121 protein-coding genes and 1 pseudogene (1 of these 122 cut by a window edge) are annotated in these 230,686 nt (G+C 75.2%); 57 read left to right on the top strand and 65 right to left on the bottom strand.

The window, feature by feature from the left end; genetic code table 11:
• A protein-coding gene (locus tag D7294_RS16220; protein WP_120680257.1) for an ROK family transcriptional regulator crosses the window boundary here: on the bottom strand, positions 1-611 show its start. It extends 676 nt beyond the left edge of the window; only the first 611 of its 1,287 coding nucleotides appear in the window; it begins with the start codon at positions 609-611; its stop codon lies beyond the left edge, outside the window.
• A gap of 316 nt (positions 612-927) precedes the next feature.
• Here D7294_RS16220 and D7294_RS16215 point away from each other — a divergent pair, with 316 nt between their 5' ends.
• From D7294_RS16215 to D7294_RS16195, 5 genes are read left to right on the top strand one after another with little or no spacing between them, the layout of a single operon-like run.
• The gene (locus D7294_RS16215; protein ID WP_241562402.1) at positions 928-2,628 is read left to right on the top strand and encodes an ABC transporter substrate-binding protein; all 1,701 of its coding nucleotides are present in this window, start codon (positions 928-930) and stop codon (positions 2,626-2,628) included.
• A 10-nt stretch (positions 2,629-2,638) separates the two neighbouring features.
• Positions 2,639-3,628 (top strand): ABC transporter permease, encoded by a 990-nt coding sequence (locus D7294_RS16210; RefSeq protein ID WP_120680253.1) that lies wholly within the window; start codon positions 2,639-2,641, stop codon positions 3,626-3,628.
• A 16-nt stretch (positions 3,629-3,644) separates the two neighbouring features.
• Positions 3,645-5,585 carry a dipeptide/oligopeptide/nickel ABC transporter permease/ATP-binding protein gene (locus D7294_RS33220; RefSeq protein ID WP_241562401.1) on the top strand — a complete coding sequence of 647 codons (1,941 nt, stop codon included), beginning with the start codon at positions 3,645-3,647 and terminating at the stop codon, positions 5,583-5,585.
• Positions 5,582-6,511 (top strand): ABC transporter ATP-binding protein, encoded by a 930-nt coding sequence (locus D7294_RS16200; protein WP_120680251.1) that lies wholly within the window; start codon positions 5,582-5,584, stop codon positions 6,509-6,511. Before D7294_RS33220 ends, D7294_RS16200 begins: the two co-directional genes overlap by 4 nt.
• Positions 6,508-8,727, top strand: coding sequence for a glycoside hydrolase family 36 protein (locus D7294_RS16195; protein WP_120680249.1), 2,220 nt, complete (start codon positions 6,508-6,510; stop codon positions 8,725-8,727). Before D7294_RS16200 ends, D7294_RS16195 begins: the two co-directional genes overlap by 4 nt.
• A 44-nt stretch (positions 8,728-8,771) precedes the next feature.
• Here D7294_RS16195 and D7294_RS16190 read toward each other — a convergent pair whose 3' ends face one another.
• Complete coding sequence (locus D7294_RS16190; RefSeq protein ID WP_120680247.1) at positions 8,772-10,967, bottom strand: alpha-galactosidase; 2,196 nt, start codon at positions 10,965-10,967, stop codon at positions 8,772-8,774.
• Positions 10,968-11,167: 200 nt separating this feature from the next.
• On the opposite strand from D7294_RS16190, the gene D7294_RS16185 reads away from it, so the two are divergent.
• Complete coding sequence (locus D7294_RS16185; RefSeq protein WP_120680245.1) at positions 11,168-13,672, top strand: glycoside hydrolase family 2 protein; 2,505 nt, start codon at positions 11,168-11,170, stop codon at positions 13,670-13,672.
• A 3-nt stretch (positions 13,673-13,675) separates the two neighbouring features.
• A complete protein-coding gene (locus tag D7294_RS16180) occupies positions 13,676-14,605 on the top strand; it encodes a LacI family DNA-binding transcriptional regulator (protein ID WP_120680243.1) in 930 nt (309 codons plus the stop codon).
• A 57-nt stretch (positions 14,606-14,662) separates the two neighbouring features.
• Here D7294_RS16180 and D7294_RS16175 read toward each other — a convergent pair whose 3' ends face one another.
• Positions 14,663-16,075, bottom strand: a complete 1,413-nt coding sequence (locus tag D7294_RS16175) for an MFS transporter (RefSeq protein WP_120680241.1) — start codon at positions 16,073-16,075, stop codon at positions 14,663-14,665.
• 267 nt (positions 16,076-16,342) lie between these two features.
• Here D7294_RS16175 and D7294_RS16170 point away from each other — a divergent pair, with 267 nt between their 5' ends.
• Positions 16,343-16,711 (top strand): tetratricopeptide repeat protein, encoded by a 369-nt coding sequence (locus tag D7294_RS16170; protein ID WP_120680239.1) that lies wholly within the window; start codon positions 16,343-16,345, stop codon positions 16,709-16,711.
• 60 nt (positions 16,712-16,771) lie between these two features.
• Positions 16,772-17,818 carry a hypothetical protein gene (locus D7294_RS16165; protein WP_120680415.1) on the top strand — a complete coding sequence of 349 codons (1,047 nt, stop codon included), beginning with the start codon at positions 16,772-16,774 and terminating at the stop codon, positions 17,816-17,818.
• Positions 17,819-17,898: 80 nt separating this feature from the next.
• Here the strand turns inward: D7294_RS16165 and D7294_RS16160 are convergent, their stop codons facing one another.
• The 6 genes from D7294_RS16160 to D7294_RS16135 all read right to left on the bottom strand — a co-directional run bounded on the left by D7294_RS16160 (position 17,899) and on the right by D7294_RS16135 (position 25,434).
• Entirely contained in the window at positions 17,899-18,225 is a 327-nt protein-coding gene (locus D7294_RS16160; protein WP_120680237.1) for a Rossmann-fold NAD(P)-binding domain-containing protein, read from the bottom strand.
• Between the two features lie 238 nt (positions 18,226-18,463).
• Entirely contained in the window at positions 18,464-20,326 is a 1,863-nt protein-coding gene (locus D7294_RS16155; RefSeq protein ID WP_422070709.1) for a transketolase, read from the bottom strand.
• A 93-nt stretch (positions 20,327-20,419) separates the two neighbouring features.
• Entirely contained in the window at positions 20,420-21,592 is a 1,173-nt protein-coding gene (locus D7294_RS16150; RefSeq protein WP_120680235.1) for a baeRF2 domain-containing protein, read from the bottom strand.
• A gap of 28 nt (positions 21,593-21,620) precedes the next feature.
• The gene (locus D7294_RS16145) at positions 21,621-22,163 is read right to left on the bottom strand and encodes a type 1 glutamine amidotransferase domain-containing protein (protein ID WP_120680233.1); all 543 of its coding nucleotides are present in this window, start codon (positions 22,161-22,163) and stop codon (positions 21,621-21,623) included.
• A 268-nt stretch (positions 22,164-22,431) separates the two neighbouring features.
• Entirely contained in the window at positions 22,432-24,270 is a 1,839-nt protein-coding gene (locus D7294_RS16140) for an AfsR/SARP family transcriptional regulator (RefSeq protein ID WP_158674637.1), read from the bottom strand.
• A 183-nt stretch (positions 24,271-24,453) separates the two neighbouring features.
• On the bottom strand, positions 24,454-25,434 hold the full coding sequence (locus D7294_RS16135; protein ID WP_120680229.1) for a TIGR03557 family F420-dependent LLM class oxidoreductase: 981 nt from the start codon (positions 25,432-25,434) through the stop codon (positions 24,454-24,456).
• 237 nt (positions 25,435-25,671) lie between these two features.
• Between D7294_RS16135 and D7294_RS16130 the strand changes: the two genes are divergently transcribed.
• Entirely contained in the window at positions 25,672-26,673 is a 1,002-nt protein-coding gene (locus D7294_RS16130) for a LacI family DNA-binding transcriptional regulator (RefSeq protein ID WP_120680227.1), read from the top strand.
• 77 nt (positions 26,674-26,750) lie between these two features.
• On the opposite strand, the gene gndA is transcribed toward D7294_RS16130, so the two are convergent.
• Together gndA and D7294_RS16120 are read right to left on the bottom strand one after the other, a co-directional pair.
• Complete coding sequence (gndA, locus tag D7294_RS16125; protein ID WP_120680225.1) at positions 26,751-28,193, bottom strand: NADP-dependent phosphogluconate dehydrogenase; 1,443 nt, start codon at positions 28,191-28,193, stop codon at positions 26,751-26,753.
• A gap of 332 nt (positions 28,194-28,525) precedes the next feature.
• On the bottom strand, positions 28,526-29,314 hold the full coding sequence (locus D7294_RS16120; protein ID WP_241562417.1) for an aldo/keto reductase: 789 nt from the start codon (positions 29,312-29,314) through the stop codon (positions 28,526-28,528).
• A 340-nt stretch (positions 29,315-29,654) separates the two neighbouring features.
• Here D7294_RS16120 and D7294_RS16115 point away from each other — a divergent pair, with 340 nt between their 5' ends.
• Positions 29,655-30,038 (top strand): hypothetical protein, encoded by a 384-nt coding sequence (locus tag D7294_RS16115; RefSeq protein ID WP_120680221.1) that lies wholly within the window; start codon positions 29,655-29,657, stop codon positions 30,036-30,038.
• Between the two features lie 62 nt (positions 30,039-30,100).
• On the opposite strand, the gene D7294_RS16110 is transcribed toward D7294_RS16115, so the two are convergent.
• Positions 30,101-30,538 (bottom strand): hypothetical protein, encoded by a 438-nt coding sequence (locus D7294_RS16110; protein WP_147450844.1) that lies wholly within the window; start codon positions 30,536-30,538, stop codon positions 30,101-30,103.
• Positions 30,539-30,712: 174 nt separating this feature from the next.
• The gene (locus tag D7294_RS16105; protein ID WP_120680217.1) at positions 30,713-31,729 is read right to left on the bottom strand and encodes a LacI family DNA-binding transcriptional regulator; all 1,017 of its coding nucleotides are present in this window, start codon (positions 31,727-31,729) and stop codon (positions 30,713-30,715) included.
• Positions 31,730-31,997: 268 nt separating this feature from the next.
• Between D7294_RS16105 and D7294_RS16100 the strand changes: the two genes are divergently transcribed.
• From D7294_RS16100 to D7294_RS16090, 3 genes are all read left to right on the top strand, one after another.
• Positions 31,998-33,311 (top strand): ABC transporter substrate-binding protein, encoded by a 1,314-nt coding sequence (locus D7294_RS16100; protein ID WP_120680215.1) that lies wholly within the window; start codon positions 31,998-32,000, stop codon positions 33,309-33,311.
• 153 nt (positions 33,312-33,464) lie between these two features.
• Positions 33,465-34,460, top strand: coding sequence for a carbohydrate ABC transporter permease (locus D7294_RS16095; RefSeq protein WP_120680213.1), 996 nt, complete (start codon positions 33,465-33,467; stop codon positions 34,458-34,460).
• A gap of 3 nt (positions 34,461-34,463) precedes the next feature.
• Positions 34,464-35,390 (top strand): carbohydrate ABC transporter permease, encoded by a 927-nt coding sequence (locus D7294_RS16090; RefSeq protein WP_120680211.1) that lies wholly within the window; start codon positions 34,464-34,466, stop codon positions 35,388-35,390.
• Between the two features lie 82 nt (positions 35,391-35,472).
• On the opposite strand, the gene D7294_RS16085 is transcribed toward D7294_RS16090, so the two are convergent.
• Positions 35,473-36,117: a nucleoside/nucleotide kinase family protein gene (locus D7294_RS16085; protein WP_120680209.1), complete on the bottom strand. Its 645-nt coding sequence runs from the start codon at positions 36,115-36,117 to the stop codon at positions 35,473-35,475.
• Positions 36,118-36,193: 76 nt separating this feature from the next.
• A complete protein-coding gene (locus D7294_RS16080) occupies positions 36,194-36,820 on the bottom strand; it encodes an MFS transporter (RefSeq protein ID WP_120680207.1) in 627 nt (208 codons plus the stop codon).
• A 323-nt stretch (positions 36,821-37,143) separates the two neighbouring features.
• On the opposite strand from D7294_RS16080, the gene D7294_RS33730 reads away from it, so the two are divergent.
• The 4 genes from D7294_RS33730 to D7294_RS16065 all read left to right on the top strand — a co-directional run bounded on the left by D7294_RS33730 (position 37,144) and on the right by D7294_RS16065 (position 40,255).
• Entirely contained in the window at positions 37,144-37,275 is a 132-nt protein-coding gene (locus tag D7294_RS33730) for a hypothetical protein (protein WP_277751098.1), read from the top strand.
• Between the two features lie 208 nt (positions 37,276-37,483).
• The gene (locus D7294_RS16075; protein WP_120680205.1) at positions 37,484-38,200 is read left to right on the top strand and encodes a dienelactone hydrolase family protein; all 717 of its coding nucleotides are present in this window, start codon (positions 37,484-37,486) and stop codon (positions 38,198-38,200) included.
• 124 nt (positions 38,201-38,324) lie between these two features.
• Positions 38,325-39,422, top strand: coding sequence for an ATP-binding cassette domain-containing protein (locus tag D7294_RS16070; RefSeq protein ID WP_120680203.1), 1,098 nt, complete (start codon positions 38,325-38,327; stop codon positions 39,420-39,422).
• Positions 39,422-40,255 (top strand): ABC transporter permease, encoded by an 834-nt coding sequence (locus D7294_RS16065; protein ID WP_120680199.1) that lies wholly within the window; start codon positions 39,422-39,424, stop codon positions 40,253-40,255. The genes D7294_RS16070 and D7294_RS16065 overlap by 1 nt, the downstream gene beginning before the upstream one ends.
• 185 nt (positions 40,256-40,440) lie before the next feature.
• On the opposite strand, the gene D7294_RS16060 is transcribed toward D7294_RS16065, so the two are convergent.
• The 5 genes from D7294_RS16060 to D7294_RS16040 form a co-directional block, all read right to left on the bottom strand.
• A complete protein-coding gene (locus D7294_RS16060) occupies positions 40,441-41,283 on the bottom strand; it encodes a hypothetical protein (protein ID WP_147450843.1) in 843 nt (280 codons plus the stop codon).
• 319 nt (positions 41,284-41,602) lie between these two features.
• Complete coding sequence (rhaS, locus tag D7294_RS16055; protein WP_120680195.1) at positions 41,603-42,760, bottom strand: rhamnose ABC transporter substrate-binding protein; 1,158 nt, start codon at positions 42,758-42,760, stop codon at positions 41,603-41,605.
• Complete coding sequence (locus D7294_RS16050) at positions 42,747-43,856, bottom strand: ABC transporter permease (RefSeq protein WP_120680193.1); 1,110 nt, start codon at positions 43,854-43,856, stop codon at positions 42,747-42,749. The genes rhaS and D7294_RS16050 overlap by 14 nt, the downstream gene beginning before the upstream one ends.
• Positions 43,846-44,973: an ABC transporter permease gene (locus D7294_RS16045; protein WP_120680191.1), complete on the bottom strand. Its 1,128-nt coding sequence runs from the start codon at positions 44,971-44,973 to the stop codon at positions 43,846-43,848. Before D7294_RS16045 ends, D7294_RS16050 begins: the two co-directional genes overlap by 11 nt.
• Complete coding sequence (locus D7294_RS16040) at positions 44,970-46,496, bottom strand: sugar ABC transporter ATP-binding protein (protein WP_120680189.1); 1,527 nt, start codon at positions 46,494-46,496, stop codon at positions 44,970-44,972. The genes D7294_RS16045 and D7294_RS16040 overlap by 4 nt, the downstream gene beginning before the upstream one ends.
• Positions 46,497-46,769: 273 nt before the next feature.
• Here D7294_RS16040 and opcA point away from each other — a divergent pair, with 273 nt between their 5' ends.
• Both opcA and D7294_RS16030 read left to right on the top strand, forming a co-directional pair.
• Positions 46,770-47,903 carry a glucose-6-phosphate dehydrogenase assembly protein OpcA gene (gene opcA / locus D7294_RS16035; protein WP_120680187.1) on the top strand — a complete coding sequence of 378 codons (1,134 nt, stop codon included), beginning with the start codon at positions 46,770-46,772 and terminating at the stop codon, positions 47,901-47,903.
• 180 nt (positions 47,904-48,083) lie between these two features.
• Positions 48,084-48,425 carry a VOC family protein gene (locus tag D7294_RS16030; RefSeq protein WP_120680411.1) on the top strand — a complete coding sequence of 114 codons (342 nt, stop codon included), beginning with the start codon at positions 48,084-48,086 and terminating at the stop codon, positions 48,423-48,425.
• Positions 48,426-48,556: 131 nt separating this feature from the next.
• On the opposite strand, the gene D7294_RS16025 is transcribed toward D7294_RS16030, so the two are convergent.
• Complete coding sequence (locus D7294_RS16025; RefSeq protein ID WP_120680185.1) at positions 48,557-49,717, bottom strand: SGNH/GDSL hydrolase family protein; 1,161 nt, start codon at positions 49,715-49,717, stop codon at positions 48,557-48,559.
• Positions 49,718-49,882: 165 nt separating this feature from the next.
• On the opposite strand from D7294_RS16025, the gene D7294_RS16020 reads away from it, so the two are divergent.
• Positions 49,883-50,590 (top strand): TetR/AcrR family transcriptional regulator, encoded by a 708-nt coding sequence (locus D7294_RS16020; RefSeq protein WP_241562400.1) that lies wholly within the window; start codon positions 49,883-49,885, stop codon positions 50,588-50,590.
• 105 nt (positions 50,591-50,695) lie between these two features.
• Here the strand turns inward: D7294_RS16020 and D7294_RS16015 are convergent, their stop codons facing one another.
• Positions 50,696-51,742, bottom strand: coding sequence for an Lrp/AsnC family transcriptional regulator (locus D7294_RS16015; protein ID WP_120680183.1), 1,047 nt, complete (start codon positions 51,740-51,742; stop codon positions 50,696-50,698).
• Between the two features lie 148 nt (positions 51,743-51,890).
• Between D7294_RS16015 and D7294_RS16010 the strand changes: the two genes are divergently transcribed.
• On the top strand, positions 51,891-53,180 hold the full coding sequence (locus D7294_RS16010) for a metal-dependent hydrolase family protein (protein ID WP_241562415.1): 1,290 nt from the start codon (positions 51,891-51,893) through the stop codon (positions 53,178-53,180).
• A 26-nt stretch (positions 53,181-53,206) separates the two neighbouring features.
• Entirely contained in the window at positions 53,207-54,886 is a 1,680-nt protein-coding gene (locus tag D7294_RS16005) for an AbgT family transporter (RefSeq protein WP_120680181.1), read from the top strand.
• Positions 54,887-54,995: 109 nt separating this feature from the next.
• On the opposite strand, the gene D7294_RS16000 is transcribed toward D7294_RS16005, so the two are convergent.
• Positions 54,996-55,607: a hypothetical protein gene (locus tag D7294_RS16000; RefSeq protein WP_147450842.1), complete on the bottom strand. Its 612-nt coding sequence runs from the start codon at positions 55,605-55,607 to the stop codon at positions 54,996-54,998.
• A 243-nt stretch (positions 55,608-55,850) separates the two neighbouring features.
• The gene (locus tag D7294_RS15995) at positions 55,851-56,927 is read right to left on the bottom strand and encodes a terpene synthase family protein (protein ID WP_120680178.1); all 1,077 of its coding nucleotides are present in this window, start codon (positions 56,925-56,927) and stop codon (positions 55,851-55,853) included.
• Positions 56,928-57,212: 285 nt separating this feature from the next.
• On the opposite strand from D7294_RS15995, the gene D7294_RS15990 reads away from it, so the two are divergent.
• Complete coding sequence (locus tag D7294_RS15990) at positions 57,213-58,271, top strand: polyprenyl synthetase family protein (protein ID WP_120680176.1); 1,059 nt, start codon at positions 57,213-57,215, stop codon at positions 58,269-58,271.
• 83 nt (positions 58,272-58,354) lie between these two features.
• On the opposite strand, the gene D7294_RS33215 is transcribed toward D7294_RS15990, so the two are convergent.
• From D7294_RS33215 to D7294_RS32255, 3 genes are all read right to left on the bottom strand, one after another.
• Positions 58,355-58,549, bottom strand: coding sequence for a hypothetical protein (locus D7294_RS33215; RefSeq protein ID WP_241562399.1), 195 nt, complete (start codon positions 58,547-58,549; stop codon positions 58,355-58,357).
• Positions 58,550-58,641: 92 nt separating this feature from the next.
• On the bottom strand, positions 58,642-59,730 hold the full coding sequence (locus D7294_RS15985) for an ABC1 kinase family protein (RefSeq protein ID WP_241562398.1): 1,089 nt from the start codon (positions 59,728-59,730) through the stop codon (positions 58,642-58,644).
• A gap of 38 nt (positions 59,731-59,768) precedes the next feature.
• A complete protein-coding gene (locus D7294_RS32255) occupies positions 59,769-60,023 on the bottom strand; it encodes a hypothetical protein (protein WP_174248357.1) in 255 nt (84 codons plus the stop codon).
• Positions 60,024-60,414: 391 nt separating this feature from the next.
• Here D7294_RS32255 and D7294_RS15980 point away from each other — a divergent pair, with 391 nt between their 5' ends.
• Entirely contained in the window at positions 60,415-60,966 is a 552-nt protein-coding gene (locus tag D7294_RS15980; protein ID WP_206619512.1) for a TetR/AcrR family transcriptional regulator, read from the top strand.
• Between the two features lie 83 nt (positions 60,967-61,049).
• Here D7294_RS15980 and D7294_RS15975 read toward each other — a convergent pair whose 3' ends face one another.
• From D7294_RS15975 to D7294_RS15960, 4 genes are all read right to left on the bottom strand, one after another.
• Complete coding sequence (locus D7294_RS15975; protein WP_120680172.1) at positions 61,050-61,646, bottom strand: TetR/AcrR family transcriptional regulator; 597 nt, start codon at positions 61,644-61,646, stop codon at positions 61,050-61,052.
• Between the two features lie 144 nt (positions 61,647-61,790).
• On the bottom strand, positions 61,791-62,591 hold the full coding sequence (locus D7294_RS15970; RefSeq protein ID WP_120680405.1) for a DeoR/GlpR family DNA-binding transcription regulator: 801 nt from the start codon (positions 62,589-62,591) through the stop codon (positions 61,791-61,793).
• Between the two features lie 69 nt (positions 62,592-62,660).
• On the bottom strand, positions 62,661-64,016 hold the full coding sequence (locus D7294_RS15965) for a GntT/GntP/DsdX family permease (protein ID WP_120680170.1): 1,356 nt from the start codon (positions 64,014-64,016) through the stop codon (positions 62,661-62,663).
• Positions 64,013-65,407, bottom strand: coding sequence for a homoserine dehydrogenase (locus D7294_RS15960; RefSeq protein WP_120680168.1), 1,395 nt, complete (start codon positions 65,405-65,407; stop codon positions 64,013-64,015). The genes D7294_RS15965 and D7294_RS15960 overlap by 4 nt, the downstream gene beginning before the upstream one ends.
• A 259-nt stretch (positions 65,408-65,666) precedes the next feature.
• Here D7294_RS15960 and otnK point away from each other — a divergent pair, with 259 nt between their 5' ends.
• The 7 genes from otnK (at position 65,667) to D7294_RS15925 (ending at position 74,452) form a co-directional block, all read left to right on the top strand.
• On the top strand, positions 65,667-66,968 hold the full coding sequence (gene otnK / locus D7294_RS15955; RefSeq protein ID WP_120680166.1) for a 3-oxo-tetronate kinase: 1,302 nt from the start codon (positions 65,667-65,669) through the stop codon (positions 66,966-66,968).
• On the top strand, positions 66,965-67,612 hold the full coding sequence (locus tag D7294_RS15950) for a class II aldolase/adducin family protein (RefSeq protein WP_120680163.1): 648 nt from the start codon (positions 66,965-66,967) through the stop codon (positions 67,610-67,612). The genes otnK and D7294_RS15950 overlap by 4 nt, the downstream gene beginning before the upstream one ends.
• Before the next feature lie 305 nt (positions 67,613-67,917).
• Positions 67,918-68,535 carry an AAA family ATPase gene (locus D7294_RS15945; RefSeq protein ID WP_120680161.1) on the top strand — a complete coding sequence of 206 codons (618 nt, stop codon included), beginning with the start codon at positions 67,918-67,920 and terminating at the stop codon, positions 68,533-68,535.
• A gap of 297 nt (positions 68,536-68,832) precedes the next feature.
• Positions 68,833-70,611 carry a fatty acyl-AMP ligase gene (locus D7294_RS15940; protein ID WP_158674636.1) on the top strand — a complete coding sequence of 593 codons (1,779 nt, stop codon included), beginning with the start codon at positions 68,833-68,835 and terminating at the stop codon, positions 70,609-70,611.
• A complete protein-coding gene (locus D7294_RS33725; protein WP_120680158.1) occupies positions 70,608-72,404 on the top strand; it encodes an acyl-CoA dehydrogenase family protein in 1,797 nt (598 codons plus the stop codon). Before D7294_RS15940 ends, D7294_RS33725 begins: the two co-directional genes overlap by 4 nt.
• Positions 72,394-74,076, top strand: coding sequence for an acyl-CoA dehydrogenase family protein (locus D7294_RS15930; RefSeq protein ID WP_120680156.1), 1,683 nt, complete (start codon positions 72,394-72,396; stop codon positions 74,074-74,076). The genes D7294_RS33725 and D7294_RS15930 overlap by 11 nt, the downstream gene beginning before the upstream one ends.
• Before the next feature lie 94 nt (positions 74,077-74,170).
• Positions 74,171-74,452, top strand: a complete 282-nt coding sequence (locus D7294_RS15925; RefSeq protein WP_120680154.1) for an acyl carrier protein — start codon at positions 74,171-74,173, stop codon at positions 74,450-74,452.
• Between the two features lie 111 nt (positions 74,453-74,563).
• On the opposite strand, the gene D7294_RS15920 is transcribed toward D7294_RS15925, so the two are convergent.
• Entirely contained in the window at positions 74,564-75,649 is a 1,086-nt protein-coding gene (locus tag D7294_RS15920) for a Gfo/Idh/MocA family protein (RefSeq protein WP_120680152.1), read from the bottom strand.
• Positions 75,650-75,756: 107 nt separating this feature from the next.
• Here D7294_RS15920 and D7294_RS15915 point away from each other — a divergent pair, with 107 nt between their 5' ends.
• Entirely contained in the window at positions 75,757-76,680 is a 924-nt protein-coding gene (locus tag D7294_RS15915; RefSeq protein ID WP_120680150.1) for an acetamidase/formamidase family protein, read from the top strand.
• 153 nt (positions 76,681-76,833) lie between these two features.
• Here D7294_RS15915 and D7294_RS15910 read toward each other — a convergent pair whose 3' ends face one another.
• The 5 genes from D7294_RS15910 to D7294_RS15890 form a co-directional block, all read right to left on the bottom strand.
• On the bottom strand, positions 76,834-77,073 hold the full coding sequence (locus D7294_RS15910) for a DUF5988 family protein (RefSeq protein ID WP_120680148.1): 240 nt from the start codon (positions 77,071-77,073) through the stop codon (positions 76,834-76,836).
• A gap of 168 nt (positions 77,074-77,241) precedes the next feature.
• Positions 77,242-80,043 carry a helix-turn-helix transcriptional regulator gene (locus tag D7294_RS15905; protein ID WP_147450841.1) on the bottom strand — a complete coding sequence of 934 codons (2,802 nt, stop codon included), beginning with the start codon at positions 80,041-80,043 and terminating at the stop codon, positions 77,242-77,244.
• A 313-nt stretch (positions 80,044-80,356) separates the two neighbouring features.
• Positions 80,357-81,166, bottom strand: a complete 810-nt coding sequence (gene dpgD, locus D7294_RS15900; RefSeq protein ID WP_120680144.1) for an enoyl-CoA-hydratase DpgD — start codon at positions 81,164-81,166, stop codon at positions 80,357-80,359.
• 12 nt (positions 81,167-81,178) lie between these two features.
• Positions 81,179-82,639, bottom strand: a complete 1,461-nt coding sequence (locus D7294_RS15895) for an aldehyde dehydrogenase family protein (RefSeq protein WP_120680142.1) — start codon at positions 82,637-82,639, stop codon at positions 81,179-81,181.
• Between the two features lie 45 nt (positions 82,640-82,684).
• Positions 82,685-84,370, bottom strand: a complete 1,686-nt coding sequence (locus D7294_RS15890; protein ID WP_120680140.1) for a thiamine pyrophosphate-binding protein — start codon at positions 84,368-84,370, stop codon at positions 82,685-82,687.
• Between the two features lie 458 nt (positions 84,371-84,828).
• Here D7294_RS15890 and dpgA point away from each other — a divergent pair, with 458 nt between their 5' ends.
• The 5 genes from dpgA to D7294_RS15865 all read left to right on the top strand — a co-directional run bounded on the left by dpgA (position 84,829) and on the right by D7294_RS15865 (position 88,978).
• Entirely contained in the window at positions 84,829-85,938 is a 1,110-nt protein-coding gene (gene dpgA / locus D7294_RS15885) for a 3,5-dihydroxyphenylacetyl-CoA synthase DpgA (RefSeq protein ID WP_120680138.1), read from the top strand.
• 159 nt (positions 85,939-86,097) lie between these two features.
• On the top strand, positions 86,098-86,844 hold the full coding sequence (gene dpgB, locus D7294_RS15880) for an enoyl-CoA-hydratase DpgB (RefSeq protein ID WP_120680136.1): 747 nt from the start codon (positions 86,098-86,100) through the stop codon (positions 86,842-86,844).
• Positions 86,841-88,268 (top strand): (3,5-dihydroxyphenyl)acetyl-CoA 1,2-dioxygenase DpgC, encoded by a 1,428-nt coding sequence (dpgC, locus tag D7294_RS15875; RefSeq protein ID WP_120680134.1) that lies wholly within the window; start codon positions 86,841-86,843, stop codon positions 88,266-88,268. Before dpgB ends, dpgC begins: the two co-directional genes overlap by 4 nt.
• Positions 88,269-88,346: 78 nt before the next feature.
• Positions 88,347-88,577, top strand: a complete 231-nt coding sequence (locus D7294_RS15870) for a FitA-like ribbon-helix-helix domain-containing protein (RefSeq protein WP_120680132.1) — start codon at positions 88,347-88,349, stop codon at positions 88,575-88,577.
• Complete coding sequence (locus tag D7294_RS15865) at positions 88,574-88,978, top strand: type II toxin-antitoxin system VapC family toxin (protein WP_120680130.1); 405 nt, start codon at positions 88,574-88,576, stop codon at positions 88,976-88,978. The genes D7294_RS15870 and D7294_RS15865 overlap by 4 nt, the downstream gene beginning before the upstream one ends.
• A 180-nt stretch (positions 88,979-89,158) precedes the next feature.
• Here the strand turns inward: D7294_RS15865 and D7294_RS15860 are convergent, their stop codons facing one another.
• Positions 89,159-90,262, bottom strand: a complete 1,104-nt coding sequence (locus D7294_RS15860) for an NADH:flavin oxidoreductase/NADH oxidase (protein WP_120680128.1) — start codon at positions 90,260-90,262, stop codon at positions 89,159-89,161.
• Positions 90,263-90,573: 311 nt separating this feature from the next.
• Here D7294_RS15860 and D7294_RS15855 point away from each other — a divergent pair, with 311 nt between their 5' ends.
• From D7294_RS15855 to D7294_RS15845, 3 genes are all read left to right on the top strand, one after another.
• Positions 90,574-91,038, top strand: a complete 465-nt coding sequence (locus D7294_RS15855) for a MarR family winged helix-turn-helix transcriptional regulator (protein WP_120680126.1) — start codon at positions 90,574-90,576, stop codon at positions 91,036-91,038.
• A 31-nt stretch (positions 91,039-91,069) separates the two neighbouring features.
• Positions 91,070-91,561: an MSMEG_6728 family protein gene (locus D7294_RS15850; RefSeq protein WP_120680124.1), complete on the top strand. Its 492-nt coding sequence runs from the start codon at positions 91,070-91,072 to the stop codon at positions 91,559-91,561.
• A 173-nt stretch (positions 91,562-91,734) separates the two neighbouring features.
• A complete protein-coding gene (locus D7294_RS15845; protein ID WP_120680122.1) occupies positions 91,735-92,739 on the top strand; it encodes an aldo/keto reductase family protein in 1,005 nt (334 codons plus the stop codon).
• Positions 92,740-92,800: 61 nt separating this feature from the next.
• Here the strand turns inward: D7294_RS15845 and D7294_RS15840 are convergent, their stop codons facing one another.
• The 11 genes from D7294_RS15840 to D7294_RS15790 all read right to left on the bottom strand — a co-directional run bounded on the left by D7294_RS15840 (position 92,801) and on the right by D7294_RS15790 (position 107,328).
• On the bottom strand, positions 92,801-93,733 hold the full coding sequence (locus tag D7294_RS15840) for a UTP--glucose-1-phosphate uridylyltransferase (protein WP_174248359.1): 933 nt from the start codon (positions 93,731-93,733) through the stop codon (positions 92,801-92,803).
• Between the two features lie 298 nt (positions 93,734-94,031).
• Positions 94,032-96,185: a golvesin C-terminal-like domain-containing protein gene (locus D7294_RS15835; RefSeq protein ID WP_120680118.1), complete on the bottom strand. Its 2,154-nt coding sequence runs from the start codon at positions 96,183-96,185 to the stop codon at positions 94,032-94,034.
• Between the two features lie 15 nt (positions 96,186-96,200).
• Entirely contained in the window at positions 96,201-97,133 is a 933-nt protein-coding gene (locus tag D7294_RS15830) for a dihydrodipicolinate synthase family protein (protein WP_120680116.1), read from the bottom strand.
• 2 nt (positions 97,134-97,135) lie between these two features.
• Positions 97,136-98,737 (bottom strand): FAD-dependent oxidoreductase, encoded by a 1,602-nt coding sequence (locus D7294_RS15825; RefSeq protein WP_120680114.1) that lies wholly within the window; start codon positions 98,735-98,737, stop codon positions 97,136-97,138.
• Positions 98,738-98,745: 8 nt separating this feature from the next.
• Positions 98,746-100,983, bottom strand: coding sequence for an MGH1-like glycoside hydrolase domain-containing protein (locus D7294_RS15820; RefSeq protein ID WP_120680112.1), 2,238 nt, complete (start codon positions 100,981-100,983; stop codon positions 98,746-98,748).
• Positions 100,980-101,822 (bottom strand): ABC transporter ATP-binding protein, encoded by an 843-nt coding sequence (locus D7294_RS15815; protein ID WP_120680110.1) that lies wholly within the window; start codon positions 101,820-101,822, stop codon positions 100,980-100,982. The genes D7294_RS15820 and D7294_RS15815 overlap by 4 nt, the downstream gene beginning before the upstream one ends.
• Positions 101,819-102,844, bottom strand: coding sequence for an ABC transporter ATP-binding protein (locus D7294_RS15810; protein ID WP_120680108.1), 1,026 nt, complete (start codon positions 102,842-102,844; stop codon positions 101,819-101,821). The genes D7294_RS15815 and D7294_RS15810 overlap by 4 nt, the downstream gene beginning before the upstream one ends.
• Entirely contained in the window at positions 102,841-104,382 is a 1,542-nt protein-coding gene (locus D7294_RS15805; protein WP_158674635.1) for an ABC transporter substrate-binding protein, read from the bottom strand. Before D7294_RS15805 ends, D7294_RS15810 begins: the two co-directional genes overlap by 4 nt.
• Positions 104,379-105,329 (bottom strand): ABC transporter permease, encoded by a 951-nt coding sequence (locus D7294_RS15800; protein ID WP_120680104.1) that lies wholly within the window; start codon positions 105,327-105,329, stop codon positions 104,379-104,381. Before D7294_RS15800 ends, D7294_RS15805 begins: the two co-directional genes overlap by 4 nt.
• Positions 105,326-106,255 (bottom strand): ABC transporter permease, encoded by a 930-nt coding sequence (locus tag D7294_RS15795; protein ID WP_120680102.1) that lies wholly within the window; start codon positions 106,253-106,255, stop codon positions 105,326-105,328. Before D7294_RS15795 ends, D7294_RS15800 begins: the two co-directional genes overlap by 4 nt.
• Positions 106,243-107,328, bottom strand: a complete 1,086-nt coding sequence (locus D7294_RS15790) for a LacI family DNA-binding transcriptional regulator (RefSeq protein ID WP_120680100.1) — start codon at positions 107,326-107,328, stop codon at positions 106,243-106,245. The genes D7294_RS15795 and D7294_RS15790 overlap by 13 nt, the downstream gene beginning before the upstream one ends.
• Before the next feature lie 306 nt (positions 107,329-107,634).
• Between D7294_RS15790 and D7294_RS15785 the strand changes: the two genes are divergently transcribed.
• Positions 107,635-108,789 carry a CapA family protein gene (locus D7294_RS15785; RefSeq protein ID WP_120680098.1) on the top strand — a complete coding sequence of 385 codons (1,155 nt, stop codon included), beginning with the start codon at positions 107,635-107,637 and terminating at the stop codon, positions 108,787-108,789.
• A 92-nt stretch (positions 108,790-108,881) separates the two neighbouring features.
• Here the strand turns inward: D7294_RS15785 and D7294_RS15780 are convergent, their stop codons facing one another.
• The 3 genes from D7294_RS15780 to D7294_RS15770 form a co-directional block, all read right to left on the bottom strand.
• The gene (locus tag D7294_RS15780; RefSeq protein WP_120680096.1) at positions 108,882-109,103 is read right to left on the bottom strand and encodes a hypothetical protein; all 222 of its coding nucleotides are present in this window, start codon (positions 109,101-109,103) and stop codon (positions 108,882-108,884) included.
• A 123-nt stretch (positions 109,104-109,226) separates the two neighbouring features.
• A complete protein-coding gene (locus tag D7294_RS15775; RefSeq protein ID WP_120680094.1) occupies positions 109,227-109,583 on the bottom strand; it encodes a DUF190 domain-containing protein in 357 nt (118 codons plus the stop codon).
• A 189-nt stretch (positions 109,584-109,772) separates the two neighbouring features.
• The gene (locus tag D7294_RS15770; protein ID WP_120680092.1) at positions 109,773-111,602 is read right to left on the bottom strand and encodes a glycoside hydrolase family 15 protein; all 1,830 of its coding nucleotides are present in this window, start codon (positions 111,600-111,602) and stop codon (positions 109,773-109,775) included.
• Between the two features lie 338 nt (positions 111,603-111,940).
• Between D7294_RS15770 and D7294_RS15765 the strand changes: the two genes are divergently transcribed.
• The 5 genes from D7294_RS15765 to D7294_RS15745 all read left to right on the top strand — a co-directional run bounded on the left by D7294_RS15765 (position 111,941) and on the right by D7294_RS15745 (position 123,308).
• Positions 111,941-112,720: a thioesterase II family protein gene (locus D7294_RS15765; protein WP_120680090.1), complete on the top strand. Its 780-nt coding sequence runs from the start codon at positions 111,941-111,943 to the stop codon at positions 112,718-112,720.
• Positions 112,721-113,135: 415 nt separating this feature from the next.
• On the top strand, positions 113,136-115,994 hold the full coding sequence (locus tag D7294_RS15760; protein ID WP_147450840.1) for a helix-turn-helix transcriptional regulator: 2,859 nt from the start codon (positions 113,136-113,138) through the stop codon (positions 115,992-115,994).
• 13 nt (positions 115,995-116,007) lie between these two features.
• Complete coding sequence (locus D7294_RS15755) at positions 116,008-118,878, top strand: helix-turn-helix transcriptional regulator (protein ID WP_120680087.1); 2,871 nt, start codon at positions 116,008-116,010, stop codon at positions 118,876-118,878.
• 223 nt (positions 118,879-119,101) lie between these two features.
• Entirely contained in the window at positions 119,102-121,906 is a 2,805-nt protein-coding gene (locus D7294_RS15750; RefSeq protein ID WP_147450839.1) for an ATP-binding protein, read from the top strand.
• 715 nt (positions 121,907-122,621) lie between these two features.
• The gene (locus D7294_RS15745) at positions 122,622-123,308 is read left to right on the top strand and encodes a helix-turn-helix transcriptional regulator (RefSeq protein ID WP_120680083.1); all 687 of its coding nucleotides are present in this window, start codon (positions 122,622-122,624) and stop codon (positions 123,306-123,308) included.
• Positions 123,309-123,513: 205 nt separating this feature from the next.
• Here the strand turns inward: D7294_RS15745 and D7294_RS15740 are convergent, their stop codons facing one another.
• Together D7294_RS15740 and D7294_RS15735 are read right to left on the bottom strand one after the other, a co-directional pair.
• Positions 123,514-124,158, bottom strand: coding sequence for an NAD(P)-dependent oxidoreductase (locus D7294_RS15740; protein ID WP_120680081.1), 645 nt, complete (start codon positions 124,156-124,158; stop codon positions 123,514-123,516).
• A 427-nt stretch (positions 124,159-124,585) separates the two neighbouring features.
• Positions 124,586-125,656: an acetylserotonin O-methyltransferase gene (locus D7294_RS15735; protein WP_241562397.1), complete on the bottom strand. Its 1,071-nt coding sequence runs from the start codon at positions 125,654-125,656 to the stop codon at positions 124,586-124,588.
• Between the two features lie 411 nt (positions 125,657-126,067).
• On the opposite strand from D7294_RS15735, the gene D7294_RS15730 reads away from it, so the two are divergent.
• Positions 126,068-126,421 (top strand): DoxX family protein, encoded by a 354-nt coding sequence (locus D7294_RS15730; RefSeq protein ID WP_120680070.1) that lies wholly within the window; start codon positions 126,068-126,070, stop codon positions 126,419-126,421.
• Positions 126,422-126,504: 83 nt separating this feature from the next.
• Here D7294_RS15730 and D7294_RS15725 read toward each other — a convergent pair whose 3' ends face one another.
• On the bottom strand, positions 126,505-127,677 hold the full coding sequence (locus D7294_RS15725) for a cytochrome P450 (protein ID WP_120680068.1): 1,173 nt from the start codon (positions 127,675-127,677) through the stop codon (positions 126,505-126,507).
• 84 nt (positions 127,678-127,761) lie between these two features.
• Positions 127,762-129,105 carry a crotonyl-CoA carboxylase/reductase gene (gene ccrA / locus D7294_RS15720; protein ID WP_120680066.1) on the bottom strand — a complete coding sequence of 448 codons (1,344 nt, stop codon included), beginning with the start codon at positions 129,103-129,105 and terminating at the stop codon, positions 127,762-127,764.
• Positions 129,106-129,699: 594 nt separating this feature from the next.
• Between ccrA and D7294_RS15715 the strand changes: the two genes are divergently transcribed.
• The 3 genes from D7294_RS15715 to D7294_RS15705 are packed head-to-tail and all read left to right on the top strand — an operon-like array spanning position 129,700 to position 185,642.
• Positions 129,700-158,730 carry a type I polyketide synthase gene (locus D7294_RS15715; protein ID WP_120680064.1) on the top strand — a complete coding sequence of 9,677 codons (29,031 nt, stop codon included), beginning with the start codon at positions 129,700-129,702 and terminating at the stop codon, positions 158,728-158,730.
• 16 nt (positions 158,731-158,746) lie between these two features.
• Complete coding sequence (locus tag D7294_RS15710; protein WP_120680062.1) at positions 158,747-180,298, top strand: type I polyketide synthase; 21,552 nt, start codon at positions 158,747-158,749, stop codon at positions 180,296-180,298.
• A gap of 37 nt (positions 180,299-180,335) precedes the next feature.
• Positions 180,336-185,642 carry an SDR family NAD(P)-dependent oxidoreductase gene (locus tag D7294_RS15705; protein ID WP_120680060.1) on the top strand — a complete coding sequence of 1,769 codons (5,307 nt, stop codon included), beginning with the start codon at positions 180,336-180,338 and terminating at the stop codon, positions 185,640-185,642.
• Positions 185,643-185,913: 271 nt separating this feature from the next.
• Here D7294_RS15705 and D7294_RS15700 read toward each other — a convergent pair whose 3' ends face one another.
• Both D7294_RS15700 and D7294_RS15695 read right to left on the bottom strand, forming a co-directional pair.
• Entirely contained in the window at positions 185,914-186,111 is a 198-nt protein-coding gene (locus D7294_RS15700; protein WP_120680058.1) for a ferredoxin, read from the bottom strand.
• 48 nt (positions 186,112-186,159) lie between these two features.
• Complete coding sequence (locus tag D7294_RS15695; protein ID WP_120680056.1) at positions 186,160-187,344, bottom strand: cytochrome P450; 1,185 nt, start codon at positions 187,342-187,344, stop codon at positions 186,160-186,162.
• Between the two features lie 470 nt (positions 187,345-187,814).
• Here D7294_RS15695 and D7294_RS15690 point away from each other — a divergent pair, with 470 nt between their 5' ends.
• The 3 genes from D7294_RS15690 (at position 187,815) to D7294_RS15680 (ending at position 192,066) form a co-directional block, all read left to right on the top strand.
• Positions 187,815-190,718 carry a helix-turn-helix transcriptional regulator gene (locus tag D7294_RS15690; RefSeq protein WP_120680054.1) on the top strand — a complete coding sequence of 968 codons (2,904 nt, stop codon included), beginning with the start codon at positions 187,815-187,817 and terminating at the stop codon, positions 190,716-190,718.
• A 177-nt stretch (positions 190,719-190,895) separates the two neighbouring features.
• Positions 190,896-191,390 carry an RICIN domain-containing protein gene (locus D7294_RS15685; RefSeq protein WP_120680052.1) on the top strand — a complete coding sequence of 165 codons (495 nt, stop codon included), beginning with the start codon at positions 190,896-190,898 and terminating at the stop codon, positions 191,388-191,390.
• A gap of 139 nt (positions 191,391-191,529) precedes the next feature.
• A complete protein-coding gene (locus D7294_RS15680; RefSeq protein WP_120680050.1) occupies positions 191,530-192,066 on the top strand; it encodes a DUF4240 domain-containing protein in 537 nt (178 codons plus the stop codon).
• Positions 192,067-192,211: 145 nt separating this feature from the next.
• Here D7294_RS15680 and D7294_RS15675 read toward each other — a convergent pair whose 3' ends face one another.
• From D7294_RS15675 to D7294_RS31950, 5 genes and pseudogenes are all read right to left on the bottom strand, one after another.
• Positions 192,212-192,583, bottom strand: a complete 372-nt coding sequence (locus tag D7294_RS15675; protein WP_120680048.1) for a hypothetical protein — start codon at positions 192,581-192,583, stop codon at positions 192,212-192,214.
• Between the two features lie 78 nt (positions 192,584-192,661).
• A pseudogene (locus D7294_RS15670) lies at positions 192,662-193,257 on the bottom strand (response regulator).
• Positions 193,258-193,431: 174 nt separating this feature from the next.
• Positions 193,432-194,358, bottom strand: coding sequence for a hypothetical protein (locus D7294_RS15665; RefSeq protein ID WP_174248358.1), 927 nt, complete (start codon positions 194,356-194,358; stop codon positions 193,432-193,434).
• A 59-nt stretch (positions 194,359-194,417) separates the two neighbouring features.
• Entirely contained in the window at positions 194,418-194,873 is a 456-nt protein-coding gene (locus D7294_RS15660) for an NUDIX domain-containing protein (protein ID WP_120680046.1), read from the bottom strand.
• 443 nt (positions 194,874-195,316) lie between these two features.
• A complete protein-coding gene (locus D7294_RS31950) occupies positions 195,317-195,457 on the bottom strand; it encodes a hypothetical protein (RefSeq protein ID WP_158674634.1) in 141 nt (46 codons plus the stop codon).
• Between the two features lie 384 nt (positions 195,458-195,841).
• Here D7294_RS31950 and D7294_RS15650 point away from each other — a divergent pair, with 384 nt between their 5' ends.
• Positions 195,842-197,014 (top strand): helix-turn-helix domain-containing protein, encoded by a 1,173-nt coding sequence (locus tag D7294_RS15650; protein ID WP_120680042.1) that lies wholly within the window; start codon positions 195,842-195,844, stop codon positions 197,012-197,014.
• A gap of 227 nt (positions 197,015-197,241) precedes the next feature.
• On the opposite strand, the gene D7294_RS15645 is transcribed toward D7294_RS15650, so the two are convergent.
• Positions 197,242-197,898, bottom strand: a complete 657-nt coding sequence (locus tag D7294_RS15645; RefSeq protein ID WP_206619511.1) for an HAD hydrolase-like protein — start codon at positions 197,896-197,898, stop codon at positions 197,242-197,244.
• Between the two features lie 267 nt (positions 197,899-198,165).
• The gene (gene mhpA / locus D7294_RS15640) at positions 198,166-199,848 is read right to left on the bottom strand and encodes a bifunctional 3-(3-hydroxy-phenyl)propionate/3-hydroxycinnamic acid hydroxylase MhpA (protein WP_120680040.1); all 1,683 of its coding nucleotides are present in this window, start codon (positions 199,846-199,848) and stop codon (positions 198,166-198,168) included.
• A 297-nt stretch (positions 199,849-200,145) separates the two neighbouring features.
• Here mhpA and D7294_RS15635 point away from each other — a divergent pair, with 297 nt between their 5' ends.
• On the top strand, positions 200,146-208,227 hold the full coding sequence (locus tag D7294_RS15635) for a type I polyketide synthase (RefSeq protein WP_120680038.1): 8,082 nt from the start codon (positions 200,146-200,148) through the stop codon (positions 208,225-208,227).
• A gap of 30 nt (positions 208,228-208,257) precedes the next feature.
• Positions 208,258-230,686 (top strand): type I polyketide synthase (locus tag D7294_RS15630; protein ID WP_120680399.1); only part of this gene is annotated, 22,429 nt, incomplete at its 3' end.

The following is a 230,686-nucleotide window of genomic DNA, read 5'->3' as shown; positions in this document are numbered from 1 at the left end:
TCGCCCGACCAGTGCTCGCCGAGGGCCGCGGCGGTCGCGTCGTTGTCCAGCACGACGGGCAGGTGGGTGGCCGCCAACAGCTCGCGCTCCAGCGGGAAGTCCTCCCAGTGACGCATGGCGGGAGGCACGAGGCGCATGCTGCTGGTCTGATCCATGGGGCCGGGTGCGACCAGACCGAGGCCAAGTATCCTGCTGCGGTCAACGCCGGCCCCGTCGATCAACGCGTCGACCTCCGTGGCCATTCTCGCCACGATGACCGGAGGATCATCGGTGCCGACACCGGCGCGTGACATCCGGGCCACCACAGAACCACCGAGATTGGTGAGCACGTAGGTGATTCCCGCGTGGTCCAGATGCACGCCCACAGCGAACCGGGAGGACTGGTTGAGCTGGAGCAGTACCCGGCGTTTGCCACCCGTCGATTCGGCCCGGCCCGTCTCCAGCACGAGGCCGTCGTCGATCAGGCGCCGCACCACGGTCGAGATCGTCGCACCGGTGAACCCGGTGGCATGGACGAGGCCGACCCTGCTGATGGTTCCCGCGGCGCGGATGACATCCAGGATCGCCGCTCGACTGCTCGCGTGGGGGGTCGCTCCCGCCGGTCCGCTCACTGGTTCCTCCGCCTCCCTCGCGGGAGTTCGCGACTTCGTTGTGCGTTGCAAGGGTAACGCTACGCGTCACTTAGTTTATTTGGCTTATGAAGACCGCCGCCAGGGGCGTCGGGGAAAGGAGTGACAAAGTGCCCGATGTGACGCGCGGTGCCCCATTGTTCACGGATGGCAACCCGTCCGCGGGCAGGCGTGGCCGCCATGTGTGTGGGGGTCGTTGTCTGTTCGTGTCATTGGAGGGTTGACTTTGTTAATTCGGCGGCTTAACAATCACATACCCCTGGGCGACCTCGCCCATGCCCCAAAGGAGGGGCAGGCCATGAGAGGAACGAACATGTCCCTGCACGTAAGGTGGCGGCGCGCGCGCACCGCGGCGATCGGAGCGGTCGCGGTCGGGCTGCTCGCCGCCGGATGCGGCGATTCGGGCGGCGGCAGCTCGACCCCTGACGACACCCTGGTCGCCTATAACGGTCAGAGCGGCGACTACCAGGCGATATTCAACCCGTACTCGCCGAATCCGGTGGAGGGGGCGGGCTCGATCTTCGAGCCGCTGTTCTTCTACAACACCGTGCGTGCCGACGACCCGAAGCCGCTGCTCGGCACGGCCTACGAGTGGAACAACGACGGCACCGAGCTGTCCATCACCCTGCGCGACGGCGTCAAGTGGTCGGACGGCGAGCCCTTCTCGGCCGACGACGTCAAGTTCACGTTCGACATGATCGTGGCCAACGAGGCCATGAACGCGGTCGGCTTCGAGGGCGAGACGACGGTGGTGGACGACACCCACGTCACGATCACCTTCGACGCGCCCAGCTACATGGACGGCCCGCAGCTGCTCGGCAAGACCTGGATCGTGCCCAAGCACATCTGGGAGGGCATCGAGGACCCGGTGACCGACCAGATCAGCGAGCCGGTGGGCACCGGCCCGTACACCCTGGGCAGCTTCAAGCCGCAGGCGTTCACCCTCACGGCGAACGAGAACTACTGGGGCGACCAGCCCGAGCTGAAGAACATCCAGTACGTGGCGCTCTCCGGCAACCAGGCCTCCGCCGACGCCCTGTCGGCCGGCGAGATCGACTGGCAGACCGGACCGGTCCCCGACATCGCCAACGTCGAGCGCGACTACCCGGGTTACAAGGCCATCACGGTTCCGATGAACCAGATGGTGCTCGACACCTGCTCCAACCCGGACCTCGGCTGCGAGGGCCCGCAGACCGACCCGGCCGTGCGCCACGCCATCTACTACGCGATGGACCGCACCCAGCTGAACTCGCTTGCCTTCCAGAACACCGCGAGCGAGATGTCCCCCGGCTTCGCGCTGCCCGAGCGTGACGCGGCCTACCTCTCGGCCGACCTCAACGACCGGACCGCCCCGATGAGCCCGGACGTCGAGCAGGCGCAGTCCATCCTGGAGGAAGCCGGCTGGACCCGCGGCAGCGACGGCATCTACGCCAAGGACGGCCAGAAGCTGTCCCTCTCCGTCGTCGTCGTCGCCGGCTGGAACGACTACATCACCGCGCTCCAGACCATGACCGAGCAGCTGAAGGACGCCGGCATCGAGCTGAACGTCCAGCAGGTCGCCAACCAGGAGATGAGCGACGCCAGGTCGACCGGCAACTACCAGCTGCTGATCGACTCGCTGTGGCAGGGCCCCTCGCCCGACCCGTACTACCTGTACAGCTACTTCTTCAGCTCCAACACCACGGCCGAGGTCGGCGGCAACGCCAACCCGAACTGGTCGCGTTACTCCAACCCCGACGTGGACGCGGCCCTGGAGGCCATCGCGGGCATGGACCCGGCCGACACCGAGGCCAGGCAGCCCTACTACGACCAGATCCAGGCCCAGATCGAAGAGGACATGCCGTACATCCCGATCATGACGGGCGGCACGACCAGCGAGTTCAACGCCGACAAGTTCGACGGCTGGCCGACCGACGTCAACCTGTACGCCTTCCCCGCCGTCTGGAGCCGCCCGGACCAGGCTCAGATCTTCGCGAGCCTGTCCCCCAGGGGCGAGTGAAAGCACACGCATGAGGTACTACGCCCGGAAACTGGGGTTCTACGTCGTCGCCCTCTGGGCGGCACTGACGCTGAACTTCTTCATCCCTCGCATGATGCCGGGCAACCCTGTCGACGCGCTGCTGGCCAAGTTCCAGCAGCGCGGCGGCACGGTTGACCCCTCCGCCCGCAGGGCCTTCGAGCTGATGCTCGGCACCAACTCCGACGAGCCCTTGTGGGATCAGTACTACCACTACCTGGGCAATCTTATTCGTGGCGATCTCGGTGTTTCCGTGAGCGCCTTCCCCTCGAAGGTCAGTGACGTCATCCAGGAGTCGCTGACCTGGACGATCGTGCTGGTCGGCATCGCCACCCTGCTGTCGTTCCTGCTCGGCGTGGGCCTCGGCGCGCTCGTCGGCTGGCGCCGCGGGACGTGGCTGGACAACCTCATCCCCGTCACCACGCTGCTGTCCGCCGTGCCGTACTTCTGGCTGGCCCTGATCTTCGTGCTGCTCTTCTCCACGACCCTCGGCTGGTTCCCGCTGAACCGCGGCTACGACGTGACGCTGGACACCGGCTGGAACTACGACTTCATCAGCTCCGCCATCTACCACGGCACCCTGCCCGCCCTCACGATCGTGGTCTCCTCGGTCGGCGGCTGGCTGCTCGGCATGCGGAACATGATGGTCTCCACCATCTCCGAGGACTACGTCCTCACCGCGCGGGCCAAGGGCCTGCGCAACAGCCGGATCATGACCCGCTACGCGGCCAGGAACGCGGTCCTGCCCTCCGTGGCCGGCTTTGCGATCTCCCTCGGCTTCGTGGTCTCCGGCTCGATCATCACCGAGCAAGTGTTCTCCTACCCCGGCATCGGCTCCAAGCTGCTCGACGCCGTGCAGAACAACGACTACGCCCTGATGCAGGGGATCTTCCTCGTGATCACCGTCGCGGTGCTCGCGGCCAACCTGGTCGTCGACCTGCTCTACGGCTTCATCGATCCACGCACCCGCGTCGAGAACTGAGGAGGGAGCAGGCACCATGACCAATCTCAGCCCGCTCACCGAGAGCGCGGACGACGGGGCCGCCATGCCCGAGGAGGCCGCCCAGGCCACCGCGGGCGGCCGGCGCGGCGCCAGCGGCCTGCGCGCCCTGCTGCCGAGCTGGTCACCCAGGCTCGGCATCGGCCTCGTCATCGTCCTCGGCATCGCCCTGTTCGGCATTTTCGGGCCGATGTTCGTCACCGACCCGAACGCCATCGACAACATGGGCATGACCAAGCCCAGCGGCGACCACTGGCTCGGCACCACCCAGACCGGCCAGGACGTCTTCGCCCAACTCGCCCACGGCACCCGCGGATCGCTCCAGATCGGCCTGCTCGTCGGCATCCTGGCCACCCTCCTGTCCGCCTTCTTCGGCATCATCGGCGGCTACCTCGGCGGCTACGTGGACGAGGGCTTCTCCCTCTTCTCCAACGTGATGCTGGTGATCCCCGGCCTGCCCCTGGTCATCGTCATCGCGGGCTTCGTCCCCGTGGAGGACCGCGGCTGGTGGACGATCGCGATCGTCCTCGCCGTCACCGGGTGGGCCGCCTCGGCCCGCGTGCTGCGCGCCCAGACCCTCTCGCTGCGCAACCGCGACTACGTGGCGGCCGCCAGGGTCGCCGGCGAGAGGCCCTGGCGCATCGTCTCGGTGGAGATCCTGCCGAACCTGCTGCCGCTGCTCGCCTCGCAGTTCGTCTTCGCCATCATCGCGGCCATCCTCTCCGAGGCCGGCCTGTCCTTCCTCGGCCTGGGCGCCTCCGGCTCCCACACCCTGGGCACCATGCTGTACTACGCCCAGAACGGCTGGGCGCTGCAGAACGAGGCCTGGTGGTGGTTCGTGCCGCCCGGCCTGGTGATCGCCCTCTTCGGCTGCGGTCTCTCGCTGATCAACTTCAGCATCGACGAGATCATCAACCCGAAGCTGCGCATGCCCAAGACGCAGAAGGCGGACAAGGCGCCCGTCGCGCCGCCCGCCCCCGTGGAGCTGAAGGAAGGTGCCGCCGACGTGCCCCCGGCCACCGACACGGCGAGCGTCACCCGGCGGGACGCGGTCCTCACCGTCCGCGGGCTGAACGTGGTCTACCAGACCGACAACCCGGTGCACGCGGTCAAGGACGTGACGATCAGCCTCGGCCGCGGCGAGATCCTCGGCCTCGCGGGCGAGTCCGGCTGCGGCAAGACCACCCTGGCCTACGCCATCAACCGGCTGCACCGGCCCCCGGCCGAGGTGTCCTCGGGCACGGTCACCTTCCACGACAAGTCGGGGCAGGACATCGACCTGCTCGCCCTCGACCGCGAGGACCTGCGCAGGTTCCGCTGGGCCAAGCTCTCGATGGTGTTCCAGGGCGCGATGAACTCGCTCAACCCGGTGATCTCCATCCGCGAGCAGCTGGAGGACGTGCTCACCACCCACAAGCCGGAGATGAACTCCGCCCAGCGCAAGGCGCGTTGCGAGGAGGTGCTCAGGCTGGTCGGCGTCGACCCCAAGCGGCTGGACTCCTTCCCGCACGAGCTCTCCGGCGGCATGCGGCAGCGCGTCATGATCGCCATGGCGATGCTGCTCGACCCGCAGGTGATGATCATGGACGAGCCCACCACGGCGCTCGACGTGGTCGTCCAGCGCGGCATCCTGCGGGAGATCATCCGGCTGCGCGACGAGCTCGGCTTCGCGGTCATCTTCATCACCCACGACCTGCCGCTGCTGCTCGAACTCAGCGACCGCATCGCGGTGATGAGGGCCGGCGAGATCATCGAGTACGCGCCCGCCGGGGAGATCTACGAGCGCCCGCAGCACCCCTACACCCGGCAGCTGCTCGACTCCTTCCCGAGCCTCACCGGGGAGCGGGGGGCGTTCGTCCGCACCGGAGAGTCGAGCGCGCGCTCCCGCGGCGAACAGAACGAACCGAACGCGCAAGTGGACGAGGGAGCCCCGCGATGACCGCACTCGAGGTCCGCGACCTGGTGAAGGACTACCGCATCAGGTCCGGGCTGCGCAGCTCGACGCTGCGGGCCGTGGACCACGTGTCCTTCACCCTGACCCCGGGGCGCACCGTGGCGCTCGTGGGCGAGTCCGGCTCGGGCAAGTCCACGGTGGCCAAGATGATCGCCCGCCTGGAGAAGCCCACCGGCGGGCAGATCATCGCCACCAAGCCCGACGGGCGGCCGGTCGGCAACCGGGAGTACCGCGACCACGTGCAGATGGTCTTCCAGGACCCGTTCGCCTCGCTGAACCCGTTCCACACCATCGAGCACCACATCGCCAGGCCCCTGCGGCTGCACGGCGTGACCAGGGGCGGGGCCGAGACCAGGAAGCGCGTGGAGCAGCTGCTCGAACGCGTGAACCTCACCCCGGCCGGGACCATCGCGCCCCGCCGCCCGCACGAGCTGTCCGGCGGCCAGCGCCAGCGCGTGGCGATCGCCCGCGCGCTGGCGCCCGGCGCCAAGGTGGTGGTGGCGGACGAGCCGGTGTCGATGCTCGACGTCTCGATCCGGCTCGGCGTGCTCAACCTGCTGGCCCGCCTCCAGCGCGAGGACAACCTCGCCGTCCTCTACATCACGCACGACCTGGCCACCGCCAGGCACTTCTCCGACGAGATCCTCGTGATGTACCGCGGCCACGTGGTCGAGCGCGGCCCCGCGGACGACGTCATCCTCACCCCGCAGCACTCCTACACGAAGCTGCTGGCCGCCGCCGCGCCGAACCCGGAGGAACGCGGCCGCTCGCTGGCCGACAGCCCGGGCGCCATCGCGCCCGAGGACCTGACCAGGACCTTCGACCACCACACCAAGTCCTGGCAGACCTTCGAGAAGGCGCGGCCCATCGCCGCCGCGGTCGCCAACCCGGCGGGCGGGGACACCCGATGAGGGACCGGACCGCCCCGCACGACCCGGCGGCCCGTTCCCACCTGACGTGGACCGGGGGCGGCGTCCGCCTGGTGCTCGGCATCGGCGGCGACCGCCCCGCGGCCCTGCTCTCGCTGCGCCCGGCCGGCGCGCCCCCGCTCGCCGACCCGGCGGCCGCGGACGAGGCGGCCGCGCCGCTCGCCGAGCTCCAGGTCCTCGGGCACGGCAGGTTCCCCGGCAGCCACCGCTACGCCGACACCACCGTGGGCGCCGCGCTGCGCTACACCGGGCACACGGAAGCCACGGTCTCCCCGGCGGACCAGGAGGGCCCGCAGGGCCCGGCCGGCGCCGAGGGGGGCCGGGGCTGGGCGGAACTGCGCGTCGAGCAGGCCGAGGAGCGCACCGGACTGCGCGTCACCACCGTCTTCCGGGCCGCCGAGGGCGTGCCCGCGGTGCGGACCTGGACCGAGGTGCACGCCGCCGAGGGGCACCAGGCGCGCCTCCAGGCCGTCACCTCCGCGGTCACGGGGGCCTTCCTCGCCGACTCCGGCCGGCAGGTGGACGGCGTGGACGCCGTCTTCGGCGACAGCGACTGGGTGGCCGAGTCCCGGTGGCGGCGGGTGCCGTTGCGCGAGGCCGGGCTGGCGGAGATGGACCCCGACGTCCACCACCACGCCTCCCGCGGCCGCCTCGCGGTCACCTCGCGCAGTTCCTGGTCCACCGGCGAGCGCCTGCCCACCGGCGCCCTCGTCGCGGCCGACGACTCCTGGGCCCTGGCCTGGCAGATCGAGCACAACGGCGCCTGGCACTGGGAGGTGGGGGAGCGGCGCGTCGGCGCCTACCTGGCCCTGCTCGGCCCCACCGACGCCGAGCACCAGTGGAGCACCGTGGTCGCGCCCGGCCGGCCCTTCACCAGCGTGCCGGTGTCCCTTGCGGTCGCCGCGGGCGGCGTCGACGAGGCGTTCGGCGCCCTCACCCGGCAGCGCAGGGCGCTGCGCGCGGGCCGCGCCAGGGCACTGCCCGTGGTGTTCAACGACTACATGAACACCCTGATGGGCAACCCCACGACCGAGAAGCTGCTGCCGCTGATCGACGCCGCGGCCGAGGCGGGTGCCGACTACTTCTGCATCGACGCCGGCTGGTACGACGAGGACGGCAAGTGGTGGGACAGCGTGGGGGAGTGGCTGCCCTCGCGCACCAGGTTCCCCGGCGGCCTCGGCGAGGTGATCGACCGCATCACGGCCCGCGGGATGACCCCGGGCATCTGGCTGGAGCCCGAGGTGGTCGGCGTGCGCTCGCCCGTCGCGGGGCGGCTGCCCGAGGAGGCGTTCTTCCGGCGGCACGGCTCCCGCGTCGTCGAGCACGGCCGCTACCACCTGGACCTGCGCCACCCGGCCGCGCGGGCGCACGTGGACGAGGTCGTGGACCGGCTGATCGCCGAATTCGGCATCGGCTTCTTCAAGTTCGACTACAACATCATGCCGGGCCCGGGCACCGACCTGGGCGGGCTCGCCCCGGGCGAGGGCCTGCTCGGCCACAACCGGGCCCACCTCGCCTGGCTCGACGCCCTGCTGCGCCGCCACCCGGACCTGCTGATCGAGAACTGCGCCTCGGGCGCGATGCGCATGGACTACGCCATGCTCTCCCGGCTGCACCTGCAGTCGACCTCCGACCAGCAGAACCCGCTGCTCTACCCGCCGATCGCGGCCGCCGCGCCGGCCTCGGTGCTTCCCGAGCAGGCGGGCAACTGGGCCTACACGCAGCCGGAGATGACGGTGGAGGGCTCGGCCTTCACCCTGGCCACCGGCATCCTGGGCCGCCTGTACCTGTCCGGCTACCTGAACCGGATGACGCCCGGCCAACTGGCCCTGGTGCGCGAGGCGGTGGCGGTGCACAAGGCCCTGCGCCCGGAGATCGCCGCGGGCCTGCCCTGCTGGCCGCTCGGCCTGACCGGCACGCCGGGGCCTTGGGTGGCGATGGGCCTCACGCCGCAGGACCCGGCGGGCGACAGCCTGCTCACCCTGTGGCGCAGACCCGGCGCCGCCCCCGAGATCGAGGTGCCGATGCCGCACCTGCGGGGGGCGGACGTGGAACCCGAGGTGCTCTTCCCCGGTCCCGGGCACGGCGCCGCCGAGTGGTCGCTGACCTGGCGGCCCGAGTCCGGCGTCCTGCGCCTGGCCGTTCCCGGGGCGGGGCCGGAGGCCACCGCCAGGGTCGTCAGGCTGCGCCGGCGATGAGGCGGCGGCACCCCGGGGGACGCGCCCCGGGGTGCCGCCCGGTCTCAGCCCGCGTCCACGCGGGTGGCGCGCAGCAGGACCAGCCGCTCGGGGAAGAGCACCGGGGCCTGGACGCCGGCACTCTCCAGGGCGCGGCCGGTCAGCCGCACTCCCTCCTCGGTCCACCAGGGCAGCGGCACGCCCCAGCGGTGCGCATTGCCGTCGGGGTGGTCGCCCGGCGCCTGCGGGCGCACGTGGTACACGGCGCCGGGCAGCAGCCCGGGCAGCCGCACGGGCCCGGGCGGGTAGAGCGCGGAGGTCCCATGGGCGACGAGGGCGTAGACGGCCTCGGAGCCGTCCTGCGCCACCACGCCGCCCAGTTCGAGCGCGGGGTCGGGGTGGTCGGCGTGCACCGAGCGGCCGGTGTGCAGCAGCCCGCGCAGCTCCTTGTAGAGGTCGACCCACTCCCGCAGCCGCAGCAGGTCGAGCGGCTCGGCCTTGGTCAGGTCCCACTCGATGCCGAAGTGGCCGAAGAGCGCGGTGCCCGCCCTGAAGTCGAGCGGGTGGCGGCGGTCGGTGGTGTGGGCGAGGCCCGCGCCGACGTGCGTGCCCATGAGCTCCAGGGGAATCAGGGCGTTGGTCCAGCGCTGGATGCGCTGCCGCTCCAGGGCGTCGATGCAGTCGGACACCCACACCCGGTCGGTGCGCTCCAGGATCTCCAGGTCGACCCGGCCGCCGCCCGAGGAGCAGGACTCGATCTCCACCCCGGGGTGCCTGGCGCGCAATGCGTCGAGCAGGCGGTAGACGGCCAGCGTCTGGTCGTGCACCCCGGCCCGTCCCGCGGGCTGGTGCCCGGCCTCCACGAGGTCCCGGTTGTGGTCCCACTTGAGGTAGGAGATGGGGTAGGTGGTCAGCAGGTCGTCCAGGCGCTCCAGGATGTATGCGAACGCCTCGGGCCTGGCGAGGTCGAGGACCTGCTGCGAGCGGGCCCGGCCGGGCAGCCTGCCGCCGGTGGCCATGATCCAGTCGGGGTGGGCGCGGGCCAGGTCGGAGTCCTCGTTGATCATCTCGGGCTCCACCCAGAGCCCGAACTGCATGCCGAGCCCCGTGACGTGACGGATCAGCGGGCCGAGCCCCTCGGGCCACACCTCGTCGGAGACGTACCAGTCGCCCAGGGCCCTGCGGTCGTCGCGGCGCGCGCCGAACCAGCCGTCGTCCAGCACGAACCGCTCGGCGCCCACCTGGGCGGCGGCGTCGGCGAGCCGGCGCAGCCGCTCCAGGTCGTGGTCGAAGTAGACCGCCTCCCAGGTGTTGACGACGACGGGGCGCGGCGTCTTCGGGTGGTTCCCGCGGGCGCGCAGGTGGCGGTGGAAGCGCTCGGAGACCTCGTCGAGCCCGCGCCCCCAGGAGGCGTAGCTCCAGGGCGAGGTGTAGGAGGAGCCGGGTTCCAGGACGACCTCGCCGGAGAGCAGGAGTTCGCCGGACCCCAGCAGGGAGATCGAGTGGAAGGTGCGCTCGGCGAAGGTCCTGTGGTTGCCCGACCAGGCGGTGTGCAGGGCCCACACCTCGCCCGAGCGGTTGCCGAAGCCCTCGGTGCTCGCGGCGAGCAGGTAGGCCGCGTCGAACCCGGTGCGGCCGGTGCGGTTCTCCCGCACGCGCAGGCCCTGCGTGAACGCCGTGCGCTGCGGGGCCCGCTCCCGCAGGTGGTGGCCGGTGAAGTCGAGCAGTTCCGTGGCCTCGGCCGGCACCGGCAGGGTCAGGTGGAGCGCGTCGAGGGCGAAGGGGCTGTCCCCGGTGTTGGTAAGGGTGGCGCGCTGCCGCACCAGTCCGGCGGGGGTCAGCTCCACGGTCAGCGCGAGGCCGAGGGCGGCGGTGGGGTCGGCCGCCGTTATGGCGACCCGGCCCTCCCCGGTCTCGACGCGCTCGACGCGGAAGGCGGTGGAGAAGTCGGCACCGCCCCGGTTGCCCACCAGGCCCGGGGTGCCGAGCCAGCCGGCGGACTGCTCGGGCAGCACGGCGACCTCCACGGGGCCGTCCACGGAGAAGCCGATGGGCTGCGGGCGCTGGGCCAGCCGGAAGGCCGTCAGCTGCTCCTCGCCGAGGGCACCGAGGTCGGCGCCCCAGTGCACGACCCGGGGCAGCGTGCCTCCCGAGACGTCGAGGAGCAGGCTGACGCCGGCCCGGCGCAGGTGGATAAGGCCGGACCCGGCGGGGGCAGAAGGCTGGGGGGCGGGGGTGCCCGCCGAAGAAGGGGGTGTCACGGGGGGTCGATGTCCTTACGCGTTCGATGGTGCATTCGATGCCGCGGGGAGCCGCGGAGGTGGTGCCGTTCTCACTGTTCCGCATGCCGGCCGGGGCGGCCCCGCCGCCCTTCCGAGCATGTGTTGACTTACTTTATTCGGCTGCATAAGAATCTCTTCCCGGTCCGAGGCCGGAATTTTTCCCATGGGAGTGTTCAACGATGATCCGCCACGCCTTGCACGACGGTTGGCACCTGACGGCGGCCGACGGGCCGGTACCCGAGCACATCAAGGGCCGCACCGTGCCTGCCCAGGTGCCGGGCAGCGCGCATGTGGACCTGCTGGCGGCCGGGCTGATCCCCGACCCCTACCTCGACCGCGTCGAGGAGGAGCTGGTCTGGGCCCACCGCACCGACTGGCGCTACGCCACCACCGTCCAGGCCCCGGCCGCGGAGCCGGGCGAACGCGTCGACCTGGCCTTCGACGGCCTGGACACCGTGGCCACCGTCGAGCTGGCGGGCCGGGTGCTGGGCAGCACCGCCAACATGCACCGCTCCTACCGCTTCGACGTCCGCGACCTGCTGGACGGCAACCCGGCCGAACTGGTCGTCACCTTCAGGTCCGCGCTCGAGTACGCCGAGGAGATCAGGGACCGGCTCGGCCACCGCCCCGGCGCCTACTCCCACCCGCTGAACATGGTCCGCAAGATGGCCTGCAGCTTCGGCTGGGACTGGGGCCCCGACCTGCAGACCGCCGGCATCTGGAAGCCCGTCAGGCTGGAGCGCTGGCGCACCGCGCGCCTCGCGCAGGTCCGCCCCCTGGTCACGGTCGCCGAGGACGGCACCGGGCGCGCCGAGGTGCACGCCGAGGTGGAGCGCTCGGGACTCGAAGCCGCCACCGAACTGACCCTCACCGCCACCGTGGACGGCCACCGCGCCACCGCGGTCATCCCGGCGGACGCGACGAGCGGGGTCGTCACGGTCGAGGTGCCCGCCGCCCGCCTGTGGTGGCCCGCGGGCTACGGCGAGCAGCCGCTGTACGACCTGCGCGTCGAGCTGTCGGGCCCGGTCGGCGACCGGCCGGACGCCGTCCTCGACACGGCAGAGCGCCGCATCGGGTTCCGCACCGTCACCGTCGACACCACCCCGGACGAGATCGGCACCCCCTTCACCTTCGTCGTCAACGGCACCAGGATCTTCGCCAAGGGCGCCAACTGGATCCCCGACGACCACTTCCTCACCCGCATCACCCGCGAGCGCCTGGAGCGCCGGGTGGACCAGGCCGTCGCGGCCCACATGAACATGCTGCGGGTGTGGGGCGGCGGCATCTACGAGACCGAGGACTTCTACGACGTCTGCGACGAGCGCGGCATCCTCGTCTGGCAGGACTTCCTGCTGGCCTGCTCCGCCTACCCGGAGGAGGAGCCGCTGTGGAGCGAGTTCGAGGCCGAGGCCAGGGAGAACGTCGCGCGGCTGACCTCCCACCCCTCGCTTGCGCTGTGGAACGGCGGCAACGAGAACCTGTGGGGCTTCATGGACTGGGGCTGGCAGCAGCAGCTGGAGGGCCGCACCTGGGGCCTGCGCTACTACACCGAGCTCTTCCCCCGCATCGTCGCCGAACTCGACCCCACCCGCGCCTACGCGGACGGCAGCCCGTACAGCCCGCGGTTCTCGCCCCAGGACAAGCACCCCAACGACCAGGACCACGGCACCCGGCACGAGTGGGAGGTGTGGAACCGCCTCGACTACACGACCTACCGCAACCACGTGCCGCGGTTCTGCTCCGAGTTCGGCTTCCAGGGCCCGCCCACCTGGGCGACGCTCACCGACTGGGTGCACGACGAGCCGCTGACCCCCACCTCCCCGGCCTTCCTGCTGCACCAGAAGGCGGAGGACGGCAACGGCAAGCTCGACCGCGGCCTCGCCCCGCACCTGCCCGACCTGCCCGACCCGGCAGAGCCCGGGCACTTCGCCGAGTGGCACTGGGCGACCCAGCTCAACCAGGCCCGCGCGGTGGCCTACGGCATCGAGCACTTCCGCTCCTGGTGGCCGCGGACCGCCGGCACCCTGGTGTGGCAGCTCAACGACTGCTGGCCGGTGACCTCCTGGGCCGCGGTGGACGGCGAGGAGCGGCCCAAGCCGCTGTGGTACGGGCTGCGGCACGCCTACGCGCCGCGCCTGCTGACGGTGCAGCCGCGCGACGGGCGGCCCACCCTGATCGCCGTCAACGACACCGACGCCCCCTGGAACGGGCAGGTCGAGGTGCAGCGGGTGACCTTCGGCGGCGAGTGGCTGGAGAGCACCGCGCTGGCCCTGGAGGTGGCGCCGCGCTCGGTGGCCGGGCTCGACCTGACGGACTCGCTGCTCAAGCCGGGCGACCCGGCCCGGGAGTTCCTCGTCGCCACGGCCGGGGAGGTGCGCACCGTCCACCTGTTCGCCGAGGACCGCGAACTCGCCTACGACCGGGACGCGCTGAGCGCCCGCGCCCAGGCCGTGCCCGGCGGGTACCGGATCGACGTCACGGCGGCCTCCCTCGCCAGGGACGTGGCGGTGCTGGCCGACCGGGTGGCGCCCGACGCCACGGTGGACGAGATGCTGGTGACGCTGCTGCCGGGCGAGACCCGCTCCTTCACCGTGCGGACCGCGGCCGAGGTCGACCCCGCGGAGTTCACCGCGCCGCTGGTGCTCCGCAGCGTCAACTCGCTGACGCCACCGGTGCGAGCGTGAGGGGTGAGCCTTTCCGAAGCCGTCGGCCTGGTGCTCGCCAGGCCGGCCAGACTGCTCGGCGTCGAGCCCTTCTTCGCGGAGTTCATCGCCGGGATGGAGGAACGGCTGGCCGAGCGCGGCCTCTCCGTCCTCTTCCACGTGGTCACCACCCACGAGGAGGAGATCGCCACCTACCGGCGCTGGGCGGGCCGCGCCCTGGTGGACGCGGTCGTCGTGGTCAACCTGACCGCGGACGACCGCCGTCCCGCGGTGCTGCGCGAGCTGGGCCTGCCCACCGTCGTCGCCGGCGCCTGGCAGGGCGACCAGCCGGGCACCGCGGCGGTGCCGACCGACGACTACCAGCCGGTGCGTGAGGCCTTCTCGCGGCTGTACGCCCTCGGCCACCGCCGCATCGCCCGGGTCACCGGGCCCGCGGAGCTGGTGCACACCAGGACGAGGACCAAGGCGCTGCTCGACAGCTGCCGGGAGGCCGGGATCGAGCCGATGCTGGTGGAAGGCGACTACTCGGCCGAGTCGGGCGCGCGGGCGACCGCGGAACTGCTCGGCAGGACGCCGCGGCCCACGGCGATCGTCTACGACAACGACGTCATGGCCGTGGCCGGGCTCGGCACGGCCAAGGAGCTGCGGGTCGAGGTGCCGGGCGAGCTCTCGCTGCTCGCCTGGGACGACTCCACGATGTGCCAGCTGACCACCCCGGCGCTGTCCGCGATGCGCGGCGACACGTACCAGTACGGCATGTCGGTGGCCCAGTCGGCCCTCGAACTGATCGACGAGGGCGAGGCCGCGCGGCGCTGGTCGCCCGCCCTCGGCTTCGTCGGCCGCGGCACCACGGCCCCGCCGCCCGGCGAGCCCGCGGTGCCGGGCGCGCCGGAAGATCCGGCCGGGGCACGGGAGGAGGCCGGGCCGCAGGGTCCTGGCGAGCCCGTGGGCTGAGGCCCGCGGCCCGGGGCGCACAGGGGGAAGCGCGTTCCCGGGCCGCGGCCCGCCGGGTCAGCCGGGGGGCGCGTGCGAGGGTTCCGACATGCGGGCCGTGGCCCGCTGCGCGGTGCCGCGCGCCCAGGCGCCCGTGGTCAGCGCCCCCAGCGTCAGCACCAGGGCGCCGCACCCGGCGATCACCCACCAGGCCGCCGAGCGCGAGCCGGTGGACAGGACGGTGCCCACCACGGCCACGCCGAGCGCCGAGCCCACCTGCCGCCCGGTGGAGGCGACGGCCGCGGCCACCCCGGACTGGGAACGCGGCATGCCGGTCACCGCGGTGTTGGTGATGGGCGCGTTGACCAGGCCGACCCCGATGCCGAACAGGACGTAGGCGCCGAAGAGCAGCCACAGCGAGGAATCCACCCGAAGCCGGGTCAGCAGCATGCCGCTCGCCGTCACCGCGGCGCCCGCGACCAGCAGCGGCAGCCGCGCCCCCACCCGGCTCACCAGGTAGCCGGAGAGCGGCGAGCAGACCAGCGTGACCGCGGCCATGGGCAGCAGGTGCAGGCCCGCGTCGAAGGCAGAAAGACCCCGCTCGTCCTGCAGGTAGAGCGTGTTGAGGAACAGGAAACCGCCCAGGCAGGCAAAGGCGTTGATCGCGATGACGAACGCGCCGCTGAAGGGCGCGCTGCGGAAGAAGCGCAGTTCGAGCAGCGGCTGCCGGCGGCGCGGCTCGTACAGCAGCAGGCCGAGCAGCGCCAGCAGGGCGAGGGCGAAGCAGATCAGCAGGACGGGCGAGCCCCAGCCGTCCTTGCCGCCCTCGATGATGCCGAAGGTGAGCGAGCCGAGCAGCACGATCACCAGGAGCTGCCCGACCAGGTCGGGGCGCCGCGGGTGCGGGGCCCTGGACTCGGGCACGAAACGCATCGTCAGCAGCAGCGCGCTCAGGCCGATCGGCAGGTTCAGCCAGAAGATGGCCCGCCAGCTGAACAGCTGCACCAGCGCCCCGCCCACGATCGGGCCCAGCGCCATGGACACGCCGACCACCGCGCCCCAGGCGCCGATCGCCCTGGCCAGCTCCTTGGGGTCGCGGAAGGTGTTGGTGATGATCGACATCGCCACCGGGTTGAGCATGGAGCCCCCGACCGCCTGGGCGGCCCGGAACGCCACCAGCCAGCCCAGGCCGGGGGAGAGGGCACAGAGCACCGAGCCGGTGGTGAAGATCACCAGCCCGGTCTGGAAGACCCGGCGGCGCCCGACCCGGTCGGCCGTGGAGCCGGACAGCATGAGGAACGAGGCCAGGACCACCGTGTAGACGTCGATGATCCACTGGAGTCCGGAGACCGAGGCGTCCATCTCGCGCTGGAGGGAGGGCAGCGCGACGTTGAGCGCGGTGACGTCGAGGCTGACGATCAGCAGGCTCATGCAGCAGATGGCGAGCACCAGCAGGCGGCGCCGGCGGGAAAGATTCTCGGTCGCAGGCATGTCGCCTCAGGCTAACCCCGGCCGACCTGGCCGAACGCACCGGCACGTGGGCGGGTGGTGGCCCGCCCCGGGCGAGCCGGGGCGAGCGCAGGGCGCGCCAGGCCGGAGAGCGGAGGCCGCGCCCGGCGGGGGAGCGGAGCGGGCCACGGGGGCGGAAAGGGAGCAGAGGGCGCCTGGCGGGGGAAGAAAGGGAATAACGGTGCGCCGCCGGGCGCTGTACGACGTCTGTCCTCGCGCCGTCATGTCGCCGCCCGCAAGGAGGGGACCATGTCACACGCCTCACCCGAGAGCAACGTCATCGCCTACCGCGCGGCCGAGCAACTGCTCGCCGCCCGGGACCCCCGCGGGGCCCTGAAGCTGCTGGACCCGGTCGTCACCGCCCACCCGGAGAACACCGCCGCGCGGCTGCTGCGGGCGCGCGCCTTCTTCCTCGCCGCCCAGCTGCGGGCGGCCGAGCTGGAGTTCCAGCTCGTCCTGGAGCGCGAGCCGGACAACGCCTTCGCGCACTTCGCGCTCGCCCGCACCCTGCAGCGGGCCAGCCGGGACGGCGAGGCGCGCCGGCACTTCCGGCTCGCCGCCGCCCTCGACCCGCGCCCCGACTACGTGGCCGCCGCCGGGTTCGGGCAGGCCGGCTGAGCCCGGGCCGCCCGCGCCCCTGGGCGGCGGCTGCCCGGGGCGGCGGCGAGAATGGCGGGCATGCGAGTGGGGAGCGCGCGGGCGGCGGCGAGGGACTGGATCGAGCGGCACGGCAGCCGGGAGCCCGGGTTCCTCGGCGCCTACGTCACCGGCTCGACCGTGGGAATGGCGGACGAGGCCCGGCTGCCGCCGGGCTCCGACCTCGACCTCGTGGTGGTCACCTTGGCGCCGCCCGAGGTCAAGCTGGGCAAGTTCCTCCACCAGGGGGCCCTGCTGGAGGTCACGCACCAGGCCGCGAGCGAGCTGTCCTCCCCCGAGGCGGTGCTCTCCTCCTACCACCTGGCCACGCCCTTCGTGACGGACACGATCCTCGCCGACCCCACCGGCCGCCTGGCGCGGCTGCGGGCGGCGGTCGCCCGCGAGTTCGCCGAGCCGCGCTGGGTGCGGGCCCGCTGGGGCGAGGCGCGGCGGCGCGTCGAGGACGGGCTGCGCGGCCTCGACCCTGCCGCCGACTGGCCGCGCGCGGTGCTCGGCTGGCTCTTCCCGACCGGCGTCACCACCCACGTGCTGCTGGTGGCCGGCCTGCGCAACCCGACGGTGCGGCTGCGCTACCTGGCGGTCGGGGAACTCCTCGACGGCCTCGGCCACCCGGAGCGCCACGCCCGGCTGCTCGACCTGCTCGGCTGCGGCGCGCTCACCGCCGGGCGCGCCGCCCGCCACCTCGACGCGCTGGCGGTCGCCTTCGACGCGGCCGCCGCGGTGGCCCGCACCCCCTTCCCCTTCCGCTCGGACATCAGCCAGGCCGCCAGGCCCATCGCCCTCGACGCGAGCCGCCGGCTGATCGAGGCGGGCCGCCACCGGGAGGTGGCGTTCTGGCTCGCCGCGACCTTCGCCCGCTGCCACGTCATCCTGGGCGCCGACGGGGACGCGGGCACCGAAAGCGCCCTCGCCCCCGCCTTCCACGAGATGTGTGCCGACCTGGGCATCGCCTCGCCCGCCGACCTCCGCGAACGCGCGGCGCGGGTCCTGGCCTTCCTGCCCACCCTGGAGGAGTGGGCCGAGGAGACCCTCGCCGCCACCCTCGCCGCACGCCGCCTGCCCGGATAGGACGGGCCCGCCTTCGCGCGGGAGGGACCCGTCTTCGCGCGGGACGGGCCCTTCTTCGTCCAGGACGGGCCCGTCTCCGCTCAGGAGGCGAGCCGGCCCGCGTACGCGGCCCGGTGCCGCCTGGCGTGCTCGCGCCAGGTGATCGGCTCGCGCCCCGTGAGCTCCCGCACGGTGGGGAAGACGTCGGCCGCCTCGCCCAGCGAGCCCTCGGCCTGGCGGCGGAAGACGTTGTGCACGCAGGCGGCGTAGGCGGGTTCGAGACCCGCCGCGAGCACGGCGGCAAGCCACTCGTCGGGCGAGCGCGAGACGTACCGCAGCGGCTCGCCGAGTTCCTCGGAGAGCACCCGCGTCACCTCCGGCAGCGTCAGCGCCTCCACCGCCAGCGGGTAGACGGCCCCGCCTCCCACGCCGCCGCTCGCCCCGTCACCAGTACGGTCGGCCGCTGTCCAGCGCTCACCTGCGCCCCCTCCTCCCGACGCCGCCGGGCCCCCTGCCCGGCCGTTGCCCCAGCCTCAACTCCCGTGCACCGGCGGAACATTCCCGAAGCCGGCGGCCCCGGGCAGGCCCCCGGACACGCGCGGGCCCCCGGCGTCGCCGGGGGCCGTGGCGTGGGCCTGGCTCGTGGGTCTGGCTCGGGGGCCCGGCTCAGCGGGTGCGGGCGGCGGCGTAGCGGCGGGCCGCCGTGGCGATGGCCGCCGCGTCGATCCCCGCCTCCCGCAGCTGTTCGGAGCCGCTTGCCGAGCCCGGCATGGAGGTCACGCCGAGCCGCAGCAGCCGCGGCACCGGCTGCCCGTCGGTGAACGCGTCGAGCACCGCGTCGCCGAGGCCGCCCTCGGGCCTGTGGTCCTCGACGGTCAGCAGGCAGCCGGTCGCCTCCGCCGCCTCGCGCAACGCCGCCGCGTCCACCGGCTTCACCGAGTACAGGTCGAGGACCCGCACCCGGATGCCCTCGCCGGCCAGTTCCTCCGCGGCGGCCAGCGCCTCGTGCACCGTGACGCCTGCCGCGACGACGGTGAGCACGTCCTCGGGGGAGGAGCGCAGCAGCTTGCTGCCGCCGATGGGGAACCGCTCGTCCGCAGCGTAGATGACCGGGCTGTCACTGCGCGTCGTCCGCAGGTAGCGAATGCCTGCGGCGTCTGCCATCTCCGCCACCAGACGGGCGGTCTGGTTGGCGTCGCACGGGTAGAGGACCGTGCTCCCGTGCAGCGAGCGGAACATCGCCAGGTCCTCCAGGCCCATCTGCGAGGGCCCGTCCTGGCCGATGGACACGCCGGCGTGGGAGCCGGCCAGGGCGAGGCCGGCGCGGCTGATCGAGGCCATCCGCAGGAAGTCGTGCGCCCGGGTGAGGAACGCGGCGAAGGTGGACACGAAGGGCGTCCAGCCGCGGGCCTGCATCCCGACCGCCGTGGCCACCATCTCCTGCTCGGCGATGTAGCACTCGAAGAACCGGTCGGGGTGCTCCTTGGCGAAGTACTCCGACCTGGTCGAGTCCGCCACCTCGCCGTCCAGCGCCACCACGTCCGTCCGGTCGGCGCCGAGCGCCGCCAGGGCGCGGCCGTAGGCGGTCCTGGTGGCGACCTCGTCGCCCCGCTCGTAGCGGGGCAGCCGGGCCTGGGTGCCGTGCGCCCGGCGCGGCGCCGTGGCCGCGGCCGGGCGCTCCACCTCGACCCGCAGGTCGCGCGGGCCGCCGAGTTCGGCCACGGCCTCCTCGGCGTCGGGCACCGGCTTGCCGTGCATGCCCTCGCGGTCCTCCACGGCCGAGACGCCGCGCCCCTTGCGGGTGCGGGCCAGGATCACCGTGGGGCGGTCCTGCACGCCGAGCGCCTCGGCGTAGGCCGCGTCGATCGCGGCCACGTCGTGCCCGTCCACCTCGATCACGTGCCACCCGAAACCCGCCGCGCGCGCGGCGTAGGCGTCCAGGTCCCAGCCGTGGCGGGTCGGGCCCCGCTGGCCGAGCCGGTTGACGTCCACGAGGGCGGTGAGGTTGGACAGGCCCTCGTACCCGGCGTGCTCGAACGCCTCCCAGACGGAGCCCTCGGCCATCTCGCTGTCGCCGCACAGCACCCACACCCGGTAGGGCTGCTCGTCCAGCCGCCGCCCGGCGAGGGCGATGCCGGTGCCGACCGGCAGGCCCTGGCCGAGGGAGCCGGTGGCCACGTCCACCCACGGCAGCCGCGGCGTGGGGTGCCCCTCCAGCCGGCTGCCCAGGGTCCGGAACGACAGCAGCTCCTCGTCGGTGATCGCCCCGGCCGCCTTGTAACAGGCGTAAAGCAGCGGCGAGGCGTGCCCCTTCGAGAAGATCAGGTGGTCGTTGCCCGGGTGGTCGGGCCAGTCGAAGTCGTACCGCAGGTAACGCGCCAGCAGCACCGCCATCAGGTCGGCGGCCGACATCGACGAGGTCGCGTGCCCGGAGCCGGCGTTCGACGAGGCGCGGACCGAGTCCACGCGCAGCTGCTGGCCGAGCTCGGTCAGATACCGGTCGGTGGTCGTGTCCATCGTCGTGGTCATGCGAAGCCCTCCTGTCACGTCCTGCGGTCCGCGGGTACCCGGGCTCCGAGGGCGCTAACGAGCGGCCTGCGGAGCCCTTCGCGACGCCGGTCCTCACGGGAACTGGGGCCCCGTCCGGTAGCCGCCGCCCGGCACCGGGCCCGCGAAGGGCCAGCGCAGCAGCGCGCCGAGCCCGCCCACCGGAAGCCGGCCCGGGTCAGCGGGCTGCTCCGGCAGCGCCACCGCCTCGGCGTCGTTGGCCACGGCGGAGCGCAGCAGCGCGTCGTCGGCGCGGGCGGCCACCGGCTCGGAGGCGCCCAGGTAGCGGGACTCGGTGCGGCGGACGGCGAGCTGATCGGGCTCGCGGCCCACCCACACGTCCCGGCGCAGGTCGGCCCCGCCCGGCCGCACCAGCAGTGCGCCGATGCGGTGCTCGCGCGCCGCCTCGACCAGGGTGGGCACGCCCTCGGCGGCCTCGATCGCCCCGTGGCCGGGCTCACGGCCCTCGCGGAAGCGGTCCATGGCCTCGTCCGCGACGGCCCTGGCGCGTTCGGCCCTGGCGGTCTCGACCTCGGCGGCCAGCCGCCGGTTGTCCGAGCCGGCGGCCCGGCCGCCGTGTTCCGACTCCACGGTGCGCGCGCGCACCTGCTCGGGCAGCCGCTCGCGCACCTCGCGCCGCTCCCGCGGGTCTCCCGCCAGCACGACCAGTTCGGCGTGCGCCTCCTCGGCGTCGGTCGCCACGGTCTCGGCGATGCGGGCGGCGTTCTCCTCCCAGGTGTTCTCGACGGCCAGCTGGAAGTGCCGCTCGGACCACTGGGCCCGCGCGGTGCGGTGCATCGGCCACTCCTTGCCGGTCACCTCGCCGGCCGGCTCCGGGTGGCGCCTGATCCCGAGCAGTTCCAGGTCGGCGCCCCTGCGGTCCACGTAGGCGACCAGGCAGGCGGGGTCGGGGCCACCGTGGTCGAACAGCGGCCCGAGGCGCGGCAGCGGGGCCCAGTGGCTGAGCGGGGGAGAGGGCGGCGCGGCGGACAGCGGCACGTCGAGCACGACGCGGCCGTTCGCGGCGAACACGGCGTGCCCCGCCGTGTCCCGGGACAGCCCGGGCAGCGCCTCGGCGAGGGCCTGGCGGGTCGCCTCGTCCGCGCCGGATGCGGCGAGCCGGTCGTCGGCCTCCCGCGCCTGGAGTTGCTGGCGCCGTACGACGTCCTCGGCGAGGTAGGAGGTGTCCAGGTAGACCGAAGCCCAGGGTCCGGGACGCAGCAGCGGCCGGAGGAAGTCGAGCTTCATGGCGTTGACCCCCTTTCTGGCTTCCGGGTCAGACGGAGACCTTGCCGAACTCGCGGAGCATCGTCTCGTCGAAGTAGGGCAGATCGTCCGGTTTGCGGCTGGTGACCAGCGTGTTGGGGCCGTTCTCGCAGACCTTCACCCGCTCGTCGACCCAGGTGCCGCCGGCGTTGCGGATGTCCGTCTTCAGGCTCGGCCAGCTGGTGAGCACCCGCCCTTCGAGCACGCCGGCCTCCACCAGCGTCCACGGCGCGTGGCAGATCGCGGCCACCGGCTTGCCGGTCTCGAAGAACCGCCTGGCGAAGCCGACGGCCTGCTCGTCGAGCCGCAGCGCGTCCGGGTTGGCCACGCCGCCGGGCAGCACGAGCGCGTCGTACTCGTCGGCCGAGGTCTCCCCGACCGTCGCGTCGACGGGGAAGGTGTCGGCCCGGTCGAGGTGGTTGAACGCCTGGATGCGGCCCGGCTTCGTCGACACCAGCTGCGGGGTCTCCCCGACCTCGGAGACGGCCTTCCAGGGCTCGGTCATCTCCACCTGTTCGACGCCTTCGGGAGCGACCAGGAATGCGATGCGCATCGGGTAGTTCACCGTCCTTCGTAGACGCGGTATACGCGGCTTCCGAGTAACCGGCGCCCCTGTGGCAAAACACCCGTCCGGCCGCGTTTCGCCACCGGATGTCCCGCGCGTCCGCCCGGCCCCGCCCGCTGCCGCGCGTGCCGCCGCGCGTCCGCCCGCTTTCGCGCGTACGGCCGCCGCCCCGGGTGCCGTCGCGCGGCGGGGCGGGTGGCGGGCGCGGGACCGTGCCGTGCCGGGGGAGAGGGGCCGGGGCCGGGACGGCGGGGGCTCAGTGTTCCAGGGCCAGGAGCTGGGAGAGGGGGTGCAGGCGGTAGGGGCCCTCGCTGCCGTGGGCCGGGTCGTGGCGGCCGAGGAGCCCGGCCGCGACCAGGGACTCCGCGGCGCTCTCCGCGGCGGCCGGGTCGATGCCGAGCACGGCGGCCGCGGCGGCCGGGCCGAAGGGCCTCGCGCGGGCCGTGGCCAGCAGCCGGAAGGCGCGGCGTTCCGCCACGGCGGCGTGCTCGTAGGCGGCGAGCAGCACCCGGCGGCCGAGTTCCCGCAGCCCGGCCCGGTCGGCGTCGAGCCGCTCGGCCAGGCCGGCGGCGCCCGCGCCCCGCAGGCGCTCGGCCGCGAGCCGCAGCGCCCGCGGCAGCCGCCCGCACAGCTCGACCACCTCGGCCACGGCCGGGTCCTCGGCGGGGACGCCGGCCGCGGCGGCGAAGATCCGGGCGGCCTCCCGCGCGCCTGGCACCCGCAGTACCACCGTGCGCAGCCCCTCCAGGCCCGCGGGCGGCCTGCGGCCGGTGAGCAGCGCGGCGCTGCCCAGGGAGGTGGGCAGCAGGGCCCGGACCTGCTCCGCCGAGGCCACGTCGTCCAGCAGCAGCAGCGCCCTCCTGCCCTCCCACAGCCGCGCGAGCAGCGCCTGCGCCTCCCGGCCGCCGCCGCGCGGCGGCACGGGCGCCCCCAGCTGCCGCAGCAGCTGCTCGACCGCCTGCGCCGCTGTCAGCGGCTCCCCGGCGGCCGAGCGCAGCCCGAGGAACAGCCGCCCGTCGGGGAAGAGCGGGGCGCTGCGGTGGGCGGCGGCCAGGGCGAGGGCGGTCTTGCCCACCCCCGCCATGCCCGTGACGGCGACGTGGCCGCCCTCGGCCGCCGCGCCGAGCAGCTTGTCGACCACGGCCGGAAGCACATCGTCGCGCCCGGTGAACAGCGGGTCGCGCGCGGGCAGTTGCACGGCCGGGGGGCGGGCTGGCAGCCGCTCGCGGTCGGCCGGGTGCAGCAGCGCCGGGTCCCCCGCCCGAATCCGGCGGTGCAGCCGCCCGAGCCGCGGTCCCGGCGTGATGTTCAGCTCCTCCGCGAGGGTGCGGCTGATGCGGTCGAAGGCCCGCAGCGCGTCCGCCTGCCGGCCCGAGCGGTACAGCGCCACCATCAGCAGCTCGTGGATGACCTCCCGCATCGGGAACTGCGTGGCGAGTTCCTGTAGTTCGGCGACGAGGTCCCCGTGCCTGCCGAGCCCGAGGTCGGCCCGCACCCGCCGCTCGACCGCGGTGATCCGCAGGTCGGACAGCCGCACCGCGGCCGAGCCGAGGAGCGTGCCGTGCGGGGTGTCGCACAGCAGCGGCCCGCGCCACAGCGCGAGGGCGCGCCGCTCCAGGTGCGCCGCCGCCGCGAAGTCGCCGCGTTCCATCGCGGCGCCGCCCCTGGCGTGCAGTTCCTCGAACTCGGTCAGGTCCAGCCCTCCCGGCGCCACCCGCAGCAGGTAGCCGGGGCGGCGGGTGACCAGCGCGGCCCGGCCTCCGTGCGGGTCGGCCCGGTGCAGCAGCTTGCGCAGCTGGGAGACGTAGACCTGGAGCGTGGTGGTGGCCGTGCGGGGCGGGGCGTCGCCCCAGAGCTCGTCGATGAGGGCGTCGGCCGAGACGATGTCGTTGGCCCGCACCAGCAGGGCGCCGAGCACCACCCGGATCTTGGGCGCCTGCGGCGTCACCGGGAGGTCGCCCGCGCCCGGCGCGAACACCTCCATCGGGCCGAGCACGCCGAACCGCACGCCGGGCCGGGCGTGTGGTGCGCGTTCCGCGCCGTCAGGCGCCGGAACATCCGCCGCCTGACGCGGCGCGAGGCCGTTTCCGGACAACCGACCCCCCCTCCTCATCCCCTCATCCACCGAGGCCGGGGCTCGGCGGCATCCTAGGAACCCCGCGCCGGGAAGGGGACCCCTACATAGCCCCCTATGGGGGGCGAACCACCCCAATCCGCGCGGAACTAGAAAGGTCCCTAGGGGTCGTGGCCCGCCGGCGTGCCGCCCCTGCCCGGCCGCTCACACCAGCGCCTCCTCCGCGGACAGCGCCCGCAGCCTGTGGTCGAGTTCGCTCTCGTAGAACTCGAAGAAGCCGTCCGGGTCCGGGCCCGCGTTCAGCAGCGCGATCCGGTTGAAGCCGGCCTCCACGAAGGGCTTCGCCACCTCGACGCAGCGCTCGGGGTCCGCCCCGCAGGCGAAGTGCGCCAGGATGTCCTCCTCCCGCACGGTGGCGGTGGCGGCCTCGAAGTTCGCCGGATTCGGCAGCTCGCTCATCACCTTCCAGCCGGTGACCGCCCAGCGCGAGGTCGCGAGCGCCGCCCTGGCCGCGGTGTGCTGGTCGGGCGCCCAGGCCAGGGGCACCTCGGCGTAGTGCGGGCCGCGCCCGCCCGACTCGCGGTAGCGCCTGACCAGTTCCGGCTTCGGCTCGGTCGCGAACAGGGCGTCGCCGAGCTCGGCGGCCAGCCGCGCGGAGCCGGTGCCGCCCGCGGCCACGGCGATCGGCGGCGGGTCGCTCGGCAGGTCGAAGACGCGGGCGTCCACCAGCTTCAGGTACGTGCCCTCGTAGGAGCGGTAACCGCCGCGCCACAGCAGCCTGATGATCTCCAGGGCCTCGCGCAGCCGCTCGTGGCGCTCGTGCACCGAGCCGGGGAAGCCGTCGCCGACGACGTGCTCGTTCAGCCGCTCGCCGGCGCCGACGCCGAGGGTGAACCTGCCGTCCGACATCAGCGCCATCGTGGCCGCGGCCTGGGCGATCACCGCGGGGTGGTAGCGCACCGTCGGGCAGGTGACGCCGGTGGCCAGGCCGATGCGCTGGGTGCGGGCCGCGATCGCGCCGAGGACCGGCCAGGTGAACGCCGAATGGCCCTGGTCGTCGAGCCAGGGGTGGTAGTGGTCGCTGATCTCGACGAAGTCGAAGCCGGCGCGCTCGGCGCGCACCGCCTGCCGGATCAGCTCGTTGGGCCCGAAGGCCTCGGTCGCCAGCTTGTACCCGATCTGCATCTGTCGCTCACCGCTCCGAAAGGTCGCGTGCACCGGCCCCCCGGGTTCCCCGTGCCGTCGTCCCGCACCCGGGGGCAGCCGGGTGAATTTCCCGGGCGCGTGCGCGCGGTTGACGGCGCGGCCGGTTGCGGGTTCACTGCCACAAAAGCCCCCGGTACCGGTTCCGGAACCGGTACCGGACCGTGTCAGGTCCACCGTGGTGCCGCACCGCCACGCTCGCCGCAGGGGAGGCCCGCCATGCGCGTCACCATCACCGATGTCGCCCGCCACGCCTCGGTCAGCAAGACCACCGTCTCCCGCGTCCTCAACGGCAAGGGCGAGGTGGACGCCCTCACCGCGGACCGGGTCAGGGCGGTCATCGCCGAACTCGGCTACGTGCCGAGCGCCAGGGCCGTCGGACTGGCCCGGGGCAGCAGCCGTACCCTCGCCCTGCTCGTGCCCTCGCTCACCTGGCCCTGGGTGGGGGAGATGCTCCAGGGCGTCGCCGACACGGCGGAGGCCGCCGGCTTCGGCCTGCTGCTGTTCACCTGCAACCGCGGCGAGGAGTCCATGGCGCAGTTCACCAGCCAGGTCTCCGCCAGGGCCTTCGACGGCGTGCTGGTCATCGAGCCGGAGAACCCGCTCGGCGCGATGTCCGCGCTGCCCCGGCAGGGCCTCCCCCTGGTGGTGATCGACGACCGCGGCAGGCGCCCCGCCTTCCCCTCGGTGGCCACCACCAACGTGGCGGGCGCGCGGGCGGCGGCCCACCACCTGCTGGCCACCGGCCGCAGGGCCCCGCTCGTCGTCACCGGCCCGCCGCACTTCGGCTGCGTGCGCGACCGGCTCCTCGGCTTCGGCCAGGTGCTGCGCGAGCACGGCATCGAGCAGCCGGAACACCGCGTCCGCCAGGGCGACTTCACCGCAGGCGGCGGCCAGGAGGCGATCGCGCGGGCCCTCGCGGAGGGCGTGGCCTTCGACTCGGTCTTCGCGCACAACGACCTCAGCGCCACCGGCGTCCTGCGCGCGCTGCGGGCCGCGGGCCGCCGGGTCCCCGAGGACGTGGCCGTGGTCGGCTTCGACGACATCCCGGTGGCGGCGTTCACCGAGCCGCCGCTGACCACCGTGCGGCAGCCGGTGCGGGAGATGGGCGAGACCGCGACCCGGCTCCTGCTCGGCCACCTCGCCGGCACCGCCCGGCTGACCACCGAGCCCGTCGTGCTGCCGACCGAGCTGGTCGCGCGCCCCTCGGCCCCGGCCTGAGCGGGAACGACGGGAACGGCGCCGGGGGCGACGGGAACGGCGCCCGGGGCGAGCGGGCGCCGGGTGGGCGCCGCCGGTCAGGCGGGTTCCTCGCCGCGGTCCCCGCCCCAGCGGGTGTGGAAGGTGCCCTTCCGGTCAACCCGCTCGTAGGTGTGCGCGCCGAAGTAGTCCCGCAGCCCCTGGACCAGTGCCGCGGGCAGCCGTTCGGCGCGCAGCGCGTCGTAGTAGGAGAGGGCGGAGGAGAACCCGGGCGCGGGCACGCCGAGTTCCGTGGCCTGGGCCACCACGTGCCGCCAGGGGTTCTGCGCCGCGTGCAGCGCCTCGGCGAAGGTCGGGTCGGCGAGCAGCGTCACGGGCGCCTGCGCGGCGTCCTGGTAGGCGGCCCTGATGTCGTCGAGGAACCTGGCCCTGATGATGCAGCCGTCCCGCCAGATCGCGGCCACCTTCCCCAGGTCGAGGTCCCAGCCGAAGGCCGCGCTGCCCGCCGCCAGCAGCTGCCAGCCCTGGGCGTAGGCCACGATCTTCGAGGCGTAGAGCGCCGACTCGACGTTCCCGGCGAAGCGGGCCGCGTCGTCCGGGTGCAGCACGGGCCGGGCCGGGCCGGGCAGCCCGCGGGCCGCCGCGCGCAGCCGGCCGTGCCCGGACAGCGAGCGGGCGAAGACCGCCTCCCCGATGCCGGGCACCGGCACCCCCAGGTCGAGCGCCGTCTGCACCGTCCAGCGCCCGGTGCCCTTCTGCTCCGCCGCGTCGGCCACCACGTCCACGAACGGGCGCCCGGTGGCGGCGTCCGGGTGCGCGAGGACCTCGGCGGTGATCTCGATGAGGTACGAGTCGAGGCGCCCGGCGTTCCACTCGCGGAAGACCTCGGCGATCCTGGCCGGCTCGTACCCCGCGACCCGGCGCAGCAGGTCGCAGGACTCCGCGATCAGCTGCATGTCGGAGTACTCGATGCCGTTGTGGACCATCTTCACGAAGTGGCCCGCCCCGTCGGGGCCCAGGTGGGCGCAGCACGGCTCGCCGTCCACGGAGGCCGCGATGCTCTCCAGCAGCGGGCCGAGCGCCCGGTAGGACTCGGCGGAGCCGCCCGGCATGATGCTCGGGCCGTGCAGCGCGCCCTCCTCGCCGCCCGAGATGCCGCAGCCGGCGAAGTGCAGCCCTCGTTCCCGCAGCGCCGCCTCCCGGCGCCTGGTGTCCTCGAAGTGCGCGTTCCCGCCGTCCATGACGACGTCGCCGGGTTCCAGCAGCGGCGCGAACTCCTCCAGCACCGCGTCGGTGGCCGCCCCCGCCTTCACCATCACCACCAGGCGCCTGGGCCGCTGGAGGGCCTCGACGAGCTCCCGCGGCGACGTGCAGGCCACGAAGTCGCCCTCGTCGCCGAACCGGGAGACCAGCTCCCTGGTGCGGGCCGAGGTGCGGTTGTGCACGGCCACCGTGTGGCCGCGCCTGGCGAGGTTGCGGGCCAGGTTGCGGCCCATGACCGCGAGTCCCGTCACGCCGATGTGGGCCTGCCGCTCGGCCATCTCACAAGCTCCCTACCCGGTGGCCGTCCGCCGCCGTCGCCGTCCTTTCCGCGCCCCCGGGTCCCCCGCCCCGCGCACTTCCATGCGCCCCTTCGCCCGCCCCCTCCGCGCCGATCCGGGCGCCGGGAGCGGGGCGCGTACCCCGGCGCCCACCCCGGTCGCCCGCGCCCCTCGCGTGCCTTTGTGCCGCGCACCCCGCCGCGCTTCCATGCAAGCAGCCCGCGGCGCGTTCGCAACCGCACCGGCGGCCGGCCGCCGCCGCACGCCCGGCCACCGGGGCGCACGCCCGGCCGCACGCCCGGCCACTCGCGGGGACGGCCGGGCGGGGTCGGTCAGAACTCCTCGTGCGTCTCGGGATCGCCGCCGAGCCGCCGCTGCGGCCTGGCCGCGACGGCCGCCATCTCCTCCGGCGTGAGGGAGAAGCCGAACACGTCGAGGTTCTCCCGCTGCCGCCGCTCGTCGCCCGACTTCGGGATCGGCACCGCGCCCAGCTGCACGTGCCAGCGCAGGATCACCTGCGCGGGGGTGATCCCGTGGGCCCGGGCGATCTCGCCGATGGCCGGGTCGCCGAGCAGGGCGCTGCCGCGGCCGAGCGGGCTCCAGCTCTCGGTGACGATGCCGTGCGCGGCGTGGAAGGCCCGCAGCTCCTCCTGCGGGAGCAGGGGGTGCAACTCGATCTGGTTGACGGCGGGCAGCACCCCGGTCTCCCGGTGCAGGCGCTCCAGCTGCCCGACGGTGAAGTTGGAGACGCCGATCGACCTGACCAGGCCCTCCTCGCGGAGCCTGATCATGGCGCGCCAGGAGTCGACGTACCTGCCGACCCGGGGCAGCGGCCAGTGGATCAGGTAGAGGTCGACCCGGTCCAGGCCGAGCCTGGCGCGGGACTCCTCGAAGGAGGCCAGGGTCTCCTCGTAGCCGTGGTGCCGCCCGGGCAGCTTGGTGGTGACGACGATCTCCTCGCGCGGCACGCCGGAGGCGGCGATGCCGCGGCCCACGCCGGTCTCGTTGCGGTAGTTGACCGCGGAATCGATCAGCCGGTAGCCCATCCGGAGGGTGCCGGCGACCGCCTGCGCGGCCTCGGCGTCCCGCAGCGGGTAGGTGCCGAAGCCGAGGGCGGGCAGGGGGTGGGAGTCGTTGAGGGTGTGGACGGGGGCGGCGGAGGCGGGGGAGCCGGGCGAGGCGGCGGAAGCGGGCGAAGCCGGGGTGGGGGACGCCGCGGGGCCGCGGCGTGCGCCGGGCGACGCGGGATCGTTCGAAGTCACGGCTCGATCTCCTGAGGTCGGTGGAACGCCGGGCCGGAGCACATCCGGATACCTTCTCGATCATGCTCGATCGGTGGCGCCGGCCGCACAAGCCGGGCCCCGCGCCCGCGGCACCGGCGCGGCGCGGGCCCCGTCGGCCCCTCCGGTCCGAGGGGACGGGGGCAGGCGGCAGGAGGGCGCGACCGCGTAGTCTTGTGGGATGCCTTCTCGTCCTGGCTTCGGGAATCCTCCGGCGCTCCCTCACGAGGTGGTGGCCGAGACGCTGGAGCGGGCGCTGCGCGACCGTTCGGCGGCGGACGAGGCGGCGGAAGTCCTGGTCGGGGCCGCGTTGTTCGACGAGGACGCGGAGTTCGTCGAGCACTGGTGCGTGCAGGTCGGGACCCGGGCCGTGCCGGGGAGTCCGCTGCTCGGGCTGGCCGGCCTGTGCCTGGGACACACCGCGCGGCGCTTCGGGCGGCTCGGCGACGAGGCCCTGGCGCTGGCGCGGTCGCTGGCGGCGCGGGCCGAGGCGGACCCGGCGGACGTGGACGGCCGGGCCCGCGACGGATACGACGACGTCCGGAACTTCCTGCGCCTGCGGTGACCCCGTCCGCCGCCGCGGCCGGGCAGGCCGCGCGGGCCCGGCTCGGCGCGCTGTGCGCCCCCTCAGCCGTCGAGAATGGTGTTCTCGCCCTCGTGGCAATGGGTGAGCACGTTGTCCGAGTCGAAGAGGCACACTTTGAGGCCCACGACCTGCATGCCCGTGACGTTGCCGAAGGGGTCCCAGACGACGGGGGCGCCGCTCAGCCCGTTGGTGTTGTTCTTGGCGCCGAGGTACTCGCCGTTGACCCAGGCGTAGGCCCTGACGCCCCTGGAGTCCGAGCACAGGTCGTGGATGACGAGATAGTCGTCGTTGTTGCCCCCACCCGCGGCGCCCGGACCGTAGTCCACGAACTCGGCCGAGCCGCAGAAGCCGCTGTCGTCGGAGTACACCGTGAAGCTGTCGTCGGTGGCGAAGGCGGTCTGGGCGCCGAAGACCACCGTGGCGACGGTGGCGGCGCTCGTGGCGAGAACCACCCGTCTGGAAAGGGCACGCAAGCGCATCGGTGCTGTCCTCCTCGTTTTCGGGGCGACGACCCGTCACGGCCGGTTTCCGGTGGCCGATGGCGTGGTGAGCAGCCCTCACTGCCTGAATGTGACACCCCATGAACGCAGATGCGGGTCCGCCCGTCCAGGACCTGTCCGGCCAACGTGGCGGCCTGGCCGGCATCGGCGCGGCTAGCTCGAATCCCGCGGGATGAGGGAGGTGGGCAGCACCACGTGCCGCCGGGCGCTGCCCGGCTCGGCGATCTCCTGGAGCAGGATCCCGGTGATGGTGCGCCCGATCTCCTCGACCGGCTGCCTGACGCTGGTCAGCGGCGGGTCGGTGTGCCTGGCGACGATCGAGTCGTCGTAGCCGACGAGCGCCACGTCCCCGGGCACCCGCCGCCCCTGGCGGCGCAGTTCGGCCAGGGCGCCCGCGGCCATCACGTCCGAGGCGGCGAAGACGGCGTCGAGGTCGGGGCGGCGCGCCAGCAGTTCCCGCATCGCCAGCCTGCCGCCCTCCTCGGTGAAGTCGGCGGGGGCGATCAGCGCCTCCTCGGCCGCCCGCCCCGCCGCGCGCAGCGCCCGCCGCCAGCCCTCGAGGCGGCTTCGGCCCGCGTCCATGTCCAGCGGCCCCGCGATGGTGGCGATCGTGGCGCGCCCGCGGTCGAGCAGGTGGCGCACGGCCGCCGAGGCGCCGGCCACGTTGTCCGAGTGGACGTGGTGCAGCGGCTCGGCGGGGGAGCGGCGCCCGGCCAGCACGGTGGGCAGCCCCAGCTTCTCCAGCAGCCCGGGCAGCGGGTCGTCCCGGTGCACCGAGACCAGCAGCACGCCGTCCACCCGCCCGGCCGTCAGGAACTCGGTCAGCCGGTCGAGTTCCCGCTCGTCGCGCACCAGGATCAGCAGCAGCTGGTTCTTGGTGCCCGCCAGGCCGGCGCTGACGCCGCGGATCACCGCCGAGAAGTACGGCTCGCCGCCCAGGCGGCTCTCCGACTCCGGGATGACGAGGGCGATCGAGTGCGTTCTGCTGGTGACCAGGCTGCGGGCCACCGAGTTCGGCACGTAGTTCAGCTCCGCGATCGCCGCCAGCACCGCCGCCCGCGCCTGCGCGCTCACCAGGGGCGAGCCGTTGAGGACCCGGGAGACGGTGGTGCGTCCGACGCCCGCCCGCGCGGCCACGGTTTTAATAGTTGGCCGTTGGGTACCGCCCACGACAACCCGCCCCCTCTCCTGACCCACACCCGCAACCGGCGCCGGAACTCGCCCTTGGCCAGGGATTCTTCCGCCACGTCCGGGCGGACGCGACGCGCCGGCCCCCGCGGCCCCGACGGCTCTTCACGTTTCTTCCCAACAGATTTGACCTCTCGCTCTTGACATGTCAAATCGGGGCGGGAGAGTGTTCCCACAGCCCACTGGGATCGTTCCCACCGACACTGGGATCGATCCCACTCGGTCGGCAGCTGCTACGCAAGGAGAAGTGATGCGCAGTGCTCGCGTGTTACCGCGTACAAGAGTCGTAGGGATCGTCTCCGCCGTCGTCTCGCTCGCCCTGCTCGCGGGCTGCGGCGGCAGCGACACAGGGACCGGGGGCGGACGGTCCGAGGACGGCAAGGTCACCATCACCATGGGCCTGTTCGGGGTGATGGGGTACAAGGAAACCGATCTCCTCGACCGGTACATGGAGGAGCATCCCGACGTCACCATCGAGGCCGAGGTCGCCGGTGACGAAGAGACCTACTACACGTCCCTCCAGACCCACCTGGCCGCCGGCAGCGGGCTGAAGGACATTCAGGGCATCGAGATCGGCCGGGTCAGGGAGATCGTGGACACCCAGGCCGACCGGTTCGCCGACCTGTCGGACGTGCCGGGCACCGACCACTTCCTGCCGTGGAAGCAGAACCAGATCACCACGGAGGACGGCGCCGTCCTCGGCCTGGGCACCGACATGGGTCCGATGGCCGTCTGCTACCGCCGGGACATGTTCGAGCAGGCCGGGCTGCCCACCGACCGCGAGGAGGTCGGCGCGCTGTGGGCCGACGGCTGGGAGCAGTACGTCGACGTCGGCGAGCGCTTCATGGCCGACTCGCAGGACCCGGAACTCTCCTACATGGACACGTCCAGCGGCCTGTTCAACGCCATGATCTACGGCAGCTCCGAGCAGTTCTACAACGCGGACGGCGACCTCATCTACCAGGACAACCCGGCCGTCCACGACGCCTGGGAGCTGGCCTCCCAGGCCGCCTCCTCCGGAATGACCGCGGCCCTGCGGCAGTTCCAGACCGGCTGGGACCCGGGCCTGGCCAACAGCACCTTCGCCACCACCGTGTGCCCGGCGTGGATGCTCGCCCACATCCAGGAGAAGGCGGGCCCCGAGAACGCCGGCAAGTGGGACGTGGCCCCCGCCCCGCAGGGCGCCAACTGGGGCGGCTCCTTCCTCGCGGTCAACCAGGACAGCCCGGTCAGGCAGGAGGCCATCGACCTGATCGCCTGGCTGACGGCGCCTGAGCAACAGGCGTACCTGTTCCAGGAACTCGGCTTCTTCCCCTCGTCCCAGGAGGCCATCGAGTCTCCCGAGGTGCAGAACGTCACCTCGGAGTACTTCAACGACGCGCCGATCGGCCGGATCTTCGGCGCCGCCGCCCAGGAGATCCCCGACGAGCAGGTGCTCGGCCGCAAGGACGGCACCATCAAGAACCTCTTCGCCCAGGGACTCCAGCGCATCGAGTCGCAGGGGCAGAGCCCCGACGACGCCTGGGACGCCACCGACGAGGACATCCAGCACGCCGTCGGCTGACCCGCCAGGCCGCACGCCGGCTTCCAGGGCGGCCCGAGGAGCGCTCCGGCGCCCCCGGGCCGCCCCCCGGGCGGCGCGCCCGGCGCCGCCCTCCCGCGGAAACTCCGCGAAACCACCGCGCGCCAAGAAGTGCCCCAAGGAAGGGAGGCCCTCGTGGCCGCCTCCACCTCCACTCCCGCGGCGGACCTGCGTCCCTCCGGCCCCGGGCCCACGTCCGGGCAGCGACGGCGCACCCTCCTGCACCGGTTCGACATCCGGGCGGCGCCCTACGGGTTCATCGCCCCGTTCTTCGTCGTGTTCGCCGCCTTCAGCTTCTACCCGCTGCTCTACACCTTCTGGGTCTCGCTGCACCAGGTCGAGCTGTCCACGCTGGACGTCATGTCCTGGAAGGGCCTGGGCAACTACACCGACCTGTGGCAGGACGACAGGTTCTGGAACGCGCTGCGCAACACCTTCACCATCGGCGTCATCTCCACCGTCCCGCAGCTGCTGATGGCCCTCGGCCTCGCCCACCTCCTCAACTACCACCTGCGCGGCTCCCTCTTCTTCCGGGTGGCCGCCCTGGCGCCCTACGCCACCTCGGTCGGCGCCGCCGCGCTCGTCTTCAGCATGCTCTTCGAGCGCGACTTCGGAATGATCAACTGGGGCCTGAACCTGGTCGGCTTCGGCGACGTCGACTGGGAGAACGAGAAGTGGCCCGCCCAGTTCGCCATCTCCACCATCGTCATCTGGCGCTGGACCGGCTACAACGCGCTGCTCTACCTGGCCGCGATGCAGGCCATCCCGCGCGACCGCTACGAGGCGGCGGCGATCGACGGCGCCTCCCGCTGGCAGCAGTTCCGCACCGTCACCATCCCGGGCATCCGCGCCACCATCGTCTTCACCATCGTGCTGTCCACCATCGGCGCCACCCAGCTGTTCGGCGAGCCGCTGATCTTCGGGCAGGGCCCCAACGGGGTCACCGGCGGCGCGGACAACCAGTACCAGACGCTCGGCCTGCTGCTGTACGAGGAGGGCTGGCGGAACTACCAGATGGGACGCGCCGCCACCATCGCCTGGGCCATGTTCCTGCTGCTGGTCCTCGTCTTCGTGCTCCAGCGCGTGATCTCGCGCCTTGCGTCCCGCCGGCCCGCGAGGAGGAAGCGGTAAGCCATGTCCACGGAAACCCTCCGGGGCCGGCCGGCCCCGCGGCGCCACCCCGCCGAGGCCGCAGGCGTTCCCCGGCGGCGGGCGCGCCTGTCCCTGCGCCAGGGCGCCGGGCGGCAGCACCACGCCGGCCCGGTCGCGTACGTGCTGCTCGGCTTCGCCGCGCTGCTGTCCCTCTTCCCGCTGTACTGGACGACGGTGGCGGCCTCCACCGACAACACGCGGGTCACGCAGACCCCGCCGCCCTTCATCCCGGGCCCGAACCTGTTCAAGAACCTCTCGACGGCCTGGCAGGACGCGACGCTCGGCAAGGCGATGGGCAACAGCCTGATCGTCGCGAGCGCCATCGCCACCGCCACCGTGCTCTTCGCCACGCTGGCCGGGTTCGCCTTCGCCAAGCTGCGTTTCCGGGGCCGCAACATCCTGCTGATGCTGGTCATCGGCACGATGCTGGTGCCGCCGCAGCTGGGGGTCGTCCCGCTGTTCATGATGATGTCGGACCTGGGCTGGGGGCAGCAGCTGCCCGCGGTCATCTTCCCCACCCTGGTGAGCGCGGTCGGCGTGTTCTTCATGCGGCAGTACCTGGCCGAGGCGCTGCCGGACGAGCTGGTGGAGGCGGGCCGGGTGGACGGCGCCCACTCGCTGCGGATCTTCTGGAGCATCGTGCTGCCCATCGCCAGGCCCGCGATGGCCGTGCTCTTCATGATCACGTTCGTGCACGCGTGGAACGACTTCTTCTGGCCGTACATCGCCCTGGACATGAGCAACCCGACGGTGCCCGTGGCCCTCACCCAGCTCAGCGCGGGCTACGTGCGCGACCAGTCGGTCATCATGGCCGGCGCCCTGCTGGGCACGCTGCCGCTGCTGGCGATGTTCGTCGTCTTCGGGCGGCAGATCGTCAGCGGGATCATGCAGGGCGCGGTCAAGGGCTGAACGGCCCCTCCCGCCAGGCACGTTGCGCCAGACCCGCCCCGGCAGGCCCGTCCCGCCGGGCCGTTGCGCCGGGCCGGCCCCGTCAGTCCCCGGGGCCGGCCCGGCCCTCGGCTTCGAGCACCAGGTCGCAGCGGGCACGTGAGGCCTTGACCAGTGCGGCGTTGGGCGCGTCGTTCGCGTCGATCCAGGCCCGGGCCGCCTCGGGGCTGCGGCCGTTGCCCGTGTGCCGCCGCATCAGGCGCGCGTCGCGGACCTCGTCCGGCGCGTCCACGTACCAGACCTCGGCCATCAGGGAGCGCGCCGCGCGCCAGCCCTCGCCCTCGCAGGCCAGGTAGTTGCCCTCGGTGACGATCAGCCGGGCCCCGGCCGGCACGTGGTGGCGGGCGGCCACCGGCTCGTCCAGGGTGCGGTCGAAGTCGGGCACGTACACCCCGCGCGAGCGCTCCCCGGCCAGGCGGCGCAGCAGCGCCTCGTACCCCCACACGTCGAAGCTCGGCTCGGAGCCCTTGCGGGAGCGCAGGCCGAGCCGGTCGAGCTGGGCGTTGGACAGGTGGAAGCCGTCGAGCGGGACGTAGGCCGCGCGCTCGCCGAGCGCGGCGACCAGCCGCGTGGCCAGCGTCGACTTCCCCGCGCCTGGCGGTCCGGCGAGGCCGAGCACGGCCCGCCCCTCGCCCGGGGCCAGCGCCGCCGCGCGCGCCACGAGGTGCGGCAGTCCGGGAAAACGCATGACCGCACCCTAGAGGACGACGCTCCGCTCCCCGGGCCCCGGTGCGCACCCGCCCCCGGGGGCCCGGGCCGCCGGCTCAGCCCGGGCGCCGGGGCCGTGGGGCCGCCCGCCGCTCCCCGCGCCCGGCGAGCAGCCGGGCGGCGAGGGCCGCCCCGAGCAGGAAGGCACAGGCGCCGACCGCGGCCGCCGCCCGCACGCCCGGGGCGTGCGCGGGAGTGTCCCGGGCGATCAGCGTGCCGAAGACCGCCACCCCGACGGCGCTGCCCGTCTGCCGCGCCGCGTTCAGCACGGCGGAGGCGCCGCCGAGGGCGGCGGGCGCCGCCTCCAGCGCCGCGGCCGTGGCCGCAGGCATGGTGAAGGAGGTGCCGAACCCGGCCGCGGCCGGCGGCGCCACCAGCGCCGGGCAGGGCGTGCCGGGACCGGCGAGCGTCCGGCAGGCGAGCCCGGCCGCCCCCACCAGCAGCCCCACCACCACCGGCAGGCGCGGCCCGGTGCGCGCCGTGACCCGCCCGGCCGGCCCGGAGCCGAGCGCCACCAGACCCACCGCGGGCAGCAGCGCGAAGCCCGCGCGCACGGTGCCGTAGCCGTGCACGCGCGGGAAGTACAGCGGGGCGAGCAGGCCGTGGAAGCCGGTGTTCAGCAGCGCCCCCACCGCCACCGCCCCGGAGAACTGCCCGCGGGCGAACAGCGCGGGCGGCAGCATCGGCGCCTCGGCCCGCCGCTCCAGCAGGAGGAACGCCGCGCCCGCCGCCGGGCAGCAGCCGAGGACGAGCGGATGCGCCCAGCCCAGCTCGCCCGCCTCGATCAGGCCGCCGGCCCCGGCCGCGAGGGCCGGGGCCCCGGCGGCCTGCGCCGGAACGTCCAGCCCCCGCCGGCCCGGCCGCGCCAGGGCGCGGCGGCGGCGCGGCTCGCCGCCCTCGGCGTTGGACGTCGACCGGCTCCCGCGCCTCCATCCGCTGCTGCCTGGACCGGTCCGAGCGCCGCCCGCACCTGGCCGGGCCGCTGGGCACGGCGCTGACCGGGCGGATGGTCGACCCGGGCCGGCTCAGGCGCGGCCGGTACCGCCGCGTCGTCCACGTCACCGACCTCGGCAGCTCCGGCCTGCGGGACGGCTTCGGCGTTCCGGTGGACGCCGTCCTCGGGCCCCACGGCCGCTGACCCCGCCGCCACCCCGACCCGGCCCCCGCCCGGCCCAGGGCCGGAGCCGCCGCCCCGCCCCGTTCGCCCCCGCTCACCCCGCCCCCGACCCGTGGTTCCCGTTTCTGCCTGCGGCAGAGCGCCCCGCCCGGGCCCGCCGTGCTCGTTAGCGTGAGCATGGGTGACGCGGAGCGACGAGCGGCCGGGCGCCGGCCGAGGGGGCGGACACATGACGGTGCACGTGCGCGAGGTCGGGTACAGCCACGAGGGCACGCCGCTGTCCGGCGTTCTCACCCTGGACGGGGACGCGCCGGTCAGGCGGCCCGCGGTGCTCGTCCTCCACGGGATGGAGGGCAGGAGCCAGGCGCAGACGGAGTTCGCCGCCCGGCTCACGCGGTGGGGCTACGCCGGCTTCGCCGCCGACCTGTTCGGCATCGGCGACGCGGGCGATGCCGCGCGCGGCGAGCCCCTGATGAACGCCTTCCTCCACGACCGCGCCCGCCTGCTGCGGCGGATGCGGCACCTGCTCGACGTGCTCAAGGAGCAGCCCGAGGTGGACCCGGAGCGGGTGGCGGCGATCGGGTTCTGCTTCGGCGGGCTGTGCGTCCTCGACCTCGCCCGCGGCGGCGCCTCGCTGCGCGCCGTCGCGAGTTTCCACGGCGTCCTCACCCCGCCCGAGCAGGCAGAACGCCCCGAGATCCGCGCCAGGATCGCGGTCTTCCACGGCTGGGACGACCCCTACGCGCCGCCCGCCGACGTCCTCGGCCTGGCCCGCGAGCTCACCGAGCGCGGCTGCGACTGGCAGCTCCACGCCTACGGGCACGCGATGCACTCCTTCATGGCCCCGGCCGCCGACGCCCCCGAGGCCGGCATCGCCTACGACGAGAAGGCGGCCCGCCGCGCCTGGGAGACCTGCGGCTCCTTCCTCGCCGAGTCCTTCGCCTGATCCCGCCGCCCCCTCTCCCGCCCCGCGCCGGGGCCGGGGCCGGGGGTGGCCCGGATGCGGACGGCGGGGCGAACCAGGACAATCTGGGCAGGAGTCCGGCCGGGAGGAAGCGGAGGCGCTGCCCATGCCCGCACCCATGATCGAGACCCGCGGGGTCACCAAGTGCTTCAAGGGCAAGCGGGCGCTGACCGACATCGACCTGTCCATCGGCCAGGGCCGGGTCCTGGCCCTGCTCGGCCCCAACGGCGCGGGCAAGACCACCCTGGTCAAGGTCCTCACCACCCTGTTGCGCCCCGACGAGGGCTCGGCCACCGTGGCCGGCTGCGACGTGGCCACCGAGGCCGTGCGGCTGCGTTCCCACATCGGGCTCGCCGGCCAGTACGCGGCGGTCGACGAACTGCTCACCGGCCGCGAGAACCTCGAACTCGTCGGCCTCCTCTACCACCTGGGGCGGGCCGAACGCCGCCGCAGGGCCCAGGAGGTGCTGGAGCGCTTCGCCCTCACCGACGCCGCCGACCACCAGGTGCGCACCTACTCGGGCGGCATGCGCAGGCGCCTGGACGTGGGCGCCTGCCTCGTCGCCCGCCCGCCCGTCCTCTTCCTCGACGAGCCGACCACGGGCCTCGACCCCCGCACCCGCAACCACCTGTGGCAGTTCGTGCGCGACCTCGTCGCGGAGGGGACCACGGTGCTGCTGACCACCCAGCACATGGAGGAGGCGGAGGCGCTGGCCCACCACATCGCGGTGCTCAACGAGGGGCGCGTCATCGCCCAGGGCACCGCCGACGAACTGAAGTCGCAGGTGGGGGGCGACGTGCTCGAAGCGCGCGTCGTCGACCGCGGCGACCTGGAGCGGGCCCGCGCCATCCTCGACGAGGTCGGCGCCGGCCCCGCCCAGGTGGCGGCCGAGGAGCGGCGGGTGAGCGTGCCCACGGGCGGGGGCACGAAGGCCCTGATCGCCGCGGGGCAGCACCTCAGCCAGGGCCGCATCGACCTCCAGGACCTCGGGCTTCGCCGCCCCTCGCTCGACGACGTGTTCCTCACCTTCACCGGCGGCGCCCCCGACGAGCCGCCCGACGCCGCGCCCTCCTCCGACGGCGAGACCCCGGGCCCCGACCGGCCCCCGTCCGGCGGCCCGGGCGGCCCCGGCGGCCGTGGCCCGGGCGGCCCCGGCGCGGGAAACCCCGGCCCGGGCGGCCCCGGCGCGGAGGGCGGCTCCTGATGGCCGCCGCCGACGCCGCCCGCCCGGGCGCCGCCCCCGGGGCCGGGCAGCCGCACACCCAGCGGATGAACCCGGCGACCGCCGCCCGCGACATCGCCGGCATCACGGGACGCAACCTCCGCCGGCTGGTGCGCACCCCGCAACTCCTCGTCTTCACCGCCGTTCAGCCCGCCATGATGCTGCTGCTCTTCCGCTACGCCCTCGGCGGCGCAATCCGCATCCCCGGCATGAAATACGTGGACTTCGTGGTCCCGGCGATCTTCCTGGAGGCCGTCCTGGTCGGCTTCATGGCCACCTCCATCGGCCTGGCCCAGGACATCGGCGGCGGCATCGTCGACCGCTTCCGCAGCCTGCCCATGGCCAGGTCCGCCGTCCTGGCCGGCCGGACCCTCGCGGACCTGTGCCGCAGCATCTTCTCCCTGGCGCTGATGGTCGGCCTCGGCGTCCTGGTCGGCTTCAGGTTCCACGCCAACTGGCTGTCGGCACTCGCGGGCCTCGGCATCGCCCTCGTCTTCGGCTACGCCTTCTGCTGGATCTACGCCACGCTCGGCCTGCTCACCAGGGACCCGGAGACCGCCCAGGTCGCCGGAATCCTGCCGTTCTTCATCCTCGTCTTCGCCAGCACCGCCTTCGTCCCCGTCCAGACGATGCCCGGCTGGCTCCAGTGGTTCGCCCGCAACCAGCCGGTCAGCCACACCATCGACCTGATGCGCGCCCTCTTCCACGGCGGCCCCGTCGTCCACTCCCTGTGGCTGACCCTCCTGTGGAGCCTCGGCATCTTCCTCGCCTTCTTCCTCGCCTCCATCCGCCTCTACCGCCACCTCAGCGCCTGAACGCGCGGGCCCCCGGGGGAGTGGGTGCGGCACACATGGCCGTCCCCGGGGAAAGCGGCCCGCACCCGTCACTCCACGCCGGGCGAGGAGGCACGCCGCATGCCTCGACCGGCGCAGGAAAAAACGGCCCCGCCGGTCGAGGGGGCTCGGCTGGCGGGGCCTGCGGCGCGGGGCCGGGGGCGGGATCAGGCCGTGATGTTGCCGGTGCGGAAGTCGGCGACGTTCAGGATCTGGTCGGCCGGGGGCTCCTGGAACTCGACCGGCTCGTTGTACTGGCTCAGCTCGATCTCGGTCTCCGTGCCGCCCTCCGTGGTGCGGACCAGCAGCGGGTAGGGCTCGCCCTCGGTGGCGATGAGCATCGTCACCGGGTTGCCCTCGTCGTCGGGTCCGGAGAGGGTGACGACGGGGACGCCGTTGTATTCGGTCTCGGGGCCGACCTCGTCCGGCGCGCCCGAGCCGTCGTCCGACCCCATGTCCTCCTGCATCGCCGCCAGCGAGCAGACCCCGGCCAGCTGCGACATCTCCGGGTCGCTGGTGTGGCCGTACAGGTAGACGCCGTCGAGCAGGTTGAGCACCGACGGGTTCGCGACGGCCAGCTGCGACTGCCAGAACTGGGTGTCCGGCTTCATCCAGACCTCGTCGTCCGCGCGCACGAGGAGTTCGACCGTGCCCGCGCCCCCCTGGGTGACGGAGCCCGCGCAGGAGCCCTCCTGGTCCATGTGGAGGTCGAGACCCATGCCGGTCACCGCGGGGTCTCCCAGCGTCCTCATACGCACCGAGGTGGCGGACTGCAGCGCGTGCTGGGCGCGGTCCGCGATCTCCTCCGGGGGCAGGCTCGCGAGCGAGTCGCCGGCGGCCGCGTCCTCGCCCTCGCCGGACGCGCCGCCGCTGCCGGTGGCGCCCTCGGAGTTCTTCTGGCCGTCGGCCCCCTGAGAAGAGGAGTCGTCGTCGCTGCCGCAAGCGGTCAGCGCCAGCAGGCCGGCGGCCGCCACCGCGACCATGGGCAGACGGCGCGTCCTGAATGTCATGTTGAGTCCCCTCGAACTGCCTCGTTACTGCGGCTAGATCATCGCACGCGCATACGGTTTCTCCGTATCGGACCGAAAATCGTCACGAAACCAGGACGGTTGGGATACCCGCCCGTTGTGGACGCCTTGGTAGGCGCGCCCGGTACGCGCGACGAAGCCCGGCAGGGCCCGGCGGGCAGGGCCCGGCGGCGGGCAGCCGCGCGGCGCACGCGGTGCCGACCGGGCTGAGACCACGGTGCCGGGAGGCGGCGGGGGAGGGGGCGTTCCCCCGCCGCCGGACGGGCGCCGGCGCGCGTGGCCGCGCGGGCCGGCGCGCGGGTCAGAACGCGTAGTCGTCGATGTTGTCCGCGGTGAAGATCGTCGGGGGGCCGAGGACGATCTCGCCGTCCGCGCCGATGGTGTACTCGCCGAGTTCGCCGGCGGTGAAGGTCTCGCCCTCGGCCCCGGTGATCTGTCCCGAGGCGAGGGCCGCGCCGGCGTAGGCGGCGAGGTAGCCGAGGTCGGCCGGGTCCCACAGGGCGAACTGCGCCACCGTGCCGTCGTGGACGAACTCCCGCATCTGGTCGGGCGTGCCCAGGCCCGTCAGCGCGACCCGCCCGCCGTACTCGGAGCCGGAGAGGTACCGCGCCGCGGCGGCCAGCCCGACGGTGGTCGGCGAGATGATGCCGGCCAGGTCGGGATAGGAGCTGAGCAGGCCCTGGGTCTCCTGGAAGGACTTCTCGTCCTCGTCGTTTCCGTAGGCGACGGTGACGAGTTCGATGCCGGCGTACTCGGGCTTCTCCAGCTCCTGTTGCATCAGCTCGATCCACGCGTTCTGGTTCGTGGCGTTCGGCGTCGCCGACAGGATCGCGATCTGGCCGCTGCCGCCGATCTCCTCGGCGATCAGCTCGATCTGGGTGCGGGCGATGTCCTCCGCGGTGGCCTGGTTGACGAACAGGTCGCGGCACTCCGGGCTGGCGTCGGAGTCGAAGGTGACCACCCTGGCCCCGGCCGAGCGGGCGCTGTTGAGGGCCCCGCACACGGCGTTGGGGTCGTTGGCCGAGGTGACGATGACGTCGGTGTGCTGCTGGGCGAGGGTGTTGAGGTAGCTGACCTGGGAGGAGGCGCTGGCCTCCGAGGGGCCGACCTCCTTGTACTCGCCGCCGAACTCCTCGACCGCCGCGTGGCCGCCCTCGTCGGCGACCGTGAAGTACGGGTTGTTGACCTGCTTGGGCAGGAAGGCGACGGCCAGGTCCTCGGCCAGCGGGGCGTTCGGGTCGGCGGTCGCCGTGGACGAGGCGCCTGCGCCCGCGTCCCGGTCGCTCTCGCCGTCCTCGCGGGTCGTGCCGGAACAGGCCGCGGTGGCCAGCAGCGCGCAGGCCGCGAGGGCGGCCACGCCCAGGCGCGCCGCGCGGCCGGGCGCCGCGGCCCGCCGTGGGCCGCGGGGGCTGTGCGGGGTGCGGGGAATGCGCGGGATACGCACACTACGCAGGGGCATCTTCGGTGTCCTCCCTCTCGGGCCGCTCCTGGCGGGGCGGTGCTGTCGGCTCGCCGGCCGGGGCGGCGCGCCCCGTCGCCGGCCGGGCCCGCGCCCTCGCGATCGCGTTCGGCACCACGACCGAGGCGATCAGCAGCGAGCCCGTCACGATGTCGAGGGTGTCGGCCGGAACGTCGGCCAGTTGGAGCGCGTTGCGCAGGGTGGCAAGCAGCAGCACGCCGAAGAACACGCCGGGCAGCGTGCCTCGCCCCCCGAAGATCGAGACGCCGCCGAGCAACACGGCGGCCACCACGGAGAGTTCGAGGCCCTGCCCGTTGTCGGCGCGGGCGCTGGCGTAGCGCAGGGTCCAGAAGACGCCGGCCAGCCCCGAGGTGGCGCCCGAGGCCACGAAGAGCCAGAACTTGGCGCGTGCCACCCGAATCCCGGCGAAGGCGGCGGCCTCCGCGTTGTTGCCCATGGCGTACAGGCCGCGGCCGAAGGGCGTGCCGTGCAGCAGGACCCCGAAGGCGACCGCGAGCAGCGCGGTCAGCAGCATCGCCCAGGGCACGGCGCCGCCCGGCAGCGTGCCGGCGACCGCGTCGGTCCACTCGAAGGGGAAGTCGGCCACCGCGTCGTCCCCGAGCACCACGAAGGCCAGGCCGCGGTAGGCGGCGAGGGTGCCGATGGTGACGGCGAGCGAGGGCAGCGCGAAGGCGGTCACGAACAGCCCGTTGACGGCGCCGAGCACCGCGCCGAGCGCCACGGCGAGCACCACGATCAGCTCCAGCGGCAGCCCCGCCACCCACAGCCGCCCCATCACGGCGCTGCACAGGCCGAGGGCGCTGGCCACCGAGAGGTCGATCTCGCCGGTGACGACGACCAGGGTCATCGGCAGGGCCACCAGGGCGACGGCGACGGCGTCGAGCAGCAGGAACCGCACGTTGCCCGCGGTGGCGAAGCCGTCCACGAGCAGCGCGGCCCCGAGGGCCACGAGCAGCAGGGCGAGGCCCACCGCCCCGTCCCAGCGCAGCAGGGGCCGCAGCGGCCCCGGGCCCGCGGCGCGGCGGGCCCGGCGGGCGCGCCGCGGGCGGGAGGCGTAGAGGGTGTCATGCGCCATGCGGGGCCTCCTTCGCCCTGGCCCGCCGCGTACCCCGCAGCGCGAGCACCCGGTCCAGGCAGATCGCGGCCAGGATGAGGCCGCCGTCGACGGCCTGCTGCCAGAAGGGATCGACGCGCAGCACGGTCAGCGCGCTGCCGATGGTCGTCAGCAGCAGTGCGCCGAGCGCCGCCCCGTACGCCGTTCCGCTGCCGCCGAAGATCGCGACGCCGCCGACCACCACGGCCGCGACGACCTGGAGTTCCATGCCGGTGCCCACGGTGGCGTCCACCGTGCCGAACCTGGCGGCGTGCAGGACGCCGGCGAGGCCGGCCAGCGCACCGCTGATCACGAAGGCCAGGAAGACCCGGCGGCCGACCCTGATCCCGGACAGCCGGGCCGCGGTGGGCTCCGAGCCGATGGCGTACAGCTCCCGGCCGGTGCGGTAGGAGCCGAGGAAGACGCCGACGGCCAGCAGCACGGCCGCCGCGATGAGCGCGAGCACCGGGACGCCGAGGACCGTGGCGGTGCCGAAGTCGAGGAAGCCGTGCGGCATGTCGGCGGCGTTGATCTGCTCGCCCGAGGCCCAGGAGTGGTCGAGGCCGCGGAACACGTAGAGGGTGCCGAGGGTGATGACGAGCGCGGGCACCCTGGCGGCGGCGATCAGCGCGCCGTTGAGCAGCCCGCAGGCGGCGCCGAGGGCGAGTCCCACCAGCAGCGCAAGCGGCAGCGGGGCGCCGGGCTGCGCGACGAACAGCTTGCCGGTGGCGAAGGCGGCCAGGCCGAGGACGGAGCCCACCGACAGGTCGATGTTGCGGGTGACCACGACGAGGGTCTGGCCCGCCGCGAGCACCACCATGACGGCCGCGCCGAGCAGGATGTCCTTCACGCTCTGGGCGGAGAGGAAACGGGAGTTGGCGAGGGTCGTGCCCGCGACCAGCAGCAGCAGCGCGAGCAGGACGCCCGTCTCGCGCGCCGCCCCGAGGCGCGCCGCCCCCCGGCGTCCGCCGGAGGGACCCGGCGCGCGCCCCCCGGCCGGGGGCGCACCGGAGGCGGGCGGGGCCGGGGAGGGGGAGGCGTTCTGGGCGGCCCGGGCGTCCGGGGAGGCCGGGGAGGAGTGCGCGTCGGCCGCCGTCATGCCCGCACCTCCCGCTGCCCGGTGGCCGCGAACATCACGGACTCCTCGGTGGCCTCGGCCCGCGGCAGTTCCGCGGTGATCCTTCCCTCGCGCATCACGAGCACGCGGTCGGCCATGCCGAGGACCTCTGGCAGCTCCGAGGAGACCATCAGCACGGCCAGGCCCTCGGCGGCCAGCCGCGAGATGATGCGGTGCACCTCCGCCTTGCTGCCCACGTCGATGCCGCGGGTCGGCTCGTCCACGATCAGCACCCGCGGCCCGGTGGCCAGCCACTTGGCGAGGACGAGCTTTTGCTGGTTGCCGCCGGACAGGGTGCCCACCGGGTCGCCGAGCCCGCCGTGCCTGACCCGCAGCCGCCCGGCCCACTCGGCGGCGAACCGGCGCTCGCGGCGGGCCGACAGCAGGCCGAGCCTGGCCAGGTGACGCAGCCGGGTGAGGGCGGCGTTGCGCTGCACCGACAGCTCCATCACCAGGCCCTGCCGGCGCCGGTCCTCGGGCACCAGCGCCAGGCCGGCCGCCACCGCCGCCGCGGGGGAGCCGGGGGGCAGCCGGCGGCCCCGCACGCGCACCTCGCCCGCGTCGTGCCGGTCCACGCCGAACACCGCCCGCACCACCTCGCTGCGGCCCGCCCCGACCAGCCCGGCCAGGGCGACGATCTCGCCGGCGCGCACGGTGAACGAGATGTCCTCGAAGACCCCGCGCCTGCCCAGGCCCCGCACGTCGAGCACCACCTCGCCCCGGGCGGCTCCCGCGCCGGGTTCCCTGGGGTAGAGCGCCGAGACCTCGCGCCCCACCATCCGCCGCACCACCGTGTCCACGGTGACGTCGGCGACGAGGCCGGTGGAGACCAGGCGGCCGTCGCGCAGCACGGTGACCCGCCGGCAGAGGGCGAAGACCTCCTCGAAGCGGTGGGAGATGAACAGCACGGCGGCGCCGCGCTCGCACAGCCCCCTGGTGACCGAGAAGAGCCGCTCGGCCTCGATGCCGGAGAGGGCCGCGGTGGGCTCGTCCATGACGAAGACCCGCGCGTCCACGGACAGCGCCTTGGCGATCTCGGTGAGTTGCTGGTCGGCGATGGACAGGCCGCGGGCCTGGCGGCCGGGGTCGAGGGCGACGCCGAGCCTGGCGAAGAGGCGGGCCGCCGCTCCCTCCATCGCGGCCCGGTCGATCCGGCCCAGCCGCCCGGTGGGCTGGCGGCCCATGAAGATGTTCTCGGCCACCGTCAGGTCGGGGAAGAGGGTGGGTTCCTGGTGGATGACGGCGATGCCGGCCGCCCTGGCCGCGGCGGGGTCGGCCAGGGCGACGGGGCGGCCGTCGAGTTCGACGTGGCCCGCGTCCGGCCGGTGCACCCCGGCCAGCATCTTCACGAGGGTGGACTTGCCGGCGCCGTTCTCGCCGACGAGGGCGTGCGCCTCCCCCGGGTACAGGGGGAGGGAGACGCCGCGGACTGCGGCGACGGGGCCGAAGGACTTGGTGACGTCGCGGAGGTGGAGGAGGGGTGGGGCGATCGCAGAACCAGCCATGGCACTCCTTGTTCCGCTCAGGTGTGAACCGCGCGTGAACGACCGGTGCGTGAAACGATTCAAGATCCGCGGAGGAAGATAGAGGCGGTCCCGGGAGGCGTCAAGGGGTCCCGCAGGCGGTCCCGCGGGCCCCGGGACGGGGGGTCCCGGCGGGGAATGAAACGGGCGCCGCCGAGCACTGATGCATACGCGGATACGATCCGGCGGGGGAGGAGCCACTCCCCGGCGTCCGCGCCGCGACGGAAGCCCTGAGGGAAGGAGTTGGCGGCGGGCATGAGCACCGAACTGACCGACACCACATCCAGCAAGATCAACGCGGCCATCGTCCGGGCCAGGCGGACGGCGGGCGCGCCGGTCGGCATGGTGCTGACGCTGGTCATCGTCACCGACGAGGAGAACGCCCACGACGCGCTGAAGTCGGCCAGGGACGCCTCGACCGAGCACCCCTCCCGCATCCTGGTCGTCATCCGCCGCCCCGCCAGGAGGACCGCCCGCCGCCCCGAGTCGCGGCTCGACGCGGAGGTCAGGGTCGGCGACGACGCGGGGACCGGCGAGACGGTGCTGCTGCGGCTGCACGGGGAGCTGGCCGCGCACGCCGACTCCGTCGTCCTGCCGCTGCTGCTGCCCGACGCGCCCGTGGTGGTCTGGTGGCCGGTGGACGCACCGGAGAACCCGGCGCGCGCCCCCCTCGGCACCCTGGCCCAGCGTCGCATCACCGACAGCTACGCCGTGGCCGAGCCGCTGGCGGAACTGGCCGCCCGCGCCGCCTCGTACACCCCGGGGGACACCGACCTGGCGTGGACCAGGCTCACGCCCTGGCGCACCATGCTCGCCGCCGCCCTCGACCAGACCCGCAACCGGACGATCACCGGGGCCACCATCGAGAGCGAACCGGAGAACCCGAGCGCCGCGCTGCTCGCCGGCTGGTTCGCCGACCGCCTCGGCGTCCCGGTGCGGCAGGTCGTCAACGAGGGGCCCGTGGTCACCGACGTCAGCCTGCACACACCCGAGGGCGACATCCACATCCACCGGCCCGAGGGCCCGGTGGCCCGCCTGTCCATCCCGGGGCAGCCCACCCGCACCCTGCCGCTGAAGGTGCGTTCCACGGCCGAGCTGATCGCCGAGGAGCTGCGCCGCCTCGACCCGGACGAGGCGTACGCCGGGGCGCTGCGCGCCGAGGTGGTTCCGCTGCCGGACCGGGAGGTCCCGGCCGGGGGCGGGGAGAGCGGGAAGCCGGCGAAGGGGAAGGCCGGGGAGACGGCCGCTGAGGCGAAGCCGGCGAAGCCGGGCGAGGCGAAGCCGGCGAAGGCGGGGGCGGGGCGCGGGCGCGCCGCGGCGCCGCGGCAGCGCGGCTCGGGCGAGTCCGCCGGGAAGGCCGGGTCCGCGAGCCAGGGGGCCGGGGACTGAACCCGCCGTGACCGCCGCGGGCCGCCGGCTCCGCGGCCCGCGGCGGAGGATGCGGCGCCCCGTACGCCGTCCGGCGGGGGCCGGGTCAGCCGCGGGGCCTGCCCGGGGCGCGGGGCTGCCCCGCCCTGGCCCGGCACACGGCCTTCGGGCGTGGCGGGACGGGGTGCGAGGATGGCGGACGTGGCGATCGAAGCAGTGGTCCTGCGGCAGCGGGTCGAGGATCTGGACGCGGCCGTGCCCTTCTACGAGAAGCTGACCGGAAGCACCGCGTCCCGGTTCGCCTTCGCCGGGGTCTCGCTGGCGAGCGTCGGACCGTTCCTCCTGTTCAGCGGCCCGGACGAGGCCGCGCAGCGCGTGGCCGGCGTGGCGGCCACGCTGGCGGTGGCGGACCTGGACGCGGCGGTGGAGGAGGCGGTGGCGGCCGGCGCCGCGGTGGTGGCTCCCGCGTCCCCCACGCCGAATGGCCACCGCGCCGTGCTGCGGCACCCCTGCGGCGGGGTCTTCGAGTACGTCGGCCCCTGACCCGCGGCCACCGCCGCGGCGGCGGGCCCGTGACCGTCGGCGGGCCCCTGGGCGGCGAGGGCTCCCTGGGCGGCGGGCCGGCCGGCGGCGGGCCCGCCGGGAGCAGGCCCCGGGCGGCGGGTGCCCGTGGCCTACAGCCGGTCGAGGTCCACGGCCTCCGCCATCGCCAGGTAGCCGGCGTCGCTCGGGTGCAGGTGATCGCCGGAGTCGTGGGCCGGGTCGAGGGCGTCCCCCAGCGCCCGGGCCAGGTCGGCGACGGCGTCGTACTCTCCCGACTCGCGTATCCAGGCGTTGACCGCCGCACGCGCCGCCTCCCCCTCCGGGGTGGAGAAGAGCGAGCCCCGCATCGGCGGCAGGGTCGCCCCCACCGTCCGCAGCCCGGCCGCCCTGGCCCGCCGGATCATGTCCAGGTGCCCGGCGACGACCTCCTGTGCCGTGACCCGGGGGTAGGGCGCGAGGACGGGGAAGGGGGAGTTGCCGTCCAGCCCGCCGAGGGCGATGTCGTTGATTCCGGCGAGGACGAGGACCGTCCCCACCCCGGGCTGTTCCAGCACGTCGCGCCGGAACCTGGCGGTGGCGCGCTCGCCGAGCCAGGGCGAGTCGACCGTCACCCGGTTCCCGCCGATGCCCTGGTTCAGCACCGCGCGCGGCCGGCCGGCCGCCGCGAGGCGCTCGGCGAGCCGGTCGGGGAAGCGCCGGTCGGCGCCGGGAGTGCTGCCTGTCCCGTCGGTGAGGGAGTCGCCGAGCACCACGATCCCGTCGCCTGGCCCCGGTGCCACGTCGACGCCGCTCAGGAAGTACCAGGACGCGGAGGCGGCGGCGAAGCCGGTGCCGCCGAGGTCGGCACGGTGGTCGCCCTCCGCCCGGTACGTCGTGGTCAGCGCCTGGGCGTGGTAGGTGGCGGGTCCCGAGGGCTCGGCCAGGTACAGCGAGAGCGTCACCCGGCTCAGCGCGCCGGCCGTCAGGGGCACCGCGTCGGTGGCCAGGTCCGCGCCGGCCGGGACGGTGAAGGCCGCCCTGCCGTTCACGGTCACCTCGTGCAGCGTCCCGGGCTCGACCGCGGCGCCGCCCGCGCCGGCGCCGAGGGTGAGGCCCGCCACCCGAAGCGGCGCGGTGCCGTAGCGGTGGGACAGGCGTATCCGCAGGCGCTCGCCGCCGATGCTCAGCCGCACGGTCTGGCGCAGGGTCTGGCCGGCGAAGCCCTCCTGGGACCAGTTGGGGGCGAAGCCGGCGCCGGGCCGCTGCGGGGAGGCGGTCCAGGAGGCGGCCCAGCCGTGCCGCGGGCCGCTCATGAGGCTCCCCCGGGGACCGGGGAGGGCCGGCCGGGGCCCGCCGCGCGGGCGGCGGGCCCCGGGTGCGGGTGAGGAATTTCCATGACTCCCTACAGTGTGGATTTAGTACACGGCGTTCAATAAACAACGCGCCGTATAGTAACCCAACGGAGTAGAGTGTCAAGGGTGAGCCAGACCACGAGCCGCCGCGCCCGCCTCCGCGAGCAGACCAGCACGGAGATCAAGACGACCGCGCTCAGGCTGATGGCGGAGGGAGGCCCCGACGCCATCTCGCTGCGCGCCATCGCCCGCGAGATGGGCATGACGGCCGGGGCGATCTACAGCTACTTCGCCACCCGGGACGAACTGGTCACCACCCTGGTCGGCGACGTCTACGCCGCGGCCGTCCAGGCCGCCGAGTCCGCCAGGGACGCCGTCCCGGAGACCGACCCGGGCGGGCGGATCGTGGCCTGGGCCCAGGCGATGCGCGCGTGGGCGCTGGCCAACCCCGAGGGCTTCCGCCTCGTCTACGGCGACCCGGTGCCCGGCTACCGGCCGCCGGAGGAGGGCCCGGCCAAGGAGGCCGGGCTGCGGGCCTGCACCAGCCTCATCGGCCTGGTCGCCGCGGCCTGGCCCACCGCCCGGGCGCGCCGGCCGGAGGAACGGGCCTACGACTGGGACGACTTCGACCCCGGCCTCGTCGCGCACGCCCGCGCGGACTTTCCCGGGCTGCCGCCGGAGGCGCTCGCCCTGGCGCTGCGGGTGTGGGGCCGCATGCACGGCCTGGTGGCCCTGGACGTCTACGGCCACCTGCGCCCCCTCGTCCGCGACTCGGAGGCGGTCTACCGGGACGAGATGCACGACCTGGTCGCCTCCCTCGGCCTCGCCCCCTGAGCCGCCGCGGGCCCGCGGGCTCTTGCGAGGACGGCGGCGGGCGGCGGCGCGCGAAGGCGGCGCGTGGACGAGGCGCGCGCAGGGGAGGCGCGTGAGGCGGCGGCCTCAGGCGGCGTGCCAGGTGTCCATGGGGACGGTCCGCACGCTGTGCCCGCGCCGGTCGAGGACCCGCCCGACGTGCTTGTGCATCCGCAGCACCACCGTGCGCTCGCTGATCCGCAGCCGCAGGTGGCCGAGTTCGCGGGTGAGATGGGCCTCCAGCGCGTGCACGTCGTGCAGGGCGCGCAGCCACACGTCCACGATCAGGTTGTAGGGACCGGCGGTCATCGTGCAGAACCGCAGCTCGGGCAGCGTCCGCAGGGCCGCGGCCGTGGCGTCGAGGTGCTCGGCGGGCACCGAGCCGAAGTAGACCGCCCACACCGGCCAGCCGGTCAGCGGCCTGGCCAGGCCGCAGCGCAGCGAGAGCCGTCCGCTGTCCACCAGCCGCCGCAGGCCCCGCCTGGTGGTGGCCACGCTGCTGTCGACCCGGCGGGCCAGCTCGGTCAGCGGCATCCGCCCGTCCGCGCCCAGCGTCACCGCGATCCGCCGCTCGATCGGCCGCAGCGGCTCCTCCGGCGGGCTCGCCGCGGGCCGCACCGGGCGCAGCCGCTCCCGCTGGGGGGCGGTCAGCGCCCGCAGCCGCCACTGGGCGCCCTCGGCGGGCGCGTCGGTGATGACGTGCAGCCGCGTGGCGCGCACCCCGGGCACCCTGGCCAGGCGCTCGGTCACGTACGCCGCGAGCGCGTCCAGGTCCACCGCCTGCACCAGGGCCAGCAGGTCGCGGGTGCCCGAGGTGTGCTTGAGGCTCACCACCTGCGCCTCGTCGCAGAGCGTCCCGGCGACCTCGGCCAGCCGGGCGCCCTCCACCACGATCTCCACCTGGGCCCAGGCCAGGTCGGCCCGCGCGGGGGAGAGGTAGCCGTCCACCCAGGCCGCGCCCGCGGCGTGCAACCGGTTCCAGCGGCGGGCCACCGTCACCGGATCGACGTCGAGCACCTCGCCGACCAGCGTCCAGGACGCGCGGGGCCGGATCTGCAGGGCGTGCACGATGGCCAGATCCAGCTCGTCCAGAGCGACGGAAGTGACCGGGGTGACCGATCCCTGCGCCTCCATGGGCGATCCATATCCTGCAACCACGGAACTCTCCTGGTCGAATCCGGCAATTTAATGGACATGCAACGTTCAGTACGGACGATATCGGCCACATCTTCCGAAGCCCAGAAGACAGGGACGCAGCCGAACGCAAGGAGCCGCAGTGTCAGTGGGAGGGCCGTACACCGGAGTGGATGCGCGCCGGGCCGAGCCGTTGGTGATCACCGGGGCGCGCCTGGTCGACGGCACCGGCGCCGCGCCGGTCGCCGACGCCGAGGTGCACACCGGCGAGCGCGGGGAGGTGACGTACGCGGGACCGGCCGCCGCCGCGCCGCCCAGGCCCCGGGGGGCGCGGCTGGTCGAGGCGGCCGGGCAGACCGTCCTGCCCGGCTTCGTCGACTGCCACGTCCACTTCGCGGTCGGCTCCTCCGCCGAGATCGGGCGGCGGTTTGCGGCCGACCCGACCGTGGAGGTGCTGCGCACCGCCGAGCGGATGCGCCGGACCCTGCACGCCGGCGTCACCACCGCGCGGGACCTCGGCGGGGCGCCGGCCGGTTTCCGCACCGCGGTCGCCGAGGGCCTGATCGAGGGCCCGCGCCTGCACACTGCCGTCCGCATCCTCGGCCACACCGGCGGCCACGCCGACTTCTCCGTCCCCCACGGCCCCGCCGGCCTGGACACCAGCGCGGGGCTCGGCGAGATCGCCGACACCGTCGACGAGGTCCGCGTCGCCGTCCGGCGGCTGCTGCGGGAGGGCGCCGACGTCATCAAGCTCTGCGCCACCGGCGGCATGGGCAGCCCCTACGACCAGCCCGACGACGAGGGGCTCACCGAGGAGGAGATCCGCGCCGTCGTCGAGGAGGCCGCGCGCCACGGCGGCCGCCCCGTCGCCGCCCACGCCCAGGGCACGGCCGGCATCCGCAACGCCATCCGGGGCGGCGTCACCAGCGTCGAGCACGGCTACGGCATCGACGACGAGGGCCTGGACCTGGCGCTTGAGCGCGGGACCTTCCTGGTGCCGACCCTGTCCACCACCTTCGACGGGCTGGACAGGTCCCGCATGGAGCCCTACCACTACGAGAAGAAGATCCGCTGGTCGGAGAAGACCAAGGTCAACATCTCGCGCGCCATCGAGCGCGGCGCCAGGATCGCCCTCGGCACCGACTCGGGCGTCTGCCCGCACGCCAGGAACCTCAGGGAGCTGATCCACCTGGTCGCCCTGGGCATGTCCCCGATGGACGCCATCGTCGCCGGCACCCGCACCGCCGCCGAACTCCTGGGCCTGGCCGACCTGATCGGCACCCTGGAGCCGGGGAAGGCCGCCGACCTCGTCGTCTGCGAGGGCGACCCGCTCACCGACATCGCCGCCCTCGCCGACCCGGACCGCATCAGGTACGTGGTGCAGCAGGGCGTCGTGCGCAAGGCGCCCGGGCCGCTCCCCGCCCACGCCGCGCGCTGACCCCCAGCCCGAAAGGTAACGCCAGCATGCAGGACACCCTCGTCCCGCCCTCCCCCTCCCCGTCGCAGCGGCGGGGAGCGCGGCTGCTCGACCGCGTCCTGGTCGGCATAGAGCGTGCGGGCAACCGCCTGCCGCACCCCTTCTTCCTGTTCCTCTTCCTCTTCGTCCTGCTCGCCGTGATCTCCACGGTCCTCGCCGCGTGCGACGCGAAGGTCACCGTGCCTGGCTCGGACGACACGCTGAAGATCAAGGGACTGCTCACCGGGGAGGGCCTGCGCTGGCTGCTGGAGAACCTGATCCCCAACTTCACCGGCTTCCCGCCGCTGGGCACCGTCCTGCTGATGATGATGGCGGTGGGCGTCGCCGAGCGGGCCGGGCTGCTGGAGGCCCTGGTGCGGGCGACCATCGCCAGGGCCCCGCGCGGCGCCCTGCCCTACGTGGTGGCGTTCGTCTCCTGCCAGGGCCACGTGATGAGCGACATCGCGATCCTGGTCATCCCGCCCCTGGCGGCCCTCGCGTTCAAGAGCGCGGGACGCAACCCCATCGCCGGACTCATCTGCGCCTTCGCCACCGTCTGCGCCGGGTACGCGGCCGGGTTCATCGTCGGCTCCCTCGACGCCCTCTACGTCGGCATCACCGAGCCGGCCGCCGCCGTGGTGCCCGCGGGCGCCGACGCGCCCACCCACGTCCTCATCAACTGGTTCTTCACCGCGGCGGCCAGCGCCCTGCTCGCCCTGGTCGGCGGCCTCCTGACCACCCGGGTCCTGGAGCCCAGGCTCCCGCAGCCGGTCGAGGTCCCCGCCGAGCCGCCCGCCGGGGCCGCCGCGGAGGGCGAGGCGCCCGGCCGGGACGGCGAGGCCGCCACCGGCGCCGCCGGGGAAGCGGCGGCCACCGCACGGGGCGCGGAAGCGGAGCAGGCCGCGGGCGCCGTGAGCACCGCGATCTCCCCGGTGGAACGCCGCGGGCTGCTGCTGTCGGGACTGGCCTTCCTGCTCTACGCCGCCGTGGTCGTCGTCGGCTGGCTGATCCCCGGCAGCCCGCTGCGCGGGGAGGGCGGGGCCCTGGTCAACTCCCCGGTCCTCACCGGCATCGTGCCGCTGCTCTTCGTGGCCTTCGTGATCGCGGGATGCGTCTACGGAGCCACGACCCGCAGCTTCACCAAGGCGGAGGACGTGCCGCGGACCATGGCCGAGTCCGTCACCAACATGTCCTCCTACATCGTGCTGATCTTCGCCATCTCGCAGGTCATCGGCGTCTTCAACTGGTCGGGTGTCGGCACGCTGCTGGCCGTCAAGTGCGCCTCGCTGCTGGAGGACGCCGGGCTGACCGGCTTCCTGGGGATCGTGCTCTTCGTGCTCGTGGTGACGGTGCTGAATCTGTTCATCACCTCGGGCTCCGCGCTGTGGGCGCTGATGGCGCCGGTCTTCGTGCCGACCTTCCTGCTGCTCGGCCTCGAACCCGCCCTCACCCAGGCCGCGTTCCGCATCGGCGACTCGGCCACCCAGATGATCACGCCGATGAACCCGTACCTCTTCCTCACGCTCGCCCTGCTGCGGCGCTACGAGCCACAGGCCCAACTCGGCACGCTGCTCTCGCGCCTGGCCATCTACGTGGTGCCCTTCCTGATCACCTGGCTGGCCGTGCTCGGCGTCTTCTACGGACTGGACCTGCCGCTCGGCCCGGGCTCCGACATCCACGCGCCCTGACCGGGCCCCGGCGCGCCCGCCCGGCGCGCCGGAGCCCGGGCGTGCGCGGACCTCCGCGGCCGCCGCCTTCCGGCCGGCCGCGGAGGTCCGCGCCGCGCCCGCCCGGGCCCTACCCGGGCCGGGACCCGGTCATCGTGCGCAGGATGCCGATCAGCGAGTCCAGCTGGTTCGCCAGGGCGTTCCACCGCTCGTCGTCGCGCGAGGGGGCCGGGGGCGGGGCGGCCGGCGGGGGAGGCCCGGGCTCGCGGGCCGCCGGCGCGGGAGCCTCGCGCTCCCTGGGCACCGGAGGGCGCCAGGGCGGCGGCTCCCACGGGGGAACGTGCGCCCAGGGCGGGTGCGGGCCCCAGGGCGGCACGTGCGCCCACGGGGGGTGCGGACCCCAGGGCGGCACGTGTGCCCACGGGGGATGCGGGGCCCACGGGGGCAGGTGCGCCCAGGGCGGGAGATGCGCCCACGGCGGCCCGTCGAAGAAGGGGGGACCCCAGTGCGGCGGGAACGCCCAGGGCGGCAGCCCGAGATGCCTCAGGTGCTCCAGGTGCCCGAGGTGCTCCAGATGCTCCAGGCGGTGGAGCGCCCAGGGCGGGAGGTGCGGGTGGTGCGCCCCGGGCGGGAAGGGCCAGTGGAGTTCTTCGTGCCGCCAGTGCCTGCGTCCGCTGTGGTCGACCACGTCGTCGAACGCCTCCTTGAGATCGTCCGTCACATCGCCGACCAGATCTCTCATGGTATTGGTCAGACTCTTTCCCACATCATCTTCCTTTCGATCGTCTTCGGTAATGACAGGCGGGGAATTCTCAAAAGTGGCGGACAATCCTCACTGTAGGCGGGGAAAACGAGAGCAAACAAGGGCGCGGGCAAAAAGCGGATGGGTGCACCGACCCGGCGTGAATTCGCGGCGGGCGCCGGGAATTTTGTGCCGGGGCGCGAAGCGGGTGGCGAGCGCGAGCGGCCGGGTTTTCCGGGGATCTCAGCCCAGTTCGGCATCCCACCACCAGGAAACCGCCGGGGTGAGGGGCGGGGCGGCGCGCGGGTCCCCCGGGCGTTCCGCCCACCGCAGCGAGGAATCGGCGGCGAACGGATCGGGCGCCCGGCCCAGGCTGAGATAGCGCGGCACCCGAAGCCCCCATTCGGCGTTCCCCCGGATGCCGTGACCCAAATCGCGTATGTAGGCCCTGAGTTCGGCGCCGGCCCCGGCCGCCACGCGGGGCGCGAGCCGCAGGAAGCGCAGGAGCACCCGGTCCCTGAGGGCTCCGGCCGCGGACAGCGCCTGGGGCAGGGCCAGGCCGTGGTGCCGCATGAGCACCGAGTAGATGTTCTGCCCGGTCTGGCCGCGCGACAGCTCCTTGCGCACGGAGTGGCGGTCGTTGTCCAGCGCGGCCACGAGGATCGCCATCTCCGTCAGCGCGCGCACCGCCGGGCTCTCCAGCTCCCGCGCCGGCACCTCGGCGCCGTCCGCGATCTCCAGCATCGCGAAGGTGGGCTCGCCCCCCGAGGCCAGCAGGCGCATGGCCAGGTAGTCGTCCAGGTCGGGGACGGTGCCGCGGGCCTCGTTGCCGATCTGCCACTGCACCCCGGCCAGCCAGGCGCGGTGGGCCTGGGCGAAGCGCCTGACCTGCACCGGGGTGCCGAGCTCCCGGAAGCGCCCCACGATCCGCCGCAGGGGCGGCACGAACCGCTCCCCGGCGTCGCGGGCGGTGGGGGACTCCACGGCCCGCTGCACCCGGCCGGCGAGGGCCGCGAACTCGCCGGGGCGGTCGCTCAGCGGGCCGCTGTCGCACCTGGCGTCGTCGAAGGCGAAGCCCCAGTAGACCCACAGGGCCGTCGCCAGCAGCCGCTCGTCCGCGGCGCCCGGGGCGAATCGTGCGTAGAAGTTCACGCTGTGCGTCGCGGTCACCCATCGGTATTCCTCGTCGGTGGCGCACATCCCGGACTCTTTGATCCATGCGTCCGCCTGCCGCTCGATCTCCTGCGCGCGCGGATGGATGGCGGGCTCCAGAGGGCAAAAAATGGGGGGCAATTCGATGTCTGCCTCGGGCCTGACCATGAGTGACCTCTTCGCAGCCGTGTCGTGCGCTGTCTGCCGAAATCTGGTCGGCTCCCTCGCGGAATATTCCGGCGAACTCCAGGCGCCACCCGAATTGATGGGAAACTGGCGCCGTATTCGAGGAGCATCACCCGTCGGGGTGACAGCATTCCGGGCGCCCTTGTGAGTGCTTCTCGGCGCGGCCTTTAATCGAGGCACCGCCCCCCGCCCGGCCGCTCTGCCGCCGTCGCCGCGGGCCGGCGAGATCCGGTGCGCCGGGCCTGGGAACGGCCGAGAGGAGCCCGCATGACGCCCGCGTCCCCCACCCTTTCCGAGCGAACTCCCTCAGCGCGGCGGACTCTCGGTCGCTGCCGCGCCCTGGTCCGCCCCTGCCTGGTGACCGCGCTCGACCGGCTGCACCCCGCGACCCGGCGGCTCGCGGTCTACGCCTGCGGCCTCGAGGAGGCCGGGCGGGCGCCGGCCGGCGGGGGCGGCGGCAAGGGGGTGCGGCCCGCGCTCGCGCTGCTGGCAGGCGAGGCGGTGGGCGGCGGCGCCGAGGCGGCCCTCCCGGCGGCGGTGGCCACCGAACTCCTCCACACCTTCAGCCTGATCCACGACGACATCCTGGACGAGGACGAGTGGCGGCGTCACCGGCCCACCGTGTGGAAGGCGTTCGGCACCGGGCCCGCGGTGCTGGCGGGGGACGCGCTGTTCGCGCTCGCCGTCGAGACGGTCAGTACCTCGGGGGCGGGCGACTGCGCCCAGGCCCTGCGGCTGCTCTGCGCGGCCCTGGACGGCCTCATGCGCGGACAGGCGCAGGACCTGCAGTTCGAGCAGCGTCCCTGGCGCGGCGGGGACGCGGTGCTGCCCGAGGAGTACCGGGCCATGGTGGGCGACAAGACCGGGGCCCTCTTCGGCGGGGCGGTGGCGCTCGGCGCGCTGCTGGCCGGGGCGGGCCCCGGCCCGGTGGCGGCCTTCGGCGCGGCGGGCAGGCAACTCGGCCTGGCCTTCCAGATCGTGGACGACGTCCTGGGCATCTGGGGCGACCCGCGCAGGACCGGCAAGCCCGTGGGCAGCGACCTGCGGCGCGGAAAGAAGACGCTGCCCGTGGTGGCCGTCCTGGCGGAGGGGGGCGCCGCGGCCCGCCGGCTCGCCGGCCTGCTGGAGGCGGGCGAGCTGGACGACGCCGGGGCCCGGGCGGCGGCCGCCCTGCTGGAGGAGGCGGGCGGCAGGTCGCTGGCGCTGGCCGAGGGCCGCCTGGCCCTCACCCGCGCCTACCGCACCCTCGCGGAGGTGCCCCTGGTGCCGCGGGCCTGGCGGGAGTTGACCGCCCTGGCCGACTTCCTCGTCGAACGGGCCGGCTGAACGGGCCGGCCCGGCGGGCGGCCCGGGTACGGGTGCCGCGGCGGCCGGGCGGGCGGGGGCGGCGGCCCGCGGGCCCGGCCGCCTCAGCCCTCGCCTGCCAGGTCCCGGAGCAGGCCGCGGAACTGCCCCGCGGCCGTCGGGATGCCGATGAGCAATTCCATCGCGGTGCAGGCCAGTTGCTCGGCCGAGGCGGACTCGCGGGCCAGGGAGGCCAGCACGGTGATCAGCTCGTCCCGGAAGACCTCGACGATCGACAACTCGGGCACGAGGCAGCGCACCGACCCCTCGATGTTCCCGAAGGACTTGCCGAGCAGGGAGATCGCCGGACTGGTGCTGATGCCACGCCTGGTCGAGCAGGTGAGGATCTTCGTCAGCGTGAGGCCGAAGTCCAGCTCCCCAGGGAGGCGTCGGCGATCTTCGGCACCAGCAGGGCCATGTCGTTCATGAACGCGCCCGGCTGGGCGCCTGGGGTGGCGTGCCCCAGCTCGGCCCAGGCGGCCGCCAGGCCGTGGCCGTTGTTCTGGGCGAGGTTGAGCAGGATGAGGACCAGGAGCATCCCGGTGCGCCGGTCGACCCGGCCCACCATGCCCCAGTCGATCAGGGTGGCCGGCTCGCCCGGGGCGACGAAGATGTTGCCCGGGTGCGGGTCGGCGTGGAAGAACCGGTCGACGAAGAAGCCCCGGTAGAGGAACGAGAGCAGCTCCCGGCCGATGGCCATGCGCTCGTCCAGGGTGAACGCCCCGGGGTCCGCGTGCCGGATCGACGTGCCGGGGGCCAGGCTCTGCACCAGCACCCGGGGCGTGGCGGTGAGGACCTCGGGCACCGTCAGGTGCTCGTACCCGGCGACCAGCCGGTGCGCGCGCTTCATGTTGCGCGCCTCGTTGGTGAAGTCGAGCTCGGGCTGCATCGCGTCGAAGATGACGCCGAGCATCGCCTCGGTGTCGATGAGGGAGCTGAAGCGGGGCGCCGCCCGGCCGACCAGGCGGGTCGCCCTGCGCAGGAACGCCATGTCCTGCGTCATCACCTCCCGGACGCCCGGCCGCTGCACCTTGACGACGGCGGCGGTGCCGTCCGGCAGGACCGCCCGGTACACCTGGGCGAGCGAGGCGGCGCCCAGCGGCTCCGTCACGTCCAGCTCCGCGAAGCGGTCCCGCCAGCCGGGGCCCAGCTCCTCCCGCAGCACCGGTTCGAGCCGGGAGAAGGGCAGCACGTTCGCGTGGTCGTGCAGCTTCGCCAGCTCGGGAAGCATGGAGTCGGGCACGACGTCGGGCCGGGTCGACAGGATCTGCCCCACCTTGATCCAGAACGGCCCCAGGCTCTCCAGCGCCTCGCGCACCCGGCGGGCCCGCGCCTGCGCCTGGGCGCCGGGCTCGCCGCGTTTGGCCACCGCCTCCCTGAGCTCCGCGGTCAGCAGCTCCCTGGCCACCCGGCCCACGAGCCGGCGGCGCGCTCCGCTCAACGCACAACTCCCCTGGCAGGAGATCCGGACGACGCGGCCTAGGAACGCGGCCCCGTCCCGGGCCCGGGGCCGCCGCCGTTCGCCGCCGCGCGCAGCACGTGCAGCAGTTCCTCGACCCGGTCCGCCAGGGCCTGCAGATCCACGGCCCCCGGCTCCTCGCCGCGCCCCTTCGCCCCCGCGGGCGCCGCGCCCGGGCCCGCGCGGCGCGCCCCGGCGCCCGCCTCGTGGGCTTCGAGCGCGCCCGTGGCCTCGCGGAGGAACCTCCACGCGATGTCGCCGAGAGTCTTCACCATGCCCCACTCGCCTCCGTGCCTCTTGCGCGCCGCGGGCGCCCGCCGGCCGCCCGCCCACCGCCCGGCCGGAATCCGCCGGGGGCGGCCGGCGGCCATTCCCGGTCACAGCACTAGCCCGATGCGGCGGCCGGAACACCTGGGGGAGCCGGTATTCCCCCGAACGGACGGAACGCGCCGGGGCCGGGAACCGGCGGCCCCGCTGGGCCCGGCGGCCGATGCCGCGCGGCCACCCGGGCCGGGAACCGCCGCGAAAGGAGTGAGCGGTCACTCATTGGCGGGGCGGGTGCTCACTCCCTACGGTGAGCCCATGACGGGAATCGAGGAACCGCGGAAGCCTGCGCGAAAAACCCGCAGCCGGGCGCCCGCCATGGAACCGGAGGAGCGCCGGCGCATGATCGTCGCCGCCGCGCTCCCGCTGGTGGCCGAGTTCGGGGCGAAGGTCACCACGGGACGCGTCGCCCGCGCCGCCGGCATCAGCGAGGGGACCATCTTCCGGGTCTTCGCGGACAAGAACGAGCTGCTCGATGCCGTCATGGCCGAGGCGGTGCGCCCCGACCACGCCGTGCGGGAGATCGCCTCCATTCCGCTCGACCGGCCGCTGGAGGAGCGTCTCGCCGAGGCCGCCGACGCGCTCGGCGCGCACCTGGGGCGCATGGGAGCGGTCGCGGGCGCGCTGCACGCCTCGGGGCACCTGCGGCGCGACGCCGGGCGGGAACGGCCGCCGCAGGAGGCGCGGGAGAACTCCATGGCGGCCATCAGGACCGCCGTCGCCGAGCTCTTCGGGCCCGAGGACCGGCTGCGGGTGTCCGGCGAGCAGGCCGCCGCGCTCTTCCTCGGCCTGCTCTTCACCCGGCCCCGCGCGGGGCAGGAGGTCAGCCTGGACACCGGAGAGCTGGTCGAGGTCTTCCTGCACGGCACCCTGGCGGGCGCGGACGGGCAGTGAACGCGGCCGGGCGCCGCGCGCCGGGAGCTCCCTGGGGCGCGGCGGGCCGCCGGGGCCCGGCCGCGGCCTGCGGGCCCCCGGCCTCAGCCCTGGGCCGGCAGCCGCATGCCCTCGATGAGGAGCGCGACCATGCGGCGCGCCTCGTAACGGGGGTTGTGCTCCGCGCCGATGCACAGGTTGCCGACGGCCAGCAGGAGTTCGTACGCGGTCACGTCGGAGCGGATCTCGCCGGCCCGCGCCGCGGCATCCAGGAGCCGGGTGCACACGGGCAGGAGGCGGTCGAGGAAGGAGGCGTGCAGCGTCTCGAAGTCGGCGCTGTCCGACTGCAGCGCCGCGGCCAGCCCGTGCTTGGTGACCAGGAAGTCGACGAAGAGGCCGATCCACTGCCGCAGCGCGGCGTGCGGGCTCGGGCTGCTCGCCAGCAGCTCGGGACCGGCCTCGGCGCAGGCCTCCACCTGGTGCCGGTAGACGGCGAGGATGAGGTCGGCCCGCTTGGGGAAGTGCCGGTAGATCGTGCCCGTCCCCACCCCGGCCCTGGCCGCGATGTCCCGCACCGGCGCCTCCACGCCCGAGGTGACGAAGACCGCGGCGGCCGCGTCGAGCAGCGACTTCTCGTTGCGCCTGGCGTCGGCGCGCTTGGGCCGGGCCACACCCTTGGCGTTCCCGGTGCCGTCCTTCATCGCGTCGCTCCCTCCGCCGCCGATCCTGCCGCGCGGCACGGGGTCCGTGACCCTGCGGTGCCGGAGCGAGGTTTCGCCTGCTCAGGATGCCAGGGCCCGTGGCCTGGGCCAAACCGCCCCCGGCCCGGGGCGGCGCCCGGGGCCTCAGGCGCCGGGCGCCCCGGCGAGGACCAGGTCGAGGCCGCCGGCGCGGATGCCGTCGGCGCCGGCCTCGGTCAGCCCCGCGTCCGTGACGATCACGTCGAAGGCGTTCAGCGGCGCCACCTTGTACATGCCGAAGGTGCCGTACTTCGAGGAGCCCGCCACCAGCACCGACTTGGAGGCCGCGGCCATCGCCGCCTGCTTGACGTCCACCTTGCGCTCGGAGGGCGTGGTCACGCCCCGGATCAGGTCCCAGGAACTGGCGCTGACGAAGGCGATGTCGAGGGCGAGCTGCCGCACGGTGGCCGCCGCGAGGCGGCCCACGCTCGACCTGTTGTCCGGCTCGACCAGCCCGCCGACGTGGATGACGTCCAGGTGCCTGGCGGCCGAGAGCTGCTCGACGGCCCCGAAGTCGTTGGTGACGACCGTGAGGCCCGCGCGCTCGGCGAGCGGGCCGACCATGGCGTGCATGGTCGTGCCCGCGTCGAGGTAGACGGTCATGCCGTCGCGCACCAGCGCCGCCGCCGCCTGGGCCATGGCCTGCTTCTCCGGCTGCTCCACCAGCGACTTGGCCTGGAAGCTCGGCTCCGAGTGCACCTGGCTGGCGATCCGCACGCCGCCCGCGACGGGGAAGACCAGCCCCTGCCGTTCGAGTTCGGCGATGTCGCGGCGCACCGTCATGTGGCTGACGCCGAAGAGCTGCGTGATCTGCTGCACGCTCAGCACGCCCTCCCGGCGCAGCCGTTTGAGCAGCAGATCACGACGCTGGTCCGGGATCAGCGGCGGCTTCTGGGCGGAGGTCATCGCCGCCTGCCCCTTCTGCTCCTCCAGCTCCACGGGTTCCTCGCTCTCCCTCCTGCGGGCTCCATCGCCTCAGCCGACCACTGTACTGAGCAGCAGGATGCCGCCGAGGCTCAGCAGCGACTGGATGGACAGCATCAGGGTCCAGGTGCGCAGGGTCTGCCCGACGCTCAGCTGGAAGTACTCCTTGAACAGCCAGAAGCCCGAGTCGTTCACGTGCGAGAGCATGACCGCCCCCGAGGCGGTGGCGAGCACCAGCAACTCGGGCGAGAGGCCCGGGTAGGCGCCCATCAGCGGGGCGACGATGCCGCTGGCGGCCGCGGTGGCCACGGTGGCCGAGCCGAGGCAGATCCGCAGCAGCGCGGCCAGCGCCCAGGCCAGCAGCAGCGGCGGCACGGACCAGGAGACGGCGTAGTCGGAGATCGCCTGGTCGACGCCGGTGGCCGAGAGCATCTCCTTGAGCGCGCCGCCCGCGCCGAGGATGAGGATGATCGCGCCGACCGTGCCCAGGCCCTTGGCGGCCATGCCCTGCAACTGGCCCCCGGGGAAGCCGGAGCGCAGGCCGAGCGCGAAGAAGGAGAACACCACCGCGGCGAGCAGCGAGAGCACCGGGTCGTCGCAGGCCTCGAAGGCGGTGTAGAGCCAGCTGCCCTCGCTCGCCTGGGCGGTGCCCAGGGTGCCGAGCAGCATCAGGGCCGGCGGCAGCAGCACCGTGAGCAGCGCCAGCGTGAGCGAGACCGGCTTGCGGGGGTTCTCCGGCTCCGCCCTGGTCTCCCGCACCGGGCCCTTGTCGAGGTCGGGCGCGGGGCCGAACCAGCGGCTCGCCACCCGGGTGAGCAGCGGTCCGGTGACCACGCCGATCGGCAGGCCGATGAGCAGGCCGTAGAAGAGGGTCAGGCCGGTGCTCGCGTCGTAGGCGGAGACGGCGAGGGTGGGGGAGGGGTGCGGCGGCAGCAGGCCGTGCGAGATGTACAGGCCGGCGGCCATCGGCAGGCCGATGTACAGCAGGTGGGAGTTCGTCCGCTTGGCCACCGCGTACACCAGCGGCACCAGCATCACGAAGCTGACGTCGAAGAGGTGGGGCAGCCCGATGAGCAGGGCCGCCGCGGCTATGGAGGCCGGTATCCACTGCACCGGCCGGCTGCCGAGGAAGGCGGTGGCGATGCGGTCGGCGCCTCCGGTGCCCAGCAGGATGCCGCCGAGGATCGTGCCGAGCCCGATGACGGGCCCGCTGTCGCTCAGCGCGTCGCCGAAGCCCGCCTCGAAGTGCTCCACGGTGGCCTCGGGGCCGATGCCGTTGGCGAAGCCGAGGCCGAGGGCGGCCAGCGAGAGGGCGAGGAAGGGGTGCAGCTTGAACTTGGTGATGAGGACGACCAGGACGACGATGGCCGCGCCGGCGAGCACCAGGTGCTGGGCGTTGTCGCTCACCGGGTCACCGCCGTGGAACGCCCGGCCTGCCAGGCCGCGCTCAGTTCGGGGTCCAGGCCCTGAAGGTCACCGAGGGTGAGGAGTTCGCCCGCCGCCAGCGGGCGGCGCAGCCTGGCGCCGGCCGCGAGGTAGAGCGGGGCGGCGTCGGCCGGGGCCTCGGCGGCCCGCAGCAGCACCGCCCGCACCCCGGCCACGTCGTGGTGGTGGCCGCCCATGGTCAGCTCGCTGCCCGCGGGCAGGTCCCGGTCGGCGCGGCCGGCGAGCACGGCCACCGGCCGCGGCGCGACGGCGCCCGAGGGGCGGTGGTGCAGCACCGCGGACAGCAGGGTGAGGGGGGTCTCCACGCCCATCAGGTGGTAGGGCAGGTAGATCGCGGCGTAGCGGCCGTCCCGGCTGAGGACGTGGCCCTTGCCCGCCAGCGTCCGCCAGGTTTCCGGGTCGTGGGTGCGGGCGACGGCGAAGACGCCGCCGGCGAAGGAGGCCTCGCCCGGCAGCCGGAGCGCGGTGAAGACGTCCACGGCGCCCGGCGCGCCGAGCACGCCGCCGTGCTCGCGCAGGGCGTAGACGTCGGCGAGCTCGGCGATGCGGGCGAGGGGGTAGTGCAGGCGCTCGGTGTCGGGGGCGAAGCCGGTGTTGTCGGCCACGACGGCCATCTCGCAGTAGTCGGCGGTGGCGCCTGACGGCAGCCCGGCGACGGCGTGCGCGCGGGCCCGGAGGGTGGCGCGGACGTCCTCGCCGAGGGTGAGCAGCCCGCCCAGCTCCGGGGCGGGCACGGTGGTGCCGAACTGGGTGGCGGTGCCGGTGGCGGGGTCGTAGACCAGGTCGTACTCGGTGGACTTGCCGATGGCGACGAGGTCGAGGCCCAGGGTCTGGGCCCAGGTGACCAGGCCGATGAGGTTCGCGGGCTGGTCGCCTTCCGCGGCGGTGTAGACGAGGCCGCGTTCCGTGGCCAGGCGGGCCAGGCTCAGGCCGGCCACGGAGTCGACCTCCTTGCTGACCATCGCCACGTGCCGGCCGGCGAGCAGGGCGGCACGGGCCATGGCGTGGCCGTCGCGGGGATGGCCGGTGGCCTCGACCAGGATGTCGTAGGCGACGCCGCCCGCGGTGCCGAGGAGGGCGGGCTCCGCGGTCAGCACGATGCGGCCGGCGCGGGCGGCCTCGGCCGCCGAGGCGGGGTCGGCGCAGGTGGCGAGGTCGGCCTCGGGGTAGCCCAGCTCGCGGCACAGGGCGTGCAGGCGGCCGGTGTCGCGGTCGCACAGCAGGGCGGGGCGCAGCCGCGGCAGGAGCCGGGTCTGGGCGAGCAGGGTGCGCGCGAAGCCGCCCGCCGCGCCGGTGAGGGCGTAGCTGACGGGTCTGTCGCCGGTCCCGGCGAACAGGTGGTGCAGGTTCATGGGGAAGGGCTCTCTCCGCTGAGTGCTCACATGATTTAACAGAAGCTATGCGTGTATTAACGTGCTCGTCAAGAGTGATAACTTTTCTTCACAGAGAGGCCGCGGCGGCACAGGTATTCACATCCTGGGCCGCCCGGCGGACCGCCTCGCCGCCCCCCGGGCGGGCGAGACGGGCGACCCAGCGGACGACCGACCGCAGCACAGGGCGGACACGCGAGGCGGGCACCGAGGCCCGCACGCCGGACGAGAGGGAGGGCCGATGCCGCAACTGGGGGCCATCGCCGACGACTTCACGGGAGCGACGGACCTGGCGACGATGCTCGTCTCCCGCGGCTTCAGGACCGTGGTGACGGTCGGCCCGCCGCGGCCCGGGGAGACCGGGGCCGGGACCGAGGCCGACATCGGCGAGGCCGACGCCGTGGTCGTCGCCCTGAAGTCCCGCACCGCGCCGGTGCCCGAGGCGGTGGCCGACTCGCTGGCCGCCCTCGCCGCCCTGCGCGCCCTCGGCTGCGCGCGCTTCTACTTCAAGTACTGCTCCACCTTCGACTCCACCCCGGCGGGCAACATCGGGCCCGTTGCCGACGCCCTGCTCGACGCCCTCGGCGAGAGCCGCACCGTCGTCGTGCCCTCCTTCCCCGCCACCGGGCGCACCGTCTACCTGGCCCGGCTCTTCGTCCACGACCTGCTGCTGGAGGAGAGCCCCCTGCGCGACCACCCGCTGACCCCCATGCGCGACTCCCACCTCGGGCGCCTCCTCGCCCCCCAGACCCGGCGCCCGGTGCACCTGATCGGGCACGGCACCGTGCGGGCCGGGGCCGCGGCCGTGCGCCGGGCGCTGCGGGAACCGGCCGCCGAGGGCGCGCTGAGCGTCGTGGACGCCACCACGGACGAGGACCTGCGCGCCATCGCCGCGGCCACCGGCGACCTCGCGCTCGTCACCGGCGCCGCCGGACTCGCCCTCGGCCTGTCCGGGCCGCGCCCTGGGGCGGCCGCCCGCGCCCGCTCCGCCGGCGCCGGGCCGCGCGCCGTCCTGTCGGGCAGCGCCTCGGCCGCCACCCGCGCCCAGGTCGCCCGCGCCAGGCGGCGGCTGCCGCACCGGGCGCTGGACCTGGCCGCGGTGCGCCGCGATCCGGCCGCGGCCGTGGCCGGGCTGGCCGGCTTCGTCCGGGAGCACTGGCGCCGCGACCCCGGCACGCCGCCGCTGGTCTACGCCGTGGCCGAGGAGGGCGACCTCGCGCGCGGCCGGGCCGCGGCGGGCGGCGCGGACCCGGCCGCCGCCCTGGTCGAGTCGGCCCTCGCCCACCTGGCCGTGGAGCTGGTGACGGCCGGGGCCAGGCAGCTGATCGTGGCGGGCGGGGAGACCTCGGGGGCGGTGGTGACCGCGCTCGGCGTGCGCACCCTGCGCATCGGCGCGCAGCTCGCCCCTGGCGTCTCCTGGGCGCACGCCACCGCACGGGCCCAAGGGCGCGAACTGCCGGTGGATCTCGCCCTGAAATCCGGCAACTTCGGCGCCGCCGACCTCTTCCTCACCGCCTGGGAGAAGCTGGAGCAGCCCTCGTGAGCGCCGCGCTGCGCGCGGCGCTCGCCGCCGAGGGCGCCCGCCTCACCAACCTCGGCCTCAGCCCCGGCGCCTCGGGCAACATCAGCGTCCGGGACGGGGACACCGTGCTGATCACGCCCACCGGCCGGCCCATGGGCGGCCTCGACCCGAAGGAGCTGAGCGTGCTCGCCCTGGACGGCACCCACCTCGCCGGGCCCAGGCCGTCCAAGGAGTACCCGCTGCACCTCGCCTTCTACCGGCGCGACGCCACCGCGCAGGCCGCCGTGCACCTGCACTCGCGGCACGCCACCGCGGTCAGCTGCCTGCCGCCCTGGTCCCCGCGCAGCGCCGTCCCCCCGCTCACCCCCTACTTCGTCATGCGGGTCGGGCAGACCCCGCTGATCCCGTACGCCGCCCCGGGCGACCCGGCCCAGGCCGCGGCGCTCGAACGCCTCCCCTTCGCCTGCCGGGCCGCGCTGTTGCAGAACCACGGGCCCGTCACCAGCGGCCCCAGCCTCGCGGCGGCGGCCGACGCGGCGATCGAACTGGAGGAGGTCTGCGCCCTGCTCCTGCTGCTCGGCGGGCGCGAGGGCCGCCTCCTCGCCCCCGGGGAGGCGGCCGGGCTCGCCGAGCGCTACGGCACCCCGTGGGACACGTCACAATGAGCCGCCGGGGTCCGTCGTGAATTAACGCCGCCTCCCGCGCGCCCGCGGCGTCCCTTCCCGGCGGGCCGCGCAAGGACCGGGGAACGGCCCCGCGCCCGCCGGATCGCCACCCGCCCCACGCCGCGCCGTGGCGGCCGCAGGCGCGCGCCCTCGGCGTGCGCCCGGCGCGCTCGGCGCCCGGGGCGGTTTCCGCGGCCCGTACGCGGAAAGAGGAAACGACGAGGGCGCGCCGGTTTCCTCGGCCCGCCGCCTCGGGGGGACACATGCTGCGAGACGACCCGGCCGGCCCGTGCGGGAGCCCGCCCGTGCCGCGCGTCGTTGACCTGCGCGGGCGCGCCCAGGACCGGCCGCTCGCGCTGCGCTTCCCGCCCGGGCACCGCCTCGTCGTCTCCGGGCTGCCGGGCGGCGGCAAGTCCACCCTGATGCGCCGGGCCGCCGCGGGGCGCGGCGCCCTCCTCGTCGACGCGCAGGACGTGTGCGAGAGCTGGGCCCGCCGGCTGCCGGTCCGGCTGCCCTACCCCCTGCTGCGGCCCGCGGTCCGCCTGGCCCACTACGCCCGGCTGTGGCGGGCGTTGCGCCGCGGGGAGGGCGTCGCCGGCGTCGTCGTCCACGACTGCGGGCGCAACGCCTGGGTGCGCCGCTGGCTGGCGGCCGACGGCAGGCGGCGCGGGCGCGCCTACCACCTGCTGCTGCTCGACGTCCCCCCGGCGCTGGCGCTGGCCGGGCAGGCCGTCCGCCGCCGCTCGGTGTCGGCCGCCGCCTTCCGCCGCCACCGCAGGGCCCTGTCCCGCCTGGTCACCGACCTGACCGCGGGCCGCCTGCCGCCCGGCTGCGCCTCGGCGGTGCTGCTCGACCAGGCGGCGGCAGCGGCGGTCAGGGAACTCGCCTTCGCCGCCCCCGCCCCCGGGCCACGGCCCGTCTGAAACCCCCGCGGGCGGCCCGGCGCATGTGTCCCCGCAAAGATAACGGCGGCGTAAATTAAGTCACCGCTCAAAAGGGTCAATAAGTCACCACCCTTAAGTCACCACCCCTCGTCACCCCCGCCCAGGACGGCCCTTGACATGCCAGAACGGCCGTCCATAGGCTCGCCGAGGAACCGGGGGGCTCACCGTCTTGATGATCGACCTCCTCTGTCCGTGCTCACCGCGAAGCGACGAATTCCTGTTCCGATTGCTTTCTGTTTGAGGCCCTGCCTGAGCTGATCACAGAGGAGGATGTGGATGACAGTCCGCCTGGCCGACAAGGGGAATTTCAGGACCGCCTTCTACGACAGCATGGCGCTCGGCCCCGATCGGCCGGCCGTGATCCTGCTCAGGGAGGGCGGCCCCAGTGAAGGCGAGACCCTGACCTACCGGATGCTGGGCGAGGAGGCCGAGCGGCGCGCCAGATGGCTGCGCACCCGGCTGCCCGTCGGCTCCCGCGTGGTGCTCGCCCTGCCCACCAGCCGGGAGCTCGTGGTCGACTTCGTGGGCTGCCTGCTCGCCGGCATGGTCGCCGTCCCGCTGCCGGAACCCGAGTCCTCCGCCGAGGCCGCCCGCCGCTTCGCCTCCGTGCTGCGCGACAGCGGCGCGGGGCTCGTCCTCGCCAGGCGCGAGGACCTGCCGGGCACCGACCCGAAGGGCATCAGCGGCCCCCCGCTGAGCACCCCCGCCGCGCCGCTGCCCGACGGGGACATCGAGGTGGCGCCGGAGGACCTGGCCACCCCGGGGCCCGCCGACCCCGTGGTGCTCCAGTACACCTCGGGCTCCACCGGCGACCCCAAGGGCGTCGTCGTCACAGGCGGCAGCATGCTCGCCAACGTCGACGCCTACTCCCGGCAGCTCGGCCTCGGCCCCGGGGACCGCTTCGGCGGCTGGCTGCCGCTGCACCACGACATGGGCCTCTTCGCGCTGCTCGGCGCCGCCCTCCTCCTCGGCGGCTCCTGCGCCCTCATGCCGCCCACCGCATTCCTGAAGCGCCCCGCGGAATGGCTCGCCATGATGGACCGCCATTCCGTCACCGTCACGGCCGCCCCGAATTTCGCCCTGGACATGTGCATTCGGGGCATCAGCGAGGAGGCCGCGAAGGATATCGACCTCTCCCGCCTTCGTCTGCTCATCAACGGTTCCGAGCCCATTCACGCGCCCGTCATGACGGGATTCATGGAGCGTTTCGCCCGGAATGGATTCCGGCCCGAGGCGATGTGCCCCGGATACGGCCTCGCCGAGGTGACCGTTTACGTGACGAGTTCCCCGCCGGACGCGATGCCCCGGGTGATCGTCGCCGACAACGACGGCATAGGCAGGGGCGAGCTGATCCTGGCCGATGAGGGCCGCCAGCTCGTCAGCTGCGACGTCTCCGTCGGGCTCACCGTGCGCATCGTCGACCCGGCCACCCACGAGGCACTCCCCGAGGACCGCATCGGCGAGATCTGGCTGCGCGGCCCCAGCGTCACCGCGGGCTACTGGGGACGCGAGGACGTCACCAGGGAGACCTTCGGCCACACCACCGCCGACGGCGAGACCGGCTGGCTGCGCACCGGCGACCTCGGCGCCCTCCACGAGGGCGAGATCTACGTGACGGGCCGCCAGAAGGAGGTCCTCATCGTCCACGGCCGCAACGTCTGGCCCCAGGACCTGGAGGCCGAGGCCCGCGAGGCGCACGACGCGCTCGCCGGGCTCGTCGGCGCCGCCTTCAGCGTGCTCGCCCCCGACGAACGCCCCGTCCTGGTGCACGAGGTGCGCCCGGGACTCGACGAGGCCGCCCTGACCGGCGTCGTGCGGACGGTGCAGCGGCACATCAGCCGCGCCATGGGCGTCTCCCTCGGCAACATCCTGCTGGTCCGCCGCGGCCAGATCCGCCGCACCACCAGCGGCAAGATCCAGCGCGGCGTCATGCGGCAGCGGCTGCTCGCCGGCGAACTGCGCATCGTGCACGCCAAACTCGAACCCGGCGTCCGGGCACTCCTGGACGAGGCGGCGCGCGGCACCGCCCCCGAGCTCGCCGGGGAGGCCCGATGACGCCCCCGCAGGCCGGGCCGGTGGCCGAGACCACCGCCGCCCTCGACGTGCTGCTCGACACCCACCCCGAGGCGTCCGCCGCCCTCGACCCCGCCACCCTCTCCCGGCTCGACGAGGAGTCCGGCTTCCCCCGCGAGGCCACCGACCTGCTGGACCGGCTCGGCGTCCCGGCGCTCTACGTGCCCACCCGCTTCGGCGGCCGGCTGGAGAGCCAGGAGGAGCTGTTCCACGTGCTGCGGGTCCTCGGCCGCCGCGACGTGACCGTGGCCGTGGCCCACTTCAAGACCTACCTCGGCGCCGTCTCGGTCTGGCTCGCCGGCCGGCCCGAGCAGGCCGAGCGGCTCGGCCGGGAGATCATCGCGGGCAGCCGCGTCAGCTGGGCGCTCTCCGAGCCCGAGCACGGCGCCGACCTGCTCGCGGGCGAGGTCACCGCCACCCGCGAGGAAGGCGGCGAAGGCGGATACGTCCTGTCCGGCGTCAAGTGGCTGATCAACAACGCCACCCTCGGCAGCCACTGGTGCGTGCTCGCCAGGACCAGCCAGACCCCGGGCAGCCGCAGCCACAGCCTGCTCCTGGTCGGCAAGGAGGGCCTGCCCGAGGGCTCCTACCGGCCGCTGCCCAAGGTGGCCACCGTCGGCATCCGCGGCGCCGACATCAGCGGCGTCGGCTTCGAGGACACCCGCGTGCCCGCCACGGCCCTCGTCGGCCAGGAGGGCAAGGGAGTCGAGACGGTGCTGCGCGGGCTCCAGCTCACCCGCACCGCCTGCGCCGGGCTCTCCGCGGGCGCCGGGGAACACGCGCTGCGGATCGCCACCGCCTTCGCCGCGGAACACCAGGTCGGCGGGCGCCCGTTGATCGAGCGCCCCCACGTCCGCGAGGTCCTGGCGCGCTCCGCCGCCACCCTGCTCGCCGTCGAGGCCGTCGGCCGGGCCGGCGCCAGAAGCGCCCACGCGCTGACCGACGAGATGAGCGTCATCTCCGCCCTGACCAAGGCCGTCGCCCCCACCCTCGCCGACGGGCTGATCAGGGACCTCGCCGACCTCCTCGGCTCCCGCTCCCACCTGGCCGCCGGCTACGCCCACGGCGCCTTCCAGAAGGCGCTGCGCGACCACCAGATCGTCGGGATCTTCGACGGCAGCACCGTGGTCAACCGCCACGCCGTCGTCAACCACTTCCCGCGGCTCGCCCGCAACTACGCCTCCGGCACCGCCGACCTCGACGGCGTCGCCGAGGCCACCGCCCTCGGCTCTCCGGTGCGCCCCCTCGACCCCACCCGGCTGCAGGTGATGTCCCGCACCGGCTGCAGCATCGTGCAGGCGCTGCCCGCGGTCGCCGCACGCGTCGCGCGGGCCGCCGCCGCGGGCGAGGCGCCCGCCACCCTCGCCGAGGCGGCCGGGGCCGCCGAGGCCGCCGTCCGGCGCGTCCACGAGCGCATGGCCCGGGTGGCGCCCTCGCCCAAGCCGCCGATCGCCGCCTTCGACCTCGCCGCCGCCTACGAACTCGGCTTCGCCGCCGCCGTCTGCCTGCACGTGTGGGAGCGGCGCGCCGCCTCGGGGGCCGACGCCCGCTCCGCCGCCTGGGACGAGGCCCGCTGGGTGGAGGGCGCCCTGTGGGCCCTGCTGGACCGCCTCGGCGAGGCCGCAGGCCAGGAGCCGCGCCCGCTGCGCCGCGACCTGCGCGACGGACTGGTCGACTGGCTGGCCGAGGCCGTGGCCAAGGGCGAGCCGCTGACCCTGTTCGCCCGCCAGGCCACGGGCAACGACGCCGTTCAGGAGGCCGCCGATGAGCGTTGACCAGCACGCGCCCGCCGCCGCCCGGAGCGCGGACGCCCTTGAGGAACTCCTCGGCGACCCCTGGGACGCGGCCAACCCCGCCGGCTTCGAGCGGCTGCTCGCCGCCGACGAGGCCCGCGAGCCCGCCGCCGGCGCCGAGGCCACCCTCGGCACCTTCGGGCTCGGCGCCGAACTGGTGCCCGCCGCCCTGGGCGGCAGGTTCACCGACCTGCCGCGGCTGATCGAGGTGCTGCGCGCCCTGTGGCGCCGCGACCCCTCGCTCGGCTTCGGCGCGGGGCTGCGCCCGTTCCTCGCCGCGGCGCACGTCTGGGCCGCGGGCGACGCCGGGCAGCAACGCGCCGCCGCCGACGCCCTCCTGGCCGGCCGCCTCCCGGCCGCCGCCGAGGGCGCCCCCGGCTTCACCGCCGAACGCGACGGCGCCGGGTGGCGGCTGCGCGGCAGGCAGGAGATCGTCACCAACCTGCGGGAGGCGGACACCCTCGTCCTGACCGCCCGCACCCCCGAGGGGGACGCCACCTTCCGCCTCGACCTCGCCGCCCTGCCCGCCGACGGCGTCCGCCACCTGCCGCGGCTGCCCGGGGTCGGGATGCGCGGCCTTCGGCTCAGCGGCCTGGAGTTCCTCGACTGCCCCGTCCCCGCCGACGCGCTGCTCGGCGGCGCGCCGGGCACCGCGGCGGCGCTCCCGGTCTCCCTGCTCGCCCGCACCTGCCTGCCCGCCCTGTCCGCCGGCATCCTCGACACCGGGCTGCGCGCCGCCCTGGACTGCGCGCTGGGGCGGCAGCTCTACGGCGGCAAGGTCGCCGACCTGCCCTACGTCCAGGGCACCCTCGCCCGCTGCTTCGCCGACCTGCTCCTCGTCGACGCGTTCAGCGGCGCCGTGGCCAGGCTGCTGAGCCTGCTCCCGGCCCAGGCCGCCGCCCCGGCCGCCGCGCTCGGCCACCTCGGCCCGCGGCTCCTCATCGACGCCATGGACACGCTGCGCAGCGTGCCGGGCGCCCGCGGCTACCTGCACGAGGGCAGGCACGCCATCTTCCAGAAGCTGGGCCGCGACCTGCTGCCCGGAGGCTTCGGCGCCGACTCCCGCGCCGCCTGCCAGGCCGGGCTGCTCGACCTGCTGCCCGGCCTGACCCGCGCCGGCCGGCCCGCAGAACCGGCCGTGCCCCGGGGCCTGTTCCCCGCGGGCACGGCGGACCTCCCGCCCCTCGACTTCGCCGCCCTCGCCACCGCGGGCGCGGCAGCCGACCCGCTCGCCGGAACGCTCCTCGCGGTCGCAGGCGACACCCCGCAGGACGGCCTGCCGGGGCGGCTGGCCCGGCACTTCCTGGCCGAACTCGACCGGGTGCACGCGGAGGGCGCCGCCCTCGACCCGGCGCGCCCCGCGCTCGACGCCGAGCCGGAGGAACTGCGCGTCGCCCACCGTTACGCGGTCGTCCTCGCCGCCGCCGCCTGCCTGGGCACCTGGGACGCGGGCCGGAAGGCGGGCGACCCGCGCACCGGGGACGACACCTGGCTGTGCGCCGCCCTCGACCGGCTCTGCTCCCTGACGGGTGGCCCGCGGGTCCTCACGGAGGCCGAACGGGCGGACGTCGAGGAGGAGATGTTCCGCGCGGCCTGCCGGCGCTTCGAGGAGCGACGGCTGTTCGACCTGACCTACCGGGCGGTTCCCGGCTGACCGCCCCGATCCGCTTCCCACCGCACGCCGCGCGGCCAGGCCGGAACGCCGGGAGCGCGGCCCACCACCGCCGCCCAGAAACGGAGTTACGCCGATGTCCGAGCCCGCCGAGAGCGCACCCGCCGCGCAGACCAAGGAGCTGGAGGAGTTCATCACCGCGAAGGTGGCCCACTACCTCCAGACCAGCCAGGACGCCATCGACCCCGAGCTGTCGCTGACCGAGTACGGCCTGGACTCGCTCTACGCGGTCTCGCTGTGCGGGGACATCGAGGACGCCTTCCACACCTCGGTGCCGCTCACCCTGATCTGGGACTACGACACCGTCAGGTCCCTGGCCGCGGCGGTGAGCGCGAACCTGCAGGAGGCCGCCTCCTGATCCCGGCCCCCTGGCCTTCCGGGCGTCCCGCCGGCCGCGGGGCCCCGGCCGCGGAGCGCTCCGCGGCCGGGGCCCCGCGCGGCGTTCCCGCGCCGTGGAGCAGCGGGGGAATCAGCCCGCCCACGCCTCCCGGCCGACGGCGACCGGCGCGCCGGTCCGCGCGGACTCGTTGATCGCGAGGCCGAGCAGGTGGTCCTGGCAGCCCTCGGCCAGCGGGTAGGGCTCCGGGCCCGCGCCGCGCACCCAGGCCCCCGTCCGGCACAGCAGGTCCACGACGGCCAGGTCGTCCTCGGTCAGGGCCGCGCCCACATAGGGGTTGCGGTAGACCACCCGGCCGTCGAAGGAGATGTGGTGCACGTCGAAGCCCTCCAGGTTGAGGTCGACGCCGGTCAGCCTGCGCTCCAGCCGCGACTCCACCGGCGTGCGCGGGTCGGCCAGCCGCACCACCCGGTCGTCGACGATCTCGCCGAGCGAGCCGCGCACGACCATCCGCCTGGCCCGCAGCGGGTTCCACCACTGGTTGTCGGTGAAGTCGTACAGGCCGACCCGGCCCCCGAAGTCGAGCAGCGCGAGGGTGGTCGTCGCCTCCTGCGGCGTGGCGTCGCCGGTCCACTCGCCGCCCTGGGCGAGCGGGTTGGCGAGCGGGGCCGTGAAGGCGCTCGCCCGCACGGTCGCCGGCGCGAAGCCCACGCCGAGCGACTGCCGGATCAGCGCCACCGCGTGGTACAGGTGCGTGGACGACATCTGCACCGAGGTCACCTCGCCGATCACCGACTCGCGCAGCAGCGCCAGCCGGGCCGCGTGCCCGGGCATCAGCGGGTACTGCTCGGCCACCTGCACCAGCCCCGAGGCCCCGGTGTCCCGCCACAGCTCCCGCAGCCCCGCCACGTCGGGCGCCGGGGGCGTCTCCGCGAGCACCGGCAGCTCGCGGCGCACGAGTTCCCGCGTCACCTCGGGCGTCACCGGCCAGGGCACCGAGGGGATCACGAACTCCGGGTCGCCCGCGCCCAGCAGCCCCTCCAGATCGGTGAAGGCGGGGACCTGCCACTCGGCCTCGACCTCGGCCGCGCGCGCGGCCGTCCTCGTCACCACCCCCGTCACCGTGAGCCGGCGCGGCAACGCCCGCGCCAGGCGCAGGAAGAACGCGGAACGCCAGCCGCTGCCGACCAGCGCGAAACGTATGGGTGCCTCAGTCATGCGTGGTGCTCCTTACCTGGACCGCCGCCAGGGGCGGAGGCGGTCGGCGACCATACTGGGCGCGGACCCGCTCCGAGGTCCACTGCCTCAGGGGAAGCGAGCACGCCGTGGCCGAGCACCTACTGGACGCCACCCCCGCGACCGTCACCGACGTCTTCTCGGCCGGGCTGCCGCCGGTGCTGAGCGTCGAGCCGGGGGACTCGGTCCTCGTCCACTCCCTCGACTCCTCCGGGCACCTGGAGCGGCAGCGCACGCCGGGCGAGCCGCGCCCGCTGATGTTCCAGGACCGGCGCGGGCACTGCCTGAACGGCCCGATCGCGGTGCGCGGGGCCGAGCCGGGGATGGCGCTCGCCGTGCGGATGGACTCCCTGCGCCCCGACTCCTGGGGCTGGACGGTCGCCGGGGGAGCCGACACCCCGGTCAACCGCAGGCTGGGCCTGGCCGGCGGGGAACGCACCTGGCTGCTGTGGGAGGTCGACGCCGACCGCGGCACCGCCACCAGCCAGTACGGCCACACCGTGCCGCTGGCGCCCTTCCTCGGGGTGGTCGGCCTGCCGCCCGCCGAGCCGGGCGAGCACTCCACCGTTCCGCCGCGGGCGCAGGGCGGCGGCAACATCGACTGCCGCGAACTGGTCGCCGGATCGACGCTGTTCCTGCCGGTGACCGTGCCGGGGGCGCTGCTGTGCGTGGGGGACGGGCACGCCGCCCAGGGCGACGGCGAGGTCTCGGGCACCGCCATCGAGTGCGGCATGACCAGCCGCCTGACCCTGGGCCTGGTCGAGGAGCCGCCGGTGCCCGGCGTCCACGCCCGCACCCCGGCCGGGCGGCTGACGTTCGGCTTCGGCGCGGACCTCAACGAGGCGACGGCGCAGGCGCTTGAGGCGATGGTCGGCTGGATGACCTCGCTGTTCGGCCTGGCGGCGCCCGCCGCGCTCGCCCTGGCGAGCGCCACGGTGAGCCTGCGGGTGACGCAGGTGGCCAACCGGGTCTGGGGCGTGCACGCCCTGCTGCCCGAGGGGGCGGTGCGCTGAGGCGGGCGGCACCCCGAGCCGCCCGCCTCGCCCACCGGGCCGGGGCCGCGTCGCAGGGCGCCCGCCCGGAGCTCGGCTCCCGCCCGCCGGGGCCCGCCCGGCCGGCGCGTCCGCCGCCCCGCGGCCGCCCGGGGTGCGGGAGGTCCCTGGGGACTACTCGGCGATCTTCGTCCGCCTGGTCCAGCGGAAGCGCCAGGCCGCCCCGGTGGCCCCGCGCCTGGACTCCTCGACCAGCTCGAAGTGCTCGTAGCCGCCGCGGTGCGGCACCTTGACCTTGCGGGCCGAGCCCTCGATCCGGCGGGTCCGCGCGGACTGCGGCAGATCGAGGGGACCGCCTTCGAGTATGGCGTCGACGGTGCCGTCGTCCGCGGCCGTGTCGGAGAACTTGCTCATCGGCGTCCTTCCCTCGGTGAACTCGACCGGTGCTGTGGCCCCTCACCTGCCCGCGCGGCTGCCGGCCCGGCGAGAGCGCACCGGAGACGAGGGAACGGCACGTTTGTAACCGCGGGTTCTTAAGCCCCCCTTGGCGGGCGCCGGACCGGGAACGTCCCGGCGGCGGCCTCACTCCGCGTGCAGGCTCAGCGGCAGGTCGGTCCTGCGCTTCACGTTCAGCTTCCGGTACACGTGCGTCAGGTGCTGCTCGACCGTGCTGACGGTGATGAAGAGCTTCGTGGCGATCTGCCGGTTGGTGTGCCCCTGGGCGGCCAGGGACGCCACCCGCCGCTCCGCGTCGCTCAGCTCCGCCAGCTCCTCGGCCGCCGCCGGCTGCGGCCCCTCCGCCGCCTGGCCGTTCAGCGCCCGCAGCAGCGGCTCGGCCCCGCAGGCCTGGGCGAGCCGGTGCGCCCTGCGCGCCACCACCCGGGCCTGCGCGTGCTCGGAGAGCGCGGCCAGGGTGCGGCTCTGCTCGGCCAGCACCTGCGCCAGCTCCCACTGGTCGCCGGCGTGCTGCAGCGCCTCGGCCGCCTCCCGCAGCAGCCCGAGCCGCTCGCGGGGCGGGCTCGCCGCCGCCAGCGTGCGCAGGGTGATGCCGCGGATGCGCGAGGGCGCGTCGCCCAGCAGGCCGAGCTGCTCCAGGGCCAGGCGCCTGGCCTCGGCCACCTCGTTCTGCTCCAGGTGACAGTGGGCCAGCTCGGTGCGCCAGGGGATCAGCACCGGCCGGTCCAGCTCCCAGCGGCTCATCAGCCTGCCGCACGCCTGGAAGTCGGCGCGCGCGGCCTGCCGCCTGCCGAGCGCCAGGTGGTGCCGGCCACGGGCCCGCAGGTAGAGCAGCCCGAGGGTGGTGTGGAACAGCGCCTCGGGCACCGGCACCTTCAGGTGCTCGGCGGCCTCCTCGTGGCGGCCCATGCCGGTGGCCGTCATCACCAGGCAGGACAGCGGGACGCCGATCACCACCCCCCAGCCCTTCGGCGGGATGATCGTCAACGCGGTGGAGGCGTGCCCGGCGGCGGCCCGCAGGTCGCCCTGGTGCAGCGAGATCTGCCCGCGCAGCGCGCAGAAGAGCGCGTGCCAGGTCGGGGTGGCCCGCACCCCGGCCTCCTTGATGAAGGAGTCGCACCAGGCGGCGGCGTCGTCCAGCCGGTCGAGGTGCAGCAGCGTCACCAGGGCGGAAAGCAGCGGGGCGAGCGAGACGTTGTCCAGCGGCACGCCCTCCAGCACCCGCTGCGCCTTCGCGGCCGGGGTGTCGTCGTGCGGCCGGTGGTTGAGGATGGCGTCCAGGGCGGCGGCGGCCGGGTGCAGCGGGTCGGCCTTCCCCTCGGGCAGGGGGGACGGGCCGGCTCTTCGCGTCCCCTCCAGCCGTCTGGCCAGCTCCGGGTAGGTGAAGGGCAGCGAGAGCCGGGTGAGCTGGACGTCGAGGGCGGACTCGATGTCGGCGTCCGCCTCCGTGGCGGAGGCGTTCTCCCGCAGGTGGGTGAGCGCCTCGGTGGCCTCGTCGAGCCTGCCGTGCCACAGCAGGTAGTTGACCGGGGTGATGGCCCGCGGGCCCACCAGGTGGCCCTCGCGGATGGCGTCGGTCAGCTGCGGCAGGTGGGAGCCGATCGACAGCGGGTTCAGCTGCCACTGGGCCGAGGTCATCATGCTCATCAGCTCGACGCGCTCCTGCTCGTCGGAGCACTCCGCGTGCGCGAGCCGCAGGCAGCGGATCGCGAAGGTCGGGTCCCCCTCGGCCAGCGCCGCCTCCGCCGCCTCCCGCAGCACCCCGACCACCCAGGGCCCTTGCGGCGCCTCGCAGTCCACGAGGTGCCCGGCCACGACGCCGGCCGGCGCCCCGGCCCCGTACAGGGCCTCGGCGACCCGGGACTGCAGCTGGGAGCGCTCGTGCCGCGGCATGCCGGTGAGGACGGCCTCGCGGATGGCGGGGTCGCGGAAGCCCTCCCCGGCGAGCAGCCCGGTGGTGCCGAGGATGCGGATGGCCTGATCCGCCGATCCGCTGCCGGGCTTGGCGCACAGTTCGAGCAGGGCGGGGGTGGCGTCCTCGCCGAGCACGGCGAGGGCCTGGGCGACCCGCAGCACGTCGGCGCCGCAGCGGTAGAGGCAGGCGAGCACGGCCTGTTCGTAGACCTGGCCGGTCACCGGCCCGGCCGCGCCCGGCCGCGCGCCGAGCCTGTGGTCGTCGACCAGGGCCTGCAGGAGCAGCGGGTTGCCGCCGCTGAGCTGGTGGTACGCCTCGGCCAGGCCGTGGTCGCGCGGCAGGCCGAGCGTCCGGCTGAGCATCTCGTGCACCCCGGCCCTGGACAGCGGGGCCAGGCGCAGGTAGCGGCAGCCGGGGCGGTGCAGGATCTCGGCCTGCAACACGGCGTGGGACTGGTCGAGTTCGGTGGACTGGGTGAAGAGCGCGAGGATGCGGGCCGCCGAGGACCTGCGCATCAGCTGGGCCAGGCAGCGCAGGGAGAGGGCGTCGGTGTGCTGGGCGTCGTCCACGACGACGATCAGCGGCGCCTCCTGGGCGAGGCCGAGCAGGTCGTTGCACAGGCCGTGCAGCAGCGGGGCGGTCACGTGGTCGGCGAGCCCGGGCGCCGCGTCCGGCGCGCCCGCGGAGCGGACCTCGTGGTCGAGCTGCCGCGCGATCCGCTCGGCGGTGCCGGGCGGGATGCCGTCGGCCCCGTGGAGCAGCTGGCTGACGACCCCGAGGGGTAACGTCCGCTCCGCCCGCGAGGCCGCCGCGCTGAGTACCACCGCCCCGCTCCGGCTCGCCGCGTCCTCGACGAAAGCCTTGATTAGGGCGGTCTTTCCCAGCCCGGTGGCGCCGCAGATCACGGCGATCCGGCCACTGCCTCCCAGGCTCTCGGAGAGCAGTTCCGCCAAGATATCGAGCTCGTTGTCCCGGTCGAACAGCAGCATCGTTCCCCCTGAGGCGTACTGCAAGCAGCTTCCTGTGCATAAGGTATCCGCAAGGATGCATCGCGAACAGGGACTTCACGCTGCCTCACGATTACTACACGTGATAGGACGAGTTCACCCGGGGGGTCGGTTCCGGGGCCTGGCGGTTATTTTTTGGTTAAGCGGCATGTCTTTGCGGAGGTAGACGCGGTGCGGGAGGCGGGCGGAGGCGGCGGTTAGACGGTGGGATTCGGCCACCCGGTGATATGCCGAGGGCCCGTCCAAAACGGCGGGCGTTAACGAATCTGACGGTCCGGTTCAATTTGAAAGGGGGAGTTCCGGTTACTCGCCGGTCGGCTTACTCGCCAGTCCACTTCGGCTCGCGTTTCTCGACGAATGCCCTGGGACCCTCCTGCGCATCACTGCTGTGCATGCGCCGCTCCTCCCACACGTACCTGGCGGTGAATGCCTCGGGAAGGGGGAGGGTCGCCGAGACGGTCGCCGCCTCCTTGATGGCCCGCACGGCCAGCGGGGCGCAGCGCAGCAGATCGGCCAGCCAGCCCTCGACGCACTCGTCGAGCCGCTCGCCCGGCACCACCTCGTTGACCAGCCCGAGTTCGTACGCCCGCGCCGCCGACATCCGGCGGCCGGTCATCAGGTGCCCCAGGGCCACCCGGAAGGGCGCCTGGCGCGTCAGCCGGAACACCCCGCCCGCGCCGGCGATCAGCCCCAGCCTGGCCTCCGGCAGCCCGAACTCGGCGTGCTCCGCGGCCAGCACGATGTCGCAGGCCATGGCCAGCTCGAAGCCCCCGCCGAGCGCGTAGCCGTTGACCCGCGCGATCAGCGGCTTGGGCTGCGAGAAGCGCTCGGTCAGCCGCGGATACCCCGGCTTGCCGCGGCTGCCGAAGCTGGAGACGGCGCGCTCGGGTTCCCCCTCGATGCGCCGCACCAGCTCCTTGAGGTCCTGCCCCACGGAGAAGGCCCGCTCGCCCGCGCCGGTGAGCACTCCCGCCCAGATCTCGTCGTCCGCCTCGAAGTCGTCCCAGATCTCGGCCAGTTCGGCGTGGGTGCGCAGGTCCATCGCGTTGAGCACCTCGGGCCGGGACAGGGTGATCCAGGCCACGCGGCCGCGCTTCTCGTAGCGCACCCGCGGCGGCTCGCCGGTCATCGACGCCACCTTTCAGAAGGGGAAGGGCCGGGCGGCGCCCCGCACCGTCAGCCACTGCCACTGGGTGAACTCGTCCCAGTTGTTCTCCGAGCCGTGGCGGCTGCCGTTGCCCGAGGCGCCGCGCCCGCCGAAGGGAATGTGCGCCTCGTCGTTGATGGTCTGGTCGTTGACGTGGACCAGGCCGGTGCGCAGCCGGCCGGCGACGGCAAGGCCACGCTCGGCGGAACCGGTCTGCACGGCGGCGCTCAGGCCGTACTCGGTGTCGTTCGCCACCGCCACCGCCTCCTCCTCGTCGGCCACCACAACCACGGGCGCGACGGGGCCGAATATCTCCTCCCGGAAGGCGGGCATCTCCCGGGTGACGCCGGTGAGCACCGTCGGCCGGTAGCAGAGGTCCTCGTGGGCGGCGCCGGTGCGCACCACCGCGCCCGCGGCCACGCTCTCGCCGACGATCCGCTGCACCCGCTCCAGCTGGGCCCCGCTGATCAGGGGGCCGAGATCCACGTCCTCCCGCCAGGGGTCGCCCACCCGCAGCTTCCCGGCCCGCTCCACGAGCCGCTCCACGTACCGCTCGGCCACCGACTCCAGCACGATGTGCCGGCCGGCGGTCATGCAGATCTGCCCGGAGTGGAAGAAGGAGGCCCAGGCCCCCGCGGAGGCGGCGGCGTCCAGGTCGGCGTCGTCGAGGACGATCAGGGCGTTGTTCCCGCCGAGTTCGAGCGAGGCCCGCTTCAGCAGCCGGCCCGCGGTCTCGCCCACCCGGCGGCCGACGGCGGTGGAGCCGGTGAAGGCGATCATCGCCACGTCCGGGTCCTCCACCAGCGCCGAGCCCGCCTCCGCGCCGCCGGGCAGCACGTGCAGCACCCCGGGCGGCAGCCCGGCCTCCTCGAAGATCCGGGCGGCCGCCCAGCCGCCCGACACCGGCGTGTGCGGGTCCGGCTTGAGGACCACCGCGTTGCCCAGGGCCAGCGCGGGGGCGGCGGCGCGCATGCCGAGCAGCAGCGGCACGTTCCACGGGCTGATCACGCCGACCACGCCGAGCGGCACCCGGCGGCCGACGCTCGCCCGGCCGGGCTCCGAGGGCAGCAGGTGGCCGCCCGGGCGCTCGGGCAGCGCCGCGGCGGCCCAGAACTCGTCGATCACCGCGCCCACTTCGTACTCCGCCTTGCCGCGGGTGCCGCCGCCCTCGCGGATCAGCCAGCGGGCGACCTCCTCGCGCGCCTCCTCCAGCACCCGGGCGGCCCGGCGCAGCACCGCCGCCCGCTCCGCCGGGTGGGCGGCGCCCCACGCCGGCTGCGCCGCGGCGGCGCGGCCGGCCGCGGCGCGCACGTCGGCGGCCGAGGCGAAGCCGACCCGGGCGAGCGGTTCGCCGGTTGCGGGCTCGCGCACCTCGGCCGTGCCGCCCAGGGGCTCGCTCCAGCCCTCGCTGAAGACCTTGTCCCTCAGCTCCTCGGGGTTCAGCAGGGGGGACATGCGGCGACTCCTTCGGGATGTGGCCGGCCCGCGGCCGGCGCGTGGTCAGGCTCCGGCGGAATGGCCGGTGATCGGCACGTCGACGAGGAACGGCGCCTCGCCCGCGGCCGACTTGGCGATCAGTTCGGCGAGGTGCCCTGCGCTCGTGGCGCGGGCCGCGCCGATGCCGAAGAACTCCGCGGCCCTGGTGAAGTCCAGGCGCGGCGGGGCGAGATCGAGGCCGAGGTAGCGCCCGGCGCGGGTGGACTCGCTCCCCCAGGAGTCCAGGGTCTCCTTCAGCGTGCGGTACTCGCCGTTGTTCATCACCACGAAGGTCACCGGCACCTCGTGGCGGGCGGCGGCCCACAGGCCCTGGAGCCCGAACATCGTGCAGCCGTCCCCGAGCACCGCGACCACCGGCCGCGAGGGGTCGCCGAGCCGGCGGCCGACGGCGGCGCCGATGCCCCAGCCGAGGCCGCCGCCCACGGTGTGCACGTAGGACCCGGGCCGGTCCAGGGCGAGCACCTCGCGCAGCTTGATGCCCGCGGTGATGGCCTCCTCGACGACCACCGCGTCCGCGGGCAGCGAGGAGGCCACGGCGTGCACGGCCGCCAGCGGGTCGAGCGGCGCGTCGCCGTACCCGGCCAGCGCGCGGCGCTCCACCTCGGCCCTGCGCCGCGCGGCCCGTTCACCGGCCGCGGCCAGGCGGGCGGCGGCCTCGGGCACGCGGCCGCGCAGCAGCCGCGAGAGCGCGGCGAGGGTGGCGGCGATGCCGCCGACGAGCCCGAGGTCGACGGGGAAGGTGCGGCCCGGCTCGGCCGGGTCGCAGTCGAGCTGGAGGACCCGCATCCCGTCGGGAAGAGGCGGGCCCGGGGTGTAGTGGTGGGCCATGAAGGCGTGGGTGCCCACCACGAAGACGAGGTCGTGCCCGGCCAGCCGCTCCCTGATCCCGGCGTAGGTCGCGGGCAGCATCCCGCCGTACAGGGGGTGCGAGCCGGGGAAGTCCACGCCGTCGTTCATCGGCTGGTGGTACGTCACCGCGCCGAGGCACTCGGCGAGTTCGGTCAGCTCGGCGACGGCGCCCGCCCGGCCGACCCCGTCGCCCGCCACCACGGCGGGCCGCTCGGCGGCGGCCAGCAGCGCGGCCGCCTCGGTGAGGCCGGTGGCGGGCCCGGGGGGCGCGAGCCGGGATGCGGCCGGCACCTCCACGGGCCCCGGCTCCTGCAGCAGGTCCATCGGGATCGACAGGAAGACCGGGCCCGCGGGGGGCTGCACCGCGAGCGCGAAGGCCCGGCGCAGCAGCATCGGCAGGTCGTGGGCGTGCTGCACGTCGAAGGTGTGCTTGACCGCGGCCCTGGCCAGACCCACCAGGTCACCGGAGAGCATCGGGTCGGCGGCCAGGTGCCGCCGGTCCTGCTGCCCTGCCGTCACGACCAGCGGCGTGCGCGAACGCGAGGCGTTGAGCAGCCCGATCAGGCCGTTGGCGAGGCCGGCCGCGATGTGCAGGCTGACGAACGCCGGGCGGCCGGTGGCGCGGGCGTAGCCGTCGGCCATCGCCACCACCGAGCCCTCGTGCAGGCCGAGGACGTACTCGATGCCGGGCGCGGTGGCCAGCGCGTCGGTGAACGGCAGCTCGCTCGTTCCCGGGTTGCCGAAGACGCGGGTGACGCCCTCGTCGCGCAGGATCTCGAGGAACGCCTCGGCCGGGCTGAACCGCCTCGCCCTTTCCCGCGGCTGGAGCGAATCCTGCAAGGTATTCCCACCTCATTACTGCGATTACCGAGGGCGAGCGGAATTACTGTGGGTGAGCGGGTCGTTCAGCCGGAGCATACTCCGCGCCACCGGGTTTTGGCCACAGCCGATTTGTAAGTCACCGGGCCTCGCCGGGGCGGGGCGGACCCGGCCGCCCCCGGGCGCGCGGCGGGCGGACCGGGGGCGCCGCCAGGGGCCCGGCCAGGGAAGGACGCCGCCGGGCGCCGGTACCCCTATGACTCCCCTATGTCCCTGGCGCCACCCGCGAAAGAGGGCCGCGCAATTCTCGGGTACCCCCCGTGATCACCGTGCGGTAGCGTGCGGTGAACCAGCCCGGGGAATTCTTCCGGACGGTTCACGGATATGTGCCCCGCGATTCGACCGGAGTACACATGGGCCAGGCAGTCGACATATCGGACCCGGCGGAAAAGACGACGTTCGGCGGAAAGACCGGCGGAATGAGCAACGCGAAGACCGACGGGACGTTCGACGGGATACGCGCCGAGGAGCTCGGCGCGAGCGGGGTGCGGATACTGTCGGTGGGCTGGGCGACCCCGCCCACCTCCTACACGCAGCGCGAAGTCCTCGACATGTTCCGCGTGACGGACCCGCGGGTCAGGTCGATCTTCCTGAACAGCGCCATCGAGCGCCGCTGCCTCACCCTGCCCGAGCCGGGCCCCGACGGCACCCCGAGCCCGGAGAGCCAGGGCGAACTGCTGCGCAAACACCGCGTCCAGGGCCTCGACATGGGCGGCAGGGCCGTGCAGAACGCGCTGAAGAACGCCGGGGTCGACCTCGGCGACGTCGACTACCTGTGCTGCGTGACCACCACCGGATTGCTCACCCCGGGATTCAGCGCCCTGCTCATCCGCGAACTCGGCCTGCGTTCCGACTGCAGCCGCCTCGACGTCGTCGGCATGGGCTGCAACGCCGGCCTCAACGCGCTGACCGCGGTGGTGGGCTGGGCCGCCGCCCACCCGGGACGCACCGCCGTCATGCTGTGCACCGAGGCCTGCTCCGCCGCCTACGTCTTCGACGGCACCATGCGCACCTCGGTGGTCAACAGCCTGTTCGGGGACGGCGCCGCGGCCGTCGTGGTGCAGGCCGCGCCCGAGGCGCCCCGCGAGGGGCCGCAGGTGCTGCGCTTCGCCAGCTGCCTGATCCCCGAGGCCATCGACGCGATGCGCTACGACTGGGACGACCAGGCGGGCAAGTTCAGCTTCTACCTCGACCGGGACGTGCCCTACGTCGTGGGCGCGCACGCGGAACTCGTCGTCGACCGGCTCCTGGCGGGCACCGGGGTGCGGCGCAGCGAGGTCGCCCAGTGGATCGTCCACTCCGGCGGCAAGAAGGTGATCGACGCGGTCATGGTCAACCTCGGCCTGACCAGGCACGACCTCAGGCACACCACGGGCGTGCTGCGGGACTTCGGGAACCTGTCCAGCGGCTCCTTCCTGTTCTCCTACGGCAGGCTGCTGGACGAGGGCGTGCTGGAGAAGGGCGACCACGTGGTGTTCATGACCATGGGCCCCGGCTCCACGATCGAGACGGCGCTGCTCCGGGTGTGAGCCCGGCGCCGCCGGGAGGCCGCGGAAACCACCCGCCCGGCTCCGTGCCCCGCGCCGGAGCCGTGCCCCGGGCCGGGGAAAACCGCGGGCACCGGAAGAAAACGCAAGGACGGAACGCTGGAAAGTCCCTTCGGGGACGGCCGATTCAGGCGGTGGACATTGTCAACAAGCAAGGCTGAGCCCCAGGAGGGGGCGGGCGCGGACGTCGAGCTGGTGATCGACTCCGCCGGGCCGCTGTCCCAGGAGCTGATCACCGGGCTCAACGAGCTGTGCGAGCGGGTCGAGGACGCCCCCGACGAGGTCCTCGTCGTGCTGCGCCTGCGCGCGTCCGGCGCGGCGGGCGGGCAGGACCCGGCCCAGGGGCCGCGCTCCTGGCCGGGCGAGGGCGTCGGCATTCACCTCGTCAACCGGTGGGAACGCGCCCTGCGGCGCCTGGAGCGGCTCGGCGCGGCGACCGTCGCGGTGGCCGAGGGCCCCTGCGGCGGCCCCGCCCTGGAGACGCTGCTCGCCACCGACTACCGGCTCGGCACCCCCGGCACCACCATCGAACTCCCCGCCAGCTCGGGCGAGTTCTGGCCGGGCATGGCCGTGCACCGGCTGGCCAACCAACTCGGCGTGGTCCGCGCCCGCCGCCTCGTGCTCTTCGGCGCGGGCCTGACGGCCGCCGAGTCCGTGCAGGCCGGGCTGCTCGACGAGATCGTCACGGACGTGGCCGAGGGCATCAGGGCCGCCAGGGAGCTGACCGCGCGCGTCACCGGGAGCGAACTCGCCCTCCGCAGGCGGCTGCTCCTGGAGGCCGCCACCACCAGCTTCGAGGAGGCGCTCGGCGCCCACCTCGCGGCCTGCGACCGCACCCTGCGCCGCGGGCAGCGGGAGGCCGGCACCGTCCCGGCGGTCGCCCCGTGACCGCGCCGGGCGCCGCGCGCGCCACCCACCCGTCCGGCCCCCAGTCCGGCGGCCACCCCGACGCCGATTCCGCCGAGGCGGGCCGCCTCGAAGCCTGGCTGGCCGGCGAGCCCGTGCCCGGCGGGACGCTCGCCGCCGACGCCGGGCGGCTGGCCGCGTACGCCGCCGAAGGGGACGCCCTGCTGGCCGCCATGCCGCCGCGCCTGGACCGCACCCCGGGTCAACTCGCCCGCGCCGAACGGGTCCACGAGTCCTGCCGCCGGGTGCGCTCCCGGTTCGCCCACCGGCACGCCGCGGCCCTGTACGCCGAGCTGACCGAGTCGATGACCAGGTACCTGCGGCTGCCTGAACTCGCCTACGCCGCGGCCGAGCGCTACCCGGGCCTGCTGCCCACCAGGGAGCGGATCGCCGGGGAGCTCGCGCACATCCAGGCGGGCAAGGAGGGCTGGGAGATCGACCAGGGCATCTTCCTGCGCGCCGTGCTGCGGCTGCCGGAAGAGGGCCGCCACCTGATGGACGCCATGCTGCGCCCCACCCCGAGGGCGGAGGAACTGCTGCCCGCCTTCCGCCGCGAGGGCCGCGTGGAGCTGCCCGCCCTCCTCCTCGAACGCCGCGGCGGGGCCGCCCACCTGACCTTCCACAACCCGCGGGCCCTCAACGCCGAGGACAACGGGCTGATCGCCGACATGGAGACCGCCGTCGACCTCGCGCTGCTCGACGAGCAGGTGCGGGTCGGGGTGCTGCGCGGCGGCGTGATGACGCACCCGCGCTACCAGGGCCGCCGCGTCTTCAGCGCCGGGATCAACCTCAGCGACCTGCACAAGGGGCGCATCAGCTACCTGGACTTCCTGATGGGCCGCGAGATGGGGTACATCGCCAAGCTGGTCCACGGGCTGCTGACCGAGCCGGAACCGGCCGCCTGGCCGCGGCGCACCGTCCAGAAGCCCTGGATCGCCGCCGTGGACACCTTCGCCATCGGCGGCGGCATGCAGTTGCTGCTCGCCGTGGACCACGTGCTGGCCGCCGCCGACTCCTACCTCAGCCTGCCCGCCGCCCAGGAGGGCATCATCCCCGGCGCCTCCGACTTCAGGCTCACCAGGATCGCCGGGGCCAGGCTCGCCCGGCAGATCATCCTCGGCGGGCGCAAGCTGTGGGCCGCCGAGCCCGAGGCGCGCTGCCTGGTGGACGAGGTGGTGGAGCCCGGGGAGATGGACGCGGCCGTCGAGGCGAGCGTCGCCCACTTCGACAGCCCCGCCGTGGTCGGCAACCGCCGGATGATGAACCTCACCGACGAGCCCCGCGACGCCTTCCGCGCCTACCTGGCCGAGTTCGCGGTGGAGCAGGCGCTGCGGATCTACAGCCGCGACGTCATCGACAAGGTGGAACGCCGCTACGCCGCCAGGTCCCGCCGGCCGGCGGACTGAACCGGCAAGGCAGCGGCCGGGCGGCGCAGACGCCCGGCCGTGCCAGCGTTCTGCATGCTTTGCGACTAGAGTTGTTGCATGGCCACACTCTACGTCCGGGATTTGTCCGACGACGCGCTTGCCGAGCTCAAGATCAGAGCCGCCAGGAACCGGCAGTCTCTTCAGTCGTACGCCAGAACACTGCTGGAGCAGGAGGCGGCGACACCGACCACCGAGGACGTCATCGCGCGGATCAGGGAGCGGGTGACCGCGAGGCTGTCCACGAGCGAGGTGCTCGCCGAGATCGAGTCGGGGCGGGAGCGCACGTGATCGTGGTGGATGCGGGCGCGGTCGTCCACCTCGTGGCGGACGCCGGCCCGGTGGGGGAGGCGGTACGCAAACGCGCCGAATCGGAGCGCCTCGCCGCGCCGTATCTGCTGGACGTCGAGGTCGCCTCGGCGCTGCGTGGCCGGCATCGCGGCGGCAAGCTGACCGATGCCCAACTCGACGCGGCCTGGGACTCGTTCGTCCTCCTGCCCGTCAGGAGGATGGAACACATGCCGGTGCTGCCGCGGGTGCGTGAGTTGTGGACCAACCTGTCGCCGTACGACGCCACTTACGTGGCCCTGGCCGAGGGGCTCGGGGTCCCGCTGGTCACCGGCGACGCCAGGATCGCACGCGCCGGCCGGGCCCGCTGCCCCGTCGAGACCTTCACCGAGTCGCACCTGTGAGGACCCCGAATGCGCGCCTGCCCCGTGCGTGCCTCATGCACGAGCCCGGGGGCGGAGGTCCCGCCCGGTCGATCCGGCCGGGCGGGGCCGACTGCGCGCGCCGGGATGCCGGCCGGCCGAGGGCGTCCCGGCCGGCCGCGGTGACCGCCGCGTGGCCCGGGCCCGGCCGGGGCCGGCCGGCTAGGCGCGGTGGTACTGGACCGGTCCCGCGACCTCGCCGCCGAGTTCCGCGGCGGCCCGGCGCGGCCAGTACGGGTCGCGCAGGAGCTCGCGGCCCAGGAGGACGGCGTCGGCCTGGCCGGTGGCCAGGATCTCCTGGGCCTGGGCCGGCTCGGTGATCAGGCCGACCGCCGCCGCCGGCAGGCCGGCCTCGTTGCGGATGCGCGCGGCGAAGGGCACCTGGTAGCCGGGGCCCGTCTCGACCCTGGCGTCGGGGAGGTTGCCCCCGGTGGAGACGTCCATGAGGTCCACGCCGTGCGCCTGGAGCTCCTTGGCCAGCCGGACGCTGTCCTCCGCGGTCCAGCTCTCGCGGTCGTCCTCCGGGTTCTCGGCGACCCAGTCGGTGGCGGAGACCCGGAAGAAGACCGGCAGTTCCTCGGGCCACACGCCGCGGACGGCGTCGGCGACCTCCAGGGCGAAGCGGGTCCTGCCCTCGAAGGAGCCGCCGTACGCGTCGGTGCGGCGGTTGCTGTGCGGGGAGAGGAACTGGTGGATCAGGTAGCCGTGGGCGCCGTGGACCTCGGCGACCTCGAAGCCGGCCTGCCGGGCGCGCCGTGCCGCGTCGGCGAACTGCCCCACGAGCCCGCGGATCTGCTCCACGGTGAGCTCCTCGGGGCGGGTCGAGGCGGGGGAGAAGGGGAGGGCGCTGGGGCCGAGCGGCGTCCAGCCGTGCGGCTCGTCCGGGGCGATCTGCCGCCCGCGGTCCACCCAGGTGCGCTCGGTGGACGCCTTGCGGCCGGCGTGGGCGAGCTGGATGCCGGGCACGGTGCCCTGCTCCTTCAGGAAGGCGACGATGCGCCGGAACGCCGCGACCTGGGCGTCGTTCCAGATCCCGAGGTCGTAGGGGCTGATGCGGCCCTCGGGGCTGACGGCGGTGGCCTCGGTGAGGATCAGCCCGGCGCCGCCGGTGGCGCGCGCCCCGAGGTGGACGAAGTGCCAGTCCGTCGGGACGCCGGCGGCCTCGCCCTCCGGTGCCGCGCTGTACTGGCACATCGGGGCCATCCAGATGCGGTTCGGAATGGTCAGGGACCTGAGGGCGTAGGGGGTGAACAGGGTGGTGCTCACGTCGACCTCCTGGTGCGGCGCCCGGCGGCGCCGGGCGGATGGTGGGGGCGCGGGGCGGCCTCGGCCCGCGTCCGGTGCGGTGGCGGGCGGCGATCCGCCGCCCAGGGGCCCCTGCCCGCCGTGGCACACCCGGGCCGCGGGTGCGCCCACGGCGGCCGGAGGGCCGGAGCACGGCGGGCGCGCCTCCCGGGGTGCGGAGGCGCCTGCCCGGGGGCCGAGAATAGTTGCGGGCGCGCTTATATGCAAGCGCGGGCTATTGTGCGCCTGCTCTATCCTGGGATCCAGCCGCTCACCGGACGGAGGGAGACGCCATGACGGCGACGGATCCCGCGCTCACCGCTCTCGCCCAGGGATGGTGCGCCCTCTCCCTGCTGCACGGCAGGATCGAGGCCCGCATCGAGCGCGCGCTGCAGAGCGGGCACGGCCTGAGCGTGCGCGAGTACTCCCTGCTCGACGTGCTCAGCCGGCAGTACGAGGGAGACGGGGGCCACCTGCAGATGAAGCAGGTCGCCGACGCGGTCCTGCTCAGCCAGAGCGCCACCACCCGGCTCGTGACCCGTCTTGAGGACCGCGGCCTCCTGGAGCGCTACCTGTGTCCCACGGACCGCCGCGGCATCTACACGAACGTCACCGAGTCCGGCCTGAAGCTGCTGGAGCGGGCGCGGCCCACCAACGACGCCGCCCTGCGCGAGGCCCTCGACGAGGCCGCGAAGGACCCGGAGCTGGCGCCGCTGGTGCGGGTCGTCGAGTCGCTGAACGCGCCCGCGGCCCCGTAGCCGCCGCGAGGATCGCCGCGAGAATGGGGCCGTGCAGACATTCCTCCCGTATCCGGACTTCGCCGGATCGGCCGCGGTCCTCGACGCCAGGCGGCTCGGCAAGCAGCGGGTCGAGGCCCTCCAGGTCCTGCGCGGGCTGACGGTGCCCGGCTACGGCTGGCGGCACCACCCTGCGGTGCTGATGTGGTGCGGGTACGAGGAGGCGCTGGTCGCCTACGGGCTGGCCGTGTGCCGGGCCTGGACCGGCCTCGGGCGGCGCGACACCTGCGCGGCCTCGCTCGTCGCCGGCTTCCGCGCGAGCCGGGCGCGCCGGGAGGTGCGCGACCAGCCGCGGCTCGCCGCGGCGGGGGAGCTGCCGCCCTGGCTCGGCGACGCGGCCTTCCACCGCAGCCACCAGTCGGCGCTCGTGCGCAAGGAGCCCGGCTTCTACGGCCCGCGCTTCCCCGGGGTGCCGGGCGACCTGCCGTACGTGTGGCCGCGTTCGGACCGGGAGGCGCCCGGCTCGCGGGGCCCGCGGGCCTGAGGACCGGCCCCGCCGGGCGCGGGGGCGCCGGGGGACCCGGCCGGTTTTGGGGCCGATGGGCCGACCCTTGGACGAAGGCCCGAATTAAGGAACGTGAACATTGCGGGGCCCGGGAGTCTCCCGCCCCGCCTGCTTGTGACACCCCCCTGACAAGGGCGTATCGTCTGATCCTCATGGAGCATCGTTATCTAGGACGCAGTGGCCTGCTCATCAGTGAAATCTCCTACGGCAACTGGCTGACCCACGGGTCGCAGGTCGAGGAGGAGGCCGCCCTCGCGTGTGTCCACGCCGCGCTCGACGTCGGCATCACCACCTTCGACACCGCGGACGTCTACGCGCAGGGCAGGGCGGAGTCGGTCCTGGGCCGGGCCCTCAAGGGGCAGCGGCGCGAGGGCCTGGAGATCTTCACGAAGGTCTTCTGGCCGACCGGCCCCGGCCGCAACGACCGCGGCCTGTCCCGCAAGCACATCATGGAGTCCATCGACAACTCCCTGCGCAGGCTCCAGACGGACTACGTCGACCTGTACCAGGCCCACCGTTTCGACCTGTTCACCCCGCTCGAAGAGACCATGTCGGCCTTCGCCGACATCGTGCACGCGGGCAAGGCCCACTACATCGGCGTCTCCGAGTGGACCGCCGACGAGATTCGCCGGGCGCACGCCCTCGCCCGCGAACTGCGCATTCCCCTGGTGTCCAGCCAGCCGCAGTACTCGATGCTGTGGCGGGTCATCGAGGGGGAGGTCCAGCCCACCTGCGAGGAACTCGGCATCAGCCAGATCGTCTGGTCGCCGATCGCGCAGGGCGTGCTGACCGGCAAGTACCTGCCGGGGCAGCAGCCGCCCGCGGGCTCGCGCGCCACCGACGACAAGGGCGGCGCCGACATGATCAGCCGCTTCATGCGCGACGAGATCCTCCAGGCCGTGCAGGACCTGCGCCCGCTGGCGGACGAGGCCGGGCTCAGCCTCGCCCAGCTCGCGGTGGCCTGGGTGCTGCAGAACCGCAACGTCGCCTCGGCCATCGTCGGCGCCTCGCGGCCCGAGCAGGTCGGCGAGAACGCCAAGGCCGCCGGCGTGAAGCTGGAGGCGGACCTGCTGGCGCGGATCGACGAGATCATCGCGCCCCTCGCGGTGACCGACCCGCTGGCCACCTACCGGGGCACGCCCGGCCGGGCCTCCTGAGGACCGTGCCGCCCGCGGCGGCCGTCTCCGGCGCCCGTTCCCCGGCGCCGGAGACGGCCGTTCACCGCCCGGCCGCGGCCCCGTCGGCGCCCGGTGCCGGCCGCCCGTCCTGCCCGCCGTCCTCCAGGGCCATCCGCCGCAGCTCGGGGCCGTACTCGGGATGCGCGAGGGCCGCGGCGAACTGGGCCCGCAGGTAGCCGAGGGCGTTGCCGGTGTCCCACCAGGTCCCGGCGACGACCTGGCCGAACACCGGGTTGTTCCTGGCGTGTTCGTGGATCGCCCCGGACAGGGCGATCTCGCCGTCCGGGTGCTCCCGGTGCCGCAGCGTCATCCGTTCGAGCTCCGCGACGATGCCCGGGGTGACGACGTAGCCGCCGATCGCCGCGTAGGCCGAGGGCGCGTCCTCCGGCTTGGGCTTCTCCACCAGGCCGTCGATCCTGATCAGCCCGCCGCCGAGTTCCTCGCGGACCACGGGCACGCCGTAGCGGTGCGATTCGGCCGGGTCCATCGGCATCAGGCTCAGGACCGGCGCCCTGGTCCGCTCGTAGGCGTCGAGGAGCTGCTGGGCGCGGGGCACCTCCGAGGTGAAGACGTCGTCGGGCCACAGGACCATGAAGGGCTCGTCGCCCACCACCCGGGCGGCGTTGAGGACCGGCGTGCCGTTGCCGTAGGGCCCGTCCTGGAAGAGGTAGGTGATCCTGGCCATGGAGGTCACCTCCTGGAGCGCGTCCGCGGCGGCCGACTTTCCGTCCGCGCGCAGCCTGAAGTCCAGGTCTTCGTCGGGGGCGAAGTGCTGCTGCACCAGCGCCTTCCGGGTCGAGGTCACGATGGTGACGTCGTCGATCCCGGAGTTCACCAGCTCTTCGATGGTGTGCTGGAGCACGGGCTTGTCGAGGATCGGCAGCATCTCCTTGGGGAGCGCCTTCGTCAGCGGCAGCAGCCGCGTGCCGAGCCCCGCGACCGGGATGACGGCCTTACGGATCATCAGAAACATCCTTAGGAAGGTACGGTCCGGATGCCGACGCTACGAGGTCCGCGCACCGGCGCCAAGTTCCCCTGGCCGGTATGTGATGCCGCCTTTGGCGCGACGCAAGACAGCTCCCCGCGGCCGGAAGGGCGGGCGGGAAACGGGCCGGGAACGAGCCGGGGACGCGGCATGAACTTTCCCTGAACTCCCGGCCGTTCCGGGCCGTGGAGCAGGCGCCCGCAGCCGTCCTCGGCGCCTCGGCCGGGGACCGCGGCGGCGCCGCCCCCGCGGAGGGGGCGGCGCCGCGAAACGGACCGGGACGGACTCAGCGCCGCAGCAGGCGCAGCGCGTCCGCGATGACGTAGCCGTCGGCGTCGTCGGCGAGTTCGACCGTGGTCCGCAGGCCGGCCTCCAGCCGGAAGGTGCCCAGCGACACCCAGGTGCCGCCGCGCGGCTCCGGCCGTCCCGCCACCCGCTGGTCGACCCGCACGGTGTCGGTGCCGCGCGCGTGCCGCACGGTGAACGGCGCGTCGGAGGCGCGGTTGCCGTAGGCCGGGTAGGACACCTGGATCTCCCAGTCCCCCTCGCGCGGGACCGGCGGCCGCCAGCGGACGGCGCTCTCGCCGTTGCCGGCCGGGGCCGTGCGGTAGTTGGCGCCCCAGTAGCCCGGGGTGCCGGTGGCCGCGGACCAGGCGCCGGAGACCACCTCGTAGCCGAGGGCGTCGTTGTCGATCAGGACCTCCTCGCGCAGGTCGGGCGCGGAGGGGGCCTGGATCAGGCTCAGCGAGTCCAGCGAGAGCCGCGTCCCGCCGCCGAGGCCGGGGCCGAGCACCGCGAAGCGGACGGTGTGCCGCCCGCTGCCCAGGCGGACCGTGCCGAGCGGGGCCACGTCGTAGCCCGCGGCGCCGGGCGCGGTGGTGTCGAGGACGGCGGTGTGCGGCCTGCGGCCGTCCACCCTGACCTCCGCCAGGCAGCCGTCCGCCGTCCTGTGGTAGCGCAGCAGCAGCTCGTACTCCCCCGCACGGCGCACCTCCACCTCGTAGGACACGGCGGCAAGCGCCGAAGCCTCCCCGCCGTCCCCGCCGTTCTCCGCGGGTCCGGCCCGCCCGGCCGTGCCGGTGGGGGAGAGGACGGTGCGCGAGCCGCCGGTGGCCAGCGGGTCGGCCACGACGGCGAGCGAGCCGCCGGTGGCCCTGGCCGAGGCGGCGTCCAGGTCCACGACCCGCTCCGCGTAACCCGGCCCGTGGGCCAGGCTGTCGCGGCCCCGGGTCAGCCAGTCGAGGGAGAAGCGGCAGATCGCCACCCGCCGCGGGAAGCTCGGCTCGTCCCCGTCGCAGCCGTAGAGCAGCAGGATCGTGCCGTCCGAGAGGGCGGCGAGGTCCGAGTAGTAGGAGCGGTTCTCGTTGACCACCCGGCTGTAGCGGAAGGACCGGCCCTCGTCGTAGCTGACCGAGACCGTCATGTTCGCCCGCACCGGGGAGTCGGGGCGGCTGAAGAGGATGCGGTCCTGGCCCGGGCCGCCCGGGCCGCCGGTGTAGCGGACCAGGCTCGCGTCCACGGAGTTGAAGGTGCCCGTGGCGCCGTCCAGGGCCGGCGCGGACCAGGTGAGCCCCCCGTCCGCGCTGACCGAGACGATGCGCTGCCGGTTTCCGCCCGAGGCGTAGCGGCCGTTGACCAGCACCCGGCCGTCGGACAGCTGCACCAGCCGCGCCTCGTTGATCGGGTACTCCACGGAGACGGGGACCTCGCCCGTCGCCTGCCAGGTCGCGCCGTGGTCGTCGCTGTAGAGGCAGGAGACGCCGTAGTAGCGCTGCTCCACGGTGTTGCCGACGATGACCCGGCGGTGCGAGCAGTTCAGCAGCAGCCGCCCGCCGTCCAGCTGGATGCCGTGCCCTGGCCCGGGGTTGTGCAGGGCCCAGTCGTAGGGGAAGTGGTCGAAGAGCCCGGACATGTTCCGCGGCTCGCTCCAGGTCTCGCCCCCGTCGCCGCTGCTGATCAGGTACAGGTCGCCGGTGTCCCCGGAGCAGGTGGTGTTCTCCGGGAGCCGCCGCGACAGCATGTAGAAGCAGAACACCTCGCCGGTCTCCCGGTCCACCACGAAGGCCGGGTTGCCCCAGGACTGGCCGTCGACGGAGGCCACCAGCGTCCGGGTGGGCTGCCAGGTGCGGCCGCCGTCGGTGCTGCGGCGCAGCAGCAGGTCCCGCGGGCCCGCGTCGCAGCTCTCGTACCTGCCCTCGGTGGCCGCAAGGACGGTGTCGTCGGGCAGCACGGCCAGCCCGTGCACGTGGTAGCTCTCCAGCGGATCGACCTCCTTGTCCCACAGGGTGGTCTCGGCGAAGAACTCCCCGCGGGCGGCGGGCGCGGCGGCCCGGCGGCCCGCCGCCGAGGCGGCGGGCGCGAGGGGGACGAGGGTGGCGGCGGCCGAGACGGCGGCGGCCAGGGTGAGTGATCTTCGGCTGATTCCCGGACGGTGCTCCATGGGCCCTCCTGCGGCTCAGGCGCGGATGAGATGGCGTTCGCTGGGCGCGAGCAACGAGAGCAACTGCCCGCGCTCGGCCTCGGTCACGGGAGAGAAGGGGGCGGCCACGTGCGGGGGGCACAGGCCGCGGCTGTCGAGGATCGCCTTCACCGCGGGCACCCCGGGACGCACCTGGTGCAGCCGCAGCAGCTCCCCGACCGCCCGCTGCGCCTGCTCGGCCTCGGCCCGGCGGCCCGCGCGGTGCGCCGCGTACAGCCGGGCGCACAGCCCGGGCGCGAGGTTGGCCACGCCGGGCACGATGCCGTCGGCGCCGCGCGCGAGCCCGGCCAGCAGCAGGCTCTCGGCGCCCTGGCTCACCCCGAAGCCCTCCTCGCGCCCGGCCGCCTCGACGGCCGCGCCCAGCAGGCCGAGGTCGCCCGAGCTGTCCTTCAGGCCCACCACGTGTGGCAGGGCGGCGATCGTGGCCAGCAGCCCGGCGCCGATCGGGTTGCTGTAGCGCGGCACGTGATAGGCGATCACGGGCAGGCCCAGGCCGGCGAACGCCGCGTAGTGCGCGAGGATCTCGTCCTCGCGGTGCCGGTAGTAGAACGGCGGGCTCAGCACCACCGCGTCCGGCTCGGCCGCGCGCACCGCGTCCGCCCGCGCCAGGGCCTCGGCCGTGCCGGGACCGGTCACGTTGACCAGGACGGGCCCGTCGCCGGTCAGCTCGCGCCACCGCCGGGTGACCCCGGCGGCGAACGCGCCCAGGGCCCCCACCGGCAGCAGCGCCCCCTCGCCGTTGCTGCCGAAGAGCATCAGGCCCCGCGCCCCCGCCGCCGCCAGCGCGGCGAGCAGCCGCTCCGCCGCGGCGGCCGAGGGCACGCCGGGGGCCGACATGGGCGTGACGAGGGGCACCGTCACGCCGCCGAGCAGGTCGCGGCCGCTGCGGCCGCCGGGAGGACGAGTCACCGTCAGTACCCCCTGATCTCGGGCCAGGCCAGCTCGACGCCGGCGCCGGCCAGCTCCTCCTGGAACGCGGCGAGCAACTCCCCGTCCTCGTACACCTGGGCCGGCTCCAGGCCGCCCGCCAGGCAGTGCGCCGCCAGCGCTCCCGCGGCCTCGCCGATGTTCCACTCCACCGGGTGGAGGCGGTAACAGCCGTTGGTGATGTGCGTGGTGCCGATGTTCTTCGCCGCGGGCAGGAGGTTCCGCAGCCGCACCGGCAGCAGCGCGCCCAGCGGAATCCGGAACGGGCAGCTGGCCACGTCGACATAGGTGTCGCCCCCGGTCGAGGGGTGCAGGTCGATCCGGTACATGCCGATGCCCACGGAGTCCTCGTAGGCCACCGCGCCGCGCTCCCCGCGCACCGCGAGCGACAGGTCCTGCTCGACGACGCGGCGGCGGGCCAGGATGCGGCGCGACTCGCGGATGTACGGCGCCTTGGCCAGCCCGTCGGCCGTGCCCATCACGTCCCCGCGCAGCCGCAGGCCCGGCCAGCCGGTGCCGCCGTCGGGGCGCGGCGCCTCCGTCTGCAGCCAGTACAGCATGCTCATGCTCAACTCCCGGGCGGCGGCGAGGTGCTGCTCCCGCTCCCGCTCCGGCACCCCGATCAGCGGCCCCGGCAGGTAGTCGATCATCGGCCAGTTGACGATCGTGACGTCGCTGCGGGCGAACCCGGGCCGCAGCACCCCGCGCGACAGGACACGGCGGAACGCCCACAGCTCCTTGTCGCCCGGGTCCTTGCTCTGGTCGGCGACCACGTGCCCCACCGGCGCGTTCGGCAGGAACTCCCGGCGCACGGTCTCCAGCGTGCGCGGATCGGGCGCCGTCAGGCTCAGCAACCTGCCCGGCCACTGCGGCGGCCGGTAGGCGGCCCACTCGGCGTAGTGCGCGGGCCGGTCCACGGTGTGGTCCTCGCCCTCCAGGTGGTCCACCGCGAACACCCAGGAGAACGCCTGCACGTTGTCCGGCTGGGCCTCTTCCGGGGCGCTCGGCTCGCCGGTGTCGCGGCGGGACTCGAAGCCGGTGACGTGCTCCGCCCCGGCCAGCGGCAGCAGGTCGCCCTGCTCGGTGGCGTCCAGCACGAACGGGGCCCGGATCTCGGTGCGTTCGCCGCCGGGGCCCTCGACGAGGACCGCGGTGACCCGGTCGCCCGCCACCTCGGCGGCCACCGGGCGGTGCCGGTACAGAACCCGCAGCCGCCCGGCCGCCACATGGGGCGCGACCATCGCGTCGAGCACCGCGGCGGCCACCCGCGGCTCGTGGCACAGCCGGCTGACCCTGCCCTCGCCCGGGTTGAGGTCGGGCCTGGCCCTGGCCTCCTCGGTCAGCGGGTACCAGGTGCGGTAGTAGTCCCGGATCGCCTCGCGCAGGCGCCGGTAGGAGCGGGTGCAGCCGAACTGCTCGATCCACGGGTGCTCGTCCGGCGGCACGCCCTGGCTGGTGAGCTGGCCGCCGAGCCAGTCCGTCTCCTCGGTGAGCAGGACCGCTCTGCCCCGCGACAGGGCGGCGAGGGCCGCGGCGACGCCGCCCAGTCCGCCACCGACGACGAGGACCTCGGTGGTTGTGGCCATGTCACTGCTCACGTGCTGCTTCCTTTGCTGTTCCCTTGCCGGTGGTTCTGGTGGGCCGGAGGTGCCGGCGTCTTCCGGCCGGCCGCGGCGGGCCGGGGCCCCGGGGGCGCGCCCGCCCCGCCCGCCCCCTTCGCGCGCAGCTCGAAGCGGCGCGGCGCCCCGCCCAGGGCGATCTCGACGGGCCGTCCGCCGCCCGGCGGGGTCACCAGGAGCGAGCCGGTGCCCTCGGCCAGGCCGCCGACCCGCCCTGCCGTGCGCGTGTAGCCGCGGACGACCACGCCCGGGGCGGCGTCGAGCAGCGGCGTGCCGTCCAGCGAGACGATGAGCCGCTCGCCGGCCACCACGTCGAGCCTGCCCTCGCCCAGCGGCAGGTTGCGCAGCTCGGCCGGCCGCCCCGGGTGGGCGAAGCGCCAGCCGTCGGCGCGGGCGTCGGCCAGCTCGCCGAAGGCCAGGCAGGCCAGCAGCCCGCCCCAGGCCATCAGCCCGTCCGAGCGGGCGGGCAGGCCGCGCAGGTCCTCGCCCTCGTGGGCGGGGTAGTTCTCCCGGACGTGGCTGTGCGCGCGCCACTCCTGGAGGAAGAGGCGCAGCAGCGCGTCCACGATCGGCCCGCTGTGCTCGGTGAGCCCGTAGCCGCGCAGGCCCTCGACGGCCAGGTAGGCCATCGGCGCCCAGATCCGGCCCCGCCAGTAGGTGGCGGAGAACGCCGGGTCGTTCCTGGCGACGCTCGGCAGCGGCCGGCTCCCGCCGAGCGCCTCGGGGGCGAGCAGCCGCGCCGCCAGCTCCCGCGCCCGCGAGGGGCCGGGCAGCCGCGCCAGCAGCGGGTACAGCAGCGTCGGCGCGACGTGCGGGTCGTGCCCGCCGGCCGCCCGCAGGTTGCGGTACCCGCCCGCCTGCCCGTCCCACAGCAGCGCGTCCGCCGTCCGCCTGGCCGCCTCGGCCTCCGCGCGCAGCCGGCCGGCGGTGTCCGCCTCGCCGAGCAGGCCGGCGATGCGGGCCAGGGCCTCGGCGTCGGCGATGTGCAGGGCGTTGAGGCCGACGTCCGCCAGGTCCATCGTGTGGGTGCGCGGGTCGAAGGCCGCCTCGTCGTACAGGGGGGAGTCGTCGAGACCCGACTCGCGCGCGGCCCGGTCGAAGGTGGCCGACTCCGGGTCGCCCGGCACCGGGTCGGAGCCCCAGGCGAGCAGCCCGTGGGGGCCGCGCCTGGCCCTGGGCCACCAGTCGTGCCAGGCCAGCAGCGCCGGGTAGGTCTCCCGCAGCAGGGCCGCGTCGCGGGTGGCGTCCGACAGGCCGCCGCCCAGGTACGCCTTCAGCACGGTCAGCGCGCCGACCGGCGGCTGCGACCTGTCGGCGGTCGTGCCGCGGTCGTCCGAGACCCGGTTGGGGATCATGCCCCGCGCGTCGGCGTGCGGCAGGATCTGGCCGAACACGCCGCGCGCCAGGTCGCGGTCGACGAACGAGGCGGCCAGGCCGGTGAAGAAGGTGTCCCAGGCGTGCAGCGCCCAGCTGCCGTAGAAGCCGCGCCGCCGCGCCGAGACGAAGTCGCGCGAGGTCGGGGTGAGGACCCGGCCGGGCCCCGGGGCGTAGATCGTGTTCCAGGTGACGGCCCGGGTCAGGGCGTCGGCGGCCTCGCCGAGCCAGCCCGCGGAACACAGCCTGGTCCGCTCGCAGGCCGCCCGGCGCCCGGCCACGACGGCGGCGGCCCCTTCAGGACCCGCCTCGCCCGGCCCCGCCTCGTTCGCTCCCGCCTCCGGCGGCCCCGGCTCCGCCGCGCGGCCCGCGGGCGCCAGGCGCAGCAGGACCGGCCCGGGCGGGAAGGTCAAGGTCCGCACCTCGCCGGTCACTTCCTCACGCGGCGGGGGAGAGGCCGCCACCCGCCAGGCGCCGGGGCCCGCGGCCCGGCCGCCCGCCGCCCCGGCCGGCTCCCAGGCCCGGTCCACCACCACGACGACGGCGCCCGTGGTCTCGGCCGTCGCGTGGAGCACATCCCCGGGACCCCCGGCGAAGGCCAGCCGCAGCGGCACCCCCTCCGCCTCGACCGTGACCTCGGCGAACTCCCCGTCCACGGTGTGGTGCCCGAGCCGTACCAGGCCGTCGCGCCAGGTGAAGGCGTCCAGCACCGGCCCCCGCGCGCCCACGAGACCGAACCGCACCCGGGTGCCCGAGGGCAGGTGCGCCACGCCCGTGTGGACGTGCACATCCCACGTGTTCCAGCCCCGCGCCGCGGGCGCGTGCCCCTCCCCGCTCATGCCGCTTCTCCCTCCGGCCCCGGGCCGTTCAGGTCGAGCGCCGCGTCGAGCAGCGCCCGGGTGTACTCGTGCCGCGGCGCGTCCAGCACCTCGTCCGTGGGGCCCTCCTCCACCACGGCGCCCCGCCGCATCACCGCCACCCGGTCGGCGATCTGCCGCACCACCCCCAGGTCGTGGGTGATGAAGAGCATCGCCAGCCGGTGCGAGCGGCGCAGCCCGGCGAGCAGCCCGAGGATCTGTGCCTGCACCGACACGTCCAGCGCCGACACCGCCTCGTCGCACACCAGCAGCCGCGGGCGCACCGCCAGCGCCCTGGCGATGCTCACCCGCTGGCACTGCCCGCCGGACAGCTCGGCGGCCCGCCGGTCCGCCACCTCGGGCCCGAGCCCCACGTCCGCGAGCAGCCCGCGCAACGCCACCTCCCGGTCCCCCTCGGGGGCGGCCGCGGGGTGGGTGCGCCACGCCTCGCCGATCACCGAGGCCACCGTGAGCCGCGGGTTGAGCGAGGAACGCGGGTCCTGGAACACCATCTGCACGGCCCGCTGGGCGGCGCCGCGCCGCCCGGCGGGGCCCAGCGGCCTGCCCTCGAAGTGCACCCCGCCCGCGTCCGGCCGGATCAGCCCCGCCACGCAACGGGCCACGGTGGTCTTGCCGGAGCCCGACTCGCCCACCAGGCCCAGGGTTTCCTCCGGTCCTACGGTCAGATCCACGCCGTCCACGGCCACGAAGCCGCCCCGGCGCCGCCGCCCCCGCCCGCCGAAGGTGACCCTGAGGCCCCGCACGTCAAGCAGCGCGCCCCCCGTCCCGCCGGGCCGCTCCTCCCGCACCGCCGTCGTCATGAACCGAACACCTCCGCGGCGAAGTGGCAGGCGCTGAAGCGGCCAGGCGCCACCTCGCGCACCTCGGGCACCCGCGTCCTGCACCGCTCGCGGGCCAGCGGGCAGCGCGGGTGGAAGGCACAACCCGCGGGCCGCTCCGCCGGGTTCGCGGGCGAGCCGGGCAGCGGCGTGGCGAGGGCGCTGCGCGTGCGCACCGCGGGCACGCTGCGCACCAGGGCCGCCGTGTAGGGGTGCGCGGGCCTGGCGAGCAGCTGCCGGGCCGCGCCGCGTTCCGCCACCCGGCCCGCGTACATCACCACCACCTGGTGCGCGGTGTGCGCCACCACCCGCAGGTCGTGGCTGACCAGCAGCATCGCCAGGCCCCGCTCCCGCTGCACGGAACGCAGCAGGCGCAGGATCCTCGCCTGCACGGTCACGTCGAGCGCCGTGGTCGGCTCGTCGGCGAGCAGCAGCGCCGGGCTTCCGGCGAGGGCCAGCGCGATCATGGCCCGCTGCCGCAGCCCGCCGGAGAACTCGTGCGGGTAGCGGCGCATCCGCTCCTCCGGCTCGGGCACCCCCGCCAGGCCGAGCAACTCCACCACCCGGCGCCGCACCTCGCGGCGCGGCAGCCCGTCCCGCCGCAGGATCTCGCCGACCTGACGGCCGATGCGCTGCGTCGGGTTGAGCGCCGCCAGCGGGTCCTGGAAGATCATCGCGATCTCCCGGCCGCGCACCGCGCGCCGCCTGCCCGGCCCCGCGCCCAGCAGGTCCTCGCCGCGCCACCGCAGCGTCCCGCCGGCCTCGACCCCGCCGGGCAGCAGCCCGATGATCGCCCGCGCGGTCATCGTCTTCCCGCTGCCCGACTCGCCGATGAGGCCCACCGTCGTCGCCTCGGGCACCTCGAAGGAGACCCCGTCCACGATGCGCGGCCCGCCGGGCGCGCCGACGCTCAGCCCGGCCACCCGCAGCAGCGGCTCGGCCCGGCCGCCGGGGCCCGCCGCACCGGCCCGGCCCGTTCCGCCGGCCGTCGTCGGCCCGCTCATGATCCGCCGGCCCGCACGGTCGCGAAGTCGGGCAGCCCGCTGGGGTCGGGCGTCAGCCCCTCCAGGTCCTGCTGCCAGGCGTAGGCGATGCTGACGTTCATCGGGTACATGCCCACCGCGTCCTGCCAGATGATGCGGCTCGCCCGGTCGTACAGGCCGGTGCGCTCCTCCTCGTCGGCGCTGGCCGCGGCCTGCGCCAGCAGGTCGTCGAGCTCCTCGTTGCAGTAGCCGTTGCGCCCGGCCTCGCAGGGGTAGAGGCGGCCGAGGTTGCTCGCCGCGTCGAAGGTCGGCGTCGCGAGCTGCTGGAAGTTGATGTCCCAGTTCAGGGCGAGCAGGTCCTCGGTGAAGACGGCCTGCTCCTTCTCCAGCGGCTCGACCTGCACCCCGATCTCGTCCAGGTCGGAGACGACCGCCTGGACGAACGGCGCGAACTCGTCGTTGGCGAACTGGAGCCGCAGCCGGGTGGAGAAGTCGAAGCCCGCCTCCTCCAGGGCGGCCCGCGCCGCCTGCGGGTCGTAGTCCACCGGGTCCTGCGGCGCGTAGCCGAGGACCACGGGCGGCACCGGCGCGTCGGCCACGGACCCGGTCTCCGGGTACAGCGCCTCGACGATCGCCGGGAAGTCCACCGCCTGCCACAGCGCCCGGCGCACCCGCGCATCCTCAAGCGCGGGAACCGAGGAGTTGAACCACATGGTGAACTCGGCGGTGCTCGGCACCGTTTCCACGGTCAGCCCGTCCTCGCCCTCCAGGGTCTCCAGCTGGTCGTCCGGGATGCCCCAGATGACGTCCACCTCGCCGGTGCGCAGCGCGGTCAGCCGGGCCGAGAGATCGGGGATGGTGCGCATCACCACGCGGCCGGCCTGCGGGACCTCGCCGAAGTACCGCTCGTTGGGCACCAGTTCCAGGTTCTCGCCCGGCGTGAACGAGTCCACGGTGAAGGGGCCCGAGCCGACGGGGTGCGCGAAGAACGAGGCGTCGTCCGCGGCGACCCCCTCCGGCAGCACGTAGAAGAGGACGAGCTTGCCCGGCACGGAGGCGTCGGGGGCGGGGGAGGTGAGGACCACCTGGGTGTCGGAGGCGGCGGTCATGGTGTAGCCGGGGAAGTTGGCGGCGTTGGGCCCGTCGAGCTGCGTCATCCGCTCGAAGGAGGCGACGACGTCCGCGGCGGTCAGCGGGCTGCCGTCGCTGAACTCGACGCCCTCGCGCAGGGTGAACGTCCACTGGGTGACGTCCTCGTTCGGCTCCCAGGAGGCGGCGAGGTCGCCGGTCAGCGAGCCGTCGGCCGCGGGCCGCACCAGGCGGCTGAAGATCTCCTGCGCGGCGAACTGCGTGCCGGTGGAGGCGCCTTCCGGGCCGTGCGGGTCGAGGCTGTCGATCGGGTAGGTCCCGGCCGCCGTCACCTCTCCCGCGGGGCCCGAGTCGCCTCCCGCGTCGGCGCCGCCCGTGGTCGTCGAGCAGGCGGCGACGGCCACCACGCCCGCCAGCGCGGCCACCAGCCGCGCCAGCCGCCCGCGCGCCCGGGTTCTGGTCTCGGTCAAGGGGTACTCCCGTCTCGATTCGGCCGCCGGCCGAGGCCACCGCTCCGGTACCGGGCGGTGAGCTGGTCGCCGAGGATTCCGACGTTCACGATGAGCAGCGACAGGGCGATGCCGGGCAGCGTGGAGATCCACCACGCCGTCTCCAGGTACTCCTTGCCGCCCGCGATGGTCTGCCCCCACGACACCGTCGAGGGCGGCAGCCCGATGCCCAGGAAGCTCAGCCCGGCCTCGGCCAGGATCACCAGGGCGAATTCGAGGGTGGCCATGGCCACGACCGGGCCCACCGCGAAGGGCAGCACGTGCCGCAGCAGGACGGCCGGGGCCCGCACCCCCATCACCCGGGCCGAGTCCACCCAGGCGCGCTCCCGCACGGAGAGCGCGACGCTGCGGGTGACCCGGGCGAAGGAGATCCAGGCCGTCGCCGACAGCGCCAGGACCACCAGGGGCACGCTGCGCTGGAAGGCGCCGGCGATCACGATCGCCAGCAGGACCGCGGGGAAGGCGAGCAGCACGTCGAAGACGCGCGCCAGCACCGCGTCCACCCAGCCGCGGGCGTACCCGGCCACCGCGCCGAGGGCGACGCCGACCAGGCAGGACACGCCCACGGTGCACACGCCGATCAGCACGGAGGTCCGCGCCCCGTAGACGATCTGGGCCAGCACGTCCCGGCCGAGGCCGTCGGTGCCCAGCCAGGCCGTGGCCCCCGAGGCGGTCTCCTCGCCCGGGGAGAGCAGTCGGTCCTCAAGCGGCGTGTGCACCGGGTCGTAGTCGATGAGCAGCGGCCCGGCGAGGGCGACCAGCACGTACAGGGCGACGACCACGTAGGGGACCCGGGCCAGCGCCCGGCGCGCGCGGCCACGGCCGGGGCCGCGCCGCGCCGCCCGCCCGCCGGGCGGGCCCGGCACGGCGGCGGGCGCCCCGAACGCCTGCTCCGACAGCTCCGTCATGACGCACCCTCCAGCCTGATCCGCGGGTCGAGCCGGGTGGCGAGCAGGTCGGCGGCCAGGTTGAGCAGCGTGACCAGGCCGGCGATCAGCAGCGTGACCGCCTGCACCACCGCGTAGTCCCGGTTCGCCACCGCGTCCACCACCAGGGAGCCGAGGCCGGGCCAGGCGAAGACGTTCTCCACGATGACCGCGCCGCCGAGCAGCGCCCCCATGTGCAGCCCGATGACGGTCGTCACCGGCACCAGCGAGTTCCGCAGCACGTGCCCCAGCAGCACCTGCGGCTCGGTCAGGCCCTTGGAGCGGGCCGTCTCCACGTAGGGCTCCCGCATGTTTTCCGCGACGCTGGTCCTGGTCAGCCGGGCGACGATCGCGATGAAGGGCAGCGCCAGCGTGACCGAGGGCAGCACCAGGTGCTGGGGGGTGCCCACCCCGGAACTCGGCAGCACCCGCAGGCCGAGGGCGAAGAAGAGGACCAGCATGATGCCCACCCAGAAGGTGGGGAAGGACTGGAGGGCGATCGTCGCCCCGGACAGCACCCGGTCCAGCAGGCCGCCGGCCCGCCCCCCGGCGAGCAGCCCCAGGGCCACCCCGGCGACGACGGCGATCAGCGTCGAGGTCACCGTCAGGTCCACGGTCGCGGGCAGCCGGTCGAGCACCGCGTCCATGGCGGGGCGGCCCAGCCGGTGCGAGTCGCCGAAGTCGAGCCGCGCCGCGTCGCCCAGGTAGTCCAGGTACTGCGCGAACAGCGGGCGGTCCAGGCCCAGGGTCTCGTGCAGCCTGGCTATCTGCTCCCGGTCGGCGTCGGGACCGAGCAGCACGGTCGCCGGGTCGCCCGGCGCGGCGCGCACGATGAGGAAGATCAGCGAGGCCGCGCCCCACATCACGAACACGCCCACCAGGAGCCGGGAGACGATCATGCGGACCATTCCGGCCCCCTCCCCGCGGGCGCGGGCCCGATCGAGTCGCCGGGGACGAACTCGCAGGGCACCGACAGCCTGCGCGCCGTGTGCGCCGGCTGCGCCAGCAGCTCCACCAGCAGGCGCACCGCCTCGCGCGCCATCCCCACCCGCGGCAGCGAGAAGCGCGTCCAGTCGCGCGACTCGCCCGTCCACAGCGGCGGGTCGCCGAGCAGCGCGAGGGAGCAGTCCTCGGGGAAGCGCACCAGGCCCGAGCGGTCCACCGCGGCCAGGGCCGCCACCAGGCGGTCGTCCTCGGTGGGCTCGGCGAGCAGCGCGGTGACCCCCGAGCCGATCCACTCCCGCACCCGGGCCCCGGTCACCTCCGCCGGATCGTCCAGGGTGCGGATCAGCGCGGAGTCGAACGGCAGGCCGGCCTCGGCCAGGCCCCTGCGGTAGCCCGCCGTGCGGTCCTGGGTGGGCTCGCTGTTCTGCGCCGCGCGCAGGTAGAGGATGCGGCGGTGCCCGAGGGCGGCGAGCCGGGCGACCATCTGCGCGGTGGCGGAGACGTAGTCGGCCGCCACGTAGGAGATCTCGCCGCCCTCCACCTCGCGGCGCCCGATGAAGACGAAGGGGAAGTCCTCCTTGACCAGGGCCGTCAGCTCCTCGCGCCGGACGTGGCGGCCCAGCAGGACGCAGCCGTCGGCGAGCTTGAGGCGGTTGGCGCCCCCCGCGTAGATGGAGCGGTCGGCGGCCGAGGTCACCGAGCTGAACAGCAGCAGGTCGTAGCCCTGCGCGGCGGTCTCCTCCTCCACGCCCAGCAGGAAGGGGTAGTAGAAGTCGCGCTGGTCGGTGGGGAACACGGGCTCGAAGGTGTAGAGCCCCAGCAGGTGGTTGCGGCCGCCCTTCAGGCTGCGCGCCGCGACGTTGGCCGAATACCCGAGCTCCTCCGCCGCGGTCAGCACCGCCCGCCGCGTCGCCTCCGCGATCTGGTCGCTGGCCGCGCCCCCACTGATGACCAGCGACACCGTCGCCTGGGAGACGCCGGCGCGCCGCGCGATGTCCACCTGCGTGGGCCGCCGGCGCCGCTCGGAACTGGCCACCTCAACCCCCTTTCTAATACGTATTAGTTGGGCCGTGGATGACGTTACTCACGCATTTCGCGCCACGTCAAGGGGTCTGCTGCTGCGAGAACGCGCCCCGGTGGTCCCGGCGTGCGCCCGGCGCGCGCGGTCCGGCCGCCCGCCGCCGGTGGCCGATTCGGGCGCCCCGGCGGGCGGGGCTCGCCGGGTGGATCTGGGGGGCCGTTGCGGTGAGGGGGGCGTCGCGGGGGAGGCCGCCCGCCTACGTCCCGATAAGTATGACTATCGGCTTATTCCTGACGTTCTTGGTGACGCTTCGGAGGACCCATGACCCCACACACGCGGCGCGCCGTGGCCCTGCTGGCCGCCACCCTGTTCGGCGCGGCCACCGCCTGCTCCGCCGGCACCGACGCGGCCCCGGGGCCCGCCGCCTCCCCGGCCGCCGAGAAACCGCCCCCCGAGGGCTTCACCCTGGTGGCCAGCGGGGACCTGCTCGTCCACGACTCGGTCATCCGGCAGGCCGCCGCCGACGCGGACGGCGCGGGCTACGACTTCGGGCCCATGCTGGCCGGGGTGCGCAGCCTGGCCTCGGGCGCCGACCTGGCGATCTGTCACATGGAGACGGTCTACGGCCCCGAGGAGGGCCCCTTCACCGGCTACCCGATGTTCCACACCCCGCCCCAACTGGCCGCGGCCGTCGGCGACCTGGGGTACGACTCCTGCTCCACCGCCTCCAACCACACGCTGGACGCCGGGGTGGAGGGCGTGCGCCGCACCCTGGACGCGATGGACGCCGCCGGGCTCAAGCACGCGGGCTCGGCCAGGTCGGCGAAGGAGCGGGAGACGCCGACGCTGCTGCGCGCCGGGGACGCGAAGGTCGCCCACCTCGCGTACGCCTACGGCACCAACGGCATCCCGGTGCCCGAGGACACGCCCTGGCTGGTCAACCTGATCGACCCCGAGCGCATCGTCGAGGACGCCAGGGCCGCCAGGCGCGCCGGGGCGGACGTGGTCGTCGTCAGCGTCCACTGGGGCACCGAGTGGCAGGAGGCCCCCGACGAACTGCAACTCTCGCTGGCCGACCGGCTCACCGCCTCGGCCCTGGACGGCCGCCGCGACATCGACCTGATCATCGGCACCCATGCGCACGTTCCCCAGGCGTACGAGAAGGTCAACGGCACCTGGGTCGTCTACGGCATGGGCGACCAGGTCGCCGGGGTGATGACCGACCCCCGCGGGCAGCTCGGCTCGGCGGCCCGCTTCACCTTCGCGCCGCCGAGGGAGCAGGGCGGGCCGTGGACGGTGCGGAAGGCCGAGTTCGTGCCCTTCGCGGTGCGCAACGACCCGATCGCCGTGGTCAACCTGCCCGAGGCGCTGGCCACCGACCCGGGCGACGCGGCGCTCGCGGACTCCCTGGAGCAGGTGAAGAGCGCGGTGCTCGGCCGGGGCGCCGCCGAGGACGGCCTGCGGATGGGCAGCTGAACCGGGCCGGGGGCGGCGGGCCGGGTCCCGCGACCCGCGGCCTCGCCCGCCGCCCGGTCCTCCCCGGCCCCGTCGCCCCTCGCCCCGGGCGGCTAGGAGCTCTCCGCGCCGCAGTGCGGGCAGGACCAGCCGCCGCCCTCCTCGGCGACGGTGGGGGAGTGGTCGCAGTAGGGGCAGTTCAGGGCCGCCTCCGGATCGCGGGGGCGCAGCGGCGACACCTGGGTGAGCAGCATGCGGGCGAGGACCTCGGACTCGGCGCCCAGCACGAGCGTCCTGCCGTTCACGTCCCGGCCCTGCACCTGCGCGTAGCTCATTCCGCCTCCCTGGAGCGGTCGCCGCCGCACGCTCGCCCGGCGGCAAGGTTCAGCCTAGGTTTTTCACTCCACCGCCGCTGTCACCCGAACGGGTGGGGTCGCGTCCTGGCAAATGACCGCAGGTCAGGGCCACTCGGCCTGCCGGTCGCGCCTGACCACCTCGACGGGCTCCAGCGTCACCAGGCCCACGCCCTCCAGCTCGTCGAGCCGCGGCAGGAAGGCCCGCACCCGCCGCGCGTCGTCCACGATCACCACCGCAACGGGCAGGTCCTCGCTCAGCGAGAGCAGCCGCTGGGTGTGCACGGTCGCGGAGCCGCCGAAGCCCTCGATCCCCCGGAACACGCTGGCCCCGGCGAGGCCGGCCGCGTGCGCGCGGTGCACGATCTCGTCGAAGAGCGGCCGGTGGTGCCACACGTCGCTCTCCGCCACGTATGCCGTCAGCCGCAGCGCCTCGCCGCCCGTCGCCGCCTCGCCGCTCATCGCCGCACCGTCCTCGTCTCCGCCGTCCGCTCCGTTGCTCGGCCGTTCCCCGGTTCCGCCGTTCCCTGGCCTGGTCGTTCCCCGGCCTCGTCGTTCCGTCCCGTGCCGGCCGTCCGCCGTGCCGGCCGTCCGGCGCCCCGTTCCCCGTCCGGCCCGCCGCCGCCGGGTACCCGGCAGGGGCCGGGCGACTCAGGCGGACCGCGCGGTGTCCTCCGCCCGGGCGATGGCCCAGGCCGCGTTGACCAGGCCGATGTGGCTGAAGGCCTGCGGGAAGTTCCCGCCGAGCAGGCCGGAGCGCGGATCGACCTGCTCGGCCAGCAGCCCGAGGTCGTTGCGGTGTCCCGCGGCCCGCGAGAAGGTCTCCCGCGCCGCCGCCACCCGCCCCGCGAGCGCCTGGGCCTGGGCCAGCCAGAACGTGCACAGCAGGAAGCTGCCCTCGGCTCCGGCCAGGCCGTCCACGCCGGGCCCGGTGCGGTAGCGGGCGACCAGGCCCCGGGAGTCGGTCAGCCCCTCGGCCACCGCGTCCAGGGTGCGCAGCACCCGGGGGTCCGTGGCGGGCAGGAAGCCGGTGATCGGCAGCATCAGCGCGGAGGCGTCCAGGGCGCTGCTGCCGAAGGACTGGGTGAACGCCCCCACCTCCTCGTTCCAGCCCCGCTCCAGGATCTCCGCGCGCACCCGTTCTCTGGCCCGCTCCCAGTCGCCGATCCGCTCCCCGGCGTCCAGGCGGTCCGCGAGCGCCAGCGCCCGGTCGAGCGCCACCCAGCACATCAGCTTCGAGTACAGGAAGTGCCGCGGCTCCCCCCTGATCTCCCAGATGCCGTGGTCCTCGGTGTCCCAGGCCCCGGCCGCCGCGTCGGCGAGGCCGGGCAGGAAGAGCCGCAGCGCCGGGTCGGCGGCGTCCAGTTGCTCGGCGAAGCGGGCCGCCGTGTCCAGCAGCTCCCCGTAGACGTCCAGCTGGGGCTGGCGCCAGGCCCCGTTGCCGACGCGCACCGGCCTGCTGCCGCGCCAGCCGCCCAGATGGGCCAGCTCCCGCTCCGACAGGTCGTGTTCCCCGCCGATGCCGTACATGATCTGGAGCCGGGAGCCGGTCCAGCTGGTGGCCGCCGCGTCCTTCATGAAGGCGAAGAACTCGTCCGCCTCGTCGGGGCAGGCGGCCACCCACAGGGCGTCCATGCTGAACGCCGCGTCGCGCACCCAGGAGTAGCGGTAGTCCCAGTTCCGGGTGCCGCCGGGCTCCTCGGGCAGGGAGGTGGTGACCGCGGCGACGATCGCGCCGGTCGGCTGGTACGAGAGCGCCTGCAACACCCGGCCCGAGTGCCGCACCAGGTCCTGCCAGGGGCCCCGGTAGCCCTCGTGCTCCCGCGACCAGGCCCGCCAGGACTCCACGGTGTCCCGCAGCCGCCGGCGCAGCTCCCCGGCCCCGTGCAGGCCGGGGGGCGCCCCGCCCAGCGGGCCCCAGTGCAGCCCGAAGGAGAGCTCCTCGCCGGCGCGCAGGGCGGCCCGCGCGGACATCCCCTCCTCGTCGCGGCGGTGCGCGAGCGGCGTGGACAGGGCGAGCAGGTCGGCGCCGCCGCGGGCGAACAGGCCCCCTTCGTGCTCCGTGAACTGGGGCCGCACCAGGCCGTACTCGGGGCGCGGGCGGAACTCGACGGCAAGTTCGACGCTGCCCTCGGTGGCGTGCACGTGCCGGATCAGCAGGTGGGCGGCCTCGGCGCCGAGCCGGTGGACCTGCGTGCAGCGGCCGGTGTCCAGGGCGTCGGTGAGCGCGAGCACCCCGCTCGGCGTGTGGAACTCGGTGCGCAGCACCATGGTCCCGTCGAGGTAGCGGCGCCGTACCTCGAACGGGCCCACCGGCCTGATCGACCAGGTGCCCGCCCGGTCGTCGAGCAGGGCGGCGAAGACGGCGGGGCTGTCGAACCGCGGGAAGCAGAGCCAGTCCACCGCGCCGGTGCGGCCGACCAGGGCGGCGCTGTGGCGGTCGGACAGCAGCCCGTAGTCCTCGATCGGGATGTTCGACATCTGCCTCACCGCCTGGCCGCTCGCCGCCCGGCGCCCGGCCGCGGGGCGGCCGCGCCTGGGCCCTCGGCCGCACCGTAACCCGGCGGCCCGCCCGCCGCCCGCCGGGGAACGCGCCCGCCGCCCCCTCCGGCCCGTCCGGCCCCTCCGTCTCCTTCGCCCCTGCCGTCTCCTCCGCCCCGGCGCCGTGGCCGGAACCCGCCGCCCGCGCGGCCGGCGGCCTCGGCCGCCGCCCCGCGGAAAGGGCACAATCTAGGGTCTTCATCAGCCCCCGAACTGCTTTGATGCCCTACGCCGGGCCGGTCCTGGCATCCGTAGGGCCGCACTCTTCGAGGAGAACCATGATTCCTGCCCGCGTGGATGTCGGCTTGTGGCTGCGGCGTTTCCACACGCCCGCGCCGAACGCCCCGCGCTTGGTCTGCTTCCCGCACGCGGGCGGCTCCGCGAGCTGGTACCACCCGATGTCGGCCACGCTCTCGCCCGGGCTCGAGGTGTACGCCGTCCAGTACCCGGCGCGCCAGGACCGGCGGACGGAAGCGGCGGACTACGAGATCGGCGACCTGGCGGAGTCGATCGCGGAGGCGGTCGCCAAGGGGCTGCTGGAGGGGCCGCGCAGGCCGCTGCTGTTCTTCGGGCACAGCATGGGCGCCGTGCTCGGCTTCGAGACCGCGCGGGCGCTGGCGCGGCGCGGGCTCAGCGGCCCCGACCACCTCGTCGCCTCCGGGCGCCGCTCGCCCACCACCCACCGCGAGGAGCGGGTGCACCAGCGGGACGACGCGGGGGTGCTCAGGGAGCTGCGGGAGCTGGACGGCACCGACGGCCGGCTGCTGCAGGACGAGGAGATCGTGCGGATGGCGATGCCGTCCATCCGGGCCGACTACCGCGCCATCGAGACCTACCGGCCGCGGGACGCCACGCCGGTGTCCTGCCCGATCACGGTGCTGACCGGGGACGCCGACCCCAAGACCACCGTGGAGGAGGCCCTCGCCTGGAAGGAACTGACCACCGGGGGCTTTGCCTCGAAGGTGTTCCCCGGCGGGCACTTCTTCCTCGTCCAGCATCAGCAGGCCGTCTACGAACTGCTCCGCTCGCTGGCCGCCGAGGCCGCCGTGGCGGGCTGAGGGGACGGGGAACCAGCGCCGTGGCCCGCGCGTCATCGAGAGCAACGGCCCGCGGATCATGGCGAATTGTTGACCGTTCATCACTCGACCCGGACGCAGGCCGCACTATAGGCTGCGGCTGGCCGTCGGCCCTCCGGCCAGCGGGAACGCCCAGCAGAACGCCACGTGTCGCCACATTTTTCCGGAGGTTCCCCCGGAAGAACCGTCGAGTTCGTCCACACGTCCCCTGCTCTCCGTCTTCCCTCGTCCTTCCCCCACCGGTTTCCGCAGCTTCCGCCGTCCCTTCCGTCTCCCTGCTTCCGCCTTCCGGAGTTTTCTCGCTTTTCCCTGCTCATCTCCCTCTTCGAAATTCTCAGGCTTGTCGGGATTTTCAGGCTTTGGGTACGAATCACCGGGCGACCGTGAGGGGCCGAACGTGGCACAAGCGCCAAGCCGGCTGACGATTCCGGCCGGACCCGGGCTTCCGGCCACGCCGCCGCCCGGCCCCGGGGACCGGGGGCGCCCCCTGGTCGAGCGGGAGCGGCAGCGGCGGGCGCTGCGCGCCGCCATCAACGGCCTGCACGGCGGGCGTTCGCAGTGCGTGCACGTGGTCGGGCCGCCGGGCAGCGGGCGCAGCGCCGTCCTGGCCGACGCCGCCTCGGCCGCCCGGCGCGGGGGCGGCACCGTCGTCACGGCGCGCGGCTGCCTCGCGGAGGCGCGCGTGCCGTTCGCCGTGGCCGAGCAGCTGCTGGCCGGGCCGCTCGGCGCCCAGGCCCCGGGGGAGGAGGTGCCCTGGCAGGCCACCGACCCGGCCGCGCTGTGCGCCCGGCTGACGGGCCTGGCCCGCACCGCCCCGCTCGTCGTGATCGTCGACGACGCCCACCTGGCCGACCCCGGCTCCCGGGAGGTGCTGCACCTGCTGACGGTGCGGCTGCACCACGCGCCGATGCTCCTCGTGCTCGGCTCGCCCGCCCCCTGGCTGGCGGGCGAGGGCGAGGCCGGCGGCGACGAACTCGCCCTGGAACTCCCGCCGCTGAGCCAGGCCGGGCTGCGCACGGCGCTCGGGCAACTCGGCGGCGGCGGGCTGCCCACGGACTTCGTCCGCCGGGCCCACGCCGCCACGGCCGGCAATCCGAAGCTCCTCGTCGCGGCCTGGACCGAGTTGCAGGACAGGCAGCAACAGCGCCCCTCGGCGGCGGAGTTCGCCGCCGCGGCGGCCAGGAGCCGCGCCGCCCAGGTGGAGGCCGCCCTGGACGCCCTCGCCCCGCCCGCCCTGGAACTGCTGCGGCTGCTGACCGTCGCGGGCGGGGACCTCGACCCGCGGCTGCTGGCCGGGCTGGCGAGCGGCGCGGCCAGGCGGCCCGAGGCGCTGGAGGAACTGCGCGCCCACGGGCTGGTGACCGGCGCCGACCGCCCGCTGCCCGCCGACGCGGTGACCGCGGAGCGCGTGCTCGCCCTCATGGGCCCGGCCGAGCGCCGCCGCCACTACGCGGAGGTGACCGCGCTCGCCCACCGTTCCGCCGCGCCCGACCGGACGGTGGCCAGGCTGCTGCGCGCCTCGGGCGGCGCCCCCGAACCCTGGCAGCGCGCCGTGCTGGCGCGCCGCGCCGAGGCGGCCGTCGCCGTGCGCGACGACCGCGAGGCGGCGGCCCTGCTCGGCCGCGCGGCGGGCGACTGGCCCGACGCCCACAAGGACGCCTCCGCCTGCATCGAACTGGCTTGCGCCGAGGTGGCGTTGCGGCCCGCCCTCAGCGACCGCATCCTCGTCCAGGCCACGGCGGACCGCGCCGCGAGCCCGCCGGCCGTCCGCAGCCGCCTGGCCGCCCTCGACCTGCTGCTGCTGCGCGGCGAGGCGGCCGCCGCGCGGCGCGCCGCGCTGGCCGCCCTGGAGCGCGTGGCCCACGACCCGGGCGCCGCGCCCCCCGCGGGAGCCGACGAGCGCGAGCGGGAGTACAGCTCCCTCGCCGCCCTCGCCGACCTGGCCACGGCGCTGGGTCCGGCCGGGGCCGCGGTGCCCGCCAGGACCGCCGACCTGCCGCCGCTGCCCACCGACCCGGTCGGCGCGGGGGTACTCGCCCTCAAGCACGCGATGGCAGGGCGCGACCTGGAACGCACCCGGCACCTCGCCAAGTCGGCGCTGGTGCCCGGCCTTTCCGAACAGCCGCTGCTCGCGCCCCGGCTGGCCGCCTGCGCCGCCCTCACCCTCGCCGACGACGTGGCGGAGGCAGAGGCGGGCCTCGCCGCCGTCCTCGGCCACGCCCAGCGCCGCGGGCGCCGCGTCGGCGCCGCCTTCGCCTGCCTCGGCCTGGCCGTCGCGGCCCGGTTCCGCGGCGAACTCGACGCCGCCGACCACCATCTGACCCGGGCCCTGACGGAGCTGCCGCTCTCCGGCTGGCACCCGGTGATCCGGCCCTTCCCGCTGGCCTACCGCGCCTGGGTGGCCCTGGAGCGCGGGGCAGTCGACCAGGCGGAACGCGCCCTGTCCATCCCGCTGCCCGAGGCCGCAGAGGACGGCGCCGCCTGGGCGTACCTGCTGTTCGCCCGCGGCCTCGTGGCGCTGCGCCGCGGCGAACACCGGCGGGCGCTGCGCGACCTGACCCAGGCCGGGCGCGGGCTCGCCCACCGGCGGGCCGTCAACCCGGTGATGATCCCCTGGCAGGCGCACGCCGCCGAGGCCGCCGAGGCACTCGGGGACGACGCCACCGCCGCCTTGCTGCGCGAGGAGAGCTTCGGCCTGTCGCTCGCCTGGGGGACGGCGAGCGCCGTCGGCACCGCCCTGCTCACCGGGGCCGCGGCCGAGACCTCGCCCGGCGCGAAGCGCTCGGGCTTCGGGCGGGCCGAGCGGATGCTGCGCGAGTCCCCGGCCAGGCTGCGGCACGCGGAGGCGCTGCGCGCCATGGCCGAACTCGGCATGGTGCCCGACCCGTACGCCGACCCCGGGCCCGCCCGGCGGCCCGCGCGCCGCCCCCGGCGCGAGTCCGCGGGGACCAGGATGCGGGGCAGGCCCGCCGCGCAGCCGGCCCAGGCGCCGCGCGCCGCCTCCCGGGCCGGGGCCGCGGACCGGTCCGGTGCGGGGCGCCAGGGCGGCGCCGCCTCGCCCGCCGGCGACCCGCGGCTTTCCCCGGCGGAGGCCAGGGCCGTGGAGTACGCGGTGGCCGGCCTCACCAACGCCGAGATGGCCGAGAAGCTGGCGGTCACCAGGCGCACCGTCGAGTACCACCTCACCCACGCGTACCGGAAGCTCGGCGTCACGAGCCGCGCCGAGCTCGCGACTGTCTTCGCCCTCGGGGGCTGAGGGGAGCCACGGGATGCTGCTGGAGCGGTCGGAGGAGCTGTCCGTGCTGCGGGCGGCCGTTCGCGCGGCCCAGGAATCCAGGGGAAGCACCATCGTCGTCGGCGGGCAGGTCGGCAGCGGCAAATCGGCGCTGCTGCAGAGCTTCGCCGGGCTCGCCGCCGACCTCGGCGCCGTCGTGCTGCGGGCGAGCGCCTCCCCGGTGGAGCGGGACTACCCCTACGGCGTCGTCAGGCAGTTGCTCGAACCGCTGGCCGCCTCCGCCCCCGAGGCGCACCGCGACTGGCTCCTCGGCTTCGCCGCCTCCGCGCCGCGGCAGGCGCCCTCCCGGGTGGCCGGGCCGGCCCAGGGCCACCGGCCCGCCGGGCGCGGGCTGCCCGCCGCCCTGCCCGAGCCGGCGGGTGACCCCGGCGAGGAGGCCGCGGCGGCGGGCCGGGTCGCCAGGACCGTGGGGGCCGCGGTCGCCAGGGTGGCGCAGCGCGAGCCCGTGGTGCTGCTCGTCGACGACCTCCAGTGGGCGGACGAGGCCTCGCTGGTGTGCCTCACCTACCTCGCGGCCAGGACCGAGGGCGGCAACCTGTGCCTGGTGGCCTCGGTGCCCGCCCTCCAGGCCGGCATCGAGGGAGCCTCCGTGCGTCACCTGGTGCGGCGGGCCGACCGGGTGCTCACGCTGCGCCCGCTGTCCCAGCGCGCCGTCAGGTCGCTGGTGATGGACACCTTCAGGGAGCCGCCGACCGACGCCTTCGCGGCGGCCTGCCGCTGGATGTCGGGCGGGAACCCGCTGCTGCTGCGCGCCGTCCTCTCGGACCTGATGCTGAACGGGCACCGGCCCACGGACGAGGCCGTGGACCAGGTGTACGCGGCCAGGCCCGGCACCCTGCGGGACCGGCTCTTCGCCCGGATACGGGTCATGCCGGAGCCGCTGACCGCGGTGCTGCGGGCGCTGGCCTGCCTGGGCGACCTCGCGCCTGAACTGGCCGGCCCGCTGGCCGGCCTGGACGCCGTCGGCTACGAGGAGAGCTGCGCCGCGCTGCGCGCCCTGGGCCTGCTCGGCGGCCGGAGCACCCCGGAGCTGGTGCACCCCGTGGTGCTCGACGCGGTCGAACGGGCCACCTCCGCGGCCGAGGCCGACGCCCTGCACCTGGCCGCCGCCAGGCTGCTGTACCGCGCCGGGTACCCGGCGCACACGGCGGGGGAGCACCTGCTCGCCCTGCCCGCCAGGCACGACGAGTGGGCGGTCGGCGTGCTGCGGGCCGCCGCGGACTCCGCCGTGGAACTCGGCGACGCCCAGGCCGCCGCCCGCTTCCTGCGCCGCGGGCTGCTCGACGTCGAGCCGGAGGACCGCCGCCGCGGCGACCTGCTGCTGCGGCTGGCCGAGGTGGAGCGCGCCACCGACCCGGCCGCCTCGGTCCGGCACGTGATCGAGGCCGTGGACCTGGCCGGCGCCCCCTGGGCCAGGGCCGAGGCCCTGACCCGGCTCTCGCCGCTGCCGCTCGGCACCGCCCCGCCCTCGCTCGCCGACGTCCTGCGCACCGTCGCGAACGAACTCGGGCCGCCCGACCGGCTCAGCGGCGCGGACCGGGAGCTCGCGCTGCGCCTCGAAGCCCGGCTGCGCGCCGCGGAGCCGGGGGACCCGCACGAGGTGGAGTCGGCCGCCCACCGGCTGTTCTCGCTCGACCAGGCGGTGTGCCTCGACAGCGCCCCCGGGCGTGAACTGCTCTGTGTGCTCCTGGAGTTCGCCGCCCTGTCCGGGCGGATTCCGGCGGCGGAGGTGATCGAGACCGGACGGCGCATCCTGGCCAGCGAGCCGGCCACCCGGGCCTATCCGCACACGGCGCTGCCGATGCCGGCCACCGCGCTGGTGCTGGCCGGGCAGCCGGGGCTTGTGGCCGGCTGGCTGGAGGGAACGGCCGGGCAGGCGGGCACCGCGGACCCGCTGCTCGCGCCGGCGCTGAAGGCCACCGAGGCGCTGACCCTGATCGCCGCGGGCCGGGCCGAGGAGGGCGCGGCCCGCCTGCTGTCCTGCGTGGAGGCGGTCGGCCCCCGGTGCCTGGAGATCCTCACCACGGCGGGGCTGCTGCGCGCCGCCGTGGGCCGGCAGATCGACCAGACGAACCGGGCGGAGGTGGCGGAGGCCGTCCTGGCCGCCGTCGACGGCGACTCCCGGCTGCCCGTGGTCTCGGTGGTCGGCCGCATCGCGACCGTCTCGCGGGCCGTGGAGCAGCGGGACTTCGCCCAGGCCGGGCATCACGTCCTCGACCTGGGCAGGCAGTTGGAGCGCGCGGGCTGGACCAACCCGGCGGTGGTGCCCTGGCGCAGCTACGCCGCGCTGATCCGGCACCGGGCCGGCGAGGCGGAGGCGGCGGAGCTGGCGGCCGAGGAGTTCACGCTGGCCGCCAGGTGGGGCGAGGCCACGGCGATGGGCCGGGCCCTGCGGGTGCGCGGCACGCTGACGCCGGGGGAGGAGGGCGTCGCCCTCCTGCGGGACGCCCTCGACATCCTGGAGGAGTCGCCCGACCGCTCCGAACGGGGCCGCACCCACCTGCTGCTCGGCAACCGGCTGGCCAAGGCGGGCGTCTCCTACGCCGAGGCGCACCTGCGGCAGGGGCGGGCGCTGCTGGACGACTGCGGCCCGAGCCGGGCCCACCGCCAGGAGGGCGCGCCGGTGCCGCCGGGCCCGCACCCCAAGTCGGGAGTCGATCTCACCAACGCCGAGCGGCGCGTGGTCGAGCTGGCGCTGACCGGCATGACGAACCAGGCCATCGCCGACGAACTCGAGGTCAGCTGCCGTGCCGTGGAGAAGCACCTCACGAGCACCTACCGGAAGCTGGACGTCGCGGGGCGGCACGCCCTCAAGGACGTGTGGCCCCTGCTGTCCCCGGGGTGAACGGCCCCGCGCGGGCCCCCGGGACGCGGGCCTCTCCCCGGGACATCGGGAGAAGATGGCGGTTTCCCGAGCGCCAGGAGGGCGGTTGGTGCATGCTTGGTGAACGCCCGGCGTGGCGGGGCCCGTCCGGCGCCCGCGCCCCTTCCGCCATTCCCATGGCGCGCCGTGGCTGATATCAATACCTGTCAATCGGCCACAGCACTGGAGCCGTCCCGCGCAGGGCGTGGGCCAAGTCGAGGAGGTTGCGGTCGACGGCGGTCGATTCCCCAGCGACCTCATGGTGGGCAGGGCCCGTGAGGTGGAGCACATCCGTGCCCGGCTGGCCGCGGCGCTGGGCCCCACGGACCCCGCCGACCCGCTCCGCGAGCGGCTGCTGCTGCTGAACGGCCGGCCGGGCAGCGGGAAGACGACCGTGCTGAACGCCGTGCTCGCCCAGCCGCCGGGCGAGGCCGCCGTGCTGCGGGCCGCCGGCCTGGCCGCGGACCGCGCCCTGCCCTACGGCCTGGCGAGCCGGCTGCTCGGCGAGCCGCCGCCCGCCGGCCGGGTCCCGGCCGGGCCCGCGGAGCAGGAGCTGCTGCACTCCCTCCACCTCCTCGTGAGCCCCCGCGCGGCGCGCGGTCCGCTGCTCCTCGCGGTGGACGACCTGCACCTGGCCGACGGTCAGTCCCTGCGCTGGCTTGGCTACCTGCTGCGGCGGAGTGCAGAGCTGCCGCTCGCCGTGCTGGCGACCGCCCCGGCGCCGACGCCGGACCACGTGCTCGAAGCGCTGGCCGACCTGCTCCCCGCCGTGGCCGACGGCCGGTTGCGGCTGCTTCCGCTCGGGGCGCCGGCGGTGGCGGAGCTGATCGAGGCCCGCTGCCGCCGGGCGCCCGACCTCGCCTTCGCCACCGCCTGCCGCCGCCTGTCCGGCGGCAATCCGGCGCTGCTGACCCGGCTGCTGGACGCGGTGGTGCGCGCGGGGCTGCCCCCCGACCGCAGGGCGGTCGCCCGTCTGGAGTCGATCGCCGCGGGGCTGCTCCGCGAGGTGATCCCGACCTGGCTGGACGCGCAGCCCCCCGTGGTGCGCGACGTCGCCCGTCACCTGGCGGTGCTCGGCTCGCCCTCCGCCCACCTGCTGGCCGCCCTCGGGCGCGTGCCGGCCAGGGAGGTGCCGGGCGCGCTCGGCGCGCTGCGGGACAACGGCGTGCTGGCCGCGGACGGCGAGAGCTTCGCCCACCCGCTGGTCAGGGAGGCGGTGCTGGGTGCCGTCCCGCCCGCCGAGCTCGCCGCGACCAGGCTGCGGGCCGCCCGGCTGCTGAACGACGCGGGCCGGCGCCCCAGGGTCGTGGCCGACCAGATCCTGCTGGCCGGCGGCGCCGGGCACGCCTGGGCGGCCCGGGTCCTCGTGGAGGCGGCCAGGGAGGCGGTCGCCGGGGACGCGTTCGAGGCCGCGGCCCGCTACCTGGAGCCGCTGGTCGAACGCGCCCCGGAGGACGCCGGGTTGCGCCGTCAGCTGGCCGGCGTGCTCGCGCAGCGCCGGCCGGCCGAGGCGCTCGCGGAGTACCGGGAGGCGCTGCGGCACGAGGGGCACCCGCGCCGGCGGGCGGCGCTCGCCGTGGAGGTGGCGGCGACCGCGGTCGCCGCGCGGCGGTCCGCCTCCGTCCTGGCCGACCTGGAACGCGAGCTGGACGCGCTCGGCCGTGCCGGGGAACCGCTCTCGGGTCCCGAGCGGGAACGGCGGGCCTGCGTGGAGGGCGCCGTGCTGCTCGCCGGGCTCCAGGAGAGCGCCACCTGCGCCAGGACCAGGGAGCGCGCCGCCGCGATGCACCCTCCGGCGGGGGAGACTCCCGACGAGCGGCTGCTGCTGGCGATGCTGGCGGTCGAGGGCACCATGCGAGGCGACGCGCCCGGCCGGATGGCGGCCCTGGCCCGCCAGGCGCTGCCGCTGGACGACGTCGACGTGCACGGCAGGACCGTGCTGGCCGCCTCCTTCGTGCTCACCGCCGCCGACGAGCCGGGGGCGGCGCTCGGGCCGCTGGGCCGGGTGGTGGCGCACTGCGCGCGGCGCGGCCTGGTCGCGACGCACTGCCAGGCGCTGAGCGCGCGGGCCGCGGCCCGCCACGCGGCCGGTGACCTGGTGGAGGCGGTGGCGGAGGCGGAACTCGCCCTGGAGATCGCGCGGCAGGAGTCCTGGCGCGACGGGGAGGTGCGGCCCGCGATCGTCCTGGGGGCGGCCCTCGCGCTCGGCGGTGCGGCGGAGCGGGCCGAGCGGGTGCTGGCCTCGATCGACGCCAGGGCGGTGGCGGGACTGGCCAGGGAGTACCCGGCCTACCTGATGGCCAGGGCGCTGACCAAGGTGCAGACCGGGGACCTGGTGGAGGCGCTGCGCCTGCTGCGGCGCTGCGGGGCCGGCCTCGCCGAGAGCGGGCTGACCAATCCGCTGGTCGAACCCTGGTGGGCGGAGGCGGCGTTGCTGCTCGCCGCGCAGGGCCGCGTCCGCGAGGCGATGCCGCTGGTGGAGTGGGGCGAGCAGCTGGTGGAGCGGTGGGACGTGCCGCGGGCCAGGGGCCTGCTGCTGACCGCCCAGGCGGCGACCAGGTCGGGGCAGGCGGCGGTGGAGACCTGGGAGCGGGCGGCCGAGGCCCTGGAGAAGTCCTCGGACGACCTCGGCCGGCTGCGGGCCGAGTACCACCTGGGCCGGGCGCTGTTGCAGGCCGGGCACACCAGGCAGGCGCGGCACCGGCTGAGGACGGCGGCGGACCTGGCCACCCGCTGCGGCGCCCGCCCGGCGGCGGAGGCCGCCCGCACGCTGCTGCTGCGCGCGGGCGGGCGCATGCGCCCAGGTTCCGGGTCGAAAGCGGACGTTCTCACAGATCGCGAACGGCGGGTGGTCTCCCTGGCCCTCGACGGCCGTACCAACCGCGAAATCGCGCAGCGGCTGACCGTCACTCCGCGGACGGTTGAAGTCCACCTCACTAACGCCTACCGGAAACTCGGGATCTCCGGCCGCGCCGAATTGGCGGAGGCATTGGCCCACGAAATCGTTTGATTTTCAAGTTTATTCGGGGTCGCTGTGCGTGTTCGCGGGCGCATTCGGTGGCTTGGGGGTTTTCGGGGCGAATGTCCGGGACTTCGGTGGGGTGGGGGCAAGCCGGGCGAAACGGGCGCTCCTTGCGGCTCGCCATCGGCCACCGTATCGACTTCCGCCGAAAACGCGGACGTTACATGTCACCGGCCGTGTACGGGCGCCTGCGGCGGGTATCCATCGCGCTAAGGTTCCGCGGCGCGGCCCGGCGAGGCGTTGCGGGGGTGGTTCGGTGGTGTTTCCGCCGGTCGGTCGCCGCTATCGCCAAGAGTCGCGAGGGCCGGGCTGATCGCGTTGACGCAGGCACCGACCGTGTCGGCCGCGCGCGATCGCACATGCGAAAATAAGAGCAAACTGCGAAGCGGGGGGCCGCGCCCGGGCCGCGAGGGGAGGGGCCGTGGCCTCCCGGCGGGGCTGACGAGGCGTCAGAACCTCAAATTTTCACCATCCGTACACGAGTGGCAGCAGTTCGTGTCGCCGTACCGAACCTTGGGCGGGGGCACCGAACCCCCTTCGGTGCGGTACCACCACAGGATTAGCGGTGAAGAGGCGGCGTCCGTTGATATAAGCGTTCGCTCTCCGTATCGTTGCTGCCGACCAAGGGCGTCATACGGGGTGACGCGACAATTGTTGCGTGGTCGGCGGGCCGATTCCTGGACGGTCCGCAGGAGGGCGACTCATGGACGTCAATTCCTATTCGTACCTGCAAGTTGTGGATTCTCCCAGCGAAACGGTGACCGCGCACAGATACGCGGAGGCTTATCAATCCCTCGTTGAGCGATCGGGGATGTGTATCGCTCTCGTTGACTTGGGGTTTCGGATTGTTGAAGCCAACGATCATTTTCGCGAGGAGCTCGGTGGTCCCCACGATGTGGTGGGGCGTGAATTGGTCGACTACCTTCACCAGAGCAGCCACCCGCTGCTCGGCAGCGCGCTGAACCGCATGGTGGAAGGGCGCAGCCCGCGGGCGGTGGAGCGGGTCTTCGCCCTGCGCAAGGGGGACCAGATGGCTCCGGCCCAGCTCACGGCCGTCGCCGTCAGGAACGAGCACCCGATCTTCTCGATGATCGTGGTTTTACTGCAATGGGATTCGGCGGCCGGCCCGGTCGGCCGGGCCTCGGCGCACAAGCGCATCCTCAGCGAAATCGACGCCCGCATTCTCGAGGGCGTGGCGACGGGCATGTCGACGGTGAATCTCGCCGCCAAGCTCTATCTCAGCAGGCAGGGCGTGGAGTACCACGTCGGGAAGATGCTGCGCCGGCTCAAGGTGGCCAACCGCGCCGCCCTGGTGTCCCGCGCGTACGCCACCGGCATCCTCAGCCCCGGCACCTGGCCGCCCCGGGTCGCCCCGGAGTGCATCAGGTAGCCCACCGCGAGGCGGCGCCGAAGGGGCCGCCGCCCTTGCGGGCCGGTCCCCCCTGAGGCGGGCCGGCACCTTCCGGACACGGCGTTGCCCGGCGGGCCTTGCGGCCCGCCGGGCAACCTGCTTTCCTCCCCTGCCACCGTCCCGCCCCGCCCCCACGGCGGCGGGGCGGGCGGGCGGTACGGCCTTCCGCTCCGCGTCCCGACCCTCAGTAGCCCACGGTGAAGCGGCGGCGCCGGTGCCGCGGGCGCTCGATCTCGTCGAGGAAGGCGATCGCGTAGTCCTCGCCGCCGATCGTGGACATCCCGTTCCTGCTCACCAGCACCTCGCCCCCCACCCGGTACTCCCCGGTGCGCGAGCCGGGGGCGTGGGCGCCGAAGAAGGCGGCCGGGCTCAGATAGAACCAGTCGACGGCCGCGGGCAGTTCCCGCAGCGCGGTCAGCGCCCGCAGGTGGCTGGTGGCCTCGGGCTTGACGAAGTCGGGGAAGCCGGGGGAGTCGAGAAGCAGGGGGCCGCCCTCGGTGACGTGCAGGCTGCCCGCGCCGCCGACCACGCCGAGGCGGCAGCCGCCCGCGGCGGCGGCCGCGCCGATCTCCGGCACCGAGTCGGCCAGCTCCACCCCCTCGTCGCCCTTCTTGCCCGGCACCGCAAGCGCCAGCACGTCCGCATCCGCGGCCACCTGGCGCACGAAGGCGGCGTCGTGCACGGAGCCGGCCAGGGGGACGAGGCCCTGGCGCCCGGCGAGCGCGTCGGTCTTGCGGGCGAGGCCCACCACCTCGTGCCCGCGGGCCAGCGCCTCGTTCACCAGGTGGCGGCCTGCGTAGCCGGTGGCGCCGAATACGGCGATCCTCATGCTCTTCCTCTCCCACGGGTGCCACGGGCCCAGCGTGCAAAGGCCCACGCGGCAGGGCCCGTTCGGCGCCGCCAGACCCGAGTTCCCCGAGGGCGCGGCGCGTTCCGGTGGCGCGAGGGCCCCCGGCCGCCTGCCGCCCCGACGACCGAACCCCGCGGCGAGGGGTACCGCGGGGTGATCGGCGACCGGCGACGCGCGCGCAGGGTGGGCCCGGCGTCCTCCCGGTCACCGCAGTTCCCCGGCGGGTGGCCCGGGAACGGCTCCACCGTAAGCGTGGGGCCGCTGGCAAATCACTAGAGCGTTCCCCGGGGCGCCCCCGCGTTCCCCGCGGGCCGGCCCGGGGGCGCCGACCGGCGCAAACGCCCCGCGCGGACGGGCACGCGGGGCGGCACAGGGGGCGGCGCGGGAGAGGCACGGCGGGCGCGGGTCACGCCTTCGTCGCGCACAGGATGCCGTGGGCGACGAGGGCCCCCGGCATCGTGGACAGGTCCTGGGCGACGGTCTTGGTGACCGTGAACCCGCACTCCTCGAGCCAGCGCCGGTAGGTCGACATCTTCTGCGGCCCGCCCTTGCCCATCGTGCAGCCGAGGAAGTACGCGGGGAAGAAGTCGACGCCCGCGCTGGCCGGGTCCTTGATGTCCTCCGGGTACACCGGCACGAGGATGTTGACCCTCCCGCCGGGCTCCAGGGCCTCGTTGACGCCGGTGAGAATCCGCAGCACGTCCTCCCGGTCCCACATGTCGAGGAAGTTCTTGATCAGGACGACGTCGAAGCCCTTGGGGACCCCGTCGAAGACGTCGCCGCCGATGAAGGAGCAGTGCTCCTCGACGCCGTGGGCCCGGAAGTTCTCCAGGCTCGGGGCCTCCTTCTCCGGCAGGTCGAAGGTGGTCACGTGCAGCCCGGGCGAGGCGTTGTTCCGGTAGGTGAGGATGGCGCCGAAGCCGGTGTTGCCGGCCAGGTCGAGCACCTTGGAGCCGGCCGGGATGTCCACGTTGCTCCAGAACCAGGGGTCGTTCTGGCCGGTGACGCCGTCCATCATCGGCGCCCAGGCCTCGCGCAGCTCCGTGTGCTCGCCGGCGGCGGCCTCGTACAAGTTGCCCTGGAATCCAAAGAGTTTGTCAAGCCCGACGACCGTGCCGGTCTTCACGCTCTCGGTGAGATAAAATATCTGGCGGAGCATGACCACCTTGATCATGTTCAGGAAGCTCACCACATGCTGGAGCGCGGGCTCGGGGATGCCGCCGAAGAAGGGCCCGGGGAAGTAGGCGCCTGCCTCCTCGTCATAGCGGAGGAAGTCCTCCTTGACCAGCAGGAAGAGGAGTTGTTCCACGGCGTCGGGCTTGGCGCCGACGGCCTCGCCGAGTTCGGCCGCGGTCATGCGGCCGTTCTTCCGGAGCGCGTCGATCACGCCGAGTTCACAACAGGTCAGCAGGGTCATGAAGCGTGTGGGCCCCACCATGTACTCGCGAAGCCGTGCGAAAGTTTCCTCTACCGTCATGGATCTGACTCCTTCGGGTCGGGTGTGAGCACCACCGCGGAGGACGCCGTGCACACCACCGCGCGGAGGGCATGCCCCGGCCCCGGGGGGCAGGAGGAATTCCGGCAGCGCCCTGGCCGCTGACGTCCCGTGTGGACGGTGGCGTGGACGGTGGTTCGGGCACTGTACCGGCGACGGGGGGAACGCGCCCACCGGGACATGTCGGCCCCGTCTCGCCTCCCGCGGCCCGGGAAGGGCCCCCGCCGCAGGTTGCGGGGGGTCTCCGGGGGACCGGCGCGCTTGCGCGGCTGCTCCGGGAACTAGTGATTTCCGAGTCCCGCGGGGGACAGACTTCGAACGAAGCGCCACGCGCGTCTCCAGCCGCGCACCATTCTCCGGTCCCCCCTCGCTTCCTCACGAAGGAGAAGCTCCATGGCGGTCACGTCCCTGGTCATGTCGATCGTGCTGGCGGCACTGATCCTCATGTCCGGAGCGCCGAAGGTGGCGCAGCAGGAGAGGATGGTCACGAACGCGGAGCATCTCGGCTACTCGGCCGCCGCCTTCAGGAACATCGGGCTGCTCGAAGTGGCCGCCGCGGCCGGCCTGATCGTCGGTCTCTTCTGGAAGCCGCTCGGCATCGCCGCCGCCGTCGGCCTGGTGGCCCTGATGGTCGGCGCGGTGCTGGCACACCGCAGGGCAGGCGACGGCGGCCGGGAGACCTTCCCCGCGGCGTGGGTCGGGCTCCTGTCGGCGGCCACCGCCGTGATCACCGTCCTCGGGCTGTGACCGGCGGGAGGTGAGCACGACGGTGGCCGGGGCCGGCCCGGAAGACGCGGGCCGGCGGAAAAGCGGCGGAAGGCGGCAGCCGGCTACCAGGTGACGGGCAGCTCGTTCACGCTGTGGACCATCGCGGACGAGCGCCGGAAGCGCAGCTCCTCGTGCGGGACGGCCAGCCGCAGGTCCGGAATCCGCTGCACGAGGGTGAGCAGCGCGACCTGGAGCTCCACGCGCGCGAGGAACTTGGCGATGCAGCTGTGCCTGCCGTGCCCGAAGGCCAGCGGGCTGGTGCCCGAGCGCGTGATGTCGACGCGGTCGGGCTCCGGGTAGACGCTCTCGTCGCGGTCGGCCGACGAGGTCAGGGCGATGACGCCCTCGCCCTCCCTGATGACCTGCCCGGCGAGCTCCACGTCCTCCATGGCGACCCGGGCGACGCCGTGCTGCATGACGTTCTGGTTGCGCAGCAGTTCCTCGACCGCCCCGGCGATCAGCTCGGGCTCCTCGCGCAGCCGCCGGCCGACCTCGGGGTTGCGCAGCAGCGCCAGGGTGCTGAGCGAGATGGAGCTCGCCGTCGTGTCGTAGCCGGCCGACAGCAGCATCATGCCCATCACGACGGCCTCGTTGCGGGTCAGCTCGCCCTTGCGGATCCGCTGGGCGGCCAGGCGGCCGAGCACGTCGTCGGTGGGCCGCCGCTCCTTCTCGGCGACCAGCTGGTTCATGTAGCCGAACAGGGCCGCCGCCGAGGCGTTGCGGGCGGCGGGGTTCGGGTTGCCCTCGACCAGGGTGTTGATCCACCGGCCGAAGGCGGTCCGGTCCTTGTAGGGCACCCCGAGCAGGTCGCAGACCACCATCAGCGGCACCGGGCGGGCGAAGACCGTCACCAGGTTCACCGGCTTGGGGCTCGCCAGCAGCTCGTCGATCCGCTCGTCGACGATCTCCTGGATGCGGGGCCTGAGCGACTCGGCGTGCTTCTTGGTGAACTGGCTCATGATCATGCGCCGGTAGCGGGTGTGCTCCGGCGGGTCCACCGCCACGAACGCGCCCGGCTGTGGCGCGACGGGGAAGTAGAACCCTCGTGGATAGCCCGGGGCGGCGACCCGGGAGCTGAAGCGCTCGTCGGCGAGGACGCTTCTGACGTCCTCGTAGCGGCTCACGAGCCAGGCGTCCTCCCCTGAGGGCAGGGTGACGGGCAGGACCGGTTCCTCCTGCCTGAGTCTGGTGTACTCGCCGGGGAGGTCGAGCAGTCGGCCCTCGTCGCGGGGCATCGGGAAGGGGCATCGGTGCCGAGGTGGGGGAATCTCGTTCACGAAGGTATCCCTACTTTCATAGTGACTTCGTGCGTGGCCAGCTCATTCCTGGAAAGTCCTGAATCGGTTGATCGCGTCCAGGTGCCGTTCCCTCAGCTCGTGGTTGCGCACGCCGAGCCCCTCCTCGGGTGCCAGACACAGGACGCCGACCTTCCCCTGGTGGACGTTGCGGTGCACGTCCAGGGCGGCCTGCCCCGCGTCCTCGAGCGGGTACACGTTGGACAGCGTCGGATGGATCTTCCCCCTGCTCACTAGCCTGTTGGCCTCCCACGCCTCGCGGTAGTTCGCGAAGTGGGTGCCGATGATGCGCTTGAGATTCATCCACAAGTAGCGGTTGTCGTACTGGTGCTGATAGCCGCTGGTGGAGGCGCAGGTGACGATGGTGCCGCCCCGCCTCGTCACGTAGACGCTCGCACCGAACGTCTCCCGGCCCGGGTGCTCGAACACGATGTCCGGATCTTCCCCGCCGGTCAGTTCCCGGATCTTGGCGCCGAAGCGGCGCCACTCCTTCGGGTCCTGCTCGTGTTCGTTCTTCCAGAAGCGGTATCCCTCGGCGCTGCGGTCGATGACCAGCTCGGCCCCCATCCGGCGGCAGGTCTCCGCCTTCTCCGGGCTGGACACGACGCAGACGGGGATCGCGCCGCCCGACAGCGCGAGCTGTGTGGCGTACGACCCGAGTCCGCCCGAGGCGCCCCAGATGAGCACGGTGTCCCCCTGCTTCATCGCGGCGCCGTTGGAGGAGACGAGCTGCCGGTAGGCAGTCGAGTTGACCAGCCCGGGGCTGGCCGCCTCCTCCCAGGTGAGGTGAGCCGGCTTCGGCATCAGCTGGTTCGCCTTGACCAGGCTCAGCTCCGCGAGACCACCGAAGTTGGTCTCGAACCCCCAGATGCGCTGCGCCGGGTCGAGCATGGTGTCGTTGTGCCCGTCGGCGGACTCCAGCTCCACCGAAAGGCAGTGCGCCACCACCTCGTCGCCCGGCTTCCACGCGCTGACCCCGGGGCCGGTGCGCAGCACCACGCCCGCGAGGTCGGAACCCACCACGTGGTAGGGCAGATCGTGCCGTGCCGCGAGCGGAGACGTCCTGCCGTAGCGGCGCAGGAAGTCGAAGGTCGGCAGCGGCTCGAAGAGCGCGGTCCACACGGTGTTGTAGTTGACGGCGCTGGCCATGACCGCGATCAGGGCCTCGCCCGGGCCGAGCTCCGGGGTGGCGACCCGGTGCATGTGCAGCGACTTCGCCGGGTCCCGGTCCGAGGCAGGCATGCCCTTGAACATGTCGACCTCGTCGGCGAGCACCACGGTGGCGCGGTAGTCCTGCGGCACGGGCAGGGCGGCGAAGTCCTCCGACGTCGCCTCGCCCGACAGCACCGCACTGACGATCTCGTCCATCTGGAACCCTCTCGAAAGTCTTCTCGAAGCTATCCCGTACCGGCCGTGTTAATCGTGCGAACCGGATGGGACCGAGTGAACCGCGTTGCCGCCCAGAGATCGTGACGCGCCGTCGCGCCGGTGTGCCTGCACCGCGGTGCCGCGTGTGCCCGCGCCCGGCAGGCCGGCCCGGGACCGCTCCCGAGCGCGCAACGGGCGCAGCAAAGACCCCCCTTCGCCGCGGCGCATCGGCTCTGTGGCCGATGCTGACGTGCCCCGCCTTAGGCAATTCCTTAGACACGCTTTGGCCGGTCACGCCATCGTGCCCGCCGCACCGCCGGATGCCGCCGGACCAGGGGCGGTTGGGGTGCCTGGTGCGCTCAGACTCTAGGGGATTTTCGAGCGGCGCCAGAAGAGACTTCGCATATGGCGGTTGCGTGCGCGACCGGTGTGCGTTCACCGGCATCGTCCCCCGGGGCCCGTTCTGTGGCCTGTCGGGGCCCGGCGCATGCCCGCCGGGTGGTCTGGTCCCTTGACCGCGCTTGTCGTGGCAAACGCCAGATGCGGTGCGTGATTCATGTCCGGCCTGTGGTTGTCGAGATGGGTTGAGTTGAGATGGACAACGAACAGAAGCTTCGTGACTACCTCAGGCGTGCCAGCGCGGACCTCCGGCGAACCCGGCAGCGGCTGAACGAGGTTGAGGCCGCGTCCCAGGAACCCATCGCCATCGTCGGCATGGGCTGCCGCTACCCGGGCGACGTGACCAGCCCCGAGGACCTCTGGCGGATGGTCGTCGCGGGCGAGCACGGCATCACGGAGTTCCCCACCGACCGCGGCTGGGCACCCGAGCTGCTGAGCATGTCGCAGACGAAGTCCGGCGGATTCCTGCACGACGCCCCGCAGTTCGACGCCGACTTCTTCCGGATCTCGCCGCGCGAGGCGCTCTCCATGGACCCGCAGCAGCGGGTCCTCCTCCAGGTCACCTGGGAGGCCCTGGAGCGCGCCGGCATCGACCCCACCTCGCTCAAGGGCAGCCAGACCGCGGTGTTCATGGGCGCGATGGCCCAGGACTACCAGGTCGGCCCGGGGGAGGGCGGCGAGGGCTTCCAGCTGCTCGGCAACTCCAACAGCGTCCTCTCCGGCCGCATCTCCTACAGCTTCGGCCTCATCGGGCCCTCCGTCACCATCGACACCGCCTGCTCCTCCTCCCTGGTGGCGATGCACCTGGCGGCCCAGTCGCTGCGCTCGGGCGAGAGCTCCCTCGTCCTCGCCGGCGGCGTGACGATCATGGCCAGCCCCACCACCATCGTCGAGTTCAGCCGCCAGGGCGGGCTCTCCGCCGACGGCCTGTGCCGCTCGTTCGCCGACTCGGCCGACGGGACCGGCTGGTCCGAGGGCGCCGGCGTGCTGGTGCTGGAACGCCTCTCCGACGCCCAGCGCAACGGGCACGAGGTGCTGGCCGTGCTGCGCGGCTCCGCCGTCAACCAGGACGGCGCCTCCAACGGCATGACCGCCCCCAACGGCCCCTCCCAGCAGCGGGTGATCCAGCAGGCCCTCATCAACGCCAGGCTGAGCAGCGACCAGATCGACGTCGTCGAGGCCCACGGCACCGCCACCACCCTGGGCGACCCGGTCGAGGCCCAGGCCCTGCTCGCCACCTACGGCCGAGGCCGCGACGCGGACCGCCCGCTGCTGCTCGGCTCCGTCAAGTCCAACCTCAGCCACACCCAGGCCGCCGCCGGCGTCGCCGGCGTCATCAAGATGGTCATGGCCATGCAGCACGGGCTGCTGCCCAGGACCCTGCACGTGGACACCCCCTCCACCCACGTGGACTGGGGCGCGGGCGCCGTCCGGCTGATCACCGAGAACATGCCCTGGCCCGAGTCCGGGGAGCCGCGCCGCGCCGCCGTCTCCTCCTTCGGGATCAGCGGCACCAACGCCCACACCATCATCGAGCAGGCCCCCGCGCCCGCCGCCCCCCAGGAGGAGGGGGCCGAGGCCCCCGAGCCGGTGGCCGCGGGACCCGTGCCCGTGCTGGTCTCCGGCCGCAGCCGCGAGGCCCTGGCCGCCCAGGCCGCCCGCCTCCTCGGCCGGCTGGACGCACTCGTCCCGGACGCCGGGCAGTCCGCCGAGGCCGCCGGGTCCGGGGTGCCGGCCGCCCTGCTGAACACGGCGTTCTCGCTCGCCACCACCAGGACCGGCTTCGAGCACCGCGCCGCCGTGACCGCCACCGGCCGCGAGGAGCTGCGGGCCGCCCTCGCGGCCCTGGCCGAGGGGGAGACCGGGCCGCACACCGTGCGCGGCAGCACCCTCGGCCGCGGCAAGCTGGCCTTCCTGTTCACCGGCCAGGGCGCCCAGCGCCTGGGCATGGGCCGGGAACTCCACGCGCGGTTCCCCGTCTTCGCCGAGGCCCTCGACGCCGCGTTCGCCGCGCTCGACCCGCACCTGCCGCGCCCGCTGCGCGAGGTCGTGTGGGCCGAGCCCGAGGGCGGCCCCGAGGGGCCGGAGGCCGAGGCCGCCCGGCGCACCCTGGAGCGCACCGAGTACGCCCAGCCTGCCCTGTTCGCCCTGGAGGTGGCCCTCTACCGGCTCGCCGAGTCCCTCGGCCTGAAGCCCGACTACCTGGCCGGGCACTCGATCGGCGAGATCGCCGCCGCCCACGTGGCCGGCGTGCTGTCCCTGGAGGACGCCGCCACGCTGATCACCGCCCGCGGCAGCCTGATGCAGGCCCTGCCCGAGGGCGGGGCCATGGCCGCGCTGCGCGCCGGCGAGGCGGAGGTCGCGCCGCTGCTGGCGGGGCGCGAGGAGCAGGTCTCGCTCGCCGCCGTCAACGGGCCCTCCTCCGTCGTCGTGGCCGGGGACGAGGAGGCCGTGGCCGAGATCGAGGCGCACTTCGCCGCCCAGGGCCGCAAGACGACCAGGCTGCGGGTCAGCCACGCCTTCCACTCGCCGCGGATGGCTCCCATGCTGGAGGAGTTCCGCGCCAGGCTCGCCGGCCTCGCATTCAGGCCGCCGCTGATCCCGCTGGTCTCCGCGGTGACCGGGGAGCAGGCCACCGTCGACGAGCTCACCTCGCCCGACTACTGGGTGCGGCACGCCCGCGAGGCCGTCAGGTTCGCCGACGGCGTCGCGTGGCTGGACGCCCACGGCGTCAGCGGCTACCTCGAACTCGGCCCCGACGGGGTGCTGTCCGCGATGACGCAGGAGTGCCTGGCCGAGCGCGCCGCCGAGGGCTCCCCGACCGCCGTGCCGCTGCTGCGCGCCGGGCGCGGCGAGCGCGAGGCGAGCACCGCGGCCCTGGCCGGCCTGTACGTGACCGGCGTCCCCGTCCGCTGGGAGGAGTTCTTCGCCGGCACCGGCGCCCGGCGGATCGACCTGCCCACCTACGTCTTCCAGACCCGGCGCTACTGGCCCAAGGGCGGCGGCCTGAACTTCGGCTTCGACCCCAGATCCTCCGGCCTCGGCGCGGCCCGCCACCCCCTGCTCTCCGCGGCCGTCTCGCTCGCCGACTCCGACGGCGCGCTGCTGACCGGCCGCCTTTCCCTGCAGTCCCACCCCTGGCTCGCCGACCACGCGGTGGGCGGCCGCGTGCTGCTGCCGGGCACCGCGTTCCTCGAACTCGCCATCAGGGCGGGGGACGAGGTCGGCTGCGACCGGGTGGAGGAACTGACCCTCACCGGCCCGCTCGTGCTGCCGGAGACCGGCGGCGTCCAGGTCCAGCTGTGGGTCGGCAAGGCCGACTCCGCGGGCCGCCGCAGCGTCACCGTCTACTCCCGGCCCGACGGCGACGAGGACCGGCCGTGGACGACGAACGCCACCGGCGTGCTGGCCACCGGGCCCGCCGCCGGCCGGGAGGCCGGGCCGGGCGAGACCTTCGACGCCACCCAGTGGCCGCCCGCCGACGCCACCGAGACCGACCTGACGGGCCTCTACGAGCGGCTCGCCGCCGAGGGCTTCGCCTACGGCCCGGTCTTCCGCGGGCTGCGCGCCGTGTGGCAGCGCGGCGACGAGGTCTTCGCCGAGGTCGAACTCCCCGGCGCGGAGGAGCCCGCCGAGTTCCAGGCCCTTCCCGAGCCGGCCGAGGGCGAGGCGCCCGCGCCGGCCCCGATCGGCCCAGGCACCGAGACCTTCGAGCTGCACCCGGCCGTCCTCGACGCGGTGCTGCACGCCTCGCGGTTCGTCGAGTTCGGCCCCGAGAGCCAGGGCGGCCTGCCGTTCTCCTGGGAGGGCGTCTCCCTGCACGCCAGCGGCGCCACCTCGGTGCGGGTGCGGCTGCGGCCCGTCGGCGACGACGCCATGGCCATCGCCGTGGCCGACGCCGCGGGCGAACCCGTCGCCTCCATCGACTCCCTGGTGCTGCGCGCCGTGACGGCCGGGCAGCTCGCCACGACGGAACCCGGGGGCGGCGACAGCCTGTTCCGCCTCGACTGGGCCCCGGTCGCGGCGGGCGAGCCGGCCGCCGCCCTCGCGGTGCTCGGCGCCGACCCCTTCGGCCTCGGCACGCTGCCCGGCGCCCGGGGGTACGCCGACCTCGCCTCCCTCGCCGAGGCCGCCGGGGCCGGCGGCGAGAACCTGCCCGCCGCCGTGCTGGTGCCGCTCGCGGCCGAGGCGGGCGCCGGGGAGGCCGACGCGGCCGGGCGCGCCCGCGAGGCCGGCACCCGCGTGCTCGCGCTCCTGACCGACTGGCTCGCGGAGGAACGATTCGCCCGCACCAGGCTCGTCCTCGTGACCCGCGGCGCGGTGGCCGCAGCCCCGGGCGAGGACCCCGACCCGGCCGCCGCCGCCGTCTGGGGCCTGGTGCGTTCCGCGCAGTCGGAACAGCCGGGCCGCTTCGCCCTGCTCGACCTCGACGCCACCGAGGCCACCCTGGCCGCCGTGCCCACCGCGCTCGGCGAGGAGCCGCAGCTCGCGCTCCGCGACGGCACCGCGCTCGCCGCCAGGCTCGCCCGCGTCGCCCCCACGCCCACCCCCGCCGCGCCCGCCTGGGACGCCGGGGGCCAGGTCCTCGTCACCGGCGGCACCGGCGGCCTCGGCGCGCTCCTCGCCCGGCACCTCGCCACCGCGCACGGCGTCCGCGAGCTGCTGCTGGTCAGCCGCCGCGGCCCGGCCGCGGAAGGCGCCGCGGAACTCGTCGCGGAACTCGCCGAGGCCGGCGCCACCGCCGAGGTGGTGGCCTGCGACGTCGCCGACCGGGCGGCGCTCGCCGCCCTGCTCGACGGCCGCCGCCTGTCCGCCGTCGTGCACACCGCGGGCGTCCTCGACGACGGCCTCGTCACCTCCCTCACCCCCGAGCGCCTGGACGCCGTGCTGCGGCCCAAGGCGGACGCCGCCTGGCACCTGCACCAGCTCACCGCGGACCGCGAACTCGCCGCGTTCGTGCTCTACTCCTCGGCCACCGGCGTGCTCGGCACCCCGGGCCAGGCCAACTACGCCGCGGCCAACGCCTTCCTCGACGCCCTCGCCGCCCACCGCCGCGCCCAGGGCCTGCCCGCCCACTCCCTCGGCTGGGGCGCCTGGGCCTCCGAGGGCATGCTGGCCGACGCCGACGCGGAGCGCATGGCGCGCTCCGGCCTGCCGCCGCTGACCCCCGCCCAGGGCCTGGCCGCCTTCGACGCCGCGCTCGCCGGCGAGGAGAGCGCCCCGCTCGCCCTGCGCCTGGACCTGTCGGTGCTGCGCGCCCAGCCGGAGATCCCGCCGCTCTTCCGCGGCCTGATCAGAACCCGCGCGCGCCGCTCCGCCGTGGCCAGCTCGGAGGCGGCCGAGACGCTGGCCCGCAGGCTGTCGGGACTCGGCGAGGAGGAGCGCCGCGAGGCCCTCCTGGAACTCGTCCTCGGCCAGGTGGCCGCCGTGCTCGGGCACTCGGACGGCGGCGAGATCGAGGCCGACCGGCAGTTCCGCGACCTCGGCTTCGACTCCCTGACCGCCGTCGAACTGCGCAACCGGCTCGCCGCCGTCACCGGCCTCAGGCTCGCCGCCACCATGGTCTTCGACTACCCGACGCCGACCGTGCTCGCCAGGCACCTGGCCGAGGAGCTGTTCGACGCCCACGCCGCCGCGCCCGTGCCGGCCACGCCGCGGCGGGCCCCGGCCGAGGACGACCAGATCGTCATCGTCGGCATGGGCTGCCGCTACCCGGGCGGCGTCGGCTCCCCCGAAGAGCTGTGGCGCCTGGTCCTGGACGGCACCGACGCCATCTCCGGCTTCCCCACCGACCGCGGCTGGGACCTCGACCGGCTCTACCACCCCGACCCCGACCACCCGGGCACCTCGTACACGCGGCACGGCGGATTCCTGCACGACGCGGGCGAGTTCGACGCCGGCTTCTTCGGGATGAGCCCGCGCGAGGCGGTCGCCACCGACTCCCAGCAGCGCCTGCTGCTGGAGACCACCTGGGAGGCCATCGAGGCCGCCGGCATCGACCCGGTCTCCCTGCGCGGCAGCGCCACCGGCGTCTTCGCCGGCGTCATGTACAACGACTACGGCGCCAGCCTGGGCGGCGGGGAGTTCGAGGGCTACCAGGGCAGCGGCACCTCGCCCAGCATCGTCTCCGGCCGCGTCTCCTACACCCTCGGGCTCGAAGGCCCGGCCGTCACCGTGGACACCGCCTGCTCCTCCTCGCTGGTCGCCCTGCACCTGGCGGCCCAGGCGCTGCGGGCGGGGGAGTGCAGTCTGGCCCTGGCCGGCGGCGTCACCGTGATGTCCACGCCCACCGCCCTGGTCGAGTTCTCCCGGCAGCGCGGCCTGGCCCCCGACGGGCGCTCGAAGGCGTTCTCCGACGCCGCCGACGGCGTCGCCTGGTCCGAGGGCGTCGGCGTGCTCGTCCTCGAACGGCTCTCCGACGCCCGGCGCAACGGGCACCAGGTGCTGGCCGTGGTCCGCGGCTCCGCCGTCAACCAGGACGGCGCGAGCAACGGCCTCATGGCCCCCAACGGCCCCTCGCAGCAGCGGGTGATCCAGGCCGCGCTCGCCGGCGCGGGACTGCGGCACGACGAGGTCGACGTCGTCGAGGCCCACGGCACCGGCACCTCGCTCGGCGACCCGATCGAGGCCCAGGCCCTCCTGGCCACCTACGGCCAGGACCGCGAACGCCCCCTGCACCTGGGCTCGATCAAGTCGAACCTCGGCCACACGCAGGCCGCCGCCGGCGTCGCCGGCATCATCAAGATGGTCCTCGCGCTGCGCCACGGCGTCCTGCCGAAGACCCTGCACGTCGGCACGCCCTCCACCCACGTGGACTGGTCCTCGGGCGCCGTCGAGCTGCTGACCGAGCCCGCCGAACTGCCCGCCCTCGACCGCCCCTGGCGGGCCGGCGTCTCCGCCTTCGGCATCAGCGGCACCAACGCCCACGTGATCCTGGAGGCCCCCACCGCGGACACCGGCGCGCCCGCACCCCGCCCCGAGGCCGGGCGCCGCGAGGCGGTGGTGCCGTGGCTGGTGTCGGGCAAGACCGCGGACGCCGTCAGGGCCCAGGCCGCCCGGCTGCTCACCCACCTCAGGCAGCGCCCCGAACTCGACGCCGTCGACGTCGCCTTCTCGCTGGCCACCACCCGCTCCGCCTTCGAGCAGCGCGCCGCCGTCGTCGGCCGCGACCGCGAGGAGCTGCTGCGCGCGCTCGCCGCGCTGGCCACCGACCGGCCCGACGCCGCCCAGGTCAGGGGCGAGGCCGCCGGCACCCGCCGGGTGGCCATGGTCTTCACCGGCCAGGGCAGCCAGCGGCCCGGCATGGGCAAGGAGCTCTACGAGCGCTCCGACGTGTTCGCCAGGGCCCTGGACGAGGCGCTCGCCGCCCTCGACCCGCACCTCGAACGCCCGCTGCGCGAGGTGATGTTCGCCGCCGAGGGCACCCCGGAGGCCGCGCTGCTCGACGAGACCGGCTGGGCCCAGCCCGCGCTCTTCGCGCTCGAAGTGGCCCTGTTCCGGCTGGTCCGCTCGCACGGCGTCAAGGTGAACCACGTCGGCGGCCACTCCATCGGCGAGATCGCCGCCGCCCACGTCGCCGGGGTCCTCTCCCTCGCCGACGCCGCCACCCTCGTCGCCGCCAGGGCGCGCCTGATGCAGGCCCTGCCCGCGGGCGGCGCCATGGTCGCCGTCCAGGCGGCCGAGGAGGAGGTCGCGCCGCTGCTCGCGGGACGCGAGGACGAGGTGTCCCTCGCCGCCGTCAACGGCCCCTCCTCCGTGGTGCTCGCGGGCGACGAGGAGGCCGTGCTCGGCCTGGCCGCCGCCTTCCGCGAGCAGGGCCGCAAGACCTCCCGGCTGAAGGTGTCCCACGCCTTCCACTCGCCCCACATGGACGGGATGCTCGACGCCTTCCGCGAGGTCGTCTCCGGGCTCACCTTCGCCGCGCCGGCCATGGGGCTGGTCTCCAACCTCACCGGCCGCCCGGCCACTTCGGAGGAGCTGTGCTCGCCCGAGTACTGGGTGCGGCACGTGCGCGAGACCGTCCGCTTCGCCGACGGCGTGCGCGCCCTGCACGAGGCGGGCGTCGGCACCTTCGTCGAGATCGGCCCCGACGGCGTGCTGACCGCCATGATCCAGGAGGTGCTCGGCGAGGCGGACGCCGCCGAGAGCCCGGCCCCCCTGGCGCTGGTGCCGGTGCTGCGCGCCGAGCGTTCCGAGGAGCTGACCAGCGTCACCGCGCTGGCCAGGCTGCACGCCCACGGCGTCACCGTCGACTGGCCCGCCTTCTTCGCGCCGCACCGCGCCCGCCGCGTCGACCTGCCCACCTACGCCTTCCAGCACGCGCACTACTGGCCGCAGGCCCCCCTGGTGCCGGCCGGCGCCGGCGCCGACCCGGCCGACGAGCGGCTGTGGGCCGCGATCGAGCGCGGCGACGCCAGCGAGCTGGCCGCCCTGCTGCGTCTCGGCGAGCAGGAGCGCGACCAGCTGTACTCGCTGCTGCCCGCGCTGTCCTCCTGGCGGCGCGGCACCCAGCAGCGCTCCGTCCTCGACTCCTGGCGCTACCAGGTGAGATGGACGCAGCTCCCGGCCGCCGCCGCACCCGTGTTCACCGGCACCTGGCTGCTGTTCCACGGCGCGGGGGCCGAGCAGGAGGAACTCGCCGGGCTCCTCGCCCGGGCCCTGACCGAGCGCGGCGCCGAGGCCAGGACGGTCGTCCTGGACGAGGACTGCGCCGACCCCGGGACCCTCGCCGCGCGGCTGCGCGCGGCAGGCGGGCTCCCGGCCGGCGATCCGGCGCCGGGAGCGGCCGGGGAGGCCGGGGACGCCGGGGAGCCCTCCGGGGAGGAGCCGGCGCCCGCCGTCTTCGCCGGCGCCGTCTCCCTGCTCGCCCTCGACGAGCGGCCCACCGCGGAGCACCCCGTGCTGACCCGGGGACTCGCGCTCACCCTCGCCCTGCTGCGCACCCTCGACCTCCCGGTGTGGACCCTCACCCGCGGCGCCGTCGGCACCGGCCCGGGCGACGCCCTCACCTCCCCGGCCCAGGCCGCCGTCTGGGGGTTCGGCCGGGTGGCGGCGCTGGAGTACCCGCGCCGCTGGGCCGGCCTGATCGACCTGCCCGCCACCCTCGACGACACCGCCCTCGGCCGGCTGCTCGCCGCGCTCGCCGGGCAGGACGCGGCCGGCGGCGGCGAGGACCAGCTCGCCGTCCGGGCCACCGGCACCTTCGGCCGCCGCCTCGCCCACCGCACCGTGGACAGCCTCCCCGGCCCGGGGGAGTTCACCCTGGACGGCACGGTGCTGGTCACCGGCGGCACCGGCGGCCTGGGCGCCGCCGTCGCCCGCTGGCTCGCCCGCAGCGGCGCCCAGGCCCTGCTGCTCACCAACCGGCGCGGTCCCGAGGCGCCGGGCGCGGCCGAACTGCGCGCCGAACTCGAAGAGCTGGGCGCGCAGGTGGAGATCGTCGCCTGCGACGTCGCCGACCGCGAGGCGCTGGCCGCGCTCCTGGCGGGCATTCCCGCCGAGCGGCCCCTCACCGGCGTCGTCCACGCCGCGGGCATCGGCCAGGCCGCCCCGCTGGCCGAGACCGGCCTGGCGGAGTTCGCCGAGGTGATGCGGGCCAAGGTGCTCGGCGCCGCCCACCTCGACGCGCTGCTGGGCGAGGCCGAGCTGAGGCTGTTCGTCCTCTTCGGCTCCGTCGCCGGCGTCTGGGGCAGCGGCGGCCAGAGCGCCTACGCCGCCGCCAACGCCTACCTGGACGCCCTCGCCGAGCAGCGCAGGGCCCGCGGCCTGGCCGCCACCAGCGTGGCCTGGGGCCCCTGGGCCGAGGTGGGCATGGCCACCCACGAGGCCATGTCGGGCAACCTCCAGCGGCGCGGCCTCGGCATGCTGCCCCCCGAGGAGGCCATCGCCGAGCTGAACCGCGCCGTAGTGCACCAGGACGTGACGGTCACCGTGGCCGACGTGGACTGGGAGCGCTACCACCCGATCTTCAGCTCGGTGCGCCCCAGCGCCCTGCTGCGCGACCTGCCCGAGGTCAGGGCGCTGGCCAAGGCCGCCGCCCCGGACACGGGCGCCACCTCGGAGCTGGCCGCGCGGCTGCGCGGCCTGTCCGAGACGGAACGGGTGCGCACCCTGCGCGAGCTGGTGCGGGCCGAGGCCGCGGCCGTCCTCGGCCACGCCTCCGCCGCCGAGGTCGGCGAGCAGCGCGCCTTCCAGGAGATCGGCTTCGACTCGCTGACCGCCGTGGAACTGCGGCAGCGGCTGAGCACCGCCACCGGCCTCACCCTGCCCGCCACGCTGATCTTCGACTACCCCAACCCGATCGCGCTCGCCGACCACCTGAACGCCGAACTCCTCGGCGCCGAGAAGGAGATCGTCGCCTGGCAGCCCCAGCACGGCGGCGCCACCGACGAGCCGATCGCCATCATCGGCATGAGCTGCCGCTTCCCCGGCGGCGCGAACAGCCCCGAGGAGTTCTGGGAGCTGATCGCGGCCGGGACCGACGCCATCTCCGAGTGGCCCGAGGACCGCGGCTTCGACGTGGCCGCGATGTACGACCCCGACCCCGACCAGCCGGGCACCGCCTACAGCACCCAGGGCGGCTACCTCACCGAGGCGGGCGACTTCGACCCCGGCTTCTTCGGCATCTCCCCGCGCGAGGCCACCGGCATGGACCCGCAGCAGCGGCTGCTGCTGGAGACCACCTGGGAGGCCTTGGAGCGGGCCGGCATCGACCCGGCCGACCTCAGGGGTAGCAGGACCGGCGCGTTCATCGGCTCCAGCTACTCGGAGTACGGCATGGGCGGCGGCGACGGCAGCGGCGCCGAGGGCTACGCCGTCACCGGCAGCAGCCCCAGCGTCCTGTCCGGCCGCGTCTCCTACGTGTTCGGCCTGGAGGGCCCGGCGGTCACCGTGGACACCGCCTGCTCCTCCTCGCTGGTGGCGATGCACCTGGCCAGCCAGTCCCTGCGCAGCGGCGAGTCCACCCTCGCCCTGGCCGGCGGCGTCACCGTGATGCCCAACCCCAAGCCCTTCATCGCCTTCAGCCGGCAGCGGGTGCTGGCCCGCGACGGCCGCTGCAAGTCGTTCTCCGACGCGGCCGACGGCATGACCCTCGCCGAGGGCGTCGGCATGCTGCTGCTGGAGCGCCTCTCGGACGCCGAGCGCAACGGCCACCAGGTGCTCGCCGTCATCCGCGGCTCGGCCGTGAACCAGGACGGCGCCTCCAACGGCCTGTCCGCGCCCAACGGCCCCTCGCAGCAGCGCGTCATCATGCAGGCCCTGGCCAACGCCGGCCTCACCCCGGACGAGGTCGACGCCATCGACGCGCACGGCACCGGCACCGCGCTCGGCGACCCCATCGAGGCGCAGGCGCTCCAGGCCACCTACGGCCGCGACCGCGACCCACAGCGGCCGCTGCTGCTCGGCTCGGTGAAGTCCAACATCGGGCACTCCCAGTCGGCCGCGGGCGTCGCCAGCGTCATCAAGATGGTGATGGCGCTGCGCAACCGGGTCTGGCCCAGGACCCTGCACGCCGAGACCCCCTCCTCGCACGTGGACTGGAGCAGCGGCTCCCTCTCCCTGCTGACCGAGCCGGTCGCCTGGGAGGCCGACGGCAGGCCGCGGCGCGCCGCGATCTCCTCCTTCGGCATCAGCGGCACCAACGCCCACACCCTGATCGAGGAGGCCCCGGCCCCCGCGCTGCCGCCCGCGCCCGAGCCCGCCGCCGAGCCGCCCGCCGTGCTGCCCTGGGTGGTCTCCGCCCGCAGCGAGGCCGCGGTCCGCGGCCAGGCGGCGGCGCTGCGCTCCCGGCTGGAGACCGAGCCGCTGTGGCGGCCCCACGACGTCGGCTTCTCGCTGGTGTCCTCCCGCGCCACCTTCGAGCACCGCGCCGTGGTGCTCGGCGCCTCGGACGCCGAACTGCGCGCCGGCCTCGACGCGTTGCGCGGCGACGCCGGGCAGCCAGGGCAGCAGGAGGTCGTGCGCGGGCTGGCCGACCTGGAGGGCAAGACCGTCTTCGTCTTCCCGGGCCAGGGCGCCCAGTGGGAGGGCATGGGCGCCCAGCTCCTCGACGAGTCCCCGGTGTTCGCCGCCCGCGTCGCCGAGTGCGCCGCCGCGCTCGCCCCGCTGGTCGACTGGTCGCTGATCGACGTGCTGCGCGGGGTCGAGGGCGCCGCGCCGCTCGACCGCACCGAGGTGCTGCAGCCCGCCTCGTTCACCATGATGGTGGCGCTCGCCGAGGTGTGGCGCTCCATGGGCGTGGTGCCCGACGCGGTGATCGGCCAGTCCCAGGGCGAGGTCGCCGCGGCCTGCTTCAGCGGCGCCCTGTCCCTTGAGGACGCCATGAAGGTGATCACGCTGCGCAGCGCGATCACCACCGAGCGGCTGCGCGGCACCGGCGGGGTGGCCTCGCTCGCGCTGTCCGCGGCCGAGGCCGAGGAGCGCATCGCCGAGTGGGGCCCGCGGCTCTCCCTCGCCGCCGACAACGGCCCCAGGGCCGTCACCGTCTCCGGCGAGCCCGCCGCCCTGGACGAGCTCGTCGCCCGGCTGACCGAGGAGGGCGTGCGGGCCCGGCGCATCTTCGCCGAGTACGCGGGGCACTCCGCGCTGGTCGAGCCGGTGCGCGAGGAACTGGTGGCCGCCCTGTCGGTGCTCAGGCCGCAGGAGCCCACCATCCCCTTCTGGTCCACCGTCACCGGCGGCTGGATCACCGGGCCCGACCTGGACGCGCAGTACTGGTACCGCAACCTCAGGGAGCCGGTGCTCCTCACCGACGGCGTGCGCGGCCTGGCCCGCTCCGGGCACCGGGCCTTCCTCGAAGTGAGCACCCACCCGCTGCTCGGCGGGCCGCTGGAGGACACCCTCGCCGAGGAAGGCGTCAGGGGCGTCGTCGTCGGCACGCTGCGCCGCAACGTCGGCGGGCTGCGCCGGATGCTGACCTCCGTCGCCGAGGCCTTCGTGCGTGGCGTCCCGGTGAACTGGCCGGCCTGCTTCGCCGACACGGACGCCAGGCGCGTGGACCTGCCGACCTACGCCTTCGCGCACGAGCGGTTCTGGCTGATGCCCTCGGCGCCGCCGCAGGGCGCGCCCGGCGAGGCCGACCCGGTGGACGCCGAGTTCTGGGCCGCGGTCGAGCGGGCCGACCTCGCCGCGCTGGGCGAGAGCCTGCACGTGGACGAGCAGACCCTGGCGGCCGTGCTCCCCGCGCTCGCCGACTGGCGCCGGCAGCAGCAGGAGCAGCACACCACCGAGTCCTGGCGCTACCGCGTCAGCTGGAAGCCGGTCAACGCCGGCTCCCGCAGGCCGCTGACCGGCACCTGGCTGCTGGTCGGCGCCGAGGGCGCCGACCCGGCCGCCGACGAGGAGGTCGAGGCGGCGCTCACCGCGCACGGCGCCTCGGTGCGCCGCCTGGTGCTCGGCGAGGACTGCCTGGACCGCGAGGTGCTCGCCGCCAGGCTCGCCGCGCTGGCCGGCCCCGCGGCCGAGACGCCCGAGGGTGCCGGGGACGCCGGGGCCGAGGGCGCCGGGGACGGCGAGCCCGGGGCCGAACTCGGCGGGATCGAGGGCTTCACCGGCATCGTCTCCACCCTGGCCGCCGCCGAGCAGCCCAGCGAACGCCACCCGGCGCTCGCCCTCGGCCTGGCCCTGACCGTCAGCCTGGTCCAGGCCCTCGAAGCCGAGGCGGGCGAGGGCGCCGCCAGGGTCCCGCTGTGGAGCCTCACCAGGGGCGCCGTCTCCACCGGCCGCTCCGACCAGGTCACCCACCCGATACAGGCGCAGGTCATGGGCGTCGGCTGGACCGCCGCCCTGGAGCACTCGCAGCGCTGGGCCGGGCAGATCGACCTGCCCGCCCGCCTCGACGCGCGCGCCGCCCAGCGGCTGGCCGCCCTCCTGGCCAACCCGGGGGAGGAGGACCAGCTCGCCATCCGCGGCTCCGGCGTCCTGGCGCGGCGCCTGGTGCGCGCCCCCGGCCGCGAGCGGCCGGCCCGCGACTGGACCCCGCGCGGCACCACGCTGATCACCGGCGGCACCGGCACCCTCGGCCCGCACGTCGCCCTGTGGTGCGCCCACCTGGGCGCCGAGCACCTCGTCCTGGTCAGCAGGCGCGGCCCCGAGGCCCCTGGCGTCGCCGAACTGACCGCCCAGATCGAGGAATTGGGCAGCAGGGTCACCGTCCTCTCCTGCGACGTGTCGGACCGCGACGCGGTCGCCGCCCTGCTCGACGGGCTCCGGGAGCAGGGCCACACCCTGCGCAACGTCATCCACACCGCGGCCGTCATCGGCCTGTACTCGCTGGCCGAGAGCACCCACGAGGCGTTCTCCGAGGTGGTCGCCGCCAAGGTGCACGGCGCGGCCAACCTGGACGCGCTGATCCACGAGGAGCTCGACTCCTTCGTGATGTTCTCCTCCATCTCCGGCATGTGGGGCAGCGGGCAGCACGGCGCCTACGTGGCCGCCAACGCCTACCTCAACGCGCTGGCCGCCCACCGCCGCGCCCGCGGCCTGGCCGCCACCGCCGTGTCCTGGGGCATCTGGTCCGACGACCTGGGCCTCGGCCGGGTGAACGTGGAGCAGATCAGGCGCACCGGACTCGTCTTCATGAACGCCAGGCTCGCGCTCAACGCGCTCAAGGGCGTGCTCGACGAGGACGAGACCGACATCGCGCTCGCCGACCTCGCCTGGGACCGCTACCACTCGGTGTTCACCTCGACCAGGCCCACCACCCTGTTCGACGAACTGCCCGAGATGAAGGCGCTGACCGAGGCCGAGGCGCACCCGGCCGCCTCCCCGGCGGGCGACGGCTTCCTCGACCGGGTCCGCGCCATGCCGGTGGCCGAGCAGGAGCGGGTGCTGCTCGACCTGGTGCGCACCCAGATCGCCAGCGTGCTCGGGCACTCCTCCACCGAGGAACTCGCCGAGCACCGGGCGTTCCGCGACATCGGCTTCGACTCGATCACCGCCGTCGACCTGCGCAACCGGCTGAGCGCCGCCACGGGCCTCACCCTGCCGACGACGATGATCTTCGACCACCCGAACCCGGTGGCGCTCGTCGCCTACCTGCGCTCCCAGATCGTGGGCGCCGAGACCGACTCCACCGCCCCCCGGGTCACCGCGGTCTCGGACGACGAGCCGATCGCCATCATCGGCATGGCCTGCCGCTACCCGGGCGGGGTGACCTCGCCCGAGGACCTGTGGCAGCTGATGCTCGACGGCGTCGACGCCACCTCCGAGTTCCCCACCGACCGCGGCTGGAACGCCGAGGCCCTGTACGACCCGGACCCGGAGCGGACCGGCGGCACCTACTCCATCCGCGGCGGCTTCCTGTCCCACGTCGCCGACTTCGACCCGGGCTTCTTCGGCATCAGCCCCCGCGAGGCCCTGGCGATGGACCCGCAGCAGCGGCTGCTGCTCGAAACCACCTGGGAGACCTTCGAACGCGCCGGTCTCGACCCGGCCACCCTCCGCGGCAGCCTCACCGGCGCCTTCATCGGCGCCAGCTACCAGGACTACTCGACCGGCGGCTCCGAGGCGCAGGACGCCTCGGAGGGCCACCAGGTCACCGGCACCCTCTCCAGCATCCTGTCCGGCCGGGTGTCCTACCTGTTCGGCCTGGAGGGCCCCGCCGTCACCATCGACACCGCCTGCTCCTCCTCGCTGGTCGCCATGCACCTGGCCTGCCAGTCGCTGCGCGGCGGGGAGAGCTCCCTCGCGCTGGCCGGCGGCGTTAGCGTCATGGCCACCCCCGGCGCGTTCGTCGGCTTCAGCAGGCAACGGGCGCTGGCCTCCGACGGCCGCTGCAAGGCGTACTCGGACGCCGCCGACGGCATGTCGATGGCCGAGGGCGTCGGCCTGGTCCTGCTGGAGCGGCTCTCCGACGCGCGGCGCAACGGCCACCGGGTCCTCGCCGTCGTGCGCGGCAGCGCCATCAACCAGGACGGCGCCTCCAACGGCCTGACCGCGCCCAGCGGCCCCTCGCAGCAGCGGGTCATCCGGCAGGCCCTGGCCAACGCCAGGCTCCAGCCGACGGACATCGACGCCGTCGAGGGCCACGGCACCGGCACCGCCCTCGGCGACCCGATCGAGGCCCAGGCGCTGCTTGCCACCTACGGCCGGCGCGAGGACCGGCCGGTGCTGCTCGGCTCCGTCAAGTCCAACATCGGGCACACCCAGATGGCCTCGGGCGTGGCCGGCGTGATCAAGATGGTCCTGGCGATCCGGCACGGCGTGCTGCCCAAGACGCTGCACGTGGACCAGCCCTCCTCGCACGTGGACTGGTCAAGCGGCGCCGTGCAGCTGCTCACCGAGGCGGCCGAGTGGCCGCAGACCGGGCGGCCCAGGCGCGCCGCCGTCTCCTCCTTCGGCCTGAGCGGCACCAACGCCCACACCATCCTCGAAGAGGCGCCCGAGGAGGAGCCGGCCCGCGAGCGGGCCCAGGCCCCCGGCGCCGCGGAACCGGCCGCCGCGCCGGCCACGGAACCGGCCGCCGAGCCGGTGCCGGTGCTGGTCTCCGCGCGCGGCGCCGACGCGCTGCGCGCCCAGGCGGGCCGGCTGCTCGGCCTGCTGCCCGGGGACCGGCCCGAGGAGGGCACGGCGGCCGGCCCGGAGGCCGCGGCCGAACCCGGCGCCGGCCCCCGCCTCGCCGACCTGGCGTTCTCGCTGGCCACCACCAGGTCCAGCTTCGAGTACCGGGCCGCGGTGGTCGCCGCGGACCGGGAGGAGCTCCGCAGGGGCCTTGCCGCGCTGCGCGACGGGCTGCCGGCCGCGGGCCTCGTCCAGGGCCACACGGCCCGCGGCAGGTTCGCCCACCTGTTCACCGGACAGGGCAGCCAGCGCCCCGGCATGGGCCGTGAACTCTACGAGCGTTACCCCGTGTTCGCCGACGCCCTCGACGAGGTCTGCGCCCACCTGGACACCCACCTCGAACGCCCGCTGCGCGAGGTGATGTTCGCCGCCGCGGACGCCGCGGACGCCGCGCTGCTCGACGCCACCGGCTACACCCAGCCCGCGCTGTTCGCCCTCGAAGTCGCCCTCTACCGCCTCGTCGAGTCCTGGGGCGTGCGGCCCGACTACGTGGCCGGGCACTCCATCGGCGAGATCGCCGCGGCCCACGTGGCCGGGGTGCTCTCGCCGGCGGACGCCTGCACCCTGGTGGCCGCGCGCGCCTCCCTCATGCAGGCGCTGCCCGCGGGCGGCGCCATGGTCTCCGTCCAGGCCACCGAGGAGGAGGTCACGCCGCTGCTGACCGAGGGCGCCGCCGTCGCCGCGGTCAACGGCCCGCGCTCCCTGGTGCTCTCCGGCACCGAGGCGGCCGTCACCGAGGTCGCCGGGCGGCTGGCCGCCGCGGGCCACCGCACCAAGCGGCTGCGGGTCAGCCACGCCTTCCACTCGCCGCTGATGGACCCGATGCTGGCCGAGTTCGAGCGGGTCGCGGCCGGCCTCACCTACCACGCGCCGAGCATCCCGCTGGTCTCCACCGTCACCGGCACCCTCGCCACCGCGGAGCAGCTGTCCTCCCCGCGCTACTGGGCGGAACAGGTCCGGAACACCGTCAGGTTCGCCGACGCCGTCTCCTGGCTGGCCGCCGAGGGCGTGCGCTCCTTCCTGGAACTCGGCCCGGACGGCACCCTGTGCGGCATGGCGCGCGAGAGCCTGCCGGAGGAGGCCGCCGCCCCGCTGCCCGCGCTGCGCCGGGACCGCGCCGAGAACCAGGCCCTGCTCGCCACCCTCGCCGGGCTGCACGTCCAGGGCGTCACGGTGGACTGGGCGGCGTTCTTCGCCGGCGCGGACGTCCATCCGATCGAACTGCCCACCTACCCCTTCCAGCACCAGCGTTACTGGCCCGAGGCGGCCGCCCCGGTCGGCCCGGGCGCCCCCGCCGCGGCCGACCCGGTGGACGCCGAGTTCTGGGACGCGGTCGGCCGGGCCGACGTGGACGCCCTGGCCGCCGCGCTGGAACTCGACGGGGACACCGTCTCCGCGATGGTGCCCGCGCTGACGACCTGGCGGAACAAGCGCCGCCAGGCCGGCACCGTCGAGGGCTGGACCTACGGCATCGCCTGGAAGCCCGTGGACACCCCGCGGGCCTCGGGCCCGGCCGACCCCTGGCTGGTCCTGGTGCCCGCCGCGGCCGCCGACCGCAGGTGGGTCGCCGCCGCGGCCGACGCCGTCGGCGCCCCCACCACGGTGGTCGAGGTCGAAGGCCCCGACCGCGAGGCGCTCGCCGCCCGGCTCGCCGCGCTCGACGGCGCCTCCTTCGCCGGGGTGCTCTCGCTGCTCGCCGCGGCGGCCCCCGCCCAGGACGGTGCGGCCGACGGTGCGGCCGGTGAGGTGCCCGCGGCCCTCCTGCTGACCGCCGTGGCCGTGCAGGCCCTCGGCGACGCCGGCATCGAGGCCCCCCTGTGGTGCGCCACCCGCGGCGGGGTCTCCGTCGGCCGCTCGGACCGGCTCGCCGACCCGGAACAGGCCACCGTCTGGGGCCTGGGCAGGACCGTCGCCCTGGAGCACCCGCAGCGCTGGGGCGGCCTGGTCGACCTGCCCGAACGCCTCGACTCCGGCACCGCGGGACGGCTCGCCGGCGTCCTCGCCGGCACCGAGGACCAGGTCGCCGTGCGGCCCTCCGGCTCCTACGCCAGGCGCCTCACCCACCGGCCCGCCGCGCTCGAGCACCCGCAGGGCGGGTTCACCCCGGGCCGCGGCACCGTCCTGATCACCGGCGGCACCGGCGGCATCGGCGCCCACGTGGCCAGGTGGCTGGCCGGGGCGGGAGCGGAGCACCTGCTCCTGGCCGGCAGGCGCGGCCCCGAGGCGCCGGGCGCCGCGGAGCTGGCCGCCGAGCTGGAGGCCGCGGGGGCCAGGGTCACCCTCGCCGCCTGCGACGTGGGCGACCGCGAGGCGCTGGCCGCCCTGCTGGGCGCCCTGCCCGCCGGACAGCCGCTCACCGCCGTCTTCCACGCCGCCGGGCTCGCCGAGGACGGCCTGGTGGACGCCCTCACCCCCGAGTCCTTCACCGCGGTGCTGCGGGCCAAGTCGCTGGCCGCCCGCCACCTGCACGAGCTGACCGCGGACGCGGACCTGTCGGCCTTCGTCCTCTTCTCCTCCATCGCCGGGGTCGTCGGCGGCGCCGGGCAGGGCAACTACGCCGCCGCCAACGCCTACCTCGACGCCCTCGCCGAGCACCGCCGCGCCCAGGGCCTGCCCGCGACCTCCGTCGCCTGGGGAGCGTGGGCCGGGTCCGGCATGGCCGTGGACTCCGAGCACGCCGACGTCATCGAGAGCAGGCTGCGCCGCGGCGGGCTCGCCCCGATGCCGCCCGAGCTCGCCGTCTCCGCGCTGCGCCGCGCCGTGGGCGGCGAGTACGCCGCCCTGCTGGTCGCCGACGTGGACTGGAACCTCTTCCACCCGGCGCTGACCGCCACCCGCCCCGCCCCGCTGCTGGGCGACCTGCCCGAGGTGGCGCGGATGCAGGACCTCGGCGGCGCCGCGGGCGACGAGCGCGCCGAGCGGCAGGGACGCTGGCAGGAGCTGCTGCGCCTGCCCGCGGCCGAGCGGTCGCGCCGCATGCTCGACGTGCTGCGCGCCGAGGTCGCCGCGATCCTCGGCCACGCCGACGGCAGCGCCATCGACCCCGACCGCGCGCTGACCGACCTCGGCTTCGACTCGCTGACCACCCTGGAGCTGCGCAACGGCCTGGCCGCCGCCACCGGCCTGACCCTGCCCGCCTCCCTCGTCTACGACTACCCGACCACCCGCGCCCTGTCCGACCACCTGCTGGCCGAACTCCTCGGCGCGATGGGGGAGCAGGAGGAGGCCGGGGCGGGCGCGCCGACGCCCGTCAGGCAGGCCGCCGACGAGCCCATCGCCGTGGTCGGCATCGCCTGCCGCTTCCCCGGCGGCGTGACCTCACCCGAGGAGCTGTGGGCGCTGCTCGCCGAGGGCAGGGACGGGGTGTCCCCCTTCCCCACCGACCGCGGCTGGGACCTGGCGGCCCTCGCGGGCGGCGGCTCCTCGACCCGCGAGGCCGGATTCCTCGGCGGCGTCGCCGACTTCGACGCCGGCTTCTTCGGCATCTCGCCGCGCGAGGCCCTGGCGATGGACCCGCAGCAGCGCCTGGTGCTGGAGACCAGCTGGGAGGCCCTGGAACGCGCCGGGATCGACCCGGCGGGCCTGCGCGGCAGCCAGACCGGCGTCTTCGTCGGCACCAACGGCCAGGACTACTCGGGCGTCCTGCGCGGCGCCTCCGCCGAGGTCCTCGGCTACGTGGCCACCGGCACCACCGCCAGCGTCATGTCCGGCCGCATCGCCTACAACCTCGGCCTGGAGGGCCCGGCCATCACCGTCGACACCGCCTGCTCCTCCGCCCTGGTCGCCATGCACTGGGCGGCCCGGGCGCTGCGCGACGGCGAGTGCGGGCTCGCCCTGGCCGGCGGCGTCTCCGTGATGTCGACCCCGGACACCTTCTTCGAGTTCACGGCGCAGAACGGCCTGGCCGCCGACGGCCGGTGCAAGGCGTTCGCCGAGAGCGCCGACGGCACCTCGTGGGCCGAGGGCGTGGGCGTGCTGGTGCTGGAGCGGCTCTCCGACGCCCTCCGCAACGGCCACGAGGTGTGGGGCGTGCTGCGCGGCTCCGCGGTCAACTCGGACGGCGCCTCCAACGGCCTCACCGCGCCCAACGGCCCCTCCCAGCAGCGGGTCATCCGCCAGGCGCTGGCCGACGCGGACCTCGCCCCCGGCGACATCGACGCGGTCGAGGCGCACGGCACCGGCACCACCCTCGGCGACCCGATCGAGGCCCAGGCGCTGCTGAACACCTTCGGCGCCGGCCGGGAGAACCCGCTGTGGCTCGGCTCCATCAAGTCGAACATCGGGCACACCCAGGCCGCCGCGGGCGCCGCCGGCGTGATCAAGATGATCCTCGCCATGCGGCACGGCACCCTGCCGAAGACCCTGCACGTGGACGCCCCGACCTCGCACGTGGACTGGTCCTCGGGCGCGGTGGAGCTGCTGCGGGAGGCCACCCCCTGGCCGGAGACGGGACGGCCGCGCCGCGCCGGCGTCTCCGCGTTCGGCGTCAGCGGCACCAACGCCCACGTCGTCCTCGAACAGGCCCCGGCCGCCGAGCCTGCCGAGCCTGCCGAGCCCGCCGAGCCCGCCGTGCTCACGCCGGCCGCCGTGCCCTGGGTCGTCTCCGGCCGCACCGCGGCGGCCCTGGAGGCGCAGCTCGAACGGCTGGCCGCGTTCCGCGAGGCGCACCCGGAGGTCACCGCGGCCGACCTCGGCCGCGCGCTGGCCACCACCCGCTCCGCCCTGCCCCACCGCACGGTGCTGCTCGCGCAGACCGGCCCGGACGGCCTGGCCGTCTCGGTGACCAGGACCGTCACCGCCCAGGCTCAGCCGGCGCCCGGCACCAGCGCGTTCCTCTTCACCGGGCAGGGCTCCCAGCGGCTGGGCATGGGCCGCGAACTGTACGCCCGCTTCCCGGTGTTCGCCGCCGCCTTCGACGCGGTCGCCGCCCACCTCGACCTGGAGCTCGACCGCCCGCTGCGCGAACTGCTCTGGTCCGGGGAGGAGCCGGAGCAGGCCGCCGAGGCCCTGGACCGCACCGGCTGGGCGCAGCCCGCGCTGTTCGCCGTCGAGGTGGCCCTGTTCCGGCTCGCCGAGTCCTTCGGCCTGCGGCCCGGCTACCTGGCGGGGCACTCGATCGGCGAGGTGGCCGCGGCGCACGTGGCCGGGGTGCTGTCGCTGCCCGACGCCTGCGCGCTGGTCGCCGCCCGCGCCCGCCTCATGGAGGCCCTGCCCGAGGGCGGCGCCATGGCCGCGATCCAGGCCACCGAGGAGGAGGTGCTCCCGCTGCTGACCGGCGGCGTGTCCCTCGCCGCGGTCAACGGGCCGCGCTCCCTGGTGGTCTCCGGCGAGGAGACCGGAGTGCTCGACCTGGCCGCCGCCTTCGAGGAACGCGGCCGCAAGTCGACCCTGCTGCGCGTCTCGCACGCCTTCCACTCGCCGCTGATGGACCCGATGCTCGGCGCGTTCGCGGCCGCCCTGGAGGGGCTGACCTTCGCCGAGCCGCGCATCCCCGTGGTGTCCAACCTGACCGGCCGGATCGCCACCGAGGCCGAACTGCGCTCTCCCGAGTACTGGGTGCGGCACGTGCGCGAGGCGGTCCGCTTCGCCGACGGGGTGCGGGCGCTGCGCGAGGCGGGCGTCACCACCTTCGTCGAGCTGGGTCCCGACGGCGTGCTCGCGGCCATGGCCCAGGAGACCCTCGACGCCGAGCCCGCGGGCGGGGCCGCGCCGCTGGTGGTGCCGCTGCTGCGGCGCGACCGCGGCGAGGAGACCGCCCTGGCCGGCGCGCTGGGCCTGCTGTTCGCGCACGGCGCCGAGGTGGACCTGGCGGCGTTCTTCGCCGGGACCGGCACCGCCCGCGTCGACCTGCCGACCTACGCCTTCCAGCGGCAGCGCTACTGGCCGGACACCGTGCAGGCCGCGGGCGGCCCGGCCGGGGCCGAGGACCCCGCGGACGCCGAGTTCTGGGCCGCGGTCGAGCGCGCCGACGCCGATTCCGTGGCCGCCACCCTCGGCCTCGACGGGGAGGCCGTGACCTCGGTGCTGCCCGCCCTGTCCGCCTGGCGCCGCCGCAGGCGCGAGCTGTCCCTCGTGGACGGCTGGCGCTACCAGGCGACCTGGTCCCGGCTGGGCGACGCCGCGCAGGCCACGCCCGAGGGCAGGTGGCTGGTGCTGGCGCCCGGCGGCGCGGAGGAACTCGCCGCCGCGGTGACCGGCGCCCTGGGCGCCGGGGCGGTCCGCCTCGACGTGCCCGCGGACGCGGCCCTCGGCGCACTGCTCGCCGCCCTGCGGGACGGCGGGGAGGACACCGGATTCGCGGGCGTCGTCTCGCTGCTGGCCACCGCCGCGGGCGATGTGGTGGCGCCGCCCGCCGCGGCCTGGCCCTCGGCGCAGGTCGCGGCGCTGGCCGCGGCCGGCATCGACGCGCCGCTGTGGTGCGTCACCGCGGGCGCCGTGGCCGTGGACGCCGCCGAGCGCCTCGCCGCACCGGCCCAGGCCGCCGTCTGGGGCGAGGGCCGCGTGCTCGCGCTGGAGAACCCCGAGGCGTTCGCCGGGGTGATCGACCTGCCGGGCGACGCGGGCGCCGCCCTCGGCACGCCGGGCCCGCTCGCCGCCGCCTTCGCCGCCGCGCTCGGCGGCGCCCTGGGACGGGAGCGGGAGATCGCCCTGCGCGCCACGGGCGCCTACGCGCGGCGCCTGGTGCGCGTCGCCGGCAGCCCGGCCGCCGGCTCCTGGACCCCGGGCGGCACGGTCCTCCTCGTCGGGGGCGCCACCCCGATGGGCGGCCGGGTCGCCGCCTGGCTCGCCAAGGAGGGCGCCGCGCACCTGGTCCTGACCGCACGCGAGGGCGAACAAACCCCGGGCGCGGCCGAGTTGACGGCGGAGCTGAACGCGCTCGGCGCGGCCGTCACCCTCGTCGCCTGCGACCCGGCCGACCGGGAGGCGCTGGCCGCCGTCCTCGGCTCGCTCGACGCGGAGGGCGGGCACGGACCGCTCACCGCCGTCGTCCACGCCGGGGAGCCCGCCGCGGAGCCCGCCGAGGGCGCGGCGCCGCCCGAGCCCGCCGAGGCGCTGTCCCAGGCGGTCGCCGGGGTGCGCCACCTCGACGCGCTGCTCGGCGACCGGCCCCTGGACGCGTTCGTGGTGCTCGGCTCCATCGCCGGCGTCTGGGGCGTGCGCGGGCGCGGCGCCGAGGCCGCCGCCGGCGCCTGGCTCGACGCCTTCGCCCGGGCCCGCCGCGACCGGGGCGCCGCCGCGCTCTGCGTCGCCTGGGGCCCGTGGGCGGAGAGCCCGGAGAGCCCCATGGCCCGGCACCTGCGGCTGAGCGGCCTGCCCGGCATGGCGCCCGACCTGGCGCTCGCCGCGCTCGGCCGGTCCGTCGCCACCGGCGAGACCTCGGTGACCGTCGCCGACGTGCGCTGGGACACCTTCGCCCCGTCCCTGCCCGGGACGCTGCTCGCGGACCTGCCCGAGGCACGCGCCGCGGTGGAGGCCGCCGGCGGCGAAGGGGCCGGGCAGCCGGTGGCCGCGGCGCTGCGGCAGCGGCTGCTCGGGCTGCCGGAGAGCGAGCGGCACGACGCGCTGCTCGCCCTGGTCGTCGAGCGGATCGCGGTCGTCCTCGGCCACGCGGGCGCCGGGTCCGTCGAGGTCGGCGTGCCCTTCCGCGACCTCGGCTTCGACTCGATGACCGCGGTGGACCTGCGCAACCAGCTCACCGCGGAGACCGGGCTCACCCTGCCCGCGACCCTGGTCTTCGACCACCCCACCCCGGCCGAGCTGACCGACCACCTGCTGGCCGAACTCCTCGGCGCCGAACCGGAGGAGCAGCCCTCCGCGGCCGGGACCGCCCTCGCCGCCGACGAGCCCATCGCGATCGTCGGCATGGCCTGCCGCTACCCCGGCGGGGTCAGGTCGCCCGAGGACCTGTGGCGGCTCCTGATGGACGAGGTGGACGCCGTCGGCGAGATGCCGGTGGACCGCGGCTGGGACTTCGACTCGCTCTTCGGTCCCGACAGCACCCAGCGCAGCGTCACCAGGCAGGGCGGATTCCTCTACGACGTCGCGGACTTCGACCCCGACTTCTTCTCCATCTCGCCGCGCGACGCGCTGGTGATGGACCCGCAGCAGCGGCTCGTCCTGGAAGCCTCCTGGGAGGCCCTGGAACGCGCCGGGATCGACCCGGCCGCGGTCCGCGGCACCGGCGCCGGCGTGTTCGTCGGCGGCGGCAGCGGCGAGTACCGGCTGCCGGCCGAGACCGCCGGGCACGAGTGGCAGACCGCGCAGTCGGCCAGCCTGCTCTCCGGCCGCCTCGCCTACACCTTCGGCCTGCAGGGCCCCACCGTCTCGGTGGACACCGCCTGCTCCTCCTCGCTGGTCGCGCTGCACCTGGCGGCGCAGTCCCTGCGGCAGGGCGAGTGCGACCTGGCCCTGGCCGGCGGCGTCACCGTGATGTCCACCCCGGTGGGCTTCGTCGAGTTCAGCTCCCAGGGCGCCCTGTCCGAGGACGGCCGCTGCAAGGCGTTCGCCGAGGGCGCCGACGGCACCGGCTGGGCCGAGGGCGTGGGCATGCTCGTCATCGAGCGGCTCTCGGACGCCAGGCGCCTGGGCCACGAGGTGCTCGCGGTGCTGCGCGGCTCCGCCATCAACTCCGACGGCGCCTCCAACGGCCTGACCGCCCCGAGCGGCCCCGCCCAGCAGCGCGTCATCCGGCAGGCCCTGCGCAGCTCCGGGCTCGCGGCCGGCGAGGTGGACGCCATCGAGGCGCACGGCACCGGCACCAGGCTCGGCGACCCGATCGAGGCCCAGGCGCTGCTCGCCACCTACGGGCGGGAGCGGGAGCGGCCGCTGCTGCTCGGCGCCGTCAAGTCGAACATCGGGCACACCCAGGCCGCCTCGGGCGTCGCCGGGGTGATCAAGATGGTCATGGCCATGCGGCACGGGGTGCTGCCCAAGACCCTGCACGCCGAACGGCCCACCACCGAGGTGGACTGGTCCTCGGGCGCGATCCGGCTGCTCACCGAGCCCGAGCCGTGGCCCGAGACCGGCAGGCCGCGCCGGGCCGGCGTCTCCTCCTTCGGCGCCAGCGGGACCAACGCGCACCTCATCATCGAGCAGGCCGCGCCCCTGCCCGCCCCGGCGGCCCGGGACGGCGGCGCGAGCGCGCCCACGCCCGCGGTGCTGCCGGTCACGGTGTCGGGCCGCACGGTGCCCGCCCTGCGCGCCCAGGCCGGCCGGCTGCTCGAACTGCTGCGCTCCGAGCCGGAGCTGACCACCCCGGACGTCGCCCACTCGGCCGCCACCACCCGCTCGGTCTTCGAGCAGCGGGCCGTGGTGCTGGCCGGCGACCGCGAGGAACTGCTCGGCGGGCTCGCCGCGCTGGCCGAGGACCGCCCCGCCCCGCACGTCCTGGTGGGCGAGGCCGAACGCGCCGGCAAGCTGGCGTTCCTCTTCTCCGGGCAGGGCGCCCAGCGGCTGGGCATGGGCCGCGACCTGTACGGCCGCTTCCCGGCGTTCGCCCAGGCCCTGGACGAGGTGCTGAGCCACCTCGACCCGGGCCTGCGGGAGGCGATGTGGGGCGAGGGCGAGGCGGCGGCCGCCGCGCTGCGGCAGACCGGCGTCGCCCAACTCGCCCTGTTCGCCGTCGAGGTGGCGCTCTACCGGCTGATGGAGTCCCTCGGCCTGCGGCCCGACTTCCTGGCCGGGCACTCCATCGGGGAGCTGTCCGCGGCACACGTGGCCGGGGTTTTCTCGCTGCCCGACGCCTGCGCGCTGGTCTCCGCCAGGGCCCGCCTCATGCAGGCGCTGCCCGAGGGCGGCGCGATGATCGCGCTGCGGGCGAGCGAGGAGGAGGTGCTGCCGCACCTCACCGAGGGGGTGTCCATCGCGGCGGTCAACGGGCCGGCCTCCGTGGTCATCGCGGGCGACGAGCAGCTGGTCGAAAAGCTGGCGGAGAACTGGGAGTCCAGGCGGCTGCGGGTCTCGCACGCCTTCCACTCCGCCCACATGGACCCGATGCTCGACGACTTCAGGGCGGTGGCCAGGACCCTGACCTACCACCGGCCGCGCATCCCGATCGCCACCGAGGGCGACGTCACCTCGGCCGATTACTGGGTGCGCCACGTGCGCGAGCCCGTGCGGTTCGCCGACGCCGTGCGCGGCCTCGGGGAACGCGGCGCCACCGCCTTCCTCGAACTCGGCCCGGACGCGGCCCTGTCCGCGATGGCGGGCGACAGCGCCCCGAGCAGCGCCCTGGTGGTGCCCGCGCTGCGCAAGGACCGCGGGGAGGAGGCCACCCTGGTGGCCGCGCTGGCCCGGCTGCACACCCGCGGCGTCGCGGTGTCCTGGCCCGCGTTCTTCGCCCCGCTCGGCGGCCGGCGGATCGAGCTGCCCACCTACGCCTTCCAGCGGCAGCGCTACTGGCCCGACGCCCTGCCGCAGGCCACCCGCGCCGCCCGCGCCGCGGGGGCCGCCGCCGCGCCGGCCGCGCCGCCCGCCGAGGGCGAGCAGGCGCTGTGGCAGGCCGTCGAACGGCAGGACTTCGACGCGCTGCGCACCGAACTCGACGTGGACGGCGAGGCGCTGTCCCAGGTGCTGCCCGCGCTGCTCGACTGGCGCCGCACGCTCCAGGACCGCTCCCTCGCCGACAGCTGGCGGCACCGCATCATGTGGAAGCCGCTGGGCGGCGGCACCGCCGACGCCCTGCCCGGCACCTGGCTCGCGGTGCTTCCCGCCGAGCCGGCGGCCGGCGAGGCCGGCCGGATCGCGGCGGTGCTCGACGCGCTCGGCGAGGACACCGTCCGGGTCACCCTGACCGGACCCGACCGGGCGGCGGCGGCCGAGGCCCTGCGCGGGGCCGCTCCCGCCGCGGCACCCCGGTTCGCCGGCGTGGTCTCCCTGCTGGCCCTGGGCACGAACGGGGCGGGCGGCGCGCCGGAGGGCGTGCTGCTGACCACGGCGCTGATCCAGGCGCTCGGCGACACGGGGATCGGCGCGCCGCTGTGGTGCCTGACCCGGGGCGCCGTCGCGGTCGCCGCCTCCGAGGGCGCCGACAGCCCGCCGCAGGCGGCCGTCTGGGGCCTCGGGCGGGTCGCGGCCATGGAGTACCCGGAGCGCTGGGGCGGCCTGATCGACCTGCCGGAGACGCTCGACGCCCACGCCGCGCGCGGCCTGCGGACCGTGCTCGCCGGGACCGCCGAGGGCTTCGAGAACGAGGTGGCGGTGCGCGCCGGCGGCATGTTCGGCCGCAGGCTCGTCCCCGCCCCCGCCCCGCTCCCGGCCGCCGAGTGGCGCCCGGAGGGAACGGTCCTCATCACCGGCGGCACCGGCGCCCTCGGCGCGCACGTCGCCCGGGCGCTGGCCCGGGAGGGCGCCGCCAGCCTGCTGCTGGCCGGCCGCCGCGGCCCCGACGCGCCGGGCGCCGCGGAACTTGCCGCGGAACTCACCGCGCTGGGCGCCCGGGTGCGGATCGCCGCCTGCGACGTCGCCGACCGCGAGCAGGTGCGGGAGCTGCTCGCCTCGGTGCCGGGCGAGCACCCGCTGACGGCCGTGGTGCACGCCGCGGGCGTCCTGGACGACGGCGTCCTCGACCGGCTCACCCCCGACCGCTTCCTTGAGGTGTTCCGCTCGAAGGTGGACTCGGCGCTGCTGCTCGACGAACTCACCAGGGACGCGGACCTGTCGGCGTTCGTCCTGTTCTCCTCCGCCTCCTCCGCGGTGGGCAACCCGGGCCAGGCCAACTACGCCGCGGCCAACGCCGTGCTCGACGCGCTCGCGGAACGCCGCGTCGCGGCCGGGCTCCCGGCCACCTCCATCGCCTGGGGCCCGTGGGGCGGCGGCGGCATGGCCGGCACGGACGCCGCCCAGGGCGGGGCCAGGCGCGCCGGGATCGCCATGATGGACCCGGAACTCGCCTGCCTGGTGCTGCGACAGCTCGTCGCCGAGGGGGCGCCGACCGCCGTGGTGGCCGCCGTCGACCGCGGGCGCTTCTCGGGCGGCGGCTTCCGCCCCAGCCCGCTGATGCGGGAGCTGGCCCAGACCGGCTCGGGGCCGCAGGCGGGCGAGGCGCCGCCCGCCGAGGGCGCGTTCGGCGAGGAGGTCAGGCGGATGCCGGCCGCCCGCCGGATGGAGGCCGTCGTCGACCTCGTCCGCACCACGGCCGCGGCCGTGCTGGCCCAGCCGGACCTGGAGGCGGTGCGCGCCGACCGGCCGTTCCGCGACCTCGGGTTCGACTCGCTGGCCGTCGTCGAGCTGCGCAACCAGCTCAACGCGGCCACCGGCCTCAGCCTCGCCTCGACCCTGGTCTACGACCACCCCACGCCCCAGGAGCTGGCCGCGCACGTGCTCGGGCAGCTGGTGCCCGAGGGCCAGGGAAGCGCGGCCGGGGCGGACCAGGACGAGGAGGAGACCGAGATCAGGCGGCTGCTCGCGGAGGTCCCGCTGGTGCGGCTGCGGGAGCTCGGCGTGCTCGAACCGCTGCTCCAGCTCGCCCGGCCGGGATCGGGCGGCGCGCGGGCCGGCGAGGGCCAGGACGACCCGGTGGACGCGTCCGCGGACACGTCCATCGACACGATGACCGTGGACGACCTCGTGCAGGCCGCGCTCGGCGACCAGCTCGGCGATCCGCTCGGCGACTCTCCCGGCGACCAGCCGGGCGAAGACGGCCGGCCCGGTTCCTCGGACAGATGACGACGGAGAGTTGACCATGAACACGCCCAACGAGAAGGTCATCGAAGCACTCCGTGCGGCGATGAAGGAGGCCGAACGCCTCCGGCGGCAGAACCGGCAGCTGGTCTCCGCCGCCACGGAGCCCGTCGCCGTCATCGGCATGGCCTGCCGCTACCCCGGCGGGGTCGGGTCGCCCGAGGACCTGTGGGACCTGGTCGCCGAGGGGCGGGACGCCATCTCCGGCTTCCCCGCCGACCGCGGCTGGGACAACCAGTCCCTCGCCGAGGCCGACGTCGACGAGCGCGGCAACGCCCTCAGCCTCCAGGGCGGCTTCCTCGACGGGGTGGCCGAGTTCGACCCCGGGTTCTTCGGCATCTCGCCCCGCGAGGCCGTCACCATGGACCCGCAGCAGCGGCTGCTGCTGGAGACCACCTGGGAGGCCATCGAGCGCTCCGGCATCAACCCGCAGACGCTGCGCGGCACCCGCACCGGCGTCTACATGGGCACCAACGGCCAGGACTACAGCCACCTGCTGGTGCGGTCCGTGGCCGACGCCACCGGCGACATCGGCACCGGCATCGCGGCCAGCGCCATGTCGGGCCGGATCTCCTACGAGCTGGGGCTTGAGGGCCCGACGGTCACCGTCGACACGGCCTGTTCCTCCTCCCTGGTCGCCCTGCACCTGGCGGCGAACGCGCTGCGCGCCGGCGAGTGCTCCCTCGCCCTGGTCGGCGGCGTCAACGTGATGGCGACCCCCGGCTCGCTCGTCGAGTTCAGCCGCCAGGGCGGCCTCGCCAGGGACGGCCGGTGCAAGGCGTTCTCCGACAGCGCCGACGGCACCGGCTGGTCCGAGGGCGTCGGCGTCATCGCCCTGGAACGGCTCTCCGACGCCGAGCGCCACGGGCACCGGGTGCTGGCCGTGGTCCGCGGCTCCGCCGTCAACTCCGACGGCGCCTCCAACGGCTTCAGCGCCCCCAACGGCCGCGCCCAGCAGCAGGTCATCCGCCAGGCGCTGGCCCGCGCCGGGCTCAACGCGGCCGACGTGGACGCCGTCGAGGCGCACGGCACCGGCACCAGGCTCGGCGACCCCATCGAGGCCCGCAGCCTGCTGGCCACCTACGGCCAGGACCGCGAACACCCCCTGCTGCTCGGCTCGATCAAGTCCAACATCGGCCACAGCCAGGCCGCCGCCGGGGTCGCCGGCGTCATCAAGATGGTCATGGCCCTGCAACGCGGCCTGGTGCCCAGGACCCTGCACGCCGAGCGGCCCTCCTCCCACGTGGACTGGTCCCAGGGCGCCGTGCGGCTGCTCACCGAGGCGCAGCCCTGGCCGGAGACCGGCCGCCCGCACCGGGCCGGCGTCTCCTCCTTCGGCGTCAGCGGCACCAACGCCCACGTGATCCTGGAGGCCGCGCCCGAGCCCGCGCAGACCGCCGCGCCGGCCGGGTCCGCCGAGCCCGCGGCGGCCCCCGCCGCCGTGCCGTGGGTGCTCACCGCCAGGACCGGGGAGGCGCTGCGCGAGCAGGCCGCCGCCCTGCTCGCCCAGGCCGACCGGCAGCCCGCGCGCCGCCCGCTCGACGTGGCGTACGCGCTGGCCGCCACCCGCGCCACCTTCGACCACCGGCTCGTCCTCGTCGGCGCCGACCACGCCGCGCTGCGCGACGCGCTCGCCGCCTGGGTGTCCGGCGGCGCCGCGCCCGGCGTGGCGCACGGCGTCGCGGGCGGCCGGGTCGGGCTCGGCTTCCTCTTCTCGGGCCAGGGCTCCCAGCGGCTGGGCATGGGCCGCGAACTGTACGCGCGTTTCCCGGCGTTCGCCGAGGCGCTGGACGCCGTCACCGCCGAGCTCGACCGCCACCTGCCGCGGCCGCTGCGCGAGGTGATGTGGGGCGAGCTGCCTGCTGAAGGGACCGAAGGGGCCGAAGGGGCCGCGGGCGCGGACCCCGCCGAGGAGCTCAACCTGACGGGCTGGGCCCAGCCCGCGCTGTTCGCCGTCGAGGTCGCCCTGTTCCGGCTGCTGGAGAGCTGGGGCATCCTCCCCGACTACGTCGCCGGGCACTCGATCGGCGAGATCGCCGCCGCCCACGTGGCCGGCGTCCTCGGCCTCACCGACGCCTGCACCCTGGTGGCCGCCCGCGCCCGCCTGATGCAGGCCCTGCCCCCGGGCGGCGCGATGGCCGCCATCCAGGCCACGGAGAACGAGGTCGCCCCGCTGCTGACCGGCAACGTCTCCATCGCCGCGATCAACGGGCCGCAGTCCGTCGTGGTGGCGGGCGAGGAGGCCGGCGTCCTGGAGATCGTCGGCGCGTTCGAGGACCGCAGCCGCAAGACGGCCTGGCTGCGCGTCTCGCACGCCTTCCACTCCCCGCTGATGGACCCCATGCTGGAGGAGTTCCGCTCCGTCGCCCGGGCGCTCGCCTTCGCCCCGCCCACCCTGCCGGTGATCTCGAACCTGACCGGCGAGCCGGCCACCGCCGAGCAGCTGTGCTCCCCCGAGTACTGGGTGCGGCACGTCCGCGAGCCCGTCCGCTTCGCCGACGGGGTGCGGGCCATGGTCCGCGAGGGCGCGGGCGCCCTCCTCGAACTCGGCCCCGACGGCGCCCTCTCCGGCCTTGCCCAGGAGAACCTGGCGCAGGCGGGACCCGACGAGGACGCGCCCCCGGTGGCCGTCGCCCCCGCGCTGCGCAAGGACCGCGGCGAGGAGGCCGCCCTGCTGGCCGGGCTGGCCACGCTGAACGTCGCGGGCGTGACCGTGGACTGGGCCGCGCTGCTCGCCGGGACCGGCGCCAGGACCGTCGACCTGCCCACCTACGCCTTCCAGCACGAGCGGTTCTGGCCCGCGGTCTCCGTGCGCACCGGCGACATCACCGGCCTCGGCCTCGCCCCGGCCGACCACCCCCTGCTCGGCGCCGCCATGACCGTGGCGGGCTCGGGCGAACTGATCCTCACCGGGCAGCTCTCCCGCGAGACCCACCCCTGGCTGGCCGGCTACGCGGTGCACGGCGTCGTCCTCTTCCCCGCCGCGGGCTTCCTCGAACTGGCCCTGCGGGCCGCCGACCACCTCGGCTGCGAGCAGGTGGCCGAGCTTCGCCTGCTGGAGCCGCTGCCGCTGCCGGAGCGGCAGCCGGTCCAGCTCCAGCTGTGGGTCGGCAGCCCCGACGCCGCGGGGCGCCGCGAGCTGCGCTGCTACTCGCGGCCGGCCGGCGGCCAGGGCGGCGAGTGGACCACGCACGCCACCGGCGTGCTCGCCCCGGAGGCCGCCCCGGCGCCCGCGGCCACCGCGCAGTGGCCGCCGCAGGGCGCCACCGTCGTGGACCTCGAAGGCGCCTACGAGGAACTCGCCGAGGCCGGGCTCGCGCACGGCGAGGAGTTCCAGGGCCTGCGCGCCGTGTGGCGGCGCGAGGGGGAGCTGTTCGCCGAGGTCGCCCTGCCCAAGCAGGTCCAGGACGCCGACGCCTTCGGCGTGCACCCGGCGCTGCTGGACGCCGCCCTGCACGCCGCCGCCTTCCTCGACCCGGCCGCCCTCGGCCTGCCCGAGGAGGCAGAAGCGGCCCTGCTGCCCGCCTCGTTCCGCGGGGTTTCGCTGCACGCCGCCGGCGCCTCCGTGCTCCGCGTCCGGCTGACCGCCCACGAGGGCGCCGTGACCCTGGGCGCGGTGGACGTCGAGGGCGACGCCGTGCTCGGCCTCGGCGCGGTCGCGCTGCGCGGCGCCGCGGACCTTCCGCTGCCCGCCGCCACCGCCAACGACCGCGACGCGCTGCTCAGGCTCGACTGGGTGCCCCGCACCCTGGACCAGCCGGCGCCGCCCGCCCGCTGGGCGCTGCTCGGCGAGGACGCCTTCGGGCTCGGCCTCGAAGCCCTGCAGTCGCCGGCCGCGGAGCCCGCCCCCGAGGTGGTGCTCGTCCCCGTCGTCGGCGACATCGGCCGCGGCCCCGAGGCCGCCCACGAGCTCACCGCCCGCGTGCTCGGCCTGCTGAAGGAGTGGCTGGCCGACGACCGGCTCGCCGCCACCACCCTGCTGTTCGTCACCCGCGGCGCCGTCACCGGCGAGGACGTCGCCGCCGCGGCCGTGTGGGGCCTGGTGCGCTCGGCGCAGAGCGAGAACCCGGGCCGGTTCCTGCTGGTCGACCTCGACGAGGCGGCCGAGTCCGCCGCCCTGCTGCCCAGCCTGCCCCCGCTGCTCGACGCCGGGGAGCACCAGGTCGTGGTCCGCGAGGGCACCGCCCACGTGGCCCGGCTGGCCAGGCGCCCCGCCCAGGAAGCACTGCCGCGCCCCTGGGACCCCCAGGGCACCACGCTGATCACCGGCGGCACCGGCGGCCTCGGCGCCCTCCTCGCCCGCCACCTGGTGACCTCGGGCCGCTCCCGGCACCTGCTGCTGGTCAGCCGCAGCGGCGAGGACGCCCCGGGCGCCCGGGAGCTGCGCGCCGAACTCACCGGCCTGGGCGCCGAGGTCACCCTCGCCGCCTGCGACGTCGCCGACCGGGACGCGCTCGCCGCCGCCCTGGCCCTGGTCCCGGCCGAGCACCCGCTGACCGCCGTGGTGCACGCCGCGGGCGTCCTGGACGACGGCGTCGTCGGCTCCCTGACCCCCGAGCGGCTGTCGACCGTGCTGCGCCCGAAGGCGGACGCCGCCTGGCACCTGCACGAGCTGACCAGGGAACTCGACCTGGCCGCCTTCGTGCTCTACTCCTCGGTCTCCGGCCTCATGGGCGCGCCCGGGCAGGGCAACTACGCGGCGGGCAACAGCTTCCTGGACGCCCTGGCCGCGCACCGCCGCGCCCAGGGCCTGCCGGCGCTCTCCGTGGCCTGGGGCGCCTGGGAGGCGGGGGCCGGCATGACCGGCACCCTCGACGAGGCGGCCCGCGAGCGCATCGCCCGCAACGGCATGCCCCCGCTCACCGCGGAACGCGGCCTGGCCTCCTTCGACGCCGCACTCACCGCGGACGACCCGCTCGTCGTCGCCCTCGGCCCGCTCGGCGGCCGGCGCGGCCCCGGCGGCGCCCCCACGGACGTGCCCGCGATCCTGCGCGGCCTGCTGCGGCCCGGCCGCCGGCTCGCGGCCAGCGGCAGGGGCATGTCCAAGTCCGGCCTGTCCAGGGAGCTTTCCGGCCTGGACGCCCCGGCGCGCCTGCGGCTGCTGACCGACCTGATCCGCGCCGAGGCGGCGGCCGTCCTCGGGCACGCCTCGCCGGACGCCATCGGGGCCTCGCCCGAGTTCCGCCAGCTCGGCTTCGACTCGCTCACCGGCATCGAGCTGCGCAACCGGCTGGCCACCGCCACCGACCTGAAGCTGCCCGCCACCCTCATCTTCGACTACCCGACCCCGCGCGCCCTGGCCGAGCACCTCCTGGGCGAACTCCTCGGCGAGCGCCCGGAGCTGGCCGCGCCGTCCGAGGAACGGCCGCGGGCCGCGGGCCGCGACGAGGACCCGGTCGTGATCGTCGGCATGAGCTGCCGCTTCCCCGGCGGCGTCGAGTCGCCCGAGGACTTCTGGCGGCTGCTCGTCGAGGGCCGCGACGCCATCTCCGGCTTCCCCGAGGACCGCGGCTGGACCCCGGACGACGTCGGCGCGGGCGGCGACCCCAAGGGCGGGTTCCTGCCCGACGTGGCCGCGTTCGACCCGGCGTTCTTCGGGATCTCCCCGCGCGAGGCCAAGGCCATGGACCCGCAGCAGCGGCAGCTCCTGGAGGTGTCCTGGCAGGCCGTCGAGCGCGCCGGAATCGACGCCGCCGCGCTGCGCGGCTCGAAGACCGGCGTGTTCATGGGCACCAACGGGCAGGACTACACGAACCTCGTGCTGCGCGCCAACGAGGACCTCCAGGGGCACGCCAGCACCGGCCTGGCCGCCGCCGCCCTCTCCGGCAGGCTGTCCTACACCTACGGCCTCGAAGGACCCGCCCTCACCGTCGACACCGCCTGCTCCTCCTCCCTGGTGGCCCTGCACCTGGCCGCCCAGTCGCTGCGCAGCGGCGAGAGCGACCTCGCCCTGGTCGGCGGCGTCACCGTGATGAGCACCCCGATGAACTTCGCCGGGTTCACCGCCCAGGGCGGCCTCGCCCCCGACGGCAGGTGCCGGGCGTTCTCCGACGACGCGAACGGCACCGGCTGGTCCGAGGGCGTCGGCGTCCTCGTCGTGGAGCGCCTCTCGGACGCCGAGCGCCACGGGCACCAGGTGCTGGCCGTGGTCCGCGGCTCGGCCGTCAACCAGGACGGCGCGAGCAACGGGCTCACCGCCCCCAACGGCCCCTCCCAGCAGCGGGTCATCCGCGCCGCACTCGCCGACGCGGGACTGGCCCCGGCCGAGGTGGACGCCGTCGAGGCGCACGGCACCGGCACCGTCCTCGGCGACCCGATCGAGGCCCAGGCGCTGCTGGCCACCTACGGCCGCGACCGCGACCCCGCGCGCCCGCTGCTGCTGGGGGCCGTCAAGTCGAACCTCGGCCACACCCAGGCCGCCGCGGGCGTGGCCGGCGTCATCAAGATGGTGCTCGCCCTCAGGCACGGCGTGCTGCCCCGCACCCTGCACGTCACCGCCCCCACCACCCACGTGGACTGGACGGCGGGCGCCGTGGAGCTGGTCACCGCCCCCCGCGAGTGGCCCGAGGCCGACCGCCCGCACCGGGCCGGCGTCTCCTCCTTCGGCCTCAGCGGCACCAACGCGCACATCATCCTGGAGCAGGCCCCGCTGCCGCCCGTGCCGGACGAGGAGCCGCCCGCCGCCCACGCCACGCCCGCCGTGCTGCCCTGGCCGGTGTCGGCGCGGACCACCGAGGGGCTGGACGCCCAGCTGGAGCGGCTGCGGTCCTTCGCCGAGCGGACCGACCACACCCCGGCCGACATCGGCCACTCCCTGGTCACCACCCGCAGCGCCTTCGAGCACCGGGCCGTCCTGCTCGCCGGGGCGGACGGGGTGACCGAGGCGGCCCGCGGCGTGGCGGCCGAGCGGACCCTGGCGGTGCTGTTCTCCGGGCAGGGCGCGCAGCGCCTGGGCATGGGCCGCGAACTGTACGCGCGTTTCCCGGCGTTCGCCCGGGCCTTCGACGCGGTGACCGCCGAGCTGGACCCGCACCTGGAGCGCCCGCTGCGCGAGGTGATCTGGGCCGAGGGCGAGGCCGCCGCCGGCGTCCTGAACCGCACCGGCTGGGCGCAGCCCGCGCTGTTCGCCGTCGAGGTGGCCCTCTACCGGCTGGTGGAGTCCTTCGGCGTGCGGCCCGGCTTCGTCGCCGGGCACTCCATCGGCGAGATCGCCGCCGCCCACGTGGCCGGGGTGTTCTCGCTCGCCGACGCCTGCGCCCTGGTCGCCGCCCGCGGCCGGCTGATGCAGGCGCTGCCCGCCCAGGGGGCGATGGTGGCCGTGGAGGCCACCGAGGAGGAGGTGGCGCCGCTCCTGGCCGGACGCGAGGGCGAGGTGTCCCTCGCGGCCCTCAACGGGCCCACCTCCGTGGTGGTGGCCGGCACCGAGGAGGCGGTGTCCGCCGTGGCGGGCGAGTTCCGGGCGCTGGGCCGCAGGACCAGCCGCCTGGCCGTCTCGCACGCCTTCCACTCGCCGCTGATGGACCCGATGCTGGCGGAGTTCCGGGAGGCCGTCGCCGGCCTCGCCTTCCACGAGCCCCGCATCCCCGTGGTGTCCAACCTCACCGGGCGGCTCGCCGGCCCGCAGGAGCTGTGCTCGCCCGACTACTGGGTCAGGCACGTGCGCGAGCCCGTCAGGTTCGCCGACGGCGTCGCCGCGCTGGCCGAGGCGGGCGTCTCCGTCTTCGTCGAGGCGGGCCCCGGCGGGGTCCTGACGGCCCTGGCCGCCGCGTCCGCGCCCGAGGCCACGTCCGTTGCGGTGCTGCGCAAGGACCGGCCCGAGGAGACGGCCGCGGTCACCGCGCTCGCCGCGCTGCACGTGGCGGGCGTCGAGGTGGACTGGTCCGGCTGCTTCGCCGGGACCGGGGCGCGGCGGATCGACCTGCCGACGTACGCCTTCGCCCGCGAGCGGTACTGGCCCACCGTGGTCCCCGGGGCCCGCGCCGGGGACGTCACCGGCGTCGGCCTGCTGCCCGCCCAGCACCCGCTGCTCGCCGGGGTGCTGACGGTCGCCGGCTCCGACGAGACCGTGCTGACCGGCTGGCTCTCCACGGCCTCCCACCCCTGGCTGGCCGACCACGTGGTGGGCGGCGCGGTGTTCTTCCCCGGCACCGGCTTCCTCGACCTGGCCATCCGCGCCGGCGACCTCGCCGGCTGCGACCGGGTGGACTCCCTCACGCTGCTGGTGCCGCTGGTCTTCGGCGACCAGGGCGGCGTCGCCGTCCAGGTGCGGGTCGGCGAGGCGGACGAGGCGGGCCGCCGCCCGATCGGCGTCTACTCCCAGCCGGCCGGCGCCCCCGGCCGGGACTGGACCCTGCACGCCGAGGGCGTGCTGTCGGCCGCCGCCACCAAGGCCGCCCCCTTCGACACCGCGCAGTGGCCGCCGCGGGACGCCGAGCCCGCCGAGGTCGAGGGGCTCTACCCGCGGCTGGCCGCGGAGAGCGCCCTCACCTACGGGCCCGTCTTCCAGGGGCTGCGGGCCGTGTGGCGGCGGGGCGAGGAGGTGTTCGCCGAGGTCGAGCTGCCGGAACAGGTCGAGGACGCCGCGCTGTTCGGGCTGCACCCGGCGCTGCTCGACGCCGCGCTGCACGCCATCGGCTTCATCGAGGAGGGCGGGCGCGGCCTGCCCTTCGAGTGGCAGGGCGCCACCCTGCACGCCACCGGCGCCTCGGTGCTGCGGGTCAGGCTGGCCCCCACCGGGGCCGACTCGGTGTCGGTGACCGCCGTCGACGTGGCGGGCGCCCCGGTGATCACGGTCGAGTCCCTGACCCTGCGCGCCCCCTCGGCCGAGCCCGCGCCCGCCCCCGCGAGCACCGCGCACGACTCGCTCTTCCTCGTCGACTGGACCCCCGTCACGCCGGAGGCCGAGCCGGACAACGGCGCGGCGGCCACCCACTGGACCGTCCTGGGCGCCGACCCCTTCGGCCTGCCCGCCTCCCTGGCCGCCCCCGCGCCCGCCGGGGCGGCCACCCCGGGCGAGGCGCTGGGCGAGGAGCCGCGGGGCGGCCTGATCGTGCCCGTCACCGGCGACCTCGACGGCGGCCCGGCCGCCGTGCACGCCCTGACCGCGCGCGTCCTGGCCCAGGTGCAGGAGCTGATCGGCGAACCGCGGCTGGCCGGGGTGCCCGTCGTCTTCCTCACCGGCGGCGCGGTCGCCGCGGGCGAGGAGCCCGTGACCGACCCCGCCGCGGCCGCCGCCTGGGGCCTGGTGCGCTCCGCCCAGGCCGAGAACCCCGGCCGGTTCCTGCTGGCCGACCTCGACGAGACCGCCGCCTCCCGCGAGGCGCTGCGCCACCTGCCCGCCCTGCTGGAAGCGGGCGAGACCCAGGTGCTGCTGCGCGAGGGCGCCGTGCTCGCCGCCCGGCTCGCCCGGCTCACCGGCTCCACCGCGAGTTCCGCGCTGCTGCCGCCGCAGGGCGTGCCCTGGCGGCTGGGCACCTCCCGCAAGGGCAGCCTGGACGACCTGGTCCTGGCGCCCGCCCCCGAGCTCCTCGAACCTCTCACCGGGCGGCAGGTCGCCCTGTCGATCCGCGCGGCCGGCCTCAACTTCCGCGACGTCCTCAACGCGCTCGGCATGTACCCGGGCGAGGCGGGCGCGTTCGGCGCCGAGGCCGCGGGCGTTGTCGTCGCCACCGGCCCTGAGGCCACCCTGCTGCGCCCGGGCGACCGGGTGACCGGCATGGTGTTCGGCGGCTTCGGCCCGCGCGGCGTCGCGGACGAGCGGATGCTGGTGCGGATGCCGGAGGACTGGTCGTTCGAGACCGCGGCCTCCGTGCCGCTGGTGTTCCTGACCGCCTACTACGCGCTGGTGGACCTCGCCGGGCTGCGCCCCGGCGAGAAGATCCTCGTGCACGCGGGCGCCGGCGGCGTCGGCATGGCCGCCGTCCAGCTCGCCAGGCACCTGGGCGCCGAGGTGTTCGCCACCGCGAGCGAGGGCAAGTGGGACACGCTGCGCGCCCTCGGGGTCGCCGAGGACCACATCGCCTCCTCCCGCACCGCCGACTTCGAGGCGGCGTTCCGCGAGACCACCGGCGGCGCCCCGCTCGACGTGGTGCTGAACGCGCTCACCGGGGAACTGGTCGACGCCTCGCTGCGGCTGCTGGGCGAGGGCGGCAGGTTCCTCGAAATGGGCAAGACCGACGTCCGCGACCCGGCGAGCCTGCCCGGCATCGCCTACCAGGCGTTCGACCTCGGCCTCGTGCCCCCCGACCGCATCCTGGAGATGCAGACGGAGCTCCTGGCCCTCTTCGAGCGGGGCGCGCTGAGCCCGCTGCCCGTCCGCACCTGGGACGTGCGCCGCGCCAGGGACGCCTTCCGGTTCATGAGCCGCGCCCAGCACATCGGCAAGATCGTGCTGAGCGTGCCCGCCGGCTGGGACCCGGAGGGCACGGTCCTCATCACCGGCGGCACCGGAGGGCTCGGCGCCGCGCTGGCCCGCCACCTGGTCACCGCGAACGGCGTGCGGCACCTGCTGCTGCTCAGCCGCCGTGGCGAACAGGCCCCCGGCGCCCGGGAGTTGCGCGAGGAGCTGACCGGGCTCGGCGCCCGGGTCACCCTCGCGGCCTGCGAGGCCGCCGACCGCGAGGCGCTGGCCGCGCAGCTCGCCGCCATCCCGCCGGAGCACCCGCTGACCGCGGTGGTGCACGCGGCAGGCGTGCTTGACGACGGCGTCGTCACCGCCCTGACGCCCGAGCGGCTCGCCACCGTGCTGCGCCCCAAGGTGGACGCGGCCTGGCACCTGCACGAGCTGACCCGGGACGCCGGCCTTGCCGCCTTCGTGCTCTACTCCTCGGTCTCCGGCGTCATGGGCACCGCCGGGCAGGGCAACTACGCGGCGGCCAACAGCTTCCTCGACGCGCTCGCCGCCCACCGCCGCTCCCTCGGCCTGCCCGGCGTCTCCCTCGCCTGGGGCGCCTGGGCCGGCACCGGCATGACCAGCGCCCTCGACGAGGCCGCCCTGGAGCGGATGGCGCGCTCCGGCACGCCCGCCCTGACCGTGGAGCAGGGCCTGGCGCTGTTCGACGCGGCGCTCACCGTGGACGAGCCGCTGATCGTTCCCACCAGCATCGTCACCGCCCCGGCCGGCGCCGGCGCCCCCGCGGCCTTCGTCGGCACCATCCCGCCGATCCTGCGCGGCCTGATGCAGACCGGGCGGCGCACCGCGGCGGCCGGCGGCCGGGGCACCGGCGCGCTGCGGCGCCTGGACGCGCTGGCCCCCGCCGACCGGGCCAAGGCCCTGCTGGACCTGGTGCGTTCCGAGGTCGCCGCCGTGCTCGGCCACGCCTCGCCCGACACCGTGGACACCGAACGCGACTTCCGCCAGCTCGGCTTCGACTCGCTGACCGCGGTCGAGCTGCGCAACCGCCTGGGCACCGCCACCGGCCTGACCCTGCCCGCCACCCTCGTCTTCGACTACCCGACCCCGCGCGTCCTCACCGACCACCTGATCGACGAACTCTTCGGAGAAGAGAGCGAGTTCGCCGAGGCGGGGGTGGCGGACACCGTCGCGCGGGTGGCCGAAGAGCCCATCGTGATCGTCGGCATGAGCTGCCGCTTCCCCGGCGGCGTCAACTCGCCCGAGGACCTGTGGCGGCTGCTGGTGGAGGGCGGCGACGCCGTCGGCGCCTTCCCCGCCGACCGCGGCTGGGACCTCGGCGGACTCGCCGCGGGCGGCCCCGGCAGCAGCGTCACCGGGCAGGGCGGATTCCTGGAGGGCGCCGCCGACTTCGACCCGGCGTTCTTCGGCATCTCGCCCCGCGAGGCCGTCTCCATGGACCCCCAGCAGCGGCTGCTCCTCGAAACGACCTGGGAGGCCATCGAACGGGCCGGGATCGACCCGCAGTCCCTGCGCGGCAGCAGAACCGGCGTCTACGTCGGCACCAGCGGCCAGGACTACTCGCAGGTCGTCCTCGGCTCCGTCGAAAGCATGGAGGGCTACTCCGGCACCGGCACCCTCGCCAGCGTCATCTCCGGGCGCCTGTCCTACACCTTCGGCCTGGAGGGCCCGGCCGTCACCGTGGACACCGCCTGCTCCTCCTCCCTGGTGGCCCTCCACCTGGCGGCCCAGGCGCTGCGCGGCGGCGAGTGCTCGCTCGCGCTGGCCAGCGGCGCCACCGTGATGTCCACGCCCGGCCTGTTCATGGAGTTCACCCAGCAGGGCGGCCTGGCAGGCGACGGCCGCTGCAAGGCCTTCGCCGACAGCGCGGACGGCACCGCCTGGTCCGAGGGCGTGGGCGTGCTGGTCGTCGAGCGGCTCTCCGACGCCCGGCGCAACGGCCACCCCGTGCTGGCCGTGGTCCGCGGCTCGGCGATCAACCAGGACGGCGCGAGCAACGGGCTCACCGCCCCCAACGGGCCCTCCCAGCAGCGGGTCATCCGCCAGGCGCTGGCCGGGGCGGGCCTCAAGCCCTCCGAGGTGGACGCCGTCGAGGGCCACGGCACCGGCACCACGCTCGGCGACCCCATCGAGGCCCAGGCCCTGCTCGCCACCTACGGGAAGAACCGGACCGAGCCGCTGTGGCTCGGCTCGGTCAAGTCGAACCTCGGGCACGCCCAGGCCGCCGCCGGCGTCGCCGGGGTGATCAAGATGGTGCTCGCGCTGCAACGCGGCGTGCTGCCCAGGACCCTCCACATCACCAGGCCCTCCACCCACGTGGACTGGGAGTCGGGCAACGTCGCCCTGCTCACCGCGCCCCGCGAGTGGCCCGAGGTGGACCGGCCGCGGCGGGCCGGCGTCTCCTCCTTCGGCATCAGCGGCACCAACGCCCACGTCATCCTGGAGCAGGCCCCGCTGCCCGAGCCGGTCCCCGAGCCGGAGGCGGTCGCCGAGCCCTCCGTGGTGCCCTGGCTGGTGTCCGCCAAGTCGGAGGCCGCGCTCGACGCCCAGGTGCGGCGGCTGCGTTCCTTCGCCGCCGTCCGCCCCGAGCTGAGCCCGGCCGACATCGGCCTGTCCCTGGTGACGGCCCGTTCGGCCTTCGAGCACCGGGCGGTGCTCCTGGCCCCCGCCGGGGGCACGGGCGACATCGTCGAGGCGGGCCGCGGCCTGGCCCGCCCCCGCTCGCTCGCGGTCCTCTTCTCCGGGCAGGGCTCGCAGCGCCTGGGCATGGGCCGCGAACTCTACGTCCGCTTCCCGGTCTTCGCGGAGGCCCTGGACGCGGTGCTCGCCCACCTCGACCCGGGCGTGCGCGGCGTGATGTGGGCCGCGGACGACGCCGGGGAAGAGCACGGGCCGAACGCAGCCGCGCTGAACGAGACCGGCGCCGCGCAGCCCGCGCTGTTCGCCGTCGAGGTGGCCCTGTACCGGCTGATCGAGTCCTGGGGCGTGCGGCCCGGGTTCGTGGCCGGGCACTCCATCGGCGAGGTCGCGGCGGCGCACGTGGCCGGCGTGCTCTCGCTCGCCGACGCCTGCACCCTGGTCGCCGCCCGCGCCCGCCTCATGCAGGCCCTGCCGGCCGGCGGCGCCATGGCCGCGGTGCAGGCCACCGAGGAGGAGGTGCTGCCGCTGCTGCCCGCGGACGTGGCGGTGGCGGCGGTCAACGGCCCCGGCTCCGTGGTGCTCTCCGGCGCCGGGGACGCGGTGCGCGCCCTGGCCGCGGCGTTCGCGGAACAGGGCCGCAAGACCACCCTGCTCCCCGTCTCGCACGCCTTCCACTCGCCGCTGATGGACCCGATGCTGGAGGAGTTCCGGGCCGTCGTCGAGGGCCTGACCTTCGCCGAGCCCCGGCTGCCCGTCGTGTCGAACCTGACCGGGCGGATCGCCGGCCAGGGCGAGTTGCGCGCGCCCGAGTACTGGGTGCGGCACGTGCGGCAGCCCGTCAGGTTCGCCGAGGGCATCGCCGCGCTGACCGAGGCGGGCGCCACCGCCTTCCTCGAGGTCGGCCCCGGCGGGGTGCTGTCCGGGCTGGCCCGGGCCTGCCTGCCGCCCGAGACCCCGGTGATCCCCGCGCTGCGCAAGGACCGGCCCGAGGAGGCCGCGGTGGTGACCGCCCTGGGCGGCCTGTACGCCGCGGGGGTCGACGCCGAGCCGGCGCGGCTGTTCGACGGGACCGGGGCCCGGCGGGTGGACCTGCCCACCTACGCCTTCCAGCACGAGCGGTTCTGGGTGGAGTCCGGCTCCTTCGCCGGCGCCGCCGCCCCGGCCGCCGGGCAGGACGCCGTGGACAGCGCCTTCTGGGAGGCCGTCGAGCGGGAGGACCTGGAGTCCCTGGCGGCCACCCTCGAACTCGACCGCGACACCATGTCCGCCGTGGTGCCCGCGCTCTCCGCCTGGCGGGTGCGCCGCCAGGCCCAGTCCACCGTCGAGTCCTGGCTGTACCGGGAGGACTGGCAGCCGCTGGCCACCGACTCGGCGGCCGCCGCGGTGCAGGGGACCTGGCTGGTGGTGGTGCCCGCCGGGGCCGCGGACGCCCCCTGGGTGTCCGCCGTCGTGGAGTCGCTGGGCACAGACATTGTTCGGATGGACGTTCGGATGGACGTCCGGATGGACGTGCAGATGGACGGTGTGGCGGGCGGCCGGGAGGCGCTCGCCGGGCGCCTGGCCGAGCTGGGCGGCTCCCGCTTCGCCGGGGTGCTCTCCCTGCTCGGCGCGGAGGAGTCGGAGGACCCCGGGCACCGCCGCACCGGCCCGGCCGCCACCCTCGTCCTCCTCCAGGCCCTGGGCGACGCCGGGGTGCTGGCCCCGGTGTGGGCGGTGACCAGGGGCGCCGTCTCGGTCGGCACCGGCGACGCCGTGGCCCACCCCTGGCAGGCCGGCGTCTGGGGCCTCGGCCGGGTGGCCGCGCTCGAACTGCCCGCGCGCTGGGGCGGGTTGATCGACCTGCCGCCGGATGTCGACTCCCGCGTGACGCGGCGGCTGCCGGGGCTGCTCGCGGGCGGCACCGACGAGGACCAGGTGGCGGTGCGGCCCTTCGGGGCGTTCGGCCGCCGCGTGATCCCCGCTCCGGCCGCCGCGGGCGCCGCCGGGTGGGAGCCCACGGGCACCGTGCTGATCACCGGCGGCACCGGCGCGCTCGGCGCCCACGTGGCGCGCGACCTGGCCGCGCGCGGGGCGCGGCGGCTGCTGCTGCTGAGCCGCCGCGGCCCCCACGCGCCCGGCGTGCGGGAGCTGCGCGCGGAGCTGACCGGGCTCGGCGCCGAGGTCGACGTCCTCGCCTGCGACGTCTCCGACCGCGAGGCGCTGGCCGCGGCGCTGGCCGGGATACCCGAGGACGCCCCGCTGACGGCCGTGGTGCACACCGCGGGCGTGGTGGACGACGGCGTCCTCGAAGGGCTTTCCCCCGAGCGGCTCGCCGGGGTCTTCGCCGCCAAGGTCGACGGCGCCTTCGCGCTCGACGAGCTGACCCGCGGCCTCGGCCTGTCGGCCTTCGTCCTCTTCTCCTCCGTCTCCGGCGCCCTCGGCAACCCGGGCCAGGCCAACTACGCCGCGGCCAACGCGGTGCTCGACGCGCTCGCCCAGCGGCGCCGCGCCCAGGGGCTGGCCGCCACCTCGATCGCCTGGGGCGCCTGGGCCGGGGCGGGCATGGCCGACCGGGACGGCCTCGGCGACGCCGCCAGGCGGGCCGGCGCCACCGGCCTGGACCCGGAGCTCGCCCTCACGGCCATGCGGCAGCTCCTCGCCGTGCCGGCCGCCGCCGCGGTCGTCGCCGACCTCGGGCACGGCCAGATGCTGCGCGGCCTGCTGAGCATGCGGCCGACCGCCACGCTGAGCGAACTGCCCGCGGCCCGGCCCCTCCTGGAGGAGGTGCGGGCGGCGCGCCGCGAGGCCGAGTCCGCCGCCTCCGACCTCCACCGCAGCCTGCGCGGCCTGACCGGCGCCGCCCGGGTCGAGCCGATCCTCGACCTGGTGCGCACCCACGCCGCCCAGGTGCTCGGCCACCCGGGCAAGGAGGCGGTGGCCGTGGACAAGGCGTTCCGCGACCTCGGCTTCGACTCCCTCACCGCGATCGAGCTGCGCAACCAGCTGGCCGCGCTGACCGGGCTCACCCTGCCCGCCAGCCTCGTCTTCGACTACCCGACGCCGCAGGCGGTGGCCGAGCACCTGCTGGACGAGATGTTCGGCGCCCAGGCCGCGCAGGCCGCCCCGGCCGAGCCGGAGGAGGCCGCGCGGGCCGCGGACGAGCCCGTGGTCGTCGTCGGCATCGGCTGCCGCTTCCCCGGCGGCGTCGCCTCGCCCGAGGACCTGTGGCGGCTGCTGGTGAACGGCGAGGACGCCATCGGCGACTTCCCCGCCGACCGCGGCTGGGAGCTGACGGCGCCCGGCGGCGCGGCCGGCACCGAGAGCGTCACCGGGCAGGGCGGATTCCTCGACGGCGTGGCCGAGTTCGACCCCGGGTTCTTCGGGATCTCGCCGCGCGAGGCCCTGGCGATGGACCCGCAGCAGCGGCTGCTCCTGGAGGTGTCCTGGGAGGCCGTGGAGCGGGCCGGGATCGACCCGCAGTCCCTGCGCGGCAGCAGGACCGGCGTCTACGTCGGCACCAACGGGCAGGACTACCAGCACCTGGTGATGCGCGCGCAGGACGACCTGGAGGGCCACGCCGGCACCGGCCTGGCCGCCAGCGTCATCTCCGGGCGGCTGTCCTACACCTTCGGCCTGGAGGGCCCGGCCGTCACCGTGGACACCGCCTGCTCCTCCTCCCTGGTGGCGCTGCACTTCGCCGCCCAGGCCCTGCGCAACGGCGAGTGCTCGCTCGCCCTGGTCGGCGGCGTCACCGTGATGTCCACCCCCTCCAGCTTCGGCGGCTTCTCCCGCCAGGGCGGCCTGGCAGGCGACGGCCGCTGCAAGGCGTTCTCCGACGACGCGGACGGCACCGGCTGGTCCGAGGGCGTGGGCGTGCTGGTCGTCGAGCGGCTCTCCGACGCCCGGCGCAACGGGCACACCGTGCTGGCCGTGGTCCGCGGCTCGGCGATCAACCAGGACGGCGCGAGCAACGGGCTCACCGCCCCCAACGGGCCCTCCCAGCAGCGGGTCATCCGCCAGGCGCTGGCCGGGGCGGGCCTCAAGCCCTCCGAGGTGGACGCGGTGGAGGCGCACGGCACCGGCACCACGCTCGGCGACCCCATCGAGGCGCAGGCGCTGCTGGCCACCTACGGGCGCGACCGCGCCGAGGACCGGCCGCTGCTGCTCGGCGCGATCAAGTCGAACCTGGGCCACACCCAGGCCGCCGCGGGCGTGGCGGGCGTCATCAAGATGATCCTCGCCCTGCGGCACGGCCTGCTGCCGCGCACCCTGCACGTCAGCGCGCCCAGCTCGCACGTGGACTGGTCCTCGGGGGCCGTCGAACTGCTCACCGAGGCCCGCGAGTGGCCCGAGGTGCACCGGCCGAGGCGGGCCGGCGTGTCCTCCTTCGGCATCAGCGGCACCAACGCCCACGTCATCCTCGAAGAGGCCCCGCCGAGCGAGCTGTCCGGGCCGCGCCCCACCCGCGTCGAGCCCGCCGCCGTGCCCTGGCCGGTGTCGGCGCGGACCGAGGCGGCCCTGGCCGGGCAGGTCGAGCGGCTGCGGGCCACCGTCGCCGGGGCGGCGGCCACGGACATCGGCTACTCGCTGGTGACCTCGCGTTCCGTGTTCGAGCACCGCGCGGTGCTGCTGTCCACGGCGGAGGGCCTGACCGAGGTCGCCCGCGGCGAGGCGGCGCCGCGTTCCCTCGCGGTGCTGTTCACCGGGCAGGGCGCGCAGCGCCTGGGCATGGGCCGGGAGCTGTACGCGCGCTTCCCCGCCTTCGCCGACGCCCTCGACCTCGTCCTCGCCGAACTCGACCCGCGGGTGCGGGAGGTGATGTGGGCCGCGGCCGACGAGGCCGGGGCCCACGCGGCGGCGCTCGACCGCACCGAGTTCGCCCAGCCGGCGCTGTTCGCGGTGGAGGTGGCGCTGTTCCGGCTGGTGGAGTCCTGGGGCGTGCGGCCCGAGTTCGTCGCCGGGCACTCCATCGGCGAGCTGGCCGCCGCCCACGTGGCGGGCGTGCTGACGCTGCCGGACGCCTGCGCCCTGGTGAGCGCCCGGGCCCGGCTGATGCAGGCGCTGCCCGAGGGCGGCGCGATGATCGCCGTCCAGGCCACCGAGGCCGAGGTGGCGCCGCTGCTGGCCGGCCGCGAGCACGAGGTGGCCATCGCCGCCGTCAACGGGCCGGAGGCCGTCGTGGTCTCCGGGGCGGAGGACGCGGCGGTCGCGATCGCGACCGCCCTGGCCGCCAAGGGCCGCAAGACTAGGCGTTTGTCGGTCTCGCATGCGTTTCACTCGCCGTCGATGGAACCGATGCTGGACGACTTCCGCGCCGTGGCGGCCGGCCTCTCCTTCGCCCCGCCGCGCCTGCGGCTCGTGTCCAACCTGACCGGGCGCCTGGCCACCCAGGAGGAGCTCGGCGACCCCGAGTACTGGGTGCGGCACGTGCGGGAGGCGGTGCGCTTCGGCGACGGGCTGCGGGCCCTGACCGAGGCGGGGGCCTCGGCCTTCCTGGAACTCGGCCCGGACGGCGTGCTGTCGGCGCTGGCCGGCGAGGCCGCGCCCGAGGCGGTGACCGCCGCGGCGCTGCGCGCGGACCGCGGCGAGGAGACCGCGCTCGTGACGGCGCTGGCCAGGCTGCACGTGGCCGGGGTCGCCGTGGACTGGGAGCCGCTGTTCGCCCAGACCGGCGCGCGGCGCGTCGACCTGCCCACCTACGCCTTCCAGCACGAGTCCTTCTGGCCCACCCTCGCCCCCGGCGGCGGCGGCGACGTCGGCGACCTGGGCATGGTCGCGGCCGGGCACCCGCTGATCGGCGCCGCGATGCCGGTGGCCGGCTCCGACGGGCTGGTCTTCACCGGCACCCTGTCCCTGGCCACCCACCCCTGGCTGGGCGAACGCCGCGTGGACGGCGCGGCCGTGCTGCCCGCGGCGGCCCTCGCCGAGATCGCGGTCCGGGCCGCCGACCAGGTCGGCTGCGACCGGGTGGCCGCCCTGGACCTGGCCGCCCCGCTGGTCCTGCCCGCGACGGGGGCCGTGGCCTGCCAGATCTGGGTGGGCGCCCAGGACGAGTCCGGCCACCGCCCGCTGACCTGCTACTCCAGGCCGGCCCACGCCGCCGGCGACGAGGAGTGGGTCACGCACGCCACCGGCCTGCTCGCCACGGGCGAGAGCCGGCCCGAGTTCACGGCCACGACCTGGCCGCCCGAGGGCGCCGAGCCGGTCGGCCTGGACGGCTGGTACGCCGACCTGGAGGCCGCCGGGCACCACTGCGGCCCGCTCTTCCAGGGGCTGCGCGCCGCCTGGCAGTCGGGCGAGGACACCTACCTGGAGGTGGCGCTGCCCGAGAGCGCCTCGGACGCCGCCGCCTTCGGGCTGCACCCCGCGCTGCTCGACGCCGCGGCCTCGGCCGTGGAACTGGCCGGGGTGGACGGGCTCACCGGCGGCCTCCTGCCCGCCGCGTGGCGCGGCCTGTGCCTGCACGCCTCGGGCGCCGCGGTGCTGCGGGTGCGGCTGCGGCGCACCGGCCGGGACGCGGTGTCCCTCGCCGCCGTCGACGAGGACGGCGCCCCGGTGCTCTCCGTCGACTCCCTCGCCCTGCGGGCCCCCGAGGCCCGCGCCGCGGGCGGCCGGGCGCGGCAGGAGTCCCTGCTGCGCGTCGAATGGCTTCCGGCCCCCGAACTCGCCCCCGCCCCACAGGAGTTCAGGTGGGCGGTGCTCGGTGGCGACCCCGAGGGGCTCGGGGCGGCCCTCGCCGCGGCCGGCTGCGCCACGGCCGCCGCCGGCAGCCTGGCCGAGACCCTCGGCGAGGGCGGCACGGCGCCCGACGTCGTGCTCGTGCCGGTGCCAGGCGCCGCCCGGGGCGAGGTGCCGGGGCGGGTGCGCGAGACCACGGCCGCCGCCCTCGGCGTGCTGCGGGACTGGCTGGCGGACGGCAGGTTCGCCAGGACCCGGCTGCTGTTCGTCACCAGGAACGCCACGGTGGCCGCCGAGGGCGACGCCGCCGCGCTCGACCTGGCCGCCGCCCCCGTATGGGGCCTGGTCCGCTCCGCCCAGTCCGAGAACCCGGGCAGCTTCCTGCTCGCCGACCTCGACGGCAGCCCGGCCTCCACCGCCCTGCTGCCCGCCCTGCCCGCGCTCCTGGACGCCGACGAGACGCAGGTCGCGGTGCGCGGGGGCAAGGCCACCGTCGCGCGCCTGGCCCGGGTGCCGCAGGAGCCGGCCACGCCGCGCCCCTGGGACCCGGAGGGCACCGTCCTGATCACCGGCGGCACCGGCGGCCTCGGCGCCGAGCTGGCCAGGCACCTGGCCGGCGAGCGCGGGGCGCGGCACCTGCTGCTCGCCTCCCGCCGCGGCCCCGACGCCCCCGGCGCCCTGGAACTGCGCGCGGAGCTGGCCGCGCACGGGGCCGAGGTCACCGTCGCCGCCTGCGACCTCGCCGACCGGCAGGCGGTCGAAGCGCTGCTGGCCGGCATCCCGGCCGCGCACCCGCTGACCGCCGTGGTGCACACCGCGGGCGTCCTGGACGACGGCGTCGTCGGCTCGCTGACGCCCGAGCGCCTCGACACCGTGATGCGGCCCAAGGTGGACGCCGCCTGGCACCTGCACGAGGCCACCAGGGACGCGGATCTTGCCGCGTTCGTGCTGTACTCCTCCGTCTCCGGCCTGATGGGCAGCGCGGGCCAGGGCAACTACGCGGCGGCGAACGTGTTCCTCGACGCCCTCGCCCAGCACCGCGCCGCCGCCGGACTGCCCGCCGTGTCCCTGGCCTGGGGCGCGTGGAGCCGGGTCGGCGGCGCGGAGGGCGGCATGACCAGCGGCCTGGACGCGGGCGCGGCCCAGCGGATGGCCCGCTCGGTGCTGCCGCCGCTGTCCGTGGAACAGGGCATGGCGCTGTTCGACGCGGCGGGGGAGCGCGGGGAGGCGCTGCTCGCCCCGGTGCTCGTCAACGCGGGCAACGCCCGCTCCGACGCCCCGGTGGCGCCCGTGCTGCGCGGCCTGGTGCGCCAGGCGCGGCGCGCGGCGGCCGGCCGCGGCGGCTCGGGCGCCGGGCTGCTGCAGCGGCTCGGCGGGCTGCGGGAGGCGGAGCGCACCCGGTTCCTGGTGGACCTGGTCCGCACCCACGCCGCCGCCGTACTCGGGCACGCCTCGGGCGAGGCGGTGGCCGCCGACCGCGAGTTCAGGCAGCTCGGCTTCGACTCCCTGACCGCGGTCGAACTGCGCAACAGCCTCGCCGCCGCCACCGGCGTCAGGCTCCCGGCCACCCTGGTGTTCGACCACCCGACCCCGCTGGCCGTCGCCGACTTCCTCCTCGGGGAACTGTTCGGCGCGGCGGACGAGCCCGAGGGCCCGTCCGTGCTGGCCGAACTCGACCGCCTGGAGGCGGCGCTGGCGGCGAGCGAGCAGGACGAGGCGTCCCGGGCCGGCGTCGCCCTCAGGCTGCGGCAGCTCCTCGCGCGCCTCGGCCAGGCGGGCACGACCACAGGCGAGGCCCCCGTGAAGGAACGGCTCCACTCGGCGAGCCTCGACGAGGTCATGGACTTCATCGACAACCAACTCGGCCGAGGCACGGACAACTGACCCCGGACTGCCGCTGATTAGGAAGGTTCGCCCCGCGATGCCGAACGATGAAAAACTCGTCGAATACCTGAAGTGGGTCACCGCAGACCTGCACGAGACCCGGCAGCGCCTCGAACAGGCCGAGGCGGGCCGGCAAGAGCCCATCGCCGTCGTCGGCATGGCGTGCCGCTTCCCCGGCGGGGTGCGTTCCCCCGAGGACCTGTGGGACCTCCTCGCCGAGGGCAGGGACGCCATCGCGGGCTTCCCCACCGACCGTGGCTGGGACCTGGGCGCCCTGGCGGGGGAGGGGCAGGGCCACAGCGCCACCCTCCAGGGCGGCTTCCTCTACGACGCCGCCGAGTTCGACCCGGGGCTGTTCGGCATCTCGCCGCGCGAGGCCCTCGCCATGGACCCGCAGCAGCGGCTGCTGCTCGAGGTGTCCTGGGAGGCCATCGAGCGGGCCGGCATCGACCCGCTGTCCCTGCGCGGCAGCAAGACGGGCGTGTTCGCCGGCACCAACGGCCAGGACTACGGCCACATCCTGATCGCCTCCCAGGAGGACGTCGAGGGCCACGCCGGCATGGGCACCTCGGCCGCCGTCATGTCCGGACGCGTCTCCTACACCCTCGGCCTCGAAGGCCCCTCCGTCACCCTGGACACCGCCTGTTCGGTCTCCCTGGTGGCGATGCACCTCGCGGGCCAGGCCCTGCGCAACGGGGAGTGCTCCCTCGCGCTGGCCGGCGGCGTCACCGTCATGACCACCTCGGGCAACTTCGCCGGCTTCACCCGCCAGGGCGGGCTCGCCCCCGACGGCCGCTGCAAGGCGTTCTCCGACTCGGCCGACGGCACCGGCTGGGGCGAGGGCATCGGCATGCTGCTGCTCGAACGGCTCTCCGACGCGGAACGCAACGGCCACCGGGTCCTGGCCGTGATCCGCGGCTCCGCCGTCAACCAGGACGGCGCCTCCAACGGCATGACCGCCCCCAACGGCCCCGCCCAGCGTCAGGTGATCCGCTCGGCGCTGGCCGCCGCCGGGCTCTCCGCCTCCGACGTGGACGCGGTGGAGGCGCACGGCACCGGCACCACGCTCGGCGACCCGATCGAGGCCCAGGCGCTGCTGGCCACCTACGGCCAGGACCGCCCGGCGGAACGGCCCCTGCTGCTCGGCGCGATCAAGTCGAACCTGGGCCACACCCAGGCCGCGGCGGGCGTGGCGGGCGTCATCAAGATGGTCCTCGCGCTCCGGCACGGGGAACTGCCGAAGACCCTGCACGTCACCCGGCCCTCCACGCACGTGGACTGGTCCTCGGGCGCCGTGGAACTCCTCACCGAGCACACCCCCTGGCCGGAGACCGGCCGCCCGCGCCGCGCCGGCGTCTCCTCCTTCGGCGTCTCCGGCACCAACGCCCACCTCGTCCTCGAACAGGCCGCCGCCCCCGCGGCGGCGGAGGAGAGCGCCCCCTCGCCCGTCCGCACCCCGGCCGCGGTGCCGCTGCCCGTGTCGGGCAGGACCGCCGACGCCCTCGACGCCCAGGTGGAGCGCATCACCGCCTTCGCCGCCGGCCGGCCCGCCCTCGACATCGGCCACTCCCTGGCCACCGGCCGCGCCACCTTCGACCACCGCGCGGTGCTGCTCGCCGCCGAGGGGAAGATCACCGAACTGGCCCGCGGCGCCGCCACCGGCGACGTCTCGCTCGGCGTGCTGTTCTCGGGACAGGGCGCCCAGCGCCTGGGCATGGGCCGCGAACTGCACGCCGCGTTCCCGGTCTTCGCCGCGGCCTTCGACGCGGCGGCCGCCGAGTTCGACGCCCTCCTGGACCGCCCGCTGCGCGAGGTCCTCTGGGGAGAGGATGCCGAGCTCCTGAACCACACCGGCTTCACCCAGCCCGGCCTGTTCGCCGTCGAGACCGCCCTGTTCCGGCTCGCCGAGTCCTTTGGCCTCGCGCCCGACTGCCTGGCCGGGCACTCCGTCGGCGAGATCACCGCCGCCCACGTCTCCGGCGTCCTCTCCCTCGCCGACGCCTGCCGCCTGGTCGCCGCCCGCGGCCGCCTGATGCAGGCCCTGCCCGAGGGCGGCGCCATGATCGCCGTCCAGGCCACCGAGGCGGAGGTGACGCCGCTGCTGGCGGGACGCGAGGACCAGGTGTCGATCGCCGCGGTCAACGGCCCGCGCTCCCTGGTGCTGTCCGGCGCCGCCGCGGCCGTCGAGGAGATCGCCGCCGGGCTGGCCGCCGAGGGCCGCAAGACCAGCCGGCTTCCGGTCTCGCACGCCTTCCACTCGCCGCTGATGGAGCCGGTGCTCGACGAGTTCCGGGCGGTCGTGGCCGGCCTGTCCTTCGGCGAACCGCGGATCGCCGTCGTGTCCAACCTCACCGGCGAGTTCGCCACCGCGGAGGAGCTGGCCTCGCCCGACTACTGGGTGCGCCACGTCCGCGAGCCCGTCAGGTTCGCCGACGGGGTGCGCGCCATGGCCGGCTCCGGCGTCGGCGCGCTCGTCGAACTCGGCCCCGACGGCGTCCTGACCGCCATGGCGCAGGAGAGCCTGGAGGACGCGCCGCGCCGGGTCACGGTGGTGCCCGCGCTGCGCAAGGACCGCCCGGAGGAGACCACCATCCTCGGCGCCCTGGCCCGCCTGCACGTGGCCGGGGTGCGCGTGGACTGGGCCGCGTGGTTCGAGGGCACCGGCGCCCGCCGCGTCGACCTGCCCACCTATCCCTTCCGGCACCAGCGCTACTGGCCCTCGTCCGAGGCCGTCCGCCCCAGCGGCGCCACCGCCCCCGGGCTCGCGGGCCCCGCGCAGCCCGCGGCGGGCAGCCCGGGCCTGTTCCGGCTGGAGTGGGTGCCGGCCCCGCACGACCTCACCCCCGTCACCGGAGCCAGGTGGGCGGTCATCGGCAACGACGTCCTCGACCTCGCGCACCGCATGTACGGCGCGGGCGAGGCGGTCACCGCCTACGGCGAGACGCTGGCCGGGGCCCTGGTCGACGGCGGCGTCGCCCCCGACGTGTTCCTGGTCCCGGTCGCCGGCGGCCCGGGACCCGAGTCGGTGCACGAGCTCACCGCCCGCGTCCTCGGCCTCGTCCAGGAGGCCCTGTCCGACGAGCGGTTCGGCAAGGCCCACATCGTGTTCGTCACCAGGGGCGCGGTCGCCGCGGAGGGCGAGGAGGTCACCGACCCGGCCGGCGCCGCGGTCTGCGGCCTGGTGCGGTCCGCGCAGACCGAGAACCCGGGCCGTTTCCTCCTGGTCGACCTCGACTCCTCCGTGGAGGCGGCCGCCCAGCTCACCGGCGTGCTGACCTGGGACGAGCCGCAGCTCCTGGTGCGCGGCGCGCAGATCCGGGTGGCCCGCCTGGCGCGCGTGGAGCCCACGGACGGCGGCCCGCGGGAGCTGGACCCGGCGGGCACGGTCCTGATCACCGGCGGCACCGGCGGCCTCGGCGCCGAACTGGCCCGCCACCTGGTCGCCGAGCGCGGCGTCAGGCACCTCGTGCTCGCCGGGCGCCGCGGCTCCCACGCCGCGGGCGCCGCCGAGCTGCGCACCGAACTCACCGCCCGCGGCGCCGAGGTCACCCTCGCCGCCTGCGACGTCGCCGACCCCGACGCGCTCGCGGAACTGCTCGCCGGGATCCCCGCCGAGCACCCGCTGACCGCCGTCGTGCACGCCGCCGGGGTCCTGGACGACGGCCTGATCGCCTCGCTGACCCGCGACCGCCTCGGCACCGTGCTGCGCCCGAAGGTCGACGGCGCCTGGCACCTGCACCAGGCCACCCGCGAGCTGGACCTGGCCGCCTTCGTCCTGTACTCCTCGATCTCCGGCGTCACCGGCTCCGTCGGCCAGGCCAACTACGCGGCGGCCAACGGCTTCCTGGACGCGCTCGCCGCCCAGCGGCGGGCCCAGGGCCTGCCCGCGACCTCCCTGGCCTGGGGGCCCTGGGCGCAGCAGAGCGGCATGACCAGCGGCCTGAGCGAGGCCGCGATGGACCGGATCTCCCGCTCCGGCATGCCCCCGCTGCTGCCCGCCCAGGGCATGGCGCTGTTCGACGTGGCGCTCGCCCGCGACGAGTCCTGCCTGATCCCCATGCACTTCAACGAGGCGGGCCAGCGGGCCCAGGGCGGCGTCACCCCGCTCTTCCGCGGGCTGCTCGGGGACCCGGCCCCCGCCGCCGAGCAGGGCAGGCCGGGCGCGGTCACGGTCTCCGACCAGCTGCGCGGCCTGGACGAGGCGGGGCAGGAGCAGCTGCTGCGCGACCTCGTGGTCTCCACCTCGGCGGTGCTCCTCGGCCACGCGGACGCCTCGGCGATCAACCCGGAGAGCGACTTCCTGGTGCTCGGCTTCGACTCGCTGATCGCGGTCGAACTGCGCAACCAGCTCGCCGAGATGCTCAACATGCGGATGCCCACCTCCATCGTCTTCGACAGCAAGACCCCGGCCCAGCTCGCCTCCTGGCTGCGGACCGAGCTGCCGAGCCAGCAGGTCGGCGGCGGCGCGGTCGCCGCGGCCGGCGGCGGGGCGGTGGCCGTCGACCCGCAGGACACCGTGCACGGCCTGTTCATGAAGGCCGTCAGCGAGGGCAAGACCCGCCAGGGCCTGAGCATGCTGAAGCGGGTCGCCGAGCTGCGGCCCACCTTCGAGACCCCGGCCGAGCTGGAGGAGCTGCCGCAGGCCGTCACGCTGGCGCAGGGTTCGAGCAGCCCGCGGCTGATCTGCGTCAGCGCGCCGGGCGCGAGCGCGGGCGTGCACATGTACGCGCGGATGGCGGCGCACCTGCGGGGCAAGCGGCACGTGTCGGCGCTGCCGCTGGTCGGGTTCACGCCGGGCGAGCCGCTGCCCGCCACCACGGAGGCCGCCGCCCGGGTCGTGGCGGAGAGCATCCTGGAGGCGAGCGACGGCGAGCCGTTCGTCCTCGCCGGGCACTCCACGGGCGGCACCCTGGCCTACTTCGCGGCGGCCGTCCTGGAGGAGACCTGGGACGTGCACCCCGAGGGCGTGATCCTGCTGGACACGCTGAGCCTGCGGTACGAGTCGAGCGAGGGCATCAACTTCGACGCGGTGGGCACCAACTACTTCACCACCATGGACTCGCCCGCGGTCCGGATGAACAGCGCCAGGCTCTCCGCCATGGCCCACTGGTTCCTCCAGGCCACCGACATCGGCCTGCACCCCAAGTCCCCCAAGCTGCTGATCCGTTGCGCCCTCGAGGTGGACGGCACCGAGCTGGAGACCACGGGCATGCCGGTGCCGGTGCCGACGGACGAGATCCGGATGATCCAGGCCGACCACATGGCCATGGTCAAGGAGCGCTCCGACCTGACGGCCGAGATCATCGAGGACTGGATCGGCACCCTGGAGTCCACCCAGGCGTGACCGCGCCACGCGCACGCGGGGGCGGCACCCGAACCCTCACCCGGGTGCCGCCCCCGCGTTCCGCTGTCCCGCCCCGCGACCCGCGTCCCCCGGCCCCCGCGACCCCCCGGCCCTCGCGGGCCCGGGGCCCTCGCGGGCGGGCGGCCGGGCCACGGCGGGCGGCGGGAAGCGCCCGCGGGCAGCGGAAGGCCCCCGGCGGGCGCGGTGGCGCGCCCGGCCCGGGGGCCGTGGTTCTCGGCGGGTCCTGGCCGGGTCCGCGCCGGCGTCCCGGTCAGTCCTCGTGGAGCGTGATCGACCGCGAGGGGCAGGACTCGGCGGCCACCCGCGCGGCCTTCACCGCCTCGCCCTCCGGGTTCGCGTTCAGCAGGGTGACGATGCCGTCGTCGTCCTGGTCGAAAAGCTCCTCCGCGGCAAGGACGCACTGCGCCGCCCCGACGCACGTGCCGGTGTCCACACTGATGCGAACCATGGGTTGTTCCTCCGTCGTCACTGATCGAAAAGAGCCGCCTGCCCGCAACTACCAGCGGACCGGCAGGTTGTGCAGGCCGAAGAGCACGCCGTCGTACTTGTACGGCAGCGTCGCGATGGGCGCGGCGACCTCCAGGGTCGGAATCCGCTCGAAGAGCTTGCGGTAGGCCACCTCCATCTCGATCCGCACCAGGTTCTGCCCCAGGCACTGGTGCACGCCGTAGCCGAAGGCCACATGCCCCTGGGCGGACCTGGAGGGGTCGAACTCGCCGGCCCGTTCGAAGACGGCGTCGTCGTGGTTGGCGCCGGCCACGAGCAGCACCAGGCCCTCGCCCTTGCGCACCAGCTGGCCGCCGATCTCGATGTCCTCCAGCACGGCCCGCATCAGGACCAGGTCGGCCACCGAGTGGTACCGCAGCAGCTCCTCGACGATCCGCGGGTCGCCGATCCACTGCGGGTTCTGCATCAGCGTCACCGCGCCCAGCGAGATGTTGTTCGCCGTCGTCTCGTGGCCCGCGATCAGCAGCAGCATCGCCACGCCCGGGATCTCCCGGTCCGTCACCTGCCCGCTCGCCACCAGCCTGCTGATCATGTCGTCGGCGGGCCGCTTGCGGCGCAGCGCGATCAGCCGGTTCAGGTAGCGGTGCACCTGCCGGCTGGCGTCGGCGCGCTTCTCGTCCTCCGAGCTGATGGTCACCAGGACCTTGCTCTGCGCCTCGAAGAACTTCCGGTCGGCCGGCGGCACCCCGAGCATCGTGGCGATCACCAGCGAGGGCACGGCCAGCGCGAAGTCGTTGACCAGGTCGGCCTCCCGCTTGCCGTCGGCCAGCATCCGGTCGATGCAGCCGTCGACGATCTCCTCGACCGTGCCCTGGATCGCCTTCATCCGGCGAATGGTGAACTCGGAGATCAGCGCCTTGCGCAGCCGCGTGTGGTCGGGCGCGTCGCTGCCCACGAACCAGCCCGGCACCTCGTGCGGCGTCGGCACGCCCGCCGTCGCCGTCGGCCGCGGGAAGCCCTCACGGGACGGGTCGGAGCTGATGCGCGGGTCGGTCAGCACCGCCCTGACGTCCTCGTGCCTGGTGATCAGCCACGCCCGGCCGCCCGAGGGCAGCGCCACCTGCGCCAGCCCGTTCAGCTTTCTGAAGTCGGCGTATTCCGGCGGGGGGAACGGCTTGCCCGGCTGCCGCATGAAGTACGGGGCAACCGGAGGATTCGTCTCGACAGTCGACATGGTCACACTTCCCGTGTCCTCGGATCGGTCTCCCGCCCCGGCACCGGCGGAACCCCCGATGATTTCCTTGATCACTCGTTGATCACGCTCCGCCCGCTACCGAAGTGCGGGGAGGCAGCGCCCGGTTCCATCCGCGACGGTCAGCGTCCAAGCGGTGGCGACGCTCGCGTACCTGCCCGTGCCGGTCGGCAGAGTCGTCCACGCTGGCAGCCTGCCGCACCACCGCCGACGCTGTCCTGAGCGCGCCGGGAAGTCGAGAAGAACCCCTAGTCCTGGCGGCGGCCGAGGCCGTCTCCAGGCGAATCCCTAGTCTCCGGAATGGTCCTCTCGAACCTGTCGGAAACCGGCCGGGCGCCGCGCGGGCGGGGAGGGCGGCGCCCGGCCGGCCCCGGCGGGAACAGATCACGGCGGCAAACCGCGGCAAACGACGGCGGGGGAGGGCCGCGGCGGCCGTGGGGAGGTGCACGAGGATGGCGGTGAAGGACCGCCCCACGCGGGACGGCCAGGCGGGCCGGGAGCGGCCAGGCGACCTGGCCGAGCGCGCCGCGCAACACGCCCGCCTCGGCGAACTGCTCGCCCGTGCCGCGGCGGGCAGCGGCCGGGTGGCGCTGCTCTCCGGCCCCGTGGGCGCCGGGAAGACGGCGCTGCTGCAGGCGGCGGGCGACCTGGCCGCCGGCCGCGGATTCGCCCGCCTCGGCGCGGTCTGCGCGCGCGCAGAACGGGACCTGCCCTACGGCGTGCTCGCCCAGCTGTGCCAGGGCGCGGGCGAGGCCGCCCTCCCCGCGGACGCGGCCCGCCTGGCGGCCCGGCTGCCGGAACTGGCGGCCGGGGCCGCGCCCGCCAGGACCGCCGCCGCCCTGCACGCCCTGACCCGGGCCGTCCTCGACCGGGCCGCCCGCCGCCCGCTGCTGCTCGCCGTGGACGACGTGCAGCACGCCGACGCCCCCTCCCTTGACTGGCTGCTCGGCCTCCTCAGGCGCCTGGACTCGGCCCGGGCCCTGCTCCTGCTGGCGGAGGCCCCCGCCTCGCCCGCCGCCCACTCGCCGCTGCACGACGAACTCTCCCGCCGCCCGCACTGCCACCGCCTCGACCTGCCGCCGCTGACGCCCGGGGGAGTGGCCGAACTCGCCGCGGCCCGGCTCGATCCGGCGGCGGCCGGGCGGTTCGCCGCCGCCGCCCACCCGGCGGGCGGCGGCAGCCCCCTCCTCACGCACGCCCTGCTGAACGACCACCTGGCGGCCGGCCAGGGCACCGCGCCGGGCGAGGCAGGGGAGGCCGCCGGCGAATCCGCCGGGGCGGCCGGCCCCGGCGACCACTTCAGGCGCGCCGTGCTGCACTGCCTGCACCGCTGCGAGCCCCTCGTCCCCGCGGCCGCCAGGGCGCTCGCCGTCCTCGGCCACGCCGCCACCCCCGCCCTGGTCGGCGGGCTGTGCGGGGCCGCCCCCGAGGAGGCGTCCACGGCCCTGGGCACCATGGCCGCCGCCGGGCTGCTCGACCGCGGCCACTTCCGCCACCGGGCCGCGGCCGAGGCCGTGCTGGCCGAGCTGACGCCCGCCAGGCGCAGGCAACTCCACCTCGCCGCGGCCAGGTTGCTGCACGAGGAGGGCGCCCCCGCGGAACGGGTCGCCCCCCACCTCGTCGCCGCCGGGAGCGCCGGCGCCGCCTGGGCCGTTCCGGTGCTCACCGCGGCCGCGGATCGGGCCCTGCGCGCCGAACGGATCGCCACCGCCGTCGACTGCCTGCGCCTGGCCGCCGGGGCCTGCGCGACGGCCGGGCAGCGGGCGCGGGTCACCGCGCAACTCGCCCGCGCCGAGCGGCGGCTGAACCCGGCCGCCGCGGCCCGGCACCTGCCCCCGCTGGCCGAGGCCCTCGCCGCCGGCCACCTCGCGGTCGGCGACGGACTCGCCCTCGTCGGGGACCTCCTGTGGCACGGCGACGCGGCCGGGGCCGCCCGCGCCTGGGACCTGACGGCCGCCATGACCGGGGAACTGGCCCGCGAGGAGGCGCGGACGGGACGCCCCCACCCGCGGGCCGCCCCGCCCTGGCAGACCCGGGCCACCGAACTGTGGCTCGCCTGCACGCACCCGGGGATCGCGGGCCGCGGCGCGCCCGCCCGGCGGGAGCCGGGCCCCGCCGGGCACACCGCGGGCCCCTGGCCGAAGGCCGTGGGGGCGCTCTTCGACGTCCTCACCGGCGGCCAGGGCGAACCGGCGGCCGGGGCGGCGAGCGCGCGGGCCGAGGAGGTGCTGGAGGCGGCACGGCCAAGCGACGGGGCCCTGTGGGGGCCGCAGGCGGCGGCGACCGCGCTGCTCGCCCTCACCTACGCCGACCGCCTGGACGCGGCCGCCGCCTGGGGCGACGGCCTCCTGGCCCAGGACGCCGCCGCGGACACCCCCGTCAGCGGCGCCCTGTTCTCCGCCGTGCGCGCCGAGATCGCCCTGCGGGCCGGGGACCTGCCCACCGCCTGCGCGCTCGCCCAGGCCGCGTTCGACCGCCTGCCGCCCGCCGCCTGGGGCACCGTGGCCGGCCTGCCGCTCGGCACCCTCGTCACCGCGGCCACCCGCATGGGCAGCCACCGCGCCGCCGCCCACCACCTCGAACAGCCCGTGCCCGAGGCCATGTTCCACAGCCGCTACGGCCTGCACTACCTGCACGCCCGCGGCCACCACTACCTGGCCACCGGGCGCCACTACGCGGCCCTCGCCGACTTCCTGGCCTGCGGCGAACTGATGGCGGGCTGGGGCCTGGACACCCCCGGGCTCGTCCCCTGGCGCACCAGCGCGGCCGAGGCGTGGCTGGCGCAGGGCGGCAACCGCGACGAGGCCAGGCGGCTGATCAACGAGCAGCTGGCGCGGCTGGGCCCGCACGCCTCCCGCACCCGGGGCGCGGCCCTGCGCCTGCTGGCCGCGACCGGCAGGCCCCCCGGCAGGCCCGCGCTCCTGAGCGAGGCGACGGCGATCCTCGCCGAGGCCGGCGACCGCTATGAACTGGCCCGGGCCCTGGCCGACCTCAGCGCCGCCCACCGGGCGTTGCGCGACCACCGCCGCGCCTGGAGCGTCGCCCGCCGCGCCTGGCACGTCGCGCACGCCTGCCACGCCACCGAGTTGTGCGAGCGGCTCCTGCCGAGCCGCACCACGATCGAGGCGCCGGGACGCCCCCCGGCCGGCGACGGCCTCGCCTCCCTCACGGACGCGGAGCGCCGGGTCGCCGCGCTGGCCGCGGCCGGCTACACCAACCGCGAGATCGCCGGCAAGCTGTTCATCACGCCGAGCACCATCGAACAGCACCTCACCCGCGTCTACCGCAAGCTGAACGTGAAGTACCGCAAGGACCTGCCGCCCGAACTGCGCGCCGACCTCGCCGAGTCCGCCTGAGCCGGGCGCGGGCCGCGGGCCGTGGGCGGCGGGCGCCGCCGGGGTGCGGGCGGGGCGCGGGCGCCGCCTCGCCGTCGCCGGTGGCCACCCGGCCTCCATGCCGCCTTCACCCACTGTCCATCCGCCGGTTGCCCGCGGCTTTCCGGACCTTGCCCTGCGGTGATCAAGGTGGGTCGCGTGAAGCGCACCTCCCTTCTCCGGCGGTCGGCCCTCGCGACCGCGCTCGGCGCCGTGCTCGCCGGCGCCTTCTCCCTCTCCTCCTCCGCCTCGGCCGCGACGACCTACTGGTCCTTCGACAACGCCGTCCGCGGCTGCCTCACCGCCGGGACGAGCGGCGTCGTCTTCGAGACCGCGTGCAGCGCGCAGAACGCCTTCCAGGACTGGCAGTGGATCGGCTCCGCCGACGACCACCTCCAGAACCTGGCGACCGGGCTGTGCCTGACCACGGACGACAAGAGCGACGTCAACGCCGTCTGGCAGGGCGACTGCAACGCGTCGGAGCACGGCCAGTCCTGGAGCTTCACCTACCTGGGCGACGGCAGCAGGCTGGGCGTCCTCCAGACCTACTGGGGCACCTGGCTGCGGGCCACCGACACCCCCAACGCGGTCTACACGGACGCCGGCATCGCCGGGAACCCCAACTACTACAACTGGTCCGTGGGCCTTCAGTGAGCCAGGCGTGGGGTGCCCCGGGGCACCCCACGCGCCCGGCCCGGCGGAGCCGGGCGGCGTCCGGGGGCCGGGCCAAAGCCGCCGGGTGCGCCTCCCGCCGGAGGGGCGCTGTCGGTGGCGGGTGGCATGCTCCGGAGGCATGAACACCCAAGAGTTCTGGCAGCTCGTCGAGGCGGGCCGCGGCCTGGCGTCAGAACCGGACGACGCGCAGGAGGTCGTCCGCCACGCGAGCGCCCTGCTCGCCGCCCGCCCGGCCGAGGAGATCACCGCCGCGCAGCAGGCGCTGTGGGACCTGATGGCCGAGTCCTACACGAACCCGCTGTGGGCCGCCGCCTACCTGATCAACGGCGGCTGCTCGGACGACGGCTTCGACTACTTCCGCGGCTGGCTGATCACCCGGGGGCAGAGGACGTTCACCCGGGTGTGCGAAGACCCCGATTCCCTCGCGGAGTTGCCCCTCGTGCGGGCCGCCGCCGCGGACGGCTTCGAGCTGGACTGCGAGGAGACGCTGGGCCTCGCCTGGAACGCGCACCTCGCGGCGACGGGCAGGCCGCTGCCGCCCGGCGCCCTGACCATCCGCTACCCGGAGCTCGACCCCGCGTGGAACGTCGACTTCGACGACCGGGCCGAGATGACCCGCCGACTGCCCCGCCTGGCGGCCCTCTTCCTGCGCTGAGCCGAGGCAGGCCCGCGCCCCCGGCGGCGAAGTCCCGCCCCCGGCCGGGGCGTTGGCCCCGCCCCGGGCCACGCGGCGAGGCGCGGTCGCCCCGACGGGACGCGGCGAAGGCAACGCGACGCCGAGCTTGCGGCGCGGCGCGGCCTCAGGCGGCGTTCGGGGGCAGCGGGTCCGGCCAGGACAGCGTCTCGGCCGGCGGCAGCCCGCTCCTGGCGGCGGCGATCCGGCGCGCCCGCAGCGCGGCGCGCGTCCGCGGCCGGTACCTGGGCTCCTTGCCGCACCCGCACGGCGAAAGCCCCTCGTAGCGCAGCCCCTCGCCCAGCACCGCCGCCACCACGGACCACGCCCGGACGTCGTGCCGGCGCGGCGGGGCGAAGTCGTGCCCCGCACAGACCAGGGGCCGCGCGCAGCCCGGGCACGGGTGCACCCGCCGCGGGTCCGCGTGCTGCTTGAAGCTGACCCGGCAGGAGACGCACGCGTAGTGCAGCTTGTAGTGGGTCATGGCGTAGTAACACACCGGCCTCACGGTAGGGGCGCACACCCCCGCGGGGCCAGGGGGTTTCCCGGCCCCGGCCCCGGCCCTGGGCCTCCCGCCTCAGCGCGCGGGCGCCACCAGGCCGGCGTCGTAGGCGAGGATGACCAGCTGGACGCGGTCGCGGGCGTCGAGCTTGGTCAGCAGCCGCGTCACATACGTCTTGACGGTGGCCATGCCGAGGCTGAGCGCGGTGGCGATCTCCGCGTTCGACAGGCCACGCCCGACCACGGTGAGCACCTCGCGCTCGCGCCCGGTGATCCCGCGCACCGGCCGCCGCGCCACGCCGGCTCCGGGCGCCTGGCGAACTCCCCGATCAGGCGGCGCGTGACGCTAGGGGCGATCAGCGCGTCCCCGTGCGCGACCACGCGCACCGCCGCCAGGATGTCCTCCATGGCCATGTCCTTGACGAGGAAGCCAGAGGCCCCCGCCCGCAGCGCCCCGTACACGTACGCGTCGTCGAAGGTGGTCAGCACCAGGACGCGCGCCGCGCCGGGTCCCGCGGTGATCTGTGCCGTCGCCTCGATGCCGTCCATGCCGGGCATCCTGATGTCCATCACCACCACGTCGGCGCGCGCGGTCACCGCCAGTTCGACCGCCTCGGCGCCGGTGCCGGCCTCGCCGACCACGTCGAGCCCCGGCGCGTTGGCGATCACCATCCGCAGCGCCGTCCGCACCAGAGGCTGGTCGTCGGCGAGGAGGACTCCTACACATGCTGCGTTGGGGTCCCGGGGCGCGTCGTGGTCATGGCAACCAGGGGTGGGCGTGCACCCATGTGGAAGCCCCGCCCATGCGCCACGGGGGCAGCGCACGGATGGGGCGGCTCGGGGTGCCTACGCGGTCAGCCCGGGTCCGAAGTATCCGGGCGTGCGGAACAGACCCGCGAAGGTCCCGGGGCCATGCCGCTCGTCCAGCCATGCCCCGAATGCCCCCACGTCACCGCTGATGATGGCCGAGAGAAGGCGCGTGTGGCACTCGCACTCTTCCCCAGGGGCGAACTCCTCAAGGAAGTGCGAGTACCGACGATTGACGCCCTTCTCATAGCCGCTGAGGGCCGTCACGTATCGCGTCTGCTCTTCGCTTCCCGGCACGTCCACCACGCGCCCGGTGTCTTCCTCCGTCAGCTTTCCCGTCACGTCCCGGAACACGAGTGTGCCGAGAACGTCTGAGGGTTCCGTAATACCGAATTGTTCTGCAGTCTGCCGGGTGATGGTGCGCGCCTCTTTGTCGCACGCGCCTTCCATGACGATTCCGAGGTTCCTTGTGTGGTGGCTACCCTGCTGGTCGGCAGCCGAATAGGACTGTCCGCTTGTGCGGCGGTAGTTGATCCCGTACTGAGTGCGGACTGGCACGCCTGCCACTTCCACGTACCGCCGACGCGATCCGTAGTGAAGGCAGTCGTGCGTATACGCGCGCAGCAGATCGAGAAGGGCCAGCGTGGGGCACTCGGGGGTGCGCCGTTCCAGAGGCCCGTACATGGTGATGATGGCCACCATTTGAAGGTGTCGATATCCCTGGTCCGGGTGGTGGAATCCGCCGAAGGCGCCGGCACGCGAGGATTCGCAGCCGACCAACACCCGGTCAAGCGGCAACATCTTAACCAGCCCGTACCCGGCGTACCGGCGATTAGCGATTTTCACGCCATCGCGGAAAAGCGCGGTGTCGATTCCGTCTGCTTCCCACGCGTTGAGCCTTTCTGAGAGGGGCCGGAACACGTGGGCGGGGTGCTTTCCCGTGAGCGTAGTCGCGTCGGCCCGCATGGCCGCGAGTGCTGCTATCGCCTTAGCGCCGATAAGTGATTCGTTCGGGGCGAGTTCCGCTAAGTCGCGGTACCCGCCTTGATGAGCTGAACGTGAGACTCCTGCATCCCCTCCGGCAGGGCCTCCGGACTGAACCACTTCGCCTCCAGAATCTCGAAGCCGTCAATCTTGAGAGTTCCACCCACATGAAGAGCTTCGTACGCGATCTCCACGCGGAGCTTGTAGCCACTGGTTACCTGAACCAGGCGCCCCGGAACAACGTCAAGGCCGGTTTCTTCCCGGACCTCTCGAATGATGGTCTCGGGAAATTCCTCGCTCTTGATTGCGTATCCCGTCGGAAGTCCCCAAGGCCGGTCGGCGGGCCACATGCGGTGCTTGAGCAGAAGGACTTGACCGTGCTCGTTTCGCACCACGCCCGTGACGCCGATCATGAACTTGGCGTGGGCGAACCACAGGATACGCCATTGCAGGGGGCCGCGAATGAGTTTCCACATTCGGGCAACGATTCGCTTCATGCGCACCCTTCCGATAGGGCAAGCGCGGTGGGCGCTTGCGGTCTCTGACTCAACCTACGTGGTGGGGTGCAGGTCACGCCCAGGCTTTGCCTGCCCCGTCCGGCGGTGCGGTCCCCTGCACCACACGGGTGCGTGGCCGGGAGGAGCGGACCCCTGTCGCTGGAGCCCGCCCCCTGCCAGGGCTTGCACCGTGGGGTTGACCAGTCATCCCCGGCAGGGAACGGGAGTCTCCATGCGACTGCCGTCAATTCCAGTGTCGCGTTGATGTCGGTCTCAGCGAATACCGGTTCAGCCGCGAGTACGTAGATAACGCCCTTGTCTCACCGATCGGAAGCCCCGATGCCAGGAGTGTCGACTGTCCGTCTTGCGTGGCGAAATCCCGCATCCACGCACGGAAGATGTACCCGGGGTACGGCGCTTCCTCAAGTGGTAGCGCGTGCCCATCAGTCACCCGCCTCGTTGTCGCCCTGGTGCAGCCTCATGCCGCGCGACTCGGCCACGTTCAGCGCGTTGTGCAGGCACTCGGACAGCCGTTCGGCAGCGAACCGCAACTCGTGATCGGTCGCGCCACCGTTCGCCAGCACGGCCAACGAGTGATCAAGCACTATGGCCGCGTCGTGGAGTTGGGCGCCCTCCAACGAGTCAGCGATACGGGCAAGCATCCCGGCCTCGTTGCCCGGCATGAGGTAGGCGGGGCGCCCCTCTCCGTCTTGCCACGGCAACCGCCGCGCTCCGGGCACCGGCGGCTGACTGCCGACACGATGCGTAGACTCAGGCATGGTTGCCTGCTCCTTTCAGGTGGCCCATGCCCCCGGGCCGACGCGCATCGGCTGCGGGGGTCTTCCTGTCACTCAGTCAACGCGCCTGGTGGCGCGCGGACTTGCACAGTTCATGCACAGCAGCCGTGCGGTACTTCTCGCCGGCTGGCAGCATTGGAGTCCCGAGACGACCGACGGAAGACTGAGGCCATGACCGGAACGACGAGGATTCCCGGACCCGGGCAGAACGTCGCCGTACTCCGCAAGGCCCGTGGGATGGGACAGGCGGCGCTGGCGCGCAGGGCGGGAATTTCCGTATCTCTGCTCAGCAAGATTGAGATTGGCGACCGGACGCTGAGTCAGGGGGTGGCTGCGTCCATCGCAAATGCTCTCGGTTACACGCTCGATGAAGTGCTGGGGAAGACGCCCGTCGAACCAGCCAATGAGGGGAAAATCAAAGAACTCAGGGGAGTAATTCGGCGCTTCGATCTTCCTGGTGAACCTCCTCAAGAGCCCAGCGAGCTCGCAAGCAGGCTTGCGGACATCATTCGCATGCGCGGAAATGCGGATCTCGCGGGCGTGCTCGGCCGCTTGCCGGATCTATTGGCTGACGCGACGAACCATGCCCATGCCGTTGGGCTACCTGGCGCTTGGTCAACGGTGGCTGACGTTTACAGCGCCGTTTACTGGCTGGCTGCTCGCCATCGTTGGATGGACCTTGCCGACCTGGCGGTCACAAAACAGAGGATGGCGGCCGAACGTGCTGACCCGCTTGCCGCGGTAATTGCAGCGCGAGACGAGGCCGGCGCATTCTTGAACTTTGGCGACTTCGCAGGGGGGCTAGCAGTAGTTGACCGTGCCGTGGTTCAGGCAGAAAACATCCCTACTGCGCATGAACGCTCTTTCGGACTTGGGATTCTGCATCTCCGGGGAATGACTCTAGCCGGGCGACTGAAGGATAGAGCAGAGGCGGCGCGGCATCGAGAACAGGCGTGGCGTTTGACCGAGGATTTCCCACGTGATATTGGGGATCACGGCATCCATTTCGGCCCGGAGAACACGTTGACACATGTGGTGGCTACCTCCGTAGACATGGAGGACTACGGCGAAGCGTTGTCCGCCATGGAGGACATCAGGAACAATCCGCTTTCCTTGCCGGCGACGCGAATCGGTCCGCTCCACATGAATGCTTCTCGTGCACGGCTCGCACTTGGCGATCGCGAGGGAGCGCTCGACTCACTTTCCGAGGCTTGGGATGCCGCGCCACAGATGGCCCGAGTGCACCCGCATAGTCAAGAGTTGCTGCGTGTTCTGACTTCCATTCACCGCAGGAGCAATCCCAGGCTCATGACGTTGGCCAAACGAGCGGGAATCCCCTTCTAGCGTCGCGGAGTGACTTGAAAAGCGAAACCCCGGCACCCGCCACAGCGGGCAGGCGCGGGGCTGACTGGTGAGTCTGCGGTATGGCTCTCGCAGACCTTGGGACCCGTACAGGTTCCGGGCTGCTATACGCATGCGGTCTTCCTCGCTGCACTACAGTGATGTCCCCGCCGTAATCAATGTGCGAGAGAGGTATCGAGCGGTCGCGGGGGACCTTGCGTGATCCAGTCTCACCCGAGGCCGAACACTGCTTTGCGCAGCGCATCCACATTCGTCAGGTCGGCGAGCACCAAGTCGGCGCCACACTCCTGCAGAACGTCGGCGGAGCTGCCTCCCGTCGCAACCCCAATGGCGAATGCCCCCGCATCGTGCGCACCCTTCACGTCGTGCGGTGTATCGCCGATCACAAAGATTCGCGCCTCGGCGAAGGAGGTGCGGTATGTGTCCTCGGCCCTTCGGCGGGCGAGCCGAACGAGGTCGGCGCGGTCACTTCCCTCGTCCCCGTAACCGCCCACTTCAAGGTCCAGGAGGTGGGCAAGGTCGAATGCGCCGAGTTTTACCTTGGCGATGGAGCGGATATTCCCCGTCACCACGGACTGTGCTGCCGGACCTTCATGTATCGCGGAGATCGCCTGCACGGCCCCGGGGAGGCACGTCCCGACTTCCTTCATGCGCCCTTCCCGCTTTTGCGCAGCTGCGTAGAAGTCCGAGACGATTGCATCGTCGAGCGCGTGGACGGCGCGTGGCGCTGCTGACCGGCGCGCGGTCCCGGCCTCGGCGCCACGCTCCTTCCCCGCGCCGCGGCCGGGCGGGTCTGCGCGGACCGGTTCTGGGCTTGCGCCCGCCGGACGGCAAGGGCGGCGCCGTGCGCGGAGCGTGGCCCGCACCGGCAGGCGGAACGGCGGGGCGTGGCCCGCAACCCGCAGGCGCAACGGCTGGGTTCGGCCGTCACCGCACGCCGGAGCCGCCGAGCCGCGAGTCGTAAGCCGTACTCGCGGGACCGGCGGGCCGCGGCGCCCGGGCGGGCGACACGGCGCCGGGCTCCGGCGGTACCCGGCGGGCCCGGCCGCGAGGCCCCTGCCGGGTCCGGCCGCCCGGCCCGGCCGCGGGGCCACGGCGGCCCGGGGCGGCCCCGGGCCGCGGGGCCGCGGCGTTCAGCCCGCGGCGGGGACCGGCTCGGCGGCCAGCTGCTCCCGCAGGGCACCGACCAGGCCGGAGAGGTCGGCGCGGTCCCAGGCGGTGCCGAAGACGTAGAAGTCGGGGCGGACCAGGGCCGCCACCTGACCGGCGTCGGCGAGGTAGGGGAGGTAGACGTTGTCCACGTCCACCACCTCGTGCTCCCTGGCCTTCTCCGGCGCCGTGTCGGCGTGCAGGACGCGCACCACGCGGGCGCCGATCCGCTCCAGGAACGCCAGTTCCTCGGCGGAGAGCGCGGCCCGCGGGTCGAAGGTGGCCAGCAGCACGAAGCCGCGCCCCACCACGTCGTCGAACAGGCCCGACTCCTCGCCGCGCGCGACCCGCCCCTGCGGGCTGCGGGCGCCGGCCAGCGGCACCGGCTCGCCGCGCTCGTTGCGCCGCAGCACGCCCTCGCCGACCGCGAAGCGGAAGTCGGAGGGCGCCGCACCCGGCTCGGCCTGCCCCTCGGGCGGTGGCCCGGCGAGCGGCGGGGCACCCTCCTGGGGGGCGGCCTGGGCGGCGAGCAGCTGGGCGTCGCGCTGCGCGGCGCGCACCGTGTCGAGTTCCGAGATGAGCTGCCCCATCTGGACGGAGAAGCCGATCGCCTCCCGCACGTGCGGGTCGCGCTCGGCCGCGTACGTGTCGAGCAGCGCCTCGTCCGAGACGCCGCGCAGCACCAGGTCCAGCTTCCAGGCCAGATTGGCGGCGTCCCTGATGCCCGAGCACATGCCCTGACCGGCGAACGGCGGCATCAGGTGGGCGGCGTCGCCCGCGATGAGCATCCGGCCCGACCGCCAGGTGTCGCTGATCGCCGCCTGGAAGGTGTACATGACCTGCCGGGCGATGGTGGAGTTCTCCGGGGTGGCGCCGTAGGGCGCGAGCAGCCGCCAGGCGGCCTCGGGGCGCGTCAGCTCCGCCGCGGTCTCGCCGGGCAGCCGCCGGAACTCCCAGCGGCGGTGGCCCCGGCCGCTGGCCACCATCGTCGTGGGGCGCATCGGGTCGCAGATCTGCCGGTCGTTGGGGTCGAAGACGCGCGGCTCGTGGAACTTGAGGTCGACCAGGAGCCACTCCTGCTTGTACCCCATGTCGATCATCTTGCCGCCCAGGCAGTCGCGCACGAAGCTGTTCGCCCCGTCGCAGCCCACCAGCCAGGAGGCGGTGACCTTTTCGACGCCGGGCGTGGGCCCGGGGGCGGAGATCTCCACGTGCCCGGGGTGCTCGCTCACCCGCAGCGCCCGGTGCCCGCGCAGCACCCGCAGGGTGGGCAGCGTCCTGGCCTGCGCGTCAAGCGTGGCCTCCAGCGTCGGCTGGTGGATGACGACGGCGGGCGGCCAGCCGTCCCAGCCGGGTTCGAAGGGCAGCTCGAAACGGATCAGTGCCTGTCCCGCGGCGTTCCTGAACTCGTACTCGCCGAGCCGCTCGATGATGCCGGGCAGCTGCTCGGCGATGCCGGCGGCGGCGAAGTTCCGCGCCGTCTCGCCGTCGAAGCCCTTGACCCGGGGCAACTCGTAGGCGCCGGGGTACCGTTCGAGGACGATCACCCGCCAGCCGCGCCGGGCCAGGAGGAGCGAAAGGGTCTGGCCGGTCGGCCCATTCCCGATGATCACCACGTCCGCGTCGGTCTCGGTCGCCGATTGGGCGCGGTCGGTTGCGGCTGCCATATCTCATCCCCGGCGGTCGGTCTGCGGGCTGAAGAGCCGTGCGTTGCCGGCTCGGCGAAAACGGCACATGGTCGCGTCCGGCGAGAGCGGGAGCGGCCGTGGCCCGGCAGGAACTTCGCCGACGCTACCACCGGGCTCGCGGGAAGTGGCCGAACTCTAGGGAAATCCCGCCTGTTCCGGCAGGTGGCCGGGGGCGCCGGTGGTTTGGGGGATTCCCTCAATGTGCAGGTGAAACACTCCCAGCCAGCGCGCCGGTTGCGTGCAACCCGATCGGATCGCCAACAGGGAGTGCCGCCGATGCTGCGTACCGAGCTGATCCGGCCCCTGCCAGAGCTGCTGCGGGACCACGCCGAGCGCCTGGCCGGCAAGATCGCCTTTCGCGATCGTCAACGGGCCGTCAGCTACCGGGAACTGGCGGAGCGCACCGGCCGCCTCGCCGGGCACCTGGCGGACCTCGGGCTGCAGCCGGCCGACCGGGCGATGATCTACCTCGGGAACTGCGTCGAGGTCATCGAGAGCTACCTCGCGGTGGCCAGGGCCAGCGGGGTCGGCGTGCCCCTCAATCCGCACTCGGCCGACGCCGAGCTGGAGTACGCCCTCGACGACAGCGGCGCCAGGCTCGTCATCACCGACCCGGCCCACCTCGACCAGGTACTCGCCTGCCTGCCGACGCGCGACTACCTGCGCGTCGTCGTCACCGGCCCCGCCGGGAACGAGGCCGCGGCCGCGGCGGGCGTGACGCGTTTCGAGGAGCTGATGGCGGCCGAGCCGACGGCGCCGCCGCGCGACGACCAGGAGCTCGACGACGTCGCCTGGATGCTCTACACCTCGGGAACCACCGGCAAGCCCAAGGGGGTTCTCTCCACCAACCGCAGCTGCCTGTGGTCGGTCTCCGCCTGTTACGCCCCGGTCCTCGGCCTCAGCGAGGACGACTACGTGCTGTGGCCGCTGCCGCTGCACCACAGCCTCGCCCACATCTTCTGCGTCCTGGGCATCACCGCCGTCGGCGCCACCGCGAGCATCACCGACGGCCTCGCGCCCGAGGAGATCCTGCGCGCCCTCGGCGAGGAGCCGGTCACCTTCCTCACCGGCGTGCCCGCCCTCTACCACTACCTGCTGGAGGCGGCCCGCACGGCGGGGGTGCCCGCGGACCTGAGGCTGCGGGCCTGCCTGACCAGCGGCACCTCCTGCCCGGCGAAGCTGCCGGCCGCGTTCGAGGAGACCTTCGGGGTGCCGCTGCTCGACGGCTACGGCGCCACCGAGGCCTGCGGCACCTTCATCACCAACTGGCCCACGGGGGAGAGGGTGGAGGGCTCCTGCGGCCTGCCCGTGCCGGGCCTTTCGGTGCGGCTGGTGAACCCGGACACCGGGGAGGACGTGCCGCTCGGCGAGGAGGGCGAGCTGTGGGTGCGCGGCCCCAACCTCATGGCCGGCTACCACAACCAGCCAGAGGACACCGCCCGCGCCATGGAGCACGGCTGGTACCACACGGGTGACCTGGCCCGCAGCGACTCGGCCGGCTACCTCACCATCACCGGCCGCATCAAGGAACTCATCATCCGCAACGGGGAGAACGTCCACCCCCAGGAGATCGAGGAGGCGGTGCGCCTGGCGCCCGGCGTCGCGGACACCGCCGTCGTCGGCAGGCCGCACCCGGTGTTCGGGGAGGTGCCCGTCGCCTTCGTCATCCCGGGACCCGGCGGCTTCGACCCGGAAGAGGTCTTCGCGATCTGCCGCGAGCGCCTGGCCAACTTCAAGGTGCCGCACGAGCTCTACGAGATCGACGAGATCCCGCGCACCCCCTCGGGGAAGATCACCAGGCACGTGCTGCTGGAGCGGCCGGCGCGGCTGCGGGCCACCGGCGGCGACCAGCACGACGCCCTGCTGCGGGTGGACTGGCTGCCGCTGCCCTCGGTGCGCCCGGGCGCGGCCCCGGCCCCCGGGAGCTGCGTGCTGCTCGGGGAGGGCGACCCCTTCGGGCTCGCGGCCCCCCTCGCCGCGGCCGGCCTCACGGTCACCGGCCCCGGCCACGCCCCGCAGCAACCGGCCCCCGCAGGCGCCGCGGACCCCGCAGCCCCCATGGACCCTGCCGGCCTCGCGGATCTCGCCCTGTGGTGCTGCCCCACGGAGGCCGCGCCCGGCGCCGAGACGCCCGCGGTGCCGGCCGAACTCGCCGCGCTGGTCTCCGCCGGCGAGGGCGCGGCGCCCGCCCGCCGCCTGGCCGTCCTCACCCGCGGCGCCCTGGCCACCGGCACCGAGGAGCGGCCCCCCGACCCGGCCCACGCCGCCGCCTGGGCCGCGCTCACCGCCCTGCAGGCCGCGCACCCCGGCCGTTTCCTCCTCGTCGACCTCGACGGCCACCCGGACTCGGCGGCGGCCCTGCCGCTCGCCCTCGCCTCGGAAGAGCCCCGGCTCGCCGTCCGCGGCGGGATCGCGTTCCGGCCGCGGCTGACGCGGGTCTCGGCCGGCACGGCGGCCGAGCCCGCCGCCGCTCTCGACCCGAAGGGCACCGTCCTGCTCAGCGGCGCCACCGGCCCCACCGGCGCCGCCCTGGCCCGCCACCTGGTCGCCACCCACGGCGCCCGCCACCTGCTGCTCCTCGCCCCACCGGGCGAGGCCGACCCCACGGGGGCCACCGGGCGGCTCGCCGCCGAACTGGGCAGGTTCGGCGCGCGGGCCACCGTCGCGGACTGCGACGTGACCGACCGGGCGGCCCTGGCCGCCCTGCTCGGCGGCCTCAAGCGGCCCCTGACCGCCGTGCTGCACGCCGAGGCCGAGCCGCGCCCCGACCGGGAGGGCCAGGCCGCGGCCACCTTCGCCTCCGTCGCCCGGGGCGCGGCCCACCTGCACGAGCTGACCGCCGGCGCGGACCTCGCGGCCTTCGTGCTGCTCGGCTCGGTCCCCGGCGCGCTGGGGACCCCGGGACACGGCGAAGCGGCCGCCGCGCACGCCTTCCTTGAGGCGCTCGCCAGGCACCGCCGCGCCCAGGGCCTGCCCGCGCTGTGCGTGGCGCTCGGCTCCTGGTCGCCCGACGCCCCCGAACTGTCCACGCAGGAGAGCCTCGCCATGTTCGACGTGGCTCTCGGCATGGACCTGGCGCACGCCGTCGTCACCCGCGTCAACGGCTCCGCCCTGCACGCGCAGACCACCACCGGGGACGTGCCCGCCGTCCTGCGCGGCCTCGTCGAGGTCACCGGGGAGGCGCAGGACGGCGCGCGGGACGCCGCCGCGCTGCGCGAGCGGCTCGCCGCGCTCCCCGCGCCCGAGCGGGAGGGCCACCTCCTGGACCTGGTGCGGGAGGCCACCGCGGCCGTCGCCGGCGGCGCGCGCGACGCGGCCCGCGACACCCGGCGCTCGTTCAAGGAACTCGGCCTGACCTCCGTCGGCGCGGTCCGGCTGCGCAACCGCCTGGCCGAGGCCACCGGGCTGCCGCTGCCCGCCACCCTCGCCTTCGACCACCCGACGCCGCGGGCCCTGGCCAGGCACCTGCTGGCCGAACTGCTCGGCGAACGCCCCGCCGCCGCGCGCCGCCGCCCCGCCGCCGCGGCCGACGAGCCCCTGGCGATCGTCGGCATGGCCTGCCGCTACCCCGGCGGCGTCGACTCGCCCGAGGACCTGTGGCGGCTGGTGGCCGAGGGCCGGGAGGCGCTCGCCCCCTTCCCCGCCGACCGCGGCTGGGACCTGGCCGCGCTCGCCGCCGGCGGCAGCGCCACCGGCCACGGCGGCTTCCTGCGGGACGCCGCGGGCTTCGACGCCGCCTTCTTCGGCATCGCGCCGCGCGAGGCGCTGGCCATGGACCCGCAGCAGCGGCTCTTCCTCGAAACCTCCTGGGAGGCGATAGAACGCGCCGGCATCGTCCCGGCCGACCTGCGCGGCAGCGCCACCGGCGTCTTCGCCGGGCTGATGTTCCACGACTACGGCACCGGCAACGCCAAGCCGGGCCAGGGCGCCGAGCTGTACGGCAGCGTCGGCACCGCGGGCAGCGTGGTGTCCGGCCGCGTCGCCTACAGCCTCGGCCTGGAAGGGCCCGCGGTCACCGTGGACACCGCCTGCTCCTCCTCCCTGGTGGCCCTGCACCTGGCCGCGCAGTCCCTGCGCCGCGGCGAGTGCGACCTCGCCCTCGCCGGCGGCGTCGCCGTGATGTCCACCCCGCAGACCTTCGTCGAGTTCACCCTCCAGGGCGGCCTGGCCCCCGACGGGCGCTGCAAGTCCTTCGCGGACGCCGCCGACGGCACCGGCTGGTCCGAGGGCGTCGGCGTCCTCGTCCTGGAACGCCTCTCCGACGCGCGGCGCAACGGGCACCAGGTCCTGGCCGTGGTCCGCGGCTCGGCGATCAACCAGGACGGCGCGAGCAACGGGCTCACCGCCCCCAACGGCCCCTCCCAGCAGCGGGTGATCCGCCAGGCCCTGGCCGGCGCCGACCTCACCCCCGCCGACGTGGACGCCGTCGAGGCGCACGGCACCGGCACCACCCTCGGCGACCCCATCGAGGCCCAGGCCCTCCTCGCCACCTACGGCCAGGACCGGCCCGCCGACCGCCCGCTGCTGCTCGGCTCCATCAAGTCGAACCTCGGGCACACCCAGGCCGCCGCCGGCGTCGCGGGCGTCATCAAGATGACGATGGCCATGCGGCACGGCCTGGTGCCGCAGACCCTCCACGTCGACCGGCCCACCTCGCACGTCGACTGGTCCGCGGGGGCCGTCGCGCTGGCGACCGAGCCCACCGCCTGGCCCGAGGCGGGCCGCCCGCGCAGGTCCGCGGTGTCCTCCTTCGGCATCTCGGGCACCAACGCCCACGTCATCCTCGAACAGGCCCCGGAACCGGTCCCCGAGCAGGCCCCCGCGGACGCCGCCCCGGGCGATCCGGCCGCAGACCCGGCCGCGGACCCGGGTGCCGAGCGCGCCACGCCCGCCCTGGTGCCCTGGCCGGTGTCGGCCGCCTCGCCGGCCGCCCTCGACGAACAGATCGCGCGTCTGCGGGAGTTCGCCGCCCGGCCCGGCGCGCCCGCCCCCGCCGGCATCGGCCACGCCCTGGTCACCACCCGCTCCCTCTTCGACCACCGCGCGGTGCTGCTCGCCACCCCCGACGGCGTCGTGGAGGCCGCCCGCGGCCAGGCCGCCGAACCCTCCCTCGCCTTCCTGTTCTCCGGGCAGGGCTCCCAGCGCCTGGGCATGGGCCGCGAACTCCACGGCCGTTTCCCGGTGTTCGCCGAGGCCCTGGACGCCGTCCTCGCCGAACTCGACGGCCACCTCGCCGCCCGCCCCCTGCCGGGCCCCGAGGCCACGCTGCGCGAGGTGATGTGGGGCGCGCCGGCCGCCGACGCCCCGCACCCGGCGGAAACGGCGGGGGACGCCGGGCGGCCCGCCGCCCTGGACCGCACCGGCTGGACCCAGCCCGCGCTGTTCGCCGTCGAGGTGGCCCTGTTCCGGCTCGCCGAGTCCTTCGGCCTGCGGCCCGGCTACCTGGCGGGGCACTCGATCGGCGAGGTGGCCGCGGCGCACGTGGCCGGGGTGCTGTCGCTGCCCGACGCCTGCGCGCTGGTCGCCGCCCGCGCCCGCCTGATGGAGGCCCTGCCCGAGGGCGGCGCCATGGCCGCGATCCAGGCCACCGAGGAGGAGATCGCCGCCGACCTCACCGAGGAGGTGGCGCTGGCCGCCGTCAACGGCCCGGGCTCCGTCGTGCTCTCCGGGAGCGCCGCCGCCGTCGAGGCACTCGCCGCCCGCTACGCCTCCCTCGGCCGCAAGACGACCCGGCTGACGGTCAGCCACGCCTTCCACTCGCCGCTCATGGACCCCATGCTCGACGAGTTCCGCGCCACGGTCACCGGCCTGTCCTTCGCGCCGCCCCGCATCCCCGTGGTCTCCAACCTCACCGGGGACGTCGTCTCCGCCGAGGAACTGGCCACCCCCGAGTACTGGGTGCGGCACGTCCGCGGCACCGTGCGGTTCGCCGACGGCGTCGCCGCCCTCGCCCGCCGCGGCGTCTCCGCCTTCCTCGAACTCGGCCCCGACGGCGTGCTGTGCGGCATGGCCGCCGACTCCGCGCCCGACGCCCTCCTGGTCCCCGTGCTCCGCAAGGACAGGCCGGAGGAGCTCACCGCCCTCACCGCCCTGGCCAGGCTGCACGTGTCCGGCGTCCCCGTCGACTGGCGCGCCACCCACCACGGCCCCGCCCCCAGGACCGTCGACCTGCCCACCTACGCCTTCCAGCACCAGCGGTTCTGGCCCGAGGCCCCCGCCGCGCCCGCCGGCGCCGCCACCGCCGTGGACGCCGCGTTCTGGGACCTCGTCGGCAGCGGCGACGCCGCCGCGGTCGCCGACCGGCTCGACCTCGACGCGGAGACCACGACCCGCATGATGCCCGCCCTCACCGGCTGGCTCGACCGGCGCCGCTCCCGCGCCACCGTGGACTCCTGGCGCTACGGCGAGTCCTGGACCCCGCTCGCCCCGGCCACCGGCCGGCCCGCCGCCTGGCTCGCCCTCGCCCCCGCCACGGAAGGCGACCCGTGGACCGAGGCCGCGCTCGCCGCCCTCGGCCCCGACGCCACCGTCCTGCGCCTGGACCCCGAGACCACGGGACGCGCGGAACTCGCCAAGCGGCTCGCCACGTACGCAGACACCCCCTTCGCCGGGGTGCTGTCCCTGCTGGCCGCGCCCACCGCACCCCCCACCGCCCCGCACACCGGCCCGGTGCCCGCCGCCCTGACCCGCACCCTGCCCCTCGTCCAGGCCCACGCCGAGGCCGGGCTCGCCGCCCCCCTGTGGTGCGTCACCCGCGGCGCCGTCGCCCCCGGGCCGGGCGAGTCGGTCAGCCGCCCGGAACAGACCGCGCTGTGGGGTCTTGGCCGCTCCGCCGCCCTCGAACTGCCCCGCCAGTGGGGCGGGTTGATCGACCTGCCGGAGGAGCTGACCGAGCCGGCCCTGGACGCCTTCGCCGCCTTCCTCGCCGAGACGGGGCAGGAGGACCAGGTCGCCGTGCGCGCCACCGGCCTGCACGCCCGCCGCCTCGTCCCCGCCCCCGGCACCCCCGCCCCGCCCCGCCCCCTGCGCGGCACCGTCCTCATCACCGGCGGCACCGGCGGCCTCGGCGGCCACGTCGCCCGCTGGGCCGCGGCCCAGGGCGCCACCCACCTCCTGCTCACCAGCCGCCGCGGCCCCGACGCCCCAGGCGCCGACGCGCTGCGCGCCGAACTGGAGGCCCTCGGCGCCCGGGTGACCCTCGCCGCCTGCGACGCCGCCGACCGCGAGCGGCTGACCGAGGTGCTGGCCGCCGTCCCGGACGGCGAGCCCCTCACCGCCGTCGTGCACGCCGCGGGCGTCGACACCGGCGACGGCCCCCTCCGCGACCTCGACCCGGCCCGCCTCGGCCCCCTGCTCCGCGCCAAGATCACCGCCGCCTGGAACCTGCACGAACTCACCGCGGAACGGGAACTCGACGCCTTCGTCCTCTTCTCCTCCGGCGCGGGCAGCTGGGGCAGCGGCGGCCGGCCCGGCTACGCCGCGGGCAACGCCTACCTCGACGGCCTCGCCCGCTACCGGCGCGGCCTCGGCCTGCCGGCCACCTCCCTCGCCTGGGGCTCCTGGGCCGAGGCCGGCCTGGGCGCCGCCGACGAGACCACCAGGGAACGCTTCCGCCGCCAGGGCGTCCTGCCCATGGCGCCCGACCTGGCCGTCCGCGCCCTCCAGCACGCCCTCGAAGAGGACCTGACCCTGCTGACCGTCACCCACACCGACTGGGCCAGGTTCGCCCCCGCCTTCACCGCCGAGCGCCCAAGCCCCCTGCTGGCCGGCATCCCCGAGGCCCGCGCCGCCCTGGCCCCCGCCGAGCCCGCGGGCGAAGCCGGCACGGCGGAGCCCGCCCTCGCCCGGCGCCTGGCGGGCCTGTCCCCGGAGGAACGCGACCGCGCCGTCCTCGACCTGGTCCGCGCCGAGGCCGCCACCGTCCTCGGCCACGACCACCCCGGCGGCATCCTCGTCGACCAGGTGTTCCGCGACCAGGGCTTCGACTCCGTCACGGCCGTCGAGATGCGCGAACGCCTCCGGGCCGCCACCGGCCTGACCATGCCGGCCGGGCTCGTCTTCGACTACCCCACGCCGCGCGCAGTCGCCGACCACCTGCTCGCCGCCCTCGCGCAGGAGGCGGCGCCCGCCACCGGCACCGCCCTCGACGAACTCGCCCGCCTGGAGGCGGCACTCGACGCGCCCACCGCGGACGGCACCGACCGCGGACAGCTCGAACGCCGCCTGGAACAGCTCCTCGCCCGCCTGCGCCGGCCGGCCGCGCCGGAAGCGGAGCACACCTCGGACGAAGACATCCACACGGTGCCCGTGGACCGGCTGCTCAGCATCATCGATGACGAGCTGTTCGACCACTCATGACGAACTTCGGCACACCCGCAGGACATAAGGATGGCCACAGTGCAGGATGAGCAGCAGGACAAGGTCGTCGAGTACCTGAGGCGCGTCACCGTCGACCTTCGCCATGCCCGCGAACAGGTCCGCGCGCTGGAGGCCAGGCAGCACGAGCCGATCGCCATCGTCGGCATGGCCTGCCGCTACCCCGGCGAGGTCCGCAGCCCCGAGCAGCTGTGGCAACTCCTCCTCGACGGCCGCGAAGCCGTCGAGGACTTCCCCACCGACCGCGGCTGGGACCTCGACACCCTGCTGGGCGAGGGACCCGACGCCAGCCCCGTCACCAAGGGCGGCTTCCTCGGCGACCTCGCCGACTTCGACGCCGGCTTCTTCGGCATCTCGCCCCGCGAGGCCCTCGCCATGGACCCCCAGCAGCGGCTGCTGCTGGAAACCTCCTGGGAGGCGATGGAACGCGCCGGCCTCGACCCCCACACCCTGCGCGGCAGCCGCACCGGCGTCTTCGCCGGCACCAACGGCCAGGACTACGCCACCCTCCTCGCCGGCGACGACAGCACCGAGGGCCGGGCCAGCACCGGCGTCATCGCCAGCGTCATCTCCGGCCGCCTCTCCTACACCTTCGGCTTCGAGGGCCCGGCCGTGTCCGTGGACACCGCCTGCTCCTCCTCCCTGGTGGCCCTGCACCTGGCCGCGCAGTCCCTGCGCGGCGGCGAGTGCGACCTCGCCCTCGTCGGCGGCGTCACCGTCATGACCACCCCCGCGGCCTTCCTCGAATTCGGCACCCAGGGCGTCCTCTCCCGCGACGGCCACTGCCGGGCGTTCTCCGAGGGCGCCAACGGCACCAGCTGGTCCGAGGGCGTCGGCATGCTCGTCGTCGAACGCCTCTCCGACGCCCGCCGCAACGGGCATCGCGTCCTCGCCGTGGTCCGCGGCTCCGCCGTCAACCAGGACGGCGCAAGCAACGGCCTCACCGCCCCCAACGGCCCCTCCCAGCGCCGCGTCATCCGCGCCGCACTCGCCAACGCGGGCCTGACCACCGCCGACGTGGACGTCGTCGAGGGCCACGGCACCGCCACCTCCCTCGGCGACCCGATCGAGGTCCAGGCCCTCGTCGAGACCTACGGCCAGGGCCGCCCCGCCGACCGGCCGCTGCACCTGGGCTCCATCAAGTCGAACATCGGCCACACCCAGGCCGCCGCGGGCGTCGCCGGCGTCATCAAGATGGTGCTCGCGCTGCGGAACGAGACCGTGCCCCGCACCCTGCACGTCGCCGAGCCCTCCTCGCACGTCGACTGGACCGCCGGCTCCGTCGCGCTGCTCTCCGAGCACCTCCCGTGGCCGCAGACCGACCGGCCCCGCCGGGCCGGCGTGTCCTCCTTCGGCATCAGCGGCACCAACGCCCACGTCATCCTCGAACAGGCCCCCGAGGAGGCCGCCCCCGAGGAGCCGGAGGCGGACGCGGAGCGGCCGGCGCCCGCGGCCCCCGCCCTGGGCGGCGTCGTGCCCTGGCTGCTGTCCGCCAAGTCCGCCGCGGCGCTCGCCGGTCAGGCCGCGCGGCTGCACGACTTCGCCACGCAGGACGCCACGCCCCCCGCCGCCGAGGTGGGCTGGGCGCTGGCCACCTCCCGCACCGCCTTCGAGCACCGCGCCGTGGTCCTCGGCCCCGACCGGGACACCCTCGCCGCCGGCGTGGCGGCCGTCGCGGCGGACACGGTGACCGGCGGCGTCGTGACCGGCGTGGCCCGCCCCGCCGGGAAGATCGCCCTCGTCTTCCCGGGGCAGGGCTCGCAGTGGATCGGCATGGGCCGCGAACTCCTGGAGACCTCCGAGGTGTTCGCCGCCCGGGTCGCCGAGTGCGCCGCCGCACTCGAACCCTTCGTCGACTGGTCCCTCGAGGACGTGCTGCGCGGCGCCGAGGGCGCCGCCTCGCTGGACCGGGTCGACGTGGTGCAGCCCGCCCTGTGGGCGGTGATGGTCTCCCTGGCGGAGCTGTGGCGTTCGGCCGGCGTGGTGCCCGACGCCGTCGTGGGGCACTCGCAGGGCGAGATCGCCGCCGCCGCGGTGGCCGGCGCGCTCAGCCTTCAGGACGCGGCCCGCGTGGTGGCGCTGCGCTCCCGCGCGGTACTCGAAGACCTCGCCGGGCACGGCGGCATGATGTCGGTGGCGCTGTCCGCGGCGGACGCCACCCCGCGGCTGGCCAGGTTCGGCGACCGGATCGCGGTGGCCGCGGTCAACGGGCCCCGCACGTGCGTCGTGGCCGGCGAGGTCGCCGCCCTGAAGGAGTTCCAGGCCGAATGCGAGGCCCAGGGCGTCAGGGCCCGCCTGATCAACGTGGACTACGCCTCCCACACCGCGCACGTCGAGGCCATCCGGGACCGGGTCCTGGCCGAGCTGCGGCCGGTCGCGCCGCGCTCCAGCGAGATCGCGTTCTACTCGACGGTGACCGGCGGCCTCATCGACACCGCCCGGATGGACGCCGACTACTGGGTCACCAACCTGCGGCAGACGGTGCAGTTCCAGGGCGCCGTGCAGGCCCTGATCGAGGACGGGCACCGGGTGTTCGTCGAGCCGAGCCCGCACCCGGTGCAGATCGTCGGCGTGGAGCAGACCCTGGAGGCCGCCGGCGCCGAGGGCATCGTGCTGGGAACGCTGCGGCGCGACCAGGGCGGCCCCACCCAGTTCATGACCGCCGCCGCCGAGGCCTGGGTGAACGGCGTGCCCGTCGACTGGCGCGCGTTCTTCGCCTCGGGCGGCGGCATCGAGGCGGCCACCGAACTGCCGACCTACGCCTTCCAGCACCAGCGGTTCTGGCCCACGGTGCGGGCCGGGGCGGCCGGCGACGTCAGGGCCGCGGGACTCGGCACGGTGGAACACCCCCTCCTCGGCGCCTGCGTGGAACTCGCCGACGGCCAAGGGCTGTTGTTCACCAGCAGGCTCTCCCTGCGCTCCCACCCCTGGCTCGCCGACCACGCCGTCTTCGGCACCGCCCTCCTGCCGGGCACCGCCTTCGTCGAACTCGCCCTCCGCGCGGGCGACGAGGTGGGCCTGGACCGCATCGAGGAACTCACCCTCTCCGCCCCCCTCGTCCTGCCCGCCGACGGCGCCGTCCAGCTCCAGCTGCGCCTCGGCGAGCCCGACGGCGAGGGCAGACGCGCCCTCTCCTTCCACGCCAGACCCGAGGGCGCCGCCGACCTGCCCTGGACCGAGCACGCCACCGGCACCCTCGCCGCAGGCGAGCAGCGCGCCGACTTCGACGCCACCGCCTGGCCCCCGCCCGGGGCCGAACCGCTCGCCACCGAGGACTGCTACGCCCGCTTCGCCGAGGCCGGCTTCGCCTACGGCCCCGCCTTCCAGGGCCTCACCGCCGCCTGGCGCCTCGGCGATGACCTCTTCGCCGAGGCCCGCCTGGCCGAGCCCGCCACCGGCTTCGGCATCCACCCCGCCCTCCTGGACGCCGGCCTGCACGCCGCGAGCCTGGCCCCCGACTTCGGCGTGGCCGGCAACGGCGGCTTCCCCTTCTCCTTCGAAGGGGTCTGCCTGCACGCCACCGGCGCCTCCGCCGTCCGGGTGCGCCTCAGCCCTGCGGGCGAGGACGCGCTGTCCCTCGCCGTCGCCGACCCCACCGGCGCGCCCGTCGCCACCGTCGCCTCCCTCACCCTGCGCCCCGCCGCCGCTGCCCGGCTCACCGGCGCAAGCCCGGCACAGGACTCGCTGTTCCGCCTCTCCTGGGTCCCCGTGCCCCCCGCCCCCGAGGCCACCCCCTTCGCGGTACTCGGCCCCACCAGCCTCGGCCTCGCCGCCCCCGCACACCCCGACCTCGCCTCCCTCGGCTCCCTGCCGGAGCCGCCCGCCGCGGTGCTGGTGCCGCTGACCGCGGAACCCGGCGCCGACCCGGCCGCCGCCGCCCATGCCCTCACCTGGCGGGTCACCGCCCTCGTCCGGGAATGGCTGGCCGAGGAGCGCTTCGCCGGCACCCGCCTGGTGTGCGTCACCCACGGCGCCGTCCCCGCCGCCGAAGGCGACGACCCCGACCCGGCCGCGGCCGCCGCCCGCGGCCTGCTGCGCGCGGCCCAGTCGGAACACCCCGGCCGCTTCCAGCTCCTCGACCTCGACGACACCCCCGCCTCCCTGGCCGCCCTCCCCACCGCCCTCGCCCTCGACGAGCCCCAACTCGCCCTCCGCGACGGCACCCTGCTCGCCGCACGGCTGACCCGCGCCACCCCCGGGCCGGAAACCCCCCGGTGGGAGACCCCGGGCACCGTCCTGGTCACCGGCGGCACCGGCGGCCTCGGCGGCCTCCTCGCCCGGCACCTGGTCGCCACCCACGGCGTCCGCGACCTGCTGCTCCTCAGCCGCCGCGGCCCCGAGGCCGAGGGCGCCGACGCCCTGCTCGCCGACCTCACCGCCCAGGGCGCCCGCGTCCACATCGCCGCCTGCGACGCCGCCGACCGCGAGGCACTCGCCGGCCTCCTCGCCATGCACGAGGTCACCGCCGTCGTCCACGCCGCCGGAGTCCTCGACGACGGCCTCGTCGCCACCCTCACCCGCGACCGCCTCGACGCCGTGCTGCGCCCCAAGGTGGACGCCGCCTGGCACCTGCACGAGCTCACCGCCGACCGCGAACTGACCGCGTTCGTGCTCTACTCGGGCGGCGCGGGCGTCTTCGGCGCCGCGGGCCAGGCCAACTACGCCGCGGCCAACGCCTTCCTCGACGCCCTCGCCGCCCACCGCCGCCACCTCGGCCTGCCCGCCGTCTCGCTGGCCTGGGGCGCCTGGGACGGGGCCGTCGGGCTCACCGGCGGCGTCCCCGCCGCCGACCTCGACCGCCTGGCCCGCTCCGGCATGCCGCCGCTCACCGCCGAGCAGGGCATGGCCCTGCTCGACCCCGCCCTGGCCACGGACGAACCCCTCGTCCTGCCCATGCGCCTGGACCTGCGCACCCTGCGCGCCGCCACGGAACCGCTCCCCGCCCTGCTGCGCGGCCTGGTCAGGACCCGCACCACCCGGGCCGTCGCCGGGGAGGAGAGCGCCGACTCCCTCGCCGGCCGCCTCGCCAGGCTCGGCCCCGACGAGCGCACCGCCGCCCTCCTCCACCTGGTCCGCGAGCAGGTCGCCGCCGTCCTCGGCTACCCGGGCGCGGAGGCCGTCGACGCGCACTCCTCCTTCCAGCACCTGGGCTTCGACTCGCTGACCGCCGTCGAACTGCGCAACCGCCTCACCCACGCGACCGCCCTGCGGCTGCCCGCCACCCTCGTCTTCGACTACCCGACCCCCACCGTCCTCGCCGACCACCTCTCCGCCACCCTCTCCGGCACGGACACCGGCACCGCCGCCCCGCCCCCGCGGGCCCTGCCCCAGGTCACCGACGACCCCATCGCCATCGTCAGCATGGCCTGCCGCTTCCCCGGCGGCGTCTCCTCGCCCGAGGACCTGTGGCGCCTCGTCCTGGAGGGGACCGACGCCATCTCCGGCTTCCCCACCGACCGCGGCTGGGACCTCGACGCCCTCTACCACCCCGACCCCGACCACTCCGGCACCTCCTACGCCAGGACCGGCGGATTCCTCTACGACGCGGCCGAGTTCGACGCCGACTTCTTCGGCATGAGCCCCCGGGAGGCCCTCGCCACCGACTCCCAGCACCGGCTGCTGCTCGAAACCTCCTGGGAGGCCCTGGAACGGGCCGGGATCGACCCCGCCACCCTCCGTGGCAGCGCCACCGGCGTCTTCACCGGCGTCATGTACAACGACTACGGCTCGCTGCTCACCGACGAGACCTCGGAGGGCTACCAGGGCACCGGCGCCACGCTCAGCGTCGCCTCCGGGCGCCTGTCCTACACCTTCGGCCTGGAGGGCCCCGCCGTGACGGTGGACACGGCCTGCTCCTCCTCGCTGGTGGCGATGCACCTGGCCGCGCAGGCCCTGCGCGCGGGCGAGTGCGACCTGGCGCTGGCCGGCGGCGTCTCCGTGATGTCCACGCCCGAGATCTACGTCGTGTTCTCCCGGCAGCGCGGCCTGTCCGAGGACGGCCGCTGCAAGGCGTTCGCCGACGCCGCGGACGGCACCGGCCTCTCCGAGGGCATCGGCCTGCTGGTGCTGGAACGGCTCTCCGACGCCCGCCGCAACGGCCACCAGGTCCTCGCCGTCCTGCGCGGCTCCGCCGTCAACCAGGACGGCGCCTCCAACGGCCTCACCGCCCCCAACGGCCCCTCCCAGCAGCGCGTCATCCGCCAGGCCCTGGCCGGCGCCGGACTGTCCACCTCCGACGTGGACGCCGTCGAGGCCCACGGCACCGGCACCACGCTGGGCGACCCCATCGAGGCGCAGGCCCTCCTCGCCACCTACGGCCAGGATCGGGAACGCCCGCTGCTGCTGGGCTCCATCAAGTCGAACATCGGCCACACCCAGGCCGCGGCGGGCGCCGCCGGCGTCATCAAGATGGTCATGGCGATGCGGCACGGCGTGCTGCCCAGGACCCTCCACGTGGACGCGCCCTCCACCCACGTCGACTGGGAGGCGGGCGCCGTCGAGCTGCTGACCGAGCAGACCGAATGGCCCGAGGTGGACCGGCCGCGCCGGGCCGGCGTCTCCTCCTTCGGCGTGAGCGGCACCAACGCCCACGTCATCCTCGAACAGTGGCCGCAGGAGACCGCCGCCGCGGAACCCGCCACCGCCACCACGGCCCCCGCTCTCGTGCCCCTGCCCGTCTCGGCCCGCACGCCCGGCGCCCTGGACGGCCAGGCCGAGCGCATTGCCTCCTTCGCGGCGGAACACTCCCCGCTCGACGTGGGCCTCTCGCTGGTCACCTCAAGAACCGTGTTCGACCACCGCGCCGTGCTGCTCGCCACGGCCGACGGCATCGCCGAGACCGTACGCGGCACCGCCACCGAACGCTCCCTGGCGCTGCTGTTCACCGGCCAGGGCGCGCAGCGCCTCGGCATGGGCCGCGAACTGCACGCACGTTTCCCGGTGTTCGCCGCCGCCCTGGACGAGGCGCTGGGGCTGCTGGACCCGGCCGTTCGTGAGGTGATGTGGGGCGGGGACGCGGAGGCGCTGAACCGCACCGGGGTGGCGCAGCCCGCGCTGTTCGCGATCGAGGTGGCGCTGTATCGACTTGTCGAGTCGTGGGGCGTGCGGGCGGAGTTCGTCGCCGGTCACTCCATCGGTGAGATTGCGGCGGCGCACGTGGCGGGGGTGTTCTCCCTTGAGGATGCCTGCGCGTTGGTGTCGGCGCGGGCGCGGCTGATGCAGGCCCTGCCCGAGGGCGGCGCGATGGTCGCCGTCCAGGCGTCCGAGGACGAGGTGCTGCCGCTGCTGACGGACGGTGTGTCGATCGCCGCCGTCAACGGGCCCGCCTCCGTGGTGGTCTCCGGCGAGGAAGAAGCCGTCAGAGGAATCGCCGCGGTCTTCGAGGCCCAGGGCCGCAAGACCAGCCGCCTGAAGGTCTCCCACGCGTTCCACTCGCCGCTGATGGAGCCGATGCTCGACGAGTTCCGCACCATCGTCGAGGGCCTGTCGTTTGCCGAGCCGCGTATCCCGGTGGTGGCCGCGGGTGAGGTGACCTCGCCCGAGTTCTGGGTGCGGCACGTGCGCGAGGCCGTCCGCTTCGCCGACGCCGTGGGGCGCCTGGTGGACGAGGGCGTCTCCGCGTTCCTCGAAGTCGGCCCGGATGGGGTGCTGTCGGGGATGGCGGCCGAGTCGGTGCCCGATGGTGCCGTGGTGGTGCCGGTGCTGCGCCGGGACCGCGGCGAGGAGGAGGCGGCCGTCACCGCCCTCGCCCGGCTGCACGTCGCCGGCGTGGACGTGGCCTGGCCCGCGCTCTTCGAGGGCACCGGCGCCCAGCGGATCGACCTGCCCACCTACGCCTTCCAGCGCCGGCGCTACTGGCCCTCCGCAACCCTCCGCGCCGCCGACGCCACCGGACTCGGGCAGGCCGCCCCCGGCCACCCCCTGCTCGGCGCCGCCGTCGAACTCGCCGGCGAGGACGGCCTGCTGTTCACCAGCCGCCTGTCCCTCGGCACCCACCCCTGGCTGGCCGACCACGCCGTCCTCGGCCGGGTCCTCCTCCCGGGCACCGCGTTCGTCGAACTCGCCGTCCGCGCCGGCGACGAGGTCGGCCTCGACCGGGTCGAGGAACTCACCCTGGCCGCCCCCCTCGTCCTGCCGGAACAGGGCGCCGTGCAGGTCCAGGTCGCCGTCGGCGCCGCCGACGCCTCCGGCTCCCGGCCGATCGCGATCTACTCGCGGCCCGAGGGCACGGCCGGACTCCCCTGGACCGAGCACGCCACCGGCCTCCTGACCCACGACGGCCACACCCCCGCCGCCGACGCCTCCGCCTGGCCGCCCGTCGGCGCCGAGCCGATCGACGTGGCCGACAGCTACGCCCGCTTCGCCGAGGCCGGCTTCGCCTACGGGCCCGCCTTCCAGGGCCTCACCGCCGCCTGGCGGCTCGGCGAGGAGGTGTGCGCGGAGGTCACCCTCGGCGAACGAGTCGACACCACCGGCTTCGGCCTGCACCCCGCCCTGCTCGACGCCGCCCTCCACGCCTGGGTGCACACCGCGGCCGACAGCGGGGAGCCGCGCCTGCCGTTCTCGTGGCAGGGCGTGTCCCTGCACGCCACCGGCGCCACAGCCCTGCGCGTCCGGCTGACCCCGGCCGCCGGCGGAGGGGTGTCCCTGACCCTCGCCGACCCGGCCGGCGCCCCCGTGGCGGCCGTGGAAGCCCTGGCCACCCGGCCGGTGACCGGCGAACAACTCGGCAGCGCCACCGCACGCGACACCCTGTTCGCCCTGGACTGGGTCCCCGCCGGCGCGCCGACCACCGCCCCCGGCACCCGCTCCCTCGCCGTCGTGGGCACCGACGCGACCCCCGGCGGCATCGACGACCTGAGCGGCGCCCCCCACCACCCCGACCTGACGGCACTCGCCGCCGACGGCGAGGTCCCGGAGACGGTGCTGGTGCCGGTCGGCGGCCTGGACGAGGGCCCCCAGGCGGCTCGTGCCGTGACGGGGCGGGTGCTGGGGTTGGTGCGGGAGTGGCTGGCGGAGGAGCGGTTTGGCGCCTCGCGTTTGGTGGTGGTGACGCGGGGTGCGGTGCCTGCCGGCGGTGGTGGGGTGGTGGATCTGGCGGCTTCGGCGGTGTGGGGTCTGGTGCGTTCGGCCCAGTCCGAGCACCCGGGGCGTTTCGGCCTGATCGACGCAGACCCCGCCACCACCTCACTCGCCCCCGCCCTCGCCGTCCTCGACGCCGAAGAACCCGAGGTCGCGCTGCGCGCCGGCGCCGTGCTGGTCCCCCGGATGACCCGGGCGGCCCTGCCCGGCGGCGCGTTCGAGTGGGACCCCGAGGGGCTGGTCCTCGTCACCGGCGGTACGGGTGGCCTGGGTGGCGTGGTCGCCCGCCACCTGGCCCAGACGCACGGGGTGCGGCGGCTGCTGCTGGTGAGCCGGCGTGGTCCCGAGGCCGAGGGCGCCGCCGAACTGGTGGCGGAGCTGGCCGAGTCGGGTGCCGAGGCGCGGGTGGTGGCCTGTGACGTGTCCGACCGGGAGGCCCTGGCGGGTCTCCTGGCCGAGCACGAGGTCTCCGCCGTCGTGCACACGGCCGGAGTGCTGGACGACGGCGTCGTGGAGGCGCTGACGGACGAGCGTGTGGGGAGGGTGTTCGCGCCGAAGGTGGACGCCGCCTGGCACCTGCACGAACTCACCCGGGAACGCGACCTGTCCGCGTTCGTGCTGTTCTCCTCGGCGGCGGGGGTGCTGGGTTCGCCCGGGCAGGGCAACTATGCGGCGGCGAACGCGTTCCTCGACGCGCTCGCGGCCTACCGGCGCGAACGCGGGCTGCCCGCCGTCTCCCTCGCCTGGGGCGCCTGGGACCCGGCGGCCGGCCTCACCGGCGCCATGTCGGAACAGGACCTGCGGCGCATCGCCCGCTCCGGCGTCGCCCCGCTGAGCGCCGAACAGGGCACCGCCCTCTTCGACGCCGCCCTCACCGGCACCGAGGCCCTCCTGCTGCCCGTCCGCCTCGACCTGCCTGCCCTCCGCGCCCAGGCCACCACCGTCCCCGCCCTGCTCCGCGGCCTGATCCGCGGCAGGACCCGGCGCCTCGCCGCCGGCACGGACACCGCCGTCACCCTCCTGGGCCGGCTCGCCGCACTCGACGCGGAGGGGCGGCACGACGCCCTGCTCGACCTCGTGCGCACCGAGGTGGCCGCCGTCCTCGGCCACGCCGACGGCGCCAGCGTCGAGGGCGAACGCCCCTTCAAGGACCTCGGCTTCGACTCGCTGACCGCGGTGGAACTCCGCAACCGGCTCGGCGCGGCCACCGGCCTGCGGCTGCCCGCCACGATGGTCTACGACTACCCCACGCCCGCGGCCCTCACCGGCCACCTGCTCGGCGAGCTCTTCGACGCCGAATCGGCCGCCCTGGTGCCCGTGCGCGCCCTGCCGCCCGTCTCCGACGACCCGATCGTCATCGTCGGCATGGCCTGCCGCTACCCCGGCGGCGTCTCCTCGCCCGAGGACCTGTGGCGCCTCGTCGTCGACGGCCGGGACGCCATCTCCGCATTCCCCACGAACCGCGGCTGGGACCTGGCCAACCTCTACCACCCCGACCCGGACCACCCCGGCACCTCCTACACCCGGCACGGCGGATTCCTGCACGACGCGGGGGAGTTCGACCCGGAGTTCTTCGGGATGAGCCCGCGCGAGGCGACCGCCACCGACTCCCAGCAGCGGCTGCTGCTCGAAACCACCTGGGAGGCCATCGAGGGCGCCGGGATCGACCCGGTGTCGCTGCGCGGCAGCCAGACCGGCGTCTTCGCCGGCGTCATGTACAACGACTACGGCTCGCAGCTGAGCGACAGCGCCTCCGAGGGCTACCAGGGCACCGGCTCCTCGCCCAGCGTGGCCACCGGCCGCCTGTCCTACACCTTCGGCTTCGAGGGCCCCGCGGTGACCGTGGACACGGCCTGCTCCTCCTCGCTGGTGGCGATGCACCTGGCCGCGCAGGCCCTGCGCGCGGGCGAGTGCGACCTGGCGCTGGCCGGCGGCGTCACGGTGATGTCCACCCCGGCCCCGATCGTCGAGTTCTCCCGCCAGCGCGGCCTGTCCGAGGACGGGCGCTGCAAGTCCTTCTCCGACACGGCCGACGGCGTCGGCTGGTCCGAGGGCGTGGGCCTCGTCGTCCTCGAACGCCTCTCCGACGCCCGCCGCAACGGCCACCAGGTGCTGGCCGTGGTCCGCGGCTCGGCCGTCAACCAGGACGGTGCGTCGAACGGGCTGACGGCGCCGAACGGTCCCTCGCAGCAGCGGGTGATCCGCCAGGCCCTCGCCAGCGCCGGCCTGTCCACCGCGGATGTGGACGTGGTCGAGGCGCACGGCACCGGCACCACCCTGGGCGACCCCATCGAGGCCCAGGCGCTGCTCGCGACCTACGGGCAGGACCGGGAACGGCCGCTGCTGCTGGGCTCCATCAAGTCCAACCTGGGACACACCCAGGCCGCCGCGGGCGTCGCGGGCGTCATCAAGATGGTCATGGCGCTGCGGCACGGCCTGCTGCCCAGGACCCTCCACGTCGACGCGCCCTCCACCCACGTCGACTGGGAGGCGGGCGCGGTCGAGCTGCTGACCGAGCAGGCCGCCTGGCCCGAGGTGGACCGGCTGCGGCGGGCGGGCGTCTCCGCGTTCGGCATCAGCGGCACCAACGCCCACCTCATCCTCGAACAGCCGGAACAGCCCCGGCCCGCCGCCGAACCCGCCGCCGAACCGGCGGTTGAGGCACCGCGGCTGGAGCCCGCCGTGGTGCCGCTGCCGGTGTCGGCGAAGTCGGCCGAGGCCCTGGAGGGTCAGGTCGGGCGCATCGTCTCCTTCGCCGAAGACCGTGCCGTGCGGGATGTGGGTTTCTCGCTGGTGACGTCGCGGTCGGTGTTCGAGTACCGGTCGGTGTTGCTGGCGGGTGCGGAGGGTGTGCGTGAGGTGGCGCGGGGGAGCGCGGTGGCGCGTTCGCTTGCGGTGCTGTTCACGGGTCAGGGTGCGCAGCGTCTGGGCATGGGGCGTGAACTGTACGGGCGTTTCCCGGTGTTCGCCGCTGCGTTGGATGAGGTGCTGGGGCTGCTGGACCCGGCGGTGCGTGAGGTGATGTGGGGTGGGGATGCGGAGGCGCTGAACCGTACCGGGGTGGCGCAGCCCGCGTTGTTCGCCGTCGAGGTGGCGCTGTATCGACTTGTCGAGTCCTTCGGGGTGCGGGCGGAGTTCGTCGCCGGTCACTCGATCGGTGAGATTGCGGCGGCGCATGTGGCCGGGGTGTTCTCCCTTGAGGATGCCTGCGCGTTGGTGTCGGCGCGGGCGCGGTTGATGCAGGCCCTGCCCGAGGGCGGCGCGATGGTCGCCGTGCAGGCGTCCGAGGACGAGGTGCTGCCGCTGCTGACGGACGGTGTGTCGATCGCCGCCGTCAACGGGCCCGCCTCCGTGGTGGTCTCCGGCGAGGAAGAAGCCGTCAGAGGAATCGCCGCGGTCTTCGAGGCCCAGGGCCGCAAGACCAGCCGCCTGAAGGTCTCCCACGCGTTCCACTCGCCGCTGATGGACCCGATGCTGGACGAGTTCCGGCACGTGGTCGAGGGCCTGTCGTTCGCCGAGCCGCGCATTCCGGTGATTGCTGCGGGCGAGGTGACCTCGCCCGAGTTCTGGGTGCGGCACGTGCGCGAGGCCGTCCGCTTCGCCGACGCCGTGGGGCGCCTGGTGGAGCAGGGCGTCTCCGCGTTCCTCGAAGTCGGCCCCGACGGGGTGCTGTCGGGGATGGCGGCCGAGTCGGTGCCCGAGGGGGCCGTGGTGGTGCCGGTGCTGCGCCGGGACCGTGGCGAGGAGGAGGCGGCCGTCACCGCGCTGGCCCGGCTGCACGTCGCCGGCGTGGACGTGGCCTGGCCCGCGCTCTTCGAGGGCACCGGCGCCCAGCGGATCGACCTGCCCACCTACGCCTTCCACCACCGGCCCTACTGGGCCCCCGCGGGCGCCGGGCGCGGCGACGCGGCCGGGCTCGGGCTGGTGGCGGCCGCCCACCCGCTGCTGGGGGCCTCGGTCGAACTGGCCGGGGAACAGGGCCTGTTGTTCACCAGCCGCCTGTCCCTGTCCACGCACCCCTGGCTGGCCGACCACGCCGTCATGGGCCAGGTCCTCCTCCCGGGCACCGCGTTCCTCGAACTCGCCGTCCGGGCCGGGGACGAGGTCGGCTGTGGCCGCGTGGAGGAGCTGACCCTCGCCGCGCCGCTGGTGCTGCCCGAGGGCGGCGCCGTGCACCTGCAGGTGCGGGTCGGCCTGCCGGACGCGGCCGGCCGGCGCACCCTCGCCGTCCACGGCAGGCCCGAGGGCGCCACGGACGCCCCCTGGACGCAGCACGCCGCCGGCGTGCTGGCCGGGGAGGAGGCGGCCGGTTCCCCCGCCGCCTTCGACGCCGCCGCCTGGCCCCCGCCGGGTGCCGAGGCCGTCGAGGTGGAGGGGTGCTACGCGGAGTTCGCCGAGGCCGGTTTTGCCTACGGCCCGGCGTTCCGCGGCCTCGTGGCCGTGTGGCGCGAGGGCGACACCCGGTACGCCGAGGTGGCGCTGCCCGAGCCGGTAGCGGAGGAGGCCGGGGCGTTCGGCCTGCACCCCGCGCTGCTTGACGCCGCCCTGCACGCGCTGGTGCCCGGCGACACCGGGGCCGAGACCAAGGGGCTGCCGTTCTCCTGGGAGGGCGTGACGCTGCACGCCTCCGGCGCGGCGAGCCTGCGGGTGCGGCTGACCAGGGAGGCGAACGGAACGGTCGCCCTCGCGCTTGCCGACCCCACCGGCCGGCCGGTGGCCACCGTCGAGTCCCTGGCGACCAGGCCGGTGACGGCCGAGCAACTCGGCTCCGCCGCCGAGGCCGTCACGCGCGAGGCGCTGTTCGCGGTGGCGTGGAGCCCCCTGGCCGCCTCGGCCGCCGTGGCCCCGGACGGGCCGGTGGCCGTGGTCGGCGACGCCGGGGCCCTGGGGCTCGGCGAGGCGGCGGGCTGCGCCGAACTCGCGGCGCTGCCGCAGGAGGATGTGCCGGGCACGGTGTTCCTGCCGCTGCTCGACCTGCCGGAGGGTGAGGCGGCCGGGGCCGCGCACTCCCTGGCCGCCCGGGTGCTCGGCCTGATCCAGGAGTGGCTGGCGGAGGAGCGTTTCGCCGGTTCGCGGCTGGTGTTCGTGACGCGTGGCGCCGTTTCTGCCGCCGCAGGTGAGGTGCCCGACGTGGTCGCCGCCACCGCCTGGGGCCTGGTGCGCTCCGCCCAGTCCGAGCACCCGGGACGCTTCGGGCTGCTCGACCTCGACGCGGGGGACGACGCCGCCCCGGGCGCGGAGCGGCTGCGGAGCCTGCCCGAGGACGAGCCCCAACTTGTCCTGCGCGAGGGACGGTTGCTCGCCGCGCGCCTGACGCGGGCGGCGCGGCCCGAGGGCGGGTTCGCCTGGGACCCCGAAGGCTTGGTGCTGGTCACCGGCGGCACCGGCGGCCTGGGCGGCGTGGTGGCCCGGCACCTGGTGGCCGGGCACGGGGTGCGGCGCCTGCTGCTGGTGAGCCGCCGCGGCCCTGAGGCCGAGGGGGCTGCGGAACTCGTTGCCGAGCTGGCGGAGTCGGGCGCCGAGGCGCGGGTGGTGGCCTGTGACGTGGCCGACCGGGAGGCCCTGGCGGGCCTGCTGGCCGAGCACGAGGTCTCCGCCGTCGTGCACACGGCGGGCGTCCTCGACGACGGTGTGGTGGAAGCGCTGACGCCCGAGCGGCTGGCGAGGGTGTTCGGGCCGAAGGTGGATGCGGCCTGGCACCTGCACGAACTCACCCGGGAACGCGACCTGTCGGCGTTCGTGGTGTTCTCCTCGGCGGCCGGGGTGTTCGGCGCGCCGGGACAGGGCAACTACGCGGCGGCCAACGCCTTCCTGGACGCGCTGGCGGCCAGGCGGCGTGCCGAGGGCCTGCCCGGCGTGTCGATGGCCTGGGGCGGCTGGGCCGAGGCCGGCATGCTCGCCGGCACGGACCTCGCGCAGCTCGCGCGCGCCGGCATGCCCGCGCTGACCGTCGAGCAGGGCACCGCCCTCTTTGACGCCTCGCTCGCCGCCCAGGAACCCCTCGTGGTGCCGATCCGGCTCGACCTGGCGGTGCTGCGGGGGCAGGGCGAGGTCAGGCCGTTGCTGCGGGGGCTGATCCGGGGCAGGACGCGGCGGGCCGCGGCCGGTTCGGACACCGCGGACACGCTGCTGTCGCGGCTGTCCGGGCTCGACGAGGCCGGTCGCCTGGACGCCCTGCTCGGCCTGGTGCGCACCGAGGTCGCCGCCGTCCTCGGCCACGCGGACGCCGCCGGCATCGCGGCCGACCGCCAGTTCAAGGACCTCGGCTTCGACTCCCTCACCGCCGTCGAACTCCGCAACCGGCTGGGTTCGGTGACGGGTCTGCGGTTGCCTGCGACGTTGGTGTTCGACTATCCGACGCCTGGGGTGCTGGCGGGGTATCTGCGGGAGGAGTTGTTCGGGGCCGCGCCGGCTGAACTGGTGCCGGTGCGGGCGTTGCCGCCGGTTTCGGACGATCCGGTGGTGATCGTCGGCATGGCCTGCCGGTTCCCGGGTGGGGTGGCTTCGCCCGAGGATCTGTGGCGGCTGCTGGTGGAGGGCGGGGATGCGATCTCCGAGTTCCCCACGGATCGTGGCTGGGACCTGGAGACGCTGTTCCACCCGGACCCCGACCACCCGGGCACCTCGTATGCCAGGACCGGTGGATTCCTGTACGACGCGGGCGAGTTCGACCCCGGCTTCTTCGGCATGAGCCCCCGCGAGGCGACCGCCACCGACTCGCAGCAGCGGCTGCTGCTTGAGACCTCCTGGGAGGCCCTGGAGCGGGCCGGCATCGACCCGCAGTCCCTGCGCGGCAGCCAGACCGGCGTCTTCACCGGCGTCATGTACAGCGACTACGCGGCGCTGCTCGGCGGCGACGACCTGGAGACCTTCCAGGCGACCAGCACCTCGCCGAGCGTGGCCTCCGGACGCGTCGCCTACACCTTCGGCTTCGAGGGCCCGGCCGTGTCCGTGGACACCGCCTGCTCCTCCTCGCTGGTCGCGATGCACTGGGCGATGCAGGCGCTGCGCTCCGGCGAGTGCGACCTGGCGCTGGCCGGCGGCGTCACCGTCATGTCGACGCCGAACACCTTCGTCGCCTTCTCCCGGCAGCGCGGCCTCGCCCCCGACGGCCGCTCCAAGCCGTTCTCCGACGCCGCCGACGGCACCGGCTGGTCCGAGGGCGTGGGCCTCGTCGTCCTCGAACGCCTCTCCGACGCCCGCCGCAACGGGCACCAGGTCCTGGCCGTGGTCCGCGGCTCCGCCGTCAACCAGGACGGTGCGTCGAACGGGCTCACCGCCCCCAACGGCCCCTCGCAGCAGCGCGTCATCCGGCAGGCCCTGGCCGGCGCCGGCCTGTCCACCGCGGACGTGGACGCCGTCGAGGCGCACGGCACCGGCACCACCCTCGGCGACCCCATTGAGGCCCAGGCCCTGCTGGCCACCTACGGCCAGGACCGCCCCGCCGACCGCCCGCTGCTGCTCGGCTCCATCAAGTCGAACCTCGGCCACACCCAGGCCGCCGCCGGCGTCGCGGGCGTCATCAAGATGGTCCTCGCCCTCCGGCACGGCCTGCTGCCCAAGTCGCTCCACATCGACGCGCCCTCCTCGCACGTCGACTGGGAGGCAGGCGCGGTCGAGCTGCTGACCGAGCAGACCGAATGGCCCGAGGCGGGCCGCCCGCGCCGCGCCGCCGTCTCCTCCTTCGGCGTCTCCGGCACCAACGCCCACCTCATCCTCGAACAGGCCACGCCCGAGGACGCCCGCGCCGCCGCCCCCGTGCCCGCGCCCGCGCTCGGCCACGTCGTGCCCTGGCTGCTGTCCGCCAGGACCGAGGCCGCCCTGGCCGACCAGGCCGGCCGGCTCGGCGCCTTCCTCGCCGCCGCCGAGCCCGCGCCCGCCGCCGTCGCCTGGTCGCTGGCCGCCTCCCGCACCGCCTTCGAGCACCGCGCCGTCGTCCTCGGCGGCGACCTCGCCGAGCTGAGCGCAGGCGTCGCCGCCGCCGCCAGGCAAGCCCCGGCCCCCGGCCTGGTCTCCGGCACCGCCCGCACCCCCGGCAAGGTCGCCTTCGTCTTCCCCGGGCAGGGCTCCCAGTGGCTCGGCATGGGCCGCGAACTCCTGGAGACCTCCGAGGTGTTCGCCGCCAGGGCCGCCGAGTGCGCCGCCGCCCTCGAACCCTTCGTCGACTGGTCCCTGCTCGACGTCCTGCGCGGCGCCGAGGGCGCCGCCTCGCTGGACCGGGTCGACGTCGTCCAGCCCGCCCTGTGGGCCGTGATGGTGTCGCTCGCCGCGCTGTGGCGCTCCGTCGGCGTCGAACCCGACGCCGTCATCGGCCACTCCCAGGGCGAGATAGCCGCCGCCGCGGTGGCCGGCGCCCTCAGCCTGGAGGACGCGGCCCGCATCGTCGCCCTCCGCAGCCGCGCCGTCCTCGAAGTCCTCGCCGGACTCGGCGGCATGATGTCCGTGGCACTGTCCGCCGAGGACGTCGCCCCCCGCCTGGCCCGCTTCGACGGGCGGGTCTCCGTCGCCGCCGTCAACGGCCCCCGCACCACCGTCGTCGCCGGCGACGTGGAGCCCCTGGTCGCCCTCCGCGACGAGTGCGAGGCCGAGGGCATCAGGGCCCGGCTGATCAACGTGGACTACGCCTCCCACACCCGGCACGTCGACGCGATCCGCGACCGCGTCCTCGAAGAGCTGCGCCCGGTCCGGCCCCGCTCCGGCGACCTCGCTTTCTACTCCACCGTCGCCGGCGGCCTCATCGACACGGCCACCCTCGACGCCGACTATTGGGTCACCAACCTGCGGCAGACCGTCCAGTTCCAGCGCTCCGTGCAGGCCCTCATCGACGACGGGCACCGCGTCTTCATCGAGCCGAGCCCGCACCCCGTCCAGATGGTCGGCGTCGAGCAGACCCTGGAGGCCGCCGGGGCCGAGGGCATCGTCCTCGGCACCCTGCGCCGCGACATGGGCGGCCCGCTCCAGTTCGCCACCGCCGCCGCCGAGGCATGGGTGCGCGGCGTCTCCGTCGACTGGCAGGCGTTCTTCGCCGGAGACCCGACCGGCGGCGCCCGCCTCGACCTGCCCACGTACGCCTTCCAGCACCAGCGGTACTGGCCGGCGCCCTCCACGGCCGGCGGCGACGTCAGGGCCGCGGGCCTGGGCGCCGTCGCGCACCCGCTGCTCGGCGCCTCCGTCGAACTCGCCGAAGGGGAAGGGCTGCTGTTCACCAGCAGGCTCTCCCTGCACACCCAGCCCTGGCTCGCCGAGCACGCCGTCCGCGGCCGCGTCCTGCTGCCCGGCGCCGCCTTCGTCGAACTCGCCCTCCGCGCCGGGGACGAGGCCGGCTGCGACCGGGTCGAGGAACTCACCCTGTCCGCGCCGCTCCTGCTGCCGGAACGCGGCGCCGTCCAGCTCCAGCTGCGCGTCGGCCTGCCCGACGCCGCGGGCAGGCGCGCCTTCAGCGTCCACGCCAGGCCGGAGGACGCCACCGGCCTGCCGTGGACGGAACACGCCGCCGGCACCCTCGCCGCCGGCGAGGAAAGCTCCGACTTCGACGCCACCGCCTGGCCCCCGCCCGGCGCCACGGCCCTCGGCGTCGAGGACCTCTACGAGCGGTTCGCCGACATCGGCTTCGCCTACGGCCCCGCCTTCCGCGGCGTGCGCGCCGCCTGGCGGCAGGGCCCCCACCTCTACGCCGAGGTGCGGCTCGCCGAGGACCTGAGCACCGAGGGCTACGGCCTGCACCCCGCGCTCCTCGACGGCGCCCTGCACGCGGTCGGCCTCGCCGACGCGGCCCTCGCCGACGGCGGCGCCCTGCCGTTCTCCTGGGAGGGCGTCAGCCTGCACGCCACCGGCGCCTCCGCGCTGCGGGTCCGGCTGACCCTCGGCGCCGGCGGCGCCATGGCGGTCGCCCTCGCCGACCCCAGCGGCGGCCCCGTCGCCTCCGTCCGCTCCCTGCTGACCCGCCCCGTCTCCGCCGAGCAACTGGGCACGGCCGCCCTCGACCGCGACGCGCTGTTCGGCCTCGACTGGATCGACGCCCCCGCACCCTCCGGCGGCGACGCCGCCCCCGCGGTGGCCGTCATCGGCCCCGAGGCCGACCCGGCCTGGGACTTCCCCGTCCACGCCGGCCTGGCGGACCTCGCCGAGGGCGAGGTCCCCGGCCTCGTCCTGGTGCCGGTCACCGCCGAGGCCAGGCCCGAGGCCGCCGGCGCGGCGCACGCCACCACCGGACGGGTCCTCGCCCTGGCCCAGGAGTGGCTGGCCGCGGAACGGTTCGCCGGATCGCGCCTCGTCTTCCTCACCCGCGGCGCCGTCGCCACGCGGCCCGGCGAGGTGCCCGACGTGGCCACCGCCGCCGTCTGGGGCCTGGTGCGCTCCGCCCAGTCCGAGCACCCGGGACGCTTCGGGCTGCTCGACCTCGACCACCGGCCCGACGCCGGCCAGGAGGGCGAGGCCGCACCGGCCGAGGCCGCGGCCCTCGGCCGGGCCCTGGCCCTTGAGGAGCCACAGCTCGCCGTGCGCGGCGGCACCGTCCTCGCCCCACGGCTGGCCCGCCGCGCCCCCGAACCCCAGGAGATCGCCCCCTGGGACCCCGAAGGCTTGGTGCTGGTCACCGGCGGCACCGGCGGCCTGGGCGGCGTGGTGGCCCGGCACCTGGTGGCCGGGCACGGGGTGCGGCGCCTGCTGCTGGTGAGCCGCCGCGGCCCCGCCGCCGAGGGCGCTGCCGAACTGGTGGCGGAGCTGGCGGAGTCGGGCGCCGAGGCCCAGGTGGTGGCCTGCGACGTCGCCGACCGGGAAGCCCTGATGACGCTGCTGGCCGAGCACGAGGTCTCCGCCGTGGTGCACACGGCGGGCGTGCTGGACGACGGCGTCGTGGAGGCGCTGACGCCCGAGCGGCTGGCCACGGTGTTCGGGCCGAAGGTGGACGCGGCCTGGCACCTGCACGAACTCACCCGCGAGCGGAAGCTGTCCGCGTTCGTGGTGTTCTCCTCCGCGGCCGGGGTGTTCGGCGCGCCGGGGCAGGCCAACTACGCCGCGGCCAACGCCTTCCTGGACGCGCTGGCGGCCAGGCGGCGTGCCGAGGGCCTGCCCGGCGTGTCCCTCGCCTGGGGCGCCTGGGCCGGCGCCGGCATGCTCGACGAGTCCGACGTCGCACGCCTCAACCGCACCGGCATGCCCGCGCTCACCGTCGAGCAGGGGACCGCCCTCTTCGACGCCGCCCTGGGGACCGGTGATGCGCTGGTCGTGCCGATCCGGCTCGACCTGGCGGTGCTGCGGGGGCAGGGCGAGGTCAGGCCGTTGCTGCGGGGGCTGATCCGGGGCAGGACGCGGCGGGCCGCGGCCGGTTCGGACACCGCGGACACGCTGCTGTCGCGGCTGTCCGGGCTCGACGAGGCCGGTCGCCTGGACGCCCTGCTCGGCCTGGTGCGCACCGAGGTGGCCGCCGTCCTCGGCCACGCGGGCGCCGAGGCCGTCGACCCCCACCTCGCCTTCCAGAACATGGGCTTCGACTCCCTCACCGCCGTCCAGCTGCGCAACCGGCTGGGTTCGGTGACGGGTTTGCGGTTGCCTGCGACGTTGGTGTTCGACTATCCGACGCCTGGGGTGCTGGCGGGGTATCTGCGGGAGGAGTTGTTCGGGGCCGCGCCGGCTGAACTGGTGCCGGTGCGGGCGTTGCCGCCGGTTTCGGACGATCCGGTGGTGATCGTCGGCATGGCCTGCCGGTTCCCGGGTGGGGTGGCTTCGCCCGAGGATCTGTGGCGGCTGCTGGTGGAGGGTGGAGATGCGATCTCCGAGTTCCCCACGGATCGTGGCTGGGACCTGGAGACGCTGTTCCACCCGGACCCCGACCACCCGGGCACCTCGTATGCCAGGACCGGTGGATTCCTGTACGACGCGGGCGAGTTCGACCCCGGCTTCTTCGGCATGAGCCCCCGCGAGGCGACCGCCACCGACTCGCAGCAGCGGCTGCTGCTTGAGACCTCCTGGGAGGCGCTGGAGCGGGCCGGGATCGACCCGGTGTCGCTGCGCGGCAGCCAGACCGGCGTCTTCACCGGCGTCATGTACAGCGACTACAGCACCCTCCTCGACGGAGAGACCTCGGAAGGCTTCCAGGCCACCGGCGCCTCGCTGAGCGTGGCCTCCGGACGCGTCGCCTACTTCGGCGGCTTCGAGGGCCCGGCCATCACCGTCGACACCGCCTGCTCCTCCTCGCTCGTCACCCTGCACCTGGCCGCCCAGGCGCTCCGCCAGGGCGAATGCGACCTCGCGCTGGCCGGCGGCGTCACCGTCATGGCCACCCCGAGCACCTTCGTCGAACTCTCCACCCAGCGCGGCCTGGCCGCCGACGGCCGCTGCAAGGCCTTCTCCGACGCCGCCGACGGGGCCGGCTTCTCCGAGGGCGTGGGCGTGCTGGTGGTGGAGCGCCTGTCCGACGCCCGCCGCAAGGGCCACCAGGTCCTCGCCGTGGTCCGCGGCTCTGCGGTGAACCAGGACGGTGCGTCGAACGGGCTGACGGCGCCGAACGGTCCCTCGCAGCAGCGGGTGATCCGCCAGGCCCTCGCCAGCGCCGGTCTCTCGCCCGCCGAGGTGGACGCCGTCGAGGCGCACGGCACGGGCACCTCCCTCGGGGACCCGATCGAGGCCCAGGCCCTCCTCGCCACCTACGGCCAGAACCGCGACGTGCCGCTGCTGCTCGGCTCCGTCAAGTCGAACCTGGGGCACACCCAGGCCGCCGCCGGCGTGGCCGGCGTCATCAAGATGGTCCTCGCGCTGCGGCACGGCCTGCTGCCCAGGACCCTCCACGTCGACGCGCCCTCCTCGCACGTCGACTGGGAGGCCGGCGCCGTCGAACTCCTGACGGAAGAGGCCGCCTGGCCCGAGGCCGGCCGGCCGCGCCGCGCCGGCGTCTCCTCCTTCGGCATCTCCGGCACCAACGCCCACGTCATCCTCGAACAGGCCCCGGACGAGGACGCCGAGGCAACCGACGACGCCACCGAGACCCCGGCACGGCCCGCCGCCGGCCGGCCCGCCCTGGGCGAGGTCGCCCCGTGGATCGTGTCGGCACGCTCCGAGGCTGCGTTGTCGGGTCAGGTGGAGCGGTTGCGGTCGTTTGCGGCTGACTCTGGTGTGGCTGCGGTTGATGTGGGCTGGTCGTTGGTGTCGTCTCGGTCGGTGTTCGATCGCCGTGCGGTGGTGGTGGACGGTGATTGGGATGGCGTTGTTCGTGGTGGTGTGGGGGAGGTGGGTCCTGGTCCGGTGTTTGTGTTTCCGGGTCAGGGTTCGCAGTGGGCGGGGATGGCGGTGGAGTTGCTGGATTCCTCGCCGGTGTTTGCCGAGTTGCTGGGTGAGTGTGATCGGGTGATCGGCCGGTTGGTGG

The sequence above is a fragment of the Streptomyces hoynatensis genome, assembly GCF_003626535.1.
Classification (GTDB): Bacteria; Actinomycetota; Actinomycetes; order Streptomycetales; family Streptomycetaceae; genus Streptomyces; species Streptomyces hoynatensis.
The sequence above is the reverse complement of the archived record's forward strand: the minus strand, read 5'-3'. Positions and strand labels throughout refer to the sequence as shown.

What these genes read in the sequence shown, in the direction of transcription:
- D7294_RS16215 (WP_241562402.1), top strand. Translation starts at nt 928, where the DNA reads ATGAGAGGAACGAACATGTCCCTGCACGTAAGGTGGCGGCGCGCGCGC.
- D7294_RS16210 (WP_120680253.1), top strand. Translation starts at nt 2,639, where the DNA reads ATGAGGTACTACGCCCGGAAACTGGGGTTCTACGTCGTCGCCCTCTGG.
- D7294_RS33220 (WP_241562401.1), top strand. Translation starts at nt 3,645, where the DNA reads ATGACCAATCTCAGCCCGCTCACCGAGAGCGCGGACGACGGGGCCGCC.
- D7294_RS16200 (WP_120680251.1), top strand. Translation starts at nt 5,582, where the DNA reads ATGACCGCACTCGAGGTCCGCGACCTGGTGAAGGACTACCGCATCAGG.
- D7294_RS16195 (WP_120680249.1), top strand. Translation starts at nt 6,508, where the DNA reads ATGAGGGACCGGACCGCCCCGCACGACCCGGCGGCCCGTTCCCACCTG.
- D7294_RS16185 (WP_120680245.1), top strand. Translation starts at nt 11,168, where the DNA reads ATGATCCGCCACGCCTTGCACGACGGTTGGCACCTGACGGCGGCCGAC.
- D7294_RS16175 (WP_120680241.1), bottom strand. Translation starts at nt 16,075, where the DNA reads ATGCCTGCGACCGAGAATCTTTCCCGCCGGCGCCGCCTGCTGGTGCTC.
- D7294_RS16170 (WP_120680239.1), top strand. Translation starts at nt 16,343, where the DNA reads ATGTCACACGCCTCACCCGAGAGCAACGTCATCGCCTACCGCGCGGCC.
- D7294_RS16165 (WP_120680415.1), top strand. Translation starts at nt 16,772, where the DNA reads ATGCGAGTGGGGAGCGCGCGGGCGGCGGCGAGGGACTGGATCGAGCGG.
- D7294_RS16155 (WP_422070709.1), bottom strand. Translation starts at nt 20,326, where the DNA reads ATGACCACGACGATGGACACGACCACCGACCGGTATCTGACCGAGCTC.
- D7294_RS16150 (WP_120680235.1), bottom strand. Translation starts at nt 21,592, where the DNA reads ATGAAGCTCGACTTCCTCCGGCCGCTGCTGCGTCCCGGACCCTGGGCT.
- D7294_RS16145 (WP_120680233.1), bottom strand. Translation starts at nt 22,163, where the DNA reads ATGCGCATCGCATTCCTGGTCGCTCCCGAAGGCGTCGAACAGGTGGAG.
- D7294_RS16135 (WP_120680229.1), bottom strand. Translation starts at nt 25,434, where the DNA reads ATGCAGATCGGGTACAAGCTGGCGACCGAGGCCTTCGGGCCCAACGAG.
- D7294_RS16130 (WP_120680227.1), top strand. Translation starts at nt 25,672, where the DNA reads ATGCGCGTCACCATCACCGATGTCGCCCGCCACGCCTCGGTCAGCAAG.
- gndA (WP_120680225.1), bottom strand. Translation starts at nt 28,193, where the DNA reads ATGGCCGAGCGGCAGGCCCACATCGGCGTGACGGGACTCGCGGTCATG.
- D7294_RS16115 (WP_120680221.1), top strand. Translation starts at nt 29,655, where the DNA reads ATGCCTTCTCGTCCTGGCTTCGGGAATCCTCCGGCGCTCCCTCACGAG.
- D7294_RS16110 (WP_147450844.1), bottom strand. Translation starts at nt 30,538, where the DNA reads ATGCGCTTGCGTGCCCTTTCCAGACGGGTGGTTCTCGCCACGAGCGCC.
- D7294_RS16100 (WP_120680215.1), top strand. Translation starts at nt 31,998, where the DNA reads ATGCGCAGTGCTCGCGTGTTACCGCGTACAAGAGTCGTAGGGATCGTC.
- D7294_RS16090 (WP_120680211.1), top strand. Translation starts at nt 34,464, where the DNA reads ATGTCCACGGAAACCCTCCGGGGCCGGCCGGCCCCGCGGCGCCACCCC.
- D7294_RS16085 (WP_120680209.1), bottom strand. Translation starts at nt 36,117, where the DNA reads ATGCGTTTTCCCGGACTGCCGCACCTCGTGGCGCGCGCGGCGGCGCTG.
- D7294_RS16080 (WP_120680207.1), bottom strand. Translation starts at nt 36,820, where the DNA reads ATGCTGCCGCCCGCGCTGTTCGCCCGCGGGCAGTTCTCCGGGGCGGTG.
- D7294_RS33730 (WP_277751098.1), top strand. Translation starts at nt 37,144, where the DNA reads ATGGTCGACCCGGGCCGGCTCAGGCGCGGCCGGTACCGCCGCGTCGTC.
- D7294_RS16075 (WP_120680205.1), top strand. Translation starts at nt 37,484, where the DNA reads ATGACGGTGCACGTGCGCGAGGTCGGGTACAGCCACGAGGGCACGCCG.
- D7294_RS16070 (WP_120680203.1), top strand. Translation starts at nt 38,325, where the DNA reads ATGCCCGCACCCATGATCGAGACCCGCGGGGTCACCAAGTGCTTCAAG.
- D7294_RS16065 (WP_120680199.1), top strand. Translation starts at nt 39,422, where the DNA reads ATGGCCGCCGCCGACGCCGCCCGCCCGGGCGCCGCCCCCGGGGCCGGG.
- D7294_RS16060 (WP_147450843.1), bottom strand. Translation starts at nt 41,283, where the DNA reads ATGACATTCAGGACGCGCCGTCTGCCCATGGTCGCGGTGGCGGCCGCC.
- rhaS (WP_120680195.1), bottom strand. Translation starts at nt 42,760, where the DNA reads ATGCCCCTGCGTAGTGTGCGTATCCCGCGCATTCCCCGCACCCCGCAC.
- D7294_RS16050 (WP_120680193.1), bottom strand. Translation starts at nt 43,856, where the DNA reads ATGGCGCATGACACCCTCTACGCCTCCCGCCCGCGGCGCGCCCGCCGG.
- D7294_RS16045 (WP_120680191.1), bottom strand. Translation starts at nt 44,973, where the DNA reads ATGACGGCGGCCGACGCGCACTCCTCCCCGGCCTCCCCGGACGCCCGG.
- D7294_RS16040 (WP_120680189.1), bottom strand. Translation starts at nt 46,496, where the DNA reads ATGGCTGGTTCTGCGATCGCCCCACCCCTCCTCCACCTCCGCGACGTC.
- opcA (WP_120680187.1), top strand. Translation starts at nt 46,770, where the DNA reads ATGAGCACCGAACTGACCGACACCACATCCAGCAAGATCAACGCGGCC.
- D7294_RS16025 (WP_120680185.1), bottom strand. Translation starts at nt 49,717, where the DNA reads ATGAGCGGCCCGCGGCACGGCTGGGCCGCCTCCTGGACCGCCTCCCCG.
- D7294_RS16015 (WP_120680183.1), bottom strand. Translation starts at nt 51,742, where the DNA reads ATGGAGGCGCAGGGATCGGTCACCCCGGTCACTTCCGTCGCTCTGGAC.
- D7294_RS16005 (WP_120680181.1), top strand. Translation starts at nt 53,207, where the DNA reads ATGCAGGACACCCTCGTCCCGCCCTCCCCCTCCCCGTCGCAGCGGCGG.
- D7294_RS16000 (WP_147450842.1), bottom strand. Translation starts at nt 55,607, where the DNA reads ATGAGAGATCTGGTCGGCGATGTGACGGACGATCTCAAGGAGGCGTTC.
- D7294_RS15995 (WP_120680178.1), bottom strand. Translation starts at nt 56,927, where the DNA reads ATGGTCAGGCCCGAGGCAGACATCGAATTGCCCCCCATTTTTTGCCCT.
- D7294_RS15990 (WP_120680176.1), top strand. Translation starts at nt 57,213, where the DNA reads ATGACGCCCGCGTCCCCCACCCTTTCCGAGCGAACTCCCTCAGCGCGG.
- D7294_RS32255 (WP_174248357.1), bottom strand. Translation starts at nt 60,023, where the DNA reads ATGGTGAAGACTCTCGGCGACATCGCGTGGAGGTTCCTCCGCGAGGCC.
- D7294_RS15980 (WP_206619512.1), top strand. Translation starts at nt 60,415, where the DNA reads ATGATCGTCGCCGCCGCGCTCCCGCTGGTGGCCGAGTTCGGGGCGAAG.
- D7294_RS15975 (WP_120680172.1), bottom strand. Translation starts at nt 61,646, where the DNA reads ATGAAGGACGGCACCGGGAACGCCAAGGGTGTGGCCCGGCCCAAGCGC.
- D7294_RS15970 (WP_120680405.1), bottom strand. Translation starts at nt 62,591, where the DNA reads ATGACCTCCGCCCAGAAGCCGCCGCTGATCCCGGACCAGCGTCGTGAT.
- D7294_RS15960 (WP_120680168.1), bottom strand. Translation starts at nt 65,407, where the DNA reads ATGAACCTGCACCACCTGTTCGCCGGGACCGGCGACAGACCCGTCAGC.
- otnK (WP_120680166.1), top strand. Translation starts at nt 65,667, where the DNA reads ATGCCGCAACTGGGGGCCATCGCCGACGACTTCACGGGAGCGACGGAC.
- D7294_RS15940 (WP_158674636.1), top strand. Translation starts at nt 68,833, where the DNA reads ATGACAGTCCGCCTGGCCGACAAGGGGAATTTCAGGACCGCCTTCTAC.
- D7294_RS33725 (WP_120680158.1), top strand. Translation starts at nt 70,608, where the DNA reads ATGACGCCCCCGCAGGCCGGGCCGGTGGCCGAGACCACCGCCGCCCTC.
- D7294_RS15930 (WP_120680156.1), top strand. Translation starts at nt 72,394, where the DNA reads ATGAGCGTTGACCAGCACGCGCCCGCCGCCGCCCGGAGCGCGGACGCC.
- D7294_RS15925 (WP_120680154.1), top strand. Translation starts at nt 74,171, where the DNA reads ATGTCCGAGCCCGCCGAGAGCGCACCCGCCGCGCAGACCAAGGAGCTG.
- D7294_RS15920 (WP_120680152.1), bottom strand. Translation starts at nt 75,649, where the DNA reads ATGACTGAGGCACCCATACGTTTCGCGCTGGTCGGCAGCGGCTGGCGT.
- D7294_RS15910 (WP_120680148.1), bottom strand. Translation starts at nt 77,073, where the DNA reads ATGAGCAAGTTCTCCGACACGGCCGCGGACGACGGCACCGTCGACGCC.
- dpgD (WP_120680144.1), bottom strand. Translation starts at nt 81,166, where the DNA reads ATGACCGGCGAGCCGCCGCGGGTGCGCTACGAGAAGCGCGGCCGCGTG.
- D7294_RS15895 (WP_120680142.1), bottom strand. Translation starts at nt 82,639, where the DNA reads ATGTCCCCCCTGCTGAACCCCGAGGAGCTGAGGGACAAGGTCTTCAGC.
- dpgA (WP_120680138.1), top strand. Translation starts at nt 84,829, where the DNA reads ATGAGCAACGCGAAGACCGACGGGACGTTCGACGGGATACGCGCCGAG.
- D7294_RS15870 (WP_120680132.1), top strand. Translation starts at nt 88,347, where the DNA reads ATGGCCACACTCTACGTCCGGGATTTGTCCGACGACGCGCTTGCCGAG.
- D7294_RS15855 (WP_120680126.1), top strand. Translation starts at nt 90,574, where the DNA reads ATGACGGCGACGGATCCCGCGCTCACCGCTCTCGCCCAGGGATGGTGC.
- D7294_RS15845 (WP_120680122.1), top strand. Translation starts at nt 91,735, where the DNA reads ATGGAGCATCGTTATCTAGGACGCAGTGGCCTGCTCATCAGTGAAATC.
- D7294_RS15840 (WP_174248359.1), bottom strand. Translation starts at nt 93,733, where the DNA reads ATGTTTCTGATGATCCGTAAGGCCGTCATCCCGGTCGCGGGGCTCGGC.
- D7294_RS15835 (WP_120680118.1), bottom strand. Translation starts at nt 96,185, where the DNA reads ATGGAGCACCGTCCGGGAATCAGCCGAAGATCACTCACCCTGGCCGCC.
- D7294_RS15825 (WP_120680114.1), bottom strand. Translation starts at nt 98,737, where the DNA reads ATGGCCACAACCACCGAGGTCCTCGTCGTCGGTGGCGGACTGGGCGGC.
- D7294_RS15820 (WP_120680112.1), bottom strand. Translation starts at nt 100,983, where the DNA reads ATGAGCGGGGAGGGGCACGCGCCCGCGGCGCGGGGCTGGAACACGTGG.
- D7294_RS15815 (WP_120680110.1), bottom strand. Translation starts at nt 101,822, where the DNA reads ATGACGACGGCGGTGCGGGAGGAGCGGCCCGGCGGGACGGGGGGCGCG.
- D7294_RS15810 (WP_120680108.1), bottom strand. Translation starts at nt 102,844, where the DNA reads ATGAGCGGGCCGACGACGGCCGGCGGAACGGGCCGGGCCGGTGCGGCG.
- D7294_RS15800 (WP_120680104.1), bottom strand. Translation starts at nt 105,329, where the DNA reads ATGACGGAGCTGTCGGAGCAGGCGTTCGGGGCGCCCGCCGCCGTGCCG.
- D7294_RS15795 (WP_120680102.1), bottom strand. Translation starts at nt 106,255, where the DNA reads ATGGTCCGCATGATCGTCTCCCGGCTCCTGGTGGGCGTGTTCGTGATG.
- D7294_RS15785 (WP_120680098.1), top strand. Translation starts at nt 107,635, where the DNA reads ATGACCCCACACACGCGGCGCGCCGTGGCCCTGCTGGCCGCCACCCTG.
- D7294_RS15780 (WP_120680096.1), bottom strand. Translation starts at nt 109,103, where the DNA reads ATGAGCTACGCGCAGGTGCAGGGCCGGGACGTGAACGGCAGGACGCTC.
- D7294_RS15775 (WP_120680094.1), bottom strand. Translation starts at nt 109,583, where the DNA reads ATGAGCGGCGAGGCGGCGACGGGCGGCGAGGCGCTGCGGCTGACGGCA.
- D7294_RS15770 (WP_120680092.1), bottom strand. Translation starts at nt 111,602, where the DNA reads ATGTCGAACATCCCGATCGAGGACTACGGGCTGCTGTCCGACCGCCAC.
- D7294_RS15765 (WP_120680090.1), top strand. Translation starts at nt 111,941, where the DNA reads ATGATTCCTGCCCGCGTGGATGTCGGCTTGTGGCTGCGGCGTTTCCAC.
- D7294_RS15755 (WP_120680087.1), top strand. Translation starts at nt 116,008, where the DNA reads ATGCTGCTGGAGCGGTCGGAGGAGCTGTCCGTGCTGCGGGCGGCCGTT.
- D7294_RS15745 (WP_120680083.1), top strand. Translation starts at nt 122,622, where the DNA reads ATGGACGTCAATTCCTATTCGTACCTGCAAGTTGTGGATTCTCCCAGC.
- D7294_RS15740 (WP_120680081.1), bottom strand. Translation starts at nt 124,158, where the DNA reads ATGAGGATCGCCGTATTCGGCGCCACCGGCTACGCAGGCCGCCACCTG.
- D7294_RS15735 (WP_241562397.1), bottom strand. Translation starts at nt 125,656, where the DNA reads ATGACGGTAGAGGAAACTTTCGCACGGCTTCGCGAGTACATGGTGGGG.
- D7294_RS15730 (WP_120680070.1), top strand. Translation starts at nt 126,068, where the DNA reads ATGGCGGTCACGTCCCTGGTCATGTCGATCGTGCTGGCGGCACTGATC.
- D7294_RS15725 (WP_120680068.1), bottom strand. Translation starts at nt 127,677, where the DNA reads ATGCCCCGCGACGAGGGCCGACTGCTCGACCTCCCCGGCGAGTACACC.
- ccrA (WP_120680066.1), bottom strand. Translation starts at nt 129,105, where the DNA reads ATGGACGAGATCGTCAGTGCGGTGCTGTCGGGCGAGGCGACGTCGGAG.
- D7294_RS15715 (WP_120680064.1), top strand. Translation starts at nt 129,700, where the DNA reads ATGGACAACGAACAGAAGCTTCGTGACTACCTCAGGCGTGCCAGCGCG.
- D7294_RS15710 (WP_120680062.1), top strand. Translation starts at nt 158,747, where the DNA reads ATGAACACGCCCAACGAGAAGGTCATCGAAGCACTCCGTGCGGCGATG.
- D7294_RS15705 (WP_120680060.1), top strand. Translation starts at nt 180,336, where the DNA reads ATGCCGAACGATGAAAAACTCGTCGAATACCTGAAGTGGGTCACCGCA.
- D7294_RS15700 (WP_120680058.1), bottom strand. Translation starts at nt 186,111, where the DNA reads ATGGTTCGCATCAGTGTGGACACCGGCACGTGCGTCGGGGCGGCGCAG.
- D7294_RS15695 (WP_120680056.1), bottom strand. Translation starts at nt 187,344, where the DNA reads ATGTCGACTGTCGAGACGAATCCTCCGGTTGCCCCGTACTTCATGCGG.
- D7294_RS15690 (WP_120680054.1), top strand. Translation starts at nt 187,815, where the DNA reads ATGGCGGTGAAGGACCGCCCCACGCGGGACGGCCAGGCGGGCCGGGAG.
- D7294_RS15680 (WP_120680050.1), top strand. Translation starts at nt 191,530, where the DNA reads ATGAACACCCAAGAGTTCTGGCAGCTCGTCGAGGCGGGCCGCGGCCTG.
- D7294_RS15665 (WP_174248358.1), bottom strand. Translation starts at nt 194,358, where the DNA reads ATGCGGGCCGACGCGACTACGCTCACGGGAAAGCACCCCGCCCACGTG.
- D7294_RS15660 (WP_120680046.1), bottom strand. Translation starts at nt 194,873, where the DNA reads ATGAAGCGAATCGTTGCCCGAATGTGGAAACTCATTCGCGGCCCCCTG.
- D7294_RS15650 (WP_120680042.1), top strand. Translation starts at nt 195,842, where the DNA reads ATGACCGGAACGACGAGGATTCCCGGACCCGGGCAGAACGTCGCCGTA.
- mhpA (WP_120680040.1), bottom strand. Translation starts at nt 199,848, where the DNA reads ATGGCAGCCGCAACCGACCGCGCCCAATCGGCGACCGAGACCGACGCG.
- D7294_RS15635 (WP_120680038.1), top strand. Translation starts at nt 200,146, where the DNA reads ATGCTGCGTACCGAGCTGATCCGGCCCCTGCCAGAGCTGCTGCGGGAC.